This is a genomic window from Magnetofaba australis IT-1 (assembly GCF_002109495.1).
GTDB lineage: Bacteria > Pseudomonadota > Magnetococcia > Magnetococcales > Magnetococcaceae > Magnetofaba > Magnetofaba australis.
The window spans coordinates 114,395-345,080 of record NZ_LVJN01000021.1 but is presented as its reverse complement, the minus strand read 5'-3'; the positions used below and the strand labels follow the sequence as shown (position 1 = coordinate 345,080).

The following is a 230,686-nucleotide window of genomic DNA, read 5'->3' as shown; positions in this document are numbered from 1 at the left end:
GGCGCCATCAGGCGTTGGTGCAGCGGACCGTCCACCCACTGGCCGCGCTCGCTGGCGCGGGGTTCACTGGCGGCGGCGTACTGATAGAAGCCCTGGCCGCTCTTCTCGCCCAACAGGCCGTCGGCCACCATCACCCGCAAGCGTGCGGGGATCTCCAGTTTCAGCGTCGGGGCCAGCTCTTCGGCCACCGACAGGCACACATCCAGCCCCACCGTGTCGGCCAGACGCAGCGGCCCCATGGGCATGCCGAAGGCCAGCGCCGCCTGGTCGATGCAGCGGGTGTCGATGCCCTCGTCCATCATGCGCACCGCTTCGAGCATGTAGGGCATGAGGGCGCGATTGACCAGGAATCCCGGGCTGCTGGTCACCGGCAGCGGCAGTTTGTCCACTGTGACGGCGAAACGCAGCGCGCGGGCGATGGCTTCGTCGCTGCTCTGCGGGCCGCGCACCACCTCGATCAACGGCATGCGCGCCACCGGGTTGAAGAAGTGCAGCCCCACCAGCCGCGTGGGGTCGATCAACCCCTTGGCCAACTCCTGTAGCGGGATCGCCGAGGTGTTGCTGGCCAGCACGGCGTCGGGGCGCATCTTCGGCTCCAACTGGGCGAACAGTTCGCGTTTGGCCGCCTGGTTCTCGAAGATCGCTTCGATGACGATGTCGGCGCGGGCCGCGCCGTCGCCGCGCGGATCGGGGATCAGGCGGTCAAGCACCTGTTGCACCCGGCGCGGATCTTTCAGTTTGCGTTTGGCCAGTTTGGCGGTCTCCGCCACCGCGCGGCCCAGCAGTTTGGGGTCGAGCCCCTGGAGGCTCACCCGCAGACCGTTCAAAGCGCACCAGGAGGCGATGCCGCGACCCATCACGCCGTCGCCCACCACATGCACATGGCGCGGCGCCGGGGCGTCGTTCTTGCCCAACTTCTTCATGCGTTCGCGCAGGAAGAACAGACGGGTCAAGCTGCGCGCAGCGGGGGAGACCAGCAGATGCGCCACCTGCTCGGCTTCGCGCGGTTGCGCTGTGGTGGAATCGCTCACCCCATGGGCCCAGTGTTCGATCAGGGCGTAGGGGGCGGGGTAGTGGGACGGGTTGGCCTTGTCGCGCACCTGTCCGCGCAGCGCCGCCGCCACCCATGTGCGCAGCGGCCACACCCCCGGCAGACGCGCCAGCCATCCGGCGCGACGCGGCTGCGGCGCCCGCTGCAGCAGATCGTGGGCGGCGCGCTGTTCCAGCCGCTCGGGGGTGATTACATCCGCCAGCCCCAGCCGTTTGGCCTTGCGCGCATCCACTGTGGCCCCGGCCAGCATCAGCGACATCGCCGGGACGTGGCCGATCAGACGCGGCAGACGCCAACTGCCGCCAAAGCCGGGGAAGATTCCCAGTTTGATCTCTGGCAGTCCCACCCGGGTGGCGGCGTCATCGCGCAGCACCCGATAGCGGCACGCCAGCGCCAGCTCCAGGCCGCCGCCTAAGCAGTGGCCGTGAATCAGCGCCAGGGTGGGGTGGGGGAAGCGGTCGATGCGATCCATCAACGCCTGCCCCTCCTGGATCAATGGCAACGCCTCGCGCTCTGTGCGCAGTTGGCCGAAGGCGCTCACGTCCGCTCCGGCGATGAAGCCCGCCGGTTTCGCCGAACGGAAGATCACCCCGGCGATGGAGGCGTCCTCCAGCTCCGCTAGAATCGCGTTGAGCTCCTCAATGGACGCCTTGGAGAGCGTGTTGGCGCCCGCGTCCGGCGCATCGGCGGTGATGGTGACGATGTGATCCGTCTCATCGCGCTCCCAGCGCCAGTAGGTTCCGATACACAGATGGTCCGACATGGTCTGTCTCCCACTGCTCATAAGTCGTGCAATAGGGCTGGGTTTGGGCTGGGTTGATTGGGGGATGAAAGATGTTGGGGCTTCGCCCCAAACCCCACCAGGGCTTTGCCCTGGACCCATGAGGGCTCCGCCCTCAACCAGCCAGGGCTCTGCCCTGGACCCGGCAGGCCAAATTGGGATAAATCCCGATTTCCCTGCACCCTCGTTAGTTTTGCTCCTTGCTCGACTCGCACATTGTTTCTGAATCTTCAGTTCTTGCCTCTACTCAGTCAGACGACACGCTCCACCATCATGGCGCCGCCCTGGCCGCCGCCGATGCACAACGCCGCCACGCCGCGTCTCTCCTGACGTCGCTTCAATGCGTTGAGCAGATGCAGCACAATGCGCGCGCCGCTGGCCCCCACCGGATGGCCCAAACTGATGGCCCCGCCATCAATATTCAGCCGTTCGGAGTCGATATGGCCAAAACGACGCTCCAGGCCCAGTTCGCTGCGGCAGAAGTCGTCATCATCCAACGCCGCCACACAGGCCAGCGCCTGCGCCGCGAACGCTTCATTGATCTCCCACAGATCCACCCGCTGCATGTCGATCTGTTCGCGCGCCAACAATGCCGGGATGGCGTAGGCCGGTCCCAAGCCCATCTGTTCCGGGTCCAGACCGCGCCATGTGGCCGCCGAGATCACCCCCAGCGGTTTGAGGTTGTAGCGCTCCAGCGCCTCCTCCGAGGCCAGCAGCAGCAGCGCCGCGCCGTCGGTCACCTGGGCGCTGTTGCCTGCGGTGATGTTGCCCAACGGCTTGTCGAACACCGGACGCAGTTTGGCCAGCTTCTCCGGCGTGGAGTCGGGCCGCACGCCGTCGTCGGCGTCATAGAAGCGCCCTTTGTCATCGAACAGCAGCACATTCTCCACAGCCAGCGCCGGGCGCGTTTCGGCGGCGCGCAGATGGCTGTCGGCGGCGAACTGGTCCATGGCCGCGCGGCTCACGCCAAAACGGTGGGCCAGATTCTCCGCCGTCTGCCCCATGGACAGGCCGCTCTTGGGATCGGTAAGCCCCTGCAACAGGCTGATCACCGGCGTCAGCAGGCTGAGGCGGAAGCGGCTCAACGCCGCCAGCTTTTGCGGCAGCGAGCGGGCGCGGGCCAAACCGCCCATCCAGGCGGCGAAGCGCTCGGTGAACTTCAGCGGCGCGTGGGACATGGCGTCCACACCACCCGCCAGAATCAGATCGGCGTCGCCGTCGGCGATGAGCCGCGCGGCGGAATCCAACGCCTGCATGCCCGAACCGCAGTTGCGCTGCACCGTCCACGCCGGCACATGGTCGCCGCAGCCCAGGCGTTGCGCCACCACGCGGGCGATGTTGGCCTCCTGCGACTCCTGCACCACGCAGCCCAGAATCACTTCGTCCAGCTCTTCGGGTTCAAACGGTTGCCGCAGCAGCAGCGTGCGCCCGGCCTGTGTGGCCAGATCCGACGCGCTGAAGGGTCCGGGGACCCCGCGCGCCTTCAGAAACGGGGTGCGCAAGCCGTCCACGACATACACTTTGCGGGTGGCGTTCATGCTGCGCGCTCCTTACTGGAGTTGATCCAACACACCGAGGGGAACTCGTCCACCGCGGTCACCGTCAACCGCGCCTGCGCCAGTTGTTGCAGACGCTGCGCCTCCAGCGGCGTGATCACGCCTGCGTCCACCGCCTCTTGCAGATGCCCTTCCGGGGCCTGAATGGCGTGTTCCTGCACCGGCGGTTGCGCTGTTTTGAGCCAGCGCATGAAGCGTTTTTCCGGCTCGGCGGCGCGGCGCGCCAGCATGCGCGCATTCTCCAACTGCGCCAGCGGTTCGCGTTCATCCCAGGGGATGTAGAGGCCGCCCAACAGACGCTGCATATCGTCCATGTGGCCATCCAGCCGTTCGGCCAGCGCCAGCAGACGGGCGTCGTCCACCGCGCGGTTGCGACTGCCCCACGGGAAGATCAGCAGACCCATCAGGCCGCCGACGATGCGGTCGGGGAAGTTCTCGATGACGCCGATCAGCGCCCTCTCCACTTGATGCAGGCTGTCGTCCACGCTGGTTTGCAGCAGCAGCAGATCGGCGTCGGGACGGCCATCGTCCTCAAACCGCTTGAGCAGCGCCGAGGCCAGATAGAGGTGGCTCAACACATCGGCCAGACGCCCGGAGAGCGCCTCGCGCCGCTTGAGCCCGCCCGCCAGCCGCGCCAGCGCCAGATCCGAGGCGATGGCGAAATTGCTGGAGGCGTGGGCCAGTCGTTGATAGAGGCGACGTAATGCGCCATCAGTTCCGCGCGGCGCCGAGGCCAGCCATCCACCGGTCAAGCCGTGGAACAGACTGCGCAGGGCGTTGAGTTTGACGTGGACAATGTGGCCGAACAGGGCGCGGTCGAAGGCGATCAAACGTTCCGCATAGGGGCCGTCGCCGGTGGCCGCCTGGATCTCCTGCAGCAGCCACGGGTGCGCCCGCACCGCGCCCTGCCCGAAGATCATCAGGCTGCGGGTGAGGATGTTGGCGCCCTCCACCGTAATGCCGATGGGGATCGCCCGATAGGCGTTGGCCAGCAGATTGCTCGGGCCTTGGCAGATGGCGGTTCCGCCCCACACGTCCATGGCGTCGTTGACGCTGCGGCGCATCCCTTCAGTCAGTTGCTGCTTGACGATGCCGCTGATCACCGCCGGACGCAGGCCCGAATCCAACGCCTGCAGGGTGACCCGCCGCGCCGACTCCATGCGATACGCCTCCAGCGCCAGACGGCCCAGGCGTTCGCCTACGCCCTCGAAGCGTCCGATGGGCAGGCCGAACTGCTGGCGCACGCGGCCATAGGCGCCGCTGATGCGCGCGGCGTATTTGGCCGCGCCGGTGGAGAGAGCCGGCAGGCTGATGCCGCGCCCTTCCGACAGGCACGCCATCAACATGCGCCAGCCTTGACCGATGCCCGCCTCGCCGCCGATGATGGCGGTGAGCGGAATGAACACGTCGTGGCCACGGGTCGGGCCGTTGAGGAACGGCACCCCCAGCGGATCATGCCGCGAGCCGATGGAGACCCCTGGCAGATCGGTGGGGATCAGCGCCAGGGTGATGCCGCGTTTGCTCTGCCCGCTAAGGAGATGGTCCGGGTCATACAGTTTAAACGCCAGACCCAACACCGTGGCGATGGGCGCCAGGGTGATATAGCGTTTATCCCAGTTCAAACGCACCCCCAGCACGTTGTCCTGGCCGCGCCAGCGGCCATGACACACCACGCCGGAGTCGGGAATGGCGCCCGCATCGCTGCCCGCGCGCGGACTGGTCAGCGCGAAGCAGGGAACCTCTTCGCCCCGCGCCAGACGCGGCAGGTAGTACTCCTTCTGCTCCTCGGTTCCGTAGTGCAGCAGCAGCTCCGCCGGGCCCAGGGAGTTGGGCACCATCACGGTGACCGCCGCCGTCACGCTGCGGCTGGCGACCTTCATCACCACCGCCGAGTGGGCCTGCGCCGAAAACCCCTTGCCGCCGAATTCACGCGGGATGATCAGGCCGAAAAAGCCTTCGGAGCGGATGTAACGCCAGGCGGCGGGGCTCAGATCGTGATCGATCTGGGTAATGCGCCAGTCGTCGATCAGACTGCACAGCTTCTCCACCGGACCATCCAGAAACGCCTGTTCCTCGTGCGTCAGGCGTGGCGGATCGGTATTCAGCAGCGCGTCCCAACGCGGTTTGCCGCGAAACAGTTCGCGCTCCCACCACACATCGCCCCCCTCCAACGCCTCCTGTTCGGTAGACGAGAGTTTGGGCATGGCGCGACCGAACAGCGCCATAATCGGCGCGCTCACCAGTCGGCGTCGCAACGGCGGGGTCAACAGCAGGCCCAGCCCGACGCCGACGATAATCATCAGCGACATCAGCCAAGCGTTCATGATTTCTCTCTCCTATGAAAGGAGGGCGGCGGCAGCGTCGCGCCGCCATGGTGCGCCATGATGCGGCGCACCAATCCGGCGTGCGGGTCGTCCTCCAAAGCGTGGCTGCGTCGCCACAGCCAAGCGCGGTAACCATGACGCAGCCGTCTGATTGCGCGGATCCAGCGGCGTCTGGCCAATCTTTTCATGTTGTTGCTGGCCCAGCCCAGGGGGTTCCAGCTCTTGCCGGTCTCCGCCTCCACGTCGGGGGTGGGCAGATAGCATTCGTTGTGTTCGTTGCACACCCACCCCTCGGTGTCCCACGGCAGGTCGCGATAGTTCTCGGCGGCCTCCACCAGCGGATACTTCACCACTTCAAAGTAGGGCGAGTGGTCGAAGTCGCGCGGGGTCACCAAGCGCTCGTTGCGGCGGAACAGACGCATCTTGCCGTTGGCGTCGGGGCGGATGATGGGGGTGATGGGAAAGCGCACCGATGTGAACGCTTCGGCCAGCATGGTGGAGCACACCGTGCGCGCGGCCTTGCCGGCGCGGTGGGAGAACAGGCTGGAGCGCCAGCGTCCGGGAATGATGCTGTAGGGGAACAGAAAGCGCATCAAGTCGAGGATTTGGCGGATATCGTAGTCGGCGCCCAGACGGCGGATGGCGAAGGCGATGACCCGATGGACGTCCCGCTCCAGCAGCCCTTTGGGGCGGCTGATGCGCAGATGTTGGCCGCGATAGGTCTCCAGCGGGGTGATCACCACGCCACGGCCCAGCAGCGCCTCCACCAGCAGCGGCTCCTCCTCGTCGCCATCGAAGAAATCCATGACGCGGGCGCGCAACTGGGGGTTGTGGATATCGCGCAGCCGACCAATATAGAGGGCGGAGTGGGACCAGGTGCTTTGGGTGATGGTTTTGATCACCTGGCCAACGCGGCTGGCGCCTTCGGCCAGCAGCACGTCGCCAGGACGAACCTCACTGCGCAGGCGATCAAAATTGCACAAAGGGGAGGGCCGATGACGGTACTCGTCCGTCAACCAATGGACCAAAAAACGCTGCGTCGTTGAGAACGACGACCCGTTCATGACCACTCTCCTCGCTGTTTGGATCCGGTCGCGAAACGCCGGACCTTCTGTCACTTAGAGTGACCCGTTTATGGATAAGTTCTAATATGGCCTCCATTAGCTCTGCTTTTGCCATGTTGCGCATTCGTCAGATCAATGGGTCGTCATGACTGATGATTGCGTGGTTTGACATGGTCAAATGGCGCAAAATGCAGTAGTCTGCCATGCTGGAATAGAAACAAACCGTCGCCTGCGTGTTGACGTGGGTTGAGATTATTTCCCGCTATCGATCGAGTATAATATGGACTCTTTCTCCTCTCTGTTTGGCCAAGCTCCGAGTTTTCAAATGGTTTTGCGCGCTGCGTCGCTAATGGCGGCCACTGAGGCGCCGATCCTGATTCAGGGCGGCACCGGCAGCGGCAAGAGCCTGCTGGCGGAGGCGATGCACCAGGCCAGCGCGCGGGCGGGGGGTCCGTTTGTTGTGATCAACTGTGCGGCGTTGAGCCCGGAGCGGGCCGAGGCGCTGCTGTTGGGCGACGCCAATGCGCCGGGGATGTTGGCCCAGGCTGATGGCGGCAGCGTGCTGCTGGATGAAGTGGGTGAATTGCCTGCGGGGTTGCAGGGGGCGTTGTTGCAGTTCCTGGAGAGCGGCGTAATTACGCCTTCGGGGTGTGCGGCGCAGCGCGTTGATGCGCGGGTGTTGGCCACCACGCGGGTGGACCTGCGCGCTGAGGCGTTGGCGGGCCGCTTCCGGGAGGATCTGTTCTTCCGTTTGAGTGTGGCGCCGTTGGCGCTGCCTGCGTTGATTGAGCGCAACGGCGACGTGCAGGCGTTGATGCAGCAATTCCTGAATGAGATTGCGGCCAAGCATGGCATTGAGTCACCGCGCTTTGATGGCGAGGCGGCGCGTTTGCTGGGTCGTTATCGTTGGCCGGGCAATGTGCGGGAGTTGCGCAATTTCTGCGAGCGCATGGCGATTTTGTATGCGGGTTCGGACGTCACCGCCGAGATGTTGCCGGTGGAGTTCCATGAGGCGGCGGCTCCTGGCTTGATGGGCGCGGCGCATTCGTTGGCGCAGTATGTGATGCCGGATGAGGGCGTGGACTTTACCGAGTTGGAGCGCAGCGTGTTGCGTCAGGCGTTGGACAAGGCGCGGGGCAACCGTTCGCGGGCGGCGCGGTTGCTGTCGATGAGTCGGGATACGTTGTTGTATCGCATGCGGAAATTTGCGCTGGAGTAAGCGAGGCGACATAGAGGAATAGAAGCCGCCGGGTAGACAAGCCCGGCGGTTTTTTTATGCGCCGAAGCAAGAGTGTTTGCGGGAAAGAGTGCGGGCTGGGAGTGTCTAAGGTGGCCGCCGACTGGTCGGCGGCGGGGTCTGGGGGCCGCTGCCCCCAGCGGGTCCAGGGCGGCGCCCTGGCGGGTGTCGGGCAGAGCCCGACCGGGGTTTGGGGCAGCGCCCCAATATCTTTGATCTTTAAGCCGTTTCCCCACAGAACAGAGGCGGGGCCAGTAAGAAGTGGGGAAGAGGCGCAAAGCTGCGAGCCATCCAGGAGGCCGTCGGGGAAACGGCAGTGAGCGATATGTCGGCGCAGCCGACAGGAGCGAATGCTCTAAAACTCGAAGCCAGGGAAAGCCAAAAAGTGTGTAGGGCAGGGTATCCAGTGCTTGACGAGGCGCCCATAAAACGACACTATTCATAGTGTTGCTTCGCACCCCTCAATATATTGAGTTTTCCTATGGCTGAAGATAAGAAAAGATGTCGATATATCCGCCCTGAGCATCCTTTCTTTCCTGGGCATAAAGAGGAGCAATGCGAGCATCCTGTTTATGATGAGGAGGGGTTTTGTTTGTTCCACTCTGCGCAAGTGGAGGAGAAGCAGGCGGAGTTTTTCCTGGCATTGGACGCTTGGATTGCCGCCGGAGAGGCGGATAAATCCATAAAGGCGCTGGACCTGCGGGGCATTGTTTTTCCAAAATTGAATTGGCAGGAACGAAAATTTGCCAAATCCATAAACCTCAGGAACGCGCAATTCAGCGGAGACGCGGATCTCAGTAACGCGCAATTCAGCGGAGACGCGGATCTCAGTAACGCGCAATTCAGCGGATCCGCGTATCTCATGAACGCGCAATTCAGCGGAGACGCGTATCTCATGAACGCGCAATTCAGCGGATCCGCGGATCTCAGTAACGCGCAATTCAGCGGATCCGCGTATCTCATGAACGCGCAATTCAGCGGAGACGCGGATCTCAGTAACGCGCAATTCAGCGGATCCGCGTATCTCAGTAACGCGCAATTCAGCGGAGACGCGGATCTCAGTAACGCGCAATTCAGCGGATCCGCGTATCTCAGTAACGCGCAATTCAGCGGATACGCGGATCTCAGTAACGCGCAATTCAGCGGATCCGCGGATCTCAGGGACACAAAATTTGAACAGCGTGTTTGGATGGATGGTGCTGAATTTCACGACACAGTGAATTTCTCCGGCGCCCAGTTCGCCAACGTCAGAGGGCTGCAAGCCAACGAAATAAATCTGTGTGGCGCAGTGCTGGAATCAGCCAACTTCTGGGGCATTGAGGAAATCAAACAGCACGACTTCTCCGGCGCCTTTTTGCTCTCCCTCTCCCTGGCCAATAAGGCGATCATCGATTGCAACTTCACCGGCGCGGTGTTCGATGCGGTGCACACCCGGGGCTGGGAGGTGAATGACGCCACCCGCTGCAATACCCTGTTCATCTATACCGCCTATGAAATCGTGCAAGAGCCAGACGAAGAGAGTGGCGAATTACGCCCCAAGCTGATCCCCAAACCCGGCAGCCGCGTACCCGCGCGGGGGAATTTTGGCGAAGGGGAGCACGCCAACTTTTTCTTTGATGATTATCTGAAAGACCCGGTGCGCTGGAGCTTCGCCGTGGATGCGCCCGCCATGGTGCGTAGCGCATTTTTGGACTTTATCGCCGAATTCCCCGAGTTCATGCGCCTGGAAAAAGGGATCGGCGTGGAGATCCGCCAACGGCAGGAGGGTGGTATGGTGCGGGTGGAGTTCTGCGTCAGCACCGAGGCCGAGCGCAAAGAGGTCAATGAGGCGTTTCCCCGCTTCTACAATCGAGCCAAGCAGGGCGCCGAATCAGTGGAAAATGAATTTATCACCGCAACCAGCGTAGAAGCCAAGATGCTGGTTGTGCGCCTGGATCGCAAAATCAGCGCCTTACGCAACGACGTGCAAACCGGTCGTATTTTGCTCGAACAGAAGCAACAAATCCATCAATTGGAAACGGAAAAACGCGACTTGCAACGCCAAATGGATGAACTGGACCGCTTTGATCACGATCCGACCATTGCGTTGCAGGCTGAAGAGCCACCTGCGCCATTACTCCCAGCGCCGCCGCAAATTCAAGCACGCATGCGACTCTTCTTTCTGCAATCGGATATTCCGGGATTCTCAAAATTTCAGAGCGAAGATCCCCATGCAGATACCGAGTTACGCAGTTGGCTGGTGGGCTATAGACAGTACTTCAGCCAACTGGATGGCCATCTGCGTTCTGATATCGAAGGGGACTCAATTAAAGGCTTTTTCAACAACTATGACAACCTGTTGGAGGCCGCGCGCTACCTGCACAGCAAAGGGCCGGAGATCAAATTTGAATTCCCCCAGTTGGAGGGGTTCCGCATCCTGCTCAATACGCGCTATGCCCACACTGTGCCCGATGGCGAAAATCACGAATTCACCACGCCCGGCATCACCGAAACCGTGCGCACCGACCAGCCCATGAAGGATTTCCTCAAAGCGCGTAATCTCTCACAAAACGCCGTCTGGTGCCTGGAGCCGTTCCAAGCCTATGTGGAGCAACGACATGTGACGAGCGTTCAGTTTGAGGCCATTTCTGAAACGCTGCAAAAAGGCAAAAACGACGGCAATTGCCCGCAACTCTATTGGGTGCGGTTTATTGCTCAGCAAGAATAGCGGGGATTCTCCTCCAAACACTTTTTGGCTTTCCCTGCTGGCGAGTTTTACGGCATTCGCTCCTGTTGGCTGCGCCGACATATCGCTCACCGCCGTTTCCCCGACGGCATTCGTGCGGGCTCGACGCTCCTACTGACTATACAGCCCCGTGCAGGATCAACCTCCGTTCAATGGGGAAACGGCTGAAAGATTAAAGATAGTGGGGCTTTGCCCCACACCCCATGAGGGCGCCGCCCTCAACCCGCTTAAGGGTCACAGACCCTTAAGAATCCCGACAAATTGCCTGCGGCAATTTGTCACCTTACATAGCGTGGGGTCGGCCTCTTTCCCGCAAACACTTTTACTCCGTGTCTGTCACCCGGATCAGTCTGGCTGCGTAAAACCCATCCACGCCATGCTCGCTGGGCTCCGTCAGTAACTCCCCCAGCTCGTTGAACCATGCGCTGTCCAAACCCAACCCCTTTGCCTCCACCTCATCCCGCCGCCACTGCGGATTCTCCGCCAAAAACGCCGCAATCTGATCCGGCCCCTCCTCAGGCTCCATCGAGCAAACCGCATACACCAACACCCCGCCCGGCTTCACCCGGCTCGCCACCCCACGCAGAATCTCCCCCTGTCGCTCCGCCGCCTGGGCAATCTCCTTGGCCGTGCGTCGCCACTTGATCTCCGGATGCCGCCGAATCACCCCCGTGCCGCTGCACGGCGCATCAATCAACGCCCGGTCATACAGTTCCGCGCCCAGCTCATCGGCATTGCGCGCATCGGCAACCCGTACCTCCACCCCCTGCACCTGCAAGCGGTCCAGATTCTCCGCCACCCGCTGCAATCGCTCGGCGCGATTGTCCAGCGCCACAATGGTCGCGGCGCCGCCACTCAACGCCGCCATGTGCGCCGTCTTGCCGCCCGGAGCCGCGCAGGCGTCCACAATCCGCTCACCGGGCTGCGGATCCACCAACCGCGCCGCCGCCATGGCCGCGCGATCCTGCACCGCAAACCGCCCCTCGGCATAGCCCGGCAGCGCCGGAATGCGCCCCCCTTGCGGCAACAACACCGCCTCCGGCGGGTATTCCAAAGGCCGTGCCTCAACGCCGGACTCCGCCAACTCCGCCAACCACTGCGCACGGGCGTCATCGTCTGCGCCATGGAAACGCAGGGTCAACGGCGCCTGGGCGTTGTTGGCGGCCATGCGCGCCGCCGTACGCTCTTCGCCCAACTGCTTAAGCCAGCGCCGGGTCAACCACAGCGGATGCGCATGCTGCACGCTCAAGCGTCTGGCTGGATCGCGCACGGACTCCCACGCCTGTTCCGGCGTCAACTCCGCCGCACGACGCAATACCGCGTTGACGAACCCCGTTAGGGGTTGATCCGGCGACCGCTTCACCAACTCCACCGATGCGTGAATCGCCGCATGGGGCGGCACGCGCATCCAATGAAGCTGATACAGTCCGATGCGCAACGCGGTCCATGCGGTGAGCTGCTGGTCCGGCAACGTCTTGTTCATGGGAATGCGCAACATGGCGTCCAGGAGGGGCCATTGGCGCAGCACGCCCAGCACGATTTCGTGAATCAGGCCGCGATCGCGGGGGTCGAGATCGGGATGAGCGCGCCAGAGGGCGTCCAGACGATCCTCCAGGGCGTTGGGCTGGCGGAAGAACTCCAATAGCACCTCCAGCGCCAATTGACGTGAGGCGAGGCCGGCGTCGGGGGAGGGACGGGAGCGGGGATGCGGCATGGAGTCATCTTTCTGAGCAGGAACGAAAAGGGAGTCCGCAGTATAGAGGAGTGGAGGGGAATCGGGCAGGCGCCAAGAGAGCGCACGGAGTAAAAGTGTGTGTGGGAAAGAGGTCGGGCCCAGGGTGACTATGGGCCTCCGGCTGGCCGGAGGCGGGGTCTGGGGCCTGTGGCCCCAGCGGGTCCAGGGCGGCGCCCTGGCGGGTGTCGGGCAGCGCCCGACCGGGGTTTGGGGCAGCGCCCCAATATCTGAGATCTTCAGGCCGTTTCCCCGTGAACAGAGGTTGAGCCATTCAGGAGTGGATGGAGAATCTGCGAGCGTGGAGCGGGTACGCAGGCAAACGGGGAAACGGCGGTGAGCAGGCCCCGCAGGGGCCGTCGTCCGCAGGACGGCGAATGCAGTAAAACTCGAAGCTTGGGAAAGCCAAAAAATGTTTGCGGGAAAAGGGTACAGATGTTCTGTCAGTGGCCATCATATCATTTTAATTAAGTGACCGTCCCCGGAATTCTTGCGGAATTCTTGAATTACCTAATTTGAGTGGGAGTGAGTGTCCCCTGAATTACCAGGGGGTTTTGGAAAATTACATGGCATAATTGAATCGCCATTAATTTCCATTCCTCCGGTCTCTTTATCTGCAATTAATACTGCAAGTCCTGCTCCACCATCAACCCATTGTGAGCACTCAACTCGCATCTCATCTTTTTCAACACAAATATCGAGCATTTCTTTTTTTGTTGTAACAAACACATCATGTTTTTTTATTGCTAGTTCTTCATCTTTCATATTGATATGAAAAGTAAATCCATCTGTTGGTTTTAATGATGTAAACGTATAAAGGTTCCAATGGTCTTGCCCGATTTCAGTTATACGCATTGTTATGTAAAGCTCTTTTGATGTGTTGGCAAACTCGTTCACTTTGATTGTGGTATGGTAAAGTCCATCTTTGTCGAGAATATACTCTACGTATTCAATATCATCAGTCTTTTCATCATTCGTTATGTGAGGCAAGGGGATTACCTTTTTTGTCTTCCCATCATCTCTTTTAATTGTAACAGATACACACTTTCCCATGTCAAATCGTAAAGAGATGTCGTCGTAACCATCTTGTGAAGGATGCTCCCTGTACGAGTAGATTGAATCAATAACGATTTTTCCTTCTTCTTTTCTCGCAGTGCACTGAATATTATAATTGCTTCTTGTGGTTTCTTTACTAATTTTTATAGCTCTTTGTGATAAGTATTGATAATATTTTTTCAATGATGAGTTATTTTTTAGTTCTTTTTCTGATGCGGCAAGCACCTGCTGGATTATTGATTCTTTTTTTACTGGGTCAAGATTAGATAAAAATGCTCTGTTGATAACTATGTCTTCTAGAACAGATGCAATATGCCGGATAAACTCAGTATTCCCTGCTGTATACGTAAAAAAATAAGCGACTATCATTGAAATGCCAATTGTTGATACCGTTCCTGTAAGTAACTCGCTCCAGAACATATTTGGAAACTTTAAAATTATTACTTGTGAAATAAGAACTAATGTAAAGCCAGCCCATAGTATGTATGAAAAAGTCTTTCTTAGAGCTTTTGAAGATTCTGTCTTTTCCATTTTAGACCCTTATTGTTTTGTGTGTATTGGCCTTCTACACAGTATCGAATATATCAGAGGTTAGCAAGGATAAATGTTATATATAAACGCATTCTAATTTTCCCTGGCGTCGAGTCCTAAAGCATTCTCCGTCCTGCGGACGACGGCCCTACGGGCCTGCTCACCTGCCGTTTCCCCGATGGCCTCCGTGCTGGCTCGTGGCTCGGCGCTCCTGATTCAACTTCCCACTGGCGCCGCCTCTGTTCAATGGGGAAACGGCAAAGCCACTACCAAAGACAAACCGTGGGCGCCGCCCAATCTGTTAGATACGGCTTCGCCTGTGGCCGCTGGGGGCGCGGACCCCAGACGATTCGGCAGGATTGCCGAATCGGACTCGCGCAGCGAGCCCGAAGGGTGAGGGCCATGGATGGCCCGAATCACCCCGCCGCCGACCAGTCGGCGGCCAATAGTTAGCGCAAGCTCACCCTTCGTCACGCAAACATTGGTCGTTCTGTGCAATTTTGGCTGATAAAGCATGGGGACGGTATATCGCGCCGTTATTCTACAATTTGGCAATACAGTTCAAAGTAACTCTTGGCCATCACCCGCGCATCATGCCGCGCGCGCACCCGCTCTCCCAAGGCGCGCCCCATCGCACGCGCGGCCAGGGGATCATCGGCTAGCTGATTCATGGCCGCTGCGATGGCGTCGGGATCATCCAGAGTCGCCAATAGCCCCTCTTTGCCATCGTCCAACAGATCCACATAGGGGCGGATGCGCGAAAACACCCCAGGCAGATTGAACGCACCGCACTCCAGCAGCACAAACGGCAACCCTTCACTGCGCGACGGGTGGATCATCATCTCCGCCCGGCGCATGGCCGCCAGCGCCGCTGCGCGGGGCGGACTATCGAATACATGAATGCGATCGCGCCCCGGATTGCGCGCCATCAATTCGTTCATCAAGGCGATTTGCGGCGGCTCATTGGCGGCTGTGCCCATGAACACCAGGTGCAGATCCGGATGCCGCGCCTGCACCTGCTCCCAGGCTTGGATCACTGCGTCCTGCGCCTTGATGGGATCCAAACACGCCACTTGCAAGGCGAAACGGGCGGGCAGTTGCGCGATGATCTCCAGCGCCTCGGCGTCATCCTCCGGCGTGGCGACCACACCGGCCAGATCCACCCCGTTGAGCAGCGCCCGAATCCGGCTGCGCAGATGCGGGAAACGTTCTCGCGCAGCGTCGGCCAGATGCTCCGCCACGGCGGTGATGGCGTGGGCGTGCGATGCAATCCAACGCAATAGCCACACACGGGATCGAGGCCTTTCGGGGAATTTGAGGATATCCGAGCCGACATAGGTGATCACATAGCGCGGACCGCTCACCAGTCGCAGCAGGGTGAAATAGGCGTGCTGGGTCTGGCAGGTGAACAGATGGATGACGTCGACGCTCTCTTCACGGCACAGTCGGCGCAGCCGCCACAGCGTGCGCACGCCCTCCCACAGGCCGCCCAGGAACCCTTTGATGGGGCTCTTGGGATCCCACAACGGACGCAATCGCCCGGAGTGTACCGTAATCTCCCCCTCCTGATGTCGGGTCCATTGGGGCTGCGTCCAAGGCGCGATGTTGAACACGCTCACCCGCGCGCCTTGCTCTGGTAATGACGCCGCCAGCGTATTGAGCATGGCGTCCACACCGCCGCGCACCTGCGGAAAAGCGCCATGATGAGCCAGCATCACATGAGGATGACGAACAGGCGTTATAGTTGAAGATGTAACGACACTCACCAGGGCAATTCCCAACAACGGAGAAAAAATACACGGAAATCTAGAGACTTGCGCAAGTAATGAGAGTTAAGCTTCTCCTCTGCTCGGAGAAAAAGCGTATTGGCAAGAACATTTTTACGTCGATTCTTCTTGACCGCACATCGTTTCGCGGCAACAATCTGCCCAGTTTTGCCACGGAATGGTCAAGGCGGCCTGATTATGCGCCTATTGTTGGGATTTTGCTCGGTTTTGCGGCTTGCAGTTGTCTTCTCAAATCGAGGCGGCTGAGTCGTTTGGCTGGCCAAAGGACGTTCAAGCCAATGGCCTTTGGATGTTTCCCGGTCGAGAGGGTCGGTCTGGAAGCGTCGAAGATCCCGCCCACTGGGCGGATATAATCATGTTCTTAGGAGATCAACACATGCGTGTTTCCCGTCTGGCTATCGCCGCTCTGCTGTCCGCCGCTTCTCTGGCTTTCGCTGCTGCTCCCGCGCAAGCGGGCGACGCCGCCAAAGGCGAAAAGCTGATGAAAAAATGTGGCGCCTGCCACACCTGGGATCAGGGCGGCAAGAAGAAGGTCGGCCCCAACCTGTTTGGCGTCTATGAGCAGAACTGCGGCCACAACGCCGAGTTCAAGTACTCCGACGGCTACCACAAAGCGTGTGAAAAAGGTTTCAAAATTGATGAAGCGATGCTGATGGAATACCTGGCCGACGCTTCCGCCTACCTTTCCGGCGTGGCTGGCGAGAAGGTGAAATCCAAAATGACCTTCAAGCTCAAAAAAGAGGCCGATCGCGCCGACGTGATCGAATTCCTGAAGGGCAACAAGTAATCCATTAACCTTCGGATTGCTTGCGCAGTATATTAACGGGGCGCCCGATCACATCGGGCGCCCCGTTTTCATTTGATTTTCGCCAGACCTATTCACCCAGCCTTTAGGGAAACTCATGTTGCCTTTGGAAAATCCACTCATCGCCAATCTGCCGCAGCCGCAACGGGAGAGACTCGCTGCGCGCATCGCCACCCGGCGTTTGGCGGAAGGGGAGATTCTGTTTCATCAGGACGATCCGGCGGACGCCTTCTATATTGTGATCACTGGGGTGATCAAACTGTTCCGGCTCTCCCCGGATGGCGGCGAGAAGGTGGTGGAGTTGATCAACCCGGGTCAGAGCTTTGCCGAGGCGTTGATGTTTGTGGGCGAAAAGCGGTATCCGGTGAGCGCCCAGGCCATGGCCGATGCGCAGGTGGCGGAGATTCCCGGCGATCTCTATCTGAAGCTGATGCGCGAATGCCCGGAGAGCTGTTTTACCCTACTGGGGGATTTGAGCCGCCGTCTGCACGGGCTGTTGATGGAGCTGGATCGGGTGACGCTGCAACGCTCCCGCGAGCGCCTTCTTACTTGGTTGCGCGAAGAGGCCAATAAGACCGTGGAGGGGGGCGACACCGTGCGTTTGACGGTCTCCAAACGGGTGCTGGCGGCGCGTCTGTCGTTTCAGCCGGAGACGTTGTCTCGGTTGCTGCGCACGCTTAAGTCCGAAGGGGTGATCCGCGAACAGGGCGACGCCATCATTCTGCTGCGGGATGACGATCCCTTCTGAGTTGCCGCCTTAATCAAACCGTACCCAGTACAACGGCGGGCAATCCCCGTCGTTCTTGCCTTTTTGCAGCGTTTCAGGAATTGCCTCAAACTGAATGCTCGTCACATGGCGTGGCTCCACATAGGCTTGGAAAGGTTCCAGGCACCACACAGCGTTTTGCGAGAGATTGCGCGCTTTGAGGAAATCCTTCATGGGCTGGTCGGTGCGCACGGTTTCGGTGATGCCGGGCGTGGTGAATTCGTGATTATCGCCATCGGGCACAGTGTGGGCATAGCGCGTATTGAGCAAGATGCGGAACCCCTCCAGTTGGGGGAATTCCAATTTGATCTCCGGCCCTTTGCTGTGCAGGTAGCGCGCGGCTTCCAACAGATCGCCATAGTTGTTGAAAAAGCCTTTAATTGAGTCCCCTTCGATATCAGAACGCAGATGGCCGTCCAGTTGGCTGAAATGCTGTCTATAGCCCACCAGCCAACTGCGTAACTCGGTATCTGCATGGGGATCTTCGCTCTGAAATTTTGAGAATCCCGGAATATCCGATTGCAGAAAGAAGAGTCGCATGCGTGCTTGAATTTGCGGCGGCGTTGGGCAACCTACCCCAAACACTTTTTGGCTTTCCCTGGCTTCGAGTTCTACTGCATTCGCTCCTGTCGGCTGCGCCGACATATCGCTCACTGCCGTTTCCCCGACGGCCTCCTTGCGGGCTCATCCCTCCCAGCTCCGCTTAACTCCTTACTGGCTCGACCTCTGTTCAATGGGGAAACGGCCAAAGACAACCGCCAAACCGTGGGCGCCGCCCACACCCGCTGGGGCCGCAGGCCCCAGACCCCGCCGCCGACCAGTCGGCGGCCACCTTACATATGCTGGCTCGCACTCTTTCCCGCACACACTCTTACAGCTTCATCTTCTTGAAGATCGGCTCCGGCACGCTGCGGATAATCAACATGATCAATCGCCAAAACCCCGGCAAATACAACACGTCCCGAGATTTATCCAACGCCCGCACAATATCACGCCCCACATCATTCGGGTCCGCCACCAAAAACAATCCCGGCAAGCCGTAGGTCATGGCGGTATCCACATACCCCGGCTTGATCTCAATCACCCGCACCCCAGTCGGCGCCAGCCGATTGCGCAACCCCGCCAACCACGCCGACAACCCCGCCTTGGGCGCGCCATAGGGATAGTTACTCTGCCGCCCCCGGTCCGCCGCCACCGACGTCACGCCGATGATGAAGCCATCCGCCTGCTTCTCCAGATGGTTGGCCGCCAGACCCAGCACCGACACCGCGCCGGTGAAGTTGCGCACAATGATCGCATTGGCCTCGCGCCACTCCTCCCGCGCCTTCAGATGATCGCCCAAATAACCAATGGCGAACACCACCCCATACAGCCCGCCGCAGGTTTCAATCACCTGCTTCAGCGCGTCGGCGTGGGAGTCGATCTCCTCAATGTCGAATTCGCCATGGTGAACCGTTACGCCGTAACGCACAGAGAGGTCCAGCGCAAGGCGTCGCAACTCCTCGTCGTCGCGCCCGGAGAGGTACAGCGGATGACCGCGCTTGGCCAACTCAATGGCGCACCCCCGCGCCATGCCGGAGGTGGCGCCCAGAATCCAAACCGGTTGCCCGGCGCTTGCGGAGGGTTGCGTCATTGTCCGACCTCCATGCCCAGGCGTTGCGATAGCGCCGAACGGATGCGCCACTCCGGGTCGACTCTCTGCTTCACCGCCAGCCACTGGTCAAACTGCGGATAGCCGATGCGGAACTGTTCCGGCGTGGCGAAGGCGTCCTTGGCCAGATAGAGCCGCCCGCCATAGCTGGTCAGACGGTCGGTCAACTCGCCCAGGAATGCAGGCAGCTTGTCGTTATACGGCAGATCCAGAGTCAGCGTATAACCATCGTCGGGGAAGGAGAGCGGCGCCGGGTTGCCCGGTCCCAACCGCTTCAGCACCGACAGGAACGACGCCTTACGCGCTTTGGCGGCGCGCTCCAGAATCTCCCGCACTCCCTCATGGGCGCGGGCGCGGGGAATCAGGCACTGGAACTGGGCAAACCCGCGCTTGCCATACAGCCGATGCCACTGACCGATGGCGTCCAGGGGGAAGAAGAACGATTCGATGTCGCACACAAACGGTGCGGTCTTGGCCGCCTGGGTCTTGTAATAGAGGGCGTTGAACATCTTCACGCTGAGCGGATTGAGCGCCCAGGCGGGCAGATCCAGGGGGAAGTTGCGCTCTTTCTTGGGCTTCAGCGCCAGGGCGTTATCGGCGACGTGGGGCGGCAGTTCGTCGCGCACCGCATGATGCCCAGCCATCACCACCGAGCGGCCCAGGTTGGGACCGCTGGCCAGCGCATCCACCCACGCCACGGTGTGTTGATCATCGCGCAGGGGGTCTTCAAAGATGCGGAACGCTTCGTCCAGATTGGCGCAAGGGTAGTGGCGCGCGCTCACCCACACGCTGTCGATGGGCTGCAACTGAATGCTGGCCTGACGAATGAAGCCGGTCAGCCCCATGCCCCCCACCGTGGCCCAGAACAGTTCGGCGTCTTCGCGGGGGCTGCAGACCACCGTTTCGCCGCTGGCCAGGGTCAGTTCGATTTCGGAGACATGGGAGCCGAAGCTGCCCATGTGGTGATGATTCTTGCCATGCACGTCGGCGGCGATGGCGCCGCCGATGGAGAGCAGCCGCGTGCCCGGCGCCACGCGGGGGAAGAAGCCGCGCGGGGCGGCGAATTCGATCACCTCCGAGAGGGTGGCGCCCGCCTCCAGGGTGAGCAGCCCCGCCATGGGATCCCACGCCAAAAAGCGGTTGAGGCGCTCGGTCTGCACCGCCAGTTCGTTGTCATGGGGCGTGGCGGCGTCGCCATAGGCGCGTCCCTGGCCGCGGGCGATGGCGCCGCCGGACTCCGGCAGGCGCAAATCGCGTATCTTCTCCGGTCGATTGAGCCGTCCCGGGTGGAGCGGATAGCGCCCCCACCCGGTGATCTGCGTCTGCAATTCCGCCAACGCCATGGTAAGGATTCCTTTATATATAAGAATAGGCTCTCGGGAGTCGAACGGACTGGATCTCTTGATTGCGCAAGATACTTTAAATTACGCACGAAACTTCAAAACGCGCACAAAGCCGCCAACTTAACGAGGGTGCAGGGAAATCATTTCCCTGCCGGGTCGAGGGCAGAGCCCTCGTGGGTCCAGGGCAACGCCCTGGCGGGTTGAGGGCGGCGCCCTCATGGGGTCTGGGGCAAAGCCCCAGCCTCTTTCATCATCCCCAACTCTGCTCAGAGCGTTAAACACGCACCAAGCCGCCAACTCAATGAGGTCCAGGGCGAAGCCCCAGTCTCTTACATCATCCCCAGCCGTACTCAATCACACTACTGAATCGGACGTCCCACAATGGGGCGCCCAAAGAAGTCGTCCAGGGAATCGACCACTTCCACATATTCGCGCCAGATGGTGTTGCCGGTGGCGGCGTACTCCCAGTTGCGCCCGCTCCAGAGCACCATGCGATAGCCCATCTGTTTGAGCTTCTCAAAATGTTCGCGCTCCTGCACCGGACGCCGCAGACAGAGCTTGCCATCCACTTGGCAGAGCATCTTCAAATCGCCATCCGGGTGCTTGCGCCAGGCCGGATTGTGCGGCGCCATCCACAGATCGCCATACATCAACAGCGTGGGCTGCTGCGGGTGATAGGCGTTGGCCGCTGCGCGGAACGACAGCTTGAAGCGGCGATCCTGGATATCGCGATAGAGATAGCCCGGCTTAAGCGACAGCTCCACATAACGGTGACCGCTGACGCCGCCCAGGGTGTCGATGTTGCCCACATGGTTGAACAGCAACAGCGCGCACAGCGCCACAAAAGCGCGTCCCGTGGCCAGTTGATCCAACAGCATGATCAACGATGGCAGCATGGGGATGAGATATTCCGGCTCCAGAGGCGAGAGCATATAGAGCAGGAGCCAAGATGCGATGACGGTCAGATGCAACGCCACATCGGGATTGGCGGAGAGCTTTTCCCCAGCGGCGCGGCGTCGCCACAGCAGCCACGCCAGCAGCGGCCACACGATGAGCGATTGCGCATGGCCGAGGAAGTTGAGGAAGTGATAGCCGCCAATCAGAATCAGTTTTTTGGCGGCAAGCGGAATGTCCGAAGTGACCGAAAGGGGGATGCCGTAGGTGTAGAGCGAGGGCGAGAAGGCCGCCATGCCGGTGAAGAAGGCGATGAGGAACACCCGCATGGCCAGTTTGAAACCGCCGCCCTGCACCAGGATCCACGCCATGGCGGGCAGCGCATAGAGCCCGCTGGTGGGGCGGAAGCCGCAGGCTGCGCCGATCAGCAGCGCCGCCACATAGGGCTGGTCGTCGCGCAATTTGGCGTAGGCCCAGGTCATCAGCGCCATGGCCGGCAGGTAGTCCATGCTTGATGCGCCGTTCTTCAGCATCATCGGCATCAAGGCAATGGTGAGAATCACCGCCAACGGATGGCGGAATGCGCCGCCGCGCGCCAACTGCCCCAAACCCAACAGCAGCATCACGCCGCTAAACACACTGAGCAGATTGCTCAACGCCGCGCCGCCGCCCAGCCACGCCGCCAGGGCCATCCACCCCTCCATGAGGGGGAAGCCGGTGGTGCGCGAACTGATATAGCGTCCGGCCTCGAGCATGCGCTCGCCGGTGTGGGCCATGATCCAGGCGTCGGGATCGCTGCCGTATCCCAGGAACAGGGCCATGGGCAGCGTGAGCAGCAGCCACAGCAGCACAATCAGGCGCATCTGAAGCGGCGTGGGCGTTGAAAACATGTGCAGACTCGAGCTTGATAGGTGACGCGGGCGCGGGGCGCGGATTGCGGCAATAACAGGCCCTTGTAGCGTTTATCACCAAATATGGCAATGGTTGCCCCGGTTACGTTGTACAGGGGACGATTTGAATTATGACATTTATGTGACAAAATTTTTTGCTAAAAACCCGAGATTCTGCAAAATATAGAGTATAACAAGCTGTTTTTTTATGGTTAATTAGATGTTCACAAAACTGTTGCAATGGCTGCGATAAATGAGTAACATAAAAGCCATGGAAATGTCACATAAGCATGCCGCGCCATTTTGCGTCATCTGCATGTGACACACCGCAAAAAGGGGGCTCGCAGATGAGTGGTTCATATGGAGCCAAACCGCTCCCCAATGATTGGGGATAGCACACAGGTTTAGCAAAGGAGACGCGAGATGAACGCGCCGATTGCACAACACATCGTTACCTCCTATGAGGAGGAGCTGGCTGGGCTCGACGAGAGCATCCGCCAAATGATTCAACGCACCGAGCATCAACTTGAGCTGAGTCTCAAGGCGCTGGAGAAGGGGGATTTGTCCCAGGCCAAAGAGGCCATCGATCTGGACAGTCTGACCGATAGCCACCAGATGAGCCTGGACGGTCAGGGCGTGCGCATGATTGCGCTGCGCCAGCCCATGGGTCGCGACCTGCGCGCGGTGATCTCCACGCTGCGCAACGCGCCGCAACTGGAGCGCATTGGCGACTACGCCGCCAACATCGCCGAACGGGTGGAAACCCTGGCGCGGCTGGAGCACTCGTTCAATCTGGAGCAGTTGCTGCAGATGGGCGCCATGCTGATCAAAGCCATCGCCAAGTTGCGCGAAGCCCATGAGAGCGAAGACGTCAACGCCGCCATCAGTGTGTGGAGCGGTGATGAAGAGGTGGATGAGCTGCACAACGGCATCTTCTCCAGCCTGCTGGCGCATATGGCCGCGCACCCGGAACAGGCCGACTCTTCGGCGCATCTGGTCTGCATTGCACGGGATATGGAGCGCATCGGCGACCATTTGACCGACGTGGCCGAGAATATCTACTATCGGGTCACCGGCGAAGTGGTGCGCGAAACCCGCCCCAAAGGCGACCGCACCAAAAGTATCACGCTGGCGTAAGTCGGCGCTAACTCACCCCTGGATCGCGCGCTGGAATTCCCCCCTCTGGCGCGCCTCTGGGGCTTTTCGATATTTCCCTTTATCGATCGGGCGCGTGTTACCGCAGCGCTGTTCGTTGCTGTCGAGCCAACCAGATTGGCGCGATGGTGAAGATCAGGAAGATGCGCGTCAAATGATGCGCGCCCACATAGGCCACGGAGAGCCCAGCGGTGGCGGCGATGATGCACATCTCCGCCTGTCCGCCTGGGGCCAGGGCCAACAACGCTTCCCACGGCGAAAAGCCGATCAGCCGCGCCACGCTCCAGGCGAATCCCGCAGTCAACACCCCATATCCCGCCATCAACACGCCGGTGACCCGCGCCGCATGGGCCACCTGTCGCCAAGTGACGCCGATAAAGGCGCAACCGATGGTCACCCCCACGCCCCACTGCGCCACCCCGGTCACCTGCCAGGGCAGATGAATCTGCGTCAACCCGCTGATCTGCGCTGTGGCGGTGAGCAGCATCGGTCCCAACACCGACGCGCCGGGCAGACGCAAGCGCGCCGCGCCCTGCCAACCCAACACCGCCAACGCCAGCATCTCGCCCCAGTTGCGAGCGCTCAGTTTGCCGATATCCACGCCGCCCAGGGCGTCCGGGCGTGATAGGTCGATGCCCAAAAGCCACTGATAGACAAACGACAGCCCAAACGCCAGCATGAGAATGCGCATCAGGTGGGCCAGCGCCACTTGGGTCAGATTAGCGCCCAGATCGCGGCCCATCAGGGTCATTTCGGTCATGCCGCCGGGGATGGCGGCGATCCAGGCGGTGAGCGCGTTCATGCCGCCGAAGCGGCGGTAGTGCCAGGCGCCGATGGCGGCCAGCAGCGCCACATAGGGGGTGAGTACGCTCAGACTGATAGCGTAGGGGGTGAGCAGATCCAGAATGTGCGGCGAGAAGCCTGAGCCGATGATCAACCCCATGCCGCTGCGCAGAAACTCCGCCAGCGGACGCGGCGGGTGGGCCATGGGCGCGCCCAGCAGGGCGGCGACAAGGCAGCCGGTCAGCGCCCCCAGCAGCCACGGCAGCGGCAGGGAGAGGAGAATAAACCCCGCCACTCCGGCCAGCCCGAGGAAAAATGTGAAGATGGTCGCTATAGTCGTCAGCATTCGGAAATGGGCGTTGGAAAGCTATAAGATATCGAGGGCTCCGCCCTCGAACTCCCAAAATCAAAAGCCAAACCGTGGGCTCCGCCCATTGATTGTTGATACGGCTTCGCCTGTGGCGCTGGGGGCGCGGCCCCCTGACGATTCGGCAGGATTGCCGAATCGGACTCGCGCAGCGAGCCCGAAGGGTGAGGGCCATGGATGGCCCGAATCACCCCGCCGCCGACCAGGCGGCGGCCAATCGTCAGCGCAAGCTCAAACTGCGTCACGCAAACACTGGCTATTCTGTGCAGTTTTGGTGTCGCATGCGCATTTTAAAGGGACATCTTCATCGTTGCGCGATCCAGTCCTTCAAGGCCGCTTGCACGGCGTCGACCACGGGCTCCCAACTCTTGCCGTGAGGCTGGCGGAACAGGCGCATGGTGGGATACCACACGCTGCTTTCACCATCGCCCGCCCAACGCCAATCGGCGTTGTCAGCCAGCAGCAGCCACACCGGCTTGCCCAGCGCGGCGGCCAGATGCGCCACGGCGTCATCCACCGCGATGACCAGATCCAGCTGCATGATGTAGGCGGCGGCTTGCGCCAGATCGCTGAATTGGGCGGTATGATCGATCCAATTGGCGGGTGCTGGCGTCTCCACTTCCGCCGCGCCAGGGCCCGATAGCGGCGGGCTCAGTTGCACACTATGCCAGTCGATTACACCGTTATCACATAACGGTTGAATCAGCGCCCAAGGCAGGGAGCGCTCTCGCCGCATACGCTCAGTGACGCCGCCCGACCACGCCAAGCCCACACGTCCTTGGGCGGGCTCTCCCAGATCCTGCGCCCACTGCGCCTGCCGCTCGTCATCGGCTTGCAGATAGGGGAATTCACCCGGGAGATCATCCTTTTCTACCCCCAGGCAGCGGGGCAGATCCCAAAACGGCGCGTGCAGATCCACATCGGGCAGGGCCTCGCCGCGCACAATCACCTGGGCATTGTTGAGCAAAGCTTCCAACAGCGGCGCAACGGCGGCGGAGCACTCCACAAAGAGCGTGTCGCACAGCTCTTCCACTTCATTGAGAAAACGCGCGCACTGGATGGCGTCGGCGTCGCTCTGTTCGGCGTGCAGCAGCAGGCTTTTGTCACCTATCTCCTCGCCGGTCCACAGCGGCGCGCCGAAATCCCGTGGCTCCTCAATGAAATCGCCGCGCTTCCAGCGCCAGTCGTATTCCCGCCAACCCGCTTCCCAATTGCCCAGAGTCAGATGGGCGTGGGCCAAGCCGCTGTGGGCGCGCGGATCGCCCGCATCCCGCTCCACCCCGTTTTGAAACGCCGCCAGCGCCGCCTCGGGGTCGCCTTCAAACAGCAGATGCTCGCCCAGCAGCACATGGCAGGGGGCGGCGTCAGGGTGGGCCTGCAGCAGATCATCGAAGCGCGCTCGCGCCCCCGCCGCATCCCCCAAACGACCGGTAACGGTGGCCAGATTGATCGCCGCTTCGAGCAGTTCCGGTTCCAGTTCCAGCGCCTTTTCATAACGCTCCGCCGCTTGCGCCCACTGCATCAAGCCCTGATGCGCGCCGCCCAGCAGCATCTGAATGCGTGCGCCGGTGACGCCGTGGCGCTCCAGTTGCGCCGCCCGCTCCAGCGGCGCCATGGCTGCGGCGAACACTCCCGCCTGAATGCGCGCGCCGCCCAGCTTCATCAACCCTTCGACAAAGTCCGGATGGGTCTCGACCACCTGCGCGTAGTGTTCAATGGCGCGGGAGAGCTCCGCCTGGGCGCGGCGCAGATCACCCAGTTGCAGATGCGCCTGCACAAAACCAGGATCCAGATGCACCGCTCGCTCCAGCGCCTCCACCGCGCCGTGGCCGTCGTGATCAATGCGCCGCGCCAGCCCCAGATTGAACCACGCCAGGGGCAGGTTAGGATTTAACTGCACCGCCTCCTCCAGCGCATGGCGGGCGTGTTCCGTCTGATTCATGCTGAGCAATGCTGCGCCGCGATCAGCGTAGGCCTCGGCAAAGCGGGGGTTGAGCGCAATGGCGCGGTCAAAAAACGGCAGCGCCATCTGCGCCTGACCGGCCTGGAATCCCAGCACGCCAAACAGATGGATCGCCTCGACGTTCTGGGGATCCTGCGCCAGCAACTCCTTGAGTCGCGTCTGCGCTTGCGCCAACTCACCGGATTCAATGAGTTCACGAGCCTGTTGCAGGCTTTGGGAAACGGGGGTATCGGTCTGGGTCATGGTGCTGGGGATCGATTCTTCAGGCGGTGAGGAGCCCATGCGGGCGGGCTCGGACAATCCGCCCAGCCTAGCGCAAGGCGCCGCCGTGGGGAAGTGGTGGCGGGTTAGGGGGGGCGCTGCGGGTTTCAATGGCCAAGGGGCCTGGATGGCGAAAAAACAGCTCAGGGTGTATTGCCTTTGCAGGCGGATTCGAGCAGGTACATCTCAGTGAACAGGGATTCGGGCGATTGAGGATAATGCCACAGCTTATATAATAAGGCAGCGTAAAGCTTTTGTGAAACAAAGGGGCCTTGTCTCGGTGTTTCGGCGCCGGGTTTATTCGGGTCCAGTTGCAGGCCCAGCAGCGCCATGGCGCTGTGGATGGCCAACACTTCATTAACGAAGATGGGATAGTGCGCCTCTTTGCGCTCTACATCCAAGAGTTGGATGGGACGCACCCGGCATAACCAGTGCAGCGTAAAACCGGCTTTCTTGTGCGGGTCGCCCAGGATAATGGCGTGGTCCGCTTTGTGGGCGTTCATGCTCAGAAAGTACTGGTAGCCAAAGATCGCCAATAATCCTTCATCCAAGCGCACGCCCTGCCATCGCTTGGCTATTTTCAGGCCTGCATAAATCTCGCGGATGCTCTCCAGACGATCCTTCAAACGCTTGCGCGCTTCAGGATCCTGATTGAGTTGCTCAACGCGCTGTTTGATCGTGCCTGGAATTTTGTATTGCTGAGGGGATGGCGAACCCTTATCCATTGCCAACCATCAACTCATCAAGCATATCCGCCTCATCCGGCCAGGAGGCGTAGACTTGAAGATTCGCCTGCGCCACTGCGCGTACGGCCTCTTCATCGGTAGGATCATCTCTATTGGGCTGCATCGCGCCTACAACCGCCAACACGCCGGGATGATCCAGCATGTCTTCATGCGAATCCTTGGCTTTATCGTCCATTGTTTGCTCACTCACACCTAACACACAGCTGCACTGAAAGTTGTCCAGATGACGAACTAGAAATAATAACATACGCACTAACACGATTCCATACAAATCATAATTCTGTCAGGGTCGCGGTTTCTTGCCTCATCATAAAATCCCAAAAGTTGTTCCGCGTGTTGCATGATCAGGTAGGATGTCACAATGCGCAGGAATCGCGAGGAAATCACGTAAAAGCGGCGTATCGTCAGCAAGAAATATGACGTGGCGGCTCCCGTCAGCCCCCTCTCTGCGTCGGGGAGCGCGCCACGCCAGCGCGCAGTGCGCGCGCGGTCAGCCGAGGGTCTCGGCTATGCGAGAGGGAGCGCACAGGGCGTCCCAAAGATCTCCATCCCCGCAGCGGCGCGGGAGCGCCGCTGCGGGGGCGGGGCGACCGACACGACCGGGGGTGATCGCGACGGCCCATGCGCCGACCATCCGGGGGAGGGTGGTCGGCCCGTGATCAGGCGGCTTTTTGCGCCGGAATCAACAGTGCGGCCAGATCGGTGTCGGCGTCGCCGGTCAGCTTCAAATTGAAGTTCTTGACCAGGAAGTCGAGGATCGCGCCATTGACGAACTGCGGCGCTTTGGGGCCGATGGTAATGTTCTGAATCCCCAGGCTGAACAGCGCCAGCAGGATGATCACCGCCTTCTGCTCCAGCCAGCTCAACACGATGGAGACCGGCAGTTGATCCAGCGGGGTGTCCAACGCTTGAGACAGCGCCAGGGCCAAGTGCACCGCGCCGTTGGAGTCGTTGCACTGACCCAGATCGATATAGCGCGGTAGTTCGGTTCCGGGCACGGTTCCGAAGTCGATGTCATTGAAGCGGAATTTGCCGCAGCTGGAGGTGAGGATCACGCAGTCCTGCGGCAGGGATTGGGCCATCTGCCGATAGTAGTCGCCGCCGCTGCCGGGGGCGTCGCAGCCGGCGATGACGAAGAATTGGCGAATCTTGCCAGCCTGCACCGCGTCGACAATCTGCGGGGCCAAGGTGAGTACGGTTTTGTAGTGGTGGCCGGTGACCACTTGGCTGTTGGCGTCGAAGCCGGTGACCTCGGGCAGGCTCAGGGCTTTTTCGATCAACGGGCTGAAGTCATCGTTGTCGATGCGCTGAATGCCTTCAATGCCGGTGACTTTGTAGCCGAACAGACGATCGCCGTAGGTGGAGCCCTTTTTCAGCGGCACGATGCAGTTGGTGTTGACCACAATGGCGCCGGGCCACTGTTCGAACAGTTTGCTCTGGTCGTGCCAGGCGCCGCCGATGTTGCCTTTGAGGTGGGGGTGGCGCTTAAGCTCCGGGTAACCGTGAGCGGGCAGCATCTCCGAGTGGGTATAGATGTTGATGCCCTTGCCTGCGGTGGCTTCCAGCAGGTCGGCCAACATGGCGAGGTTGTGGCCGGAGACCAGAATGGCGCGGCCTTCGGCCTTGTTCTGGCTCACCGGCGTGGGCAGCGGCGCGCCCAGACGGTTGACGTGGGCGTCGCTGAGTAGATCCATCACTTTCACGCCCGCTGATCCGATCTTCATCAGTTGGGCGATGTGCTGGTCAAAATTGAAATTGACGTTGGTCATGGTGAAGTAGAGGGTTTCGGCCACCACGTCATCCACTTCGACGGTGTCGGCGCCCAACTCGCGGGCGTGCTCGCGATAGGCCGCCAGCCCTTTCAGACCATACACCATGAGGTCCTGCAGGCGGGTGAGGGTGTCATCCTTGCCGCAGGTTCCCAGCGTCTGCCCACTGGAGCCGCAGCCATCCGGCGCGCTCATGGAGCATTGATTGCAGAACATATTCAAAGTCGTATCCGTACCGCCCATGAAACTGAATCTCCGTGACGAGGGGTGAGTCACGTCCTGCGGTTGCAGAACGGGGAGGGCGCAAACCAACCAATCAGCAGGCCTGTCATCGCGCATTCATTGCGTTACGTCATAACGCAATGAGTCAGCATGACGCCATGCCGTTGGCATACGGTCCGCCATCCAGCGTCCTCACCCTAAGCGGTTATACGGCGATCCGCTTTGACCTGGATCAAGGGGGCGATATTTTTTTCGCGCCGCTGCTGTTTAAGCAGCTTCGGTGTCGGAATCGGACTTTTTGTCCGCGCCATGGGTTGGTTCATGGGGCGGTGTGGGCAGGGCGAACTGTTTGGCCTGTTGGGCCAGCACCGCTTCGAACAGCGCTTCGGCGGCCGGACGCACGGCGTTGACCAGACAACTGATGCGTCCCTCCATGAAGGCGGCGGCGGCGGTTTGGCGGTAGGGTTCGCCCAGGCTCATGAACACCAGCTCCATATTGCCCTCCACCAGACAGTCGCGGATCAGATCGTCGCGCTCGTCGGTGGAATAGTCAGCAAGAATCAGATGAGCGAGTTGATGGCGTGCGCCGCGGTCCAGTTGCGACCAGTTGGTGATATCCTGATCAACCAGATCTTCCACGTACCATTGTGCTTTCATGTGCAACCCCTAAAAAAACTTAGTTTAATAAGCAAGGCGGATTCCCGCCCGTTCTGAGGGGTAGACTACAAGTTTGATGGTAAGCGAGTCAAGCAAGAATTGCAGATTTGCAGGATATGATAGAATTTAAGGAATTTTTATGCGCAGGGAGCCAACAAGCAAACAATCAATCCAGGTCGATAACGATTTGACGCACCACGCCGCAAATGGTGACTGGGCGACCGGTCAGATCCATGATGGGGTAACGGGGATTGAGCGGTTTGAGCAGGTACTGACCGCCTTCGATGATGAGCTGTTTGAAGGTGGCCTGCATTTCGTCATCCAGGCGGGCGACGACCAGAGAGTTATTGACCGCCTGTCGCGCCGGGTCCACCAGGATAATGGAGCCTTCGGGGGCCTGGGGCTCCATGGAGTCGCCCACCACGCGCAGGGCGAAGGCGTTTTCGCCGAAACGTTTGGTCACGTCGATCCAGGTTTCGGCGTCATTGGGTTGGTAAGTGTCCACCACATCGGACCAGTTGCCCGCCTGCACCCAGGAGATGAGCGGCAGACGACCGACGAAACCGGGGCCTTCGCGCACATCGCTTTTGACCGGTTCGGCGCGCATGGGGCCGGAGCCGGCGCCGAGCCATTCGGGTCGCACGCCCAGGTGTTGAGCGAACTCCACCACGCGGCCGGAGGTGCGGGATTTGCCAGAGCAGACGTGCTGCACCGCCTGCGGACGCAAACCCACGCGACGGGCCAACTCCGATTGCGACATATTGGCTTCTTTCAGGGCCAGTTTCAGGCGTTGGCTCAAATCGCTCATGGCGTCCCTCCTGCGCGACGAAAATTATAGTGATAATTCAACAGACATCTTAGCCGTTAAAGATTATTGTGACGGAAATTCACCCGGATCAACAAATAAACTGACATATTGCAGAAAGTGATGCAAGGAGATGCTGTGAAAATCTGATCATCTGATCACTAAACGTATTCTCATCTATTGTCGTCGGAAGCGTGAGAAACGCTATTCGGACAGAACAGCGATAGTTGCGCCAAAAAGTGGGAAAAAGAGTGGACGCCGGAGGCGTCATGGACAGGAGAAATCACTTTTGTTGGGAAGAGGCGTAGCCGAAGGCGTCCAGATAGGGTTTAAGAATCGGCATATAGGGGCGCAGGGTGTGCAGTTGCGCGCGCCAACGAGGGTCGGTGGGCGGCGGTTTGATGGCGGGCGCGCCCTGGGCGCCGAAACGGGCGCGATTGACCGGCGCGGCGCGCCAGGCGCGCACCGTATCGCTCCAGGGAACGCCGAGAAAATTCAGCACCCCCTGGGCGCACTGCAGAGAGTCGCCGGTCAACTGCTCATAGCGCACTGGCAGGGCGTGCAACTGCGGCAACGCCTGGGCGGTGCGCAGCCACAAACTCATGGTCTGGGCGTAAAGCTTGACGCTGCCCTCCAAGGTGAGCAACTGCGGGGCGTGCATGGTCTGCGGACAGCGGCGGGTGAAGGCCGACAGGCAGTGATCCGCCGGGTGGCGCAGCATCAGCAGGAAGCGCGCGCTGGGCAGCAGGCGGTGGATCAAACCCGCTTCATGGATATTGAGCATGCGTTTGACGATGAGTTGGGTTCCCGGAGTGAGTTCTCCCAGGCGGCGCTTGATGGCGTGGCGCAGCAGCATGCGCAGGGCGCGAATGCGATCGCCGTCCAACTGCGCAAGAACATCGGGCCACGCCCCCGGGCCGAGGGCCTTTTTCACATCCGCCAGCAGATCCTCCTCCCACGCCACGGCGATGCGCGGATGGGCGCATAGCACGCGCATGAGCAGCTCGCCGCCCGCCTGGGGAAAGCCCACCACGAACGTCGGCGCGGCGAACTCCTCCGGCGGCGCTGGGGGCCAAGTGGCGGCCCACTCCGGGCTGAAGCGGCCAATGGCGTGAATCAACTGCTTGGGCAGCGCCTCGCGATCCAGATTGCGCGGCAACTTGTGCAGACCAAACAGACGGTTGGCCTCATGAAAGCTGGCCATGGCTTGATCCGGTTTGCGTCCGGCTTCCTGGGCGGTGGCGAGATCAAAATAGTAAGCCATGCGCAGATCGGGATCCAACGTATGCGGGGCCACCCGCACCAAGCGCATCACCGCCTGCTCCGGCATGCCGCGGGCCACATCGCAGCGGGCGCGAATCAGCAGCGCCTCGGCAAAGCGCGGGTCGCGTTCCAAGGCGCGGTCGGCTTCGGTTTCGGCGGCGGCGGGCTGGCCGCGCTGCAACTGCATTGCCGCCAACCGCGTGTAGGGCAGGGGGTTGGCGGGCTCCAGCGCAGCGGCTTGCTCAAACGCCGCCTGCGCCGCATCGGCCTGATTGCGTCGCCCCAGCACCGTTCCCAGGCTCATCTGCGCCTGGGCGCTCTGCGGATTGGCCTGGGCGTTGCGCCGCGCCAGCTGTTCGGCGCGGTTCAGATCCCCCGCCGCCAACGCCAGTTCGCTCTGCTTGGCCAGAGCCAGCGGATGGTTGGGCGCGCTGTGCAATATGCGTTCGCACGCCGTCCACGCCTGCGCCGCGCGTCCGGCGGCGGCATGGGCGGCGCACTCCTGCAACAGGCGCTCGATGCGGGCGTCAGCAGGGGTGCTCATCGGGGTTTGTCAGCAAACAGAGTCATGGCGCGCTCGCATTGGTTAGCCGGATTCAGCCCATCTTTTTGGAGAGCTCCACCACAAAGGCGTCGGAGCGCAAGCGCAGCTCCAGGTCGCTCAACTCCTCCTGGCGCGTGGCGATGGACCACTGATAGCCAAACGGATCCTGCACCTTGCCCATGCGGTCGCCCCAATAGGTGTCCTCCAGCGGGAAGATCGCCTCACAGCCGGCGTCCACCGCTTGGGCATAGAAGGCGTCGGCGTCCGCCACATAGAGATAGAAGGAGATCGGCGAAGCCTTGAGCGCACGCGCCGAAACCGCCCCCCAGCGCGGATTCTCATCCGTCATCATGATGATGCTGTCGCCGATGCGCATCTCCGCATGAATCACCCCCTGGTTGTTGGGCCCTTTGATGCGCTGGGTGGTTTCGGCGTCGAACGCCTTGGCGTAAAACGCCAGCGCCTGGGCGCAGTTGGGCAGAACCATGTAAGCAGTGACGGTGTGGTATCCGGCAGGCTTGGGGTGAGACATGGAAAATCGCTCCTGCAAACGCTACGGCCCGCGCAGTGCTCTGCGTCAGAGCCGCCGGGAGTGTGGATCTCTACAAGCTGAAGATGACAAAGCGTAACAAATTCCGCCTGAATTTTCTGTACATGGGTGGATTGACAATGACAAACCTGGATAAAATTGGCTACCCTCTGTACAGAGAGTCAAGCTTTTGCAGGTATTTTGCGGGAAGAGTCCGTGCGTGGTTCCGCCTGCAAATCTTCAGGAGTTTAAGGGTTTGGGGCAAGAGCCGCGAGACAAGACCCGCATTCTATTGATTGATGACCAGCCGGTCACCTTCAAATTGATTGCGCGTATGCTGGAGGATACGCCGGACCTCGAGCTGCACTATTGCCAGAATCCATTGGAAGCGTTGGCGGTCACCAAGCAGTTGGATCCGTCGGTGGTGCTGATGGATATGGTGATGCCGGAGATCGACGGCATGGAGCTGCTGCGTCAGTTCCGCAGCCCCACCGGTCAGCGCCGCGTGCCCATCATCATGCTCACCGTGCAGGATATGCCGCATCTGAAAGCGGCCTGCTTCGAGATGGGCGCCAACGACTACCTGATCAAACTGCCCGAAGCCACCGAGATGCGCGCGCGTCTGCGCCATCATGGTCTGATCTACGAATCGCGCCAGCGTCACCGCATGCTGGAGGCGGCGCTGCGCGCCAGTGAAGAGAAGTATCGCAAGCTCTTCAACCACGCCCAGGACGCCATTCTCATCACCGACGCCGCCAGCGGCGCCATCGCCAACGCCAACTCCGCCGCCGCGCGCATGATGGGCCGCTCCACCGAACAGTTGGAGCAGATGCGCATCACCGATCTGTTCCCCCCCGAACACGCCGAGGAGTACGCAGCGCTGTTTGTCAACCGCGCCCACCAGAGCGGCCTGTTCAATCGCGAATTCAATATTGTGCTGCCCGAGGGCGGGACCACGCCGGTGGAGGTCTCCAGCGCCGACTTCGTGGTGGGCGGACGCCCCATGGTGCAGGGGATGTTCCGCGATGTGACCGAGCGCAAGCAGGCGCAGCGCAATCTGCACCGCGCGCTCACGCGGCTCTCGGAGAGCGAATCGCAACTGCAAGGGGTGCTGGACAACGCCGGCACGGTGATCTTTTTGAGCGATCTGGATGGGCGTTTTCTGCTCATCAACCGGCAGTTCGAAACGCTGTTCCAGATTACCCGCGAATGGGCGCGGGGGCGCGCCTGTGACGAGGTGATGAGCCCTGAAGCCGCGCGCCACTTCAGTCATCTGCAACAGGAGGTGGGGCGGCTGGACGGCCATGTGGAGAAGGAGATCTCCCTGCACCTGACCGATGGCCCGCACACCTGGGTGGCGGTGGGCTTCCCCCTGCGCGACGCCGATGGTCAGATGGTCGCCATCGGCGCCATTCTCACCGACATCACCCGCCGCAAACGCGCCGAGCAGGAGCTGCGCGACCATCGCGACAAACTCGATATCCTGGTGCGTGAACGCACCAACGAACTGGAGCGCGCCAACGCCGGTCTGCGCAGCAATCAACAGGCGCTGACGCGCCAGGCCAGCATCGTCGCCGCCAGCCGCGACTTGATGTTCCTGATGGACGATGGCTTTATCCTGCAGGCGGTCAACGACGCATTGCTGGACTATTTGAATCTGCCGCGCCAGCAGGTCGAAGGCGCCTCGGTGTTGACCCTGCTGCCCGAGCCCAGCGTCAAACTGGCCCATCGCAAACTCTCCGCCTGCCTCAAGGGCAAGACGGTGGATCTGGCCGTGGATGGGGGCCGCCTGGGTCTGGGCCGCTGCTGGCTGGAGGTGGCGCTGACCCCGTTCCGGCCCGAAGGACAGCGCATCGCCGGGGTGGTGGGGGTGCTGCGCGACGCCACCGAGCGGCGGCGCATCGCTCGCGAGTTGACCGAGAGCCGCCAGCGTCTGCAGGCGATTCTGGACCACGCCCCCACCCTCATTACGTTGAAAGACCCCGAGGGGCGCTATCAACTGGTCAACCACGCCTTCGAGCGTCTACTGCAGACCCGCGACCGCCATCTGGCCGGACGCGACGACCACGCTCTGTTCGCCCCCGATGTGGCCGAGCGCATTCAGAGCGCCGACCGCGCCGCCCTGGCCGGGGATGACGGCGCCAGTTTGAGCGAAGAGTCGCTGCCGGGACCGTTTGGCGATCACGATTTTCTGGTCAGCCGCTTTCCGCTGCACGACGCCGAGGGGCGGGTGGTGGCTCTGGGCAGCATCGCCGCCGACATCAGCGACCGCCGCCACACCCTGCAGCAGTTGCAACTGGCCGCCAGCGTGTTTGAGACCGCCGCCGAGGGCATCCTCATCACCGACCGCACCGGCTGCATCCAGGACGTCAACCCCGCCTACAGCAACATCACCGGCTATGCGCGCCAGGAGGTGCTGGGCAAGAACCCCCGCATCAGCAAATCCGGGCGTCATGATGAAGCCTTCTACGCCGAGATGTGGCGTCGTCTCATCGACGAGGGGCGCTGGAGCGGCGAGATCTGGGACCGGCGCAAGAATGGCGAGCTCTACCCCAAATGGCTCAGCATCAGCGCGGTGCGCGACGACGAGGGGGTGATCAGCCACTATGTGGGCATCTTCTCGGACATCAGCGACATCAAGGCCACCGAGCAGGAGTTGGAGCATCTGGCCTACTTCGATCCGCTGACCACGCTGCCCAACCGCATTCTGTTCAAGAATCGCCTGACCCATGAGTTCACCGCCGCCAAGCGTCACGGCGCGCGGGTGGCGCTGCTGTTCCTGGATCTGGATCGCTTTAAAAAGGTCAACGACAGTCTGGGCCATACGGCGGGCGACACCCTGCTGGTGGAGGCGGCGCAGCGCATCAACAGTTGCGTGCGCGAGGTGGACACCGTGGCGCGCATGGGCGGCGACGAATTCACCGCCATTCTCACCGACATCCGCCGCAATGAGGACGCCGCCACGGTGGCGCGGGACATCATTGCGCGCCTGCGCGAGCCGTTCGTCATCAACGAACAGAACGTCTATGTGGGCGCCAGCGTCGGCATCAGCATCTATCCCGACAACGGCATCGACTTCGATACGTTGACCAAAAACGCCGACGCGGCCATGTATCGCGCCAAGGAGCGCGGGCGCGGCGCCTACGCCTTCTTCACCGAAGAGATGCAGGAGCAGGCGCGCGAGGCGTTGAGCCTGGAGGACCATCTGCGCCAGGGCTTCGCCAATGGCGAATTCACCCTGCGCTATCAACCCATCATCGACCTGCAGAGCGGCGATCTGATGGCGGTGGAGGCGCTGTTGCGCTGGCAGTCGCCGGATCACGACGAACTGGTGCTGCCCGAAGAGTTTCTACCGCTGTGCGAGGAGACCGGCCTGATCGCTCCGCTGGGGGCCTGGGCGCTGCGCGAGGCGTGCGAGCAGGCGTTGCAGTGGCGTCGCCAGGGCGCGCCAGCGTTGCGGGTGGCGGTCAATCTGTCGGCGCGGCAGTTCCAGGAGCGCGGCTTTGCCGGGCTGGTGGAGGAGACCCTCTACGAACTCGACCTGCCCGCCGAGGCGCTGCTGCTGGAGGTGGCCGAGAATGTGGTGATGCGCAACCAGAAGGGCGCCAACGAGACCTTCGAACGCTTGCGCGGCCTGGGCGTGGGGCTGGCGTTGGATGATTTCGGCGCCGGTTACACCTCGCTGGACTTCATCAAACGTCTGCCGGTGAGCATGCTCAAGCTGCACCAACGCTTCATCGATGGTCTGCCCGGCGACAAGGCCGACGCCGCCATCGTCGAACTGGTGGCGGGGTTGGCGCGCAATCTGGACCTGACCCTGGTGGCCGAGGGGGTGGAGCAGGCCGAGCAGGCCGAGTTCCTGCGCAAAGCCGGGGCGCAGAGCGCGCAAGGGTTCCACCTCTGCCGACCCATGCCGCCGCTGGAGTTCCTCCCGTTGCTGCGTCGCGTGACTGAGGAGTTGGATGGCGACTGGCGACAACTGGCCGCCCTGAGCGTGGCCGCCGACGCCACCGTCGACGCCTGATGCGGGCGGCGCCGCCATGACCCATCGGGTGATCATGCTGGCGTTGATTCTGCTGCTGGCGGGGGCGGTGCGATTCGCCGGGCTGGAGCGCCACTTCGCCCATGTGGACGATATCGGCGTGGCGCATACCCTGCTGTTTGAGGAGGAGTCCTTCAAACAGAGCTATCTGGCCGAACACGAAGCGGCGTTTGAAGCCAGCGCCCGTGGGCCGCTGGATCGCTTCAAAATCGGCGTGCGGCGCTTTCTGGCCAACGAAGTGGCGGAGTACGCGCCGCCGCTGTGGGACGCCTTTCGCATCTCCAGCTACTGGACCTACGCGCCGGCGCAATTTCTTCTGACCAGCGCCCTGCTCAAGCCGGGGCAATCCTACCGCGATGTTCTCCTCAACGGACGCTTGCCGCCGTTTCTGTTCGCCATGCTGGGGCTGGCGCTGCTGGTGCTGTTCTATAGCATTGGGCCGTGGCGCGGCGCGGGCGCGCCGGAGCTGCTGCTGGGGGTGGCGCTGGCGGCGTTCTCCATGGAGAACGTCATCTACGCCATGCAGATGGAGAGCTACGCCATCGGCGTGTTGTGCATGAGCGCGCTGATGGCGCTGCTGATGGGGTTGGGCGCGCGCCCGGCGCCCGGCGTCGGCGCCATGCTCGCCTTGGGCGGCGTGGCTGGCGTGCTGATGTTCTGCCAGTACCAGACTCTGTTTCTGCTGCCGCCGCTGTTCTTCGCCCTGGCGTGGCGCTGGGGTTGGGCGGCGCGGGTTCCTCTGCTCAAGCTGGCGCGTGGATTTGTGATCAGCGGCGCGTTGGTGGTCGTCGCCTTTGCGGCGCTGTTCAACACCTTTCTGTGGCGCTTTACCGGCGCCTCCGGGGTGCACTGGAACGCCGGACCCCATGGCGAGTTCAAATATGTCGGCCCCAGCGTGGCCGATCCCGGCGTAGGGGATCATCTGGCCAACGTGCTGCGCTTTCTGGCCGAGACCCTGCCGGTGCTGATCACCGATATGCTCTCCTTTGCGCCGGAAGAGGGCGTGGTTTACGCCATATTGCGCGTACTCTTGCCGCTGCTGGTCGCATTGGGGCTGCTGGCGCTGTTGCGCAGCGCCCAGCCGCAGCGGCGCATGCTGGGGCTGTTCTTCCTGGCGGTGTGGGGGATGTGGATTCTGTTGGCGCTGGTGGGCAAGATCACCCTGGGGCCGACGCGCCACTCACTGATTCTATTGCCCATGCTGGCGGTGTCGGCGGCCCATGGCGCGGTGGTCGCCGCCGCGGGGATTGGCCGTCTGTTGGGGCGCGACGGGAGGCTGTGGAGCGCCCGCGCAGCGCTGCTGGGCGGCGGCGCGGTGACGGCGCTGTTCATGGCGCAGTGGCCCGCGCAGATGCAGCTGCGCATCGATCCGTTCGATCCAGCGCGCCTCACGGCGCAGTTGCAGGATCTGGGGGTGGATGCGCTGATCGGCTACGGCCACACCTACAATCCGCTGCTGTTTGCCGATCTCAACCGCTTCTACCCGCTCAAGTATCAGCCCGACCACTACAAGGATCGCAGTCCGTGCGTCAATCGCTGGATGCTGCGTCGTCCCGGTCCGGTGCGCAGCGTGGCCCTGGTGAGCCACCGACTGCCGCTCACGGCGGGACGCTTCGGCAAATACGCGCGCTGCATGAACAAAGCGCTGCCGCCCGGCCAGCGCATCTCCGACCGCTACAGCGACTATGCGGTGGTCTATAGCGAGGAGCGGCCGTCAGCGCGGGAGGTGGAGTTCAGCGGCAAAACCGCCAATGGGACCAACGGCTACTTTCTCACCGTGCTGGCGCGCCGCATGACGCCGCCCAGTCTGGCCCCGCGCAATCCCGATCTACGCGAAATCGAGCATACTCCCACGGGCGCCGGGAGGTTACCAGGCCACCGCGCTTTGCGGCTGTAGAAACACCGAAATACAGGCCGAGCCGTGTTGCAGATCCTGTTTGACGCGGTTCAACTCCCGCCGCCACTCCGGCGTGGGGGCGCTGGCCAACAGGCGCTCCTGCAGCGCTTGCGCCTGTTGTCCGGGGCCGGGCAGGCCGACGCTGTGCAGGGAGCCGGAGAGGGCGCGCAACTGCTCGGCGGCGCGCTCCCAGGCGCGCGACGCCAGGGCGCGGTCGATCTGTTGCAGCAGATGCGCGGCGTTCTGTTCGAACAGCCGCACCAAGCGTTGCAGCGCGGAGTCGCCCAGGCTGCTGCGCATCTCCATCAGATGGCTCCAGTTGATCAATTCGGTGGGTGCGGACATCGCTTGCCTTTCCCATTGTAATCAATGCAGTGAGAAGAGGAAAAATCGCGCGGTGGTAAATCGGCGCGGGATGGCGAACGGACTATAGTCGCTTGAATTCAGAATGACACAAATCCAAACACGCAATGTTTGCGTGACGTAGGCCCGGCTTGCGCTGACTATTGGCCGTCGACTGGTCGGCGGCGGGGTCTGGGGGCTGCGCCCCCAGCGGGTGTAATGGAATGGTCCGCTCCGCTACCCAAACGGCCTCGCAATGGGCCAAGATGGTGATGTGTTTTTCCATCTAAACGGAGTCGGAGCGGACCATGGGCAATCATATCGAAAACGGACAGGTACGGGTACTGGGGATTGATCTGGGCAAGAGCGTGTTTCAGTTGCATGGCGTCGATGCGCGCGGCAAGAGCGTTCTGAAACAGCGCTTGAAACGAGATAAGTTACTGGAGTTCATGGCGCAACTGCCGCCGTGCCTGGTGGGGATGGAAGCCAGTAGCGGCGCGCATCACTGGGCGCGGAAATTTCAGGGATATGGGCATGAAGTGCGTTTGATGGCGCCGCAATATGTGAAGCCCTACGTGAAGCGGCACAAGAACGACAGCGTGGACGCTGAGGCGATATGTGAAGCGGTACAGCGTCCGAATATGCGTTTTGTGGGGATCAAAAGCGTTGCCCAGCAAGAAATTCTAGCGTTGCATCGGGTGCGCAGTCTGGCGGTGAAGAACCGCACGGCGTTGGTGAACCAGATTCGCGGACTGCTTGCCGAGTATGGGATTGTCTTTCCCAAGAGCATCAAGCAGGCGCGGCGGGCGATTGTGCTGATTTTGAGTGATGAGAGCTCGGAAATGAGCGCCAATTTTCGCGTAATTCTGGAGGATGAGCGCGATGAGCTGGCGCATTTGGATGAGCGCATCGGCAAATATGAGCGTGAGATTGAGGCGCTGGCCAAGGCGGAGCCGCAGTGTCGATTGCTGATGACGATCCCGGGAGTGGGACCGATCACGGCGACGGCGCTGTTGGCGTCGGTGGGGGATGTGCGGGCGTTTAAGAATGGCCGGGAGCTGTCGGCATGGATAGGGTTGGTTCCAAATCAGCACTCCACAGGGGGCAAGGCGTGGCTGACGGGGATCAGCAAGCGGGGAAACGGTTATCTTCGCACCCTGTTGATTCATGGGGCGCGGGCGGCTTTGCGCGTGTGTGAAAACAAGCCGGATCGCCGCAGCCAATGGGTGGTGTCGGTGTCGGAACGCCGCGGCGCGAATAAAGCGGTGGTGGCGCTGGCCAACCGCATGGCGCGCAGCGCGTGGGCGATGCTGGTGAAGCAGGAGGCCTATGGGGCCAGCGCCGCTGTGTAGAGAGAGCGCAATACAACTCTAAAAGAAAACAGGCCGATAAGGAAAGAGAAAGAGATCCCACCAGCCAGGTTGCGAGAGAGAGTCGAGATTGATGGCGTGAAACGGCATAGCCCTGCGTGGTCAAGAACCTGTTTCGCCCAAGGGCCCATAGAGGCCGAGGGTGTGTTGAGGAGGGCCACGCGCAAATTCCATCAGGGCCAGAGGGCGACAAGCCCCTCATCAACAGGCCGGATACATGGGCGCGACTAAGCCTCACACATCAGTGGACATTTTCTCTTGCCGTGGCGGAGCGGACCATACATGGGCGGAGCCCACGGTGTGGCTGTTGATCTTGGGAGCTCGAGGGCATAGCCCTCGATATCTTCCAGCGCCCATATGTTCACTTTTGGATGCTAGCGACTATATCGTGTCGGTGCGAACGGTGGCACAATGACGCAATGAATTGACAACGAAGTGGCGTTCAACGGTTTTCTCTATGAAACTGCGACTCAGTCTGTTTTTGCTGGCCATGATTGTGCTGACCGCCGCCACGGTGGGGTTTGGCGCGCGTCAATTGGCGCAGGACCTCTCCAATCAGCAGCGCGATCTGCGCATTCGCGAAACCCAGCGCGAGTTGCAGAACAAATTCCGCTCCTTCGACCTGTTTATGCAGGATATCGAAGAGGAGATGGATCAGCGTCTGAAGAAGGTTCTGCCGAAGCTCGCCGAGCGCATCGCCGACGGTCCGGCGCCCGCCCAGTGGAGCGCCTCGGCGCTGTCGGCGCTGGCCGCCGAATTCGCGGTGCGCGACATCTACCTGATCAACGCCGATCTGACCGTCTTCAACACAACCTTCGCCCCCGATATCGGGCTGAACCTGGGCAATCTCTCGCCGCAACTCAAACGGCAGTTGCAATCGGTGATGGGCAGCGGACGGGTCAGCGTGGACCGCATGTCCATGTCCAACAAGACCGGCATCATCAAGAAATACGCCTATTTCGGCGTCAAGGGGGAGCCCCTCATCGTCGAAGTCTCGCTGAATATGTGGGAGGGCGCCGAGACCTTCGGCAGCGTGGCGCAGAAACGCTTCTTTCTGGAGGAGTTTTTCCAGAGTCTGGTGGACAGCAGCGACATCCTGTTGGAGATGGATCTGTTCATCGCCGATGATCTGGCGCAGTGGTCGCTGCTGCATGAGGGGGTTCCCATGGATCCCGCCATCGCGGCGCAGTTAGCCAAGCAGGATCGTGTGGAGATCGTCGAACCCAACCGCTTGACTCTGTATAACCGCTTGCCGCGCCGGGATGTGATCAGCGGATTCCGCTTCTACAGCAAAACCGTGTTCGACAGCGCCGGGCCCAGCGCATTCATGCAGGAGATGACCAACCGCACCATCGTGTTGACGCTGGGCGTGGCGCTGTTGGCGTTCCTGCTGGTGGACCGGGTGATCTTCCGCTGGCTGTTGTCGCGGGTGGCGGCGCTGGATAGCGGCATCCGTCGCATGGCCAAGGGCGATCTGGACGCCGAGCTGCCGGATGAAACCGATGACGAATTGGGCCGCATCGCCACCGCCATCAACTATCTGGCCCGGCAGGTGCGCGCCCGCGAAGGGGAGCTGCAGACCGCCAAGGAGGAGCTGGAGCAGCGTGTGGCGGAGCGCACCGCAGAGCTGCAGGAGTCGATGGAGACGCTGGCCGAGCGCGAAAGCCGCTACCGCTATCTGGTGCAGCACGCGCGCAGCATCATCCTGCGCTGGAAGCCGGATGGAACCATCACCTTCTTCAACGAATACGCCCAGGAGTTCTTCGGCTACGGCGAAACCGAGGCGCTGGGGCAGACCCTCTATCAGACCATCGTGCCGCAGTGGGAGACCGGCGGACGCCATCTGCATCAGCGCATGCGCGAGATCGCCGAGCATCCCGAACGCTTCCAATATCACGAAAATGAGAACGTCTGCCGCGACGAGCGCCGTGTATGGGTGGCGTGGTCCAATCAGGCGCTGCGCAACGCCGAGGGGGAGGTGACCGAGCTGCTCAGCGTGGGCGCCGACATCACTCACCTCAAACGGGTGCAGCAGGAGTTGATTCTGGCGCGCGACGCCGCCGACGCCGCCAACCGCGCCAAAAGCGAATTCCTGGCGGTGATGAGCCATGAGATCCGCACCCCCATGAACGCCATTCTCGGCATGGCCGAACTGCTGGCCGAGACCGAGTTGAGCGATGAACAAGCGGGGTATGTACGCATCTTCCGCAGCGCCGGCGACACCCTGCTGGCGCTGATCAATGACATCCTCGACCTCAGCCGCATCGAAGCCGATCGCATGGAGCTGGAGAAGAGCGAGGTGGACCTGGAGGAGCTGTGCGACGAGATCGTCGGCATCATGTCGGCGCGGGCGCGGGCCAAGGGGCTGTCGCTGACGGTGGAGACGCAGCCGGGCATGGCGCTCACCCGCTGGGGCGATCCGGCGCGCTTGCGCCAGTTGCTCATCAATCTGACCGGCAACGCCATCAAGTTCACCCGCGAGGGGGGCGTGCGTCTGATTGTCTCCGAGCCCACTCCCGGTTGGGCGCGGTTGATGGTGGAGGATAGCGGCATCGGCATCGACCCGGAGAACCAGGCGCGGGTTTTCGAGGTGTTCAAACAGGGCGACGCCAGCGTCACCCGCCACTATGGCGGCACCGGTTTGGGGCTGGCCATCTGCCGCCGTCTGGTGGAGTTGATGGGCGGCAGTCTGTTGGTGGAGAGCGAACCGGGGCGCGGCAGCCGCTTCTTCTTTACCGTGCCCATGGAGGTGGTTGAACGACCCACGCAGCAGTGGGATGAACCGCATCAGTTGCAGAGTATGCGCGTGATGCTCTCCGGGGCGGGACGCTATGCCGCGGTGGCGCAGAGTCTGTTGCAGGAGGCGGGCGCGCGGGTGATGCGGCACAAGGGGTGTGTGAGCCCGGAGGATCTGATTGCGCATCCGCCCGATGTGCTGATTGTGGATCTGGACGACGGCGGGCATGATGAGGGTCTGGCCTGTCTGCAGGCCACGCGCGCCCAATTCAGCGCCATTGAGTTGCCCATTGTCGTGTTCACCGCGGAGCAGAATCAGATTCTCAGCCAGCGGTTGCGGGCGCTGCAGAGCCTGGTGCTGATCAAGCCGGTGCGGCGTCGCGATCTGCTGGCGGCGCTGCGCGCGGTGATCCACGACTCTCCGGTGATCCATGAGACGACGCCAGCAATCGAGGCGCGCGCCGACAATGTGCGTAGCGAGATCTCGTCTGACGCCGGGGAGACAGCGTCCAAGGGGCCTGCACTGCGCATTCTGTTGGCTGAGGACTCGCCCGATAACGTCTTGCTGATGAAGTCCTATTTGAAGAGCGGGCCCTATGTCGTCACGGTGGCGGAGAATGGCCGCGCAGCCTTGGAGCAGGCGCAGACGCAGGCGTTTGATCTGGTGATTATGGATGTGCAGATGCCGCAGATGGATGGTCTGGAGGCGACCCGGCGGATTCGCGCTTGGGAGGCGCAGACGGGGCGGGCGCGTTTGCCGATTCTGGCGTTAACCGCCCACGCCATGGCGGAGGATGCGCGCAAGAGCCAGGAAGCCGGTTGCGACGCCCATTTGACCAAGCCGATCCGCAAAGTGACGCTGTTGCAAACCATTGAACAATTGGCGGCGCGTAACGCCGAAACGGGCCCCATGGCGACGGCGGAAGAGGACACATGACGCTGACGCCTGAACAACACGCCCTGCTGAGCCGCGCCGCGCAGCTCTCTGAGGAGAAGATGCGCGCCGGTTGCGGCGGTCCCTTCGGCGCCCTGCTGGCGGACACCCAGACCCACGTCATCATTGCCGAAGGGTGGAACCAGGTGACTTCAGGCAACGACCCCACCGCCCACGCCGAGATCAGCGCCATTCGCGCCGCCGCCCAGGCGTTGCAGCGCTTTGACCTGTCGGGGCTGACCCTCTACACCTCCTGCGAGCCCTGCCCCATGTGTCTGGCCGCCGCCTACTGGGCGCGGGTGGACGCCATCATCTACGCCAACACCCGCCAGCAGGCGGCGCAGATCGGTTTTGATGATGAGTGGATCTATCAGGAGGTGGCCAAGCCCATTGCGCAGCGCAGCCTACCCATGCGCCATGCGCCCCTCAAAGAGGCCGAAGCGGCATTCGCGCACTGGCGGGAGTGGGCGGAGAAGACGCCCTATTGATCAAGCTGCGCAGGCGTGGCGGGCTCCAGAAGCGGCGGGCGGATTACTGTAGCGTGGATGACCCGACGGGCGGCGTCGACGGCGCGGTAACGGGGACAGGATTGAGATCCTCCTGCAGCGCGCGCAGCACCGCCACCAGTTGCGCTGGGGTGACCGGCTTGGGCAGCATATCCAGCACGCGCAGGCCATAGGCTTCGGAGAAGGTGCGGGCGGTCTCCACCAACTCCGGCTGCGCCGCGCTCACAAACGCCAACGCGCCGTTGAACTGCAGCGTCGTGCCCAGGCGTTGCACCAGCTCCAGGCCATCGATCTCCGGCATGAGAATGTCGCAGAAGGCCAGGTCCACGCGCTGTTTGGGGTTGGAGAGGATGCTCAACGCCTCCCGCGCATGGGTTACCGGCAGCACAGAGCCCACCCCGGCCTGCTTGAGAAACTGCGTCATAATGCGCAGCGTGGTGGGTTCGTCATCCACCCACAGCACGCGCAACTTTGAGAAATCCTCTGAATGCGCCATGATATTGTCTTTTATTGCTATTGATTATCATCCCTGAACTCTGCGGCCTATCCTACAACCTCTTACTGCAAAAGGAAATCGGTTTGTTGCCGAGGGTCGCATGGCGGCTTTCTGGGCGCTTACTCCTCCGCCGCCGGGGGCAATACAGTGAGGCCAAACATCTTCCACATCTGCATGCCGCCGCGATAGTAGCGGATCTTCTGCGCCGGATAGCCCAGGGCCAACAGACCGCGAATGGCGGTGGGCGACTGGCCGCACCAGGGGCCGTTGCACCACAGCACAAGATCTTTGGCTTGGGAAAAGTCGAATTGTTCCCCTTTTCGCTCCACGCCAAAGATGCGCAGCGCCTCCTCCACGGCGATCTCATCGGCGCCCATCTGGGTGGAGACGTCGGTATAGGGCACGTTGATGGAGCCGGGAATGGTGCCCACGGCGTGCCAGTCGGGGGTGCGTGCGTCCACCACCAGCCCGGCGCCCGCCGCCAGTTCGGTCTGCATGAAGCGCAGCAGCTCCACCTCGCCGATGGTCTGCACCCCGGGCGCAACCTGCATGGGCTGGGCGCAGAAGGGCGGACACTTGCGCGAGGTGAGGGCGAACTGCCCCTCAATCACCGCCTCGGTGTTCTGATCGCGGCGCACAGTCACCATTTTCGAGCCGTGTTTGACCTGCACCTCCGCCAGCGATGGGGTGATCTTCACCGTCAGTTCGGCGGGTTCGGTCGCGGCGCTCGGCTCCTGCGCCATGGCGGGCGCAACGTCCGCCAGCACCAGACACAGCGTCACCACTCCTGCAACGGCGCGCAATAACGTATTGGCTTTCATCAGGCTCTCCGGTCTGTGCGTGGGGCGGGCGAAACCGACGGGCGGCGGCGCCTCAATAGACCCCTTTGGCGTTGAAGAAGGATTTGTACTGCATATCCGTCCCCAGAATATGCTTGGTTAGCCAGCCGCGCGCAAAGCTCATCACATCCATGGCCACGGTGAATTCGCCATTTTCAAAGCGCTCCACCAAGTGCTGGAAGGTGGCCACCATGCGTCGATGTTGGCTCTTCTGGTCCTCCAGGCCGGGGAACTGGTGCTTGGCCATGAGCGCCTCTTCATGCTCGAAGTGGGTGACGGTGAAGTCGGTCAGCTCACGCAGAATCGCCCCCAGCGCGCTGCGTTCGCCGTCGCTTTTGAGCAGCCGGTGCAGATTGTTGACGATATCCACCAATCTTTTGTGTTCGTCGTCCAGCTGTTTGACCCCCACGCTCATCTTGTCGTTCCAGGGGAAGAACTCATGCACTTCGTTGCGGCTGCCGCGACACGCCATATACAGGGCGTCGAGGGTTTTAAAGAACTGGCCACGCTGGATGTGGTACTGCTCAACCCGCTCGCGCACGCTGGCGAAATCACTCGCCTGGCCCTGCTCCAGGGCGGCGGCGGCCAGGGCTTCGAGGGCCAGGAACTGCTCCTTGGCGGGGGCGAACTCCGCCAACTTGCCAAACCGCTCCAAGCCTTCATTGTTGAACCATGTGGTCGCCAGCGTTGCGCCTTCCAGGGCGGCCAGGTCGATCTCGCTGGCCGCGATGCGCCCATGGGCGACCTGCTCCAGCTTGCCCTGGGTGGTGATGAAGTAGTCCTTCATGGCGCGCACATTGAACGGCGGGTTGCCGGTGTCCTGCTCCAACTGGGTGATGAACATGGCGTTGCTCATGCTCTGCAGGGAGTGGCTGAGGCGCTCAAAGTGCTGGGCCGAGCCGCTCATCATGGTGATGGTGTTGGCGGTGTCGTGCATGCGCTCCTGCACGATGCTTGATGAGGCGAGGGTGTTGCCCACCGCCGCGGTGACCAGATTGGTCTGCTCCAGAGTCTGACTGCTGGAGAGCGCCATCTGCTCGGCGGCGCCTGCGCCGTTGTCGGCCAGTTGCGCAATCTGGTGGGCGCTCTGCGCCGAGTCCCGCGCCGATTGCGACACCGACTGCGCGCTGGCGGTGAGTTGGGTCATGCTCTTGCCCACGTCATGGGAGGCGGTCTCCACCGCCTGCATGGCGTCGTTGATGGAGCGGACGTTGGCGTTCTGCTCCTCCACCGCCTCCAGGATGTCCTGGTTGGAGTCGCTGATGCGCCCCACGCCATTGGCGATACTGCCCACCGCCTCCACCGATTCATGGCTGTGCTGCTGAATTTCGCGAATCTTGCCGGTGATCATCTGGGTGGCGTCGGCGGTCTGTTTGGCCAACTCCTTGACTTCGTTAGCCACTACGCCAAAGCCTTTGCCCGCCTCGCCGGCCCCGGCGGCTTCGATGGAGGCGTTGAGCGCCAGCATGTCGGTCTGGCGCGCGATATTGTTGATGATGTCGACGATTTTGCCGATCTCCTGCGCCGAACGCTCCAACTCCTGCATCAGTTTGCGCGCGTCACCGGCCTGAGTCTCCATGCGCTCGGACTCCTGACTGGCCTGGCCGCAGCGGTTGCGCACCTCCTGTAGCGAGGCGGTCATGTCGCGCATGGACTCGGCCACGTGCTGCACCGAGTTGTCCACTTGGTCCAGATTTTCGCGCACGTCGTCGATGTGGGCGGCGATGCCCTCATAGGCGTTGACCATATCATCCATATTGGCGCTGGCCTGGGTGGCGTGTTCGGCGATCTGGCGCACGGTGGCGGAGAGTTCATGGCTGGTGTGGGAGATGCTCTGCATGTCGCTCTGCATCAGCGCCACCGACTTCTCCACCTGGCTGATCTCCTGATCGAGCTTGCTGTTTTCGCTGGAGACCACCTGCACGGTTTTGTCGGTCTTTTGGGTGTCATGCACCACCAGTTCGCGGATCTTCACCAACTCGCCGCTGACCGAATTGATGTTGCCCGCATGCAGCGCCATGCTGTGCATCAGCAGCTCCCACTGCATGGCCATGGCGTTGATGTCCTGGGCGATGCGGTCGATCTCATCGCCGCTGCCCGACAGTTTGATGCGGCGGGTCAGATCGCCTTGGGAGAGGCGGCTGATGGCGTTTTCGATCTCCAGCACCGGGCGCGTCAGCCGCCGCGTGATCAGCAGCGCGATAATCCCCCCGGCGGCCACCAGGAAGATGAGCATGAACAGCGTCATGCGGCTGCTGGCGGCGACCACCTCGTGGACCCGGTCCAACTGCAGATACATCTGCTTGTTGATGGTGGTGAGCAGCCCATCGATGGCGTCATTGAGAGCAAAGGCGGCGGGCATCGCCTCATGCCGCAGCAGCCAGCGGCTCTGGTCCCAGTTGCGCGTGTCCGGTCTGTTCTCCAGCAGCTGTTCGGCGCGCTGAAGAAACTGTTCGCGCTGGGCAAAGAAGGCTTGCAGCTGCTGGCTCTGGTGGTCGTTGAGGGCGGCGCGCTGCAATACCGCGATGGGCAGAGCCATCTTCTTGACCGCCGCCTGATAGCGCGCCACAAACTCGGCGTCGCCGCTCTGTAGATAGGCGGACAGATCATTGAGGGCGGCGTCCCAGAATCCGCGCAGATCCGCCATGGAGCGCAGCAGGTGCTTGCTGGCTTTGAGTTTGGCTGGGTCCTGCGAGCCCACATGGCGACGGCTTTCGCGGAAGATCAACACCCCCAGTTTGCGCCCGGCGTCGGCGTGCAGCGCGGCGACCTGTTCATGGAAGAAGAGCAGCACCGGGCGGTTTTGCGGCGTGTGCGCCAGCTTGGCCACCTGATCCTGAATCTGTTGCAACTGGCTGAGTTGCTGAGCGATGACCTGCAGATTCTGGCGGACCTCTGTTTCCATCTCCGACTCGCCCGCCGACAGCTTGCGCAGATGCGTCATGGCGTGCTCGATGACGCGCCAGGCGGTGTTGCGTTGCTCGATGAGGCGCTCATCGGCCACGCTCACCAATCCGCGCAGGGCGCTCTGGGAGGAGAGCAGGGCCGATTGCAGGCGTTCGGCCTGGGTGTTCATGGGCACCCGGGTCGCCGAGAGGTGGGCGCTGACCGTATCGATTTCGGACAACTTCAGCACCGTGACGCCGCCTTGCAGGGCGAGTAGCGCCAGGATTGTGGCGAAGCCGAAGAAGATTTTAAAAACGAGGGATTGCTTCATGGCCTTGCGCTCCCAACAGCGCCGCGCCCAGTTGCACAGGCAACTGGGCGCTGGAAAAAACACAGCGCCAGAGTGTGGGTCATGCGGAGTGAAAATTCACCTTAGCAATATTTCTCAATAATACAAATCAATTTTACAATCAATCAGATAGGAAGACTATTGCAGGGAGGGTGACGCCGGAAGGTCAAAATTACAGAAGGATAACACGCAGGAGGTGTGTAAAAAGGGGGGGCGGCAAGCGCCAAGTCAATGAATGTGCTGCTCCGGCGGCATGCCCAAATTAACGATGGTGACCAGGCCCAGGACGATCATCACCACGCCCAGCCCCTTTTGCAGAGAGCCCACGGCCACGCCATCGAGCACGCGATGGGAGAACAGACCCACGGTCAGGGTGATGGGCAGGGTGCCTGCGCCAAACGCCAACATGGCGAAACATCCGGCGGAAACAGCGTTGGCGGCCATGCTCCACAACAGGGCGGAGTAGACCAGAAAACAGGGCAGCAGGCCCCAGATCATCCCCGCCAGCAGGGCGCCCCAGGCGCTTTTGATAGGAACCAATCGTCGCCACGGTCTTTGCAGATGGCGCCACAACACCGCGCCGATGCGCTCAATACCGGCGATGCGCGAGAGCAGACCGAGCAGATTGAGCCCCACCGCCACCACCACCCCGGCGGCCAGAACGACCATCGCATGGCGCGCGGCGCTCAGGTCGATCATGGAGAGCGCGCCCGCGCCCAGCAGGCCCGCCAGGGCGCCGAGGAGGGCGTAGCTGAACAGGCGGCCCAGATTGAGCAGCAGCAGTCGACCCAGCGCCGGACGCGCGCCTGCGCCGGGCGCGGTCACGCCCATGCTGAGGGCGCCCATCACGCCGCCGCACATGCCCAGGCAGTGCAGGGAGCTGGCCAGTCCCATGGTGAAGGGGATCCAAACGCCCCCCTGCCACAGTGGGAGGCTCGCGCCACAAATCATCAGTCCATCCGTTTATTGCCAAAAGCTTATAAGAGGGGGCATCATCGCCGTTTGCGCGCAAAAAATCCATGGCTTTCCCGCCGGGAGGGGCGGGCGAGGTTCCCTGACTTGCGCAGCCAGACGTGGTATACCATGGTCTCCCGTCGTTGTTCACACGTTTCAATAAGAGTCGGCATGAAAGAGTTCTGGCGCCGCTGGGGTTGGCCGTTGATCAAACTGATCATCGCCTGCGCCCTGATTATCTGGCTGATGCGCCAGGGCAAATTGGATGTGGCGTTGCTTAAGCAGGTGGCGTCGGACCCGCTGTTGGTGGTTGCGGCGCTGTTGCTGAACATGGCGCTGATCACCCTGGCGGCGGTGCGCTGGCGCTTGCTGCTCTCCATCCAGGATATCCCGCTCTCCTTCTCCTGGGCCCACCGGGTCACCTATATCGGCTACTTCTTCAACGCCTTTCTGCCCAGCGCCGTGGGCGGCGACGCCATGCGCGTGGCCTATGTGGCGCGGGCCGAGTCGCAGCAGCGGGTCAAGGCGGTGCTGTCGGTCTTTTTTGATCGCCTGTTGGGCCTCTACAGCCTCTGCGTGGCGGGTCTGTTGGTGACATTGAGCGACCCGGCCGCCTATCTGGCCATCCCCGCCATTCGCCTGCTGACGCTGGCCATCGTCGGCGTCATTATCGGCCTGCCGCTGGGCTTGGCGCTGCTCTATGTGTTGAGCAAACGCAGCGCGTGGATCGCCCGCGCGTTGCAGGCGGAGCACCCCAACGCCGTGCAGATTCTGATTCACCGCGGCGTGGACGCCATGCGTCTGTTTCGCCGCAACCCCGGTGCGGTGATGCGCGCCTTGGGGGCGTCGATCCTGTCACAGTTCATGGGCATGGGCGCCATCGCCTGGGTCGGCGTCTCTTTGCAGAGCGAGCCCATCGCCGCGCAGCACTACGCTTTCGGTCTGCCATGGGCGTGGATCGCCGGTCTGCTGCCGGTCACTCCCGGCGGGCTTGGCGTGGGCGAGGCGGCGTTTGATCACATTCTGCGCTGGGTGGCGGGCCCCGACGTCCTGACCGCCTTCGCCACCATCTTCCTGGCCTTCCGCATCCTCAGCATGCTGGCTACGGCGCCGGGTCTGATCGCGTATATTCTATATAAAAATCGGTAGCCTGTCTGACGGATTCATGGCGTTTGCGCGGCATGGAGACGATGACCTCCCGTGCAGAGCCCCGGACGGGCGTGATATTGCGAAATAATTGTAAACAGGGGTTTTCGCGTGGGAGAAAATACCCATTTTATTACAATTATATAAGATAGTTTCGTGTGTAATTGACGCTTTTTGGCAGAGTGTTAATAATCGGTTTACACTCCCTCGTTTGCCAAAAGTTCCCAGGCAGACAAAAATAGCCTCGAAACGTGTGAATCACAGGGAGGGGTTCAGATGACTTTTGCAGAACGCCGCGCTGACTGCATCCATCTGCAAGTGACCAATAATTTTCTGAATTTAAGAACACCCCAGTTAATTCATCGAATCAACGCTCTATTGCAGGAAAAGCGGCAAGATAAACAGGCGAAAGTGATGCTTGATTTGTCGAAGTTGGAGCGGATAAACACTTGGTTGATCGCCCAGATATTTCTTTTAAAGGATGCGAATATCGAGGTGGATGTGTTGGACGATCTGCACGATCAGGTGTTCAGCACATTGATGCAGGCGGAGTTTCAGAATGCGCATGCGGTTCCTGTCGTCACGGTCGCTCATGCGCAATTGAATCCGCCCCCGTTTGCGGCATAAAGAACAGATGAACGCCAAGCCCACGCCCGCTTGCCAGGAGGTGAAGCTGAATGGTCAAGTGGTCGGCCATATTCAGCCTGTGGCGGACTCCGGCTGGCGGGCAACGCTGTCGGATGCGGCCAGAACGCCGTTTCTGGTCAAATTCGGCTCCTGCGACCGGGCCTATCGTGCGGTGTTGCGACTGTATGAAAGCTGGGGCGAACAGGTTGGCGGCGAGTATCAAGAGTGCGTGAATTGTAAATTCCCCACAAGGATGGCGCGATGATCACCGTATGCTCTTACAAAAATATATTGGTCACCCAGTATCAGGAGAGCCTGACCATTCGCATGGGCATGCAGTTGAGCCTGGACTCCCTGGAGACCATTGAGCGGATTACCCGGCTCTATACGGGGCCGTATCAAGACTGCATCATTGATCTGTCCATCACCCAGTGGGTGGATAGCTGCGGCATCGGCGCGCTGTTGAGCATCAAAGACAGGGTGCGCGCCCAGTCCCACATCATTCAGGGCGCCAGCGGTCAGACCGCGCAGGCGCTGAAACTGATTCAGTTCGACAAAGTCTTTACTATCCGCTCCGTTGTTCCCCTGCATGACCCCAACAGTGGCGACGCCCTGCAACAACGTTTCTGTTCGCTCTAAATATAATGGCGACAAACACAAACGCCGGGATTGCGCGAGAGAAGTTTCAACGCGTTGGCGAGATGTGTGCGAACTGAAGATGGCGCTCGCCAAATCGCAACTCTTTGCAATGCTGCGCGCAACAGGGGTCATTCCCTATGCCCTGGCGCGGCTTCTACTCCTGATATTGTTAATTTTGGCGCCCTTTGCGGCCATTTTTGTCGTCATTCAGGCGATTGCTGGACTGGACGGGGATTGACCCCCGGGCGCGCGAAGCCCTGCGGCGTCGAATGCCGTTAGCCGCTGAAGTTCTCCTGTGGCCAAAGGCGCGCAATTTTGGGGGCGCCGGGACGGCCCGCATTCTGGCGCCGCTTATTGGGGAGTCTGCTGGCGCAGCCCTCACTATCTTCTTTTTTTCAAAATGTCTCATTTCTGTTTGCGCCGACTATATAAAGCGGAAACGTGGTTGGCGATGCATCTTGAAGAGGAGTGCGTCTCACTCTTGCGCAGGTCTGTTGAGAAACAAGATCAACAGACTAACCAAGCCACGCAGCCCAGAGCCTGTCGCGCAACTGAAGGCAACGATTGAGCGACGGCGCGCGGTGGGGTAGAATTCCCGGCCTGACCCATTCACGCCGCCACCTCGCGTCTGTAAGGATTCCGCTCCGTGTCATCCGCCGCTCCCATTCGTCAAGCCGTCATTCTCGCCGGGGGCAAAGGCACGCGCATTCGCAAAGACCACCCCGATAAAAACGCCATCAAGGTGATGCTGCCGGTCAACGACCGCCCGTTGCTGGAGTGGATTGTGCGCAATCTCGCCAGCGCGCTGGAGCTGGAGCGCATCACCCTGGTGGTGGGGTTTGGCAAGGAAATCGTACGCGCCCACTTTGGCGACGGCGCCCGCTTTGGCGTGGCCATCGAGTACCTGGAGGCGAACCCCGACGACGACCTCACCGGCGCGTTGAAACTGGCCCAGCCCAGCGCCGATGAACGCTTCCTGCTGCTGCTGGGGGACGAGTTCTATCTGCGTCCCGACTACGCCGCCCTGGCCGCCATCGATACGGCGGATCTGGATGCGGTGGTGGCGTTTACCCACTCCAACAATCCCCACGAGATCAGCAAGAACTACGCGGTGATGCTGCGCGAGGAGAGCGCGCCGCAGGGTCCTCTGGTGGCGACGCTGGAGGAGAACCCGGTGCATCTGACCAACGATTGCCTGGGGGTGGGCGCGTTCGTGTTCAAATCCTCGGTGTTCGATGTCATCGACAGCCTGCCCAACAATCCGCGCACCGGCCGCCGCGAGCTGGTGGACGCCGCCAGCGCCTTGGCCGAGAAGGGGCGCGTGCTGGCCTACGACATCGGCGGCAAATATGTGAACATCAACACCGTGGATGATTGGAAATTCGCCGACTTCCTGGCCAAAAGCGCCACTTTTGAACAGGCGCGCAAGAGCGTGGTGATCCCCACCTACAATGAGGCCGAATCGATTCTGTTCGTGCTGCGGGATTTCCACGATCAGGTGGATGAGATCGTGGTGGCCGACGGCGGCAGCAGCGACGACACCTGCGCCGTAGTCGAGCGGTTCATCCCCCACAGCCAGGCCGATATCATCCTGCTGCGCGGCAAATATGTAGGCTATGGCGACGCCCTGCGTCACGGCATCGACGCCGCCACCGGGCAGATTGTGGTGATGGTGGAGGCCGACGCCACCTTCCGCGCCCGCGATATCCACAAGATGTATGAATACATCAAGGATAGCGACATGGTGATCGGCACCCGCACCACGCGGCAGTTGATCCACCAGGGCGCCAACATGGCCAACTGGCTGCGCTTTGGCAATGTGCTGGCGGCCAAGCTCATCGAGCTGGCGTGGTGGGGCATGGGCGAGCCGCGCTTCACCGACGTGGGTTGCACCTTCCGCGTGTTCTGGAAGAGCGCCTACGATGAGATCAAGCACAATTTCATTGGCTTGGGGCCGGAGTTTTCACCTGAGATGATGATCGAATTCACCCGCCACAACAAGCGCGTGATCGAGATTCCGGTGAGCTACTATCCGCGCATCGGCGGCGACTCCAAACACTCCCAAGGGCTGCGTGGGGTGATGAAGACCGGCAGTAAAATGGCCCTACTCTCGCTCAAAAAGCTCTTCTCCAAACCGGTGTACTAACATGGGCCGCCTGCAGCGGCTGATGTGGATGGTGATGCTGGGCGGCGTATTGGCCTGCGCGGGCGCGGCGAGGGCGCAAGAGACCATGCCGGTGCGCGTGGTCGATCCCCAGGGCGTGACGCGCCTGCAGGCGCAGGTGACGCTGGCGCGCACACGCGCGCAAATCGAGCACGGTTTGATGGATCGCGACGCCCTGGAGGGGATCGACGGCATGCTATTCCTGTTCGCCGACGCCAAACCCCGCCGTTTCTGGATGTTCCACACCCGCATTCCGCTGGATATTCTCTTCTTTGGTCACGACTGCCGCTTGCGCAACTGGGCTGTGGCCACGCCGTGCAAAGACCCCACCGGCGCAACCTGTACGCTGTATCACTCACGAGGCCCGGCGCAGACGGTTCTGGAGCTGCCCGCAGGCGCGGTGAAACGTGCGGGCATTGCGGTGGGATCGCGCCTTGTCTGCGCGCCGCAGACGCCCTGTTGCGCCGTCTCCGCCAATGGGAGCCCTCCATGAGCGCGCCCGCCGAGGCGCCGCAGTCGCAGCGCGCGCGCAAGCGCTGGCGCGCTTTGGCGCTGTCGATTCTGCTGGCGGTGGCGCTCTATCTGGGCATGAGCCTGTGGGCCAGTTGGGCGGCGGTGAGCGAAGCCGTCAGCCACACGCCGGGGTGGGCGATCCCGGCGCTGCTGGCGCTCTCGCTGACGGGGTTTACGCTGCGTTTTGTCCGCTGGCAGGGCTATCTGCATCTGCTGGGACACCGCGTTCCGCCCGGGCGCAGCTTGCGCATCTATATGGCCGGGTTCGCCCTCACCACCACTCCGGGCAAGGCGGGCGAGGCGGCGCGCAGCATCTTCCTAAAACCCTTTGGCGTCAGCTATCCCGAGAGCATCGGTCTGTTTCTGGCCGAGCGTCTGTTGGATGTGATCGCCATGCTGCTGCTGTGCGCCCTGGGCGCGTGGAGTCATCCCCAGGCGCGGCTGTTGACCCTGGGGCTGGCGCTGTTTTCGGCGGCGTTGATTGTGCTGCTTAACCCTCGATTGATGCGCAAACTTGCTGCGCTGGTCCAACGGTGGAGCTCCGAGGCGGTGCGCCGCATCGCCCACAGCGTGACGCAGACGGTGATCCACTTTCAGCGCTGTTTTGCGCCGGGGGCGTTCAGCCGCGCGCTGCTCATCAGTGTGCTGGCGTGGAGTTGCGAAGGGGTCGGTTTCTGGTTGATCGCCAATCTGTTGGGCGCGCAGATCGGTTGGGCCGAAGGGGTGTTTATCTACGCCTTCGCCACTCTGGCGGGGGCGGTGAGCTTCATCCCCGGCGGCCTGGGCGCCACTGAGGCGGTGATGGTGGGGCTGTTGACCCTGAGCGGGGCGCCGGAGGGGACGGCGGTGGCCGCCACCCTCATCGCCCGTAGCGCCACCTTGTGGTTTTGTGTGGCGCTGGGCTTGAGCGCGGCCTGGAGCGAGCGCGGCGCGCTATTTGGCGCGCCATCGCGCCCCGCGGCATAAAAGCGACGAAACCAAACCCGCACAGGGCGTCCAATGTTTGCGTGACGCAGGTTGTGCTTGCGCTGACTATTGGCCGCCGACTAGTCGGCGGCGGGGTCTGGGGGCTTCGCCCCCAGCGGGTGTGGGCGGAGCCCACGGTTTGGTCTTAGAGAGCTCGAGGGCAAAGCCCTCGATATCTTCACGCGTTAAAATCGCCAACGCCTAATTTTGCATTCGACAGGGGATAATGATCAGTCAGAGTCGCCCTCTGGCGAATGCTCGGCGTCGAGCGCCTGATTGATCGCCTCCAGCAATTGGTTGCGACGGATTGGCTTGGTCAGATGCAGATCGCACCCCGCCGCCAGCGCGCGCACCCGATCCTCCTTCATGGCGAAGGCGGTCAGCGCAATGATGGGGGTGTGCGGCAGCGCGTTGCGCTGTTCGCGCAGGCGGATCTGTTGGGTGGCTTCATAGCCATCCATGCCGGGCATCTGGATATCCATGAGGATCAGATCGAACGGCTGCTGGGCGCTCCAGTTGACCGCTTCATCGCCGCTGGCGACGCAGATGCACTGATGTCCCGCCCGGCGCAGCAGGGTCTGCGCCAGCAGCAGGTTATCCTCGGAGTCGTCGGCCACCAGAATATTCAACCCCGTATGGGTTTGCGCCGCCATCGGATGCGCTTGCCCAGGTTCGCTCGGCTCGGCGTGGGTTGCAGGGGTTTTGCTCAACAAGACCGGCAGCGTGACGGAGAACTGGCTGCCTTCGCCCATGACGCTCTGCACTTCGATGCGACCACCCATCAGAGAGACCAACTGACGACAGATGGACAGACCCAGGCCGGTGCCGCCAAACCGGCGCGTGGTGGAGATGTCCGCCTGGGTGAAGGGGGTGAAGATCGACTCCAGATGCTCTGCGGCGATGCCGATGCCATTGTCGATGACGTGCAGCGTGAGCCAGCCCGGCGACTCCGGCGCCGGTTCGGCGCGCACGCTCACGCCTCCCTTTTCGGTAAATTTGACCGCATTGCCCAGCAGGTTGAGCAGCACCTGGCGCAGACGCTGGGCGTCGCCGTGGGCGTGATCCGGGGTCTGTTTGGCGATCTCACAGGTCAGCGTCACGCCCTTGTTTTGCGCCTGTCGCGCCAGGATCTCCACCACCCCGTGGACCAGCGCGCGCACCGAGAAGTCGCTCTGTTCCAGCACCAGTTCGCCCGCTTCGATTTTGGACAGATCCAACACGTCGTTGATGATCGCCAGCAGATTGTTGCCGGCGCGGTTGATCACCCGCAGTTGTTGGTTCTGCTCGGCGGTGAGATTGGTCCCGTCGGCCAGCAGCTCGGCCATGCCGATCACCGAGTTGAGCGGGGTGCGGATCTCGTGGCTCATGTGGGCGAGGAATTCGGTTTTGGCGCGGTTGGCCTTCTCCGCCTGGCGCACCGCATCCATGATGATGCGCTCCTGGGTCTTCTGCCGGGTGATGTCCCAGTTGACCCCGATCATGCGCAGCGGTTGACCCTCGGCGTCGCGCTCCACCACTGCTGCGGCGCTTACGGTACGTTCGCCGCCATTGGGCCAGAGGATGCGGAACTCGCCGGCAAACTCCAGCCCGCCGTGCAGGCATTGCTTGAGTCGCTGGGCCAGGTCGTGACGATCATCCGGGTGCACCGCGTTGCGCCAGGCGTGGTTGAGCTGCTTGCCGGTTTCGGTAAGCTGATAGATCTCGCGCATGCGCTGATCCCAACTGATGACGCCGGAGCGCACATCCCACTCCCACACGCCGATGCCGCCCGCCTGAGTCGCCAGCTTCAAACGTTGGTTGCTATCGGCCAGGGCGCGCACATTGCGCTTGCGTTCGGTCAAATCGGTATGGGTGCCCACCATGCGTTCCGGCTGGCCGTCGGCGTCGCGTTTAAGTAGTCCGCGCGCGAGGATATCGATATAGCGTTCCGACTTGTGGCGCATACGGAATTCACACTGATAGGCGCACTCCTGGCCCGTGAAGAGCTGCTCGAGCACCTGTTCCACCTGGGGCATATCGTCCGGGTGAACCAGATTGCGCCAAGTGTCGATATGGTTTTCCAGCTCATCGTCGGCGTAGCCGAGCATCTCCTTCCAGCGTGGCGACAGATAGACGTCATTGTGAATGATATCCCAATCCCACAGACCATCGGCTGAGCCGCGAATGGCCAGGGCGAAACGCTCCTCGCTCTTTTTCAGCGAGTGCTGCGCCTGTTTCATTTCGGTGACGTCGTCGTAGACCGCCACCACTTGGCCATCGTCGAGCTTGAAGACGTAGTTCTCCACCCACTGATGCACGCGATTGTCCTGGTAGTGCGTCAGGGGGTGGTGTTTGGGCTGGCCAGTGATCCACACCTCTTTGAGGGTGTCAAGCAGACCCATTTCGCGCACGCCGGGGAAGAGTTCGGTCAAGCGTTTGCCGACGACCTCATCCAATGTGACCTGACTGAAGCGCTCGCCGGCGGCGTTCAGATCGCGGAATATGAAATCGTCGCCGTCATCCACCACCTCATACACCGCCACGCCGCTGCTCATGGAGGCGAACAGGTTACGATACTTCTGCTCGCTGGCGCGTAGGGATTCGCGCAACAGGGCGCTATTGGTCACATTGAGCAGCACGCCGCGAATCACCACGCCGCCGTCGACGTTGGAGCGCCAGCGTTCGGCGCGATGCTCCACAAACAGGCGCTCGCCGCGGGTTGTCCAGATGGCGTGTTCCAGATGAAAGCTGTCGCGTACGCCCGCAATGAGACCTGACAGTCGTTGATCCAGACGCGCGCGATCCGGCTCGCGACAATACTCCAACAGGCAGATGACGCTATTGATGCTGGGTTGGCGTTCGACGCCGAGCATGCGTCGCATCTCGTCAGACCAGTGCAACGTGTGTCTTTCCGGGTCCCACTCCCAACTGCCCATGTGGGCGATCTTTTGCGCCAGAGTGAGATTCTCCTGGCTCACTTTGAGCGCTTGTTCGATGCGTTTGCGCGCCAGGATCTCCCGCTCCATGGGGCGGATGCCCACCGCGTGAATCAACAGCCACAGCGCTGCGCCCAGCAGCGCCATGAAGACGCCTTCGCTTAGCGCGGTGGTCAGGGCCAGTTTCAGCGCCTCGTGGGCAAGCTGTTGTCCATTGTGCTCCAGGGTGAGGAAGACGATGGGTTCATCATCCACTTTCACCGAGGCGAAGTGACGCTGGATGGGCGCATCGGGATCCGTGGGGCGCTTGAACTGGCCCAACATTGCGCCATTGACGGCGCGCGCCGTCACCGACGCCACTTGCGGCTGCTTCTGGCCCCACAGCTCCAACAGCAGATAGACTTGCGCCAGGTCGTGGCGCAGCGCCGCCTCCTTGATGGTTTGCGCCACCAACTCCAGTTCGCTCTGCATGTGGTGGTGGGAGGTTTTCATCAGGGTGCGGCGCTGTTGCTCCACCACCACTGCGGTCTGCGCGACGAGAAATAGCGTCACCACCAGAATGAAGGCGGCAATGAGGCGATTGCGTCGTTGGGAGTCTGAGGTCGCCGCCATCAGGTCACCAGGGCGCGGCGGCGGTTGTGCGCAGCACGTGGCGCAGTTCGTCGAAATCGGCGTCAACCGCAGGGTGGGTGCCGCTGATAGAGGGTTTGAGGGCTTGCAGGATAAAGCGTTTATCCGGCGCGTCCAGCGCCTGCAGGGCGGCGCGAATGGCGCTGACGTCCTCTTCGGGGAGGTTTTGCGCCGCCACAAACACGTGGTTGGGAATGGCGGGCGTGGTCGCCAGCGCGCGCAGTCCACGGGATTGGAACTGTTTGAAGATGCTCTGTTTCAGGGCGCCAGCGTCAAATTCGCCAGCGAGCAGGCCAAAGGCGACGTTCATGTGGTTGCCCACATGGGCCAAATCGGCCAGATCGCTGCGTTTGAGCCCCTCTTGCGTCATCAGATAACGCGGCAGCCAGTGGCTCATGGTGGAGTTGACGTCGCCAAACGCCACCCGCGCGCCGCGCAGATCCCGCAGCGCGCCCAGCGCGCTGTTTGCGCGCACGGCGATGACGCCGGTAAAGGTGGGGGAGTCGTTGACCAGAATCTGTCCAAGAATGGGGAACGCGCCAAACTGTTCGGTCAATTTCACATAGGGCGCCGGGCCCATATAGGCCAGCTGCGCCGACCCTTCGCCAAACGATTGGATATGCTCGGCGTAGTTGGTGGCGATGCGAATGCGTACGGGTCGGTTGAGGGTTTGGCTGAGAAAATTGGACAGCGGGTGAAAGCGTCGGTGGATCTCCAACGAGGGCAGAAACGGATGGATCTGCAACGCCAACGGCTGCGGTTGCGCCGCAGACCAGGCTGAGGCGGGGGCAAAGAGGATGAACGCAATGAGCCAAAACAGGGGTTTCATCACCACGTAACTCTCAATCGGCGCTGGCGCGTAATCTCTGTGTGGAGGCCGCAGCGAAGCGATCCGGGTTTGCGATCCGCGTATATCTGAGCGTCGTCCTTTCTACAATCATTTTGCACACTGTAGCATAAATTGTGGACGAAACCGAGCGCAGGCTTTGCTGCAAAAGGCGGATTTTCAAGGCAGTATCCATAGTGTCGCGGCGGGATTTCCGTGACCGGAGGCGACGAAATCCCGCTATCTGGCCGGTTTCCTGCATCTTAGCGCGCGACAACCGCGCACAGTGATCGCGCGCCGCACAGTCCAAATCGGGAAAATCGCGTGAAACAGATCCTGCTCAATCTGAAAAATGGCCAAATCGAACTGACCGAAGCGCCGTGCCCGCAAGTGGAGCCGGGAACGCTGCTGATTCAGACCGCCCGCACCCTGGTGTCGGCGGGCACCGAACGCATGCTGGTGTCGTTCGGGTCGGCCAACTTGGCGGGCAAGGCGTTGCAGCAGCAGGATAAAGTCAAGCAGGTGCTGGAGAAGGCGGCCACCGATGGCTGGATCGCCACCTACGATGCGGTGCGCCACAAACTCGATCAGCGCATGCCGTTGGGCTACTGCAACGTGGGCCGGGTGATCGCCGTGGGCGACGGCGTGGAGGGGTTTGCGGTGGGCGATCGGGTCGCCTCCAACGGTCCCCACGCCGAGGTGGCGCGCGTGCCGAAACATCTGTGCGCGCGGGTTCCGGATGGGGTCACCGATGAACAGGCGGCGTTCACCGTCATGGGCGCCATCGCGCTGCAAGGGGTGCGGCTGGCCATGCCGACCCTGGGCGAGGCGTTTGTGGTGATCGGCCTGGGGCTGGTGGGGCTGATGAGCGTGCAATTGCTGCGCGCCAACGGCTGCCGCGTGCTGGGGGTGGATCTGGACGCCGAGCGCTGCGCTCTGGCCGAGAGTTTTGGCGCGCAAACCGTCAATCCCGCCAGCGGCGCCGACCCCCTGGCTGCGGCGCTGCGCTTCTCGCGCGGACGCGGGGTGGATGGGGTGCTGGTGGCCGCCGCCACCGATAGCGACGAACCCATGCGCAACGCCGCGCGCATGTGCCGCAAACGCGGGCGCATCGTGCTGGTGGGGGTTACCGGGCTCAACCTGAGCCGCGACGACTTCTTTAAAAAGGAGATCACTTTCCAGGTCTCCGCCTCCTATGGGCCGGGCCGCTACGATCCGCTGTATGAGGAGAAGGGGCAGGACTACCCGGTGGGGTTCGTGCGCTGGACCGAACAGCGCAACTTCGAAGCAGTGTTGGACATGATGGCCGAGGGGCGCTTGCAGCCCGAGGCGCTGATCACCCGCCGTCTGGATCTGGAGGAGGCGGAGCAGACCTATCGGCAGTTGGCTCAGGGTGGCGGCGAGTTGGGCGCATTGTTGCGCTATCCCCGCGCCGACGCGCCCGCCGAGGCGGTGACCGCACGGCGTGTGGCGCTGCCTGTCGCGGCGGGCGCCGCCGCACAGGACGCGGTGCGGGTGGGCTTTATCGGCATCGGCAACTACGCCGCCCGCACCCTGGCGCCCGCCTTCAAGGCGGCGGGGGCGCAACTGCTCACCGTGGCCTCCAGCCGGGGCTTGAGCAGCGTACAGTATGGTCGCCAGTTGGGTTTTGCCCACGCCGCCAGCGACGCCGACGAGGTGCTGCGCGACCCGCAGGTGAATCTGGTGGCCATCGCCACCCGCCACGACACCCACGCCGACTTGGTCACGCGTGCGTTGGCGGCGGGAAAACATGTGTTTGTGGAGAAGCCGCTGGCGCTCACCGACGCCGAAGTGGACGCCATTGAAGGCGCCTATGCGGCGGCGCGGCAAGCGGGTGGTGCGCCGCAGGTGATGGTGGGTTTCAATCGCCGTTTTGCGCCGCAGATCGTGCGCATGCGTGAGTTGATGCAGACGGTGGCCGAGCCCAAGGCGATGATCATGACCGTCAACGCTGGCCATGTGCCTGCTGAGAACTGGTTACAGGATCGCGCCGCTGGCGGCGGGCGCATCATTGGCGAGGCGTGCCACTTCATCGACCTGTTGCGTCATCTAAGCGATGCGCCCATTGTCGATATCCAGGCGCAGGCGCTGGGCGCGGCCCATGCGGGCGCCATCGTCTCCGACCGCGCCAGCCTGATGCTGCGCTTTGAGGATGGCTCGCTGGGGAGCATCCACTATCTGGCCAATGGCTCCAAGGCATTCCCCAAGGAGCGTTTGGAGGTGTTTTGCGCCGGCCGCGTGTTGCAGTTGGATAATTTCCGTCGGCTGCGCGGTTACGGCTGGCCAGGATTCGGCAAGATGAACCTGTGGCGGCAGGATAAGGGCAACGCCGCCTGTGTGGCCGCCAGCGTGGCGAGTTTACGCAACGGCGAGGCTGCGCCGATTCCATTTGACCAGATTGTGCAGGTGAGCCGCGCCGCCATTGCTGCGGACCGACTGGTTACAACTTGACTTAACGTTCTGTAACATAGTGATGTTGCCGGGGTTTTCCATTGCGGAACAGGAGTGCTGGCGCTATATTATTGTTTTCTAATTTGCAGGTTTTCCTGTCCCTCACTGATTCCCCCTTGCAAATCATTTAGATAATAATTGGACGAAACCTCGAAGCGCCATCAATAAAAGGCGTTTTACCCGAAGTGTATCGTTTTGAGTACGAATAGCGTTGCTGCCGATAAGAGCGATCTTTCGCAGCAACTCCGACAAAGCGTCATGGCGGCGCCGTACTCTGCGCAAGGAACACGAGCAAATCGTTGCGTCTTGCGTCAAAGCTGCTTTTACGGCCCCATTGAGCGGGAGGGAGTCGCATGTTCAACCGTCTTTCCAATCTGAAACTCCAGACTCAACTGCTGATTCTGTTTCTGTCAGTGGGCTTGATTCCCTTGCTGGCCAGCGAGTTTCTGGCCACGCATAAGGCCTCCAGCGCCTTGATGGAGGCCGCGTATAACCAGCTGGAAGCGGCGCGGCAGATCAAGAAGGGGCAGGTGGATCGCTTCTTTCAGGCCCGCGCTGGGGATATGCAGGTGTTGGTGGAGACGGTGGACACCTTCCAGCAGGAGGCGCTCAAAAAGCTCACGGCGGTGCGCGAGACCAAACGCGCGGCGGTGACCCGTTACCTGCAAGGGGTGGAGCATGTGGCGGCGCTGTTTGCGCAGAACCCCTCCACCGTGGCCAATATGCTGGAGTTTCAATACGCCATCGCCCAGTTGGGGCAGGGCGCAGCGGAGAAGCATCCGGACGCGGCGACCATGCGCGCGGCGCTCAAGGCCTACTACGACGACCAGTTCGGCAAAACCTATGCTGAGAAGAACAGCGGCAAACAGGCGCCCACTGCGGAGTACTTGAGCCGTCTGGACGATACCGCCCTGACCATGCAGTATCACTACATCGCCGCCAACGCCAACCCGTTGGGAGAGAAGCACAAACTGGACGCCGCTGACGACGGCTCCCTGTACAGCCACAAGCACGCCACCGCGCACCCCTACATTCGCGATCTGCTGGAGCGCTTCGGCTTCTATGACATCTTCCTGGCCGATATCGACAGCGGCCGCATCGTCTACTCGGTGTTCAAGGAGCTGGATTACGGTCTGTCGCTCAAGGACAGCGCCATCGCCAATACCAACTTCGCCGAAGTGTTCAAGGCCGCCGCCGCCTCCGACACCCCGGGCAGCGTCTTCTTCACCGACTTCAAACAGTATTGGCCCTCCTATGAGGCCCCGGCCGGTTTTGTCGCCGCGCCCATTTTCGATGGCGAGCGCAAAATCGGCGTGGCGCTGTTCCAGTTCCCCATCGACCGCTTGAACGCCATCATGTCCGAGCGCGCCGGCATGGGCGAATCCGGCGAGACCTACCTGGTGGGCCCTGACAAGTTGATGCGTTCGGACTCCTTCCTGGACCCGACCAACCACACGGTGGAGGCCTCGTTCCGAAACCCGGAGAAGGGCGCAGTGGACACCGCTGCGGCGCGCGCCGCGCTGGCGGGGAAGAGCGAAACCCGCGTCATTCGCGACTACAACAACAACCCGGTGCTCTCCTCCTACGCCCCCATCAGCGTGGGGGGACTGAACTGGGGTTTGTTGGCGGAAATCGACGTGGATGAGGCCTTCAGCCCCAAGGATAGCCACGGCAAGGAGTTCTTCGCCCAGTATGTGAAACAAAATGGCTATTTCGATCTGTTCCTGATCAACCCCGACGGCTACGTCTACTACTCGGCGGGCAAGGAGCCGGACTACCGGACCAATATGGTCAACGGCAAGTTCAAGAACTCCAACTTGGGCGTGCTGGTGCGCGAGACCCTCAACACCAAGAAGATGGGCTTCGCCGACTTTGCTCCCTATGAGCCGAGCAAGAACGAACCCGCCGCCTTCCTGGCGCAGCCGGTGTTGGGAGAAGATGGCGAGGTGGTGACCATCATCGCCGTGCAACTGGCGTTGGATGGCCTCAACAGCATCATGCAGGAGCGCACCGGCATGGGCGAGACCGGCGAGACCTATCTGGTGGGTCCGGATAAGCGCATGCGCTCGGATAGCTTCCTGGATAAGCAGGGCCACAGCGTGGTCGCCTCCTTCGCGGGCGATGTGGCGCGCAACGGCGTCGACACCGAAGCCTCCCGCGCCGCGTTGGCGGGCAATGTGGAGCAGCGCGTGGTGATCGACTACAACGGCAATCCGGTGCTATCGGCCTTCACCCCGGTGACTGTGTTCGGGGCCAAGTGGGCGTTGCTGGCCGAAAAAGATGAGGCGGAGGTCTTAATCCCGGTCAAGTCGCTGACGACCTTCATGTACATCATGATGGCTGTCGCCGTGGTGGTGGTGGCGCTGGTGGCGCTGATGGTGTCGCGCTCCATCGCCAGCCGTCTGGGCATTGAACTGAATGATCTGATCGGTGTGTTCAAGAAGATCAGCGTGGGCGACTTGACCATGCAACTCAACAAAAACGCGCCCAGAAACTCGGTGGCCGCGCACTTGGCGGTGATGCGCGAATGTCTGCTGGGCAGCGTGCACACCCTGGCGCTGCAATCCAAATCCCTGGCCGCGGTGGTGGCTGAGCAGACGCGCACCAATCAGCATCTGCTGGAGTCCTCCCGCGAGAGCTATCAGATGGCCCAGGGGGTGGTTAAGGAGAACGACGCCATCGACCGCGAGATCAGCCAGTTGGGCGTCACTTTGAAGACGTCGGATGAGAGCCTGAAGGGGCTGATCGACATCTCCGCGCATCTGTCATCCAACGTCAACACCATCGCCGCCGCCTCCGAACAGGCGAGCCAGAACGTCAACACCATGGCCTCCGCCGCCGAGGAGATGAGCGCCAATATCGAACAGGTCAACCATAGCCTGGGTTCGGTCAACAACTCCATTCAGACGGTGATGGATGCGGTGGGGCAGATGTCTTCCCTGACCGACCATGTGCGCGAAGGGGTGGAGCGGGCGGAGTCCACTTCGCAACAGGCCACCCGCAACGCCGAAGGCGCCCAGCGCACCATGGGTGAGCTCTCCCACGCCACCAACGAGATCGTCAAAGTGGTGGGGCTGATTAAAACCATCGCCGACCAGACCAACATGCTGGCGCTCAACGCCTCCATCGAGGCCGCCGGGGCTGGCGAGGCGGGCAAGGGCTTTGCGGTGGTGGCCAATGAGGTCAAGGAGTTGGCCCAGCAGACTGGCGACGCCACCGCGCAGATCGACAAGAGCACCTCGGAGATCCGCGCCAAGAGCACTGAGGCGCGCAACGCCACCCAGGATATCGTCGATATGATCACGCAGCTCAATACGATCAATGACGATATCTCCACCGCCATGGGCAACCAGAACGATGCGGTGTCGCAAATCGTCGACTCCATGGAGCAGGTCAAGCAGGCCAATGGCGAGGTGACGCGCAACGCCGCCGAACTCAACTCCGCCTCCGAGGAGGTGGCGCGGGCGGCCATGGAGGCGGCCACCGGGGCGCAGGAGATTGCGCACTCCACCTCGGGCATCGCCGAAGGCGCGCGCGAAGTGGAGAGTTCGGCCAAGAGCGTGCGGCAAAATCTGGAGGAGACCAAGCAGTTCGCCAATCAGGTGTTCGAATCCTCGGCCAATGTGCAGAAGGTGATGCTGCGCAATATGGATCTGGCCGATCTTCTGGATGGTCTGGTGACCAGCTCCAATGTCATGGTGAGCGTGGCCAAGGAGAGCAGCGAGGCGCTGGATGAGGCGCAATCACGCTTTGAGGTGGGCGCGCCGGTGTTTGACATCCGCATGGCCAAGCAGTCGCACTTGGCGTGGGTGGAGGTGTTGATCATGGCGCTGCGCGGGCATAAGAAGATGAAGCCGGAGGACCTCAAAGACGCCAATAGCTGTGATTTTGGTCTGTGGTACGCTCAGAGCGCCACACAGCAGGCGTTTGGCGAGGATGGAACCTATCGCGCGGTGGGCGAGCAGCACCAAAAGATTCACGCCATGGCCAAGGAGATCATCACCCTGGTCAACGCCGGGCAGAAGCAGCAGGCCGAGACGCTGTTCCAACAGATGCTGGAGGCGCGTTCGGTGCTGTTTGAGCTGTTCGACAAGCTCTATGTGGGGGTGGACGCCTGCGAGACCATTCGTGGGGTTTGAGCCGCGTCGGGGAGCGCAATAACGCGATATAGTGAGTCAAAACCAAAGCTGCACAGAACGACCAATGTTTGCGTGACGTAGCTTGAGCTTGCGCTGACTATTGGCCGCTGACCAGTCGGCGGCGGGGTGATTCGGGCCATCTATGGCCCGAATCACGGTTTGATCTTTGGGAGCTCGAGGGCGGAGCCCTCGATATCTTCCATTTCCCCGTTCAAAAAATGTCCGATTTTGGCTCCCCATGATGATATATCACCACCAGGCGGTGGGGTAGCGTTTGGCGCTGCGGAAGTTGTTGCTGATCAGCGCCACCGCCAGCAGGCAGAGCGCGCCGGTAAAGGCGGGCACGATGGGATAGAGAAAGCCCAACGCTTCGATATCCGGCGACCCCATCACCGCAATCAGCGCGGTGGCGCCGCCGGGCGGGTGGGTGGTGCGGGTGAGAATCATGGCCATGATGGCCACACTCACCGCCAGCGCCGCGACTAGCCACAGCGGCCCGCCGATGGCTTGCTGCACGATCACTCCCACCACGCCGGAGATCAGATGGCCGCCCAGCACATTGCGCGGTTGCGCGAGGGGACTGTCGGGCACGCCGTAGAGCAGCACCGCCGACGCCCCGAAGGAGCCGATCAGCAGACTCAATGTCATCGGCTGCAGCCAATATTGATGCAGCGCCCCCACCAGACCGATGCCGGCGAAGGCGCCGACGCCAGCGCGCAGAACGATCTGCAGACGGCTGGGAGCGGCATTGGATGTGTGAGCCATATGAGAGTCCTCAATATGAAAAATCAAAACCAAAACTGCACAAAACGGCCAATGTTTGCGTGACGTAGCTTGAGCTTGCGCTGACTATTGGCCGCCGACTGGTCGGCGGCGGGGTGATTCGGGCCATGGATGGTCCGAATCACGGTGTAGCTGTTGATCTTGGGAGCTCGAGGGCGCAGCCCTCGATATCTTCTCGCTTCAAATGTCTAATTCTCTTCTGCGGCGACTATAGATTCGACTGACCAGAGACGCTTGTTGCCAAAGTTCGGACTGTAACGCGCTGGCGCGCACGGCGCATTGATCTGGGTTAAGAACCTCTCACAAAATGACGCCCTGCTCGCCCCAGCGGCGCTTTGTCCGCGCTCCGCTGCTCACGTACCGGACGTACGCTGCGCTGCTCGCGCGGCCAAATCCCCACTGGGCCGTCGCGATGCATTCATTTTGTGAGAGGTTTCAAGGCGCGTGGTCAGGAGGTCAAACGGATTCTGTAGCGGGGGCGAGATGCTGCTCCAGCTCATGGGTGAAGCGGGCAATCAAGGCGTGGGCCTGATCAAAATCGTAATGGCGCAGGGCGCGTTCGGCGCTGTGCAGTAGCGCGCTGAGGGGCCCCTGCGGGCAGAGCGCCAGCAACTGCTCCAGCGACGCCTGCGCTTCGACGTCGAAATTGATCGATTGCTCCAGCAGCATGGCCGCCAGTTCGCGCATGGCGGGGTCGTAATCCTGCGCTGTGACGGGCTCCTGCTTGGCGTCGGCGCCCTGATTGGTCAGGGCGTGATCCAACGCTTTGATGGCGGCGTTCAAGGCCAGCCCCAGGGCGGGCGATTCGGCGATGGCCAGCTCGGTCTGTCCCTGTTCAATGAGCGACTCCAACTCGCCGGCGATATGCGCCAGGGCGCTGGCGCCGATGCTGGCCGCCACCCCTTTGAGCGTATGCGCGATGCGCTCGGCGTCATCCAGCGCGCCCTGCGCCAGAGCGGCGTCCATCTGGCTGACGGCGTGGCGTTGATTGTCGGCAAACTGGCGCAATACGCGCCAATAGAGACCGGCATTGCCGTCCAGCCGCGCCAGGGCCTCTTCGGTGTCGATGCCAGGGATGACAGGCATCTCGCTGTGTTGGGTGGTGGTCTGTGCAGAAGCGACGGCGGGCGGTTTTGCTGCAGGCGGCTCGGCATCCAGCGTTGCCGAGGTCAGGGGCGCCAAACCACGCGCCTGGCGTCCCAGCGGAACCCACTGCGCCAAAGCGGCGAACATCTCGGCGGGAACGATGGGTTTGGCCACGTGGTCGTTCATCCCAGCGCCCAGACAGCGTTCGCGGTCGCCGCTCATGGCGTTGGCGGTCATGGCGATAATGGGCAGATCCGCCAGCTCGGGGTTTTCGCGAATTTTACGCGCCGCGGCGTAACCGTCGAGCACCGGCATCTGGATATCCATCAACACCGCGTCAAACGGTTCGCTGTTCACCATATCCACTGCTTCGGCGCCATTTTCGGCGATGAACACATCCAGCGGGGCCTCCAGCAGCAACTCGGTGGCGACCTGAATGTTGATCTCGTTGTCCTCCACCAGCAGAATGCGCGCGCCTTGTAGAATCCGGTGGATTTCAGCGCTTGCACCCCCGTCGTTTGCGTCCGTCTGGCTGGCGGCCGCGGCCGCTGGCGTTGCGACGGGTTGGATGCGCAGGGCGTGCTCAATGGCTTGCAGCACGCTCTCCTGGGTTACCGGTTTGAGCAGAAAATCCTGGAACAGCGGTTTAACGTTCGCCTCCAAGCCCATCTCGCTCACGTTTAACCCGCTGACCATAATGAACTTGGGCGCTGGCGCCAGCAGTTCAGCAATGCGCTGCGCGGTCTGCGCGCCGGTGAGTCCGGGCATGTCGTAATCCAGAAGCGCTACGTCGATTTCGCCCACCTCCGCTTGGCGTAATGCGGCCAGCGCTTCGTCGCCGCTGCGGGCGACTGTGGTGGACATCTGCGCGGCGCGGCAGATATCCGTGAGAATGCGCAGCGACTCAACGCTGTCATCCACAATCAGCGCCCGCACCGGCCGTCCCAAAGAGTCCAGGGAGGAGATTGGCGGCGGCTCCGCTTCCATCGCCACGCGGCCAAAGCGGGCGGTGAAGGAGAATTCGCTGCCTTCGCCGGGCGCGCTCTGCACCGTGAAGGCGCCGCCCATCATGCGCACCAGCCGTTCGCTGATGGTCAACCCCAGCCCAGTGCCGCCAAAGCGCCGGGTGGTGGAGGCGTCGGCCTGGGAGAAGGCTTGGAACAGACGCGCCTGTTGTTCGGCATTCATGCCGATGCCGTTGTCCTTGACGGCAAAACGCAGGGTGATCTTACCCTCGCTCTCCTCCACCCATTGCGTAGTGACCAGAATCTCGCCGGAGTCGGTAAACTTCACCGCATTGCTGACCAGATTGAGCAGCACCTGCCCCAGGCGCAGGGCGTCGCCCTCCAACTCCGCCGGAATCTTGGGGTCGGTCCAGATCAGCAGCTCCAGCCCCTTCTCGCGGGTTTTGACCGTCATCACGTCGGCCAGATGCGTCAGGCTGTCCTGCAGTCGGAAGGGGGCGGACTCCATCTCCAGCTTGCCCGCCTCGATTTTGGAGAAGTCCAGAATATCGTTAATGATGCCCAGCAGCGCCTGCGCCGAGTTGGAGATTTTGCTCACATAGTCGCGCTGTTTGGGGCTCAGGTCGGTTTTCAGCGCCAGATGACTCAAACCGATGATGGCGTTCATGGGGGTGCGAATTTCGTGGCTCATATTGGCCAGGAATTCGCTTTTGGCCTGAGTGGCGGCTTCAGCCTGCTCTTTGGCCAACTCCAACTCCCGCTCGGCCAGCTTGCGTTGGGTGATGTCGCGCACAATGCCGGTGAAAAAGCGCTCGCCATTGATCTGCGCTTCGGCCACCGCCAGATCCATGGGGAACAGCGCGCCATCGTGTCGACGACCGACGGTTTCCCGCTGTCTGCCCAGAATCTGGGTATTGCCGGATTTCAGGTAATTGCTCAGGTAGCCGTCATGCTCGCTGCGGTAGGGGTAGGGCATGAGCATGCTGACATTGGCGCCCACCATCTGCTCGGCGCTGTAGCCAAAAATTTTCTGCGCCGCCGGACTCACCTCCTGCATCACCCCGCGCGCATTGATCACGATGATGCCGTCCACGGCGGTGTCGATGACGCTGCGCAGGCGTTGGGTGCGATCGCGCACGCTGGCGCTCATGGCGTTGAAGGCGCGCGCCGCTTCGGCCATCTCATCGTCGGTGGTGATGGCGATGCGCTGGTTGTAGTCGCCGTGTTCGATGGCGTGGGCGCTCTGGTGCAGCTCCTGGAGCGGATCGACAATGCGGCGTTTGAACAGCGAAAAGGCGTACACCGCAAACAGAATCGTCGCCAGGGTGCACACGGCGATGGCCAGGGTGATGGCGTGGCTGCGGCGTTGGGTAGTATTCAACGCTTCGGCCATGCGCGCGTCGAGCAGGGAGAAAAACACCTGGGTGAGCTGGGTGACGCGCTCTCGGGCGGCGTGGTGCGCGGGGTCATAGAGTTGGGCGCGGGCCAGTTGCGGCGCAGGCTCGCGACGAATGGTGAACGCGCCCACATCGTCGGCAAACAGCCCCTGCGCGGCGTTGAGCGCGGTCTGCTCCAGCACAATGAGCTCATCGGTCTCGTTCATGGCGGCGTTGAGCGCCGCCTTCTCCGACTCGGTCAAACGCAGTTTGCCGATGTGGGCGGCCAGGTCATAGGCGGCTTCCACGCGGGCGGAGCGGCGTCGCTTCGTGCCTTCGGATGGCGGCGCCAAGCCATTGCGCACGGCGAGGGTTTCGCGGAAGTGACGCAGATACATGGCGTCGTTGGTGACTACAAAGGCGCGGGCGAACCGGGTCAGATCCTCCGAGGTCTGTCCCATGGCGCGCGCCACCGTATCAGCTTCGGCGCGCTCGCGCGTTATCTGCTGTTGTTGTTTCTGCTCCAGCAGCAGCAGCCCCGCCAGGGCGCTGATGGAGACGATGAGCCCGGCGAAAACGAAGGCGAACAGGAACAGCGCCTGACGGATGGTGAGTTGGCGCGGGCGTCCCTGCCAGAACCAGATTCCCAGCAGGATCAGCCCCAGGGTGATGAACAGGCTCGCCAGTCCCGCCAGAATCCAGCCGCCTTCATTGGATGAGAGCTCGGAATCGCTGACGGACTCAGACGAGTTGGCGTTTTGCGGGGCGGCGGAGGGGAGAAAGAAGTCTGCGGGAATGCGGGTGGATTCGGTCTGCCCCAGGATGGCGAAGGTCTCGGCCATTTTTTGCAGCCGGGAGAGTTCGTACTCCCCCACTGGGGTGAAGTTGGGACCGATAATCTCCTGGGTGCGCTGCGCTTCGAACAGCAGATGCTCCCGCTCCAACCCACGGCTGTCGTATTTGCGCAAGATGAGATCAACAATCTCTTCCGGGTGGCTCAGGGCGTATTTCCAACCGCGCTCCACGGCGCGCTTGACCCGGCGCGCGCGTCCGGTGTGGTTTTGCGCCTCATCGCGGGTGGTGAACAGGTTGTCGCCGTAGAAGTCGATGCCGTAGTCGCGCGGGTCCATCACGCTGATGGCGGCGCCGCTGAGTTCGAACCAGTAGGGCTGATCGGTCAGATAGCCATCCATGGCGTCCACTTCGCCCGCCAGCAGATCGGCGTTGCGATAGGTGTTGGGCTGGATGCGGGTTTTGTTGAGATTGCCCAGGGTTTTGTGCAGCATGGCGCGGATCGGCGCCAGGCTGGCGCCGTCGAGGTCCGCCATGATGCGCTTGCCGGCCAGATCATAGGGGGTGCGGATGTTGGCGGCCTTGAGGGCGATCAGCACCAGGGGCGAGTGCTGGAAGATTTGCGACACCAGGGTGACCGGCTTGCCGTTCAGGCGCAGGGCCAGCAAGCCGCCGTCGGAGACGCCATAGTGGGCGCGTCCTGCGAGCACTTCGTCGGTGGGATTGCTTTGGGGTTGGCGCTCGCGCAGGGTGACGGAGAGCCCCTCATCGGCAAAGTAGCCCTGCTCCTGAGCGGCGTAGTAGCCGGCGAATTGGAACTGGTGAAACCATTTGAACTGAATGACGATGTCATCATTGGCCGCAGCGGGCGCCGGGGCCAGCGACAGGGCGAAGGCGAGCAGAAGCAGCAGAGCGGTGAGCGTTCTGTACATGGGCGCGCTTTACGCCGCCCCCGGGCGGGCGAAAGCGGCGATGACAGAGTCGGGACACGAGGGCCAGAAAAATTCCAACGTCGCCAATCATAGCAGAGACTTACACGGAAATCCCGCGTTGATTGCGCGACGGCGTTGTGGAATCCGGGAGGGGGCGACATGTTGGGGGCCGCATCCCGCACATCTTTGGGGCGGGGAGGAAATCCGCTCAACGGCGCGACGAAGAGGAGTCTGCAGTTTTCGTCAAATCGCGCAGCACATCATGAAACAGCGTCACATAACGCACGGGGAACGTCTTATCGGCGTCGCTCTGCTCCAGACAGTGGGCGCGGATATTGGTCATGGTCTGTATCAGCAACTCCAGGGTGTGGTGTTGCTGCTGGGGATTGTTGCGCGCCTGGCGGATCAGGGTGGCCACGGCGCGGCTGAGGCCCTCGGTGTCGGAGTCGTCGATCATGCGCGCGGCGTTGGCCAGACTATCCAACTCCTGGTGCAGGGCGTTCCAGCAACCATTGCGCTCCGGATGTTCCTGACACGACTGCAGGGCGTCAGCAATCTGCTCCAGACGTTCGCGACACTCAACGCGAAAGGAGGCGTTCAACTGCTCGGTCAAAGTGTGCAGATTGGATCCCATGCTGTGGTCTTTGATTAGGCCGAGCGAATTTTGTTCAGATAGTAGGCGATGTGATGCGGCGGCAACACCTTCTCCACCGCGTCCAGACGCTTGGCGTTCTGCGGCATGCTGTCGATGACGCAGGTGTCGAACTGCTGGGCGAAGGTCAGGGCGCCGCGATCGCGCATAGCGCGCAGCCCCTGGGCGCCGTCGTCGCCCATGCCCGAGAGAATCACGCCGATGGCGTTGCGCCCGCAGTGGCGCGCCACCGAGTGGAAGAATTCGTTGATGGAGGGGCAGTGGTAGCCGTTGTTGACCCCATGCTCGAAGCTCTCGGCGGCCAGTTGCCCGCCGGCCCCGCGAATGATGCGCATGTGCCGGTTATCCGGGGCGAAGACGATCTCGCCGGGCATCAGCGGCGCGCCCTCCTGCATCAGCGAGACGCGCATGGGTAGTTGGTCGTTGAGCCAGCTGATCATACCGCTGATGAACCCCGGCGCGATGTGCTGCGCCACCACGATGGGAAACGGCGGATTGGGCTCCAGTGTGGCCAGCAACTCTTGCAGCGCCTGAGGGCCGCCGGTGGAGGAGCCGATGGCCAGCAGCTCACAATAGGTGTGGGTCGGGGTCAAACTTGGCGCGGGGGCCAGGGCGGGGGCGGCGCTGATCTCCGCCGTGGTCGTCGTGGCGGAGGGCGCAGGCGGGGTGAGCGCGCTGCGCGGGCGGGCGCGACGGATCACCCGCACTTCGGCCATGGCGCGAATGGTTTCCAACATGCGCACGCGGTCGCTTTCAAAGTTGGGGTGGGAGACGCCATGGGGCTTCTCCAGCACCGCCAGCGCGCCCTCCTCAATGGCGCGGAAGGTGATGCGCATCTCTTCGTCGTCCACGCTGGAGCTGATCACCACAATGGGGGTAGGGCACTCGGACATGATCAGACGGGTGGCTTCGAAGCCATCCATACCCGGCATGCGGATATCCATGGTCACCACGTCCGGGCGCAGCTCACGGGTCATCTCCACGCCTGCGTGGCCATCCTGGGCCACGCCCACCACTTCAATGTCCGGCTCCTGCTCGAAGATCGCTTGCAGAAACATCGACACAACCCGGGAGTCTTCGACAATGACGACTTTTAAAGGCGAGCTCATGGAGTGGACGGCCCTCGCAGTATGGGCGAATCGGCGCAGATGCGCACAGACTCAGCGCCGCCATGCGCGGCGCTGAAAAAGTTCAACAGGAAAATATCAATTATAGCAAACTCTGGATGGTTTCCAAAAACTTTGCCGAAGCGAAATCGCCTTTCACGATGTAAGCGTCGGCGCCCGCCTCCATGCCGCGGCGTTTGTTCTCTTCGCTGGCCAGAGAGCTGACGATGATGATGGGCATGTCGTCGAAGCGCTCCTCGCCGCGGATGGCGGCGGTGAGGTCGTAGCCGGTCATGTGCGGCATCTCGATGTCGCTGATCACCATGTCAAAGGTCGCGCCGCCCTGCAGCAGTCGCCACGCCTCGCGGCCATCCACGGCAATGGTCACATCAAACCCCTTCTCCTCGAGAATGTTCTTCTCCAGGGTGCGGGTGGTGATGGAGTCGTCCACCACCAGAATCTGTTGCGGGGCATCGTCGTGGGCGTCTTCGGCGGGGCGGTTTTCGTCGATCTGGCGCATGCTGGTTTCGCTGCGCGCCAACGCGGTCTCGACGATGTGGGCCGGGTCCAGCACCAGCACGATGTCGCCATTGCGATCCAGCGAGCCGCCCTTGATGTGGCGCACCGACAGCAGCGGAGCCTGGAACGGTTTGATGACGATCTCCTGCTCGCCGACGATGCTGTCCACCCGCACCGCCACGCGCCGCCAACCCCAGGTGAGGAACACGGCGGACAGGGCGTCATCGCCGGAGGCCGCCTGCGCGGGCAGATGCAGCAACGTGCCCAGATCGTGCAGCGGGGCCAACTCGCCATCCAGCTCCAGACAGGGGCGCGATTCAACGATGCGCATCTGATCGCGCCGCGCATGGGCCACCCGCTCCACATGGGAGATGGGCAGGGCGAACACTTCCGCGCCCAATTTCACCAGTAGGCCGCGTTCGGTGGAGAGGGTGAGCGGCGCGGTGAGGGTGAAGGTGGAGCCGCTGCCCCAGTTGGACTCCACCCACACGCGCCCTTTGATGTCGGCCAGATTGGCGCGCACCACGTCCAGCCCCACGCCGCGTCCGGAGAGCGCGGTGACCTCGTCGCGGCTGGAGAAGCCGGGACGGAACAGGTAGTCCAACAGCTCGCTTTCGCTTAAGGAAGGGGCTTCGTGGGACTTGACCAGTTTGCGCTCCACCAGTTTGCGGCGCACCTTCTCCAGATCGATGCCCTTACCGTCGTCGCTGAGTTTGAAGGTGACCCAACCGCCTTGGCTGGTGATCTCCAGACTGATCACTGCGCGCGGCGATTTGCCCGCCTTGCGCCGCGCATTGGGCGACTCCACGCCGTGGTCCACGGCGTTGCGCAGCAGGTGCACCAGGGGATCCTTCAAACGCTCCTGCACCACCCGATCCAGCTCGATCTCATCGCCGACAATCTTCAGGTCGACCTCTTTTTTCACCTCCAGGGCGGCGTCGCGCACGATGCGGGTGAGGGGACGGGTCAACGCCGCCACCGGGGCCAGACGCATCATGTGCAGGTTGTCCTGCAGCGAGTCGATGAGGAACGACAGCCGCTTGGCGCGATCCTTGATGTGGCGGCGCATGGCGTTGGCGCTCTGCCCGGCCTCGGTCATCAGGTCGGGGGCCTGTTCGATGAACTGCCGCCACTCGTCGTCGGAGGCGCTGGCCCAGTCAGGCACATGCTCGGTGGGAGAGGCGGTGGGCAATGCCTTGAACAGATGCTGCAAACCCTGGATATCGGACTCCAGGCGGCGCATCTGCGCCTGCATACCCTCCAACTGCACCTTGGTGATCTGCAGCTCTTCGGCCACGGAGATGGCGTCGTTGAGCTTTTCGGTGGCCACCCGCACCACTTCGCCACGCCCGGCGGCGGCGCGGGCGGGTGCGGCGGTTTTGGCCTCGCTGGTGGGCTCGGGCTCGGCGGGCGGCGTGGCCTCGGCGGCGGGCTCCGGCTCTGGCTCAGGTTCGCGTTCTGGCGCGGCTTTTGGCTCTGGCTCTGGCTCCGGCGTCGGTTCGGGCGCAGGCGTCGGCTGAGTCTCGGCGACGGGAGCGGGTTCTGGCGGCGTTGCAGGAGCCGGGGTTGGCTCCGGCGCGGCGTCGGCCGCAGGCGGCTCGGCGAATGGCTGGGGCGTCGGCGTCGGTGCTGGCGTCTCGTCAGGGGTCGGTGCTGGCGTCTCGTCAGGGGTCGGCTGCGCCCCAGGCGGATTCAGGAACGGCTGCGCGGTGGATTTGAACGCCGCCTTGGCCGACTGTGGTTCAGATGCGCGCGGAGTCTCCGGCGTTGGCGCAGGTGTCTCGTCAGGCGTCGGTTGCGCGGATGCGACGGGGGGCGCGGCGATGGGTTCTGATTGCGGCGCCGGTTGCGGAGTGGGTGCGGGCTTGGCCTGCGGCGCTGGTTCGGAGGCTGTCGGCGCGGCGGCGGGGTCGCCCTGTTCGGTGACCCGCTTGGCGCACGCCTCCAGGGCGTCCAACAGGGGGTCGAGGGACTCCGGCGCCGAGGCGCCGATCTCCATCTCCTCGCCCTGTTCGCGCATGGCGTCCACCGCTTTGAGCGCCAGGGTGATGGCTTCGGGTTCGGGGGCGCGGTTGCGTTTCTCCAACGCGCTGAAGAGGGTCTCCAGGCGGTGGGCGATATCGCCGATGGCCAGGGCGTCGACGCCGCGCGCCGAGCCCTTGATGTTGTGTGCGGCGCGGAAGGCGCCATACAGGGTCTCTTTGCGCTGGGCGTCGTCCAGGCCGGTCTCCAGCGCCAGCAGGGCGTCGGAGATGCTGTCGCTCTGCTCTTCCAGCTCGGCGCGGAAGACCTCCAGCAGCTTTTCCAGAAAGTCAGCGTTCAGCCCCATGGGCCGGACCCCCGTTTATCATTCAAACAAAAAAATCCATCGGAAACGGACAAAGCCCCATGAAGATGAAGGGGGTAAACTAACGGGGGTCCAGGGGAATCATTCCCCTGGTGGGTCCAGGGCAAAGCCCTGGCGGGTCAAGGGCGGAGCCCTTGTGGGGTCTGGGGCGAAGCCCCAGTCTCTTCCATTACCACCCAGTTCAGTATTCTTTGTCCGATGCCTTGATACGCAGGGCGTTCAGCTCTTGAAGCGACGCGCCATGTTGCGCAACTGCTCGGCCAGCAGGTTCAACTCGTTGCTGGCTTCGGAGGTGCGGTCGGTGGCGGTGACGAACTGGCCGGTGACCTGGTTGATCTCGCCCATGGCGGTGGAGACCTGATCGATGCCCACCGCCTCCTGACGCACGGCGGCGACGATCTGCTGGCTGGAGCGGGCCGACTGGTGCACCACCTCTTGCAGCTCACGCACCACCTCGCCCATGCGCTCCATCAGCGACATGCCCTGATCCATCCCCTTGGCGCCCTCTTCGGTGACCATCACGGCGCGGTCGGTGGCGTGCTGAATCTCCATCAGAATGCGCTGCACCTGGGTGGTGGACTCCTCCGACTGCTCGGCCAGATCCTTCACCTCGGAGGCCACCACGGCGAAGCCCTTGCCGGAGTCGCCCGCCTTGGCCGCCTCGATGGAGGCGTTCAGAGCCAGCATTTTGGAGTGCTGCGCCAGACCCGCCACCACATTGGTGATTTCGCCGATCTGCTGGGTCTTTTTGGACAGCGCCAGAATGGTTTCGGCGATGGCTTCCACCTTGCTGCGGATGGACTGCATGCCGTTGATGTTCTCCTCCACCAGCTTCAAGCCGCGGTCGGCGGCGTTGCGGGTCTGCTCGGCGGATGCGCCCATACTGGTGGCTTTTTCCAGGGTCTGGTTGCTGGTGGCGCGGATCTCCTCCAGGGTGGAGGTGGTCTCATTGACCGCCGCCGCCTGCTGCGCGGCGCCGGAGGATTGATCGGCCACCGCGCGGCGCACCTTCTCCAGGCTGCCGACAATGGCTTCGCTGGTGTCGGTAATGCCGCGGGTGATGCCCGCCAGTTGATCCACCATGGCGTTCATGTTGCCGCCCAGGCGGCCCAGATCGTCATGGCCCTTGGTCATCAGCTCCAGACGTTGGCTCAAATCGCCCTGGGCCACGCTGTTGATGAAGGCGCTCAGATTGGTGACCTGATCCTCGATCTCGGTTTTGGAGACGTTGAGGGATTGCAGATCGGCCACCATGCAGTCGATGTAGCTGCCCATGGCCAGTTCCGAGTCCAGCGCCAGAATCTTGTCCAGCGCCGCCAGCATGGCCGCCGCCTTTTTGGGTTTGTCGCCCCATTTTTTCAGCACGATGGGGGTGAGAAGCTGGCGATAGAGGCTGTAGCCGCCCAGATACCACTGGGGGTCGAGGCCGACCTTGTTGTGGATCAGGCCGATGCGCCAACGGCGCAGGAAGTAGTCCATGCCGTAGTCGCCGCCAAACAGCTCCAGCAGGTATTGGCGCTGCACGGTCTTGAGGCGATCCACGTTGGAGCCGGAGGCGGCGATGAGTTGGTTGACCTCGCCAAACGCGCCGATGCGCTCATAGAACAGATCGACGATCTGTTCGGCGTGCTTTTCGACCAGTTTGCGCATCGCCCGCAACGCCTCGGCGTCGGCGCTGGTGAAGCCGACGAAGCGTTTGCGGCGCTCCAGATCCTCGGCGCTGATGCGCGGCGTCACGGATTCGCTGGAGTGGGGCTGCGGGTGCGCCGCATCGGGATGGGAAAAACCGCTCATGCCGGGAACTCCTTTAAAAAATTACTCAGCGTCATTGACCAGAATTTGCGGATCGCGCAACAGCGCGTCGGGGTTCAGCAACGTCACGCGGCCTTGATAGATGCCGCGTATGGCGCCCAGATTCTCCACCGCGCTGGAGGGAAAGGTGGGCAGAATCTCTTCGCTGGAGCCGTGCTCTTCGTCCTCCACCTCCCGCGCCAGCAGCCCCACGGTGAGATCGCCGGCGTGGGTGACGATGATGCGCCCCTCCGGGTGGATCTCCTGACTGGGGTTGCCAAACAGCGGGTTCAGATCCATCACCGTGAGCAGCGCGCCGCGGCGATTGACCACGCCGACGATGTGGCGCGGCGCGCCGGGGATGGCGCGCAGACCGGTGACGTAGAGGATCTCCTCCAGACAGTGAAACGGCAGGCCGTAACGCTCTTCGCCGCCGGTGTGAAAACGCAGGAACCACTCATTTTGCGCCAGTTCCCGGGATTTGTCATCCTCGCTCCCGGCCAGCAGTTTGGCGCGCTGGGCCAGGGTGTGGCGGGCGTGTTCGTCGGTGGGCAGGAAGCGATGCGCGCCAAACGCGGTCTCGCCAGCATCCGGGGTGGGGCGATCGGGGGTGTCAGCGGTCACGGCGCAGCCTCCAACTCCTGGTTCAGCGCGTCAGCCAGTTGCGCATGGGTCATGCCGTCGCCCAGGGCGATGGGGGCGTCGGGAGTCGCCGCTTCCAGCAGACTCAAAGCGCGGCGCAGCGCTTTGCGTCCGGCGTCGGCGCGCCCCTGGCGCAGTTTCAACACGCCCATGTGGTAGTGGGCCATGATCAACGCCGGGTCCAGCAGCAGGGTGCGGCGCAGCAGCGCCTCGGCGTCGCGCAGGCGCGCCTGCTCCATGGCCACCAGAGCCAGCAGAAAATAGGCTTGCGGCTCCAACTCATTGTTGCGGGTGAAACGCTCCAGGGCGCTGCGCGCCTCATCCATGCGCCCCAGCGAGGCCAGACAGTGGCCATGCAGCAGATCCATCTCCGGCGGCGGGTGATACACCGCGCGTTGCGCGCTCTGCACCAACTCCAACGCCTGGGCGGCGCGACCGTGGGCGATCATCTCATCGATCTGCGCGCGGCTGGGCGCAGCGACGTCAGGCGACGCGGCGGGCGCTTTGGGCGCGACCGGTTGGGTTGGTATGACCGGTTGCGTCGCCGCAACCGGTTCGATGGCCTGGGCGAACTGGGCGGCGGTGGCGATGGTGGCGGTCCAGGAGCCGCTGGCGACGCTGGGGGGTGGCGGCGGCTCGGCGGCGGGCGCGGCGAACTCTTCGCGCAGATAGTAGAACACATCGCCGATGGCGTGCAGGGTCAGCCCGGCCACATGCTCGGGGGCGTAGTCGCAGGCGCCGATCATGGCCATGCCGCCGGGGTTGAGACACTTGGCGAAGCGCGCCAGAATCGACTCGATGGTGGGGCGATCAAAATAGATGAAGACGTTGCGGCAGAGGATCAGGTCCAGCGAGTGCACGCCCTGCAGCATGGAGGGGTAGCTGGACTCCACCAGATTCAGGTAGTCGAAGCGCACCGAGCCGGCAAAGCGCTCCAGCCGCAGCCGCCACAGATTCTCCTGGCGCTCGAACAGCTTGTTGCGCGTAGGCGCGTCCACCTGGCGCAGCGACCACTCGCTGTATTCGGCCGAACGGGCGCGTTTAAGAGCGTCGGCGTTGATGTCGGTGCCGAGCAGAAACGGGCGCCAATGCTCGTTTTCCGGCAACAACTGCTGCAGCATCAGCAGGATAGAGTAGAGCTCCTGACCATCGGAACAACCGGCGCTCCAGATGCGCGGGTCATTGCGGCCGCTACGGCGCAGACGGGCGATCAGTTGCGGCAGAAAGCGCTGCTGCAGGAAATCCAACTGGTTGCGGTCGCGAAAGAAGTAGCTCTCGCCCACGGTGATGCCGGCCACCAGGAACTCAAACGCTGGATCATCCACGCGGCCGCCCTGGATCAACTGCTCCAGCTCGTGCTGGCCCCAGATGGCGAAGCGGCTCTGCAACTGCTCAATGCGTTGGGCGAACGGCTGTCTCTGGTGCGCCTGAATGCGCAGTCCCAAGCGCGCATTGACCAGGGCCATCAGCGCGTCGAGGTCCGCTGCAGGCGGGGTGGGGGAGCGCGCGTCACTCATGGCCAGCATGGCGCTCCTCGGCAATGACGAACGCCTCCACCGCACGCCGTCCCGGCGCGGGGTCCAGGCTCAACACCTGATCCAGATCCAACATCAGCAGGGTCAGCGCGCCATCGTGGGCCAAGCCGCGAAACAGCGGGTTGCGGCCATCGGCGCCGGGCAGCGTGGCGGCGGGGTCGAAGCTGACTTCGCGCAGGCCGGAGACGGCGTCCAGAATCAGCGCGCCGCGGCGCTGGCGCCCTTGGCAGATGAGCAGCGGCGCATCCACGGAAAACGGCGTGCGGCGCACCCGCCCCAGCCGCGCGGCCAGATCGATCACCGGCAGATGGTCGGGGCCTACCTGCAGCAGTCCGGCGAGCCAGACAGGGGCGCCGGGCAGCGGGGTGAGCGCGGGCAGGAACGCCACCCGGGTGATCTCCGGCAGGCGCACGCAACACTGCGCGCCGCCCGCTTCAAAGCAGAGCGCGGTCTCCAGGTCGGACGCAGGGGCGTTGGCGCCGTCGGCGCGTTTGACAGGAGCGCCCGGCGCCACGATGGATTCGCTCATGTCGCTGTTTGGCCTGGGTTATCGGTTGCGCCGGGTGCGATAATTCGCGCGCGGCTTGACGAAAGCGTTTGGAATCGGCGCATATTTTAACATCCGCCCAAAGAATTCTCCAGCGCCCATTGCAGTGGGTTTTGCAGGGCTTATGCGCGTCATTTTGCAGGGCTTATGCGCGCCATGGGCATAGGCGTTTGCAACGGATTGTGCTAGAGTGAATCTCTTTGCCGCCATCGTATCGGCCAGATGCCGTTCCGAGGACGTTCACGTTCCGTAACAAGCAGCGGACAGCGCCATTGTGAAGATTCTTTTCGTCGATGACATGACCACTGTGCAGATGCTCTATGGGCAACTGCTCTACGATCAGGGGCACCAGGTGATTCTGGCCAGCTCCCTGACCGAGGCGCTGACGCTTGCGCGCGAGCATCGTCCGCCGCTGGCCATTGTCGACTTCCACATGCCCGAAGGCAACGGCGCCGAACTCACCCGCGCCCTGTTGGCGCAGCCGGAGACGGCCAACACTCTGGTGCTGATGCACTCCCAGGCCCGCGACGTGGTCAAGCAGTCGCTGGAGGCCGGGGCCATCGACCTGATCTATAAGGACGACCCCCACGAGGTGTTCCTCATGCGGGTGGCGGCGGTCACCCACTTCATCCAGACCCAGGCCGAACAGCAGCGCCGCGAAGCCGCAGCGCGCAAGCGTGAAATGGAGGCGCTGGAGCGCGCCCGCGCGGTGGAGGAGCGCGCCCGGGTGGAGCTGGAGGAGCGCGTGGCCGAGCGCACCGCCGAGCTGACCCAGAGCAACCGCCAACTTACCGAAGAGATCGAAAAGCGCGCCCACGCCGAGACCAATCTGCGCCTGGCCCACATGGTGTTTCAGAACACTGCCGAGGCGATCATCCTTACCGATCCCACCGGCGCCATCATCGACGTCAACCCCGCCTTCTCCGCCATTAGCGGCTACACCCGCGAAGAGGCCATCGGAGCCAATCCGCGCGACTTCAAATCGGGCCGTCATGATGACAACTTCTACGCCAAAATGTGGAACAGCGTGCTCAGTAAGGGGCACTGGCAGGGCGAGGTGTGGGACCGGCGCAAAAACGGCGAGATCTATCCCAAGCGTCTGACCATCAACGTGGTGCGGGACGCCTCCAATCGCATTGAGCACTTCGTGGGCATCTTCAGCGACATCAGCGAAGACAAGGCCACCGAGATGAAGCTCGAACAGTTGGCCTACTATGACCCGCTCACGCAACTGCCCAACCGTATGCTATTCCGCGACCGTCTGGAGCATGAATTCTATTCGGCGCGGCGGCACAAATCGCGCTTTGCGGTCTGCTTTATCGACCTGGACCGCTTCAAACAGGTCAACGACACTCTCGGCCACAGCGCCGGCGACGAACTGCTGCAACACGTGGCGCAGCGGCTGGAGGGGTGCGTGCGCGCCACCGACACCGTGGCGCGTCTGGGCGGCGACGAGTTCACCATGATTCTCACCGAAGTGGGCGTCAGCTCCGACTCGGTGGCTCATGTGGCGGAAAAGGTGCTCATCGAGTTGCAGAAACCGATGCACATCAAGGGGCAGGAGATCTTCGTCGGCGCCAGCATTGGCATCTCCCTGTTCCCGGAGAATGGCGAGGATTTCGACACCCTGACCAAGAACGCCGACGTGGCCATGTATCAGGCCAAGGCGCGCGGTCGCGGCAACTTCGTGTTCTTCTCCGAAGATATGAACACCCGCGCCCGCGAGCGCCTGATGCTGGAGTCCAAGCTCAAAAAGGCCATCGAGAACGAAGAGCTGTCGGTGTTCTATCAGCCCAAGATGGAGATGTATGGCGGGCGTCTGGTGGGCATGGAGGCGCTGGCGCGCTGGGTCACCCGCGATGGCGAGGAGATCCCGCCCACACGCTTCATCCCCATCGCCGAGGAGACCGGTCTGGTGGGGCCGCTGGGGGATTTCGTCATGCGCCGCGCCGCGCGTGACTGCAAACGCTGGCTGGATATGGGCCATCCGTTGCGGGTGGCGGTCAATCTGTCGGCGCGGGAGTTCCTCGATCCGCTGCTGCCCGAGCGGGTGGATGCGATTCTGGCCGAGGCGCAGCTGCCGGGCGAGCATTTTGAGATCGAGATCACCGAGAGCATGATGATGCAGGACGTCGAACAGGCGGTGCATGTGCTGCAGGAGTTGCGCGCGCGCAACATCACCATCGCCATGGACGACTTCGGCACCGGCTACTCCTCACTGAGCTATCTGAAGCAGTTCCCCATCCACACCCTGAAGATCGACCGCGCTTTCGTCAAAGAGGCTCCCGACGATCCCAACGACGTGGCCATCGTCGCCGCCGTGCTGTCGGTGGCGCGGGCGATGGATCTGAAGGTGGTGGCCGAAGGGGTGGAGGAGTCGCGCCAGTTGGCGCTGCTGCGCGATCACGGCTGCGATGAGTTGCAGGGCTATCTCTACGCCAAGCCGCTCAATACCGATGACTTCACCCAGTTCCTACTGCACGCCAACGCCCACGGCGCGCGCCAGTTGCAGAACCTGCCCGCCTCCCGTTTCAGCGCCTGAAGCCGACCGCGCTGCCAGTCAATCGAACCCAAAATGGCGCAAAACGGCCAATGTTTGCGTGACGCAGGTCCGGCTTGCGCTGACTCTTGGCCGCCGACTGGTCGGCGGCGGGGTCTGGGGGCTGCGCCCCCAGCGGGGCGTGGGGCGGAGCCCCACGGTTTGGCAGTTGGGAAGCTCGAGGGCGGAGCCCTCGATATCTTCCATTTTCAAAATCGCCAATGTTCAATTTTGAATTTGACTGACTATAGGCTCATTGCGGGAAACTCTTTTCGCTGATGCGTTACGTATAATCAGCATGTTATACCAAACGGCATGCTCAACGGCGCCCGCGCCAGGCAGAAAACAACCGATAAAAGTGAAGGAAGCAGAGTGATGAAGCGCATAGTGATGATAATGGTGTTGTGGCTGGTGGCCTCCACTGCGCAGGCGATGACCTTTCAAGAGGGGACGCATTACAAAACGCTCAACGCCGCCCCCGCCAAGAGCCCGACCGTCACCGAATACTTCTCTTTCTACCATCCACACTGCTATGCGTTTGAACCCATTTTCGGCTCGATTCGCAGCCAGCTTCCCGCCGGTGTTTCCGTGCAGCGGGTACACGTGTCATACCTGGGCGGCAATATGGCGCATGACATGTCCAAGGCCTACGCCACCATGGTGGCGCTGGGGATTGAACAGCAGATGGTTCCCGAGATGTTTGCGCAGATACATCAGCAAAGACGCCCCCCCCAAAACCACGCTGCGCTCAGACAGGTTTTTATCAACCACGGCGTTGATGGCAATAATTTCGATCGTGCGTTCAAAGGGTTTTCTGTTGACCAGATGGTGCGCAAATATGACGTGTCATTTGCCAGAAGCGGTCTGACAAGCGTGCCGTCGGTGGTGGTGAACAATCGCTATCTGGTGACGCCGCCGCGCGACATCAGTCGGGCGCAATATGTCGAATTGATCAATTTCCTGTTGCGGAAATAAGCGCGGGTAAGCGTCCCGCATTGGGCGCCAATGCGGGACGCCCGGACTCGGACGGCGTGGAGATCAGGCGGGGGCCAGCAGGCTGGCGACCACGCGGTTGCGACCGGCGTGCTTGGCCGCATAGAGGTTGTCATCCACCTGCTTGAGCATGCCCTCCACGGTGATGTTGGGATGCTCCTGGGGCGCGCAGGTGAGGGCGCCGACGCTCACTGTCACCACCGGTCCGGCGCTGGAGTAGTCGTGGGCTTCGCCCAAGCTTTCAATGGCGGCGCGGCACTGCTCGGCCATTTTTAACGCGCCGTTGGCGTCGGTCTGCGCCAGCGCCAGCACGAACTCCTCGCCGCCATAGCGCGCCGCCAGGTCGGTGGCGCGGGGGGTCTTGTCCGCCAACGCCTGCGCCACTTTGCGCAAACAGTTGTCGCCCTGGCCGTGCCCGTAGTTGTCGTTGTAGTTCTTGAAGTGGTCCACATCCATCAGCACCAGGCTCAGCGGCGCGCCGCTACGGCGCGCCCGCCGCCACTCGTCATAGAAGAACTCATCGAAGCGGCGGCGATTGGCCAAACCAGTGAGGCCATCGCGATTGGAGAGCTCGTTGAGCAGGTCGCGTTGATGTTTCAGTTGCAGATGATTGCTCACCCGCAGCCGCACAATGCCCGGTGAAAAGGGCTTGCTGATGTAGTCGATGGCGCCCAGCGACAGCCCGCGCTCTTCGTCGGCCACGCTGGAGTTGGCGGTCAGAAAGATGACCGGGATCTCCTGGGTGCGCGTATCCGCCTTGAGGCGTTCGCACACCTCAAAGCCATCCATGCCCGGCATGACGATATCCAACAGAATCAGATCCGGCGGGTTGCGCGCGGCCAGCTCCAACGCTTGCTCGCCGTTGCGCGCCACCAATAGCGTATGCGCATCGTGCAGCAGATGTTGCAGAATATGCACATTGCTCAGTTCGTCATCGACAATCAGGATGCGGCTCTTGCGCATCGTGGGCGCCTCATAGTGCGTGATGGGGGTGTTCGCCGCTGTTGGCGATTGCTTGGGTCATGCAGGCGTCGCGCAGATCCTTGGCACAGTGGGGTGGGGCGATCCAACAATAGTTAGCTCTACATAAGATTAGGCGCGCATAGGGCTTGGGTCAATTGTCAAACAGTGTGGCGGCGCTGGCGCTCATCACGGCGATATCCGCGCGCGCTTGCTGCAACGCGGCCTCAATCACCTCTTGCGGGCCATTGATCAGCGCGTTTTCCAGCGCCACCGCCGCTTCCGCCACCTTTTGCGCGCCGATGTTGGCCGCCAGCCCTTTGAGGGTGTGGGCGATGCGCGTGGCTTCATCCTGCTGTTGCTGCTCCCAGGCGCGCGCAATGGCGTCTGGCGCTTCGCCGATTTCACTGACAAAAGCAGGCAGCATGCGCAGATAGAGCGCGAGATTATCATCCATGCGCCGCGCGGCCTCGGCGATGGCCAAGCCGGGGAGTTGGGTTGGCGTGGGTCGGGTTGCGGCGTCGCCATCGACCACCCTGAACGCGGCCGCGGCGGGCGCCGTCGGCGCCGCCGCAGGCCGCTTGGCGCGCAGCCAGTGGCTGAGGCTCTGCGCTAACTTCTGGGTATCGATGGGCTTGGCCAGATGGTCGTCCATACCCGCTTCCAGACACGCTTCGCGATCCCGCTGCATGGCGTTGGCGGTCATGGCGAGGATGGGCAGATCAACGCCGCCGGGCAGTTTGCGCATGGCCCGCGCGGCGTCCAGACCATCCATCACCGGCATCTGCAGATCCAGCAACACGATGTCAAAAGCATTGGGATTGTCGCGCAGCAGCGCCACCGCCTGCTCGCCATTGTCGGCCAGACGCACATCCAGTCCCATGCCGGTGAGCAGCTCATAGGCGAGCTGCTGATTGATGGGGTTGTCCTCGGCCAACAGCGCGCGCGCGCCGCGCAGGACGTCGCCTGCCCCAGAGCGCGATTGTTTCGGCGCGACGGCGCGAAGAGCCTTGTCCGGGGCATCGCCATCAATGGCTTGTTGAATGCGCTGCGCCAACTTCTCCGGTGAGGCGGGCTTGCCCAGCATCGCCGTCACGCCCACGGTTTCGGCTTGTTGGCGCAGATGTGGGTCGATGTTGCTGGTGACCATCACCACTCTGGGGCGCTGCGCGAGGGGGATCTCCTGGGCGATGCGGCGGGCAGTCTCCAAACCATCCATGGCGGGCATGCGCCAATCCAGCAACAGGCAGGGAATGCGGGGCGCGTTTGCCGCCATGCGTTCGTGCAGAATCGCCAACGCGCGCGCGCCGGAGTCGGCCTCAACCACTGTCACCTGATGGGCGCGTAACTGCTCGCTGAGCAGTTGCCGCATCAACGGGTGGTCGTCGACCACCATCACCGTGACGCCCGCCAGCCTGCTCCAAGGATCGGCGCTAGGCGCGTACTCTTCATTGAGCGGCAAGGAGATCTCCAACGTGAATCGACTGCCGATCTCCGGCTGGCTGGAGACGCTAATGCGCCCGCCCATCAACGCCGCCAGACGCTGACTGATGGTGAGTCCCAGACCGGAGCCGCCAAAGCGGCGGGTGGCGCTGCTGTCGGCCTGGACAAAGGGCTGGAACAGCGTCGCCATCTGCTCTTGACTCATGCCGATGCCGGTATCGCGCACGCTGATCTGCAGCAGACGTTGTGATATCTGTTGGGGGTCGGGGCGCACGCGCACCGACAGCTCGATTTCGCCGCGATCGGTGAACTTGAGCGCGTTGCCCAACAGATTGTTGAGAATCTGCCCCAACCGCAGCGGATCGCCGATCCAGGCGTCGGGGGCGTTGGGCGGCACATTGAACAGCAGCTCCACCGGTTTTTGCCGCAGCAGCGGGGCGAGCAGGTCGCCGCAGCGTTCGAGAAGCTCCCACAGACTGAATGGAATCTGTTCCAGTTCAATGCGTTGGGCTTCGATTTTGGAGTAGTCCAGAATGTCGTTGAGAATCCCGAGCAGCGCCTTGCCCGAGGCGTGAATCTTCTCCACATAGTCGCGCTGGCGCGGGTTCAGATCGGTGCTCAGGGCCAGTTCGGCCATGCCGATGACGGCGTTCATGGGGGTGCGGATCTCATGGCTCATGTTAGCCAGGAAGCGGCTCTTGGCTTCGCTGGCGGACTCGGCGGCTTCGCGCGCGGCGGTCATCTCCGCCTCCAGCGCTTTGCGTTCGGTGATATCGCGCACCGTGCCCACCATGCGCGTTACGCGTCCGGATTCAGCCCGCGCCACCGCTGCGCCGCGACTGTGCACCCAACGCGGTTCGCCATCATGAGTGAGGATGCGATACTCCAGGTCATACTTCTCTATGGCTCCAGAGCGATACGCCTCGCCCGCCTCAAGCACGCGATTACGGTCCGCCGGGTGCAACTGTTCCACCCAATTGCGCCGTTTGCCCCACGCTTCAGTGATATCATGGCCATAGATGCGCCGCTCAATGTCGTTGCCGTAGGATTCGCCGGTGGCGAAATTGACGTCCCACAGTCCCAGTTCGCCATTCTCCAGGGCCATGCGCAGACGCTGCTCATTGTGCTCAATAGCCAGCGCCGCTTCCTGCAACGCGCGCTCGTGGGCGATGCGTTGGGTGATCTCCAAGCCCAAGGCGATGTAGTTCTCCAGATGTCCGAAGTCGTCGAAAATCGGCTGGATGAACATGTGCACCCAGTAGGCCTCGCCGCTGCTGCGATAGTTGAGGATCTCCGCCTCGCAGCTTTCGCGCGCATTGAGCTTGGCCGAGAGCATGCGGATGGTTTTCGGGTCGGTCTCCGGCCCCTGCAACAGCGCCCCCGGGGTGACGCCCCGCGCTTGATCCAGGGTATAGCCGGTGATGCGGGTAAAGCTTTCGTTGACCCACTCAATGCGACGGTCAGGGCCGGTGATGATGACGATGTTATCGGTATGGCGCGCCACCATGGCCAGTTTGCGCGCTTCGGTTTCGCGCGCGCGCAGCGCGGCGGTGCGTTCGCTGACTTGACGCTCCAACTCGGCGTGTGACTGGGCGATTTTGTGTCCCATCCGCTCCAGGGTTTGCGCCAGGGCGTTCAATTCGCGTCCCGGCAGCTCCGGCAGAGGCGCGGTGTTGATATCGGCGGCGCCCAGGCGCGCGGCGCGTTGTTCCAGCAGTTGCAGCGGCTCCACCAGGTAGTGGCGTCCCAGCCGGTGCAACAGCCAGCCCAGGGCGGCCATGGCCAGCGCGCCCAGCAGCAGAAACCGTCCCAGCAGTTTGGCGCGCTCTTCGCGCAGAGAACTCCAATCCAGATAGAACTGTGCAGTGAGGCCCAATTTCCGCATGTGATGTTTGATAGAGGGCTCTCCCTGCATGATGCCGACGCGCAGCAATGTGCGCTCGCCATGCATCAGAATCACGCCACTAACCTGGGGATCGGCCTGCAAACGACGAATTGCTGGAAGTTTCGCCAGGGGGAGTTGGGTGGCCAACGCGCCGAGAGTGACGCCCTGCTGGCGGATTGGCGCCAGCGCCCACAACGAGGGGCCGTGCTCATTGAGCGCGTTGGTTTCGCGCCACACCAGAGGCAGGGGGTCGCGCAGGGCGGCGGCCAGCTGCGCCGGGGTGATCCACCACGGTTCGGTGTCCACCGTGGCGCGCGGGGCGCCGGCGGCGTCGAACAGAATCATCGGCGCCTGTTTGCCCACCAGACGCGTTTGCGCCAAGCGCGCCTCAATTTGCGGTTGCGCCGTCTCTTTGGATTGCAGATCCGCCGCCCATTGGGGATTGGCGGCCAGATCCTGCAGGATGGCGCGGCGTACAGCCACGGCGTCGCGCAGCGACTTGGTAAAATCGCTCACCAGTCCACGCTGCATCTGCTGGGCATGGTGGGAGAAGCTGACGTTGAGCGCGATCAGCGTGAGGCCGGTGGCCAACGCGCCGACAATGCTGACAGTGACCAGCAGAGCGATGACGGTGATGCGATTGAGCGAAAGTTGGGCAACATTCATGCGCGGCCCTCATGCCACAGCGCCGGGCGCCCCGGCGCGCGCGCCGAGGAGGGAGTGGAATCGACTGAGTCGGGAATGGCGGGGAGCCCATCGGGGCGAATCCTGTTGTCAGGATACCCCAAACGAGGGGAATATGGAGGGCAAAAGCAGGCGAATCTTCTGCTTTGTTCAACTCACGTAAAGACAGATCGATGTTGGCCCAGAGCGGGTCTGTGGCCACAGCAGCAGGAGAGCAGCATGAGTGACGCCCCCATCAGTCCCCCGGACGCCGCGCAGATCGCCTGGGCGCGGGCGCAGGGTTATGTGTTGAGCCGCACCGGCGCGGGCGGCGCCGAGGAGCTGCTGGTTTACGATGCCGGCGATGGCTTGGGCGGCTGTCTGGATGAGGTGGGACAGTTCCTCTACGTCAATCCCGAGACTCAGAGCGACCCGGCCCGCTGGCGCGCCCTGCACGCGGCGCTCAAAGCGGCGTGGGAGGCCTAACAAGTCTGCACGCGGGACGATCCGTTCCCAATAGAAATTGATATTTTCAATTGCCAGTCGTGTTGCTGAGGCGATGCCGCTATTCTAGATCGGTTTTGCAGCAGCGATTTTTGCGGGAGGTGGGATGGCGCTTTGGCGCACGGCAAAATCGCCTGCAGACTGGAATGCCGCTACGACGCTCTGGGGGGAGTCGGTCGTGGCGGAGTGGGGCGCAGAGATCACACGATCTCTGCGCCCTTTGCTTTTTGTGGCGGGGAGGGGTGGATTACTCCTCCTCCACGCTCTCCACGAAGAAGCCCGCATCCTCAATCATGCGCCGCGCCGCCTGGGCCGCATCGCCGCCCACGTTGAGATAGCCCTCGGCGAAGATCGAATTGGCCGGATAGAGCGCCAGGGAGGCCAGGCCGCGCAGATTGGCTTCGCGTCCGCCCGCCGCGCGGATCTCGGCATCGGGGTTGATAAAGCGGAACAGACACAGCGCGCGCAGGCAGTAGTCCGGTGTGAGCTGATCCACCTCGCCCAACTGCGCGCCGGGCACGTAGACGTAGAAGTTGAGCGGAATGGAGCGGGCGTTTAGTCGCTTGAGGGTGCGCGCCACTTCGATGAGATCCTGCGGCGGCTCGCCCATGCCCATGATCATGCCGCTGCACACCTCCAGCCCCACCGCTTTGGCCTGAGTCAGGGTGGATAAACGGTCGGCGTAGCCGTGGGTGGAGCAGATCTTGCCGTAGTGGCTCTCGGCGGTGTTGAGATTGTGGTTATAGCGATCCAGCCCCGCCGCTTTGAGTTGCGCGGCCATGCCCTCCTCCAGCAATCCCGCCGACAGACACACCTGCACCGGATAGGTCGCCTTGATGCGGCTGATCAGATCCGCCATCTGCTCCACGCGTTTGGCCCCGGGTCCGCGCCCCGACTGCACGATGCAGTAGCGATACGCTCCCGACTCATACGCACGGCGCGCGCCGTCGAGAATCTCGTCGTCGGATTTGAGACTGTACTTCTCAATGGGCGCGTCGCTGTTTTTGGCCTGGGCGCAGTAGTTGCACTCCTCCGGGCAATAGCCGTTTTGCACATTGTTGAGAATGTGCACCCGCACCCCACGGCCAAAGTGGGCGTGACGCACGGCGAACGCCGCCTGCAGCAGCGCCAGCAGGGGAATGGACGCATCGGTGAGCAGGCGCAGGGCGTCGGCCTCGGCGATGGGCTCGCCCGCCAGCGCCTGGCTCGCCAGAGCGTCGCAGAAGGGGTCGCCGCTGGTCGCGCGGGGCCGTGTGGCGCCGGACTCAGTGGATGGGGCCGAGGTCGTTGTCACGGGTATAGATTCCATAGAGCACATGATAGGTGACCGAGAAGCCGCCGCCGCCGTCGCGCGCGGCGGCGGCGCGCAGCAGGCGACGCATGGTCGCCGCCGACAGCGGGCGGTGGTCCAGAGTGGAGCGGTGGGCGCCCACGTCGCGCAGACAGCGCAGGAAGGCGTGCGCCGAGGGGTGCTGTACGTCAACGCGCTCTTCGTCCAGCCACCCTTCGCCGCCAGCGGGCCACAGCTTCTCCATATCGTCCAGGGTGGGGAAGTGGGGACTGCCGCACGCCGCGCTCTGCCGCGCGCAGGCGCGGCGCCACTCCTGAAACGTCTCCGCGCCCAGGGTGGCGAAGGCCAGATGTCCGCCTGGATTGAGCAGACTGACCAGTTGCGTCAGCGTGCTGGCCAGATCGGCGAACCACTGGAACGCCATGCTGGAGACGATGAGGTCAAAGCCGGGTTTGAGCGCGCACTGCTCCCCATCCATGGCCACGAACTGACGCCGACCCGGCAGTCCGCCCAGGTGCGCGCGGGCGCGGTTGAGCATGTTGGGGGAGATGTCGGTGAACAGGAAGTCGCCCTGCGGCCAGCGGCGCAACACCGGCGCGCTCAAAAAGCCGGTGCCGCAGCCGATCTCCAGCACCCGCGGCGCGTTGGGCAGCTCCAGCTCCTCCAACTGCGCGTCCAGCTCTTCGGCGATGTGGCGCTGGGTCAGCGCGCGCTGGTGGTAGCCGTGGGCTTTGGAGAAGGCGTGGGCTACGCGCTTGTTGCGCCGGGCGCGCCGGTGGGTGGACGGGTCGAACAACTGGGTCATGCCAGGGTCTCCAAAAAACGCATCAGCGTCTGCGCGCACTGGGCGGCGCGCGTCAAAGGCAACATGTGGCCGCCATCGGCCATCCAGTGGCTGATCTGCGGATCATCGGCGCACGCGCCATAGGCGGCGCGCAGCATGCTCGGGGTCATCACCGGGTCGTCCTGGGCGGCGATGAGGCGCCAGGGCAGGGGGGTGGCGGCGAGGGCGTCGCGCGCGTCCCAGTCGGCCAGCCACGCCAGCCCGGCGTCCAGGCGGGCGGCGTCCAGCGTCGCAGGCGCGCCGCGATTCATGAAATCGGGCACGCCGCCGCGTTGGCCGAACTCTTTTAACACTTGTGCGGGGTCTTCGCCCAGCCGTTTCCGCATGCGCTGTAAAATCCGTGGCGAAACCCCCTCGGCAAACCCCTCGGCGTGGGCAAAACGCGGCGCGGCTGCGATGAAGCACAAACCGCGACAGCGCGTCCAGGCTTCTGCGCCCCAGGGGTGGGGATCGGCGCACTCGGGGTTCTGTTGCGTCACCAGCCCTTGCATCAGCCACTGCCCGCCCAGGGAGTGGCCCACGCCGACCCACTCGCCCGCAGGCGGAGTTTGCCAGTCGCCTGCGCCGACAAAGCCCAGATCGATGGCCTGCACCGGCCAATGAGGCTCCAGATGGCGGCGCATGGGGCGCCACAGCCCCGGCCCCAGGCCCCAGCCATGCGCCATGACCAGCGTTAACGCCATGCTGGGTTTTCCTGTCGGGTGATGTGGATGAGCATGGAGTCTGTTTTTACACTGTTGAAGATGAAAGATATTGGGGCTCCGCCCCAAACCCCGGCAGGGCTTTGCCCTGCACCCTCGTTCGTTTTACTCCTGTGCATTTACGCACAGTGTTGCTGAACATATATAAGAGTCAGTCAAATCCAAAAATGGACATTCGCGATTTTGAAAATGGAAGATATCGAGGGCTCCGCCCTCGAGTTCCAAAAGTCAAAAGCCAAATCGTGGGGCGCCGCCCCACACCCCGCTGGGGTCGCGGACCCCAGACCCCGCCGCCGACCAGTCGGCGGCCAATAGTCAACGCAAGCCGAACCAGCGTCACGCAAACATTGGCCATTCTGCGCAGTTTTCGTGTTGACTCACTATAGCTTTGATTCTCTATATGGCGCTTGCCAATCTTGGTAGAATCTCGCCCAGTTTTGCCCAATCCGCATCATCATGCGCCGCGCTGAGCGTTAAGCGCACCCGGCTCGCCCCTTTGGGCACTGTGGGCGGGCGAATCGCCACCCCCAGCATTCCCGCCTGCTTCAACGCCTCGGCCAACGCCAACGCCTGCGCCTCACCGCCCACAATCACCGGAATGATCGGCGTGGTCGAGGCCCCCACATCCAGCCCCGCCGCGGTGAATTGCGCCCGCAACCCATCGGAACCCGCCTGCAATCGCTGGCGCTGATCCGCCAGTTGCGGCAGCAGATCCAGCGCCGCATCCATCGCCCCCAGCACCGCAGGCGGTGGCGCGGTGGCGTAGATAAAGCCCCCAGCCGCATTGATCAGATATGCTCGCAGCGCCGCCGAGCAGGCCGCATAGGCGCCAAATCCGCCCAGCCCCTTGCTGAAGGTGCCCATGGCCAGATCCACCCGTCCCGGCCACTGCGCCGACAGGCCGAAGCCGTCCGGACCCAGCACGCCGGTGGCGTGGGCTTCATCAATATAGAGGAAGGCGCCGTACTGCTCCTTGATGGCGATCAACCCCGCCATGTCGGCGCGGTCGCCATCCATGCTGAACACGCTCTCGCTGAGGATGAACTTGGCCGCGTCGGAATCCGCATGCTTCTCCAGCAGCGCGCGCAGATGATCCAGATCGTTGTGGCGATAGCGAATCTGCCGCACTCCGGCGGTGACGCAGCCCTGGTGCATGCTGGCGTGGTTGAGCCGGTCGCAGAACACCAGCGGCTCGGCGCCCAGCACCCGTTTGTCCAGCAGCGCGGGCAGCAGCGCGGCGTTGGCCAGATAGCCCGCTCCCAGCAGCAGCGCCGCTTCGCTGCGTTTGCCCCGCGCCAGCTTCGCTTCGATGGCGGCCATGGGCGGCAGATCGCCGCACACCAGCCGCGCCGCAGTGGCGCCTGCGCCATACTGTTGCGTCCATTCGGCGGCGCGTTGGATCAGCAGCGGGTGGTGCGCCAGCCCCAGATAGTTGTTGCTGGAGAAGTTGATCAGCTCGCGGCCGTCGGCGTCGCGCACGCGCCCGTTGGGCAGCGGCGTATAGGGCGTCAGACGGCGCAATTGACCGCGTTGTTCCCGTTGCTGGCAATAGTCGGAGTAGGTGGCGTGGATGGCGGCGACGGACATCAGCGCACTATAGTCAACCAAAGAATCAAAGGGAAGGTTTACGACTCATGCGCAACCATAACCGCACAGAGCGGCCAATGTTTGCGTGACGCAGGTGGCGCTTGCGCTGACTATTGGCCGCCGACTGGTCGGCGGCGGGGTCTGGGGGCTGCGCCCCCAGCGGGTGTGGGCAGCGCCCACGGTGTGGCTGTTGATCTTCAGGGGAGTTTGAGGGCGCAGCCCTCAATATCTTTCAGCATCCCATTTCTCATTTTCCAATTTTCACAACGCACAAAAGCAATCGGCGGAGCCCAAAGGCCCCGCCGATGCATCTGACCATGGGCGGTTGGGATCAGCCGCCGTACATGTCGATGTAGTCCTCCATGGAGGCGCGCACCACCTTTTTGGCGTGGTCGGCGTCGTAGACCACATCCACGGAGACGCGGTTTTCATCTTCACCGGGGATCATCTTATAGGTATGGAAGTAGTGGCGCAGGCGCTCCACCATCACTTCAGGCACGTCTTTGAGATCGCGGCAGGAGCCCCATACGTTGTCATTGGCCAGCACGGCGATGATTTTGTCGTCGGCTTCGCCGTGGTCGATCATCTGAATGCCGCCCACCACGCGGGAGTTGAGGATCACCTCGGACTTGCTGATGGGGCGCTCGGAGATGACGCAGATATCCAGCGGGTCGCCGTCGCCCTTGGTGGAGTCGGGGGAGAGGGAGCGCACGCGGTCGCCGCAGTAGGTGCGGGGCACAAAGCCATACAGCGCGGGCGGTTGCGAGGAGCTGCGGTGCGGGCGGTCCACCAACAGATAACCGGTGGCCTTGTCCACTTCATATTTGACCAGGTCGAACGGCGTGATCTCGATGTAGGCGTGGACAATCTCCGGGGCGTCCGGTCCCACTTCCAGACCGTGCCAGGGGTGGGGGCGCCAGCGATAAAATGCGGGGGGGAAACTCATCAATCAACTCCCTGCGGCAACAGTGAACGGCGGGCGGATCGCCTGGGAACGCGCCCATGCGCGGTGTGTGACGATCCTGGCAAAGAACGCTTTATCATAAGACAAACCCGCCTAGGGGAGCAATGAGAAGCGGGGGCGAATCGGCGGGCGGAATGGGGCGCGGGGGAGAGAGATATTGCGATGGGCGCCCGGCGCTTGCTATTTTGAGGAACGCAGATGAAAACGCGCTTTTTTGCAGGATCTGCTGTGCAAGCGACTGCGCGCGACGATATCCAGACGCAGATATTACGATTGGATGGATTATGCTCTCCAGAAAAGCCCACATCATGCTCGCTCAACTCAATCAAATGACGCGACTGGACGAGGTTCTGCAATTGGCTATTCGCGTGGCCATGAGCGAGACCAGCGCCGACCGCGGCAGCCTGTTGGTGATGAACGAGCGTGGATCGGTGACCCACAAAGTGCTGGCGCGTCCGGGACAGCTGCCGGAGGTGGCGCAGATCAATGTGCATTTGGTGATGACCGAAGGGTTGGGCGGATGGGTGTGCCGCAATCAACAGAATGCGTTGATCACGGACACCACGCGCGACGCCCGTTGGGTGGAGCTGCCCGATGACGACTGGGAGACCGGTGCGGTGATCGCTGTGTTCGTGCCCTATGGCGAGCGCATTCTGGGCCTGTTGACGCTGCAACATGAAGAGCGCAATGCGTTTAACAGCAGCCATTTGAACGCGGCCAAAGAGCTGGCCGATCTGCTGGCCGAGCCGCTGGAGGCGGCCCGGCTGCACGAACGCGCCGCTATGGAAAGCGGCTGACTCCCCTGATTCTGTCCCCGCCAAGCGATGCTGCAAGTTGATGGCTTCGGGGTCTCCTGGGATCACTCCACGTGTTCGATGATGAAGTGCTCATGCAGGTGCGCGCTCTTGAGGAGCTGCGCCAGATTGGGGCACTTGACGCGGATATTGTAGTTCTTCGCCTTCAAACCCTGCCGGATCAGTAAGAGCACGCCCAGACCAGAACTGGTGATGCCGCGTGTTTGGCTCAGATCCACGTGGCAGGCATCACAATGATTCTCATATTTTTGCACAACACGACGCATATCCTGAAACCCTTTATAGTCCAGGTCGGCCCCCATGAAAATGGTGAGCTTACGATCTGAGTGGGTGTAATCGAAGTCGGCCATGATGGTCTCCTGCATAACGTGGACGGATTGCGCCCCCTGAAGACAGGGCGCTCGGATTGTCGTTCTCAAGCGGGAAGAGAAGATGGCGAACCGGCAAATAGATTATGATGGGAAACAAATATAAAATTATGAAAAGAAATGATTTTGATTTGTCTATTGCGTGGATGGCAAGTGGATTCAAGCGGGTGGAAAGGGTGACCTGGAGGCGAGGGCAGGGCGTGAAACGGTTTGATTCGCCTCAAGGCGGGAATGGTTCGCCTTGAGGAGGTCTTCAGGGCAAGGCGCAGCGCATGTCAAGCGATCTGCGCGATGTCGAACTGCTTGTGCATGTTGGCGGCGTCCAGGGTGTAGGCCACGTTGGGATTCTTCACTCGCAGAGAGAACCTGTTGGCGTTTAATTCATCCTTAAGAATCAGCAATATTCCCAAACCGGAACTGGCCAGTTGTTCGGTGGCCGTCAGGTCCACCACACAGTGGGCAAAGTGGTCATGGGCATGGGTGTGCAACAGCGATTTGATGGCGGCGTAGTTGTCCAGGTCCAACGATTTGCCCGCGGAGATTGTCAGGCTATCCCCAGTCATGGCGGTGTGCAGCGTATTCATGGTTTTGCCTCTTGAATCAGGGGGGATGAAGATTGACTACGGCGATAAAATATCATGAAGCTGAAATCGACATGTTTAATTCGCGGAAAACCTTACGTGACATCTTTTAGAACTCTAGGAATATCCGGGGGTTGTTAACCGGGCTGAGCAGAGGGATCAGCCCTGCGTGATGTCGAAGTGTTTGTGCAGATTGGCGATCTCCAGGGCGTACGCCACATCGGGGTGGGCGATGCATACGCTATAGCGCTGGGCGGAGGTCTCCTCTTTGAGCAGCATCAGCATGCCGATGCCGGAGCTGGTGATCCTGTGGGTTTGGCGCATATCCACCATGCAGAGGTTCAACGGCGTGTTGCTGTGGTCGAGGATGATTTGGCGGAACTCCGGGAAGGAGGCCACATCGAGGACAGCGCCTGTGGTGATGGTGAGGTCATTGTTCTGCTGTGTGACGAGGCCACTGTCCATAGGGGGTTCTCCGCCCCAGACGCACGGTGTTGTACGGTCTGGGATCGTCGGCAATGAATTCACGAAAATGTGAGCATAAGGCGATATTGAGTGGCGCGGAGGATAGCATAGCGCTGGCGGAATGACTAATTTTTACTCATGATGAGCATAATTAATAAACAAATTGCTGATTTTTACTGCATTATAGTGAGTCAAAACCAAAACTGCACATATTGGCCAATGTTTGCGTGACGTAGGTGAAGCTTGCGCTGACTATTGGCCGCCGACTGGTCGGCGGCGGGGTCTGGGGGCGGCGCCCCCAGCGGGGTTTGGGGCGGCGCCCCAAGGTTTGGTTGTTAGGGGAGCTCGAGGGCGCAGCCCTCGAAATCTTCCATCTTCAAAATCGCCAATGTCCAATTCTGAATTCGACCGTGTATAGTCGGCGTAACAAGGACGCGCCGCAGTTGTCAGGGGGGATGGCAAGGGGCGCGGAGAATCGCTTAATGGGATCTGTTTAAGCGGCGGCTGAAGGCGTCCAGTTCGGTGAGCAGACGCTTTTTGCGGATGGGTTTGGTCAGATGGCCTTGGCAACCCGCCGCGCGCGAGAGGGCGGCGTGTTCGGCCATGGCGTGGGCGGTGAAGGCGATGATGGGCAGTTGCGCCGCGTCGTGCCGCCGCTCCCAATCCCGAATCATGCGGGTGGCGGTGTAGCCATCCATATGCGGCATCTCCACATCCATGAGCACCAGATCGTAAGCGCCATGGTCCGCCGTGACGGCGTCCACGGCTTGTTGGCCATTATTGACCTCGGAGAGGCGGTGCGCGCTCTGTTTGAGGAATGCGCGCACCAACTGCACGTTATCGGGATTATCCTCGGCCAACAGAATCCGTAACCCTGTTGCCTCACCCGTCGGGGCGGGTTGTGGCGCATCGTTGAAGAGGGGGGCGTCATATACGGCGTCGCGGTTCACCGGCAGACCCAGAGGCAGTTCAAAGCCAAAGCTGGAGCCTGCGCCGTCGGCGCTGCGCAGCCAGATGCCCGCGCTGCCCATCAGTTGGGTCAGACGCTGGCAGATGGCCAGGCCCAAGCCGCTGCCGCCAAAGCGTCGCTGCGCCGAGGCGTCGGCTTGGGTGAAAGCGTCGAAGATCTCTTTTTGTTTATGCGGCGGCACGCCAATACCGGTGTCGACGATGCGAAAGGTCACTTGGGCGCTGCGCGCATCGCTCTGCGCCACGCTGGTCAGCAGCGCCACACAGCCGGATTGGGTGAATTTGATGGCGTTGCCCATGAGGTTCAACAACACCTGACGCAGACGCGCCGGATCGCCCAGCGCCACCATGGGCAGATCCGGGTCGGTCCAGATGATCAGGCGCAATCCCTTTTGGGTGGCGCGGATGCCCATCATGTCGTGCAACGCGCCGATCAATTCCCGCAGATTGAAGGGAATGGTCTCAATCTGCATCTTGCCCGCTTCGATCTTGGAGATGTCCAGAATATCGTCGATGATCGCCAGCAGATTGTGGCTGGAGTGGCGGAAGATCTCCACATACAGCGCCTGCTCGGGTTGTAGCGGGGTTTCCGCCAGCATGTCGGCGGCGCCCAGAATGGCGTTCATGGGGGTGCGGATCTCATGGCTCATGGTGGCCAGGAACACGCTCTTGGCCTGGTTGGCCGCCTCCGCCTGGCGAATCGCTTCGCGCAGGGTTTCGCGCTCGCTTTGACGCTGCAACAGTTTGAGCAGATCGTCGGCCACCGCGCGCAACTGCGCGGCCACATGTTGATCGGGCATCGCCACGGCATCGCCCACCACCAGCAGCAGCGCAGGATGCTCGCCATCGAGTGCGCAAACGCTGACCAGCGCGTGGTGCGGCGATGGCTCCGGCAGCTGCGCGTCCGTTGCTGAGAGAATCATGGGGGTGAGCGCCAGCGTATTGGGATTGGCCCAGTTGGGCGCGTTTTCCCAGGGGATCTCCACCGCGCTGTTCAGCTGGGCGCCGGTGAGCGCGCCGTTGGCGCAGGCCAAACGACGCCAACGCAGCGGCGCGCGCTCTGCCAGATAGAGCTGCCCCACCGAGCCGTCGCATAGGGTCATTGCTATGCGCAGCCCCTCCACACAGATCTGTGTGGCGTCCATGGTCACAGACTGACGCGTGAGCGCCAGCGTCAGACTCATGCGAATCTCATTGATCTCATGTTGCTGTTGCGCCAAGCGTCGCTCGGTGGCGTCGTGGGCGATCACCACCACGCCGATGGGCGGCCCCTTCTCGCTTTCGCGCAATGGCGCATACAGCACGGAGAGAAAGCGCCGCGCGCCATTGGGCGCCTCGTGCCACTGTTCGAAGTTCAGCGTTTCACCCGCTGCGGCGCGGCGTAATCTCGGTTCCAGGCGCGTCTCATACAACTCCTCTCCCAGCACCTCCGGCACGCGGGCGCCGATGATGCTCTCGCGCGGCAGTCCCTGCAGACGCGCATAGGCGAGATTGACCATGATGTAGCGCAGATTCAGGCCCAGCATGGCCACGGGGTTGGGCGAGGCGTCAAACGCCTGCGCTTGCAGCGATGAGCGCTCCAGTGCGCGGTGCAGGGTGGTGATGTCGCGCGCGGCGCCATAGAGGTAGGTCGGCTGACCGTCGGCGTCGTGATAGATCCCTTTGGTGACTTGGAACACGCGCGCGCCATTGGGGGTGGCGATATCCAGTTCATAGACCTGAGGCTTATGCGGATTGGCCAGGGCTTGTGCGTCGCTCTCATCCATGGCCACAGCCGTTGCCGGGGGGAACAGCTCCTGATTGTTGAGGCCGGAGACTTTATCTGGGGTCACGCCCGCCTGGGCGGCGGCGGCGTTGTTGGCCAACAGATAGCGGCCATCAAGGGACTTGATGAACAGCGGGTCGGGCGAGCAGTGCAACAGGGCGTCGCGCAGGCGCTGATTCTGCGCCAGCGCCAGGCGCACGGCGCGCTCTTCGGTGACGTCGCTGAGAATGACGATGACGCCGCTGATGGCGTCATCCTCCTCCTGTTCGCGCAGCGGCGCCACACTGATGGAGAGATAGCGCTGGTTGGCCACGGGTTCCGCAGGGGTCCACTGGGCGGCGCGCCCCTCCAGCGCGTTGGCGAGGGCGCAACTGAGGGCGTCGCGTTGCGCTGGATCCATGTTCAAGGCGTCCAGCGGCAGGTTGGTTTGCCCCATTTGTGACGGGGGGAAGAGCAACTTCTTATAAGTGGCGTTGGCCAAAAGGTGACGACGTTCAGAATTCAGCAGCGCCATAGGTTCGGAGGCGCCATCCACCAAACTGGCGTAGAGGCGCAGTTGACGCTCGATTTTGCGGCGCTCTTCCAGTTCCCGGTTCAGCTCTTCGATATTGCTTGCCTGTTGCTCCAGGTCGTGGCGCAGACCGGGGATCCAGCGTCGCGCCACCAATGCCAGCACCAGACAGCCCACCACCAGGTTGAGGAGTTTGGGCAGGACAATATGTTGCGGATCGTTGAGGAAGCCGAGCCAGGAGGCCGGCGCCCAGTGGTGAATCACCAGATGACGAGCGCCAAAGAAGAGGGTCTCGAATAGGGTGCGCAGGGCGTCCAGGCCCATCACCGCCACCAATGCGGCCATGGCGAAGCCGGACTGACGCGCCAGACGCCACTCACGACCGAGCAGCACCAAAATCGCCAACCAGATGATGAACAGCAGGATGTAGCTAAGTGGCGTGATGAATTGAAAATCGCCCATGAACGTCTGATTCCCCCCCCGGAGAATGCGCCTTCTCGGCGCCGGATCATCTGGCGAACGCGCAGCATTGGCGCTTGCGTTCATTGCAGCTGCACACACGCCAATGTGGCGCAGCTGTTACAAATGATCACAGGCGCTTATCGTAACATGGTTAGCGTCACAACGGTATTGCGATCTTTTGCCAGCCGGTCGCTGGCCTCCAGCCCATCACAACAAAAAACGCCCCCTCCCGTTGGCGTGACGCCGAGGGAGGGGGGCGTTTTTTTGATTCAGCCGATTGGCGCGTAACGCTGCGGCTTAACGACCCGCAGACAGAGAGGCCGAATTATTGATGCTGCGGGTGGAGCGCGGCGGCGCGATTTTGCGCACAGCCGGGGTCTCCACCGGAACGGTCAACCAGGCGCCGCACCACGGGCAGTGATACTGGCCACGGGTGGGCGAGGGGTTTTCCAGAATCCAGGTTTCGTGACAATGACCACATTCAAAACGTCGGGCGCGGGGGTTCAGCGTCATGTTGCTACCTCATCTCATCGTCTTGCACGCGCCTGAAGTCGCGGCGCTCCAGGCGGCGTCAATGAATGGGTGGTCTGTTAAAGACCAATACGCACAGCTTGAGAATGATACAAAATACTGAAAAGACAACGAATCATCAGGGCGCAGAAAAGCGATTGCGCCACAAATTCAGGGCGCACTATCCTGCCTGACATCCAAACAACAGACGACAGCACAGCGCATGCGTCAGCCAGCAGAGAGAACGCAACAGGGCGTTATCCCAAGGCCTCAGCCTGAGAGTGGTTTTGATCAAATATGCGTCACGTCGCGAAATGGGATTCGGGCAGACAGAACAGTCCGCGAATCCGAAAGGCGGTGTGGCGCTCCCGTTTTGCGGGAGAGAGCGCACGTCGAACGGATCAATTTCTGGTGGCGTTTTCGCCTTGTGTGATTCCGCTCTCTTCTCCCTCGCGAAAAGAAGCATAGCGCAACCGCATGCGCCTGAAAAGGCCCTTTTCCGGGTTTTGGAAAATTATCCATAACATATTGAAATTCAATATAAACACAAATTAATTCAGTGCACTGCAAAGGCTGGACCAGTGCACTCAGTCAAGGGGAATTTTTTCCTCTTGATTGGCTCTGGCGGGGGCGCTGAAAGGGGCTGTTTTGCGCCCAAAACGCCCGATGCAAAAGGCGCTTTTGTTTCCTGTTCGGCGCCGGGAAGAAACTCGACCTTCTTATGTGCAACAGAAAAAATCTCAATTATGCTCGAGTGATGGCATAGATTCACAAGGATGATGACAGCTTTCGGGCGTGACCTGCATCAGTTCGCCCTCCGCGACTTTTTGCACGCTCAATAGTTGGAGCGACACCCCTGGAGGTTGGGTGGCGTCATTGGGGATGGGCCGTAGGGCGGCGCGGGCGTAGCAACCACCATACAACGTTTGTGGAAACTGCAGCGGCAGGGCGTAAGCATCCAACACTGTGGGCGGCTCTGCGTTGACGGCGCGCGCCGTCCAGTGCGCGTCACGGCGTCTGAACAGGGTCTGACGCCGCAGTGGATGGTCAAACGTGGCGGCGTGGGGGTCCAGTCCCTGCTGCGCGGCGACCTCTTCGATCCCTTGGGTCAGGGCGCTCAGGTCCGCCTGCTGGTCAAACAGCATGGTGATGCGGTACGCGGGCGTATCGGCGTAGGCGCTGTACGGCGTGGGGAACAGGTTCACAAACGCCGCCTGGAAGATGGGCGTCACGATGATGGGGGTGTCGCGCATGGTTTTTCTCGCCTCTATTCGAGCGGTTCCGTGCCGTTTCCGGCGTCCAGCGCATGCGCAATGGCGCGCAGCGCCGGGGCGTGCTGATGCGGCTCCAGTTCGCTGAGTCGCTTGACGCCGAACTGCTCCAGGATCCCCCGCGCGGCGGGTAGGCCTTGGGTCTCGATCAGGCGCTTAAGCGCGCTGCGCAGGTCCAGCGGATCCGCCGTGGCGGTGGTTTCGTCCGCTGCATTGGAGGCGACGCAGCGCCAGGGATCCCAGGGGGTTTGCGGCTGGAGCGCGCGTAACGCCTCGCGGAACAGTTCCGGGTGCTCTTTGGGGATTTGGATAATGGTGAACATGGCGCTCTCCTGTGGTGAATGGAGTCTTAGTGATATCATATTATAAAAATATATCGCAATAGTGAATGTGGGGTTGTCTGTGTATAGCGAGTCAAAACCAAAACGGCACAAAACGGCCAATGTTTGCGTGATGTAGGTGGAGCTTGCGCTAACTATTGGCTGCCGACTGGTCGGCGGCGGGGTCTGGGGGCTGTGCCCCCAGCGGGTGTGGGCGGAGCCCACGATTTGGCAGGATTGCCAAATCGGACTCGCGCAGCGAGCCTGCAGGGTGAGGGCCATGGATGGCCCGAATCACGGTTTGGTTGTTGATCTTGGGAGCTCGAGGGCGTAGCCCTCGATATCTTTCATGACCAATATCCAAACTGTCCGATTCTGATTTCAACTGACAATAATCGGCCTGTGCGCCCGTGTGATTGAAACCAAGGGCCATGCAGAACAATATCGAAACAGAATCACATTCGTCTTGATATTTTTAGATCAAATCAATACGATTCTTCTCTGTTGCACCCATCTTCCCCAAACAGAGGAGACATTATGAGACGCATCGATATGGTGGTGATCCACTGCTCAGCCACCCCCAATGGCCGCTCCCACGAGGTCAATGAAATCCGTCGCTGGCACATGTTCGAACGCGGTTGGTCGGATATTGGCTATCACTTCGTCATCACCGTGGATGGCCGCATCCAGGCGGGCCGCCCCATGGAGCGCCCCGGCGCCCATGCGCGGGGCTGCAACCAACACTCCATCGGCGTGTGCATGGTGGGCGAAGACGCCTTCAGCAAGGCGCAGGAGCGCGCTTTGAGCCAACTGCTGTCGGATCTGGAGGCGCAACTGCCCGACGAATTCGCCGTGGTGGGACATCGGCAGCTGAACCCGCATAAAAGCTGTCCCGGTTTTGACGTGGCGCGCTGGCGCGTGGGCGAAGCGCCGTTTCCACTCATGGCGGGGGCGCACATCGCGCAACAGGAGCCGAGCAATGGCGCGTGACGAACCACTCTCCCAGGCAGAGCCCTGGGGCGCGCCGCCCATGCCGGACATGGCTGCGTGCGACTGTGGCGAACAAGAGGCCGAGCCGCTGGTTTGGCGTACTCCGCGCGCGGCGTCCGGCGACGGTTTCGGCGTGATGGACCTGCTCTATCTGCTGGTGTGCGGCGTGTTGGCGCTCATCAGCTTGATGCTGCTGGCGCCGCTGGCGCTGTTGGCGCTGCCCCTGTTCTGGTGAGGCGCAGACGGCGTGATCAAGTCGCGTCGCCTGAATTCAGAATGATACAAGTCCAAACACGCAATGTTTGCGTGATGCAGGTTCGGCAAGCGCTGACTATTGGCCGCCGACTGGTCGGCGGCGGGGTCTGGGAGCTGCGCCCCCAGCGCCAATGGGGACAAATCCAGGGCGCAGCCCACGATTTGGGTTTTGACCTTGGGAGCTCGAGGGCAGAGTCCTCGATATCTTCCAGCGCCCATATGTTCATTTTTGAATGCTATAGCGAATCAAAACCAAAACTGCACAGAGTGGCCAATGTTTGCGTGACGCTGGTTCGGCAAGCGCTGACTATTGGCCGCCGACTGGTCGGCGGCGGGGTCTGGGGTCCGCGACCCCAGCGGGGTGTGGGGCGGCGCCCCACGGTTTGGTCTTTGGGAGCTCGAGGGCAGAGTCCTCGATATCTTTCATTATCCAAAACCCAAGCATGTCCGATTCTCGGTTTGACTTGCTATAGCAATTCTAGAGTTAAGGAGAGAGATGATGGATTGGAAACAGACATTGGCCGCCGTGGCCCCAGCTTTGGCCACGGCGCTGGGCGGACCATTGGCGGGAACCGCCGCCTCCATGGCGTTGTCGTTTTTGGGTTTGGAGCCAGGTGAGGACCCCCAGGCGCAGTTGAGCGCGGCGGTGAAATCCGCCACCCCGGAGCAGCTGTTTCAACTCAAGCAGGCCGAGCAGGCGTTCACCTTGGAGATGGAGCGTTTGGGGGTGGATCTACAGCGCATCCACGCCGCTGACCGCGATTCGGCGCGCAAACGCGAAATGGCCCTCAAGGATCATGCGCCCAAGATGTTGGCGCTGTTGATTGTGTTGGGCTTTTTCTCCATCCAGTGGTGGATCGCCACCCATGCGCTGCCCGAAGGGGCGCGGGATCTGCTGTTGCGCACCCTGGGCGCGCTGGACGCCGCGCTCTCCATGGTGCTGGCCTACTACTTTGGCTCCAGCGCCGGACAGGATCGCCATCTGGAGGGGGTCGCCAGCGCCTCGGCGTCGACTCGGGAGGCTCGCTCGGCGGGGCAATAACAACTTGCCGCCCTTTGAGCACATGTTTATCCTCCCATTTAATGCGAAAACGCCAACTCTTTTCCGTATGGGTTGAGATTTGACGAGTTTGGTTGATTGCAGGTGTTGCGATAACCGGCAATACTTAATTTGTTTCAATATGTTGGGGGTTTATCATGGTGGCGGTAAAATGGTTGTCGCTGCGTCGTCTGGCCGCGCCTGTGGCGCTGGCGGCGACGCTGGCGTTGGGGGGATGCGCATCGGGGGGCGGTTCATCGGGCGCCGGACCCAGCGCCGGGGAGGCCAAGGGGTCGGAGTACACCCTGTTCTTCTCCCCCACGGACCACGTCGAAAAACTGATGAACCAGGGCAAAAAGCGCAAAGCCGCCCAGGTTTATGTGGATCAGCGCGCCTACTTTGAAAACCCGGAGAATCGCGCCAAGAGCGCGCCGGTGCTCAAAAAGCTCGCCGACGCCCTGCATCAGGACTTCAAACCCAGCATCCAGAAGGCGCTCACCTCGCTGGAGACAGTGAACTGGCCTGAGCCCCGCACTGCGTGGTCGGGACTGCGCGAGAACCTCGCCGCCGCCAAGCTGGTGATGGCGCGCATGGAGCGCATCGGCCTGTTGCAGGAGCCCCAATACGCCATCGAGACCGCGCAGACCCTGCAAGCCCGCGTGCAAGAGCTGGAGGGGGCCATCAAAGCGGATATGACAGCCGAGTTTTTGGACTATCCCGAAGGCGCGGACGACGGGTTCTTTGAGGTCTACCCCATACAGATGGACGCCGCCGAGTTCTTCGAGCAGCATAGCGCCGAATTGTTGGGCAAGCTGCGCAACGCCCCCTCCAAAATGATCGTCCGACTGGCCAAGTCCCAGGCCGACGACATGCCCGACTCCATGCGCCAGCGCCTGGCCGATACCCTGATGCAGACCCTGGAGCGCGAGCATCGCGGACGCAACGACTTGGCCGCTACGCTGGACCGACTGGCCAAGCTGAGTCAGGCCGGGCTGCCGGCGGGGGAATCCAAACTCAAAGTGCTGTTTGCCGACGTTACTTCGCGCACTCTGATGCAGAAGGGGCAGTTGGAGTTCTCCGTCGGCATCACCCCGGACCTGCCGTTTGAGGTCTCCGCCGGCGGCGCCGCCGACGCCTTCAACGCCATCCAGAACCGCAGCGCCGACGTGGTGGTGATGCTGGATATCGCCTATGCGCGCATGCGGCGGGAGATCGTCAATGAGGAGTCAGAGAACTCCGAGTATGTCAGCGGTTATCAGACGGTGGAAAATCCCGCCTATCTGGCGATGCAGGATCAAGTCTCCAACCTGCAAATGGAGGTGACCGGCAATCAGATGCAGACGGCGGCCCATGGCTCCACCTACTGTTTCGGCAATGTGGGTTGCGCCATCGGCAATTTGATCGGCTCGGTGGCGTCCCATTCACGCCTGAGCAGCTCCAAGCAGGCCCTCAACGCCGTGCGTCAACGTATGCGCCGGATGAAGCGCACCATCCGCGAGCCGCTCTATGACATTTACTCCTACAAGACCTTGGATGTGGAGGTGGTGAAAACCGTCACCGCCAACCTGCATGTGATCGACCTGACCGGCAATCGCTACTTCACCGACACTTTCGATATCGTCAAGAAGACCCAGTTTAATGTGCCCTACGGCCTTAAGAGCACCGACCGCAAATTCGAACAGATCATGAACGCCGCCTCCAATGAAAAGGAGGTCAAAGATTTTGAGCAAAAGCCGCTGAATGTGAAGCTCTCTGAGATTTTGCAATTCTATGTGGAGAGCCCCGCGCAAACCAAGCCGCTGCCGTCGCTGGCGTCGCTGCAGAAGAAATTACAGAAGGAGCGCAATCAAGCGGTGGCGGCGTGGAAGTCCCAGCGCATCGAGGCGGACTTTGGCAACGATCGCCGCATGGAGCACGTGGTGAAGGTGATCAACGGCGTCAAGAGCGCCTTTGGCTCCGGGTTCTACATCGATAGCGACCTGATCATGACCAACTATCATGTGGTGGAGGACGCCGAATACGTTGAGGTCCGCAATCAGGAGGACCGCGAGTCGTTCGGCAAGGTCCTGGCGCGAGATCCCATTCTCGACTTGGCGATCATCAAAGTGGATCTGCGTGGTCGCCCGGTGCGTTTTTATGGCAGCGGCAAGGTGCCCATCGGCGCCGATGTGGCGGTGATGGGCAACCCCAAGGGGTATGACTTCTCCGTGACCCGCGGGGTGATCAGCGCCGTGCGCCGCGAACAGGGGCCAGCGGCTGATCACATGGGCAAGGCGCCCATGTATATCCAGACCGACGCCGCCATCAATGGCGGCAATTCCGGCGGTCCGATGTTTTTGGGCGACCGGGTGATCGGCATCAACACCTGGAAAAACATTGAAAAGCATGTCTCTGGACTGAACTTCTCCTTGCACTTCCGCGAAGCCGAAGCGTTCATCCGGCGTAAGATCGGCCATGTGGCCGCCATGGGCGCCTCCAGCGACGGGCGCATCCGCGAAGCGGGCGAAACGCCCGACCAGATGCGCAAGCGCCGTCTGGCCAGCGCCCAATCCCAGGGCCTGATCGATGAACCCGCCGTAGGCGGCAAACACGCCGTCTATATCGGCGCCTATGACAGCCCCACCGAACTGGCCGCCATGTTGATTAAGGCCAGCGGCGCCGGGGTGGCCACCTTCACCAAATCCATCAATCAGGATGGCGCGTCCCTCACGCAACTCTATGCGGGACCGTTCCCCAGCAACGGCGCGGCGCGCTCGGCGCTGGGCAAACTGCGCAAACAGGGCGTGCCCGCGCAACTGCGCCGCGTCAACTAAGGGAGAGCGAGCATGAACAAGTGGCTATTGAGAGGCGTGCTGGCGCTGGGGTTGGCGGGCGTGCTGGCCGGCTGCGGCTATAACACCGGCGCCAAGCGCATGGGCATGGTGGTCAATGAAGAGACTGGCTACCAATATGGTTCGCGGATTTATGGCGACGCCTCCATGGTGGTGGATCCCGGCCCCGATACCGGCATCAAAATCCGTGTTCGCAACACCTCCGGCGACACCGCCTTTGATCTGCATCAGTTCCGCAGCCAATTGGAAGCCGATTACGAGGCCAAAGGGTTCCGTATTGAGCGCGGCGGCAACTATACCATTATGCTGGATATCAATGTCGTCTTCTCTGGTCAATACAGCACCAATGATCAATCCCGCTACGCCAGTTGGGGAGGGATCGGCGGCGGCGCTGTTGGCACAGGGGTTGGCTATAACAGAAACGGCGGCGTGGGAGCCGCCGTGGGCGGCGTCGCGGGGGCGGCGGCTGGCGTGACTCTGGGCTATCTGGTGGGGACGTTCACCGAAGAGAATGTATTCATCAGCCGCGCGGTGGTGCGTGTTTTGACCAAAAGCCAAGCGCGGGAAGATGATGGCGAGACCATCTATTTCGGTAAAAAGATCAAGCGCCGTCGCGATGATGACATCGCCAAATTCCGCAAGCGCAGCACGCTGTATGTCTCCGCCTACGGCGGCGGGCGCACCGGCAAGCAGTCGGTCATCGCCCCGGAGGTGCGTCGTCGCTTCATCCGCATCTTCAAGGATATTATCTGATCGACGCTTGCGATTAATCCAAGCCGCATGGGTTCTGTTTGATGAGGCCCATGCGGCTTTGTCGTTCTATATACAACTTAAAGAATGAAAAGAGATGGAATACAAGGCGCAAAGAGTTCGTGACCCCCTGCACAACCTTATAGAATTTAAAGGGGAAAAGTTTGAGAGTGTGCTGTGGGAGCTAATTCAAACACCCGCGTTTCAGCGTTTGCGCCGCATCAAGCAGTTGGGTTTCTCGGACTTCGTTTATCCCGGCGCCACGCACTCCCGCTTCTCCCACAGCATCGGCGTGTTCCATACGGCGCGTCGGCTGACGTCGATCATTGAGGAGAAGCTGGATAAGAAAATCGATGACGATCTGATCAAGCGCGCGCAAGCGGCGGCGTTGTTGCATGATGTGGGGCATGGGCCATTCAGCCATGCGTTTGAAGCGGTGTATGAGAAGGTCGGGCTGCCAAAAGTCGATCATGAAAGCATCAGCGTGCATCTGATCCAAGATGACCAGATTGCAAAAATTCTCAAACCAATTTGCAGCGGCTTTGCCGAAGATGTGGCGCAGATGATTCGGCCTGGCTCACAAACCATCTATGGCGCCGTAGTCTCCAGTCAGTTTGATGCGGATCGGCTGGACTATATGCGCCGCGACCGCTTGATGACCGGCACGCAGAACGCCGCCATCGATTTTCATTGGCTGTTGGCCAATCTGGAGATCGGCAATGTGCCAAATGTTGTTGATGATGCGTTGATTGGCTATCAGGAGCTGTTTGTTCTGAGCACAAAGGCGCTGCAAGCGGCGGAAGCCTATGTTCTGGGCCTGTTTCAACTCTACCCCACCGTCTATTTCCACAAAGCCACACGGGGGGCGGAGAAGATTTTTACGGAGTTGATTGCCCGCTTGATCACTCTGAGTCGAGAGAGCGCACACGCGCGGACCGGTTTGCCCGCAAATCACCCGCTCAGTTGCTTCGCCCGGGCTCCACAGAGCATGGAGCGGATTCAGGCGCTGGATGATACGGTGGTGTGGGGCGCGCTGCCGATGTTGGCTCAGGCTGAAGACGCCACCGTGGCCCATTGCGCCAATCGTCTGTGGCGGCGGGAGTTGTACAAGTGCATCGATGCGAGGGCGCGGTTAGACAAGCTGCCTGCGGAGGCGTTTGAGGCGGCGCAAAAGTCTGTGACGCGGAAAATCACCGATTGGTTGCGCGAGAACCCCGGCCCATGCCCGCGTATTTTGATTGATGGCGGCAAAGACGCCAAGCGCGAGGCCTATTCCGAGTATAAAGAGTCAAAAGGGTTGCAGAATCAGATTCTTGTCCGAAGTGAGGAGGGAGAGTACGCGGATATTTGCGATTATTCCCCCATGATCAAGGCGATCAAAACGTATAAAGTGTTCCGGCTCTACTACGCAAAAGAGGACACTGAAGCGCAAAGCTTCATCCAGCAAGTGATCCAGGAGGAGTTGAACAATGTCGCCAACGGGTGAATTCAAAAGCAGTGCGCGCAAGGCGCAGCAGATTGTTGCGGATGCCGGTGGTGAAGTGGTGGGGCGCACCCGTTTGCAGAAGATGGGCTATATTCTGGAGCTGGCAGGCGTTGGCGAAGAGTTCTCCTTTTTCTATAAGCATTACGGCCCCTATTGCGAGGAGTTGGCCGAAGGCGCGGAAACGGCTAGAGAGTTGGGTTTTGTGAGCGAAGAGGTTCATCCAACAACGTGGGGTGGGAATTATTCGATCTACACGACAGAGCAGCCCACGCCTGCTGAAGAGGTCGATCCGGCGCGACTGAAGCTATTGAAAATCATGAAAGACGCCAACGCCATCGTCCTGGAGTTGGCCGCCACCGCCGCGCTGCTGGCCAAGCAGGGCGAGCCCGACCCCTGGAGCGAAACAGCCAGCCGCAAGCCCGACAAGGCGCAAGGCCGCATGGAGGCTGCAAAGAAGCTCTATAAGGAGCTGCGCCAAGTGGACACGCCATTAGCTTTGCCCGCCATCTAATCCCCTTCGCATATTCGCTTGTCGCGTGAGGCGATTCATGCGACAAGCGAATCATGAACGCACAATTTTTCCTGAATCACGAAGCCCTTATTCGGCTGGGGTGTTTTGTCGCCGTGCTGGCTGTCATCGTCGGTTGGGAGCTGCGCGCGCCGCGTCGCGCCTTGAGCCTTCCGCGCGTCCGGCGCTGGCCCGCCAACATCACCATCGTGGCGCTGAATACGCTGCTCTTACGGCTGATCTTCCCCACTGCCGCCGTGGGTGTGGCGCACCTGGGACAGGCGCAGAGTTGGGGGTTGCTCAACCAGTGGCAGATCCCGCCCGCGGTCGCATTGTTGCTGGGGGTGGCGCTGCTGGATCTGGCCATCTACCTGCAACATGTGATGGTCCACGCCATCCCGACCCTGTGGCGACTGCACCGCATGCACCACGCCGATCTCGACTATGACGTCACCACCGGCAGCCGTTTCCACCCGCTGGAGATCCTCCTCTCCATGGGGATCAAATTCGGCGTCATTGCGGCGTTGGGGCCGTCGGCGCTGGCGGTGATGCTGTTTGAGATCCTGCTCAACGCCTCGGCCATGTTCAACCATGGCAATATCCGCCTGCCATTGGCTTTGGATCGCTGGTTGCGTTGGGTCATCGTCACCCCCGACATGCACCGGGTGCATCACTCGGTGGTCATGCGCGAGACCAACTCCAACTTCGGCTTCTGCCTGCCGTGGTGGGATCGGCTGATGGGCACCTATCGGGCGCAACCGGCGGCGGGGCACACGGGCATGACCATCGGCCTGGAGGCGTGGCGCGATCCACGCGATGCGGCAACGTTGTGGGGGCTGCTCAGGATGCCGTTCCGCAGCGCCGCCGGGCCGACAATGCTGGATGGGGGTAACCGCAGGCTAAGCGAAGTAACGCAGCGCGATGATGACGATTAGGATGATGGCGGTCTGAACAACCGCCGTTGAGAGCACTAACTTCCGCTGTTTGTTGGTGAATTTGTGCAATTCCCCCTGCACTTCGCCGAGCAGACGCACCACGCTTTTGTTGATGCGCCCCTCCATCTCCAGGAACTTCTGATTGTTCTCGGTGAGTTTCAGGTTGGACTCATCGCCGATGGTCTCCACCCGCGCCAGCACGGCGCGATGCTGCTCATCCAGGCGTTTCTCCAGCGTCTCCAGGGAGGCGCTAATGCGGCTGATTTCGGGGCTGTCGTTCATGGGCGCAAACCTGTTGCCATCTGAGGGTGAGAGGACCATACTCGGGGGCTCATTTAAACAGAATTGATCCAATGCGCCAAGCATGCCGCACCGATTGGAGGCCAATATGGAACATGTGGAAGACGATCCGCTCCGGGCGTTTCTGACCAAGACCATGCAGGATATCGGCGGGGCTAAACTGCCGGACTATCTGCCCGCCAGCGAGATCAAACGCTTGCTGGCAGAAGCGTGGTGGGCGCGGGGTTTCGCCCATGCGCCCTACTCCGACTACGCGGTGGGGGCGGCGCTGCTGGATGAGAACACCGGCATTCACAGCGGTTGCAATGTGGAGAACGCTTCGCTGGGGTTGAGCATGTGCGCCGAACGGGTGGCGCTGTTCAAAGGGGTGTGCGATGGCGAACGCCACTATCTAGCGTTGTCGCTGGTGGCCGAAGCTGACGCCGAGGGGCAGCCCATCGCCCCTTGTGGGGCTTGCCTGCAAACCTTGGGCGAGTTCCTGCAACCGGAGACCACGGTATTCCTGGCCTCGGTGGCGGGCGCATTGCGCGTGACCACCTTTGGCGCGCTGTTCCCCAAGCCGTTCCGACTCGATCCCAAAGGGGCATGATCGCCCCCGCCGCCCAGGCGGTGCTGGATTTCTGGTTCGGCGCCGAGGGCGATCCTGAATATGGCCAACCGCGCCGCATCTGGTTTCAGCAGGATGCGGCGTTTGATGCGGAGATTGTCGAGCGCTTTGGCGCGCTGCACGCCGAGGCGGCGGCGGGCGCTCTGAGCGACTGGATGGCTACGCCCCACGGCGCGTTGGCGCGGATCATCGTGCTGGATCAATTTTCGCGCAATCTCCACCGTGACGATGGCCGCGCCTTCGCCTGCGATCCCCTGGCGCTGACGGCGGCCAAGTTCGCCACGGAGCGGGGCGATCATCGTCTTGTGCTTCCCGTCATGGCGGGGTTTTTCCTGCTCCCTTTCGAACATAGCGAAAATCTCGCCGACCAGGACCATGCCATCACGTTGTTCACCGAATTGGACAATGAGCAGGGTCTGTTGTGGGCGCGCCGCCATCGTGATGTGATCGCCCGCTTTGGACGCTTCCCCCACCGCAACGCCGCGTTGGGTCGTGAGAACACTCCCGAGGAGACGGCGTTTCTGACGCAACCGGGTTCGCGGTTTTAATTACACTGCGCGTTGCAGAATCTTGATATTAGCGGGGAAGAATTTGGTCGGTGGCTGCTGGCGTTCAAATCCCAACTGGGCGTACAGCGCCATAGCTTCGACCATGGTGTCCGCCGTCTCCAGGCGCAGCGCGGTATAACCCGCCTGTTTGGAGAAGGTCATTGCGGCTTCCGCCAACGCGCGTCCCACGCCTTGGCCGCGCTGTGCGGGAATCACATAGAGTCGGCGCATCTCCGCCGTACCGTTCTGTTCCCAGGCGCCTTGGAATGGGGCAATCCCTACGCAGCCCACCGCTTGTGGCGCGCCATCCAGCTCCATCCACGCCAGCAGAATCGCGCCTTGAGGCGGCTCATAGCCCTTGGGCAACTCCTCCAATTCCCGTTTGAAATTGCGCAGACAATATCCCAAATCAACCGACTTGGCGTATGCTTGAAACAGTGCGCGGGCGGCTTGGAACTCGTCCGGCGATGTGGCGGGGATGATGGTCAACGGGTCAGACACGCACAGCCCTCAGAAGTCCACTTGATTATCTTGAAAATGAACACAGCGGTGTAAAAAGGGAAGAGACCGGGGCTTCGCTCCAGACCCCGACCAGGGCTCTGCCCTGGACCCGCCAGGGGAATGATTCCCCTGCACCCCCGTTAGTTAACCTTTTGCGCACACATAGAGTTTTGGTTTTTGCTGTGAAATCGGTTAATTAGAGTCAGGACGCGCGGATTAACCGCCTTATGCGCTCATGCCGCCATCCACCACCAGGCTTTGGCCGGTGATGAAAGCGGCCTCCTCGGAGAGCAGAAAGCGCGCCGCAGCGGTCACATCCTCGGCCTGACCGAGACGACCCAGCGGGGTGCGGCGGATGACTTGTTGCCGCTGTTTGTCGCCCATGTCGGCGGTCATGTCGGTCTCCAGGTAGCCGGGGGCGATGGCGTTGACGGTTACACGGGCGCGCCCCATTTCGCGACACAGGGCGCGCACCGCGCCCTCCAAGCCCGCTTTGGCGGCGGCGTAGGGGACCAATCCCGAAAAGCCGGTGTGGGCGATCACCGAGGAGACCATGATAATCCGCCCCTGTTTGCGCAGAAGCATGCGGCGGGCGACAGCGCGGGTGAGGAGCAGGGTGGCGGTGAGGTCCACATCGATGGTCTGGGCGATGGCGCCGACATCCTGCGTGGCGAGCAGACCGTCGGGGGCGATGGCGGCGTTGTTGATCAAACCATAGATTGGGCCGAAATCGCGTTCGATGCTCTCCACCAGGGCGGCGCTGGCGTTGACGTCGGCCAGATCCACAGCGTCGAAGCGGTAGGCGTCGGGGTGTTCGGCGGCCAGGGCGTCGGTTGCGGGGGTGGGGCGACGGCTGAAGGCGGTGACGCGATAGCCATGGGCGAGCAGGTCGCGCGAAAAGGCGAGTCCGAGGCCGCGGCTGGCGCCGCTAATGAGAATCAGGGGAGCGGGAGCGTTCATCCGAGCATTGTAAAGGCAGCAAAGCCGCAAAAAAAGGGAGTGGGCTGGCAGGGGGCAAAAGTGTGTGCGTGGGGGAGGTCGAGCGAGCGCTGACTATTGGCCTGCGGCTGGCCGCAGGCGGGGTCTGGGGGCCGCTGCCCCCAGCGGGTCCAGGGCGGCGCCCTGGCGGGGTTTGGGGCAGCGCCCCAATATCTTTAAATCTTTAGGCCGTTTCCCCCTTGATGAAGGCGGATCTCAGACGGGACAGCAAGGGAAGCGCGAAGCGACAAGGCCAGTCGGGAGGCAAACGGGGAAACGGTGGCAAGCGTATGTCGGCGCAGCCGACAGGAGCGAATGCCGTAGAGGCCGCCGACTGGAACAGATAAAAATGTGTGCGCAAAGGGCGCCGACCAATGATCACTAACAGAACCAGAAAATAAGCTCGTGATACCGTTACACACTCACGCTATAATTGAGTGCGCTTCAAGCCCGCTCCACAGTGGATTTGGCGGGACTCTGCGGCGTCGCATCGGCATTGGCGGGCGCAGTCGCCGCCGCGCCAGCAGCAGGCGCAGCATCAGCTTCATCGCCGCCGCGCCCAAAGATGCGCCCAATGCGGCGGGCCAACGCCTTGATTCCGCGCCAGATTTTCGGCAGCAGCCAAGCGGTGAGCAAAGCGAATAGCACCAGCAGGCCCAAAAACACCGCCGGATGGAACAGCGCCGCATACATGCCGCCGATCACGGCGACGTCTTCGGTGATGGAGGCGCCCCAGTTGCTGACGGGTTCGGGGGAGGTGTTGATCAACACCCGTGAGCCCGCCTTGACCAGATGCGAGGAGGCCGCCACCCCGCCGCCGACAATGGCCGCCGCCAATCCCAACGCCGGGTCCATCTCGCCCACCGCCCCCGCCGCCAGAACCGCGCCGGCGGGAATGCGCACGAAGGTGTGCAGGGTGTCCCAAAAGGTGTCCACCCCGGGAACCTTATCGGCGAAGAACTCCACCGCGTACATCAAGCCCGCCGCGCCGATCACCAGCGGGTGGCTCACCATCTCCAATCCCGGCGGCAACGTCACTTGGCCGGTGGTCGCGCCCAACCCCAACACCAGCAGAGTGGCGTAGAGGTTCAACCCACTGGCCCAGGCGGTTCCCATACTCAGGGCGATCAGGGCGATGATCTGTTGATACGCTTCCATAACGGTTGGCGCTCCCAAGCCGATGCAACAGGAGAGAAAAACGGGGATACGCAAGATCAGTGGCGCACAGGGGCGCGATGTTGCGTCCTGTGGCTATTATGCGGCGAGACTGCTAGGATGGCGAGATTCCATTTCCCTATCATAAGAGTGCGGGATTCCGCGCCATTTTCGCCAAGCGCTGCATGATCAAAAAACGCCACAACGCCAACGATCTGAACTTCTACGCCAAGGGCTCGTTCAACACGCCCATGATCCGCGAGAGTTTGCGTCCCCATTGGCGCACTTTTGCGTTTACTGCGCTGGTCTCCGCCCTGCTGGGGATGGCGCAGGTGGTGGGTCTGACCGCGTTCCTGCCGATTCTGGCGGTGTTGATGGGCAAAGGCGTCGACGAGCTGGCGCAGATCCCTCTGCTGGGCGACGTCCTGCCCTATCTGCCAAATGATCCGCGCGCCGCCGCCGGGGTGATGCTGGCGGTGCTGTTCGTGGTGTTGGTGGGTCGCGCGGTGGCGCGGGCGGAGATTCAGTTGATCCAACAGCGGCTGATGTTCCGCATTGACGTGCATCGACGCGCGGAGTTGACCGCCCACTGGCTGCGCGTCCCCGCCATTATGCAAGGTCGCGATGCGGTCTCCCGCCTGCTGCACATGGCCAACTATGACGTGCGCAACTTCGCCACCGGTCTGTCCTCCGTGGTCACGCTGATCTCCGCCTTTGCGCAACTGGCGATCGTCCTGGGCTTTCTGGCCCTGGTCACCTGGGAGGTGATGGCGCTGGTGCTGGGGTTCATGGTGCTGTTCATCATCCCCGCCACCCTGTTTGCGCGGAAACTGTTTCAGGCCGCGCACCGGGAGAATTCGGCCATCGTCTCCTATATGCAGACCTGTCTGGAGATGATCAAACGCACCGAATTGATTCGCGTATTCCATACCCATCGTTTGGAGATGGCCCACTTAAGCGATTCGGCGGAAGCGTATCTGCCGTTTAAATTCAAATATCTCCGCATTCGCGCGCTGGCCCCGGTAATGGTTGAAGTGGGGATGGCGGTGGCGGTGGTGGTGGTGTTGGGCTGGCATCTGCTCTTCTCCGGCAACGAGGCCGCAGTGGAGCATCTGGTGCTGTTTATCGGCGGCATGGCGATGCTGGCGCCGAGCCTGACGGCGGCCAACACCGCCTTGGGATCGGTCTCGCAAGTGGTGGCGTCGGCCAATCGGATGCAGGAGATTTTCGACCTGCCCAGCGAAACGTCGCCGCCCGCTTCGGAAGCTCCGAAGAATCCCGAAACAGAGATCGCCATGCGGGTGGAGAGTCTCACCTTTGGCTATCCCGGTGTTGACGAACCGGTGTTGCAGAACTTCTCCGCACAGTTCCCGGCGGGCAAATTGACGCTGATTTTCGGCGCCTCTGGGGCGGGGAAATCGACCCTGCTCAAAGTGTTGCAGGGGCTCTATGCGCCACAACAGGGGCGTGTTCTGGCGCATGGGGAGGATCTGGCGCAGATGGACCCGGCGCGCAAACGCGCCACCGTGCTGATGATGCCGCAGGATCTGCCGGTGTTCCATGGCACCGTGCGCGAGAACATCGCCTATGGCGGCGGCGTGAGCGATGCGGCGCTGGATGAGGCGGTGTCGGTGGCGCGGGTGGATGAGTATCTGGGGCGTCTGCCTGAGGGGTTGGAGAGCCATGTGGGCGACGGCGGCGGCTTGCTGTCGGGCGGGCAGCGGCAACGTCTGGGCCTGGCGCGCACCTTGGCGCAGAAGCCCCGCGTGCTGCTGCTGGACGAACCCACCAGCGCGCTGGATCGCCATCTGGAGCTGGATGTGCTCAACCACCTGATGGATCTGTGCGAGGCTGGAACCACGGTGATCATGACCACCCACAAGGTGGATCTGGCCCCGCTGGCGGACAATCTGGTGTGGTTTGCCGATGGCCAGTTGGAGAGCGGCGCCTTCGAGCAGTTCGAAAAGCGTCTGGAAGGGTTCCGCATCAAGCGGCGGCACAAGAGCGATGACGCCTAACACCCCCGCTGCGCCGCGTTGGGCCGATGGTCGCCCACGAGTGGCGGCGGCCATTCCCTGCTATCGGGTTAAACGTCACATACTCACGCTATTGTCCGCCATTGGCGCAGAAGTCGGGGCGATCTATGTGGTGGATGACGCCTGCCCCGAGGGCAGCGGCGATTGGGTCGCCAGTGGGTGTGACGACCCCCGTGTGCGGGTGCTGCGTCATACGCAGAATCAAGGCGTTGGCGGAGCCACCATCACCGGCATGCGCCAAGCCCTGGCCGATGGCGCCGAAGTGATCATCAAGCTCGATGGCGATGGGCAGATGGACCCGGCGTTCGTGCCCACGCTGATTGCGCCGATTCTGGCGGGGGAGGCGGACTACGCCAAAGGCAACCGTTTCTTCGACCCCGAGAGCGTGGCGCAGATGCCCACCGGGCGCATCATCGGCAATGCGGTGTTGTCGTTTTTGGCCAAGCTCTCCACCGGCTACTGGGATATTTTCGACCCCACCAATGGATTCCTCGCCATCCATGCCCGGGTGGCGGCGCGGTTGCCGTGGGAGAAGCTGGCGCGGGGCTATTTCTTCGAGACCGATATGTTGTTTCGGCTCAATACCCTGCGCGCGGTGGTGATGGATGCTCCCATGTCCGCCCGTTATGGCGACGAGGCCAGCGGCTTGAATGGCTGGCGCGAGGCCCCACGGTTTCTGGCCGGGCATGCGCGCTGTTTGCTCAAGCGGCTGTTCTACAATTACTATCTGCGCGACTTCTCGGTGGCGTCGCTGGAGTTGCCGTTGGGTGTGGCGCTGCTGCTGTTCGGCGTGATCTTCGGCGCCTGGAAGTGGCTCACCGGCTATCAGACTGGCGCCTTCTCCAGCGCCGGCACAGTGATGTTGGCGGCGCTGCCGGTGCTGCTGGGGGTGCAGCTCCTGCTGGCGTTCCTGCAACACGACGCCCGCAGCGTGCCGCGCGCGCCATTGCACAAACGGTTGCGTTAGAGTGCATCAGGTTCAATGGGATGTCATTGTTCGGGAAGATGAAAGATATTGAGGGCTGCGCCCTCAAACTCCGCTAAAATCAACGGCAAAACCGTGGGCTCCGCCCATTTTTGATACGGCTTCGCCTGTGGCCGCTGGGGGCGGGGCCCCCAGACCCCCGAAAATCCCGCCATAAATGTCGGGATTTTCGACCTGTCGAGTTTCGAGCAATCCCTGACTTTTGTTCAGGTTACTGATAATTGCGATTGTGACTTCAGGAAAAGAGACCGCACATGACCGCACACACTTTGCGTTTGGGACTGATCGGCTGTGGCCGCGTGGCGCAGCACTACCGCAAAATTCTCACCCGCGACATGGCTCCGGGCGTCACCATCAGCGCCGTGTTTGACCTGGATCGCGCCAAAGCCGAGGACATGGCGGCCACCTTCAACGCCACCGTGCACGACTCCTATGCCGCCCTGCTGGCCGATCCCAATGTGGATATGGTGGTGATCCTCACCTTCAGCGGGCTGCACTTTGAGCATACCAAGCAGGCGTTGGATGCGGGCAAGCACGTGCTGATCGAAAAGCCGGTGTCTCTCATCCCCGGCCAAGGCGCTGAGTTGCAGGAGTTGGCCGACGCCAAAGGGGTGATGTGCGGCGTAGCGTTCCAGAATCGCTTCAACCCCGCCATCCGCGCCCTGCGTGAGGTGATGGATGCCGGGCGGTTGGGCAAAATCGTCACCGCCTCCATTCGTCTGCGCTGGTGCCGCTTTCAGGAGTACTACGAAGATGGCTGGCACGGCACCTGGGGCATGGATGGCGGGGTGATCAACCAGCAGGCGATCCACCACGCCGACGCGCTGAACTGGCTGTGCGGCCCCATCGAAGCGGTGTGCGCCGCCGAGGCGCGACGCATGAACAAGCTGGAGGCCGAAGACACCATGACCGCCAATGTGCGCTTTGAAAACGGCGCATTGGGCACCATCGAAGTGACCACGGCGGCGCGCCCGGAGGATTTTGAAGCTTCCATCTCGGTGGTGGGTGAAAACGGCATGATCACCCTGGGCGGCATTGCGCTGAATCTGGTGGACAACTGGTTCTTCATCGAACCCCAGGCGGGAGACGCAGACGCCAAAACCCGCTGTTCGCAGGAGGTGGAGACCGGCTATGGGTTGAGCCACGGGCCGCTGTTGGTGGAGATCGCCGAACGTTTGGCTGCGGGTCGCACCGACGCGCCCATCAGCGCCGCCGATGGCGACGCCACCACGGCGTTGGTGCATGCGCTCTACGCCAGCATCGAGCGCGACGGCTGGGTGAAGATGGCGGACAAGCCGCAGTCGAGCCGCCTGGGCAGTTGAACTCAGCTGTGAAGTCATAGAGTGACGGGAACCTAAAATCATCCATTTCATTTATGGGGAGATGGAAGATATCGAGGGCTCCGCCCTCGAGCTCCCAAAATCAAAAGCTACACCGTGGGCTCCGCCCACACCCGCTGGGGGCGCGGCCCCCAGGCCCCGCCGCCGACCAGTCGGCGGCCCATAGTTAGCGCAAGCTTGTACTGCGTCACGCAAACATTGGCTGTTTAGAGCGGTTTTGATTTTGCGTGGTGATAACAAAGGCGCAAGCGAGAGAGCTTGCGCCTTTGTTATTTTCAAGGCGGGCGCGGCAAGACGCGGAGTGCGGGAAAGCACGTCAGCCGCCAAGTCGAAAAATCGCCAAAGGCGGTTTTTCGGGGATTCTTAAGGGTCTGTGACCCTTAAGCGGGTGTGGGCAGCGCCCACGATTTGGCAGGAATGCCAAATCGGACTCGCGCAGCGAGCCCGCAGGGTGAGGACCAGGGATGGTCCGAATCACGGTTTGGATTTTGATCTTGGGAGCTCGAGGGCAGAGCCCTCGATATCTTTCATCTCCCCAAAATTTACCCAGCCAGCAGAGCCAACCCGCTCAGAGCCACGGCGCCGCCGCCGATGCGGATGACCGCCGGGCCCATGCTGCGCACCCAGTTCATCACCGCCAGAGTCAAGGCGATGCCGAAGCCGTGCAGGGCGGCGGTGGCGATGGCGAAGCCTGCGGCATAGCTGGCGAAAGCCGCCATGGCGGGGGCTTCCGCGCCATGGGCAAAGCCGTGGAACAGCGCCAGCACGCCGACCATCAACGCCGCCGCGCCCCAAGGCATGCGCGCGCCGCCAGCGATGACCAGACCCAGCAGAATCACCGAGCCGACGATGCCCAGTTCAACATGGGGCAGGGCGAAGCCGGTCATGCCCACCGCGGCGCCCACCAGCATCATGGCCACAAACGCGGCGGGAACGCGCCACAGAGCGCGGCCGCCTTGCTGTGCGGCCAGCACGCCGACGGCGATCATGGCCAACAGGTGGTCAACGCCGCCCAGCGGGTGGGAGAGCCCCGCCACGAGGCCGTGGCCATGGGGTTCGACACCGGTATGGGCGAAGACGGGCGCAGCCATCAAGGCGACGGCGGCGGCCAACAGCGAGATCAGGGCTTTCATGGATCCATCCTCCGAGGGGGGGTGAGGGTATGGCGTCTCGGGTTGCACACGCAACCCGTCCATTATCATATGCTGATATCCATGGTATGCCTCACTGACGGTAGGCGCAACAATTCTACGCACCCCGACGGAGATTCTCTCCCACTGGACCCCTGGGGCGCGGCGCGGCATCATGGGGGCTTGTCTGCAACCGATCCAATGAGATGAGTCGCCATGTCCGCCACCGACGCCGCATTTACCGCCATTCGTGAGACCTTGAGCGAGATCATCGCCAACCGGGGCGAAACGCCGCCGGAGATCACGCTGGAGACCTCGGTGCGCGAAACGGTGGTGCTGGACTCTTTCGAGTGGGCCGAATTCGCCATCGCCATTGAGTTGAAATTGGGCGCCGATCCGTTTGACCGCATGCGCGAGCGCAACGCCGATATCCACCGTGTGGCCGACATCGTCGCCCTGTTCGATCCCGCCTGATCCCCATGACCGCCGATCTGCTCACTCTGGCGCAAGCGGCGCCGCCCGACGCGGCGCTGCTCATGGACGCCGACGGCGCCCTCACCTATGGCGCGGCGTTGGCGCAGGCTGTTCCGTTGGGCGAGAGCTGGCGCGATGGAGTGCAAGGGCGTCGCGCTTTGTTGCGGGTGGGCTCGGCGCGCAACGCTCTGTTGGGCATGTTGGCGCTGCAGGCGGCGGGGGCGCAGATCTTCCTGCTGGACATCAACCGCAGCGACGCCAATCGGCTAGTCAAAGCCCATGGCGTCGGCGCGGTGGTGAATACCCGTGACGGCCTGCCGCAACGGTTTCACCGCTTCCCCATGCGCGGCGAACAGCCAGGGGATGGGGCGCAACTGGTCTTCTTCACCTCCGGCACCACCGGCGAGCCCAAGGCGGTGGCGCACCGCTGGGAGACCCTGCTGGCCCCGGCGCGGCGCGATGCGCGTTATGCCGGAACCCGTTGGTTGGGCAGTTTTCCGCCGACTCTGTACGCAGGATTGCAACTGTTAGTGCAGGTGGTGGCCAACGGCGCGACTCTGGTGGCGCCGCCCGATAACGACCCGCGCGCCATCGCCGCCGTGCTGGCGGATCAACATGTTGAGTACGCCGCCGCTTCGCCCACCTTCTGGCGGCGACTGCTGCGCTTTGGCGGACCTGCCGAACAGTGGGGGGCGTCTCTGCGCGGCGTGACCCTGGGCGGCGAGGCGGCGGATCAGACTCTTCTTGATGAACTGTGCGCGCGCTTGCCCCATGTGCGCGTCAGCCACATTTTCGCCACCAGCGAGCATGGGCGCTGTTTCGCCGTGCATGATGGTCAGGCGGGCTTTCCCGCCGATTGGCTGAATCACCCCCTGCAAGACGGCGTGATGGTGCAAACGCGCGACGATCAATTGTGGATTCGCCCCGTCCACGGTATGGCGGGCTATGCGGGCGGCGCGGCAGACGCACAGGATGACGCAGGGTGGCGTCCTACCGGAGACCGCGTGGCGGTGGCTGAGGGTCGGGTGCGGTTTCTTGGTCGCGATGGTGAGATGATCAATGTGGGCGGTCACAAGGTGGCGCCGTTGGATGTGGAGCGAGTGTTAGCGGCGGTCCCCGGGGTGGCGGAGATATTGGTGTATGGGCGTCCATCGCAGGTGACGGGGGAGATTCCCGCTGCGGACGTGGTTCCGGCGCCGGGGGTGGATGGGGAGGCGCTATTAGCCGAACTCAAACGCGCGGCCCATGCGACGCTGCCGCCGCAGGCGCGCCCGCGACAATGGCGGGTGGTGGAGGCGCTGGCGGTCAATGCGGCGGGCAAGGCGCAGCGCCCGACGCAGGATTAAATGAAGCGCGGAAGTAAACGTGGCCGCCGACTGGTCGGCGGCGGGGTCTGGGGGCCGCTGCCCCCAGCGGGGTGTGGGGCGGCGCCCCACGGTGTGGCAGTGGATCTTGCTGTTTCCCCATTGAAGAGGGTGCGAGCCAGTAGGAAGTTGGAGAAGGAGAGCCGAGCCACGAGCCTGCAAGGAGGCTGTCGGGGAAACGGCAGGTGAGCAGGCCCGAAGGGCCGTCGTCCGCAGGACGGCGAACTGCACTAAAACTGCGCGCTTGGTAAAGTCAAAAAAGTGTTTGCGTGAGAATCTGAATTCGGTAACTGTCCCCGGAACTTGAGACATTGAAGAGGGTGCGAGCCAGTAGGAAGTTGGAGAAGGAGAGCCGAGCCACGAGCCTGCAAGGAGGCTGTCGGGGAAACGGCAGGTGAGCAGGCCCGAAGGGCCGTCGTCCGCAGGACGGCGAACTGCACTAAAACTGCGCGCTTGGTAAAGTCAAAAAAGTGTTTGCGTGAGAATCTGAATTCGGTAACTGTCCCCGGAACTTCGGTTCCCGGAACTTGTCCGTGAATTCGGTAACTGTCCCCGGAACTTGTCCAAAGTAAGCCATCTCCAGTAATTTATCTGTTGTGGGCATTCCCATCACTTTTTCCTCTCGCTATACGTTCCACGGATAGATTGCCGAATAAATTGGCTTCTTGACTGGTCTCGTGCGCACATGCGTTCATGACCTTTTAATAGAAAAACTCTACGATAGGGATCAATTTTACCCCTAGATGACTCTCGGAAGTCAGATATATCAGTAGTGTCCTGATAAACTCCGGGGAATATTGGTTCATTTCTTACATTCACAGCGATGTAAATCAATTTTCCTCTGGTGTCTTCATATTGCGTATCGTCGAATTGGGACTCTTCAATATCTCCTAAATAGGTTACGATACTTTTTGCCGTTGCCGGTTTCCCTGGGGGGGGGTAACTAATTCAATCCCTTTTATGAAACCACCATTTTGTACAAGCAATCTGGACACATCATTTTCAATGTTCTGTTTCCAATCTTTATAAGTATCCGCTGATAATACATACTCATGATCAGATGCAAGACTTTCCACTGCAATATTTAATTCATACCGCACGTTAAAGGAGATAATCAGATAGTCAGCAGGATCGAGTTTATATTCTGAATAAGTTACTCCTCCTCTGCAAACCCACCCCCCCATTACATACCTTATAAATGTATTTATATATAGCTTGCCAATAAAACTGCCTTGGTTACGATACGAATACATATTAATGTAAAATAAACTGCTTGGCGCCATAAATACGCATAGAACAATGGCTTTAAATCTTTTATTCCCATTTTTCCACTTCTCCCAAATAATAAAAGCCACAACACAAGACAAATAAAAGATTGCCTTAATAATTATATCCGCGAAAAAATACTTTATACCCATCTTGCAGCAATCCTTGAATTCGGTGAAGGGGGCATCTATGAGTCCCCCGAAAAAAGCTGGCTCCCCTGACGGAGTTTCGGGGGAGTTTCGGGGACGGACGGAGTTTCGGGGACAGTTACAGAATTCCGGGGACATCTATGGACCCGCCCCCTTATGCAAAGAAGAATTTCCTTATAGCGGCGAATGGTGGAAGCGATTGCTGACATCTATCCGGCCTTCTGTTGGGACGACGCTGTGCGCCCTGGGTCATGATGGAAACCGCGCGTTCTCTCCTGATCACTCACTCGGCCTCGTAGGCCGCTGTCCCAGTAAGGTTCAAAGAACGCCGGATCGCTCCGTTTCGCCATCAAGGGTATTCCCCTTCGCAATTCGTGGTGGATTATGACATCCGACTGAATCCTATCCATCGTGGTATGGGGGCGTTTTCCACAATTCCCCAGGCCACAGGAGCCCATTGACTCCGCATCGGGCCTGGGGAATTGTGGAAAACGCCCCCATACGGCCCTGTTGCAACCTCTTTGACCAATCAACCCGCCGCTACCATCGCCTGTTGCGCTTTGCCCAGTCAGTTGGGGCGATAGCACTCGCCCGTCACCAACAGCGCCCAGAGTATCCGCGCCATCTTGTTGTGATGGGGCAACCACTTGGCGCGCAGGCGCTCAACACCGAGCGCGGCGGTTTCAGAAGCGCTGCTTACGCATCGCCCGATCAAGGAAGGTTATTGACCTATCTCATCCCACACCGCACTGCAAAACCACACACCAACCTCGGTCATTGATCAACCTAGAGGAATGGAATGGCCTCAGCAATATATTTTTTGGAACTTTTCTGGAAACGATGGGAATTCTGGTGGATATTTCGCTGATTTTGTGACGAGAAAGAAATATTATCTACCGCTAACTGGAGTTTTATCTCAATCGAAGTAGGCAACCGCGACAAGAGAGCGTGTTTCCGTGCTCGCGCTCTTTCCCCTGCGCCACCTCTTTGATGCGGGTGAGTGAGTGGACAAATCCTTGCCCTACCAAGCGCCAGGGCCATTTATCCCCTATCCGCCAGCGGCTCTGGCCCGCTTTCGCGTGCTGTATGCATCCGGCCATCTCCGCCAGCGCCAGTGAGGATGGAAACGTCACCCTACACGCGGATGAGGGGGTGGATCTCCAGCAGATGACGCACGAGTTCCTGCATCTGCTCGACGGGAAAAGATCGCTGCGACTGCGTGAGGAGGGGCGATGTGTGCAGTGTGTGGACGCAGCGGCAAGTGCTTCCGCGTCTTGTTCTGGCATGACAAGGTTAAGCAGACGGATAACTGCGTGGGCAGCCAAATCGGTATTGAGCCCCCCTCCTCCGCTGCTTTGGCGGCGAGGGCGCCACCGCCCTTTGGGCGTTTCGCAAAAGAGTGGAGAACGCCAAAACCATCCAGCGGGATTATTTAGAAGAGCAAGTTGGAGCGGCCCGGCGTCTGGTTGATTCGCTCTCCACTCTCTAACCCTCTTTAGCCGGATAGAGAAGCCGACCCGTCCGCAGCGGATTACCCGGTCATCCGCGCCTTGTGACAGATGCTGGGCAAGCTATTCAGTATTGCCGGGTCGTTTCCCTTTCAGTCCCCATGCAGATCGAATTCCATGAGGATCCTGCTGCTGGGGGAATTCCGGGGACACTCACTTAATTCTCGGGATTTTGTGTTGTCTCCGTGGAGAAAAGTAGGACACTGGACGTAACACACCCCGTTGGAGGCGAATTAGCGGGAGGCGGTGAGTAACCCCCGCACGCACGCAATCACATGCGCTGCATCGGCGTCGCTCATGGCCGGATAGAGCGGCAGGGAGAGACACTGCGCATAGAAGGCGTCGGCATGGGGGCAGTCGCCGGGACCGGTCCCGAAACGCTGACGGTAGTAGGGGTGATGGGTCACCGGGATGTAGTGCACCTGGGTATAGATGTGGTCCTCATTGAGCTTGAGCATCACCGCCTTGCGATCCATCCCCAGCGCCGCGAAGTCGAAGCGCACTGTATAGAGGTGATAGTTACTCAGTCGCTCCGGCGACTCGGTGGGCAGGGTGATGTGGGGTAGTCCAGCCAGCTCGGCGTTGTAGCGCTCGACCAGGACGCGCCGACGCGCCACAAAGCGCGGCAGTTTGGCCATCTGTGACGTTCCCAACGCACACTGAATGTCGGTGATGCGATAGTTGAAACCCAGCGCGATCTGCTCGTAATACCACGGTCCGGGCATCTGCTCGGGGGTGAGGTGGTCGCGGCTGATGCCGTGGGAGCGCAGCAAGCGCACCCGTTCGCCCAACGCGACATCCTGAGTCAACACCGCGCCGCCCTCGCCGGTGGTCACATGCTTGACCGGGTGAAAACTCATACACGCCATATCGGAATATTCACACGCCCCCACCGGCTTGCCGCCATAGGTGGAGCCCAGGGCGTGGCAGGCGTCCTCCAACAGATAGATCCGCGTGCCGAACTCCGCCTGCTTGGCGTCGATGAGGGCGCGAATCTCCGCCATATCGCAGCTCTGGCCGGCGAAGTGCACCGGCGTGACGATGCGCGTGCGGGGGGTGATCAGCGGCGCGATGGCGTCGGCGGTGATATTGCCGGTGATCGGGTCGATGTCGGCAAAGCGCGGCGTGGCGCCGCAATAGACGGCGGCGTTGGCCGAGGCGGCGAAGGTGAGCGGCGAGGTGATCACCTCATGCTCCGGGCCGAGTTCGGCGGCCATGCACGCCAGATGCAGCGCGGCGGTGCCGGAGTTGACCGCAACCACATGGGCGGCGCCGGTATAATCGCTCAGGGCTTGTTCGAACGCGGCGACGTGGGGCCCTTGGGTGAGCCACGCGCCGCGCATCACCGCATCCACCGCCGCCAGATCGTCATCATCCAACCACTGCCGCCCATAGGGGACCCGGCCATCGGGCGCAGGATAGCGCGCTTGTTCGGGCTCCGGCTCCGCCGCCAACCCGGCGCGCAACTGTCCCTGCACATCGGCCTGACCGTCGGCGGCAAAGCGCGCCAGACTCTCGGCCATGGTGGGCGCCAGTTGACCCAACGCCTGCTCCAACGCGGTGACGTCCAGAGTGAGATCCAGCCCCCGCGAGGCGGTGAAGTGGGCGTCGCGCACCGAGCCGGGCAGCACCAGATGGGTATCGAAACCAAATAGATCGGCCACCGCGCGGCCAAAGTCGAGTTTGCTCATGCCGTCGCGACAGGCGACGTTGTAGAGCCCGTCGAGCCCTTTGGCCATGGCCGCTTCCAGCAGATCGTGCAGATCGCCCACATAGATGGAGGAGAACAGCGCGTCGGCAAAACCGCTCACCGCATGCTTCTGCTGCTGGGCGCGCAGGAACCACTCGGCGATGCTCAGTTTATCGCGCAGATTCCAGCCGTAGATATTGGTGCGCGCCACCAGCGCGCCGGGGCGCTGGAGAGCGAGCTGTTCGGCGGCGCGCTTGGTCTTGCCGTAGCGGTTGAGCGGGGCGGGGAACTCCTCCTCATCGTGGGGGCCGGGGGCGCCGCTATAGACCGCGTCGGTGGAGATGAAGATCAGTTTGGCCCCGCTATCGCGCAGGGCGTCGAGCAGATTGCGCGTGGTCAGCACATTGGCGCGCCAGGCGCCCTCTTCGTCCACCTCCATGGCGTCGACGTCGGTGCGCGAAGCGCAGTGAATCACCACATCGGGAGTGAAGTTCTGAATTTCAGCGCGCAGGGCGGCGTAGTCGGTCATATCCACGCCGCGACAGGCGGCCCCGGGGATGCGCACCGGGTTGCGGTGATAGAGCCCCAACACGGAATCGCCCGCCTGCGCGCGGCGCCAAGCCAGATAGCCGCCCAGCAGGCCGGATGCGCCGGTAATCAGAGTGCGGCGAGGCGCCGAAGCGGGAGAGGAAGGGGCGTCGGTCATGGTCGATTCCTGACGGAGATCTGGCGGGCAGGCGGTCAGCGAGCGGTGGTTTGAGGAAGTTGCTGTGACTCAGGCATAGCAAAATGTGACTTTCGCCGCAAGCGGGGGCGGGCGGCGCTCCTCTTTATTCTACGAATCTGCTATGTTGAGCGGATTAACAGGATAGTCAATCCATTAACAAGGAGCGCGCATGAGCACCCGTCACATCGGCGTTCTGCTGGTTCAGTTGGGCACCCCCGAAGCCCCCACCGCCGAGGCGCTGCGGCCCTATCTGCGACAGTTCCTCTCCGACCGCCGGGTGGTGGATCTGAGCCGACTGATCTGGTTGCCGCTGCTGCATGGGATCATTCTACGCACCCGGCCCAAACGCTCGGCGGCGCTGTATGCCAAAATCTGGGGCGCCGATGGCCGCTCGCCGCTACTGGCGGCCACCGCCGATCTTGCAGCCAATGTCGCTAAACAGCTACCGGACGCCGTCACCGTGCGCTACGCCATGCGCTACGGATCGCCCGCGGTGGATGCGGTGATTGAACAGATGTTGGACGCTGGCGTAACCCACCTGCTCACTATTCCGCTGTTTCCCCAATACGCCAGCGCCACCACCGCTTCGGTGATCGACGCCGTCTACGCCGCCGTGGCCCCGCGCCGGGGGGTGCCGTCACTGCGCTTTGCCGAACCCTACTACGCCCATCCCGACTACGTGCGTGTGCTGGCGGCCAGCATCGCGCCGCATCTGCAGGCTGAGGCGGGGCGGACGCCGCCGCATCTGCTGTTCTCCTTCCATGGCGAGCCGCAGCGCTATGTGGATGAGGGCGACCCGTATGAGACCCAGTGTCGCCACAGCGCCCAGGTGACCGCAGACGCCCTGGGGCTGAGCGCGGAGCAGTGGAGCGTGGCGTTCCAGTCGCAGTTCGGCAAAGAGCCGTGGATCGGCCCCGCCACCGATGCGCGCTTGGCGGCGTTGCCGGGGGAGGGGATCAAACGGGTGGTGACGGTGTGCCCGGGATTCGCCGCCGACTGCCTGGAGACGCTGGAGGAGATCGCCATGGAGGGTCGCGAGACCTTTCTGCAGGCGGGCGGCGAGGCGTTCGACTATATCCCCTGTCTCAACGCAGGGGATGAATGGGCGGCGGCGCTGGCGGCGATCATCCGTCAGGAGTTGGGCGGCTGGCTGGAATCCTGAGAAGCCAATGCGCGGGCGCGGGCGTCGAATGCGGCGAAGGAGCCGATCTTCACAGGAGGGAATGGTGGATACGCGCTTTCAGCGGGGAGTTCGGAGAGGACGGTATGTCCGTCTTCAGCGCACCAAATTCCCAGAACCACACGTTGGTCAATAGTGAGGGTTGGGGACTCTGGTTGATGTTCAAAGAAGATCAGGAGCGCGCTTGTGCGTCCATTCGGCCAATATTTCGCGAGGATTTCACCAGACTCTCTGAAGCTTCTGATAATGCCTGGAGCTTTCTTATAGACGCCTTGATGCGCTATCAGTTTTCGTCGCCATCTGGATTTTAGGGCGGCATGTTCATTCCACAATGCCAGAGTGATCAGCGCGGTGATCTCCAAAAACGCGATCCCCGCGTATTGTGCGTCGGCATGCGCCATTCCCGCCAGAAGCATGAGCAAAATATAGAGCCCGACTGCGAGCAGTCCGCCCCAGCAACTGGGAATGAGGCGAAACGCGGCTTTGGTCGGCGCCAGCAGCATCTCTCCCAATAGCCACTCCAGATTGAAGGTCGCTCGCCACTGCCGTTGCATCCACGCGCGTCGACCGGCACTCAAATAGGCGATGCGGGCCGCAGGATCGCGCAGCGCCTGCCACTCACCCATCAGCGTCCACCGCCTCCTGATGAGACGTCGCTGCGCCCGGGGCGATCTGCGCCAGAATCTGCTTGAGCCGCTCCAAGCGCACCGGCTTGGCCATCACATCGTTCATGCCAGCGTCGAAACAGGTCTCGATGCTCTGCTTCACCACATCGGCGGTCAGCCCGATGATGGGGGTGTAGCCGCCGCGCTCCTGCTCGATGGCGCGGATGCGCCGCGTGGCCTCCAACCCATCCACGCCGGGCATGCGCAGATCCATGAACACCAGATCGAAGATGCCGGATTTGAAGCGGTCGATCCCCTCGGCGCCGTCGTTGGCGAAGGTGACGCGGCAGCTCATCTGCTGCAACAGGGTGGCGGCCACCTGCTGATTGACCGGATCATCCTCCACCAGCAGCACGTGGATCTCACGTTCGGCCTGGGCGTGGGGCGCGGCGTGCAGCGCGTTGTCCTGGGGGCTGGTCTCCTCGGCGGCGGGCAGCGCCGGGATGCGGCAGTGGAAGCGGCTGCCGCGTCCGGGCGCGCTCTGCGCCTCCACTTCGCCGCCCATGGCGGTGACCAGCCGCTGCACGATGGCCAGCCCCAGCCCACTGCCGCCATGGGTGCGGGCGATGGAGTTGTCGGCCTGGGTGAAGGGGTCGAACAGGGTGTCGAGGGTGGCCGGGTCAAAGCCGATGCCGCTGTCGCTGACCGACGCCAGCAACGTTTCGGCCTCATAGTCGATGCGCACGCTCACTTCGCCCTCACTGGTGAATTTGAGCGCATTGCCCACCAGATTCATCAACACCTGACCAAAGCGCGCGCCATCGCCCATCACCCGGGAGGGCGTGCGCTGATCACAGGAGAGGGTCAGTTGCACCCCCTTGGCGTCGGCCAGATGGTGGAACATCGCCTCCAGACCGCTCAAGGCGTCGCGGGGGGCAAAGGGTTCATGGACCAGATGCAGCTCGTCGGCTTCGATGCGCGAGAAATCCAAAATATTGCTCAATAGCGCCAACAAACGCTCGGAGGAGCGCGCCATGATGTCGATGCGCTCGCGCAGCAGCGGCGTCATCTCCATATCCTGCAGACTCTCCAGCATGCCGATGACGCCATTGAGCGGGGTGCGGATCTCATGGCTCATGGTGGCCAAAAAGGCGCTTTTGGCCTGGGATGCGGCCTCGGCGCGCTCTTTGGCCGCTTGCAGAACCTGCTCATCGCGCTTGCGCTGGGTGATATCCACCAGGAAGCCTTCGTAAGCGGCCACGCCGCCCGCGCCGTTGGGCGCGCCCACGCCGCGATCCCAGATCCAGCGCGTTTCGCCGCTGCGATGGATGAGGCGATACTCCAGGGCGTAAGGACGTCCCGCCAGCGCCGCCGCCTGCATGCGCCGCAGCGCCCAGTCGCGATCCTCCGGGTGCACCAGATCCACAAACGCCACCGCATGGTTCTGCACCAGGTCCAACGCCGGATAGCCGGTCAACTCCTCCACCCCGTGGGAGAGCAGCTGCATGGCGTGGTCGGGGGTGTTGAGGCGGCGGTAGACCACGCCGGGGGCGTTATCCATGAGAGTGGAGAGCTGACGCTGCTGCTCGACTACCTGGTCATCGAGCTTGTTGGCGTATTTGGCCATGGATTGCAGCAGACGGCGATTTTCGTCAAACGCCTGATCGATGAGCTCAAACCAGGGTCGCCAAGGGCGCGGCGGGTTGGAGCGCGCCAAGGTTCCGTCGTCCATGCCCGAGAGCGCCGCCGAGCCGGAGCGGGCGTTGATGTGGGCCACCAACTGCAGCGCCGGGTTGATCATATTGCGCTGAATCAAGGCGCCGATGAGCAGCAGCAGCCCCATCACGCCGCCCAGAACCACCAGATAGGGCAACATGGCCGGTAGGGCGTGGGCGCGAATGGCGGCGCGCGGATAGGCGAGAATCAACACCCAGGGCGCCGGACTCAAGCGCTCGACGAACAGCATGTGATCTTTGACCAGCAGCGGCGCATCGCTGTTGAGCGCCTGTAGCACGCGGATAGGGGGGATTGAGTCGGGCAACACCTCGCGCAGGTCGCGCGTCTGTTTATCGGAATAGAGCGCGTGACGGTTGGAGGCCAACGCCTGCTGGGCATGGGATTCGCTCACGCGGGCGAATTTGGGGTCGTGCAGGCTCAAGCCCAGATTGGCCACCACCAGCGAGCCTTCGGTTTTGGGGAACTCATCGAGCAGGCGGGTGAGAAAACGCAGGGACAGATCCATGGCGGTCAGTCCCAGATAGCGGTCGCCGCGATAGACCGGCGCGCCGATGGTGGTGATCAATCCTTCGCCCACGTGGCCCACATAGGCGTCGGACCAGTAGGGCAGTCGTTCGGGGTTGCGGTCCGGCGCGGCGAGAGTGACGAAGGGGGCTTGGCGCACGGTGTGGAACAGTGCGCTGGCGCTGCCCACATCGCCGTCGCTGAGTAGTTTATTGACATCCTTATAGGGCGAGATAGCCAGCAGATCATCCTGAGACAGGTAGTAGATCCAGGTGATCTCCGGCGAGCGGCGCAGGATGGCGCCGTGTTGACTGATCAGATCGGGCAGGTGCTCCAATTGGCGACGCACTGATGCAGGCAGGCGCTCTGGATCGCCCAAGCCAATGATGTTGCCCACCAGTCTGGGGCCATTGCCGATGCGCTGCGTCGCCAACTCAAACCGTTGTGCGCCGGAGTCGCCGTCTGCAACGATGCGCAAGTTATTGAACATGCTATCTTCGTGGGTCTCTTCGTGGGAGACGAAGGCCCACTGGCTCCACTCGCGTAGAGTCAAAACCTGAAAGTAGGCGCGGTCGATCTGCTCGCGCAGTTGCGAGGCTTTGTTGGCGGTGGATTCGCGCAGACTGCTGGCGATGCTCTGCTCTTCGATCTCGTAGCGCCACCAGATCAGCAGGGCGAAGATGGTGGTCAGCGCCAGACCGCTGAGGAGCAGCCACTGTCGATAGCGACGGGCCAATCGGTCCATGGAGGCGGTGTCAGCCATGGCGAAACAGATCACGCGGTCTGGAGGGAAGGAGCAACCGCCCAACGCGGTTGCGCGCGCAGTCATTATGGCCAACCGGGGCGTTGCGCGCAAAACAATTGCGTCCCAGCGCAACAATTCCGAGCGCGCGTTGCCGCGTGACGGCGTCGGCGGTATGCTGCGCGGCATGAGTGATCGCTTCCAATTCATCCACTGCGCCGATGTGCATCTGGACAGCCCGCTGACCGCTTTGAGCGCGCGCTTTGAGCACGCCGCCCAGCCGCCGGAGGGGTTGCCGCAGATCACCCGCCGCGCCTGGGATCGACTCATCGACCAAGCCATTGAGCGACGGGTGGCGTTTGTGCTGGCGGCGGGGGACCTGTTCGACGACGCCATCAAGGATTATCAAACCAGCCTCTACTTTGTGCGCAGTCTGGAGCGGCTGGAGGCGGCGGGGATTCCCCTGATCGCGGTGCGCGGCAACCATGACGCCGCCAATAAAGAGAACAAGACCCTGAGTTTGCCGCCCAACGTGACCTTTCTGTCGGAATCCAAAGCCGAAACGCTGCTGCTCGATGAGTGGGACGTCGCCATTCACGGGCGCGGCTATGCGCGGGTGGAGACCCGGGAGAGTCTGCTGCCCGGTTACCCGCCGCCCAGCGCAGGACGCCTGAATATCGGTCTGCTGCACACGGCGTTGAGCGGACGCGGCGAGCACGCCAACTATGCGCCGTGTGACGAAGCGGATCTTATCGCCAAGGGCTATGACTACTGGGCGCTGGGCCATGTGCATCAGTGGGAGGTCCAGCATCAGCCGGGCGCGCCGTGGATCGTATTCCCGGGCAATCTGCAGGGGCGCAACATCCGCGAAACCGGCGTCAAGGGGTTCGCCCTGGCCACGGTGAGCGGCGGTGTGGTGGAGGATGTGGAGCGGATCCCCTGCGACGTGCTGCGCTGGGCCCATGCGCAGGCGGACTTGAAGGGCGCGACCAGCTTCGATACCGCCCAGGAGCTGATCGCCCATGCCTTGGGCGCCGCCCTGGCGGAGGCCCAGGGGCGTCCGTTGCTGGCGCGCGTCAGCCTCTTCAATGTGACGGCGGCGCTGCGCGGCGATGTGGAAAAGCTGTTGTTCGAGGCCCAACAGGAGGCCGAACGACTGAGCGATCAATTCTGGATCGAGAAGATTAAGACCCACGCGCCGCCGCCGGAGCCGCGCCGCGATGCGGTGGACAACGCCGACAGCTTGCTGGACGAGGCGCGCGCGCTGTTGGATGAGCCCGAAGTCCAGCAGGAGTTGGCGGCGCTGCGTGACGCCCTGCTCACGGCCAATCTGCCTGATGATGCGCGTAACGCATTGGCGCGCGAGCCGCTGGAGACGCTGCTGGAGGGGGCGCTGACGCGGTTGGATGAGGCGCTGCGCACGGAGCCGGAGGCATGAGGATTCAACGCCTGGATCTGATCCGTCACGGTCATTTCACCAACTTCTCTCTGGCGCTGGATGGCGACGGCCCAGCGCCGCAATTGACGGTGATCTGCGGCCACAACGAAGCGGGCAAGAGCACCACCCGGCGGGCGATTCTGGATCTGCTGTTTGGGTTCGGCCACCGCAGCGACGACGATTTTCTGCATCCGGGCAAGCTCCTGGTGGGCGCACAACTGCTCATCGACGGGCAAACGGTGGCGGTTCAGCGCCGCAAGGGGCGCGGCAAAACCCTGGAGAACAGCGCCAAACAGCAACTGGCCGACGACGCCGTGTTCCCCGACGCTCTGCGCCGCATGGGGCTGGAGGAGTATGCGCGGCTGTTCGGGCTCGACCACGCCATTCTGCGCGCCGGCGGCCAGGCGATGCTGACGTCGGGCGGCGAATTGGGTCACATCCTGCTCAGCGCGGGGGGCCATCTGCATGCGGCGCGGGCGTTGGAGCAGCAGTTGCGCGCCGATGCCGAAGAGCTGTTCAATCCCGAATTTCCGCGCCGCAACTCCGCCATCAAGACGTTGCTGGGCGCGCACCGGGAGCAGGCCGCGCTGGTCAAGCAGCGCAGCCTCAACGGTCGCCGCTGGCGCGAGGCCGAAGAGGCGGTGATACAGGCGCAGCAGCAGGAGCAGGCGCTGCAGGCCGAGCAGAGTCGGCTGGCCGTGCGCGAGCGCGAATTGACCCGCCTGAAAACGCTGATCCCCCTGCTGGCGCAGTGGGATCACATCATGGAACAACTGGCGCCAATGCAGGACGCCCCGCTGCTGGCCGCCGATTTGCGCGCGCGCTGGGAGGCGGCGCTGGCGGCGCGTCAACAGCGGCAGGCGCTATTGGATCAGCAGCGCGCCCGATTGCAGGCGGCGCGGACCAAACGCGACGCCCTGCCGCAGCGCGCCGCCATCGTCGATGTGGCCCAAGCGGTGCGCGCTCTGGGCAAACGCCGTGACGCCCTGCTCAACGCCCGCGCCGAGCAGCCGCAACTGCAGGCGGAGACCGACTTGCGCGCCACGGCGCTGCGCGCGCTGATGGCGGAGTTGGGCGTGGATGTGGCCGATTGGCGCGCCGCCCAGCGGGCGTTGCCCACCGAGGCGGCGCTGAACGAGGCGCGCGCGGCGTTGGCGGAGTTGACCGCGCTGCAGGCCAGGGCCGAGCAGGCGACGCAACAGGCGCAACAGGCGCGGCGCGCGCTGGAGACTGCCCAGGCCGAGGCCCCGCCGCAACCTGGTGATGACGCCGCCTTGTCGCACAGCGTGCAGCGGGTGCGCGAACAGAGCGATTTGTCCGATCACTGGGCGTCGGAGAGCAGCGTCGTCGCCGAGCGGTTGCAGGGGGAGTTGCACACCGCCCTGGCGGCGCTGCCGCTGTGGTCCGGCGACGCTGACGCCCTGGCGGCGCAGCCGCTGCCCGACGCGCGCGCGCTGGACCGTTTTGCGCAATCCTGGACGCAATCGGAGCAGGATCTGCGCGCCGCCGAGGCGGAGGCGACACGGCGGCGCCAAGCCGTGGCCGAGGTGGACGCCCGACAGGCGGAGTGGGCCGCCCAGGGGGCGTCGCCGCCCAGCCGCGAGCAGATCGCTGAAGCCCGCGCGCAGCGCGACGCCGAGCTGGAGGCGCTGACCCAACCGGATGCGGCGCAGTGGCCGCAAACCCTGGCGCGGGCGCGGCTGGCGGCGCAGACGGCGGATCAACTGAGCGATGCGGCGTTGGCCCAGGCGCAGCGGCTGCACGCCCAGGAGCGGTTGCGCCACGACGCCGCCCAGGCGCGCGCGGCGTTGACCCAGGCCGAGAGCGTGCAGCGGCAGGCGCAACAGAGCGTGGATGCGCTGGCGGCGGATTGGCGCGCGTTGTGGGCCGAGGCGCGGATCGAACCCTGGCCCCCCGCCGAGATGCGCGGCTGGTTGCGCAAACGCGAGGCGGCGTTGCAGCTCGCCGACAAACTGCGCGCCCAGCAGGCGGCGTTGGCGGCGCTGGGGCGACGGCGCGCCGAGGCGGCGCAGGAGATCGCCGAACAACTCAACGCAGTGCATGAAACGCCACAGCCGCAAGCCGAACTGGGCGCGCTGCTGCGCCAGGCGGAGAGCGTGTTGCGGCGCATCGCCCAGCAGCGCGAGGCGCGCAGTCGTTTCGAGGCGGCGCAGCAGACCCTGACGCAGCAGGCGCGGCAGCGCCGCGACGCCACTGACGCCGCGCGCGCGGCGTTGACCCAGGGCCAGCAGCGCTGGCGCCAGGCGGCGCAAGGATTGGGCGCGCCGGATCTGACGCCGCAGCAGGCGGGCGCGGCGTTGGCGCAGTGGCCCAAGGCGCGCGCCGAGATCGACGCCATCGCCGAACGCGATCAGCGTCTGCGGAGTCTGGACGCCGAAGAGGCGCAGTTCGCCGCCGAAGCCAAACGTCTGCAACCCATGGCGCAACTGCGCGACGCGCCGGAGGAGCCGCTGGCGTGGGCGGTGGCCGCTGAACAGGCGCTGGCCGACGCCCTGCGCCTGGAGACCCAACGCGAGAGCCTGATAGAGAGCGTGGCTGAGCAGGAGGCCGCCGAAGCGGGCGAACTCATCGCCCTGACCCGCGCCCAAGCCGAGGTCAATGCGCTGCTGGATCTCTGCCCCGGCGCCGATGTGCAGAGCATGGCGACCGCCATCGCCCGCAGCGAGCAGCGTCGCGCCCTGGAGCAGGAGCGCGATAAGTTGGCGTCGCACATCGTGCGGCAGGCGGCGCCGTGGAGTCTGGAGCAGGCGCGCAGCGCCGTCAGCAGCGCCGACGCCGAGGCCATGGATGTCGAGTTGGTCGCCCTGGAGCAGCGTCTGGCGGAACTCCATACGTTGGTTCCCGACGCCCGCGAGGCGCGGGTGCGCGCCCAAAGCGCGCTGCAGGAGCTCACCGCCCTGGGCTCCGCCGCCGCCGCCGAGCAGCAGCGTCAGAGCCTGGTGGCCGATCTCATCGACAACGGCGAGCAGTGGCTGCGCGAGGCGTTGGCCGCGCGTCTGCTCAGTCGCGCCATTGAGCGCTTCCGCGAGCGCCACAAGAGCCCCATTCTGGACCGCGCCAACGCCATCTTCACCCAGTTGACCGGCGGCTCCTTCCACGGCTTTTTGACCGATGAGGACGCCGCGGGCGGGGTGGTGTTGCAAGGACGGCGGCCCGATGACTCCCCTTGCCCCATCAGCGGCATGAGCGACGGAACCCAGGATCAGATGTATCTGGCGCTGCGCCTGGCCACGGTGGAGGCGCGCATTGCCGCCCACGGCCCTCTACCGTTTATCGCCGATGATCTGTTCGTGCACTTTGACGACGCGCGCGCCAGCGCCGGGCTCGACGCGCTGTTGGCGTTGGGCGAACAGACCCAAGTGTTGTTGTTCACCCACCACCCCCATCTGGCGGAACTGGCGCAGCGACGCGGCGGCGACGCTTGCCGGGTGATTGAACTGAGTCGTTAAGAATTGTTATATTCAGAGTTTCGGGTTGCCTTCGGGCGCGCCCATCCACACAATAAATGCCGTTCATCGTCGCATGTGCCGCCGATTCCCCCTCATTCCGTCCTGTTACAGGAGCCCCCCATGACCGGAGAGCCGCTATGTCCGGCATGATGTTGCGTCGTATTCTTATGGTCGCGGGCATTCTGGCGCTGACCCTGCTGGCCGCCCTGCCGCATATCAGCCCCGTCCCCGCCAATCCGTTGCAAACCCCCTGGCCGCTGCTCACCGTATTTGGTCTGGCGCTGTTGACCCTGGCCGCCTTGGGGCGTCAGGCCAGCCTGAATGACGCCCTGCACGCCACCCGTAACGAACTGGCGCTGCGCATCGCCGCGCATGAAGCGGAGTTGGAGGAGCTGCGTCTGGTGCGCCACGCCTTCCAGTTCACCAGCGAAGGGGTGGTGATCACCGACGTCAACGGTCATATCGTCGACGTCAATCCCGCTTTCACCGCCATCACCGGCTACGCCAAGTCCGAAGTGCTGGGCAAAGGCCCCAACGCCTTCCATTTCGCCAGTCCCGACCCCACCTTCTCGGCGCAGGTATGGGGGGAGCTGCGCGCGCGCGGGCGCTGGAGCGGCGAGGTCACCTGCCGTCGTCAAAATGGCGATCTCTATCCTGAGCTGATGGTTATCAACGCGGTGCGCAACGCTGCGGGCGTGGTGACCCACCACATCGCCCTGATCACCGATCTGTCCGAGGTGCGCTCCACCGAATCCCAGCTGCAGAAACTGGTCTATTTCGATGATCTGACCGGCCTGCCCAACCGCACCCTGTTCCAGGATCGCCTGAATCACGACATCGCTTTGGCGCGTCGTCACAAATACAAGCTGGCGGTGCTGTTTCTGGATCTGGACCGCTTTAAACGCATCAATGACACCCTCGGTCACGAAGTGGGCGACCGTCTGCTCAAGCAGGTGGCCGAACGGCTGGCGCTGTGCGTGCGCAGCGCCGACACCGTGGCGCGCAATGATGAGCTGGGCGATGAGAGCGCTGGTCGCGAGGCCACCGTGGCGCGCATGTGCGGCGATGAGTTCACCCTGGTGCTCACCGACGTTAAACAGTCGGAGGGGGCGGCCATTGTCGCCCAGCGCATCAACGAGGCGCTGTCGCGTCCGTTCGAGGTGGATGGTCATGAACTGGTGGTGACCGCCAGCATCGGCGTGTCGCTGTTCCCGGAGGATGGCGATAGCTGTCCCACCCTGGCGCAGTGCGCCGATCTGGCCATGAGCCGGGCCAAATCCGCTGGCCGCAACACCTATCGCTTCCACTCCATGGAGCAGGATCGCCGCGGCGCCGAACGGCTGGCGCTGGAGAGCGATCTGCGCCGCGCGGTGGAGAACGGCGAGCTGGAGGTTTACTACCAGCCCAAGGTGCGCCCCACCGACCACCGTATCGTGGGCATGGAGGCGCTGATGCGCTGGCCCAGTCCCAAACGCGGCATGGTCTACCCCACCCAGTTCATTCCCCTGGCCGAAGAGTGTGGCCTGATCGTGCCCATGGGGCGCTGGGTGCTGCAACGCGCCTGCGCCGACGCCCAGCAACTCAGCCAACTGCTGGGCGAGCCGCTACGGGTGGCGGTCAATCTCTCCAGCAACCAGATGCGTCACGATGATATCAGCGCCCGGGTGGCCGAGGCGTTGGCGGCGGCGCAGCTGCCCGCCGAGCAGTTGGAGCTGGAGGTGACCGAGTCGCTGATGATCCACAATATGAAGGCCGCCGTGGCGCTGCTGAATGATCTGCGCGCGCGCCGGGTGCGCATCGCCATGGATGACTTCGGCGTCGGCTACTCCTCCCTGAGCCAACTGGCGCATCTGTCGCTGGACGTGCTCAAGATCGATCGCGCCTTTGTGCGCAATATGGAGCAGGATGCAGGCAACGCCGCCATCATCGAAGCGATCATCAATCTGGCCGCCAACCTCAAGCTGGAGGTGGTGGCCGAAGGCGCTGAAACCCTGGATCAGGTCACCCGGCTCAAGGATTTGGGGTGTGATCTGATTCAGGGCTACTACTACAGCAAACCGCTGTCGTTGGCGGACCTCATCGCCGCGCTGCAGCAGGGCGCAACCTTCCCCCGCGAAGTGGATGGAGAGATCTGACTCGCCTGGCGCCGCCGCCAGCTCCAGGTTCTGATTGACGCCTCTCCGGCATCAGATTATGATGATAATGGTTCGTATTTCCTTTTTGCGCGCCATTGGAAGGATCATCTGACGCATGAACGCACCCTCCTCCCGTTGCTGCCCTTACGATCTGGACGCCCATGTGGCTGATACCCGCGCCAGCGAGCGCCGCACCTGGTGGGTGATCGGCCTGACGCTGGTGACGATGATCGCCGAGATCGCTGCAGGTATGATCACCGGCTCCATGGCGTTGCTGGCCGACGGCTGGCACATGGGCACCCACGCCGCCGCATTGGGCATCACCGCCTTCGCCTATTGGTACGCTCGCAGCCGCAGCGGCGATGCGCGCTTTACCTTCGGCTCCGGCAAGGCCGCCAGTCTGGGCGGCTTCGCCAGCGCGGTGTCGCTGGCCATGGTGGCGCTGCTGATGGCCGGGGAGTCGCTGCATCGACTGCTCAATCCGCAGACCATCCATTTTCGCGAGGCGATGGCGGTGGCGGCGCTGGGGTTGGCCATCAATCTCCTCAGCGCGTGGCTGCTGGGGGGCGACCATCACGGTCACGATCATGGCCACAGTCACGGGCACGGGCACGGGCACGGGCACGGGCACGGGCACGGGCACGGTCACGACCATGGCCATGCGCATCATGACCACGACGATCATCATCACGACCATCATGATCACGGCGTGGACCACAATCTGCGCGCGGCGTTTCTCCATGTGATGGCCGATGCGGTCACCTCGGTGGCGGCGATCATCGCTCTGGCGGCGGGAATGTGGTGGGGCTTGGGTTGGCTCGACCCGGTGATGGGGCTGGCTGGTTCGCTGCTCATCGCGGTGTGGTCGTGGGGGCTGCTGCGGCAGACCGCCCGCGTGCTGCTGGACGCCGAGGACACCCGCGAGCTGGAGCAGAGCATCCGCCGCGTGGCGCAGGAGAGCGGCTATGGCGCGGCCACCCATCTGCACGTGTGGCGCGTCAGCCCCCAGGGTTTCGCCTGCATCATTGCGGTGGACCATCCTGGCGGCGAGGGGCTGCGTGCGGCGTTGGAGTCGCGCCTGCCGCAGTTGGCCCACGTCACCGTGGAGGCGTCGGCGTAGCGTCATCGTGTGTGGCCTGCACAGAACGGCCAATGTTTGCGTGACGTAGGCTGAGCTTGCGCTGACTATTGGCCGCCGACTGGTCGGCGGCGGGGTCTGGGGGCCGCGCCCCCAGCAGGTGTGGGCGGAGCCCACGGTTTGGTCGTTGGGGAGCTCGAGGGCGCATCCCTCGATATCTTCCATCGCCAAAACCGCCAATATCCAATTTTGAATTCGACTGACTCTCCCTCCCCAGCGGCAAAAATCGCCCATCGGTTTCCAACAGACCAACGCAGGCGGCGCCTTTTTCCACCCGCCGGTCAAATTTTCCCACCACCCGTTCCCACTTTTTTCCATTTGCGGCGCCCATCCGGCCTCTGTAATGGCCCGACGCGACACGTTTTACCAATGGCAAATCATTATGTTAAGTGGTGTTGGCAATAACTGGCACGCAACCTGTAATAGAGAGAGGCAAGCGGGGCGCACACCGCCCGCCCACACAACCGATGATTCCCTGGCCGCACCGAGTTGATCGGCTAGAAACCATACAGAGATGACCCCAAGGAGTATTGCCATGTTCGCCACCATTACCTCCGCCAGCGCCGCCGCCAACCCCTTCGTCGGCCAACTCACCGCCAACAGCGCGCAGAGCGTTAACGAAGAGAGCGCCGCCGCTCGTCGCGTGATGCGTCAGCCGGTGGAGGGGACCCCGGTGAGCCCGTCGCGTCTGCGTCTGGCCATGAGCGAGGGGAGCCTGGAAGGGGCGTTTGATCAGATTCGCCAGGCCGCGCAGCTCGATCCGGCCAGCCTGCTGACCGCCCACGGCGCGGCCAATGAGTCGCGCATCTCCGAGGATGTGGCGCAACTGCTGCGCGAGGCGCGGGAGCTCTCCGCCGGGACCAGCGCCGAGCGCGTGAGCCAGGAGGCCAGCGCCGATGGCGTGGCTCAAGAGAATCTGGCCGCCGCCGGTCTGTAAAGTCGCCATTGAGCGATATAGTCAGTCAAATTCAGAATTGAACATTGGTGGTTTTGGCGATGGAAGATATCGAGGGCTTTGCCCTCGAGCTCCCAACGACCAAACCGTGGGGCTCCGCCCCACACCCTGCTGGGGGCGCGGCCCCCAGACCCCGCCGCCGACCAGTCGACGGCCAATAGTCAGCGCGAGCCGGGCCTACGTCACGCAAACATTGGTCGTTCTGTGCAGTTTTGGTTTTGATTTATTTATAACGTCCGGTCGTTGGCCATCGCTTGGGTCAACGGTACGCCACACCGGACGTTGGGTCCGCGCGATCCCCCAACAGTTGCGATTCGCGGCGCAACCGGTGAAAACGGGGTAGGGTCAAGGCCATCGATCCCGGACCATGGGATCGCGGCGGCGGGGCGAACTCGGGAGCCCCCGTCGCCGCAGATCCCAAAATCTCTTTCGCTTTTTTCTCTCTACTCTTCTCCAGAGTGTGCGCACGGCCCCTTGTGGGCCGTTTTTTTTGTCCGCAATCCACCCCCGCCAGCGACGCATGGGTGACGCTCAATCATCAGCAGCGGCGTTGAGTTTCCGTCGCCTGCGTGTGAAATTCAAAATAATCATTATGTTAAGAGTGGCGCCGTTTATGCTTCTTGCTTGAGTAGAGGAGTCCCACAGGCCGCATGGATGCGGCGACGATTTCGGCTCGGGCCGCCCAGAGATTGCGCCCCAATGAGCAGGTTGGAAAGGAGTCTCCCATGATCCCCATTCAAGCTTCGGCGCCGACCCCGTCCGGGGGTTACAACGCCTACTCCCGCGCCCACAGCGCCGCCCAGCGCGCGCGTCGCAACAGCGATGACGCCTCTGTGGCCGCCTATCGCGCCTCTTCTTTGAACCAAGACGCCGCCATCGTGGAGTGGAGCGATGGCCAGGAGTCAGCGAACGTCACGCGCCGTCGCGTGGGCGGCAATCCCTCTGCGCCCACCGAATCCGGTCTCTCCCGCCAGGGTGTGCGCGCCTACGCCGCCGCGCTCTCCGCCAGCCAAGGGGAGGGCGGGTTCTCGCGCCAGGCGTGAATTGGACTGAGATGTATTATTAGTTAGATCGATAGGCATATTGACAATTTTTGCTCAACTGTTTATCTCTTGTTTACCTGGATAACAAAATCCGCATAGATCCGCCTGCCCTCGCTACCTACACTAAAAATGAGGCAAAACCAGCAGGGTGGACGCAATGATCAAGTTGCAGATCCAGAAGCGAGGCGCAGGACGCGCCGAATTGCTGATTCGCGGGGCGTTCACGGTGCGTTGCGCCGATGTTTTCCAGCGCATGCAGAGAGCGCATTGGCAGATTGTGAGCGTCTGTGTGTGGATCTAAGCCGCACGGTGTGTGTGGATCAAGCTGGGCTGGGCATGTTGATGGGGCTGCGTGAGAGCTGCGCCGTTGGCGCACGCATTACGCTGAACAACCCTGGCAAGCAAGTGAAGAAGATGTTTGAAGTAACTGGTTTTGAACAAGAATTTGAGATCGTTTATCACACAGGACAGGTTTCGGCCTGGAAAGGAGCGGCGTGATGACTCTGTTTAACGCGCACCTGCACCCTACTCCGTTTTTTGATCGCTGCATCGTCTGTCTGGAGCGATGGGGCTGGATTTTGATGGCGCTGGCGTTTATCGCCTTTACCGCGTTGGCGGTGATGGGCGGGATGGGTCTGTTCGGCTTGCTGTAATTCCCGTCAGCCAGGTTGGGGTCCGTTATTGGCAATGGACCAACTCTTCTGCGTCACGCTGCGCGCCTGCAAAAGTCAGTTGCGGAAAGCGCGCGGCATCTGCACGGCGTGATCAGGCGTTGGCGGCGCGTTTTTCCAGTTCCAGCCCCGAGTCGTTGCGCCATTGGGCTTGTAGAATATTCGCCCCGCTTTTGCGTCCCCACAGCACGTTCTTACGCATGAATGTCTTCAGGTCATCGGGATCAAACAGTCGCTCTTCTATGATCAACGTCTGCGGCTGACGCGCCACGGCGATGGGTTCGTTGCCGGTGATGCGGTCGAAGTACTGCGGCAGATTGTAATCAAACGCGATGTTCAACTCTGCGGGCGGATGCAGCGTGGGCAGGCGCAGCTTTTGATAGAGGATCGCCTCGCGCATCTCCTCGGGGTCGAACGCCACCCCCTGTTGAGTGAGGAACCAACTGGTAAAGGCGGCCAGTTCGTCATACACGCGATCGGTCTGCTGACAGATCTGCACAAACCCCACCTCTTCGGGCTCCCAGTAGATCTCGCCATACTCCGGCTTCTCCACCCCGCGCCCCTGCCCAGTCAGCATACGCCCCAGATGTGCGCGACAATCGCTGATGTAAACACTTTGCATCCAGCTCTGTTGGGCCTCGGGCCACTCACCGGCGATCAGCGCATCGATGATGGCGATGTAGTCCACGCCGAAGCGATCGTGCATCCACGCCAGCCAGAAGAAGCCCGCTTTCATGCTGTGCAGCAGCATGGTGGTCCAGTTGAAGATCACGGCGCGCTCCCAATCCGCCTGCGGCATGGTGGCGGTGCTGACCACCATATCGTAGTACTCGGAGACCAGCGCGCTGTTGCGCACCGAGGCGTGGATCTCGTTCACCGGCAGGCGGATGGAGCGGATTTGATGACGCTGGATGTAGTCCGGGTGGGTCATCTCCGTGTTTTCATACAGTTCGCAGAAGTAGAGGAACAGCTGGTTCTTCAGGCCAGAGCACAGCATCACCTCAATGCCTTTGCGCCAACTCTCCAGGGTCTCGCCGGGCAGGCCGAGGATCAGCTCGGAGTAGACCGGGATCTCCGCTTCATTGAAGCGGCGCTGCAGCGTGCCCATGGTCTCGAGCTTGATGTTCTTGCGCTTGATATGGGAGAGAGTCTCGGGGTTGTAGCTCTGCGGGCTGATGGTGATGCCCTTTTCCAGCTCATAGGCGTGGAACAGTTGAGCGATGGCGAAGATCTTCTCGTCGGTATTCTTGCCATAGCAGGTGCGGAACTTCTCCGGGAAGCCGAACTCCTGCTTGGTGTCCACCAGGTACTGGGCGATTTCGCTGTCGCGTCGGTGGGCGCCGAAGTTGGAGTCGGCGTTGAAGACGTAGCGAATATTGTTCTCGGCGAACCAACGGATCTCCGCCTGCACCCGCTCCAAGCTGTGGAAGCGGTACTTCTCCGACAGGCCGCCCTTGCCCCAGTTGCAGAAGGTGCAGCCGTAGGGGCAGCCACGATTGGTTTCAATGATGGCTTGAAACTCGATGTGCGGATTGTTGGCCATCAACTGGTCATACAGACCAGAGAGGTAGGGCGAGGGGTATTCGTCCAGATCGCGGCTGGGGTGGGCTTCCAACGGTTCGCGCACCACCTGACCATTGATCTCTTTCCAGGAGATTCCCGGCACGCCGTCAAAGCCGCGCCCCTCAATGATGCGTTCGAGCAGCAGGGTGAAGGTGTCCTCCCCTTCGCCGCGTACGGTCACGTCAATATAGGGGTGTTCATCGAAGTAGCGCTGGGCGTCATACGGCACCTGCACGCCGCCGAACAGAATGATGCATTCGGGATTGGCCTCTTTGATAGCGCGCGCGGTGTTCAGGCTCAACTGCTCGTTCCACATGGAGACGGAGAAGGCGGCCACATCCACTGGGCCCATATCCTTGAGCACCTGCTCCAGAGGCTGAACATGGAAGCGGAACGGCAGGAATTCACACTGTTGGCGAATGCGGTCATTGCGTTGCGCGGCGCCTTGCAGCAAACCGGAAACCAGCGGCAGGAAGGTGACGTTTCCCATCAAGACATTGAATTCGCACAATTGCACGCGATACGTCATTAGAGACCTCTAAATATGGGATTCGAGCCGGGCGGGTTGCGACAAATGACAATGGGATTCGGCGCGGTTGCTCCGTCGAGGCGATCCATCGAAAAAATATGGGTCAACTCAGGGCCAGTTGTATGAGTGGCGCTGATAAAGGGATGTTCCTGAACAAAGCAGAGAAAATGGCTGGGAAGGATCAACCCAAGCGCATCATATATACCTTTGATACCAGGATTTGACAAGCAAAAGTGGGTGTTGCGCTGCGGCATGGCGGGATTGTCGGTGGGCGAATGTGCTCGCAAACCAATTCAGATGGGATTGGCGTCAGGTGGCTCGGACGCGCCGAAACGCCCGATGTGCAGAGCTGAGTCCGCTCGGTTTGGCCAGCGGCGGTCTGGGTTCAGCGACCGTAGCGGTGTTCGCGAATCGCCAACGCCGCCATCAGCAGCGGAAACACCACCAACAGACCGAATAGACGCTGAGGATGGTCCCAGTGCGGGACAAACTCTATGAGCAGACCGTCGCGTTTGGCCCCAGCCATGGCGGTGACGCTGGCGGCGAACAGGGTGGTGAGCTGCGCCTGCATGGCCGGATGCGGGGGGAGGCGATCGCGAAACCGCCACATGGTTGCGCCGCTGATATTGGCCAGCGCCCAGGCGCTCAGAAACAGTGCGCCGAGCATAGGCAGCTCCTCCACCCACGCCAGCCCCACCGGCAGCAGCCAGAACGAAAAGCCGATGGTGGCGCCAAACCAGGCGGCGGCGTTCCACTGCAGCGGACCGCTGCCGGTCATGGGCGTGATGCGACTCATGATTTGGCCGCGCCTTTGGACCCGATCAGGCTCTCCACCAAATCCAGCAGTTGCGCGTTTTCAAACGGTTTGCTCAGGGTGGCGGCGGCGCCCATATCCTCGGCCACCGACAGGTAGTCGATGCTGTGCAGGCGCCCGCCGCCGGAGATGACGATCACTGGCGCGTCGCCCTTGTTGGCGGAGCGGAACTGCATGAGGAACTCCACCCCGTCCATGTTGGGCATGATGATGTCGGTGATGATCAGATCGAATGACTCTTTCTTGAGCGTGTCGATCCCCTCTTTGCCGTCTGCGCGGGCGGTGACGGTGTGGCCGGAACGCTTCAGCAGCGTCTCCAGAGTGAACCGCACCCGCGCGTCGTCGTCGATCAACAGAATATGCGCCATGGCGTCAACTCGTTTCAGTGCTCAAGGGTGGGTAGATAGAGGGAAAAAGTGGTTCCAACGCCGGGTTGGGAGTCCACAAACAGCAAGCCGTCGTGACTCTCCACCACCCCCAGGGCGATGGACATGCCCAGGCCGGAGCCCTCTCCCACCTCCTTGGTGGTGAAGAAGGGTTCGAAAATGCGCTCCAGCGTCTGCGCATCCATGCCCACGCCGTTATCGGAGAGGAGGATGCGCACATAGTGATTATGGTTGGCGCTCTTCAGATGCCCTTGGCGGTCCTCGTCGACGTTGGCGCGCTCGGCGGCGATCTCAATGCGGCCGCTGGTGGCGCTGTCGATGGCGTCCACGGCGTTGCTGACCATATTCAGCAGGGCGCTCTGGACCTGCCCGGCGTCGGCCATGACGCGGCCCAGGCCGGAGGCGGGGACCAACCACGCCAACTGCATGGAGGAGGGGATCAGGGCCTCCAGCAGGCGGCGTTGATCGTTCAGGAGTTTGGCCATCTCCACAGGTCGCAGGGTCAGGTGGTCCTGGCGGCTCAAGGAGAGCATGTCGCGCACCAGCGCCTTGGCCTCCTTGGCGGCGGCGCTCACTTCGACCAGCAGCGGCTGGTTGGGGTCCTGCGGCGTCATATCGTCCAGCGCCAGCTCCGTTAAGGAGACGATGGGCTGCATCAGATTATTCAGCGAGTGTGAAGCGCCGCCAAACAGGGTGCTGAGGGCCTGCAGTTTGCGCGCGCGCAACTGCTGCTCCTCCAACACGCGATGCTCCTTCAGTAGCTGGACAAAGCGTTTGTGGTGGTCGTAAAGGATCCAGGTCAGCGCCACCAGCGCCGAGATGATCATGCTGATCCCGCCCACCACCAGCTCGTCCAGCTCCCACTCCTCATGACTGCGGGAGAAGTGGTAGAAATGGTCCATGGCGTCCACGTTCACCAGCGCCACGGCCAGCACGGAGCCAACGCCGAAGGCAACCATCAAGGGCGTCCAGGAGCGCCAACCCAGCTTCAGCAGGGTGTAGTCGGACAGACTGGTCAACATCGCCTCCGGCAAGCTGGGACCGTGGGTGCGCTGAAACGTCGTTGAGAAATCGTGTTGCGCATTGATAACAGGGAAAAAATGGAAGGAATATGCGGGAATTCTAGCGCGTCTGCGTCAAACGACGCAAGCGCTACCCGGAAACCCCCCTTGACCGGCGCCAATGCATGGGGCAGTTTGGCCCCCATCCGCGTCCCCCGGACGCCCATCGATCTGTGAGCCTGTCCATCCGTGACAAGGGAAGAGGAGCCGCGCGCCATGGCCATTGAGAACAAAGCCCCCGGCAAAGACGTCAGCGAAGAGGATCTGCAATCGAAATTCCCGCTGGCGGCGAAGAAGTCTCCAGACCACAAATCCCTGGTCACGGTGGGCGACGTCACCTTTGGCGGCGACTTCATTCCGGTGTTCGCCGGTCCCAATATGGTGGAAGACGAGGCGATGATCGTGCAGACCGCGCGCGAGGTCAAAGCGCGCGGGGCCAGTTTCCTGCGCGGCGGCGCGTTCAAGCCGCTGACCTTCCCCTATCGCTCGCCCAAGTACACTGAAACCCGCGAAGATGGCGTGGCGTGGTTGAAAAAGGCCAAGGAGGAGACCGGCATTCTGGTCATCACCGAGGTGATGGAGGAGCGCTACCTCGACCTCATCTGCGAGACCGCCGACATGCTGCAGATCGGCTCGCGCAACATGCAGAACTATCCGCTGATCACCGCCGCCGCCAAAACCGGCAAGCCGATGATGATCAAGCGTCACTTCGGCTGCTCCCTGCGCGACTGGTTGGGCGCCGCCGAATACGCCCTGATTGAGGGCAACAGCAATGTGGTGCTGTGCGAGCGCGGCGTGGCCGCGCCCCACACCCATCGCGGCAGCTCGCGCTTCCTGTTGGACCTGCAGGCGGTGCCCGCCGCGCAGGAGGTGACCCACCTGCCGGTGGTGGTGGATCCCAGCCACGCCACCTTCTGGGCCCCGTGGGTGGCGCCCATGTCGCTGGCTTCGGTGGCCTGCGGCGCCGACGGCATCATGCTGGAGGTGCACCCCGATCCCCCCAACTCCGCCGTGGACCCGCTGCAGCCCATCGGCTTCGAGCCGTTCGGCGATCTGATGAAGCAGATGGACGCCACCGCCAAAGTCATTGGCCGCCGGGTGCTGTAATATGAGCGGCGTGAGCGATTTTCTCGATAACAGCGTCGACCTGCCCGCCGGGCGCCCCTATGGGGCGATCATGGGCTTGGCGCCCTCCAAAGGGGCGCGTTCGCCGATTCTGTGGCGCGCCGCTTTCGACGCCCTGGGGATGCAGGCGGATTTCCACCCGTTTGACGTCACCCCGGAGAATCTGCCGGGGTTGGTCAAAGCCCTCAAAGCCGATGCGCGCTACCTGGGCGGCGCAGTGGCGGTGCCGCACAAAGAGCTGTTGCTGACCGAGCTGGATCGCATCGACGAAGCGGCGCGCGCCATCGGCGCGGTCAACGCCATCCGCCGCGACCCCGACGGCGCCCTGGTAGGGGCCAACACCGATGGTCTGGCGGCGGTGGAGAGCTTCGAAGCGACGGCGGGCCCCGTGCGCGGCAAAAAGCTGCTGCTGCTGGGGTTGGGCGGCGCCGGCAAAGCGGTGGCGGCCTGTTTCGCCCTGGCCGGAGCGGAGCTGATGGTGTGGAATCGCGATGGGGCCAAGGCGCGCGAGTTTGCCGGGGTTTACAGCGCCTCGGGCAAACCGGTGCGTGCGGTGAGCGACATCGCCTCTGTCATCGCCGAGGCCGACGCCCTGATCAACTGCACCAGCGTTGGCTTTGCCGCCGATTCGTCCGATAATGACGACGCGCCGTTGGATCTGGCGCTGTTGGATCAACTGCCCGCCCACGCGGCGGTGTTCGACATCATCTATCAGCCGCTGCAGACCGCCCTGCTGCGCGCCGCCGCTGCGCGTGGCCTGAAGACGCTCAACGGCAAATCGATGAATCTGGGGCAGGCGGTGATCGCTTTTGCCCTGGCCCTGCCCGACGCCGACCGCGATAAGGCCGCCGCCGCCATGGCCGCTGTGTAATCTGGAACTGACGATCCCCTTGGGTTTTGTCTGTTTCTTGGGTGTGAGGCTGGTATAGTCAAGCCGTGAACCCTATACTTGCTCGAAGTCAAAAGTGACGATGCGCCGATCGTTGATTTGAGCGCGAAAGACAATAAACCGAGGTCCAGGAGGGCGTCCCTCCTGGCGGGACACGGGCAGCGCCCGTGCGGGCGTCCCTCCTGGCGGGACACGGGCAGCGCCCGTGCGGGCGTCGGGCGGCGCCCGACTGGGGGCTAGGGCAAAGCCCCAGTGTCTTAACGCTTCCGCCGCCGTATCCTTTGATCATTGTGAAAGTAAATCCATGTGGAAACTGCGCGCTTTAACCGCCCTGTATCGCCATGAACTGTTGTGGCGGCTGCGCATGAGCATCGGCGCCTGGCTGTTTCGCAACCGTCCGCTGGGCGACACCACCCTGGGGGCGGTGATCAAACAGATTCGCGATGTGGGCGCGGCGGTGATCCCCGGCTACTACAGCGAAGAGGAGATGCGCGCGCTGGAGACGGTGTGCGAAGAGGCGTTGAGCCGGGCCGATACCGAAGCCAAACCGCCCCAGGGCTATCGCCGCATCCCCGGCGGCATCCGCTATCAGCACATGCAGAAGCGCCACCCGCTGGCGCAGCGATTCGCCCGCGATCCGCTGATTGTGGCGCTGGCGGCGGTGTTCAACGGCAAGTTCAAAATGCCGTCGCTGATGTACGGCGTCACCCACGATGGGCGTCGCGATGGCGCCAGCGCCGAACGCCCCGAGCCGTTTGGCCACCACCCCCACACCGACGCCTGGTATCACATGTTCAAGGCGCTCACCCCCATGGAGCCCATCGCTCGCGAAAACGGCCCGCTCTGCTTTGCGCCGGGCTCCAACGGCATCCAGCCCGAAGCATCCGACTACTATGTGGAGATGTACAAGGTCGCCAAGCGGGAGCCGGAGGTGATGAAAAAGCTCAAACAGACCGGCGTCAACGCGGGCGGCGAGACCTACAACGCCACCGGCATGCCCGATGACGTGTTCGCCGCCGCCGCCGCGCGCTTCAGCCTGGCCTATGGCGAGGCGGGTCGCGGCGATCTGATCCTGTTCGACACCCGCTGCTTCCACTACGCCACCAAGCTCGAACAGGGCGAGCGTCGCATTCTGTGGATGTACTTCTGATGCGCGCAGCCGCTGCGATGTGGGGGAGCCGTTTGTGAATCCGTTGTCTCGTCTGACCGACCTGGCCGCTGCGGCGTGGTATAAGGCGCGCTTGCGCTCCATGGGCTACGATGCGCGCGCCGTGGCGCTGCAGGAGCACGCCAAATTCACCCGTCTTGAGTTGGATCCCGACGCCGCGCTCACTCAGCTCAATCCGATTCTGGAGCGCCGCTTTGGTCATCCGCACCGGTCTGACCACGACTCCATCCATTGGCTGCTGTTCGCCGCCGTCATCGCCGCCCATTCGCCCAAGCGGATTCTGGAGATCGGCACCCACCTGGGCGAGTTCACCGCGATTCTGGCGGAGCTGGCGCCCCAGGCGCAGATCATCACCCTGGATCTGCCCGAAGACGACCCCGTCATGCGCTCCATCTATGGCCGCGAGGACGCCGACGCCTACGCCGACTTCCTGGCCCGTCAGCGCGCCAACACCAGCGCCCCCAATATCACCCGGGTGGCGGTCAACTCGCTGTTCATGCTGGAGAAGGTCGAAGGGCCGTTCGATCTGATCTGGGTCGATGGCGACCACGGCTATCCGGCGGTGGCGTGGGATATCGCCATGGCGTGGCGACTGCTGGCGCCGGGCGGCCATCTGCTGTGCGACGACGTCATGCCCAATCTGCCCACCGACGCCGGCCATGGGGTCTACACCTCGGTGGCCTCCTACGAGACGCTGGAGTATCTGGCCGCGCGGGTGGGGGCGCCGGTGAGCTACTTCCTCAAACGCCGCCACCCCCGGCGCGCGCTCGCCCCGCAGCGGCAGAAATATGTCTCCTGCCTGGCCAAACCCATTGACTGACGGCGCGCACAGCGTGAGGATGGCTGCATGACTCTGCCCGCCTGTGTTGATGAACGCCGTTTTCCCGACGTTGAAACCGCCGACCGCGCCCTGGCCGAAGCCATCGCCAAGCGTCTGCGCTCTGCTGTGGAGCAGCGTGGACAGGCGAGTTTGATCGTGCCCGGCGGGCGCTCGCCGCAGACCATGCTGCGCGTTCTGGGCGAACAGCCGCTGACTTGGTCGGCGGTGCGGGTGACGGTCTCCGATGAGCGTTTCACCAGCGCTGACAGCCCCGACAACAACTGTCGTCAGATGCGCAAGTTGTTGATGCAGGGGCCCGCCGCCGTGGCCGAGCCGATCCCCCTCATTGAGACCACCGCCGACCCGCAAGGGGCGCTGGCCGCGGCCCAGGCCAATCTGGCCCGTTTCCCCTGGCCCGCCGACGTCACCGTATTGGGGTTGGGGGCGGAAGGGTATGTGGGCTCGCTGTTTCCCGGCAACCCCGCGCTCAGCGCCGACTATGCCGAGCAGGCGTTGGCGGTGGCCGCGCGCAGCCCCACGCCGCCGCATCCGCGCATCGCCCTGAGCCCCCATGCGCTGCTCATGAGCCGCTGGATCGTGCTGATGGTGGTGGGGCCGGAGAAGGCCGAGGTCTATCGCCAGGCGCTGGCCTGCGGCGATCCATCAGTGATGCCGGTCTGCTTCCTGTTCCAGCAGCAGGATGTGGCGGTATCGGTGTGGTTGATCGATAAAAAGTAGTCTTGCCTGCACTCTTTGCGCTGACCCTTTCGGCATTGGCGCGCTCCTTGCTCAATTCCCTGGCAAAGCCTGCGCGCGCGCTGTGGGAGTCCCGCCCGGCGCCGCGAAAAATCGAGTTTAATCCGACGCCATAAGGGAAGAGAGATGGTCGCTGCCGCTGGTTCCGCCGCCCCGTACAGTCAAATTGATGACGCGCCCATGAAGCGCCTGAACGTCGAGATCCCCGAAAACATGCATCGACGCCTGAAAACCATGGCCGCCATGCGCGGCGTCACCGCCAAGAGCATCGTGGTGGAGCTGCTGCAGGAGCGTCTGGGGCGTCAGGAGATCCCCGCCATCTGATTGGTGGATGCGTTGGGCGGATGCGCCCGATTGCACGGTCATGCGCGCCGCATCGACAAAGGGCCGCACCCCATTCGGGGTGCGGCCCTTTGCGTGTGTTGGTCATGCAGTGGCGTGACGTTTACTTGTCCTTCTTTTTCTTCTTCTCTTTTTTCTTGTCTTTGCCGCCTGCATTGGCGTAGCAGTCCGGCACGTAGGTGCGTTCGCCCAGCGGCGGACGCACATAGCCGCGCACATTGGATTTGCGCGGCGGCAGCTCGATGGGCGCCGGGGTCAGATCCTCATACGGAATCATTGAGAGTAAGTGGCGAATGCAGTTCAGACGCGCGCGCTTCTTCTCATTGGAGTTGACTGAGAACCACGGCGCCTGCTTGATGTCGGTGTGCGCCATCATCTGGTCCTTGGCCATGGAGTACTCCACCCAGCGGGCGCGGGACTCGATGTCCATGGGCGAGAGCTTCCAGCGTTTCAGAGGATCCTTGCGCCGCGCCTGGAAGCGCTCCTCCTGCACGTCATCATCCACCGAGAACCAGTATTTGATGACGATGATGCCCGAACGCACCAGCATGCGTTCGAATTCGGGGCAGGAGCGCAGGAACTCGCGATGCTCCTCGTCGGTGCAGAAGCCCATCACCCGCTCCACCCCGGCGCGGTTGTACCAACTGCGGTCGAACAGCACCATCTCTCCCGCCGTGGGCAGATGCGGCACATAGCGCTGGAAGTACCACTGGTTCTTCTCGCGCTCGGTGGGGGTGCCCAGGGCCACCACGCGGCAGATGCGCGGGTTCAGGCGTTCGGTGATGCGCTTGATGGTGCCGCCCTTGCCGGCGGCGTCGCGGCCTTCGAAGATCACCACCACCTTCAAGCCCTTGGCTTTGATCCACTCCTGCAGCTTCACCAGTTCGATCTGCAGATGGGACAACTCTTTTTCGTAGAATTCATTCTTCAGCTTCGACGGACGCGCGACTTCGACGCCCTTTTCGCCGTCGAAATAGAGATTCTCGCTCATATCCGGCGTGTCGAACGGCGTTTCCACCGGTTCGATTTTTTCCTCTGCGGATTTCTTGCCTTTGGCCATTTGAGTGCCCCTCCTGCCTGCGGAATTGGTTGATTTCAGCGGCTGCGCGCGTCCGCTACGCGATGCCTGTCAGGGGATAGTATCGGTTGTTGCGGGAAAAAAGTCATCATCGTTTCACAATTGTGTCCTTTTCGCGCATGCGGTCTGCGCAAATGCGTAAATTTGACTGTGGCGGCGGGATTTGGCACAGTATACCAATTTTGGAGTTGTCCCGGCTTGGCTGGTCTGGCGCACGATGCGGCGCACGCCCCACGACGCCCACAGGAGCGATCCCCCATGAGCGATGCCCCCGAGAATCGTCAGATCCCCTTGGAGCTGAACCCCGACGCGGCGGCGGAACTGGACCGCATCAAGAGCGAACTGGGTCTTGAGCGCGACGTGCAGGTGTTGCAGCGCGCTATGGCGCTGCTGAGCATGGCGGTCAAATTGATGGACGAAAAGGGCCGCATTCATGTCAAAGATGGCGATCGCGCCCGCCGCATCCATCTGCGCTAAGCGCGCAGTCCTCTGTCATCAATCAGAAACCCAATCTGTTCAGTTGTTGTGCGAGCCCGCAGACCGGCGCGAGATTTTTTTGCGACGGGTTTGGCGTCGGGCCGCCGTTGTATGGGGCAAACCGGGCGCGCCAATGCGGCGTTGCCGGAAGGGCCCCAGGCAAGCCCACATCAGGAGAGGCGATTATGAAGAGCAATGGCAAGCAGTTGGTGATGGCGGCGGTGGTGGCGGCTGGGGCGCTGCTGACGGCGGGCGCGGTGTTGGCGCAGGAGCCGATACAGAGCGCCACGCCCGGCGCATGCCCCCATGGCGGCCCGGGCAAGGGCATGATGATGGGAATGGGCGGCGCTCAAGGCATGACCCCCGAGCAGATGACGGAGAAGCGCGCCCAGATGATGGAGATGCGCGCGGCCAAACGCACGGAGCTGTTTGAGGCGGCGGACGCCGATCAGGACGGCGCGCTGACTCTCGACGAGTTCATCAAACTGCGCGAGATCAAACGCCAGCGCAAAATGGCGCGCAAGTTGGCGCGCATCGACGCCGACGGCGATGGCAAAATCAGCAAGGAAGAGTTCCTTAATCACAAGCCGATGCACGGCGGCAAGCATGGCGGGAACTGTGGCTGCATGGCGCACAAGGGCCAAGGCGGCTGCATGGCGCATAAAGGCAAGGGCATGATGGGCCAGGGCATGGGCATGAAGCCGGGCATGATGGGCCAGGGTATGGGCATGAAGCCGGGCATGATGGGCCAGGGCATGGGCATGAATCCCGGCATGGGTCGAGGCATGATGGGCCAGGGGATGGGCAACAGCGGCGCGGCGCCGATGATGACGCCGCCCTATGGCTACCCCATGGGCTATGGCCAGATGCCGACCCCGCCGTGGAGCGGCTCCCGTGGTGGTTGGTGGTAAGCGAGGATCAGACCTTATGAGGGGAGGCAAAGACGCAAATGGCCGAAGCAACCTGTTTAGACGCCATGGGCTTTCCCTGTGATCAGACCGGAGCGGGCGCGCTGAGCGCCCGCCCGGAACGGAAGGCGCAGGTGGCAAACGACAACCTCGCAAGCGCCGCTTTGGCGGACAATGACGCCTTGCGACAGGACGCGCTGCTGATGCGGCGCGCCGCTGACGGCGACGCGCGCGCGTGCCGCGCCCTGACTGAGCGTTGGCTCAATCCGGTGCACGCTCAGGCGCGGCGTATGCTGGGCGATCTGCACGAAGCCGAGGATGTGGCCCAGGAGGCGTTCATGCGTCTGTGGAAGCAGGCCGCGCGCTGGCGTCCGGAGGCCCGCGTGGGCACCTGGCTGCACACGGTGGTGAGCAATCTGTGCGTGGATCGCCTGCGCAAGCGGCGCGAGAGCGCGCTGGAGGATCTGCCCGAACCGGTGGATCCGGCGCAGAACCCTCTGGCGGAGCGCCAGCGGGCGGAGTTGGGCGCCGCTATTGAAGCGGCCATGGCGCAGTTGCCGCCGCGGCAGAAGGCGGCGGTGGTGTTGGTGCATCACCAGGGCTTCAGCGGTCGCGAAGCAGCCGCGGCGCTGGGGGTGAGCGAAGAGGCGGTGGAGTCGCTGCTGGCGCGCGGACGGCGCGCGTTGCGCAAGAGTTTGGCGCGCCATCGCGATGAACTTTTGGGGGAGGGGTGAGAGATGAGCGAGCATCGCCATGACGCCCCCAATGTTGAGGGCGCCCCTGCTGCAAATGAAGCGGATACAGGTATGACCCTGGCGCGGCTACAGACGATTCTGGACGCCTATGGCGCCGATGCGTCGCGCTGGCCCGCAGGCGAACGTGACGCCGCGGTGGCGCTGCTGGAGATTGATGCCCAGGCGCGCGCTCTGCGCGAGGAGGCGGCGCAACTGGATATCCTGCTCAATACGCTGCCTGCGCCGCAGGCTTCGCCGGAGTTGATGGCGGCGATTCTGGCCGACGCCGCGCCCACGCCGTGGCGTAAGCGTTTGGCGCGCCTGTGGCCCTATGGGCCGATCTGGCGTCCGGCCATGACCCTGGCCGCATCGGCGGCGATGGGGGTGATGGCGGGGGTGTGGAGTCCGGAGATCGAGGCGTTGTGGACGCCGCCAGCGCAGGTCGCCGAGATGGCGCAAGCCGAGCAGAGCGTGGCCGAAGAGGGCTTCGCCATGCTGGCCTTCGGTCTCGACAACAGCGCCTGGGAGAGCCGTCCATGAGTGCTGACGCGCCCCGTTGGTGGCGCGGCGCTCTGTTTGCCTCGGTGGGTCTGAACCTCTTTATGGCGACCCTGATCGGCGTGCATGAGTGGCGTCACGCGCAACACCCGGATTTCGCGCCGGTGGAGGCCGCCGCCACGCACATGCTGCACAAACCGTTCAAGCCGCGCATCTGGCTCGACAGTCTGCAGCCGGAGCAGCGCCAGATGGCTGAGGAGATCATGGCGCGGCACGCCAAGGCGATGCGCGAGCAGGCCATGGCCATGCGCGCCGCGCGCCGTCTGGCGCGCGATGAGATGATGAACAACGAATTGGATGCGCATAATGTGGAACGCGCCTTCATGCGTGTGCGTCAAGCCACCAGCAATGCGCAGTTGGTGGCCCATCGCGCCCTCACCGATGTGGCGCTGCAGTTGCCCGCCGCCGCGCGACGCGACTGGCTCACCTCCATGGCGATCCATCCGCGCCAGACAGGGCGTCCGCTGCGCAGCGCGACGCTGATATCGCAACCGGCTGTGTGCAATCCGGCGCAACCCCCTATGCGCTGATTTCTCCCTCCCCCGTTTTGGGAACGGCGCGGCGACGGTCGCGCCGCTGTTTTTTTCTCCGATTCACGCTGTAAATGCCGTATCCTGCTCCTATTGTTGGATTGGCGTCGACCGTTATGTTGCGGTTGTGGTCGTCGCCGTTGGAGCTGACAACGTCTGTGGTTTTGTTCGCCGTTTCGCGCTGTGCGCGTTCAGGGATGCGCGTATGTTCAATCAAAACGTCCCGCGTGGAAACGCCTTGCGCTTCCCCCAGGACGCTCCCCCGCCGCTGATTCTGTTGGTGGATGATCAATCGGTCACGTTCCGCATGCTCGAACGCCTGTTTCGCGGCGAGCAGTGGGCGCGGCTGGCCTATTGCCAGGATCCCGCTGAAGCTCTGCAGCAGATTCAAACTCTGCAGCCGATGACAGTGCTGGTGGACCTGTTCATGCCGGTGGTGGATGGCCTGACCCTGCTCAGCCAGATTCGCGCGATTCCGGAATTGAACGACTTGCCGGTGGTGATGCTCTCATCTGAAGAGAGCCCGCAAACCAAGGCGCAGGCGTTTGAAATGGGCGCCACCGACTATCTGATCAAACTCCCGGAACGCATTGAACTGCTGGCGCGACTCAAAAGTCTGGTGGGGTTTCGCCAGGCGGCGCGCGATCTGCGCGAGAGCGAATCCCGTTATCAACTGCTCTATGCGGGGCTGCGTGATGCGGTGTTCATCGCCCAACTGGAGAGTGGAGAGATTCTGGATTGCAATCCCGAAGCGGAGAGACTCACCGGACGCAGTCATGAGGCGTTGATTGGCGCCCCGATTACGCAGTTGCATCCCGCCGAGGAGATCGGCGCCGCCGATGCGCCGACGTTTCTGGAGCGTCTGTTGCGCGGCGAACAGGCCGGTGAGCTGAGTGTGGCCGCGCCCTCCAGCGATGCAGCGCGCTATGTGGACATCACCGCGATTCCATTTGAGCAGGGGTGTCAAAAACGCGCGCTGCTGATCTATCGCGACGTCAGCGAACGCCATGCGGCGCAACAGACATTGGAGCGTCAGGTGACTTGGCGCACCGCAGAACTCTCTGACGCGTTGCAGAAGCTGGGCTCGGAGATGGAGGAGCGTAAACTGGCCCAGGCCGCCAGCGCGGTGGCGCAGAGCCGCTATCAGGAGCTGTTCAACAACCTCTCTTTGGGGGTGGCGGTGTATCGGGCGGTGGGCGATGGCGCGGACTTCCAGTTCGTTGACTTCAACCCGGCGGCGGCGCGGCTGGAGGGGGTGAGTCGGGATGAGGTGATTGGCAAGAGCGTGCTGATCTGCTTTCCCGGGGTGAAATCGTTTGGGCTGTTTGACGTGTTTGTGCGGGTGTGGCGATCGGGCATGCCCGAGCAGCACCCCATCTCGCTGTACCATGATGAGCGCGTGCATGCGTGGCGCGAGAACTACGTCTATAAACTCCCCTCTGGCGAACTGGTGGCGGTGTATCAGGATCTGACTGCGCAAAAGCGCGCCGAGGAGGATCTGCTCGCCAGTCGCGATGCTGTGCAGAAGCGCTTGGCGGATCAGCAACAGGTGTGTCAAGCGCTGCAGCAGGCGCTGCCCGGCGCGCTGGCGATTCTCGACTCCGGCGGCGTGGTGATGTCGGCCAACGCCGCGTTTGCCGCTCAATTGGGGCGCGATATGGCGCGGATTATCGGTCAATCCATCGACTCGCTATTGGATCTGGGCGCCGCCAAAGCCTATCAACAAGCGCGCACGCGCCTGTCGCCAGAGCATCCGGCGGAGCGCTTTGGCGATGGTGAACGTTTTGACGGGGCGCCGGATTGGATGCTGCGCGCGGTGTATGCGCAGGATGGCCGCGTGATCGAACTCCTGTTGATGGGCGGGCCTGATGCCTGATTCTCTCCACACGACGCCAGCGGAACGCATGCCGACTTCGGCGTGGATTGCCGCCGTGGGCGGCGTGGCGCTGGCGCTGTTGCTGACGTGGTGGGCGTGGCCGACCTGGGATTTTCATACCGGGTTGAGCGCAACTCTGCTGTTGGCTGTGGGTTTGATTGTGGCGGTCCAACAGCGCAGCGCGGCGCGTTTGGCGGCGCTGCAGCGCCGTTTGCAGTGGGTCGAAGCGCATGGGCAGGCGCTATTGGAGTGCGCCGAAGAGGCGCTGATCAGTGTGGACGCCGGTGGGCGCGTACAGTACGCCAACCCAGCCGCCGCCGCCCTGCTGCAACGGGCGCAGGAGCAGATGGTTGGCCAGACGCTGGCGAATCTGCTGGAGCGTTGCCAGGATGAAACGGTCGCGACGGGGACCGACTCTGAAGATGTGGAGAGCTGTTCGGGTTTGCTGCGCGTTTTGATGCAGACGCAGCTGCTGCAGGTGGGCGAGGCGCACCTGACCAAGCCCGATGGACAACAGTGGGTAGCCGAGTATGGCGTTGCGCCCATTACCCTGGATGGGGTGCGGATTGGCGCGGCGTTGGCGCTGCGCGATATGAGCGGTCAGCGCCAGACCGAAGAGGCGCTGGTGACCAGCGAACGCCGCTTTACCTCCTTTATGAACCAATTGCCGGGTCTGGCCTTCCTCAAGGATGGCGACGGGCGCTATCTCTACGTCAATCAGCAGTTCTGCCAGTTGGTTGGTTTGCCGCTGCATCAGATCCTCAACCATCGCGATGAAGAGATCTGGTCGGAGGAGACGCGCTACATGTTGCTCTCCCACGAAAAGTTGGTGCGGCAGAGCAGTCAGGCGCAGCAGTTTACCGAGACCTTCTATCCCGCTGGCGAGCAGACGCCCACCTTTTGGCGTTCGCACAAATTCCCCCTCAAATTGGACCCCGGCGCGCCGGTGGGCATCGGCGGCATCACCATTGAGCAGACCGATATGGTGCTGGCGCAACGCGCCCTGGAGGACTCCCAAGCCCAGCTCCAGGCGGTGATGGATAACGCCTCTGCGGTGGTCTTCCTCAAGGATCTGGAGGGGCGCTTTACCCTGGTCAATCGGCGCTGCCTGGAGGTGATGAACTGCACTCTTGAACAGATGATCGGGCACACCGATGCGGATCTGTTCCCTCCCGGCGTCGCCGCCAAGGTGCGCGCCGATGACAAAGTCGTGCTACGGGAAAAACGGGTGATCGAGATCGAAGAGCATCTGCGCATGCCCGATGGCGAAGAGCGCGCCTTCATGGTGACCAAATTCCCGCTGATGGGGCCTGATGGCGAGCCCACCGGCAGCGGCGGCATGGCCACCGACATCACCGAGCTGATGCAGCGCATGGAGGAGATGGTCTCCTTCAACCGCCAGTTGCAGGAGCGGGTGGATCGCGAGACCGAGAACAATCGGCAGAAGGATATGATGCTGGCGCATCAGGCGCGTCTGGCCGCCATGGGCGAGATGATCGGCAACATCGCCCACCAGTGGCGTCAACCGCTCAATGCGCTGAATCTGATCATCTTCAATATTCGCGATGCGTTTGAGGCCGACGCGCTGGATTCACCGCTGCTGGACACCCAGTGCGCCCATGCGGCGACGTTGATCCGGCAGATGTCCGGCACCATCGACGACTTCCGCAACTTCTTCCGGCCGGATCGGGAAAAACAGCCGTTTAATGCTGTGACCATGATCCAGCGCGCCATCGGTCTGGTCGCCGCCGGCTGTCGTCAGGACCATATTCAAATCGAAATGGAGGCCCCGGACGAACCCCTTATGGTCAATGGCTACGCCAACGAGTTCGCCCAGGCGATGCTGATTCTGTTGGCCAACGCCAAAGACGCCATCATCGCCGCACGCAGCGATGGCGGCGGGCGGATTCGGGTCGTGGCCAAGCGCAATGTGGAGATGTGCGCCATCACCGTAACCGACAATGGCGGCGGCGTTCCCGATGAGGTGATGGAGCGTCTGTTTGAGCCCTACTTCACCACCAAGGGGACCAAGGGCACGGGCATCGGCTTGTATATGGCGCGCACCATTATTGAGCGTCACATGGGTGGGTTTATCACCGTCTCGAATACTGAGGAAGGCGCGCAGTTCCAGACTCTGGCCCCGCTGTGCCCGCCTGATATTGCGGAATAATCCGCGCCGTCGCGTGTGCGCGGCGTTTCCCCCGCTTGCGCAGCCAGCGCAAGCCTCCCTGCGCGAATCCGCGCACAGATCGCTACGGTTAGCCATCCTGTGCCGTTTTGGTTTCGCATGGTTTATTCGACTGAGTTGGAGCAGTAGCTTGATGGCTTTTACCGAGAAATTTCATGGGTTGCGCGTGGGTGTCATGGCGTGTGTGGCGCTGCTGTGGGCGCAGGCCGCGCAGGCGGACAAGACCCACATCGCGGTGGCGGCCAATTTCACCGCCGCCGCCAAGGAGATTGCGGCGGCGTTTGAGCAGGAGAGTGGGCATCAGGCGGTGGTGAGCTTCGGCTCCACCGGCAAGCTGTATGTGCAGATCGCTCACGGCGCGCCCTATGAGGTGTTTCTGGCGGCGGATACGGCGCGGCCCCTGAAGGCGGAGAAGGAGGGGCTGGCGGTGGTCGGTTCGCGCTTCACCTACGCCAGCGGCCGCATCGCTCTGTTCAGCGCCAATGCGGAGTTGGTGGATGACCAGGGCGCCGTGTTAAAGCAGGATGATGCGTTTGCGCGGTTGGCCATCGCCAATCCCAAGACCGCTCCCTATGGCGCGGCGGCGGTGCAGGCGATGACCAAACTGGGCGTCTATGGGGCCATCGCGCCCAAATTGGTGCGGGGGGATAACATCGCGCAGACCTTTCAGTTTGTCTCCACCGGCAATGCGCAGTTGGGGTTTGTGGCGTTGTCCCAGGTGATCGCCAGGCCGGGCGGCTCACACTGGGTGGTTCCCGCAGATCTCTATGCGCCTATCAAGCAGGACGCAGTGTTGCTCAAACGCGGGCAGAGCAATGCGGCGGCGCAGGCGTTTGTGACCTTCCTCAAGGGGGAGACAGCGCGCGCCATCATTGAGAAATTCGGCTATCGGTGATGTGCGGGTCGCTTGCCGCCGCGCCTCGAAGAGCGTGACCCAGGTTGACTCTTGCGTTAAGAAGTTATTGACTGTTCTGATGTTCTTCAGACGCAATCCGCGTGGATGAGGGCTTCTCTTCGGGGGGAGAGAGATCATGATTCAGCAACATTCGCCACGCCGTCTGTGGCGGGTCTGGGGCCGTTGCGCGCGGCTGGGAGTGATCGTGCTGTCCGCCTGGTTAGTGGCGCTGCACCCTGCTTCTGCGCAACCCGCCACGGTCTCCGATGCGGGCGTGCAAGTGGTTCTCAAGCTGGGCATCCTGCCCTATCTGTCGCCGCGCACGCTGTTCAAGCGCTGGGAGCCCCTGCGCGCCGCCCTGCAGGAGCGATTGGGGCGTCCCGTCCAGTTCCGCACCGCGCCAGATTACACAACCTTCTCACAACGGGTGGCGGCGCATGAGTATGATGTGGCGCTCTCCACCTCGCATTTGGGCCGCTTGGCCCAGGTGGATGCGGGCCTGACGCCGTTGGCGCGCCCGGTCAAACCCCTGTATGGCGTGGTGATTGCTCAGGATCCGCAGATCCAGACCCTCGCGGATCTGTCTGGCCGCAGCGTCGCCCTACCGGATCCGTTGGCCATTGTCAGCCTGATGGGCGAAGAGTTGTTGCGCCAAGCCGGACTTGAGCCTGGCCTGAATCCCGAAATCATCCACTTCCCAGGGCATCGCGCGGCGGCTTTGGGCGTGCGCGTGGGGCAGGCGGACGCCGCGATCATCTCCCGTTTTGCGTTTGGGTTTCTGCCGCCAGCCGATAAAGCGCATCTGCGCGTGATCGGGCAAACCCAGGAGATCCCGTCACCGGTGTTGTTGCTGGCGGCGCCGCAACTCTCAGAGGGTGAGCAGAGCGCGCTGCAGCGCGCCATTTTGACCTTCTGCAACGAGACCGCCGCAGGCAAACGTTTCATGCAGGGGTTCGGCTACGCCAGCATGGGCGTTCCCAGTGCGGAAGAGATGGCGAGCCTGGACCATTTTCTGCCGGCAACGCGCCAGTTGCTCAGCGCCAAAAATCCATGATCCCTCTGACGCCCACATCACTGCGCTGGAAGTTGATCAGCATCGTTGTGGCGATCCAACTGCTGGGTTTTGGCGCTTTGATGCTGTTTCAGTATGACTGGGCTCAGCGCGGCGTGCGCTCCCTGCATGCTCTGCGCGCCGCCGAAGCCGCGCGTCTGCTCAACGCCGCCTTGGCGCCGCCGGTGGTGAGCCGGGACCTGGAAGAGTTGCGCGCGATTCTGCAACAGGTGCACTCCGAACAGGGCATCCCCTATCTGCGTTTGCACGATGTTGACGGCAATGTGTTGGCCGAGGTCGGCGACCCCATGGGTCAAAGCCAGATGGCGCGCAACAGCGGCGGATTGCAGCATATCCCCATCACGCTGTCGGGCCAGATCTATGGACAGATCGACCTGCTGTTCGCCCACTCGGTGCAGCAGGCGCAGTGGGCGGCGTTTAAGAAGAATGCGCCCCTGATCGGTTTGGGCGTGTTGGCGCTGTCGCTGACCATGTTGCTGTTATTGACCAATCGGATGCTGCAGAGATTGACCCTGCTGGAGGAGACCAGTCGTTGTATGGCCGCTGGCGATCTGCAGGCGCGCGCGCCGGAGGAAGGGCGCGACGAATTGGCGACTTTGGGGCATCGATTGAACGCCATGGCGCACTCCCTGTCCCAGCGCCACCAGCAACTGCAGGAGAGTGAGACGCGCTTCCGCAATCTGGCCGAATCCAGCTATGACATCGTGTGTGAAGCGGACATGCAGGGTTTTTTCCACTACCTCAGCCCCGCCAGCGAGCAGATTCTGGGGTATGATCGGCAGACGCTGATGTCGCGACCCTTTCTGGAGTTCATCCTGCCGGAGGATCGTCAGCCCACCATTGACGCCATGGGCGCGCTGGCCCAGGGCGAACGGGTGGTGGATTTCGTCAACCGCTATCAGCATCCTGATGGCGACGTGCGCTGGATCTCCTGGCGCGCCACGCCGGACCTGGCGCGCCAGCGCACCTACAATATCGCCCGTGACATCACCGATCTGAAACGCCAGCAGGCGTTGTTGACTCAGGCGTTGCAGCGGGCTGAATCGGCCAACCGCGCCAAGAGCGATTTTTTGGCCGCCATGAGCCATGAGATTCGCACCCCCATGAATATCGTTATCGGCATGGGCGATCTGCTCATGGAAAGCCCGTTGAACGCCCAGCAGCAGGTGATGGCGCGACGGCTGCAACGCGCGGGCAACACCTTGCTGAGTCTGATCAACGATATTCTGGATCTGTCGCGCATTGAGGCGGGTCGCATGGAGGCGTTGCCGCGCCGCATCGCCATGCGCGCGTTTGCCGAGGAGGTGGTGGACATCTTCCACCAGGCGGCGCAGGAGCAGGGCATTGCGCTGAGCCTGGAGCTGGCGGCGGAGTTGCCGGAACACTGGTGTCAAGACCCCGAGCGCATCACCCAGGTGCTGTTCAATCTTGTGGGCAACGCGATCAAGTTCACTCCAGCGGGCGGGCGTATTACGCTGTCGGTGAGCCGGGCAGAGGGTGATGACCAACTGGCGTTTGCCGTGACTGATAGCGGCATCGGCATCGCGCAGGGCGAACAGGAGCGCATCTTCCAGGCGTTCAGTCAGGCGGAGAGCGGCAGCAACCGTCGTTTTGGCGGCGCGGGGCTGGGACTGACCATCAGTCGCCGCATCGCCGAGAGTCTGGGCGGGACGTTGAGCGTGGTCAGCGCGGTTGGTCAGGGGAGCTGTTTTACCCTCACCCTGTCCGCTCTGCTGTGTGACGATGCGCTGGACTATCCCGGTCAGGACGTCTCGGCGCAGGTTGCCGCCACAGCGGCGGAGCAAGCGCTCGGCGCGCGGATTCTGTTGGCTGACGACTCAGCGGACAACCGATTGTTGATTCAAGCATTTTTGCGCAATACGGCGTGTGAGATCAGTGAGGCGCGCAATGGCGAAGAGGCGGTGGAGTTGTTCCAACGCGAACGCTTCGACTTGGTGTTGATGGACATTCAGATGCCGCAGATGGATGGATTGGAGGCGACGCGGCGCATCCGCGTCTGGGAGGCCGAGCAGCAGCGTCCGCCCACGCCGGTTCTGGCCTTGAGCGCCCATGCGTTGACCGATCAGCGCATGAGTTCGTTGGAGGCGGGGTGTCAGGAGCATCTGATCAAGCCCATTCGCAAGGCGACCTTGTTGGAGGCATTGCGCAAGTGGGGCGGGTTGACGGCGGGCGCCAGCGCTCAGTCGGAATAACGTGAAGAGCACTCTGCATGGCCCTGGCGAGTCCAGGCGATGCGCCTAGGGCGAGCCAGCCTCTTCTTCTCTTCTGGTCTTGACGCGATCTCGTCATAACCACTTGAGATTTCGCTGTTACGCTGAGAGAGTAGAGGAAAGTCATCGACTCTTCTGCGGGATGGGCGGTATGCGCGGCAATCAGAGGAATCATACGGGGCAGGTTGTGCGGCGGCGCTGGGGACGCAGTATGATGCCTGTGCCGGTGGATGTGCAGAACGATCCCATGGACGCCGCCAACGCCTCCGGGCGGCTGGCGCGGGGGATTCACCTGGGGTTCCTGCTGGTGGGGGTCTATTTCGCCATTCTGGTGGGCTCCACCACCCACAAGCAGTTGTTGATGGAGTCCCCCATCACCCTGCCGATTCTCGACGTGCCGCTGCCAGTGGTGGGGTTCTATGCGGTGGTTCCGTGGCTGTTTGTGCTGCTGCATCTGAATGTGTTGTTGCAGTTCCATGCTTTGGCCATGCGGGTGATCAAAGTCCGTGAGAACGGCCTAGCCGGGCAGGAGCATCGTCTCTATCCGCTGGCGTTCGCCCTGTGGCGAGCGCGTTCATCGGTAAAAAGCTCGCTGGTTCGGGCTTTTCTCAATCTCTACGTCTGGCTCACCACCTTCATCCTGCCGCCGCTCATCATTCTCTGGGCGCAGGCGCGGTTTATTCCCTATCACGACCATCTGATCACCAACGTGCAGCGTGGCGCGTTGTTTGTGGATTTACTTCTCTGCTGGGCTTTCGCCATTAAAATCCTCAGTCCCGATGGGAGATTCAGGGAATTCGGGATTTGGATGTGGAGTCAGAAAATCACGTTATTGATCACATTGACGCCGTTTTTACTCTCCATCGGAGGATACTTGATTTTGAGTCATGGGCCGCAAGCGTATCACGCTGACGCTGACGCTGAGGCTATTAAAGGATTCGGATTCCTGGCGGTTCCTTTGATGGTTGCCATATTTGCCGGGTTTTTCCGTGAGTCTCTTGTCTATCGTCTCGCCCTGTTTGCTTGGATGGCTCCCCTCAGCGCCGCCTGTTGGCTGCTTTCTTCACAGGTGTTCACCATCCCTCATGTGTGCAGCAATAATCCGGAACTCTATACAGACCAGGAGCGCCCATTCTGCAATATTTGCACAGACGGGGAGAGAAGCGACAATCGTGACACAGTCGCTTACGCCAAAGGCTACCCTGCTTGGATGAAGTGGTTGGTGGCGGAAGGGCGGTTACCGCGCTATCTCATCGTGCGCAATGAAACCCTGGTCAAACAGGCCCCCAGTGAAGAGCAGATTGCTGCCTATTTGGCGCAAGGGGAGCAGAGTGAAGCCGGGCATAAAAAAGCGGTGCAGAGCGCCTGGGTTGAGCAAGCCAAGGGGTTGGACCTTAAGGGGCGGGATCTTACCTTTGCCGACTTCACTGGCTCAAAACTTTTAAAAGCTCAATTCAATTTGCCTATCGAGCGCTTGAAAAACAACGGAAATAATAGCTTGCAAGAAAGTATATTTAACCTCAAAAATTCTGCCAATTTATCTTTTGCAAGATTAGTTGATACAGATTTAACACAGGCAAACTTATCATATGTTACATTAGATCATTCAAAAATTATGCGATCAATAATGGTTAAGGCATATATGAGTCACTCGACAGTATCAGCTATTATAAATTCTGATTTTACAGGAGCAGACCTATCATTCACGAAGTTAAACAGGGTGAATATATATGGGTCAAAATTCATTGGGGCAAAGTTATCAAATATTAAATGGCATAGCCCACGTATTAACTCATCAAATTTTAGTGGATCAGATTTTTCTCGGTCGGAAATATTCGGTGGGTATATTTCAAGCAGTGATTTTTTCGGGGCATATTTTCAAGGAGCAAAGATTCTTGCTGCTTTTTTTGCTGAGTCAAATTTTAGTGGATCAAATTTTGGGCTGAAGAAGAATGATGAAATTTTTGTCCGGTGGCGAAATCAGCACTTTGAAGAAATGGAGAATCTAAACAGTGACCTAGAAGGATCTGAATTTTACAATTCAGATTTATCAGGTGTAGTTGCAAACATAGCAGGTATTCAAATGGTTGACTTTCGTAGTTCTGATATATCTGGCTCATTCTTCGAAAACTCATGGTTATTCGAAAGTAATTTTGTAGATGCAAAACTGAATAGCAGCTCATTTAGATATTCATATTTGAAAGATAAGCAGGTATCATTTGGTGAACTTGGAAGTACACATGAAAGTATATGGGAGTATATAAATAAATTAAATAATCTTAAAGTTACAGTTGGTTTTTCAAACTGGTTTACTTATTTTCTCCACAACATCGGAAGGGCTGGTAGACTCGGAAAAATAAGAAGCAAAAAATACGAAAATATGATAGAGAATTATATTAATATATTGGATAGAATGGGGATAGAGTTGGTGCTGTCAGAGGGTGATTTTGACGGTAACTTGATAAAAAAACACGGTAGGAAACATGACTGGGTATTTGTTTCAGATAAAATGCTCGTAGAATTTAAATCTCAGAGTAGAATGGGGAAGAATATAACTTCAGACGAATCACAGTATGATAAGCATATTGATAATATTAGCCAGTTTTGGAGGGTTAGATTCTTCTGTGACAAGAACCCATATATTGTGTTTGGTATATCATTGAACTCATCTGTAAATCCACGTTTGGCGCGTGCATTCTTGGAGCGTGACTGTCAAAACCGTCCCCAGGCCACAGACTTCGCTACGCCAGAGTTGTGGGAGACATTCCAAGAGCGGGTGAAAGAGCTGGAGAAAATCGTCAAAGAGGACGACGCTAAGAAGGCCAAGCAGAAACAAGCGGCAGAGGCGAAGCAGTAACCGTTCATCCACCAAACAGGATAGCGCTGAAGAGCCCGCCCGGCTGCGCCGATAGGAGATCTATACGCCCAGCAGCGCCGCAAGGCCGCCAACCTGCCCCAGGACGCCCCATGCCCCAGTCGCCCAAACAGCCCAAAGCCCGCCGCATCATGCGGCCCGCGGACGCCCATGCGGCGCAGATCGACGCCGAACTCAACCAGATGCTCAAGCCCGACTCCGCCGTGGAGGCCAATCGCCTCTGTCTGGCGTGTGGCCTGTGCTGCAACGGCTCCATCTTCAGCCGCGTGGGCATCGAAAAACGTGAAGTGGAGGCCATCGCCGCCATTGTCCCCGTATGGGAGCAGGAGAGCGGCGATGTGGCCTTTTCACAACCCTGCCCAGCTTGGACCGAAGGCAAGTGCGGCCTCTACGCCGTGCGCCCGGGACGCTGCGCCAGCTACATCTGCAAGTTACAGGGATTGGTGATGAATGGCGCGGTGAGCGGCGCAGCGGGAGAGAAAATCGTCGATGCGGCGGTCAAGCAAGCGGCGGCATTGCGCGACCGCGTGGCCGCTTATACCGGCAAGGAGCCGCAAGCGTTGAATCTGCGGCAGTTCCACAAGGAGTTCCACCCCAAGGCCATGAAAAAGGCCAAGAGCGGCGAGTTGACCCTGATGGAGCAGACGTTGGTGCGCGAGTGCTATCTGTTTCTCAAGCTGCAGGATCGCTACTTCTCCGAAACCAGCCTGATCAAGCAGTACGCCTTCATCCTGCAGCAGATCGACTATTTCGCCAATGGCGAAGGGTAGGCGTTACGCGACCCCTTTGGCCATGTGATCATGGCGCAGCAGCAGGAACAGCGGCAGGCCCAGCGAGAGACCCACACAGCATGTGCCCAAAATTGGTAGCCACACCCGGGGCAGGCCGATGCGGCGCGCCTCCACGATCATGAAGGGAATCAGCGCCACTGCGGTGATCAGCACGTCGGCCCAGGCGAACAGAGAGAGTTGGCTGCCCATCACCTCGGCGTAGAGGGCGGGCAGATCCAGTCCATGATCCGATAGCCAAAGGAAAAATTGGCTTAGTGGGATGAGCGTTCCGGCAATGCAGACGGCAATATAGAGAGTGCGCATCGGGATTCTCCAAAATTATTCAATAAGTTGTTTTTCAGAATCAAAATGTTTCGGCCTGCGCTGACGTCGGCGCGGATCGCTGGCATCCGTTCAGTCGGTTTTTCAAACTGGTTTGCGCAAAAATTTCGTCGCTTCCGACGCAAACACTTTTACTTTGTATAGGTTGGCGGGTTCTACTGCATTCGCTCCTGTCGGCTGCGCCGACAGATCGCTCACTGCCGTTTCCCCGACGGCCTCCTTGCAGGCTTCTGGTTTCTCGCTTCTCTTTGGGCTTTTGCTGGCTCGGCGATTGTTCAGTGGGGAAACGGCCAAAGACAACGGCAAAAGCCACGGCAAACCGTGGGGCGCTGCCCCACACCCCGCTGGGGTCGCGGACCCCAGACCCCGCCTGCGGCCAGCCGCAGGCCCCTTACACAGCGCTAGGACGCCCAGCGTCACGCAGACACTGGGCGCCCCGTGCCGGTTGCTGATTACAGTACGCCGCGCTCCACCAGCGCCGCCCTTGGGCTCACATGCAGCCGGTTCAGGCCCAGCTTCTTGTCGCTGATGCCCATGGCGCAGCCCAACAGTTGCGCAAAGTTCATCTCCGGCAAGCCCACCTCCCGGCCCACCGTCTTCTCCGCAATGCCCTGATACGCGCCCATGGCCATGTCGCACAGCGTGCATGGGGTGATCATCACCTCCGCGCGCGCGCCCTTGGCGCTCTCCAGATTCTTCATCACCATGCCGCGCATCTCATCGGCATCCGACAACATGATGTGGAAGCCGCAGCACTTGTCACGGCCATCGTAGCTCACCGGCTCGCCGCCCATGGCTTCGATCAAACGGTCCAGATGGTCCGCCTTCTCGCCCGCCTTCTCAGTGGCGAAAATCTCCGATGGCCGCAGATTGTGGCAGCCGTAGAACGGCGCCACCTTCATGCCGTTGAGCGGTTTGGAAATCTTATTCTTCACCTGCTCCAGGCCCACCTCTTCGGTCAGCACCCAGGCCAGATGACGCACCTCAATGGAGGCCTCATAGGCTCGCACGCCGCCCTGTTTGAGCACGTTATTGATCTCGTCGAGCAGATCCGGCTCGTTCTTGAAGCGGTAGTTGGCGTGGGAGAGGGTCTGCGTGCAGGTGTTGCAGATGGTCAGAATGTCGCGCCCGGCGGCTTCCGCCTCGCTGAGAATGCGCGCGGCCACTGACAGCGAAAACGCCGGTTTGCTCTCGCGCAGACTCACCGCGCCGCAGCAGGTGGCTTTGGGCATGGCGTGCAGGGTGATGTCCAGGCGTTCGCACACGGCGCGGGCGGCCCAATCGGCCTCCTTTTGCACCTGTTTGGCGGCGCACCCGGGGAAATAGCTATAAGCCTTCTCGGCCATGGGGCTCTCCTTGAATATCAATGTCCGGCAAGAAGCGGAACATTGGAAAGGTCGTTCTCTCAAGGTTGAATACCGTTACGATGTGACGGTATTCAACCAAACTTGAAACAAGCGCGGAGTAAAACTAACGAGGGTCCAGGGAAATCATTTCCCTGGCGGGTCGAGGGCGGCGCCCTCGTGGGTCCAGGGCAAAGCCCTGGCCGGGTCTGGGCCGGAGGCCCAGCCTCTTTCATCTTCCCCCAAACAACCCGCTAATCCCTCGTGACGCCCACCTTACCCGGCGTCGCTCACAATCGCTTTGGTCTCCACGTCGACCGGGTTCTTCTCCAGGTGCTCATAGATCTTCTTGAGCTCCTCCACATCCTGGGCCTTGTGGGGGAAGGGCGAGGGGATCTTGCCCTTCTTCATCAAGTGCAGCGCATCGCCCATGGCGCCGATGGTCCCGGCGATGCCCACGGAGCGTTGCAGGAGGGTGAACTCGTTGAGATCGCCCACGGTCTGGATATCGCCGTGGAACGCCTGCGCATGGCGGGCGCCGACGCTGTCCAGATAGCCCTTGTCCATGGCGCGGGTGCGCAGCTTGACAATGGCCTCCATGGGCTTCACGTCTTTAGGGCAGACCTCCACGCACATGGTGCAGCGCGAGCAGGACCACACGCCGCCCTCCATCTCCGAGAGAGTCCCCAGACGTCCGGTCTTCTGCCCCTCGCGGGGGTCGGAGACGAAGCGGAACGCTTTGGCCAACGCCGCGGGGCCGAGGAATTTGTCGCTCACCTCGGCCACGGTGCAGTCGGAGTAGCAGCAGCCGCACATGATGCACTGGGTGACGTGGTTGACCTGATCGAAGGAATCCGCGCCGATCTGCAGGGCGGTCTCCGCGCCCTCCTCCAGATAGGGGGTGATGGCGTGGACTTTTTTGAAGAACTTGCCGATGTTGACGGCCAGATCCTTGAGCACCGGCTGGTTGCCCATGGGCGCCAGGGTGACCACGTTGTTCTCATCGGCCACATCGCCGATGTGGGTCTTGCAGGCCAGGCGGGTCTTGCCGCTGATCTTCATGGCGCAGGAGCCGCAGATGGCCGAGCGGCACGACTGCCGATAGGTCACCGAACCGTCGTGTTCGCACTTGACCACTTCCAACAGGTCGAGGATGCGGGTCAGCGGTTTGGCGGGGAGTTCAAAGTCGTCCCAGCGGGTGGCCAGAGAGCCGTCCGCTTGCGGGGTGTTGCGCTGAATGCGCAGGGTATAGGTGATTTCGCTCATGCTGTTGTCTCCTCCCGACCCGGCGCGTTAGTAGACGCGCTCTTTGGGCGTATAGGCCTCTTTGCCCACGGTGCGCACCCCCTCGTAGTCGAGACGAATAGTCCCGGAGGGAGCGTCCCAGAACGCCAGGGTGTGCTTGCGCCACTCGGCGTCGTCGCGTTTGGGGTAGTCGTTGCGGCTGTGGGCGCCGCGCGACTCGGTGCGGTTGAGCGCGCCTTTGCTGATGCACTCGGCGATATCCATCAGGTGACGCAGCTCAATGGCGCGCACCAGATCGATATTGAACACCCGCGACTTGTCGTCCACGTGGATCTTGTCGTAGCGGGCGCGCAGTTCGGGCAGCATCTCCACCACCTTCTTGAGGTTCTCCTCTTCGCGATAGACGCCCACATAGAGGTTCATGGCGGTGGCCATCTCTTCGCGCAGTTTGGCGTGGTTCTCGCCGGTGTCGGGGCGCGCCAGAATCTCGTTGATGTTCTCCTCCACCTCGGTGATGGCCGATTGGGGGAACTCCTTTTGCGTCATTTTGGCGATGGCCTCGCCGCAGGCGCGGCCAGTGACCTTGCCGAAGACGATGGTGTCCAGCAGGGAGTTGCCGCCGAGGCGGTTGGCCCCGTGCACGGAGAGGCACGCCGCTTCTCCCGCCACATAGAGGCCGGGGACGGGGGTGAAGCCCAGTTTGTCGGCGCGGATGCCACCCATGCAGTAGTGTACGGTGGGGCGCACGGGGATCGGTTCGTCGATGGCGTCGATCCCCTCCAGATCCAGCGCCAGTTGGCGGATCTGCGGCAGACGCTCGAGGATCTTATCGCGGCCCAGGTGGCGCAGGTCGAGGAAGATGGCGCCCTCATCGCCGCGCCCCTCCAGAATCTCCATCTGTTCGGCGCGCGCCACCACGTCGCGGGAGGCCAGCTCCAGCTTGTTGGGGGCGTATTTGGACATGAAGCGCTCGCCATCCTTGTTGATCAGATAGCCGCCTTCGCCGCGCGCTCCTTCGGTCACCAGCACGCCGCTGCCGCGCAGGCCGGTGGGGTGGAACTGCACGAACTCCATATCCGCCAACGGCGCCCCGGCGCGCAGCGCCAGGCCCATGCCGTCGCCGGTGCAGATGGTGGCGTTGGTGCTGGATTGATAAACGCGGCCAAAGCCGCCGGTGGCCAGCAGCACGCCCTTGCCCTGCAGGCCGAACACCTCGCCGGATTTCATGTCCAGCGCCACAATGCCGCTCACCTCGCCGTTGGCGTCGGTGGCGATCTTCTGCACGCTACACTCTTCGTAGACCTCCACCCCCGCTTTGACCAGACGCTCCCACAGGGTGTGCAGCAGCACTTGGCCGGTGCGGTCGGCGGCGTAGCAGGTGCGGTCGAAGCTGGCGGCGCCGAACGGACGCTGGGCGATCTTGCCCTTCTCCAGACGCGAAAACGGCGTGCCCCAGGCGTCCATCTCCAGCACCACTTTGGGCGCCTCCTGGCACATCAGTTCGATGGCGTCCTCATCGCCGATGAAGTCGGAGCCCTTGACGGTATCGTAGGCGTGGGATTCCCAACTGTCCTCCGGGTCGATGGAGGCGTTGATGCCCCCCTGCGCGGCGCAGGAGTGACTGCGCAACGGGTGCACCTTGGTGACGATGGCCACGTTCACGCCCGCGTCCAATGCCTCGATGGCCGCGCGCATGCCCGCCAGACCCGCGCCGACGATGATCAGATCATGACTCTTCATCTTGCCTCCGCATCCAGCCGCCTACAGAAACCACGCGCCTTTGCAATCCATCAAAAGCCCGCAGCCGATATAAATTTGTGTGAAAATCAAATAGACCACTACAACGCTGTTTGTGTCAAAAAGATTTGCTTTATGGCATAAAGAATTTTTAGGACCAATGCCCCCTATTTTTATATCGAAGCAAAACCGAGCTTATATCGGAGCGGAGCTTAACAGGCCCAAGCAAAGGGGAAATGGCAATCCGGCGCCCGGCGTGGTAAAAAGATGGGCTCCAAATTTGAATTCGGCGCAGCTTTGCACAAGCGCGCCGCGCTTACGGGATTCAGCACCACAACACGAAGAGCGCCATGGACAGCAAGTACAACCCGCAGGCCATTGAGGCCAAGTGGCAAAAGATCTGGGATGAACAGAAGACCTTCCGCGCCAGCGAGACCGACGGCAGGGATCCCTTCTATCTGCTGGTGATGTTCCCCTATCCGTCGGGGCGCATCCACATGGGCCACGTGCGCAACTACGCGCTGGGCGACGTCATTGCGCGCTATCAGCGCATGCGCGGCAAAAACGTGCTGCACCCCATGGGTTGGGACGCCTTCGGCATGCCCGCCGAGAACGCCGCCGCCGCCAATAACGTGCACCCCAAGGATTGGACCTATCAGAACATCGCCCACATGCGCGATGAGCTGAAGACCATGGGCCTCTCCTATGATTGGGAGCGCGAGCTGGCCACCTGCGACCAGGACTACGCCCACGCTGAGCAGGCGCTGTTCCTCAAGCTGTATGAGAAGGGGCTGGTGTATCGCAAAAAATCGGTGGTGAACTGGGACCCGGTGGACCACACGGTGCTGGCCAACGAACAGGTGATCGACGGCTGCGGCTGGCGCAGCGGCGCGCCGGTGGAGCGCAAGGAGCTGTCGCAGTGGTTCTTCCGCATCACCGACTACGCCGACGAGTTGTTGGCGGATCTGGACAAGCTGGGCGGCTGGCCGGAGACGGTGCGCGCCATGCAGGCCAACTGGATCGGCAAGAGCCACGGGGTGGAGTTCGCCTTCCAGCTGGAGGGGTATGACGATACCCTGCCGGTCTACACCACCCGTCCCGACACCCTGATGGGAGTCACCTTCTGCTCCATCGCCGCCGAGCATCCGCTGGCCAAGGCGCTGGCGGCAACCAATCCTGACGCCGCCGCCTTCATCAAGGAGTGCCAGGCCGCCGGCACCAGCGAAGAGGCGTTGGAGACCCAGGAGAAGAGGGGCTTCGACACCGGCATCAAAGCGATCCACCCGGTCACCGGCGAGAAGGTCCCGGTGTTCATCGCCAACTTCGTGCTGATGGCCTACGGCACCGGCGCGGTGATGGCGGTTCCGGCCCACGATCAGCGCGACTTCGAATTCGCCAAAAAGTACGCCATCCCCATCAAGGTCGTGATTCAACCCGAAGGGGAGGCGCTGGACGCCGCCGCCCTCGCCGAGGCCTACACCGGACCGGGAACCCTGGTCAACTCCGGCCAGTTCGACGGCTTGGACAACGAAACCGCCAAGCAGAAGGTGGCCGAGTACTTCGAGCAGCGCTGCATCGGCAAGGCGACGGTGAACTTCCGTCTGCGCGACTGGGGCGTCTCCCGGCAACGCTACTGGGGCAACCCCATCCCCATGGTCCATTGCGACGCCTGCGGCGTGGTTCCGCTGCCCCCCGAGCAGTTGCCCGCCGCGCTGCCGCCGGATGTGAGTTTCGATCAGCCGGGCAACCCGCTGGAGCGCCACCCCACCTGGAAGCACATCGACTGCCCCAAGTGTGGCCAACCCGCCCGCCGCGAGACCGACACCATGGACACCTTCATGGAGTCCAGCTGGTACTTCCTGCGCTACTGTAGCCCCGACATGGGCGCCGAACCGCTGGATCTGAAGCGGGTCAACCACTGGATGCCGGTGGATCAGTACGTCGGCGGCATCGAACACGCGGTGCTGCACCTGCTCTATTCGCGCTTCTTCCACAAGGCGCTGCGCGATGTCGGTCTGGTGGAGTGCGACGAGCCCTTCACCCGCCTGCTGACCCAAGGCATGGTGCGCAAGGACACCCACAAGTGTCCCGCCCACGGCTGGCGCTATCCGCGCGAGGTGAAGCAGGATGATGAATTCCTGCGCTGCGTGGAGTGCGATAGCGAGATCATCGTCGGGCGCAACGAGAAGATGTCCAAGTCCAAGCACAATGTGGTGGACCCTAAGGAGTTGCTCGACGGCTACGGCGCCGACACCGCGCGTCTGTTCATGCTGTTCGCCGCGCCGCCGGATCGCGATCTGGAGTGGAGCGACTCCGGGGTGGACGGCGCCTGGCGCTTCCTCAACCGGGTGTGGCGTCTGGTTCATGCTTTGATGCAAGTTGCGCCCGGGGCCAAACCGGCTAGCGCCACCCCCGCCGACGCCGATCTGAAGGCGTTGCGCGGGCAGGTCCATGCGACCATCGCCAAAGTGACTGACGACTTCGAACGGCAGTCGTTCAACACCGGCATCGCCGCCATCATGGAGCTGGTCAACGCCATCAAGATCGGCGATGCGCCGCTGGCTGGCGAGGCCGCCGGGGTGATGCGCGAGGCGGTGGAGACGGTGGTGAAGCTGCTGAGCCCGTATGCGCCGCACATCGCCGAGGAGTTGTGGCGGGAGCTGGGCTATGCGGATGATCTGTGCAACCATGCTTGGCCGGAAGCCGACGCTGAGGCGTTGGTGAAGGACGTCATCACCATCATCCTGCAGGTCAACGGCAAGTTGCGCGACCGTTTGGAGGTGGCCCCGGACATCGCCAAGGATGAGCTGGAAAAACTGGCCCTGGCCAATGACAAGGCGGCGGCGCACATTGAGGGCAAGACGGTGCGCAAAGTGGTGGTGGTGCCGGGTCGTTTGGTGAACATCGTGGCCAATTAATCGGCCCGCGCTAAAGTAAAAGTGTGTGCGTGACTCACTGCGAGCTAGCGCTGAGTAATGGGCCGTCGGCTGGCCGACGGCGGGGTCTGGGGGCCGCGCCCCCAGCGGGGTTTGGGGCGGCGCCCCAAGGTTTAGGGGAGCTCGAGGGCTCCGCCCTCGATATCTTATCGTTTTCAAGGTTGTTCGCTCTGTAGCGCCGAATGTGTGCGTGACACAGGGCGAGCTAGCGCTGAGTAATGGGCCGTCGGCTGGCCGACGGTGGGGTCTGGGGGCCGCGCCCCCAGCGGGGTTTGGGGCGGCGCCCCAAGGTTTAGGGGAGCTCGAGGGCGCAGCCCTCGATATCTTAATCTTCCCCTCAATGTTTTCACTTTTCGATAATTAAGCCTGGAGAGCTCCTGTGGCTTTGAGCAAACGCCTGTTCCTCGTGCTTCTGACCCTGCCGCTGGCGGGTTGCTTCGGCTACCACTTTCCGGGTTCGCCGTCGGCGCGTCTGCCGGAGGATCTGCAAGGGGCGGTGGCGCGCATCGCCGGGCCGGGGGCGACGGCGCACCCGCGTTTGGCGCGCCAGCTTCAAGAGCGCATCATCAACCGGCTGGGGCTGCCGTGGAGCCGTTCGGACGGCAATAATCTGATTCTCACCATCCACATGGAGCCGCTACAGCGGGATCTGCGTTTGGAGAACCAGGCGGGGCGGGCCGACCACTATCGGGTCACCGCCAGCGCCCATGCGGCGCTGGCGCAGCCGGGCGCGGCGCCGAGCAAGACGTGGCCCTCGGTGCGAGGCTCGGCCACCTATTATGAACTCAATGTGGCCACCGCCAACCAAGTGGCGCGGGAGCAGGCGGAGAACGAGGCCATGGACCAGTTGGCTGACGCTCTGGTGGCGATGCTCTCCACCCGTTTGAACGCCTCGGAGCCCGCCACGCCGTAATCAGGCGCGGGGGAATCCTGCAAATCACCATCTGGTTATGTAGATTATTTCGTCAGGAAATGGTCTTGGATATGATCAGGGATATATTGAATTTACACGATTTTCCGCAAAATTAAGCTCTCTGTGTCCGCATTGAGGCGGAGCGCTTTGCTGCAGTTGCAAAACTTCTACACCTCCCTCCTGTATTTCCGGTTCAAATCCTGGCCCTGTTCATGCTAAGCTATGTGGCTATTAGCACAGCCGAGGTTCGTTGCGTAACAGTTGAGAATAGAAGCGATTCTTTTTCTTGTTTTGCGCAGAAGCGCGTTGTGGGCGAAAAACGCTCCCACAGCGGCTCGTCTTGATTTGACCACTCGTTTGATGTCAACAGGTGACCGGTATGCCCAATCTGCAAATGGCGCACAAAATTCTACTTGGATTTCTCGCGCCCGCCCTGATTCTGGTGATCATGGGTGTGTGGAGCCATTTCGTCAGCTCCGGGGTGGCGGAAAAGACCCACACCGTGCGCGATGTGAGCTTCCGTCTGGCGCTGCTGGCTGCAGAGACCAAAACCAACGTGGTGCAGGTGCAGCAGTGGCTGACGGATATCTCCGCCACCCGCGGCGCCGAAGGGTTTGATGACGGCTATGGCGAGGCGGAGAACTACGCCAAGTTGACGCTGAAAAATCTGGACGAATTCAAGCACACCTTTGGGCAGATGGGGAAAAACGCCCAGATTGCCGAGGTGGAGAAGATTCGCCTGGCGTTCCTGCCGTGGTACGAAGCGGGCAAGGCCATGGCGCAAGCCTATATCGACGGCGGCCCCGCCGAAGGCAACGTGCAGATGGGCTCGTTTGACGAACAGGCCGAACGACTGCAAGCGGTGCTGGAGCCGTTTTTGGCCGCGCAGATGAAAAGCGCCGATGGGCTGCTGACGGAAGTGGCCGACGATGTGGACAGTTTCAACCATGTGCTGATCTCCATTTCGATCTTCGCGGTGATCCTGGTGGTGATTCTGGCGCTGTTCATCTCCCGCCGTTTGAGTCAGCCCATCAACATTATCGTGGATATCATCAAATCCATGGCCGATGGCGATCTGACCACGCGTTCGCATCTGGCGGACCGCGCCGATGAGATCGGCAATATGTCCTACAACGTCAATCGTCTGGCGGAGAATCTGGCGGGCAACATCCGCACCATCAACCTGCAGGCGGCCAATATCAGCGCGTTCGTGGGCGAGATCGTCACTCTGCGCACCGGCTTGGGCGAGAACAATCGCTCGCTCACCGCCATCGCCGCGCAAGTCTACGACGAGAACCAGACCCTGACCGGGCAGATTACCGAGATTCGCGGCAACGTCAGTCAGGCGGTGCAGAACCTCGACGAACTCTTTGCCGCGTTCCAGGACGTCAGCGCCGGGGTCTCCACCATTGCTGGCGGCGCCGAAGAGGCCAACGCCAATGTCAGCGCCATGGCGCAATCGGCGCAGAACATGTTGGGCGATGTGGGCGATGTGAACACCCGCATGGGGCAGATGAACGGCGCCGCGCAACTGGTCTCCTCCTCCGCACGCGAAGTGCAACAGTCCCTGCAGGGGGTGCGTCAACGCTGTCAGGCCGCCGCCGCCGAGTCGCAACAGGCCAATGGTTTGGCGCGTAGCGCCGCCGATGTGATGACCCGTCTGTCGGACTCGGCGCGGGAGATCGACAAGGTGGTGGAGATCATCAACGACATCGCCGAGCAGACCAACATGCTGGCCCTGAACGCCTCCATTGAAGCCGCCGGGGCCGGTGAGGCGGGCAAAGGCTTCGCCGTGGTGGCCAACGAAGTCAAAGGGCTGGCCTCGCAGACCGCCGAAGCCACCCGCACCATCTGGCGGCAGATCGACGAAATCCGCTCCCTGGTGGGCAGCGCTGAAGAGAACACCCGTGAAATTCGCGGCGCGGTGGGCCGCATCGCCAGCGCCAACGAAGAGATCAATCAGGCGGTGGACGAACAGGGCCACGCCACCGATGAGATCGTCTCCTCGTCCACCTCGCTGACCAGCAGCTCCGAACAGGTGCTCGGCAGCATGGTGTCGTTGCAGTCCGCCGCCGAAGAGGTGGCCCGCGCCGCCGACGAGGCGGCCAAGGGCGCCCACGAGATCGCCACCTCCACCGAACGCATCGCCGCCTCCAATACCCAGATGGAGAGCAAGGCCAAAGAGGCGGTGGACGCCACCAACGCCATTCAGCGCGTGGTGGAGGAGACCAATCAGGTGGCCGAACGGGTGCGCGGTCGGGTGGAGGAGACCCAGAGCGTGGTTACCGCCATGCGCGGCTCGGTGCAGATGTTCAACGCCTTGAGTCTGGTGGCCACCGAGGTGAGCGACGCTCTGTATGCGGCGCAGTCGCGCATCGACGTGGGCAAAGAGCCCTATGATGTGCGCAAGATCAAGAGCACCGTGCTGGCGATGATGGCGCAGGTGAACAAGGCGGTGACGCTGATGAATCCCGCCATGGCCTCACGGGTGGCCGATCCCAACTGCTGTTCGCTGGCCAAGTGGCTCACCGAAGAGGCGCCCGAAGAGATGCGCGCCCTGCCGCTGTTCCAGAAGATGCTGGAGACCGCCGGACAGTTCCGCAAGACCGCCGCCGAGATCGTGCAGATGATCCACTCCGGCGATCAGGCCGCCATCGAATCGGCCATGCGCTTCTTCCAGGAGCTGCGCTCCACCTTCTTTGACCAGCTCGACCAGCTCTACATCGGCCGCACCCAGGACAAACACGCCCTGGCGCCGGCCATGCGCTGGCGCGATAGCCTATCGGTGGGCGTGGCGCAGATGGACGTGGATCACAAGCAGTTGGTGGAGATCATCAACGAACTGCACGCCACCCTGGAGCATAAACTGGGGCAGTCGGTGATTCGTGAACTGCTGGAGAAGCTGGTCAACTACACCGCCACCCACTTCAAGCGCGAAGAGCGCCTGATGGAGGAGCACAACTATCCGCAACTGGATAGTCAGAAAGCGTCCCATGTGAAATTTATCGCCTATGTGCAGGAGCAGTTGGGCGTGCTGGACAAAGGCGGCGTGGATGAGAGCCAGTTGCTGCACCTGTTCAAGTTTCTACAGGATTGGCTGGTCAAGCATATCCAGCATGAGGATATGGAGTACAAACCCTTCTTTGCCGACCTGGGCGTGAACTGATTCGCCGCCGCAGGAACCGCGCGCCATGAAGCTCAAAGAGCAGGAGCTGGCCGGACGCCTGAAGAAAGGCGAAACGCCGTGCGTGGTGTTGCTGTTTGGGGCGGAGCAGGGGCGCATTGCGCGTCAGGCCCAGGCGCTCTCCCTGTGGGCGCTGGGCGGCGACGCCGACGCTGATTTCGACGCCGAGAGCTTTCAAGCGGGGGAGCTTAAGGATGACGACGCCATCTCCCGCTTCTCCTCCAGCCTGCGCGCGCTGCCGTTTCTGGCGCCGCGCCGGTTGGTGCGTCTGAAAGAGGCGCACACCCTGCCCGCCGCTGCGCGCGAAGAGCTCAAACTCTATTTAAAAGATCCCGCCGACAGCACCCTGCTGCTGATCACCGCCGGCGAACTCGAAGCCAAGAACGCGGTGCGCAAAACCGTGGAGGGGATGGACGCCGGATGGGCGGCGCCGTTCTATCCATTGGAGGGGGCGGCGTTTACCCAGTGGATCGAACAGACTCTGCGCGCCAGCGGCTTCGCGCCGGAGCGCGACGCCCTGGAGCTGCTCACCGAACTGCTCACTGGCGACACCCGCGCCGCCGAACCGGAGTTGGAGAAGCTCAAGAACTATGTGGGCGAGCCGGGTCCGGTGCTTGTGAGCGATGTGGCGGCGGTGGTGAGCAACGCCTCACTGCACAGCGGGTTTGAACTGGTGGCGCAACTGGTGGCTGGCAATGCCCCCGCCGCGCTCAACACCATGGCGCGGTTGTGGGAGCACGACGCCGAACCAATCCCCCTGCTGGGGCTCATCGCCGCGCGCATCCGTCGCATCGCCATTGCGCAGACGCTGCTGGCCGAGGGCGCACAGCCCAAGTCCATTGCGGGAAAATTGCGCATCTTCTGGAAGGAGCAGGACGCCTTTTTCGCCCAGTGCCGACAGCTCTCGCCCCGGCTGTTGGCGGCGGCGCTGGAGCAGTGTCTGGAGGCCGACAAAGGGCTCAAAGGGATGGATGGCCGTCCGCCGGAGCAGGTGATGGAGAGCCTGGTTATGGCGCTGGCGTCGCTGTTTGGCGCTCGCGGGCGTCCGCAATCCGGTTCCGGTAGCTCCAGAAGAGGATAAACACCACCACCAGGCCGATGGCGGCGAGGAAGTTGACATGCCCGCCAAACGGCGCAAAGGCGAAGCCCCCCCACAGCGGGCCCAGCACGCGGCCCAGGGCGCTCATGGATTGGAACAGCCCCATCATCACGCCCTGATGCTCGGCGTTGGTGTTGAGGCTGACCAGACTCGACAAACCGGGATTGACCAGACCGGCGCCCACAGCGGTTAACGCCAGCGATCCCAGCAGCATGGCGTAGTCGCTGGCCATACCCAGCAGCAGCCAACCCACAAACACCAGAATGATGCCGATGCGGGTGAGCTTCTTTTCGCCCAGTTTCGGCGCCAGACGCCGCACCAACCCGCCCTGCACCAGCACCATGACGATGCCCACATAGGCGAACAGTTTGCCCGCCTCATACATCGCCTGCGGCTCCCGCCACGCCATCACCTCCTGCGCCCACAGCGGCAGCACCACCTCAAACGAGGCGAACAGGGTGACGTAAAGTCCGCCCAGCAGGCACAGCGCCAGCGCCGCCGGATAGCGGCCAGCGGTGCGCCACGGCTCCAGCGACAGCGGATGCGGACGGCCGCGATTCTCGCCCCCCGCCTGCTTGGTTTCGGCCAGTAGGAAGATGGCGGCAATGGCGTTGAGGAGGGTGACCGCCGCCGCCGCCAGGGGCGCGGCGCCCGCGCCGTGCTGCGACAACAGACCGCCCAGCGCCGGACCCACCACAAAGCCCAAGCCAAACGCCGCACCGATGATGCCCATGCCCTGGGCGCGCTTCTCCGGCGGCGTGAGGTCGGCCATGGCGGCCTGGGCGGCGGCGATATTGGCCCCCATCACCCCGGCCACCGCGCGCGAGATCATCAAGATGGTGAAGGATTCGGCCAGGCCGTAGATGAGATAGGAGAGCGCCGAGCCGAACAGGCCGATGATCAGCACTGGCCGCCGACCGATGCGGTCCGATAGACCGCCCCACAGCGGCGCGCAGAGGAACTGCATCAGGGAGTAGATCGCCATCAGCCAGCCGATTTCGGCGGGGGAGGCGAGAAAGCGCGGGTCCGAGGCATAGAGCGGCATCAGCGGCAGCACCATGCCAAAACCCAGCAGATCGAGAAATACGGTAAAGAATATGATGCCTATAGAGGCTTTGCGCTGCATATGTCCGCTCCAAACGCGGCGGCGGCCTCCAGAAGGGAGGCCGCCGAAATCTGGCGGGGCGACAACCGGAAAAGAGGGGAGGCGTCGCGCGGAGTCCGTCGATTAGTTGACGTAATGTGTGGCTTGGCCGATGAGGTCGCTATTGATCAAGCGGTGCGCCACGATGCTCACAACATACCCCAGAGCGATCACCGGGGTCCATTTCAAGTGTCCAAAGAAGGTGTACATGCCGCGCGCCTGACCCATCAGGGCCACGCCCGCCGCCGAACCGATGGAGAGCAGACTGCCGCCCACGCCTGCGGTGAGGGTCACCAGCAGCCACTGCCACAGATCCATCTCCGGGTGCATGGTCAGCACCGCAAACATCACCGGAATGTTATCCACGATGGCCGAGAGAACGCCCACGGTGACATTGGCCGAGGTGGGGCCCCAATCCAGATACATCACCGAGGAGACCGTCTCCAGATAACCAATCGTGCCCAAACCGCCCACACAGAGGATCACGCCGAAGAAGAACAGCAGCGTATCCCACTCGGCCTTCTCCACCTTCTTGAAGATGTCGAACGCCACATCGCCCGCTTCAGCGTGGGGATCGCCCATTTTGCGATGGGCGGTTTTCTTCAGATAGTAAGCGAAGAATTTGAGGAACGCCAGACCCGTGGTCATGCCCAGCATCGGCGGCAGATGCAGGAAGTTATGGAAGCTCACTGCGGTGATGATGGTGAGCAGGAACAGCATGATGATGACCACGCCGCCGCGCTTGATCAGCACTTCGTCGTTGCACGGGGGCGGCTTTTCGTTGGGCGCCGAGAAGCTCATGATGATGGCGGGCAGCAGCCAGTTGATCAGCGACGGGATGAACAGGTGGAAGAAGGTGCCGAAGTGGACAATGCCCTTCTGCCACACCATCAGGGTGGTGATGTCGCCAAACGGGCTGAAGGCGCCGCCGGCGTTGGCGGCGATGACGATATTGATGCAGGCCACGCCCACGAAGGTGGGGTTGCTGCGGCCCACCGCCAACACCACCGCGCACATCAGCAGGGCGGTGGTGAGGTTGTCGGCGATGGGGGAGATGAAGAACGACAGCAGGCCGGTCATCCAGAACAGTTGCCGGAAGCTCAACCCCGAACGCACCAGCCAGGCGCGCAGCCACTGGAACACGTTGCGCTCGTCCATGGCGTTGATGTAGGTCATCGCCACCAGCAGGAACAGGAACAGTTCGGCGAATTCGAGGATGTTGTGACGCACCGCCTGTTCGGAGGAGGAGTGGTCGCCGTGGGCGCCGTAGACCCAGGCGATGCCCGCCCAGATCAGGCCCGCCGCCAGGATCACCGGCTTGGATTTGCGCAGATGGGTGTACTCTTCGGCCATGACCAGCGCATAGGAGAGGGCGAACAGCAACAGCGCGGTGGGACCGACCCAGGTGTCGCGCAGATTGACCACAGCGCCCGCCTCGGCGGCGGCGGCGTTGGCCCAGGCGGCATCGCTCCCCGCCAGCAGCGCCACTGCGGCCAAGATGGCCAGTAGAATGCTCTTGGCAACCATCCTTCAGCTCTCCTTATCAGCGGCGTTCCAGGCCGCGCCCGGAACCGGGCCGACAGACGCGCTTTACGGGTTCATGGTTATAGCATGGTTTTGCCCGTTTTGGCGCCGGATTGACGACGCTGCGGCGTATTTCCCGGCAGGCCTTGGGGCGCTACCGTCGGCGGTAGCTCAGGTAGTGGCTCTTGCGTCCGGCCAACCACCCTTTGCGTTCGAAATTGGTGATGATCCACCAATCCGGTTGCGGCGCGAATTGACCCACGCCCGCCAGATTTTCAAACGCCGGGTGGGGGTCGATGTGTTCGAGCATCCACTCGGCGTAGTTCTCCCAGTCGGTGGCTAGGGTGAAGGCCGCCCCTGGGCGCAGTTTGCGCGCCAGCAGGTCGAGGAAGTCGGTCTGGATGATGCGCCGCTTGAAGTGACGTTTTTTGCGCCACGGATCGGGGAAGTTGACGATGACCCAATCGAGGCTGGCGTCGGGGATGGCGTCGTCGATCATGGGGTGGGCGTGGCCGCGCAGCAGGCGCACATTGGTGGCGGCGTTGGCCTCCAGCTTGCGCAGCAAAACGCCGAACCCCTCCAGGAACACATCGATGCCGATGAAGCGATCCTCGGGGTGGCGAGCGGCCAGCTCGGAGAGGGTGTCGCCATTGCCAAAGCCCACCTCCAGCACCAGCCGCGCCTGCTGCGGGTCGGCCCCCAACGCGTGCAGCAGCTCCTCGCGATTGGCGCAGCGGGGCGGCTGCAGTTGCGGCAGACGCTCCTGAATGAAGCTCAGGCGGTCGTCGGTGACCTTGCCCTTTTTGCGCCCATGGGTCTTGAAGCGCGCCGCTTCGATCAGTTGCGCGCGTTCGGCCTCGGAGATGTCGTCATGACGCCCCATCAGCCGATGGGATCCCCGCCCTCACCATCGCCGCGGCGCTCGGAGAGCACCCGATTCATGGTCTCGCTGAGGATGGGGAAGCGCTGCTCGAACATGCCATAGGCGGCGTCGGCGTACTGGCGGATCTCATACTGAGCGTTGGGCTTGCGGCGCAGGTCGAAGAAGTTCATCAAGCTGCGGAAGTTGATGGTCCAGTAGACGTCGGAGTAGGTAGAGACCGACATGGCGTTGCGCAGCAGTTCGCGGGCGCGGGCGCGATAGGGGTTGCGGCCGCCGGTGATGCGGGGGATCTCCCCGGCCTCCTCGGCTTGGGCGATGCGCGCTTTGGTCTCATCGTAGCAATCGTGATAAAACCGATGCAGCGACTCCATCAGCTCGGTATAGCGCTGAATCTGTTCGTCGGTCATCACCTCGAAGCCATCCACCGTGCGCGCCTCGCGGTCGGGCACGAAGAAGGCGGTCACCGGCATGCGGTAGCGCTGGGAGAACTCGTTGAAGGAGCAGATGCGGTGGCGCATCCACTGGCGCAGCACAAAGATCGGCGCCACCATGCGGAAGCGGAAGTAGACCGACTCGAACGGCGTGCCGTGGTTGTTCTTGAGCAGGTGGTAGAGCAGCGCGCGGTCGCGATCGGTGAAGTCGTCCGGGCTGTCGATGCGCATATTGGTGGTGCTGATGCGCGCGGTGTTGATGATGGTGGCCTCGTCGCCCCAGGCGCTCTCCAGCTCGATGAAGCCGAAGTTGCCGATGCGGCGGGTGGTGTCGGGATGCAGTTGCAATCGCAGCTGAATCTCCGCCTCCAACTCCTGGGTGGGACCGGTTTGGAACGCCGGGGCGTAGGGGGGCTCTTCCATAGATTATTCACCGCTTGAAAATCGATTTCGAAGGGTTAAAGAGTTTAGAGCATGCATCCGTCCGGCTCAACGGCGGATCGATAGCGGGAGTCTGGAAACATGAGCGATCAACATTTAGAGAATACATTGGGGCAGATGTCGCCGGAGCTGGGCAAGGAGCTGCAGGGGCTGGAGGCGTTGCAGAACAAGATGTCGCAGCACTCCCAGAGCCAGGATGCGGCGATCCAGGCGATGCAGCAGCTGCAAAGCGGCGGCGACCCGGGCGCGACGGTGGCGCAGATGGGCGGCGCGCCGGAGATGAGCAGCGGTGGGCTGATCGGCGATATGGATGGCGTGGGACTGAGCGCGGCGTTGTTCTTCAGCATCGTCGGCATCGCCTGGTTCCGCTACGGCAAGAACGCGCCGTCGATGCTGGCGCTGATCTGCGGCGTGGCGCTGATGCTCTACTCCTACTGGGTGCAGGACACCGTGTGGATTGTGGTGGTGGGGCTCGGTCTGAGCTTCCTACCGTTCCTGACCGCGCGCGGCAGCAGTTCGCGTTTCTGATTGCGCCGCTGCGGCTGCGGGCTTTAACCGCTTACAGCGTGGTGGCGGCGGAAGCCAGCGGCAGTTGAAAGCGGAACGCGCTGCCGATGCCCACCGCGCTATCGACCCAGATGTTGCCTTTGTGCGCCGAGACGATGCGCTTGGCGATAGAGAGCCCCAGCCCGGTGCTGCGCTCGCCGCCGGTGGGTTGCGACGACAGACGTTGGAACTCGCCGAACAGTTTGGGCAGATCCTCCTCGGCGATGCCCGGCCCCTGGTCGCGCACGGTGCAGGTGGCCCATGGCCCCTCCGCCTCCACCAGAACGGTCACGGTGGTGTCGGGGGGAGAGAATTTGATGGCGTTGGAGAGCAGATTGTCCAGCACCTGGGCGATGCGCCCTGGATCTATCTGACACAGCGCCGTATCGCTGGGGCCCATCACCAGCTCCACCTGTTTTTTGACCCCCTGCATCGCCAGCAGTCCGACCCGTTCGCCCGCCAGCTCGGTGAGATCGGCCAGCTCCAAATCCAGATCAAAATTGCCGCTTTCGATGGCCGAGACGTCCAGCAGATCGTTGAGCAGCTCCAGCATCTGGTCGGAGACGCGGCGCACCGCCTCCACCATGCGCAGGCGCTCATCCTCCTCCAGACGCGGCTCCAGCAGCGCCTCGGCCAGGCCGCGCACTACCGATAGCGGGTTGCGCAGGTCGTGGGCGGCAATGCCCAGGAAGCGGTTTTTCACCGCGTTGAGGCTCTCCAGGTCGCGGCGCTGCTGCTGCAGGGCCAGGTGGGTTCTGACCCGCGCCATCACCACCGGCGCATTAAACGGTTTGGTGATGAAGTCCACCGCGCCCAGGGAGAAGCCGCGGGTCTCGCTGGCCACATCATTCTGACTGGTGACGATGATCACCGGAATCGTTGCCAGGACGGGGTCGGCTTTGAGCCGGGAGAGGGTCTCAAACCCGTCCATGCCGGGCATGACGATATCCAGCAGAATCAGATCCGGCGTCGGGTGCGCCGCCGCCGCCTGTAGCCCCTGTTCGCCGCTCTTAGCCACCACGGCGCGATACTCGGCGCGCAGCAACTCCGAAAGCACCTTCAAATTAAGGGGCTCGTCGTCGATCACCAGGATCTTATAGGGGGTCTGCTCTTCGCTCACCCGAGAGGTCCTCACACAGAAGTCAAACAGGGCGTTGTCAAAGGGGAGCCCGAAGTATAACGCGCCTGAGGCGGTGACGGAATCACAACCGTGCGCAGGGTGCGCTCAGCGGCCATGGGCGTTACTCATCGGGCAGGCGTAAACCCAAGGGGTGCGCCAGTTGTTCAAGAATTTTGCGCGCTTCAACAAAATCGAACTCGCTGATGGTGTGGCCCAGGCGGCGCATCTGCTCGGCGTCCAGACGCGCATCGGCGCCGCTGGCGAGGGTTTCAAACGCCTCCTGGGCGTCCACATTGAACTCCGTGACCATATCGTTCAAGGCGAGGATGGCGTTGCGCAGATCGTCGTCGCTCATATGCGATCTGGCGGGGGCGGGTGGCGCTGCGGTCGCCTGGGCGGCCTGTTTCAGCGGCGTGATGCCTTGCAGCACTTCGTCCAGCAGCGCCTGCACATGGGGCGCCCAGGAGCGCGCTTTTTCCAGATCGCGTTCCTGAATCAAGGTGTCCAACTCCTGGGTCGCGCTGGCCAGCGCGCGGGCGCCGATGGTGCCCGCCAACCCTTTCAGGGTATGGGTGAGAATGTGCGCGTTTTCAAGTCCTTCACTCTCAAGAGCCGGGCCCAGGCGATCCTTGAAGCTACTGTAATTATTGAGAAAATCGAGCAGAATTTTGCGATACAGGGTGTGGTTGCCGCCCACCCGGCCCAACCCCTCGTCCACATCTACCCCGCGCAGGGTGGTGAACTGATCGGCGTCCGGCGCAGCAGCGGACGCGCGTGTGGCCGCAGACGGCGCGGCGGGAGCGGGGCGGGCGATCTCTGCTTCGGGCTCGGGTTGCACGGGCGGCGCAATCGCCTCGGGTTCGGGCGCTGGCGGCGCAGAGGGGGTTGGGCTCTGTGCAGGCGATTCCGGCGCTGGCGCGTCGGTGGTGGCGGTCGGCGTCGCGCTGGCGGCGCTGTCAGCCCGTTCGGCCAGACAGCGCGCCATGACGCTGTAGAGGGTATGGGGATCGATGGGTTTGCCGATGTGATCGTTCATCCCCTCGGCCAGGCACTTTTCGCGATCGGCGGACATGGCGTTGGCGGTCATGGCCACCACCGGCAGCGTCGCCAATTTACGCTTCTGTCGAATGCGTCGAGTGGTCTCATACCCATCCATGTCGGGCATCTGGATGTCCATCAACACGATGTCGAAATCCATCCCCATCAGGGTGAGGATATCCAGGCACTCCTGACCGCTGCCCGCCAGCGTCACCTTGACGCCCACCTGCTCCAGCAACTCGCGGCCCACCTGCTGATTGATGGTGTTGTCATCCACCAGCAGGGCGCGCCGGTCGCGCAGCGCTTCGAATGTCTTCTCCTGCGGCTGCATGCGCGTTTGCTGCGCCGCCTCGGCCAGCGCTGCGCCCTGCGCGGCGCTGGCCGGTTGATGCCGGGTGGTGAAGTGGAACGCGCTGCCCTCGCCCAGGGCGCTCTCCACCCAGATGTCCCCATGCATCAGATGTGTCAGGCGCTGGCAGATGGTCAGCCCCAGGCCGGTGCCGCCATATTTGCGGGTGGTGGCGCTATCGGCTTGGGTAAAGACCTGAAACAGCCGTTGCTGCTGCTCGGGGCTCATGCCGATGCCGTTGTCGGTCACCGACCAGTGCAGCGTCACCTGCTCTTTTTCGACGCGCTCCAGGCGCAGCGCCACCACCACCTCGCCCCGTTCGGTGAACTTGATGGCGTTGCCCGCCAGATTGATCAGAATCTGTCCCAGACGCAGCGGATCGCCCAGCAGCGCCTCGGGAACCTCGGGGTCGATCTCATAGCGCAGCGCCAGCCCCTTCTCCTCGGCCTTGACCCCCAGCAGATCCACCATGTTGCCCAGCACGCTGGCCGGACGCATGGGGATCAGCTCCACATCCATCTTGCCCGCTTCGATTTTGGAGAAGTCGAGGATGTCGTTGATCAGCGCCAGCAGGGCGTGGGCGGAGGATTGAATTTTGCTCAGATAGTCATACTGCTGATCGTCCAGATCGGTCTTTAGCGCCAGATGCGCCATGCCCAGAATGGCGTTCATGGGGGTGCGGATCTCATGGCTCATATTGGCCAGAAACGCCCCCTTGGCCTGGTTGGCGCTCTCGGCCTTGTCCGCCAGCCGCTCGGCCACCACCTTGGCCTCCTCAATGTCGCGTTCGGCGGCGCGGCGGTCGGTGATATCCACAATCACGCCGGTAAAGCCCAACGGCTCGCCATCGCGATCCCACGCCTTGGCCAGGGTCACCAGAATGGTGCGCTGGTTGGGCGAGTGGCGCCACAGGTCCAGCTCAAAGCTCTGTTTGCGCAGATCCGGCAACTCGCCGAAGCGGCGGTCGCGCTCCTCCAGCAGGCGCGCGGCGTAGTTGTCGAACAGTTCGCTCCAGTCGTCGCCCACCACGTCGGGTTTGTGGATTTTGAACAGTTCGAAGAAGGCGCTGTTGGCCAGTTGAAAGCGGTTGTCAGGCCCTTTGAAGTAGATCGGCATGGGCACCGCGTTGAGCAGGGTGGAGAGGAACGCGCGCTCTTCAAACAGCGCCTCCTCCATCTGCTTGCGCTGGGTGATGTCGCGCACCACGCCCACGGTGCCGATGAACTGGCGCTGCTCGGCGCGATCCTGCGCCGACTCATACAGACCCGAGGCGCTGACGTCCATGAAACGTTGCGGCGACTCCATGGCGCGCAGTTCGGCCACGTCGCCCCACTCGCCGTCCTTGGCGCGCAGACGCACCTCCAGGTCGGTGGTCATGCGCGCGCCGGCGCGCTGCTCGTCGAACAGCTTGATCTGCGCCGGACGGCCAGAACCCGCCACCCCTTCCAGCGCATCGTGGCGGCTGACCCGCGCCACGTCTTCGGGGTGCAGCAGGGCGCTGAAGTGGCGGCCGATGAGCTCTTCTGGTTCATAGCCCAGCCGTTTGACCGCGCTGTTGAGGAAGGTGAAGCGTCCGTCGGGGTCGATCTTATAGACGATGTCGGGGATGGTCTCCACCAGCGAGCGGAAGCGCTCTTCGGAGGCCTCCAGTTTGGTCATGCTCGCCTGCAAACGGTCGTTGAGGCGGTTCATGTCGCGGTGGGAGCGCTCCAGAATGCGGTTCTGGATCAGCGAGTTCTCATAGCTGAACAGGAACAGGTTGAGAATCTGGCGGCGTGAGGCGGTGATCACATGGCGCTCGCCGGCGAATTCGATCTCGATGGGCGCCTCTTCGGCGCTGTCGGCGGCGGCGCGCTCCGGCGGCGCCGCCAGCAGATGGGCCACCCGTTGCAGCACCAGTTCGTCGTCGTAGGGTTTGGTCAGATAGCCGTCGGCGTGGGCGTTCATGCCGTGGATGATGTCCGACGGCGTGGCCATATTGGTGAGCAGAATCACCGGCAGATCGCGCAGGGCCGGATCGTTTTTGATCGCCGCGCACAGTTGCAGGCCGTCCATCTGGGGCATGGTGATGTCGCTGATCACCAGCGCCGGACGCTGCTGGGCGATGGCTTGCAGCCCCTCCAGACCATCGCGCGCGCGGCGCGGGGCGTAGCCAGCGGTCTGCAGCAGGTACTCAAGCTTGATCGCTTGGGTCATGCTGTCTTCAACGATGAGGATATCCGCGCCCATGTGCGAAATTGGTTGCGTTCCACGACGCTTGCGCGTGTGGAAAACATCGCTCCGTTTGGGTTATGGGGGAGAGTCCCCGTTAATCAATTCGTTGAATAGCGGCGCTTTGTGGGCGCATTGGTCTCATAAGGATCGGTTCTGACGCCGCGTTTCACAACGGAAAAGATTGCGCGTGCGCCAAATGTTGCCCCGCTTGCGCCATGTGGCGCCGCCGCACGCCTTGGCCTATGATGAATTTGCCGCCTTTTTATCAGTCTTAATGTGGTGAGAGGGATTGGCGTTTATTCAACCAGGAGTTTGAGCGATGGCCATCGCCGCAGTCGATACCGGCGCGCTGTACAGCGCCTTGTCCGCGCATTTGACCGCCCAAGCCGGGATGAGCGGCGTGAATCTGGAGCCGCGCGCGCAATCGGTGGCGCGCAACCTGATCTCGCGATTCAGCGCGCAATTGACGTCGCAGTTGGATACAGACGAGTCGGGGGCTTTGGAGGGGGAGGAGCTGTCGGCCTTCTCCAGCGCGGTGATCACCCGGCTGGACGTCAATGGCGACAAGGCGCTCAACAGCGACGAGTTCGCCAATCTGCTCAATGGCGCCCGCGAAGGGAGCATGGCGTTGCTGGATTTTGACGCCGACTTGAGCGGGACCATCGAGACCTTGAGCGGCGCCACGGGCTCGATGCGCTATGCCATGCAGAGCTATCAGCAGTCGCAGCTGCTGGGTGCGGCGCGGGGGCAGTCGCCCTCGTTTGCGGCGCTGTATGCGATGTTGGGAGCGCCCACGGAGTTTCAGCGCATCGATCTATTCGCCTGACGCTGCGGGTCGCCGGGAAGACGCCCCCGGCCAGCCATCAGGCCTTGCTGATGGGGATGCGCAGGTAGGAGATGCCGTTGGCTTCGGGTTTGGGCAGTTGCCCGGCGTTGAGGTTCACCTGCACGCTGGCCCACATCAGTTCTGGGAAGGCGAGTTCACGGTCGCGCTCACGACGGCGCGCCAGGAAGGTCTCATACTCGGTGTCGGCGTTGATCATGCGATTCTTGCGCTTGATCTCCAGCACCGAGGTTTCGCAATCCATATCGCGGGTCTCCGGCGGATAGTCGTGGCCGACGAACAGGCGCGTGGTGTCCGGCAGCGCGAACAGGCACACGCCGATGGATTCATACATCGCCTCAGGGTCGGCGCCGGGGAAGTCGCAGCGCCCGGAGCCCAGATCCGGCATCATCACCAAGTCGCCCACAAACGCCGCATCGCCAATCCAGTAGCTGACGCAGGCCGGGGTGTGGCCGGGGGTGAACAATGTTTTGAAATGCAGCGTGCCGGCGGAGAACTCCTGCTCATCCTCCAGCAGCAGGTCAAACGGCGGGGCTTCGGTCACCAGCGTCATATCGTTGAACAGGTCGGCAAACAGCGCCCGCACCTCCATCACCCGGGCGCCAATGGCGACTTTCACTCCGGGGAACGCCTCCTTGAACAGCGGCGCGGCGCTCATGTGGTCAGCGTGGACGTGGGTTTCCAACACATAGTGCAGTTTGAGTTTGCGCGCGCGAATAAAGCGCATGACGCCATCGGCGAAACGCTGCGCCACCTGGCCGGAGCTGGCGTGAAAATCGCGCACCGGGTCGATGACAACGGCGTCGCCGCTGTCCGGATCGGCCACCACATAGGTCCACGATCCCGTTTCCAGATGGTGAAACGGCTGAATCAGCATCGTCAGACGACCTCTCCCCAACAGACTGACTGCACGCGTATCTCTCCTGTGTTGCGATGCGTAACCGCCTGCAAAAGCGCACTATGTATTTCAAATCCTACCCGATCGCATGTTAACAGAGTAAGCCAAAAGCGTGGCGATTTGAAAGCACTCTCCCAACATTTTTTCAGATATGATGATTTTATAATAGGATACAACACGGTTCAAATATTACGAAACGTTAATAGTCTAACCGTGATCTGGCCCAGGCATTGCTTCTTTGCAGGTGCGGCAGCGTCCGTTCAGTCAAAATTGACCTAATAGAGAAGTTTGCCTGCAAAAAGGCGGCCAGCAAAGGAACCATGTCACCCCCCCGTAGCGAACAGGCCAAAACCCGCCCCGCCGCCAAGCGGCGCGCGCCGAACAAGCGGTCGGCGCCGTCAGAGCGCGCCAAGCGCGCCGAGCCCAGCGCCAAAAGCGGGAGCGCGCGGCGCAAGCCGTCGCCCGCTGCAAAGGGTCGCGCCAAGCCCGCCGCGCGGCGTCGCAAAAGCGCCAATCAAGCCGGCCTTGTGCGCCGCGCACTCAAAGTCCTGGGCCGCCTACTGCTGAAGATCAGCGTGGTGGGGGCGCTGATTCTGGGGCTGGCGGTGGCGGTGCTGTGGCTCTATCTGCCTGACAAAGCGCAGATCGAACAGGCCGATCGCGGCATGATCCTGCGTATGCAACAACAGGATGGTGAGCTATTAGAGTTGGAAGCGGCGCATCAGTTGCGTCTGCCCGCCGAAGCGCTGCCCGAGCATGTGAAGCAAGCCTTTATCGCCATTGAGGATCGGCGCTTCTATTATCATTTTGGCGTCGATCCGTTGGGGGTGGTCACCAGCGTAGCGCGCTACGCCCTGGGCAAGCAGTTGGGCGGCGGCAGCACCATCACCCAGCAGTTGGCGAAAAATCTGTTCCTCTCCGGCGACCGCTCCATCTGGCGCAAGCTCAAGGAGATGACCCTGGCGTTCAAACTGGAGGCCTACTTCTCCAAAGAGCGCATTCTGGAGCTCTATCTCAACACCATCTACTTCGGCGACAACAGCTACGGAGTGGAGACCGCCGCGCGTCAGCACTTCGGCAAGCGCGCCAGCGAGTTGACCCACTTTGAAGCGGCGCTGCTGGCCGGATCGGTGAAGGGGCCCAACCGCTACCACCCCAATCGCTATCCCGAGCGCGCCAACGCCCGCGCAAAAGTGGTGTTGGCGGCCATGACCCGCGCCGGATTCATCACCGAGGATGAAGAGCAATTCGCCATCCTTGCGGGGCGGCAACCGGGGGATCGCCCGTGGCGTCCGATTCAGCATCAATACCTGCGCGACTGGATTGCGCCCCAGGCGGCCAAGTGGATTGGCGACTACAGCGAGCCGGTGCGGCTGTTCACCACCCTCAACTCCGAATACCAGCTCTACGCCGAGGAGGCGCTGCGCACGCGTCTGTATGAGTATCGCAAGCGCCATGTGCGCGAGGGGGCGGTGTTGGCGCTGGCCTCTGACGGCGCGGTGCTGGCCATGGCGGGTGGACGCGACTATCAGGTCAGTCAGCTCAACCGCACGGCGCGTTTACGGCAACCGGCGTCGTCGTTCAAACCGTTCATCTATTTGGCGGCGCTGGAGGGGGGGCTCACCCCGGCCAGTCGCATCAACGACGCCCCCATCACCATCGACCGCTGGAGCCCGCGCAACCACGATGGCGAGTATTGGGGCGCCATGACCCTGGCCGATGCGCTGGCGCATTCGCGCAACACGCCGCCGGTGCGGTTGTTTGAGCGCATCGGGCGTGATGGCCTGCAGGAGTTCCTCAGTCGTTTTGGTCTGCCTGCGGGGTATGTGGATGGTCCGGCCACGGCGTTGGGTTCGCGTGAGATGACGCTCTTGGAGTTGACGTCCATGTATGGGGCCATCGCCAATGGCGGGTTGATGCCGGAGCCCTATGGTCTGTACGGCGCGGCGGCGCAGAGCGGGCGCATCATCCAATGGCGGCGTCCGCGCGGATTGACGCGGGTTGTCTCTGAGAAGAGCGCCAAGCAGATGGATGCGATGTTGCGGCGGGTGGTGACCGACGGCACGGGCAAGCGGGCGGAGATTCCGGGGTTGCGGGTGGTGGGCAAGACGGGCACCAACCAACACTATCGCGATGCGCTGTTTGTGGGCTATGCCAATGGCATGACTGTGGCGGCGTGGGCGGGCAATGATGATAACAGCCCGATGGATAGAGTATTCGGCGGCACGTTGCCGACCATGGTATGGCATGACTTTATGCAAAAGGCGAGCAACGGCCTGTATGAATAGGATGGCAAAAGGGTAAAAGTGTTTGTGGGAAAGAGTCCGAGCTAGCGCTGTCTAGGGGGCCGCCGACTGGTCGGCGGCGGGGTCTGGGGGCCGCTGCCCCCAGCGGGTCCAGGGCGGCGCCCTGGCGGGGTTTGGGGCGGAGCCCCAATATCTTTGATCTTCAAGCCGTTTCCCCGTCGAACAAAGTGGGCGCCAGTAGAAAGCGGCGAGGGAGCAAGACACGGCGAGCCCGCAAGGAGGCCGTCGGGGAAACGGCGGTGAGCGATATGTCGGCGCAGCCGACAGGAGCGAATGCCGTAGACGCCGCCACGCGGGAAAGCCAAAAAGTGTTTGCGGGGAAATGGTTTGATTAAGTGACCATCCTCGGAATCCCCCAAATTAAGCGCCCGTCCCCGGAAATATCCCCCGGAAATATCCGGAAATCAAACAGGCTCTTAGTGATTTTAACTGACAGGAATTCAACGGAGAAAACATGTCTCACTTGCGCAAGATGAGTCTGCAAGCGCGCTTGATTGGCACATTGATATTCGTTCTGTCGGCAGGACTGATCATGACGCTGTACAGCACCATCATGTTTACGCAGCATGAGATCGAAGAGTTGTCACAGCGGAATCTTCAACAAGCGGCGGAGATTCTGCGTCATGTTGCGCCTGAAGCGCTGTCGGAGCAGGCGTTAGCGCATTACCTGCACCAGTCTGTCTCTATAGACGCCGATCATGATCCCATTGCGTTTCAGATTTGGGTGGATGGCGCGTTGCGCGCCTTTTGGGGACCGGGCGAGCCGCCGCCGCCGCCCATCGGAACAGGTTGGCGCAACGGACGCATTGCGGGCGAACCGGCTCGGCTGTACGTCCTGCGGGACACGGCGCAAAAACTGGTGATTCAGGTGGGCGAGAGCGATCAGGAGTTGGATGGATTGTTCATCGAACTTCTGGAAGATATCGTGCCAAAACTGATAGCGGTGTTCCTGATGTTGTTGGCGGCGTTGATCTGGGCGGTGCGTTGGACCTTTCAGCCGATTGCGCGTTTGACCGAAGAGGTGGCCCAGCTCAATCCGGATCAAGGGCGCATTACCCAGACGTCGCGACTCGATATGGATGACGCGCCATTGGAACTTCAACCTTTGACGCAGGCGTTGAATGGTTTGATGGCGCGTCTGGCCTGCACCATGGCGCGCGAACGTCAGTTTATCGCTTTCGTTTCGCATGAGCTGAATGCGCCTTTGACGGGCATTCGTCTGCAAGCCCAGGCGGCGCAGAAAAGCGTCCAGGAAGCGTTTCGCATTCATGCGCTTGAGCGCATCGTGCAGAGCATAGATCAGGGCTCTCACATCGTAGAGCAATTGGCTGCGTTGGCGCGCATGGACGCTTTGGAGGCCAACGACGTCCTGGAGCGGACGCCAACGAATCTGACTGCGTTGAGTGCGCAGATGCTTGCGGAGATGGCGGATGCGTTTTCCCACAAGTCGATCCGGGTTGAGCGCGTCTGGCGCGGAGCAGTGTCTGTGCAGGGCGATCCGGCGTTGTTGCATACGCTGTTGCGCAACCTGCTGGAAAACGCTGCGCGTCATACGCCAACAGGCGGCGCTGTGCGGGTGGAGGTCTCGCTGATGGACGGCGGAGCCGTCTGTTGGCGGGTGGAGAATAGCGGTGCGGATCTCGACGCATCTACCCTGGCCAAGATTCAGGCGCGTGTGCGCCTGGAGGTTGGGCGCAGCGCTGCCGAGCGCGGTTTTGGGCTTATCTTGGCGCAGCGGATTGTTCTGGCCCATCGCGGAGCCATCGAATTTGATCAAAGCGCGATGGGCGGGCTGCGCGCCACAGTGCATCTCCCAACCGCCTGACGAGGCGGGCGCGTTCATTTTTGTGTCAGATCTCTTTGCTACGGTATCGACAAACTGCGCCAGAATGGCGTGGAAAGTCTATTCGATTCAGGAGATCTGTTATGTCCCAGCGTTTTTCTGCGGCTTTAATTATTTCCTTGTTGCCCTCTCTGCTGTGGGGATGCGGCGGCGGCGGCGGCTCCAGCTCCAGTTCGACCACAAGCGCCACCACCACGAGCAGCACCGCGCTCACGATCACCGGCACGGCCCCGGGGACGCTGATCGAGGCGTTTTGCGACAATGGCGCATACTACTCCACCACCTCCACTGATAATAACACCTCCAAACACCCCTTCTCGTTGAGCGTGCCCGCTAAAATCGGTTGTCGCCTGGTGGTGACCACCAGCGAAAATAGCAGTACGGAAAAGCTCTCTACACCAATCGGGTTTAATGACGATTCCGGAACCTTGCGCACACGCTTGATGCTCGGCTCCAGCGACAGTGCTGATCTGGGGCATATCAGCGTTCCCACCACGCGTTCTTCAGGCGCAGCCACCGATTTGGACAACGACGGCGTGCGCGACTCCCCCTTTGTTCTGGATGACAATGGCGGTTCCAACCCCTTGCTCTCTCTGGACGCCGATGGCGACGGCGTGCGGGACTATTCGGATTCGGATCATGGCGGCTATCAATACAGCAGCAGCGTGACCGATCCTTTGGATGCGGATAAAGATGGTCTGCCTAACCATCTTGACAGTGATTACAGCGCCGCTTCTGACGATAGCGACAAGGATGGCTTACCTGACGCTATCGACGCCAATTCCAGTAACGTCAGCGGCGAGAACGCCACCTTTATTGATGATCTGGATGGCGACGGTTATCATGACGATGACAGCAATAAGGATGGTTTCCACGATGATGACGCGGATCGTGACGGCTACCATGACGATGATTTGGACAAAGATGGCTATCACGACGACGACACCAATAAAGATGGCTATCACGACACCGACACCGACAAGGATGGCTACTACGACGATGATTTGGACAAAGATGGCTATCACGATTGATCATGAAGTCGTCAGAGCCTGTTTATAGCCTGTTTAGAAACTCTTGGAATCTGAATGCATCGCGAGGTCCCAGCGACGCATTGCGCGCGCAATGCGTCGCTGGGGCAGCAGGGCGTCGGTTCTTTAGAGGCGAAGTCACATCGGCGTTAACTGTGTGCACAGCCCCGCAGCATACACGGAGTATGTGAGGCGCTAGTACGCCTTTAGCGCCGATTTTACGAGAAAAAACAAGTTTATAAACAGGCCATAAGCCGGATATTTCATGCATCTCTACGATGATTCAGTAGAGATTCGATCCAGCAAGGGCGTCTGAGATTCATGAAATATCCAGGCTAAGGGGCGAGAGATGCGCATTTTGCTGGTGGAGGATGATGAGATCCAGGGGGAGGCCGCACAAGCGGGCTTATCCGCCATGGGGCACGGCATCGATTGGGTTCGTAAAGCCGGTGATGCGGAGTTTGCCTTGAGCTCAGCACAATTTGACGCACTGGTTCTGGATCTGCATCTGCCGGACAGATCAGGACTGGAGGTGTTGCGTGATCTGCGTGATCAGAATTTGGCAACGCCCGTGCTGATTCTAAGTAGTCAGGGCCAGGTGGATGACCGGGTCACAGGGTTGCGCATGGGGGCGGATGATTATCTGCCAAAGCCTTATGATCTTGATGAGTTGGAAGCGCGGCTTCAGGCGTTGACGCGTCGAGCTGCTCAACCTTGTGTGACGATTTTGCACAATGGTGCGTTGCAACTGGATGTGGCGCGGCGTCAAGCGATGGTGGAGGATCGGGCGATTGGGTTATCTGCGCGTGAATATGGATTGTTGCGCCATTTTATGCGTCATGTGAACTGGGTGTTCAGTCGCTCCGAGTTGGAAGAGGTTTTGTATGGTTGGTCTGGTGATGTAGAGAGTAATGCGGTGGAGGTGTTTATCTACCGATTGCGGCGCAAGTTGGGAAAACAATGGATTGAGACGGTTCATGGTCTGGGATACCGCATGCCCCATGCGGATCCGTGAGGGAGTTCCGGATACAGTTACTTAATTGCACTATTTTCCCGCAAACACTTTTTGGTTTTCCTGGGCCTGAAGTTTTTTGTGCAGTTCGCCGTCCTGCGGACGACGGCCCTTCGGGCCTGCTCACCTGCCGTTTCCCGTTTTCCTCTGTACTGGCTCGTTGCTCCCAGCTTCTCTTGTTGCTTTGTACTGGCCCCCGCTTTGTTCTCTGGGAAACGGCTAAAGACTACTGCCACTGCCACACCGTGGGGCGCCGCCCCACACCCCGCTGGGGGCAGCGGCCCCCAGACCCCGCCGCCGACCAGTCGGCGGCTAGTTTTTGGCCTGGAGTCACCCGTCGCTATTGCAGCGTCAAATGGTTGGGGATGGCGTCGCGATCCAGCGCCGCAATCACCTGCGAGGCGCGCACGTTGCAAATGCGCGGTTGCGCCGCAATCAATCGCCGACACAACGCCTGGGACTCCTGCCGAATCACCGCATCTTCCGCATGTGGCGCCACAATCAGCGTCATGTCAGCAACAATGCCGTCGCGGGTATAATGCAGAATCAAATTCTGCACATCGGTCAAATTCTGCGCCGAACGCAACTCCAGTTTGATCAAGTCGCGAATCTCTTTGCGCTGCGGGTAGTCCACCGGCATGGGCTTGTCGGAGTCATCCTCCGGGTCGATGTGCACCAGCACATCGGTGACGTCAGAGACCCCGTTGACCACCGCCATGCGGATGTTCTCGGCGATCTGGTGCCCCTCGGAGACCGACAGATAGGCGTTGACCACCAGGTGGATCTCCACATAGACGTCAGGCCCGGCGCGGCGCGCCTTCATCAGATGCAGCGAACGCACCTCGGTATTGCCTTCGATCACCGCGTTGATGCGCTCTTGAATCTCCTTGTCCACCGCCGAGGCCGACTCGGTGAATTCGCGCATGGCGTCACGGATGAACTCATAGGAGACCTTGGCCAGAATCGCCGCCACCACCGCCGCAGCCACCGGGTCCAGCACCGGCCAACCCATTTGCGCGCCAACAATGCCCACCATGGCGGCAATGGAGGAGACGGCGTCGGAGCGGTGGTGCCAGGCGTTGGCGATGAGAGAGCGCAGCTTGTGCTTCTCGCCCACCGCCTTGGTGTAGTGGAACAGCCCCTCTTTGGAGATGATGGAGACGATCACCGCCGCCAGCGCCAACATGGTGGGGGTCTGCACGCTCTTGACGTCTTCAATGCGCCCCACTGCGTCAATCACAATGCCTACCGCCACGCCCAGCAGCAGCAGGCCGATCATCAGAATCGCCAGGGTCTCATAGCGGCCATGGCCGTAGGGGTGCTCTTCGTCCGGGGCCTGCCGTGCGATGCGGCTGGAGAGCCACACCACCGCGTCGCTGACCAGATCCGAAGCCGAGTGCACGCCATCAGCCACCAGTGCGGCGCTGTTGCCGATGATGCCCGCCGCCACTTTGCCCACCGAAAGCAGGATATTGACGATGGCGCCGATGAGAATGCAGCGGTCCGAGGCTTGAAAACGCAGATCCACGGCTTTCTCGCCATGGGCGTGATGGGGGTGATCGTGCTCGGAAGCGGGACCGGGCGCGCGGTTGACGGGCATGTGCATGGGGAAACAAACCTGAATCTGATAGAGAGAACTATTCTCAATTAAGCCGAGGATTTCCCGACATTTTTCCATGTCACGGGCGGGGAATCAACATGCATCTGGTTTCGATGGCGTAAGCCATTGGATTGCAGAACAGGCCGGGTAAAATTGATATTCGGTATAGCGGGACTTCGAAGGCGCAACTCAGGAGCAGACATGTCAGCGCTCAGACTTTTGCATGAATTGGCGCAACGCCATATGGACAGCGATCCCAAGCGCGGGCCATTGGGCGGCTTGGGGGTGTTTCACGCCTGCAACTGGCAGGAGCTGCGCGCGGTGCCCATTCACGACCCGCTGATGATTCTCATCATCCATGGGCAAAAGGATTATCGCCATGTGCGGCATGCGGCGATGGCGGGTCCGGGGGAGTTGCTGTTGCTGCCCGGGGGCGTGGATTTGTGGCTGCGCAATCTGCCTGGCGATGATGGAGGCGACTTCTTCAGCGTGGCGCTGCCGTTCCCGGCGACCACGGTGGCCCAATTTCGCCAACTCTACGCCGAGCGGATTCCCCAGTGGGACGCTGAGCCTGTTTGGCAAATCCCTGCTGAGGAGCGCTTGATCGAAGCGGTGTGGCAATGGATGATCCATTGCCGGGAGCATCACATTGATCCGTTGGTGGCGCAGCATCGGCAGTTGGAGTTCCTGTTGATTTTGGCGCGCAGTGGGTTGGCTGGGGCGATTCTGCGCAACAAGCAACCCAATTGGCGCGCTCTGGTGGCGGGTTTGATCGCTGCCGACCCTGCCCAGGAGTGGCGCATGGAGGCTGTCTGCATGCGACTGGGCGTGAGCGAATCGGCTTTGCGGCGGCATCTACAGGCTGAGGGAAGCGGTTTCCGCACTCTGTTGGAGGATGCGCGTCTGCTGGCGGGGCTCTCTCTGTTGCAAGAGACCTATTGGCCCATTAATCAGGTGGCGTTGGCGGTGGGGTATCAATCGCCTTCGCGTTTTAGTAGCCGCTTTAAAGCCCGTTTTGGCGTCGGCCCCGCCGAGTTGCGCAAGACCAGAACGCGCGTTTGAGGCGCATCTTTGGGCGTTTGCGGCGCGCACACTGGAATGGCGTTGGTTATGCTGATTTCAGTTGGTGTGAACTGAGGGGACGGTTGCGCTCTTTTATTGGTTGGTCGGCATAATTTGATTGGAGTTATTGTTGTCGAATTTGCCCAGAGTTTTTGTGGCCTGGATTGCATCACGAAGACACTTTTACTCTGTGCCGGTTGGCGGGTTTTCAGGCATTCGCCGTCCTGCGGACGACGGCCCCGTTGGGGCCTGCTCACCGCCGTTTCCCCGACAGCCTCCTTGCAGGCTTGTTTGTTCGCGCCACTCGGATGCTTTGTGCCCGCCCCAACTTTATGCCATGGGGAAACGGCCTAAAACCGTGGGGCTTTGCCCCACACCCCAGTCGGGCGCCGCCCGACACCCGCTTAAGGGTCGCGGACCCTTAAGAATCCCGCCTCCGGCCAGCCGGAGGCCAATAGATAGCGCCAGCTCGGACTGCGTCACGCACACACTTTGACTTCATTGCTGAACGGTAGGGGGAACGATGTCATATCAATGGGACGCCCAGGACTATGCGCGCAATAACGCCGGTCAACGCCAATGGGCGCTAGCCCTGATTCAACGCCTCAATCCCCAGTCCGGCGAGACCATCCTCGATATCGGCTGCGGCGATGGCGGCGCCACCGCTCTGGTCGCTCAGGCCGTGGGGCCAGGCGGGCGCGTGGTGGGCATCGACAGCGCTGCGGGGATGATCGAAACCGCCCATCAGAATCACGCCTCGGATACGCTGCGTTTCGTCCATGCCGATGCGCGGAACTTTGATCTGCCGGAGCGCTTCGACGCCATGCTCTCCAATGCCGCATTGCACTGGATCGTGGATCATCGTCCGGTGCTGGCGCGTGTAGCGCGGCATCTGAAGCCCGGTGGGCGTTTTCAGTTTGAAATGGGCGGACGCGGCAACGCCGCTGCGCCGTTGCAGGCCATTGAACAGATGGCGCAAACGGAATTTTGGGGCGAGTGGTTGGCGGGGGTGGATTGCCCATATGGCTTCCATGGGTCGGACGAGTATCGCGTCTGGTTGCAGGAGGCGGGGTTGGTGTGCGAGAGCGCGGAGTTGATTTCGGTGGTGATGCGTCATGCGGACGAGGCGGCGTTGGCGGGGTGGGTGCGCACCACGTGGCTGCCCTATACGCAGCGCATTCCGGCGCAGCATCGGGATCGCTTTGTGGCGGAGGTGGTGGAGCGGTGTGGAGAGCTTGTGCCGAGGGCGGCGGATGGGAGTTATCCATTACAGATGGTGAGATTGCAGGTAGCGGGCTATAAGAAGCCAGCGACGAAGTAAAAGTGTGTGTGGGAAAGAGGACGAGCCCAGGGTGTCTATTGGCCTCCGGCTGGCCGGAGGCGGGATTCTTAAGGGGCCGCGCCCCTTAAGCGGGTCGAGGGCGGCGCCCTCGTGGGGTTTGGGGCAAAGCCCCAATATCTTTTGTCTTCAAGCCGTTTCCCGCGCAAAGAAGGTTAAGCCAGTAGTAAAGTGGGGGAGAAGCGCAGAGCAACGGGCCGGTAGGGAGGAAAAACGGGAAACGGCGGTGAGCGATATGTCGGCGCAGCCGACAGGAACGAATGCACTAAAGTTCACCAACTAGTATAGCGTAACAGTGCGTGTGGGAAAGTGTTCGGGAATCTGTTTTCCAAAAACGTTCAAATAATTAACCTCTTCAATATAATAATTTTGCACTCAGGACACGTTTGGATTTTCCAGAAAACCTATTGAAATAATATATAGATATCTATAAAGATAGCGAAAAGTTGCAAAGTGGAGTATTCGAACTGGTTGCAAGTTTGAGGATTTTATAAGCCATTGCATTACTGAGTGAAATTACGAATCCTTGATTGGGAAGCGGTGCTCAATCAAGGAGGCCAAGGATGGCGGACAAATCGAATAATACTCAGCAATACAAACAGATACCTGTTCAACTGACGGAGCAGGAATTTACTGAATTCATCTTACCCCACCTGTCTCTGCCCAAACGTGGTCCCAAGTGCAAGATCGGCTACCATCAAGCGTTCAACCTGATTCTCAAGGTGCTCTACACCGGCATGCAGTGGAAGGAGCTTCCCATCCCCAAGGAGCCTTCTGGCAAGCCTGGGATCCATTACACAGGGATCTATAAACTGTTTGCTCGTTGGGCCGATGACGCCTCATTGGCCAATGCCTTCATTGCCTCAGTCAAACACTTGGATGAACACAAAAAACTGGATCTCTCGGTGCTTCATGGCGATGGCTCCAACACCGTAGCCAAAAAGGGGGCGATGGCATCGGCTATTCGGGCCATAAACACCAACGCGGGGAGAAAGTCGTCGCCATCTGTGAAAGCAACGGCTACATCCTCGCTCCGTTCTCGGTCGCGCCAGTCAACCAGCACGACACCACGCTCCTCAAAGATAGTCTCGAGTGGCTTGCCCTGATTTGTCAGACACTTGGCCTGTCCTTGATTGGCTCTGTGCTAAACTTGGATCCAGGGTTCGACTCCAAGGCTAACCGCCGCGCCATCTTCAATCGACGCATGAAACCTAACATTAAGCCGGTCAAACGCGCTCGCAAGAATCCAAAACGTGGACGAAAGCGTCATTTCGATGAGGCGACCTACGCCTTACGCCAGCGAGTAGAGCGAACCTTCGCCTGGGAGGACAAATTCAAACGCTTGCTGATCCGTTTCGAGCATATCCAATGGCGACACCTGGGCTTCAAACTGATGGCCTACACATTGATCAATATCCGAGACTTTTGTCAGCACTGAAACTTGCAACCAGTTCTTCAGGCAAAAGCTGCGCTTTGAAGAGATTTCAAAATTGAGCTATGCACGATCCTCTCTGTGCAACTTTAGGTCTGGACAGGTAATAATGGAGTATGTATTTATGCAGGCGCATGATTGTTTCCGTGTTTGCGCAAGCGTAATTTATTCACAGTTGAGCACGGGTTTATTGAGTATGAAAGATTAGAGGAGAGATTCAGTGGCTATCTCAAAATGCAAAGAGTGCGGTGAAGAGATTGGCGCGTATGCCAAGGAGTGCCCAAAGTGTGGCGCGGCTATTAAGAAATCAAGCGCCTTTACGCTGATAGTTCTCCTGTTGACCGGATTGGTTCTTGTGCTGGTTCTTGTTGGCAGCAACGCCACGCAGAAATCGCCAGAGCAAAGAGCTGAAGAGAGGCGCAATGGACGGCACTGTCTAAGTAGTTGGGATGGCACACATAAGGATGTGGTAAAGTATGTGAAGCAACGTCTGAAAGATCCTGGAAGTTTCGAACATATCGAAACATTTATTTTCCCGTCAAATGAAAGAGGGATCCACCGGTTGACGATGAAATATAGGGCTAAAAACAGCTTTGGCGGATTTGTTGTTGGCAGAGCAGAGGCGCATGTGAACAGTGCCGACTGTTCAGCGGAGGTGACGAAGGGGGAATGATTTGGAGTGTGAATTGCTGGGGGCGGCCATTGAACTCATCTCAAATCGCAGAGATTCTTTGGTTTTCCTGGGGGGCGGCTTCTACGGCATTCGCCGTCCTGCGGACGACGGCGCTGCGCGCCTGCTCACCGCCGTTTCCCCGACAGCCTCCTTGCGGGCTCGCTGTTCCGCGCTTTTCTTGCCGCTTTGTGCTGGCTCCCGCCTGGTTCAATGGGGAAACGGCTTAAAGATATTGGGGCTCCGCCCCAAACCCCGCCAGGGCGCCGCCCTGGACCCGCTGGGGGCAGCGGCCCCCAGACCCCGCCTCCGGCCAGCCGGAGGCCCCCTAAATAGCCCTAGATCGCACTCTTTCCCGCAAACATTTTTACTTTTTCACCGTCACACACTCACGCTATGGGCGGGTGAATTTAGCGCGCGCCTGCTCCACCTCCTGACGGATGGCGCAACCCTCGCTGTGGTCGTTGACCAACCCCATCGCCTGCATAAAGGCGTACACGGTGGTCGGGCCGACAAACTTCCAGCCACGCTTTTTCAACTCCTTGGAGATGGCGGTGGATTCCGCCGTGGTGGCGACCACTTGCGGGCCGCATGGCTGAGGTTCGAAGCGCCAGAAGAAGCGGGCCAGGGAGCCTTCCTGCTCCACCATGTCGATGGCGCGTTGGGCATTGTTGATCACCGCTTCGATTTTACCCCGATGACGCACGATGCCTGCATCTTGCAGTAAGCGCGTGACATCCTCCTCAGTGAATTGGGCGACGCGATGGAAATCGAAGTGGTGGAAGGCGGCGCGGAAGTTCTCCCGTTTGGCGAGGATGGTGCGCCAACTGAGGCCGGACTGAAAGCCTTCCAGACAGAGTTTTTCGAACAATCGCTGATCGTCGCCGACGGGGAAGCCCCATTCGGCATCGTGGTAGGCGACATACTCAGGGGTGGCGGCGCACCAGGAGCAGCGGGGGAGGTCGTCGGGGCCGATAAAGAGTTCGGACATGAAGGGGGCTCCAAAAGTGTGATCAAGGTCGCCAGCATAGCACGAAGCAAAAGTGTGTGTGGGAAAGAGGGCGAGCCAACGTTGTGTCAGGCGCCAAATCGCCGCAGGCGATTTGGCGAGGTCCAGGAGGCTGGCCTCCTGGCGGGTGTCGGGCGGCGCCCGACCGGGGTTTGGGGCGGAGCCCCAATATCTTTGATCTTTAGGCCGTTTCCCCACTGAGCAGAAGCGACGCCAGCAAGGAAGCTTTCGGGGAAAAGGCGGTGAGCGAGATGTCAAAACGCGGCAAGGCGCTCCCCTCCGAGGGGAAAATTCGCTATTCTGATGACAATCGGCGATTTGAGTAAACGACGACGCCCCAACGCAGGCCAAATCATGGCGCAGCCTCCCTCATCTGATTCCGCTTCTCTCCAGCAGGGACTGCGTCCATACCGCACCCCACTGGTCGCCTTTGACGGCTCATTTCTGGCCGATCAGGGATTGACCCGCGCGCTGGATTTCATCCCCCACGGCGGGCGCTCTGACCTCACCGCCATCCATGTGACCGATCAGGCTACGCTGATGAAGCGGCTCAACCGTTTGAGCGCGCCGCCGGTCATGCGGGTTGACGGCGATCTGTGGCGCGCGCCGCAAGCGGCGGCGGACGGCGAACAGAGGACGGCTCCGGGCAATCTGGAGGAGCGTTTCTTCGCCGAGGCCAGCGCGCACTGCCAGATCCTGGAGATCGATTTTCACGCTTTGGTGCGGGAGGGTGAGGTCTACGCCCAATTGCGGCAGGCGCTGGCGTCCGGTGAGCACGACCTGCTGGTGATGGGTGGGTGTTCGGAGATCAATCCTCTCTACAAAGGCGCGGGCGGAACCACGCTGCACATGTGCAACCACGCTGCAGTGGATATGCTCATCACGCTGCCGCGTTTGCAGCCGCCGCCGCCCGGCGCGCCCATTGTGGTGGGGTTGGACGAATCCCCGCAGTCGCAGAGCGGACTCTTCGCCGCACTGCGTCTGGCGCTCTCCTGGCGGGCGCCGCTGTTGCTGGCGGGGGTGGTCTACGATCCTCATATCGTTGGATTGGCGCAGGCGAAACTGGTGGCCAGAGAGCCGCTGGAGAAGGCCTTGGCGCAGGCCCACCGGGCGCGTCTGACGTGGGCGCGCAGTATTGCCGAACGCTACGGTGTGGCGTGTGAGATCGTGCTGGCCCAAGGCAAACCGGCTGAGGCGCTCACCAATCTGGCCGATGAACGCGAAGCGACGTTGCTGGTGCTGGGCAAACAGGGACTGGATGGACAGGAGAACGATTTTCTGGTGGGCAGCGTCGCTTTGGGGGCATTGAGCGACGCCCCGTGTGATCTGTTGCTCACGCACAACCGCCACACGCCGCCGCCATTGCCAGAAGCCGTGGCGCACAACACTCAGCGGCCCGTCGCCCGCGCTGACGTCGCCGCCCCGTCGTCGCCGCCATCGGCGGTCGCGCCTGCACAACGCGGTTCGTCGCCATCGGCTGTGTCGCCTGCACAACGCGGTTCGCCGCCATCGGCGGTCGCGCCTGCACAACGCGGTTCGCCGCCATCGGCTGTGTCGCCTGCACAACGCGGTTCCCCCCAGAGCGCGTCGGCGCCATCATCGGCTGCGCGTGAGGCCGCCAGCATCGCAGCAGGCGTGGACAGCGCGCCAGAGGTCGCGCGCCGAGTCGCCCGCCTGGATCCCGCCCTACAGCAGATGGGGCGCGCCTTGGGCGAGGCGCTGGCGCTGCTCGATGGCGGCGCAACCGATCTACAGACATTGCTCGAACCATTGGGCGCAACGCTTGATCAAGAGGCGCTGCTGGCGTTGATGCGGCTGCCCTGGGAGGAGGGCGCGTTGCAGTTTCTGCAGGGCTATCCGTTGCCGCTGCGCGGTGGGCTGATTCGCTATTTTGAGGCCATGGCCGCGCATGAAGGGATGGAACGCATCACCCCCGAGGCGATGCGCCGCTTGGCCAAACGTCTGCAAAGCGGAGAGGCGTTGCCGATGGCGCGCGCCGCCGACAATGCTGAAGGCGGCGTCGCCGTGAATGCCGAGGCGATCACCAATCCGCAGCGCATCGCCGCGTTGCTGCAGGAAGCGGCGCAAGCGGATATTCACCTGGCTCTGGCGTTTGCGCAGCAGCCGGAGTTGGGCGCTTTTACCACGCGTCTGCACAGTGTGGAGGCCACGGCGGGGGAGGGGGAGCAGTCGCCGCCTTGTCTGCGCATCGAGCCGCTGCTGCCGGCCATGGGCAATCTGCATCTGCGGCGCTCTCCACAGGTTATGGTGGAGTACCGCAAAGATCATGCGCACTTTGCCTTTGCGTGCCGTTTCTGTGGTCAGGCGCGCCGGGAGCAGGGACGGCTGTTTGAGTTGAGCCTGCCCCAACGCATGGAGCAGAAACCCGATAAACGGCGGCAACCCCGGGTGTTGGCCGCCAATCAGGACGCCCTGACGCTGAAGGTGAGCGATATTGCTGGCGGGGAGTTCGACGCCAAGGTGCAGAATATCAGCTTTGGGGGACTCTCATTTGCGCCCAAAGAGGGCAAGCGGCGTTTCAAGGAGGGCGAGCAGCTTGCTTTTGCGCTCCAGGGCGAGGGGGTTGACCTGAGCGTGCGCGGCGAAGTGGTCAAGAGCGCGGTGATCCAGGGGCAAACCAGCTACCATGTGCGTCTGATCCTCAAACGCAGCCATGTCATCCACGCCATGGAGCGGCTGTTGGAGAGCCTGGCGGCGCGTCAACTCAAACAGCGTCAGAACTTGTTCGGGCAGTGAGGCGGCGGTGCGGAGCCCCTCTCACGCCAATGCGCGCGGCTAACTCACAGCCCGGCCACGGCGATGCCCATCCGCCTTGCCGCGTCCGTCCACTCCAGTAGAGTCAAAAAACTCTGCGGCGTGGCGGCGCTCTCCCTGCGTCCCGCCAAAAACGCCTCCATCTGCTGCAAAAATCCGGGACGAAAATCGAGATTGACCACCTCTTTGCGTATGGGACGCGGTTGATAACGCCGCACGGGATACTCCTCCGTAGGCTCGATCTTGTCGTAGTCCTCGTACACAGTCAGCACCTCCATGGGATTCAGACGCCACACAGTGCGGTCGTTAAACGCACAGGTGATCCCAACCGCAGAGGGCTCAAACGCATTAATCGCCAAGGAGACCAGCGCGTTATGCTCGTCGCTCATCAACGCGCCGTTGAGGTTGACGAATGGCTCAAATCCGGGCGCGGCGGCGGCGTGCAGAAACGCCGGGCGCAGGGTTCCCAGCAGGAATTGGGCGACATCGAGAATATGGCAACTGGAGTAGGCCAGCACATGGGGCAGAATCTCTGCGCCCCAGCGTTTGACCAGATTCTCCAGATTCTCCGACACAACGATCTCCGCCCGAATCAACCCGCCGCGCTGCAACCGCTGCTTGAGCTTGATTACCGGATCATAGAAGCGGCGGTTCATCCCCACTACTTTGTTGCCGATGGCCGCGCCCGCGCCATCAATGGCGGCGGCTAGACGCTTGGCGTCGAACTCAATGGGTTTCTCCAGCAGCATCGGTTTGGGGTGAGCCAGCAGGCGGGGGAGCATCCCCGGCATGGCGCGCCAGGCGGCGGTGACGACGAAAGCGTCGATGTCGTCACGAGCCAGCAGATCATCCAGCGGCGTGTAGTCGGCTTGGGGGAATTTCTCCGAAAAGGCGCGCCAACTGGCCGACTCGGGCGAGGAGGCGCATCCGGCCACGACGTGATGACCCAGGCGTTGGATCGCCTGGGCGTGATCGTGGGCGACTTTGCCGGTTCCGATGATGGCAGTGCGTTGCATAGAGGGGGATCTTTATGATGAGTGGGTCATCCATAGCGTGCTCCCAAACAGAGGCATAGATGCAATCTGCTTGAGAGCACGGAGCAAAACTAATCGAGGTCCAGGAGGGCGTCCCTCCTGGCGGGTCCAGGGCGGCGCCCTCATGGGGTCTGGGGCGAAGCCCCAGTCTCTCAAAGCATCCCCGATGTTTCCAAATACGCGCCAGAGGTCTGGGGCGAAGCCCCAGTCTCTCAAAGCATCCCCGATGTTCCCAAATGCTTACCAGCGGCGCTTGACCATATGCGGGCCGAGTAGGTTGATGTCGGCGATGCCGCTCATGGCCAGATTGGCCTCCAGCTCGGTGTGCAGCAGATTCAGCACATGCTTGACACCCGGCGCGCCGGCGGTGATCAGACCATAGGCGGCCAATCGGCCCAGCGCCACCACATCGGCGCCCAGACACAGAGCCTTGTAGACGTCGCCCGCCGTGCGCACGCCGCCGTCGAAGAACAGCGTCACGTCGTTGCCCACCGCCTGACGGATCTCCGGCAGCACCTCCAGGGTGGCCAGGCCGGAATCAATTTGCCGCCCGCCGTGGTTGGAGACCCATACCACGTCGGCGCCATGGGCCACGCTCAAGGCGGCGTCTTCCGGCGTCATCACCCCTTTGATCAGGAACGGCAGATCGCCGCATTGGGATTTGAGCCAATCCATGTCGTTCCAGGTGATGCGGGCGTTGTAGCTGGTGTCCATCACCGGCGGCTGCGTACGACGGCCATGTTTGCGGCCATCGTAACGGATCTCCTGATCCAGATAGCGCACCGGACGAATGGGCGCATCCACGCACACGGCGATGCCCACCACGCCGTGGGCCTTGGCCTGGGCCACCTGATCGGCGATCCAGGCGCGATCGCCGTAGCAGTAGACCTGCCAAATCAGCTCGGCGCGGGGCGCGCGGGCGCGGATCTCCTCCAGGGTCAGACGGGTCTGGGTGCTGATGCACAGCAGCGTGCCTTCGCCTTCGGCGCCCGCAGCCAGTTCGGCTTCGCCATCTTCATGGAACTGGGTGAGGTGGCCCAAGGGCGCAATCACCACCGGCATGCGCAGATCATGCCCCAACACAATGCGGCGCGTGTTGATGTGGGAGACGTCGCGCAGCACCCGGGGCCGAATGGCGGTTTCGCGGAAGAAGCGGCGGTTCATCTCGCAGGTGGTGGCTTCGCCCGCAGCGGAGTTGAGCCACTCATAGGCGCCGGGAATGGCCATTTTGCGCGCCCAGTGCGCCACCTCGCGCAGGCTGCGCGGCGGATCGTTCTCAAAGTCCAGCGATTTGGGAAAATGGTCCATGGTCATTAGTAGACCTCCTCGTTGGGGTGCTGCTCCAGCCACGCCATGGTGGCTTCGGCCAGGTGCAGATCCAGGGCGGTGTGAATATCCAAATCAGCCAGATGGGAGCAGGGGATCAGCTCCACCTTGTTGCCGATGCGACGGCCTGAACGGATGATCGACGCGCGGGTGGCGCAGGTGAGGCCGGTGTCTTCGCGATAGATGACGCGGCCATTGCGCAGCCGCTCCTGACGCTGTCCATACACCTGCATGTAGGAGCGCACCCGTTGCCAACCGCCGTCGGGCAGCGGCTCCCAGTAGTTCTTGAAGTCCGGACGCCCGGCAAACGCCGACTCCAGCGCCGGGTCGGCTTTCATCAATTCCACCGCCTTGGCGATCCATTCGGGTTCGCGGAACACGTCGGTGGGGGTGAGGAAGACCACGATCTCAAAGGTTTCACCGGTGTGGGCCTCATAGGCCTCCAGCGCCTGTTGCAGGGTCGCCTCCATGGTGGTGACGTCGGCGGCCAGATCCGCCGGGCGTAGGAAGGGGACGTCGGCGCCCGCCTCGCGCGCGGCATCGGCGATCTCTGCATCATCGGTGGTGACGAAGACCCGGTCACACGCGCCGCTGGCCATGGCGGCGGCGATGGGGTAGGCCACCAACGGTTTGCCGCGCAGTTTGAGGACGTTCTTGCGCGGTAGGCCCTTGGAGCCGCCGCGCGCCGGAATAATGGCCAGAGTCTTCATGGATGACTGTTTCCTGTGGTTGATGACGGGAAGATGATTCTAGTGTGCCTCTGTTTGCATCCGAAGGGAAAGAGTTTGAGTCATATACTGTTGTGCTGGCGGGCGCTGTTTGGGGTGTGTCGACACCATATTTGGCTGCGCGAAGCGCTCGCTAACGCTTTCTTTTTCGTTTCCGTTTGCGTTTCGCCTGAGCGGTGCGTCTGTTCTGGGGCGGTGCATGGGGTGTTTCGGAAGCCCTTGACGGCCCCTCTTCGCCCCGGACTGTTTTGTATGCCGCGACGATGATGGCCAGAATGATCGGCAGACCCACCACCAGCGCCAGCACGAACAGCAGCGCCAGGGAGAGGTTCTCCCAGGTCATATCCTCTGGCCGCAGCTTGTTGCTGTTATAGAGCGCGCCGATGTTTGGCAGGGAGGAGAGGAGCGAGAAATCCGGGAGTCTGAACATGGCGTTGGACTCTTTCAGAAGGCCCGGTGGGATGCGCCGATTTGGCGGCGAAAGGCCCGTTCTTCTGATGCTCTCTGGGGATATTGCCGAGATCGATTACAGATATAGTCGCTAGCATCCAAAAGTGAACATATGGGCGCTGGAAGATATCGAGGGCTCCGCCCTCGAGCTCCCAAGATCAACAGCCACACCTTGGGGCTCTGCCCCAAACCCCGCTGGGGGCAGCGGCCCCCAGACCCCGCCGCCGACCAGTCGGCGGCCAATAATCAGCGCAAGCCGGGCCTACGTCACGCAAACAATGCGTGTTTGGATATGTATCATTCTGAATTTAGGCGACTATAATCCGCCACGATCTCCAGAACCGCCTCGCCGTAGCGTTCGATCTTCTTGTCGCCCACCCCGCGCACCGACCACAGCGCGTCCTCATCGGCCGGTTTGGTCAGGGCGATCTCGGTGAGGACGGAATCGGCGAAGATGTGGAACGCGGGCACGCCCTGAGTGCGCGCCTCATCGGCGCGCCAACTGCGCAGCGCCTCCCACAGCGCCTCATCCTGGCCGCCCAGATCCGCCGGGACGCGGCGTTTGGCCTTGAGGCCGAAGCGGGGTTCCGGGCGTTTGCCGCGCCGACCCTCGGGGTCGCGACGGAAGCGAATGCCCTGTTCGCCGCGCAGCAGCGGGCGGCACTTCTCGCTTAGGGCCAACGCGCCGTGGCGGCTGGGGTCCACGCGCAGATAGCCCGCTGCGGTCAACTGTCGAAACACCGAGCGCCACTGCATTTCGCTGAGTTTATCGCCGATGCCGAAGGTGGTGAGCTTCTGATGGTCGTTATGCACCACTTTGTCGGTGAGTTTGCCGCGCAGAATGTCGATGAGGTGCCCGGCGCCGAAGCGTTGACCGCTGCGGAAGGCGCAGGAGAGCGCCTTTTGCGCCGCCTCCAGCCCATCCCAGGTCTCTACCGGCTCATTGCAGGTGTCGCAGTTGCCGCACGGCTCGGTCAACTGCTCGCCAAAGTAGCCCAACAGCGCTTGGCGCCGACACAGGGTGGTCTCGCAAAAGCCCAGCATGGCGTCCAGCTTCTGCCGCTCCACCTGCTTGATGCGCTCTTCGGCCTGGGAGTTCTCCAGGAACGACGCCAGCTTGGCCACATCCTCATAGCCATAGGCCAGGTAGGCGTTGGCGGGTTGGCCGTCGCGTCCGGCGCGGCCGGTCTCCTGGTAGTAGGCTTCGATGCTCTTGGGCAGATCCAGGTGGATGACGAAGCGCACGTCGGGCTTGTCGATGCCCATGCCGAAGGCGATGGTGGCCACCATCACCAGCCCCTCTTCGCGCAGAAAGCGGTCCTGATGCTCCTGGCGCGTCTCCCGCGCCAAGCCCGCGTGGTAGGGCAGGGCGTTCAATCCCTGCTGACACAGCCACTCGGCGGTCTCCTCCACGCTGCGCCGCGACAGGCAGTAGACGATGCCCGCCGCGCCGGGGTGTTCGGTCTGGATGAAATTGAGCGCCTGCTGTTTGGGGCTGGCCTTGGGGACGATGCGATAGTGGATGTTGGGGCGGTCGAAGCCAGCGACGAAGCTTTCACAGGCGTTCAATTCCAGACGGGCGACGATCTCGGCGCGGGTCTGGGCGTCGGCGGTGGCGGTCAGCGCCACTCGGGGCACATTGGGAAAGCGTTGGCCCAGCACCGACAAGCCTAAGTAATCCGGGCGGAAATCGTGCCCCCACTGACTCACGCAGTGGGCTTCGTCGATGGCGAACAGGGCGATGCGGAAGGTCTCCAGATTGCGCAGCGTGCCCTCCATGAGCAGGCGCTCGGGGGCCACATAGAGCAGGTCCAACTCGCCGCGTGCGGCTTGCTGGTAGACCTGTCCCACTTCGCTGGCGTCGAGGGTGGAGTTGATGTAGGCGGCGCGCAGGCCGATCAGGCGCATGGCGTCCACCTGATCCTTCATCAGCGCGATAAGGGGTGAAACCACCACGCCGATACCGTTACGTAGTAACGCTGGAAGTTGATAGCAGAGGGACTTGCCGCTGCCGGTGGGCATCACCACCAGAGCGTCGCCGCCTGCGGCCACGTGGTGGATCACTGGGCCTTGCATGCCGCGGAACGCGTCGAAGCCGAACACATGCTTGAGCGTGTGCAGCAGGCGTTGTTCCAGTGATTGATCCATGGCGGCGACGGCGGAATTCATGAAAACTCGATAAAATAGAGAGTTGCGCGTTAAACAAGAAACTGACTGCGTACAGGCGCGTCAGGTTCCAATTGGCACAGAGTCAAAACTAACGAGGGTCCAGGGAAATCATTTCCCTGGTGGGTGCAGGGCAAAGCCCTGCCGGGTCCATGGCGGCGCCCTGGTCGGGGTCTGGGGCGAAGCCCCAGTCTCTTTTCTCTTCCCAATGACTCAAGTTTATCGTCTTATTTGACGACCCATCATAGACAAATCCCCCCGCTGCGCCAATGGCTGGGGCGTGAAACATGGAGTGGAGACCGCATGTTCGAAAGCCTGCCGCAGCGTCGCGCCTCGCGCAATGATCCCCATCCTGAACTGGATGATGGGGAGGTCCGCCGCATCCACTATCAGGCGGCGCAGGCTGGTGATGTGTGGGCGGAATTGACCGATGCGGACCGCGCCGACCTGGGCCATCTGGCTGGAGAGTTCCGCGCCATGCTGTTCGGCTTCCCCTTGGGGCTGTTCACCTATCCGGCGGCGCGCTTGCTGGGGGAACGCTATGCGCGGGAGCCCTACGCCGATGAGATGGCGTGGCTGGCCAAATGCGCCGATGGGGCGATCTTCCCCCGGCAGATGTTACTGGCGCAGCGCGCCTATGTGGCCGCGCATGCCGCGCCCGCCGCATGCAGCAGCGTGGTGGTTTGGGATGAGCAGGCTGGATGCAACCGCCACATGCGCTCGCTGGATTGGGCCGGGGCGCGCGCGCTGGGTCGCGCCACGCGGCGGTTTGATTTTGTCGACGCCCAGGACCAGCGCCGCTTTCAGGCGGTGGGCGCGGTGGGCATGGCGGGTCTGCTCACCGCCATGAAGCCGGGATTTTCCGCCGCCATTCACTATGCGCCATGGGGGGCGTGGGGCATCGGGCCGGGGCTGGATCCGCTGCTGCTGCTGCGTCAATTGTTTGAGGATGAGGCGATCCAGAGTTACGCCGAGGCGCGCGCCGCCATCACCCAATGGCGCTCCAGCGCGCCGGTTTTTCTGGTGTTGTGCGGTCTCAAGCGCGATGAGGCGTGTGTGGTGGAGTTGGGGTTGCACGGGGAGGCGTGGGTGCGCGACTCCGTGGATGGATTGCTGGTGCAGACCAACCACTTCGAGCCTGTGCGCAGCCCGTTTGCCGGGCGCAACATTGAGATGCCGGATTATCCGCTGCAGAAGGTGTGGCTTAAGCGCGTCACGCGGCGTATTGACGACTGGTATTGCAGCGATCTGCTGCCCAACTCGACCCGACGACGGGGGGATCTGGAGAGCCGTATGCGTGTCGCCATGCAAAGCGGTGAACCGCTGGATGCGGCGGCGCGAGAGGCGTTTAGCATTCCGCCTGCGCTGAATTTTGAGACCGCGCATCAGACGTTGATGACGCCCGGGCAGAACAGTATGCGGATCTGGGCAAGGCGCGCGCAGGTGTAATCTCGCCATGTGACGCCAAAACTGCGCAGAACGACCAATGTGTGCGTGACGCAGGCCGGGCTTGCGCTGACTATTGGCCGCCGACTGGTCGGCGGCGGGGTGATTCGGGCCATCCATGGCCCTCACCCTTCGGGCTCGCTGCGCGAGTCCGATTTGGCAATCCTGCCAAATCGTCTGGGGGCCGCTGCCCCCAGCGGGTGTGGGCGGCGCCCACGGTTTGGCAGTGGCTTTTGCCGTTTCCCCACAGAACAGAGGCGGCGCCAGTAGGAAGTTGAATAAGGAGCGCGGAACGCCGAGCCAGCACAGAGGAAAAAGGGGAAACGGCAGGTGAGCAGGCCCGTAGGGCCGTCGTCCGCAGGACGGCGAACTGCTCTAAAACTTGAAGTTTGGGAAAGGCAAAAAGTGTTTGTGGGAAAGAGGTTGTAAGTATTCAAACGGGATAAGCAATATCGGATTAATTAAGAGCATGTCCCCGGAATTCCCCGGAATTCCTCCTGTTCAGTTGACATCGGCCCCCCGGCGCAAATGGCGCCCCTCGGCGTCCAGCGCCCACAGCAGCGCTGCAATGAGAAAGATCCCTGCTCCAAGCATAATCGAAGGGAACAAGAGATAGCCCAGCGCCGCGCCCCATTGGATATTGCACTGCGCCCAGCTCTCGGCCCACTCCACCGCGCAGATCTCGTTGGGGTAGAGGCCGTTGTATCCCATTGTCTCCATATAGAGGACGGAGTAGGCCAGGACAGTGCCAACCCCTAAGCCAATGTTCGCCCCCCAAAACAGCGGATGCTGCACACGGCGGCTCCAGGGCAGCAGCGTAGGGCGTTGCAGCAGGTGGTTGTTGAGCGTCCCCAGCAGCCAGAGCGGCGGCAGGATTGCCGTCAACGCCATGCCGCTCACCAGGAAGCCGATCAGCGCCATCTTGGCCATGGACTCGGTGGCGGGAAACAGCAGTGCAAACGGGGTCACTGTCGCCGTCAATAACCCCAACCGCCTGAGCGTTGTTATGGCCGGGCCGCGCAGGCTGTCTGCTGATATGCGCAATGACATGCTGATGAGGTTCCCAAACCCGAGATAATTTCCAAATTGAACATTGGTAGTCTTGAAGATGAAAGATATCGAGGGCTTCGCCCTCGAGCTCCCAACAGCCAAACCGTGGGCTCCGCCCTCGAGCTCCCAACAGCCAAACCGTGGGCTCCGCCCACACCCGCTGGGGGCAGCGGCCCCCAGACCCCGCCGCCGACCAGTCGGCGGCCCATAGGCAGCGCAAGCTCGGCCTGCGTCACGCAAACATTGGTCGTTCTGTGCCGTTTTGGTTGCGCACGCATTCCGCCCATTCAGGCGCGCGCCGGGGCCCCCGCCGCCGCGTTCCCCGTCTCAACCATCACCACCCGGTTACGCCCCTGCTCTTTGGCGGCGTAGAGCGCGCGGTCGGCCTGTTGAATCAGTTGATCGATATCCCCCTGCGCAGCCCAGCGCGCCAAGCCGATGCTCAACGTATGGGCAATCACACGATTCTCAAACAGGGTGGGGGTATCGGCAAACGCCCGCCGCAGCCGCTCCACAAAACGGAACGCGTCGTCCGGGTTGGCCCCATGAAAGACAATAGCGAACTCCTCGCCGCCCATGCGGCAGACCAGATCGTCGCGCCGACAGTGGGCCTGAATAATCTGCGCCAGATGCACCAACACCGCATCGCCGCCGGGGTGACCATAGGTATCGTTGACCGCCTTGAAGTGGTCGGCGTCCAGCGCCGCCAGCCACACGTCGCCGCCCTGACGCGCCAATCGAAGGGTCGCCAAGCGTTCGAATCCGCGCCGATTGAGCAGGCCGGTAAGGGGATCGCGACTGGCCTCCTCTTCGGCCTCCACCCGCCGCCGCACCTCAGTGCGCAACCACTCTGCCACCGAGATGGTGAGGAAAAACACCTCCACCAGCAGCGCCAGGAAGATCAGGTCGATAATGGAGGAGATCAGCCAGCGCCCCACCTCGATTCCTGCGAACATCATCAGCAGATTGAGCATCAGGAACAGGCCGATCACCCCCCAAGCGAGGGTGAACCACAGCGCATAGCGTTTGCCCGTGCGCCGCCAGATGGCGGCGCCCACAAAGAACAGCAGCGTCAGCGCCACGAACCCCAAAAGGGTGAGGAGCACCTCCGTCTCGCGGCTGATGTTGAGCAGATGAAAAGCCCCCGCCGCCGTGAACAACGCCGTCATTGCCTGAAACACCCGATTCATGCGCCGCATGTGTGCGGGTAGGTCCAGATGCAGACGGGCAAAACCGAAGGCGCAGGCAGTGGCGAAGAAGAGCGGACCATGGAAGGTCATCGCCTGTAGCCACGGCGCCTCCGGGGCGATGAACTGGCCGGTGAAGCCCAATACCTGAAACCACGCCATGAGCAGGAAGCTCAGATAGCCCGCGTAGTAATAGAGCCGCCGCTGACGCACCAGCAGGGCGAACACCATCCACACCATGGCCACGGCGGCCAGAAAGCCCAGCATCAGAGACTTGCTGAACAGATAGCGCGGCGCATAGGCGTCAAACGCGGCGCGGCTCCACAACCGCTGCACCAGGGAGTTGGGCTGCGGGAAGTCGTGATCGAGGCGCGCCAGCGCCAGCGCCTTGGAGACCGGCGGCAACGTCGCGGCTGCCGCGCTGGAGGGGAATTTCAGCGAACGCGCCGAGAAGGGCAGCGCGCGGTCGGCTATATCGCTGCGCCACTGGCCGTCTACCCACACATGCAGCGCCAGATAGCCGCGATAGGGCGCCTCGTCCTCGATCACAAAGCCCACGGGCTGTTTGCTGGGATTCACCACCGCGAAGCGCAGCCAGTAGGGCGCCGACTGCATCCCCTGCTCCAGGCTCTCCAGCGTCAATGGACGCCAATCCGAGAGCGGCAGATCCCGCGCCTGCTCGGCGGTCAGGTGCGCGGAGTCGTCGCGCAGATACCAGGCGTGGCCGATGAGATAGCGCCCATCCCAGGGTTGCGACAGATCCACCGGCGTGATCGCGGAGGCGGCGTTAGACTGGGCTGTCGTCGGCAGGGCCAGCGCCAGGATCAGCAATAGGGCCAGCCCAATGGCGACGGCTCTGCTTGGCCGAGGAGTGATCATGCGCCGACTCGCCATTTCCTGATTAACCGTTCCATTCTCAACCATTTCGGGTGGGGGGAGTTGGCGCCGGGGGGCGCAAACAACGCCTCGACAACCTACCACAGGCGACTCGGCCAAAGGTAGGCGCATGCGGCGAATTTGCATCCGAGCGCCGGGTGTGATAATCGTTGGCCAAGCCGATCGCATAGCGCCGCGCGCGCCAGCCATGAATCCAATCCCATGACCCAATCCGCTCCGCCCATCGCCCCTTTGCGCATACTGCACACCCGCCGTGCGGCGCAGGCCGCTGCGCTGGCGCCAGAGCCGCTGGAGGCGATCTACCCCACTGCGCCGGGAGATGGCCCCTGGGATGAGCAGTGCGACGCCCCGCAGGCCGAGCTGGCGGCGCGCTTTGACGTCAATATCGATGCGGCCAGTTGGCGCGCCGGTCATCTGCAACTGCGCGGCGGACTCAAGCTGGCGATCTGGTGCGACGCCCCACAGCAGATGGCGGCCCTCATCGCCGAACAGGCCGAGGCCAGCGCGTTGATTCTCTCGCCAAGTCTGCTCACCCTGCTGGACCACGCCCGGGGCATCCGTCAGACCCTGATTCTGCGCCAGCCGCTGGCTGCGGGCGAACTCCTCACCGACGCCCATTTGACCACTGAAGCCAATGGTCTGGGCGCCGATGCGGCGCTGCAGTCGAGTCTGGTGGGGCGCGCCGCCGCCTATGATCTGGAGGCTGGCCACGTGATGGATCTGGGGCTGCTGGAGAAGGGAGTGGCGTCATGATCAGCGCGGTGATTCGCACCCACAACGAAGCCCACTGGATCGGCCGCTGTCTGGAGGCGATGACCCTGCAGCGGGCCCCGGTGGACGACATCGTCATCGTCGATAACGACTCCACCGACGCCACCCTGGAGATCGCCCGCAGCTTCGATGTGAAAGTGGTCACCATCAGCCGCGAGAACTTCAGCTATGGCCGCGCGCTGAATCTGGGCATCGAAGCGTGCAAAAACGAAGTGGTGAGCATGATCTCCGCCCACTGCGTGCCGGTGGATGAGCTGTGGTCGGCCTATCTGTGGGCGCATTTTCAGGATGACGCCGACGGGCGGCTGTGCGGCGTTTACGGACGCCAGGAGCCGCTGCCGGAGACCTCGGCCATGGATGCGCGCGATCTGTGGACCACCTTCCGCGAAGAGCGCCAGACCCAGAGCCACGACTACTTCTTCCACAACGCCAACTCCGCCATTCGCAAATCGTTGTGGGATATCCGCCCCTTCGATGAGGAGATTCGCGGGGTGGAGGATCGCGCCTGGGCCAAGCTGATGCTGGCCGATGGCTATCAGGTGCGCTACGAGCCCCATGCGCGGGTCTACCACGCCCACGGCATCCACCAGGGACGCAACGAAGGGCGCGCCCGCCGCGTGGTGGCGGCCATTCGCCACATTCGTGACAACCTCTAAGGAGCATCGCCATGACCCGCGTTCTGGCCATCATCCCGCTCCACGCCGACCCCGACGTCAACCCGTGCTTGCTGGAGCCCATCGACGGCCGCTCCACTCTGGCGCGCAGCATCGATTTCGCCCGCGCGGTGGGGACGTTGGCGGAGTTGAAGTTGACCGTCTCCATCGCCTGCAACGACCCGGTGATGAGCGCCGCCGCCGCCGCGCTAGGCGACGATCTGACCCTGCCGGAGCGTCATGCGGAGGATCTGCATGCGGCGCTGGCGGAGAATCTGCTGGCCAACGAGGCGCAGACGGGGGCGCAGTATGCGTGGGTCTGCACTGTGGAGCCGCTGCATCCGTTCCGCCCGTTGGCGATTCCCGAGGCGGCGTTTGAGATTCTGCGCGACAATCCTGGGTTGGAGAGCGTGGCCTGCGCCGAGCCGCTGCGCGGGCGAATTTGGGCCGGCGACGGCGCCCATGAGACCATTGCCGATTCCTTCAACCGCGACCATCCGCTATCGCAGAAGCCCTATCGGGAGTTGGTGGGACTGTTTACGCTGACGCGCCGCGACGTGCTGTTGGGCGGCCATCGGATAGGCGAGGAGGTGGGGTTGATTGCGGTCCCCAACCACTGGACGCGGGTGGAGACCCGCGACGCCACGTCGCTGGAGGCGGCCAGATTGCTGGCGCCGATGTACCAGAACAAAACGCCGTAAAGGGCCTGCGCCGAAGCAAAAATGTGTGCGGGAAAGAGGTTGAGCCCACGCTATCTCTGGGACAAATCGCCAAAGGCGATTTGGCGGGATTCTTAAGGGTCGATGACCCTTAAGCGGGTGTCGGGCGGCGCCCGCGTGGGGTCTGGGGCGAAGCCCCAGTCTCTTAACGCTTCCAGTGGTTTTTTCCGGGCGGCATGCTTGCCTTAAGCGCTGATGCGCCGAAGCAAAAATGTGTGTGGGAAAGAGGTTGAGCCCACGCTATCCATGGGACAAATCGCCAAAGGCGATTTGGCGGGATTCTTAAGGGTCGATGACCCTTAAGCGGGTGTCGGGCGGCGCCCGCGTGGGGTCTGGGGCGAAGCCCCAGTCTCTTAACGCTTCAATTTTTTCGATCTTTTCGCAAACTAACCATCAAGACGGGCATCTTCGGCGGCGTCATAGGCGCGCCAGCAGTTGCGACCGGCGGCTTTGGCGCGATAGAGGGCGGCGTCGGCGTGGGCGGTGAGGGCGTCGATATCGCAGTCGCTCCAGGAGAGCGCCGCGCCGATGCTGGCGCTGATGCGCAGCTCCTCGCCATTGGGGGCGGTGAGGGTGATGCGGCTCAAGGCGGCGTGGATGCGCGACAGGGAGCGCGCCATCTGGGTGGCGTTGGCGTCCTGAATAATGATGAGGAACTCATCGCCGCCCATTCGGCCGAGGAAATCCCCCTCGCGCAGGGCGTTCTGAAACGCGCTGGCGGCGGTGGTGAGATAGCGGTCGCCAAACTGGTGGCCGTGGGCGTCGTTGATCTGTTTGAAGTGGTCCAGATCGATCACCGCCAGGGCCAAGGTGTTGTGCCGCCGCTGCGCCGCTTTGAGCGCGGTCTCCGCTTTCTCCAGGAAGAAGGCGCGACTGAGCGCGCCGGTGAGGGCGTCCAGGCGCGCCATATCGTGGAACTTGTTCTTCAGGGTCACCACTTCGGTGATGTCGGTGGAGATGCCGATCAGTCCCTCAATGGCGTCGCCCTCCAGCAATGGCAGCTTGATGGACCAGTAGTGGCGCGTGATCCCATCGGCTTCAGCGATGCTCTCTTCGCCAGCGGTTTTTTTGCCCAGTTGCAGCACGATGTTGTCCAGACGGGCGAACTCTGCGGCCACCTGCGGCGAGAGCAGCTCCTCATCGAGCTTGCCGATGATCTGTTCAGGCGTCTTTTGATACAGCGCGGCGGTCTTGCTGTTGACGTAGAGATAGCGGCGCTGGGCGTCCTTCATATAGACGTAGCCGTCAATATTCTCCAATACCGTGTTGAGTAGGGCTTTCTGTTGCGCCAAGGCCTCTTCGGCGCGACGGCGCTCAGTGATGTCGGTGGAGACGCCGCACAGGCCGATGATGGCGCCGTCAGGGTCGCGGATGGGGAGTTTGACACTCCAGTAAACGCGCTCTTCGCCGCTGCTTTGGATGATATTGCGCTCTTCACGCTCAATGCGTTCGCCATTTTCCATCACCCGCCGGTCGTGCTGGCGCAAGGCGTCAGAGACGTTCAGGTCAAAGAAGCGCTCGTCGCTCTGCCCCAGCACCTGTTCGCGTGGCAGACCAAACAGTTGCAGCACCATGTCGTTGGCGTAAGTGTAGCGGCCATCCAGATCCTTGGCGAAGACGTAGGCGCCCACATGGTTGAGAATAAACGCCAGGCGTTCGGCTTCCGACTGTCCGGCGTGTTGATCGCTTTGCGGCGGGGTCATGGCGTCAATCCAACTGAATGATGGGCGGCGCGCCAAACGTCTGTGACGTTTGTTTACACAGCATAACAAAGCCGTCGTTCGCTTTCCATTGCTGCTTGCGGCGCCGCGCAAATGCGCGGCATCTGTGGTTTAATGGCGGTTTTTCCGTCAAGCGCACAATTGGGAGTGGTTTGCCCCATGTCTGAATTCGTCACCGTCATTGGCGCTGGTCTGGCCGGCTCCGAGGCCGCCTGGCAACTGGCGCAGCGCGGCGTGGCCGTGCGGCTGTATGAGATGCGTCCGCACAAACGCTCGCCCGCCCACCAGACCGACTGGTGCGCCGAGTTGGTGTGCAGCAACTCCCTGCGCTCCGATGACCATGAGAACAATGCTGTGGGCGTGCTGCATCAGGAGATGCGCGAGGCGGGTAGTCTGATCCTTGAACAGGCGGACCGCCACAAGGTGCCCGCTGGCGGGGCTTTGGCGGTGGATCGCGACGCCTTCGCCCAAGGGGTGAGCGAAGCGCTGGCGGCGCACCCCAACATCACGCTGATCCACGAGGAGCTGCATCAGCCCCCCACGGAGGGGGAGGTGATCATCGCCACCGGCCCGCTCACCTCGGAGCCGCTGTCGCAGTGGTTGGAGGGGGTGGTGGGGCCGCGGCTGGCCTTTTTCGACGCTATTGCGCCCATCGTCGCCTATGACTCCATCGACTTCTCCAAAGCGTGGAAGCAGTCGCGCTATGACAAGGGCGACGGCGATGACTACATCAACTGCCCCATGGATAAAGCCCAGTACGACGCCTTTGTGCAGGGGCTGCTGGATGGCGAGAAGGTGGCGTTCAAAGAGTTCGAACGCGACACGCCCTATTTCGACGGCTGCCTGCCCATCGAGGTGATGGCCGAGCGCGGACCGGAGACCCTGCGCCATGGTCCGCTCAAGCCGGTGGGGTTGACCAATCCCCATCCGGGGATGAGCAAATCCCATGCGATTGTGCAGCTGCGCCAGGACAACAAACAGGCTACGCTATGGAACATGGTGGGGTTCCAAACCAAGCTTACCTGGCCGGAACAGAAGCGCATTTTTGCCGCTATTCCCGGTTTGGAGGGCGCCGAGTTCGTCCGCTTGGGGGCGATTCACCGCAATACATTCCTCAATGCGCCGGCGGTTTTGACCCCGCAACTGACCCTCAAAGAGCATTCACGGCTGACCTTCGCCGGACAAATAACGGGTGTGGAGGGGTATGTGGAGTCCGCCGCCACAGGCTTGCTGGCGGGGGTGTTTGTTTTTCGACGCCTGCGGGGTCAAGATTCCGTCACCCCGCCCCCTGTCACCGCCCATGGCGCGCTGCTGGCGCACCTGACGGAACAGGCGGAGAGTCGGGGCTTCCAGCCTATGAATGTGAACTTCGGCCTGTTTCCACCCCTGGCTGAACCCACGACGAAAAAACTGCGAAAACCTGCGTATGCCGCCCGCGCGCTCTCCGAATGGCGCTCTTGGGCCGCGCAGGCGCTTCATAAAGCTTGACATAAAGTCGATTTTCCACCTAAAGTTGCGTGTTTTTGAACATAACCCGAGGCGTGCGTGCGCTATGCGCCTGGGGCAAGGCCTGCGCCCTGGATGACCAGGAGCAGCCGGTCTGAGCGCGACAGGAAGACGCGCCAATAGAAAAACGGACCGAGAATTGCATTGGGAGCGTTCATCAGGTCGCGGACCCGGAAAGAGTTGAGCCGTTAACGCCTTGAACGCAAAAATAGAGTGCGCATGTTTCCCGGACGCAATAAACAACTGAAAACGCTGAACGCCATTTCGGAATCCGGCTACGCCATCGCTTCGCCTTCGCGCCCCGGCGTGAGCCGCGTCGCCGCGCGCGTGGTGGCGGTGAGCTCCGTGCGTCGTCGCCGTTTGATCGTGCGTTCGGTGGCCGCAGCCGCGCTGTTCCTGTCGGCGTTGGCCATCAATAGCGCGCTGGACGCCAATACCGGCGGCGAAACCGGCAATGCCCCCCCGCGCATCACCACGTCGGCGCAAATGACCCAACTGGCGCAACAGACCGCGGGTCAAATCGTCGCCGAAGAGGCCAATGGCGTCAGCCTGCTCAGCGGTCAGCCGCTGGAGACCCTACTCGATAGCGAAGCCGATTACGCCCAGGGCGCCGAGCCGCAACTGGAGTTCTCGCAATCCCCCGATGAAGCCCCCGTCGGCCACCCGCTGCAAACAGCGCTCAAACGCGAGCGCGGCGAAGTGCGCCCCGGCGACTCCTTCTCCGGCCTGATGGAGCGTCTGAACGCCCCTTATCTGACCGCCATCGAGATCAGCCGCGCCAGCAAACCCGTTTACGATATCGCCACGCGTCTGCGTCCCGGCAAACCGTTGGAGGCGCACTACAGCGCCGATGGCCAGCTGCAGGCGTTCTTCTACGCCGTTACCGACGATAAAACCCTGGCGGTGCGCCGCAACGACGATGGACGCTTTACAGCGCGGATGATGCGTCTGACGCTTGAAGCGGCGGCGAATGGGCCAGCGCAAACCGTCACCGCAGATGCCGGGACTGCGCGTTCGGCCCCGGATCCGCTGATCCGTCCGATTCCGGCGGCCACGCCGTCGCCGCGCAAGGCGCGCATGTTGGCCGCGCGCATGAACGACCCCAAACGCCGCGCCGCCAGCGCGCTCACCCCGCCGCCCGCCGACCACGCCGTGGCGCGTCTGGTGGAAGAGACCGTACGCAACGGCGACCATCTGGCCGCCGTGCTGGCCCGCGCCGATGTGACTGCTCCCACCGCGCTGTCGGTGGCGGAATCCGCGCGCAGCGTGTATGACTTGGCGCGCAAGCTCAAGCCCGGCAAAACCCTGCAACTGGCGTTCGACAAGCAGGGCCAACTGGTGGAGCTCTCCTATCCGGTCTCCAAAATCAGCTCTCTGGTGCTCAGCCGGGTGGATGGCGACGGCTTCCGCGCCGTGCTGGACAAGCCGGAGCTGGATATGCGCATGCGCTCGGTCTCCGGCACCGTCAACGGTTCGCTGTTCATCGCCGCGCGCCGCGCTGGTCTGTCGCAGCCGCTGGCGGTGAAGCTGGCCGGTCTGTTCGAGTGGGACGTGGACTTCGCCCGCGACATTCGCGCCGGCGACCGTTTTACCGTCATCTATGAAGAGTATCGCCACGACGGCAAAAAGGTGCGCGATGGCGATATCGTCGCCGCCCGCTTCGTCAACCAGGGCAACGTGTTCGAAGCGTTCCGCTTTACTGATGGCAACGGCGATACCGGCTACTACGACAGCAAGGGCAACAACGTCCAGAAGATGTTCATTCGCGCGCCGGTGGACTACACGCGCATCTCCTCGCGCTTCTCTAAAGCGCGCAAGCACCCGATTCTTGGCTTTACCCGCGCCCACAAAGGCGTCGATTACGCCGCCCCCACCGGCACCCCCATTCGCGCTGCGGGCAATGGCCGCGTGATCTATCGCGCCTACAAAGGGGGCTTCGGCAATCTGGTGCTGATCCGTCACAACTCCACCTACACCACCGCCTATGCGCACATGAGCCGCTATGCGCGCAACCTCAAGCCCGGCTCTCGCGTGCGTCAGGGACAAGTGATTGGTTACGTGGGCGCCACCGGCAAAGCCACCGGCCCGCATCTGCACTATGAAGTGCGCGTGCGTGGGGTGCAGGTCAATCCGCTGTCGGTCAAGCTGCCTTCGGCGCGCTCGTTGCCGCGCAGTCTGATGCCCAAGTTCCGCCAACAGCGCTTGGCGCTGGTGGCGCGCCTCAACAACGCCAGCCCCACCGTGCTGGCGGCTCTGAAAAAAGAGGGTTGAGCGCTCTGCGCACGTGTTGAATAAAGCATCACACCGTAACGCTTTTGGGTGTGCAGTGGAATCCATCTAAACGCCATTTTCGGCCAGACAGTTCGCTGTCTGGCCGTTGCCATTTCCGAGGGGACGCATCATGCAGGTTCGTGATCAATCCAACTACCACAGCCCGGAAACCGACAATCTGAAACCGGTCAAACCGCTGGATTTGGCGCAAATCGACAGCGTCAGCGAGCTGCTGGCGGCGATGGCCGACGCCTCTTTTGGCGCCCGACGTCTGGGGCAGGCGGCCAGCGTGCTGGAGAGCATGGTGCGGGATCCCGACTGCTTTACCGTGTTGACCCTCTCCGGGGCCATGACGGTGGCGAAAATGGGCCTGGTCATTGTGGAGATGATCGAACGCGGCTATGTGGACGCCATCATCTCCACCGGCGCGTTGATGACCCATGGTCTGGTGGAGACCCAGGGGCGTCACCACTATAAGTACGCCGAGGGGATGGACGACAAGACCCTCTA

At 62.1% G+C, this 230,686-nt stretch carries 174 protein-coding genes (2 of these 174 cut by a window edge); 89 read left to right on the top strand and 85 right to left on the bottom strand.

Features of this window, described 5'->3' with window-relative positions:
• From MAIT1_RS20185 to MAIT1_RS20170, 4 genes are all read right to left on the bottom strand, one after another.
• Positions 1–1,814, bottom strand: partial view of a 3-hydroxyacyl-CoA dehydrogenase NAD-binding domain-containing protein gene (locus MAIT1_RS20185; protein WP_158089651.1) — the 5' portion only. Its footprint begins 337 nt before the window's first position; only the first 1,814 of its 2,151 coding nucleotides appear in the window; it begins with the start codon at positions 1,812–1,814; its stop codon lies beyond the left edge, outside the window.
• Between the two features lie 269 nt (positions 1,815–2,083).
• Positions 2,084–3,370, bottom strand: a complete 1,287-nt coding sequence (locus tag MAIT1_RS20180) for an acetyl-CoA C-acetyltransferase (protein WP_085446828.1) — start codon at positions 3,368–3,370, stop codon at positions 2,084–2,086.
• A complete protein-coding gene (locus tag MAIT1_RS20175) occupies positions 3,367–5,712 on the bottom strand; it encodes an acyl-CoA dehydrogenase (RefSeq protein ID WP_085446826.1) in 2,346 nt (781 codons plus the stop codon). The genes MAIT1_RS20180 and MAIT1_RS20175 overlap by 4 nt, the downstream gene beginning before the upstream one ends.
• Positions 5,709–6,776, bottom strand: a complete 1,068-nt coding sequence (locus MAIT1_RS20170) for a YiiX/YebB-like N1pC/P60 family cysteine hydrolase (RefSeq protein WP_085446824.1) — start codon at positions 6,774–6,776, stop codon at positions 5,709–5,711. The genes MAIT1_RS20175 and MAIT1_RS20170 overlap by 4 nt, the downstream gene beginning before the upstream one ends.
• Before the next feature lie 280 nt (positions 6,777–7,056).
• Between MAIT1_RS20170 and MAIT1_RS20165 the strand changes: the two genes are divergently transcribed.
• Both MAIT1_RS20165 and MAIT1_RS20160 read left to right on the top strand, forming a co-directional pair.
• Complete coding sequence (locus MAIT1_RS20165) at positions 7,057–7,995, top strand: sigma 54-interacting transcriptional regulator (protein WP_085446823.1); 939 nt, start codon at positions 7,057–7,059, stop codon at positions 7,993–7,995.
• A gap of 499 nt (positions 7,996–8,494) precedes the next feature.
• On the top strand, positions 8,495–10,720 hold the full coding sequence (locus MAIT1_RS20160; protein WP_085446821.1) for a pentapeptide repeat-containing protein: 2,226 nt from the start codon (positions 8,495–8,497) through the stop codon (positions 10,718–10,720).
• Positions 10,721–11,060: 340 nt separating this feature from the next.
• Here the strand turns inward: MAIT1_RS20160 and rsmB are convergent, their stop codons facing one another.
• From rsmB to MAIT1_RS20150, 3 genes are all read right to left on the bottom strand, one after another.
• The gene (gene rsmB, locus MAIT1_RS20155; protein ID WP_085446820.1) at positions 11,061–12,452 is read right to left on the bottom strand and encodes a 16S rRNA (cytosine(967)-C(5))-methyltransferase RsmB; all 1,392 of its coding nucleotides are present in this window, start codon (positions 12,450–12,452) and stop codon (positions 11,061–11,063) included.
• 528 nt (positions 12,453–12,980) lie between these two features.
• A complete protein-coding gene (locus tag MAIT1_RS21685; protein ID WP_143814981.1) occupies positions 12,981–14,057 on the bottom strand; it encodes a hypothetical protein in 1,077 nt (358 codons plus the stop codon).
• A 536-nt stretch (positions 14,058–14,593) separates the two neighbouring features.
• Positions 14,594–15,772 carry a glycosyltransferase family 4 protein gene (locus MAIT1_RS20150; RefSeq protein WP_085446818.1) on the bottom strand — a complete coding sequence of 393 codons (1,179 nt, stop codon included), beginning with the start codon at positions 15,770–15,772 and terminating at the stop codon, positions 14,594–14,596.
• 448 nt (positions 15,773–16,220) lie between these two features.
• Here MAIT1_RS20150 and MAIT1_RS20145 point away from each other — a divergent pair, with 448 nt between their 5' ends.
• Positions 16,221–16,631: a c-type cytochrome gene (locus MAIT1_RS20145; protein ID WP_085446816.1), complete on the top strand. Its 411-nt coding sequence runs from the start codon at positions 16,221–16,223 to the stop codon at positions 16,629–16,631.
• A gap of 115 nt (positions 16,632–16,746) precedes the next feature.
• The gene (locus MAIT1_RS20140; RefSeq protein ID WP_085446813.1) at positions 16,747–17,397 is read left to right on the top strand and encodes a Crp/Fnr family transcriptional regulator; all 651 of its coding nucleotides are present in this window, start codon (positions 16,747–16,749) and stop codon (positions 17,395–17,397) included.
• A 9-nt stretch (positions 17,398–17,406) separates the two neighbouring features.
• Here the strand turns inward: MAIT1_RS20140 and MAIT1_RS20135 are convergent, their stop codons facing one another.
• From MAIT1_RS20135 to MAIT1_RS20120, 4 genes are all read right to left on the bottom strand, one after another.
• Positions 17,407–18,069 carry a hypothetical protein gene (locus MAIT1_RS20135; protein ID WP_143814980.1) on the bottom strand — a complete coding sequence of 221 codons (663 nt, stop codon included), beginning with the start codon at positions 18,067–18,069 and terminating at the stop codon, positions 17,407–17,409.
• A gap of 217 nt (positions 18,070–18,286) precedes the next feature.
• Positions 18,287–19,048, bottom strand: coding sequence for an SDR family oxidoreductase (locus tag MAIT1_RS20130; RefSeq protein WP_085446809.1), 762 nt, complete (start codon positions 19,046–19,048; stop codon positions 18,287–18,289).
• Positions 19,045–20,409: an FAD-binding oxidoreductase gene (locus MAIT1_RS20125; RefSeq protein ID WP_085446807.1), complete on the bottom strand. Its 1,365-nt coding sequence runs from the start codon at positions 20,407–20,409 to the stop codon at positions 19,045–19,047. Before MAIT1_RS20125 ends, MAIT1_RS20130 begins: the two co-directional genes overlap by 4 nt.
• Before the next feature lie 359 nt (positions 20,410–20,768).
• Complete coding sequence (locus MAIT1_RS20120; RefSeq protein ID WP_085446805.1) at positions 20,769–22,193, bottom strand: hypothetical protein; 1,425 nt, start codon at positions 22,191–22,193, stop codon at positions 20,769–20,771.
• 423 nt (positions 22,194–22,616) lie between these two features.
• On the opposite strand from MAIT1_RS20120, the gene phoU reads away from it, so the two are divergent.
• Positions 22,617–23,330 carry a phosphate signaling complex protein PhoU gene (phoU, locus tag MAIT1_RS20115; RefSeq protein ID WP_085446803.1) on the top strand — a complete coding sequence of 238 codons (714 nt, stop codon included), beginning with the start codon at positions 22,617–22,619 and terminating at the stop codon, positions 23,328–23,330.
• A gap of 97 nt (positions 23,331–23,427) precedes the next feature.
• Here the strand turns inward: phoU and MAIT1_RS20110 are convergent, their stop codons facing one another.
• From MAIT1_RS20110 to MAIT1_RS20070, 9 genes are all read right to left on the bottom strand, one after another.
• Complete coding sequence (locus tag MAIT1_RS20110; RefSeq protein ID WP_085446801.1) at positions 23,428–24,477, bottom strand: AbrB family transcriptional regulator; 1,050 nt, start codon at positions 24,475–24,477, stop codon at positions 23,428–23,430.
• 325 nt (positions 24,478–24,802) lie between these two features.
• Entirely contained in the window at positions 24,803–26,761 is a 1,959-nt protein-coding gene (locus MAIT1_RS20105) for a tetratricopeptide repeat protein (protein WP_143814979.1), read from the bottom strand.
• 104 nt (positions 26,762–26,865) lie between these two features.
• Entirely contained in the window at positions 26,866–27,453 is a 588-nt protein-coding gene (locus tag MAIT1_RS20100; RefSeq protein WP_143814978.1) for a hypothetical protein, read from the bottom strand.
• Entirely contained in the window at positions 27,440–27,643 is a 204-nt protein-coding gene (locus tag MAIT1_RS20095; RefSeq protein WP_085446795.1) for a hypothetical protein, read from the bottom strand. The genes MAIT1_RS20100 and MAIT1_RS20095 overlap by 14 nt, the downstream gene beginning before the upstream one ends.
• A 484-nt stretch (positions 27,644–28,127) precedes the next feature.
• Positions 28,128–29,480 (bottom strand): hydroxylamine reductase, encoded by a 1,353-nt coding sequence (hcp, locus tag MAIT1_RS20090; RefSeq protein ID WP_085446793.1) that lies wholly within the window; start codon positions 29,478–29,480, stop codon positions 28,128–28,130.
• A gap of 246 nt (positions 29,481–29,726) precedes the next feature.
• Positions 29,727–30,116 carry a hypothetical protein gene (locus tag MAIT1_RS20085; RefSeq protein ID WP_143814977.1) on the bottom strand — a complete coding sequence of 130 codons (390 nt, stop codon included), beginning with the start codon at positions 30,114–30,116 and terminating at the stop codon, positions 29,727–29,729.
• Between the two features lie 166 nt (positions 30,117–30,282).
• A complete protein-coding gene (locus MAIT1_RS20080) occupies positions 30,283–30,924 on the bottom strand; it encodes a LexA family protein (protein ID WP_085446789.1) in 642 nt (213 codons plus the stop codon).
• A gap of 280 nt (positions 30,925–31,204) precedes the next feature.
• On the bottom strand, positions 31,205–32,728 hold the full coding sequence (locus MAIT1_RS20075) for a tetratricopeptide repeat-containing sulfotransferase family protein (protein ID WP_085446787.1): 1,524 nt from the start codon (positions 32,726–32,728) through the stop codon (positions 31,205–31,207).
• 52 nt (positions 32,729–32,780) lie between these two features.
• Positions 32,781–33,260 (bottom strand): VOC family protein, encoded by a 480-nt coding sequence (locus MAIT1_RS20070; RefSeq protein WP_085446785.1) that lies wholly within the window; start codon positions 33,258–33,260, stop codon positions 32,781–32,783.
• Positions 33,261–33,477: 217 nt separating this feature from the next.
• On the opposite strand from MAIT1_RS20070, the gene MAIT1_RS20065 reads away from it, so the two are divergent.
• Positions 33,478–37,281 carry a PAS domain S-box protein gene (locus MAIT1_RS20065; RefSeq protein WP_158089650.1) on the top strand — a complete coding sequence of 1,268 codons (3,804 nt, stop codon included), beginning with the start codon at positions 33,478–33,480 and terminating at the stop codon, positions 37,279–37,281.
• Positions 37,282–37,297: 16 nt separating this feature from the next.
• Positions 37,298–39,196 (top strand): hypothetical protein, encoded by a 1,899-nt coding sequence (locus MAIT1_RS20060; protein WP_085446781.1) that lies wholly within the window; start codon positions 37,298–37,300, stop codon positions 39,194–39,196.
• On the opposite strand, the gene MAIT1_RS20055 is transcribed toward MAIT1_RS20060, so the two are convergent.
• Positions 39,167–39,541 (bottom strand): Hpt domain-containing protein, encoded by a 375-nt coding sequence (locus MAIT1_RS20055; RefSeq protein ID WP_085446779.1) that lies wholly within the window; start codon positions 39,539–39,541, stop codon positions 39,167–39,169. The genes MAIT1_RS20060 and MAIT1_RS20055 overlap by 30 nt on opposite strands.
• Positions 39,542–39,846: 305 nt before the next feature.
• Here MAIT1_RS20055 and MAIT1_RS20050 point away from each other — a divergent pair, with 305 nt between their 5' ends.
• The 3 genes from MAIT1_RS20050 to MAIT1_RS20040 all read left to right on the top strand — a co-directional run bounded on the left by MAIT1_RS20050 (position 39,847) and on the right by MAIT1_RS20040 (position 45,066).
• A complete protein-coding gene (locus tag MAIT1_RS20050; protein WP_085446777.1) occupies positions 39,847–40,890 on the top strand; it encodes an IS110 family RNA-guided transposase in 1,044 nt (347 codons plus the stop codon).
• A 475-nt stretch (positions 40,891–41,365) separates the two neighbouring features.
• The gene (locus tag MAIT1_RS20045; protein WP_085446775.1) at positions 41,366–44,581 is read left to right on the top strand and encodes a response regulator; all 3,216 of its coding nucleotides are present in this window, start codon (positions 41,366–41,368) and stop codon (positions 44,579–44,581) included.
• Positions 44,578–45,066 carry a nucleoside deaminase gene (locus MAIT1_RS20040; RefSeq protein ID WP_085446773.1) on the top strand — a complete coding sequence of 163 codons (489 nt, stop codon included), beginning with the start codon at positions 44,578–44,580 and terminating at the stop codon, positions 45,064–45,066. The genes MAIT1_RS20045 and MAIT1_RS20040 overlap by 4 nt, the downstream gene beginning before the upstream one ends.
• Before the next feature lie 43 nt (positions 45,067–45,109).
• Here MAIT1_RS20040 and MAIT1_RS20035 read toward each other — a convergent pair whose 3' ends face one another.
• The 4 genes from MAIT1_RS20035 to MAIT1_RS20020 all read right to left on the bottom strand — a co-directional run bounded on the left by MAIT1_RS20035 (position 45,110) and on the right by MAIT1_RS20020 (position 50,548).
• Positions 45,110–45,580: a response regulator gene (locus MAIT1_RS20035; RefSeq protein ID WP_085446771.1), complete on the bottom strand. Its 471-nt coding sequence runs from the start codon at positions 45,578–45,580 to the stop codon at positions 45,110–45,112.
• A 119-nt stretch (positions 45,581–45,699) separates the two neighbouring features.
• Positions 45,700–46,401, bottom strand: coding sequence for a rhodanese-like domain-containing protein (locus MAIT1_RS20030; RefSeq protein ID WP_085446769.1), 702 nt, complete (start codon positions 46,399–46,401; stop codon positions 45,700–45,702).
• Positions 46,402–46,453: 52 nt separating this feature from the next.
• Positions 46,454–49,636, bottom strand: coding sequence for a bacteriohemerythrin (locus tag MAIT1_RS20025; protein ID WP_085446767.1), 3,183 nt, complete (start codon positions 49,634–49,636; stop codon positions 46,454–46,456).
• Between the two features lie 246 nt (positions 49,637–49,882).
• Positions 49,883–50,548 (bottom strand): sulfite exporter TauE/SafE family protein, encoded by a 666-nt coding sequence (locus MAIT1_RS20020; protein ID WP_158089649.1) that lies wholly within the window; start codon positions 50,546–50,548, stop codon positions 49,883–49,885.
• Between the two features lie 231 nt (positions 50,549–50,779).
• Here MAIT1_RS20020 and MAIT1_RS20015 point away from each other — a divergent pair, with 231 nt between their 5' ends.
• The 8 genes from MAIT1_RS20015 to MAIT1_RS19985 all read left to right on the top strand — a co-directional run bounded on the left by MAIT1_RS20015 (position 50,780) and on the right by MAIT1_RS19985 (position 56,663).
• Complete coding sequence (locus MAIT1_RS20015) at positions 50,780–51,757, top strand: lysylphosphatidylglycerol synthase transmembrane domain-containing protein (protein ID WP_158089648.1); 978 nt, start codon at positions 50,780–50,782, stop codon at positions 51,755–51,757.
• Between the two features lie 273 nt (positions 51,758–52,030).
• Positions 52,031–52,381, top strand: coding sequence for a hypothetical protein (locus MAIT1_RS20010; RefSeq protein ID WP_085446761.1), 351 nt, complete (start codon positions 52,031–52,033; stop codon positions 52,379–52,381).
• A gap of 7 nt (positions 52,382–52,388) precedes the next feature.
• The gene (locus MAIT1_RS20005; protein WP_085446759.1) at positions 52,389–52,646 is read left to right on the top strand and encodes a hypothetical protein; all 258 of its coding nucleotides are present in this window, start codon (positions 52,389–52,391) and stop codon (positions 52,644–52,646) included.
• Positions 52,643–53,020, top strand: a complete 378-nt coding sequence (locus MAIT1_RS20000; RefSeq protein ID WP_085446757.1) for an STAS domain-containing protein — start codon at positions 52,643–52,645, stop codon at positions 53,018–53,020. Before MAIT1_RS20005 ends, MAIT1_RS20000 begins: the two co-directional genes overlap by 4 nt.
• Positions 53,021–53,084: 64 nt before the next feature.
• Positions 53,085–53,258 carry a hypothetical protein gene (locus tag MAIT1_RS21960; RefSeq protein WP_158089647.1) on the top strand — a complete coding sequence of 58 codons (174 nt, stop codon included), beginning with the start codon at positions 53,085–53,087 and terminating at the stop codon, positions 53,256–53,258.
• Positions 53,259–53,666: 408 nt separating this feature from the next.
• Positions 53,667–55,166 (top strand): sugar phosphate nucleotidyltransferase, encoded by a 1,500-nt coding sequence (locus MAIT1_RS19995; RefSeq protein ID WP_085446755.1) that lies wholly within the window; start codon positions 53,667–53,669, stop codon positions 55,164–55,166.
• A gap of 1 nt (position 55,167) precedes the next feature.
• Positions 55,168–55,677 (top strand): DUF192 domain-containing protein, encoded by a 510-nt coding sequence (locus MAIT1_RS19990; protein WP_085446754.1) that lies wholly within the window; start codon positions 55,168–55,170, stop codon positions 55,675–55,677.
• Entirely contained in the window at positions 55,674–56,663 is a 990-nt protein-coding gene (locus MAIT1_RS19985) for a lysylphosphatidylglycerol synthase transmembrane domain-containing protein (protein ID WP_085446753.1), read from the top strand. Before MAIT1_RS19990 ends, MAIT1_RS19985 begins: the two co-directional genes overlap by 4 nt.
• Positions 56,664–56,893: 230 nt before the next feature.
• Here the strand turns inward: MAIT1_RS19985 and MAIT1_RS19980 are convergent, their stop codons facing one another.
• Together MAIT1_RS19980 and phnD are read right to left on the bottom strand one after the other, a co-directional pair.
• Positions 56,894–60,190, bottom strand: coding sequence for a PAS domain-containing hybrid sensor histidine kinase/response regulator (locus MAIT1_RS19980; protein WP_085446752.1), 3,297 nt, complete (start codon positions 60,188–60,190; stop codon positions 56,894–56,896).
• A gap of 4 nt (positions 60,191–60,194) precedes the next feature.
• Entirely contained in the window at positions 60,195–61,037 is an 843-nt protein-coding gene (phnD, locus tag MAIT1_RS19975) for a phosphate/phosphite/phosphonate ABC transporter substrate-binding protein (protein ID WP_085446751.1), read from the bottom strand.
• Between the two features lie 321 nt (positions 61,038–61,358).
• On the opposite strand from phnD, the gene MAIT1_RS19970 reads away from it, so the two are divergent.
• Both MAIT1_RS19970 and MAIT1_RS19965 read left to right on the top strand, forming a co-directional pair.
• Positions 61,359–63,506: a bi-domain-containing oxidoreductase gene (locus tag MAIT1_RS19970; RefSeq protein ID WP_085446750.1), complete on the top strand. Its 2,148-nt coding sequence runs from the start codon at positions 61,359–61,361 to the stop codon at positions 63,504–63,506.
• Positions 63,507–63,859: 353 nt separating this feature from the next.
• Positions 63,860–67,645, top strand: coding sequence for a methyl-accepting chemotaxis protein (locus tag MAIT1_RS19965; RefSeq protein WP_085446749.1), 3,786 nt, complete (start codon positions 63,860–63,862; stop codon positions 67,643–67,645).
• Positions 67,646–67,894: 249 nt separating this feature from the next.
• Here the strand turns inward: MAIT1_RS19965 and MAIT1_RS19960 are convergent, their stop codons facing one another.
• The 9 genes from MAIT1_RS19960 to MAIT1_RS19920 all read right to left on the bottom strand — a co-directional run bounded on the left by MAIT1_RS19960 (position 67,895) and on the right by MAIT1_RS19920 (position 82,700).
• A complete protein-coding gene (locus tag MAIT1_RS19960; protein ID WP_085446748.1) occupies positions 67,895–68,410 on the bottom strand; it encodes an HPP family protein in 516 nt (171 codons plus the stop codon).
• A gap of 474 nt (positions 68,411–68,884) precedes the next feature.
• Positions 68,885–73,579, bottom strand: a complete 4,695-nt coding sequence (locus MAIT1_RS19955) for an ABC transporter substrate-binding protein (protein WP_085446746.1) — start codon at positions 73,577–73,579, stop codon at positions 68,885–68,887.
• Between the two features lie 208 nt (positions 73,580–73,787).
• Positions 73,788–74,213 (bottom strand): Hpt domain-containing protein, encoded by a 426-nt coding sequence (locus MAIT1_RS19950; protein WP_085446745.1) that lies wholly within the window; start codon positions 74,211–74,213, stop codon positions 73,788–73,790.
• Between the two features lie 14 nt (positions 74,214–74,227).
• Positions 74,228–75,340 (bottom strand): chemotaxis-specific protein-glutamate methyltransferase CheB, encoded by a 1,113-nt coding sequence (gene cheB, locus MAIT1_RS19945; protein WP_085446743.1) that lies wholly within the window; start codon positions 75,338–75,340, stop codon positions 74,228–74,230.
• Between the two features lie 100 nt (positions 75,341–75,440).
• The gene (locus MAIT1_RS19940; protein ID WP_085446741.1) at positions 75,441–78,185 is read right to left on the bottom strand and encodes a hybrid sensor histidine kinase/response regulator; all 2,745 of its coding nucleotides are present in this window, start codon (positions 78,183–78,185) and stop codon (positions 75,441–75,443) included.
• Between the two features lie 237 nt (positions 78,186–78,422).
• Positions 78,423–79,997, bottom strand: a complete 1,575-nt coding sequence (locus MAIT1_RS19935) for a protoglobin domain-containing protein (protein ID WP_085446739.1) — start codon at positions 79,995–79,997, stop codon at positions 78,423–78,425.
• A gap of 21 nt (positions 79,998–80,018) precedes the next feature.
• Positions 80,019–80,618, bottom strand: coding sequence for a chemotaxis protein CheW (locus MAIT1_RS19930; RefSeq protein ID WP_085446737.1), 600 nt, complete (start codon positions 80,616–80,618; stop codon positions 80,019–80,021).
• Positions 80,615–82,153 (bottom strand): CheR family methyltransferase, encoded by a 1,539-nt coding sequence (locus MAIT1_RS19925; RefSeq protein ID WP_158089646.1) that lies wholly within the window; start codon positions 82,151–82,153, stop codon positions 80,615–80,617. The genes MAIT1_RS19930 and MAIT1_RS19925 overlap by 4 nt, the downstream gene beginning before the upstream one ends.
• Positions 82,146–82,700, bottom strand: coding sequence for a chemotaxis protein CheW (locus MAIT1_RS19920; RefSeq protein ID WP_085447210.1), 555 nt, complete (start codon positions 82,698–82,700; stop codon positions 82,146–82,148). The genes MAIT1_RS19925 and MAIT1_RS19920 overlap by 8 nt, the downstream gene beginning before the upstream one ends.
• 292 nt (positions 82,701–82,992) lie before the next feature.
• On the opposite strand from MAIT1_RS19920, the gene MAIT1_RS19915 reads away from it, so the two are divergent.
• Both MAIT1_RS19915 and MAIT1_RS19910 read left to right on the top strand, forming a co-directional pair.
• Complete coding sequence (locus tag MAIT1_RS19915) at positions 82,993–85,260, top strand: two-component system response regulator (RefSeq protein WP_085446679.1); 2,268 nt, start codon at positions 82,993–82,995, stop codon at positions 85,258–85,260.
• 372 nt (positions 85,261–85,632) lie between these two features.
• Positions 85,633–86,232: a thiol:disulfide interchange protein DsbA/DsbL gene (locus MAIT1_RS19910; RefSeq protein WP_085446677.1), complete on the top strand. Its 600-nt coding sequence runs from the start codon at positions 85,633–85,635 to the stop codon at positions 86,230–86,232.
• Between the two features lie 63 nt (positions 86,233–86,295).
• On the opposite strand, the gene MAIT1_RS19905 is transcribed toward MAIT1_RS19910, so the two are convergent.
• Together MAIT1_RS19905 and MAIT1_RS19900 are read right to left on the bottom strand one after the other, a co-directional pair.
• A complete protein-coding gene (locus MAIT1_RS19905; RefSeq protein ID WP_085446674.1) occupies positions 86,296–87,213 on the bottom strand; it encodes a diguanylate cyclase in 918 nt (305 codons plus the stop codon).
• Positions 87,214–87,364: 151 nt separating this feature from the next.
• Entirely contained in the window at positions 87,365–91,204 is a 3,840-nt protein-coding gene (locus MAIT1_RS19900) for a hybrid sensor histidine kinase/response regulator (RefSeq protein ID WP_085446672.1), read from the bottom strand.
• Positions 91,205–91,441: 237 nt separating this feature from the next.
• Between MAIT1_RS19900 and MAIT1_RS19895 the strand changes: the two genes are divergently transcribed.
• Entirely contained in the window at positions 91,442–91,687 is a 246-nt protein-coding gene (locus tag MAIT1_RS19895; protein ID WP_085446670.1) for a hypothetical protein, read from the top strand.
• 265 nt (positions 91,688–91,952) lie between these two features.
• Here MAIT1_RS19895 and bioB read toward each other — a convergent pair whose 3' ends face one another.
• The 5 genes from bioB to MAIT1_RS19870 all read right to left on the bottom strand — a co-directional run bounded on the left by bioB (position 91,953) and on the right by MAIT1_RS19870 (position 97,074).
• Positions 91,953–92,999 (bottom strand): biotin synthase BioB, encoded by a 1,047-nt coding sequence (bioB, locus tag MAIT1_RS19890; protein WP_241893521.1) that lies wholly within the window; start codon positions 92,997–92,999, stop codon positions 91,953–91,955.
• The gene (bioC, locus tag MAIT1_RS19885) at positions 92,971–93,801 is read right to left on the bottom strand and encodes a malonyl-ACP O-methyltransferase BioC (RefSeq protein ID WP_085446668.1); all 831 of its coding nucleotides are present in this window, start codon (positions 93,799–93,801) and stop codon (positions 92,971–92,973) included. Before bioC ends, bioB begins: the two co-directional genes overlap by 29 nt.
• Positions 93,798–94,523 carry an alpha/beta hydrolase family protein gene (locus MAIT1_RS19880; protein WP_085446666.1) on the bottom strand — a complete coding sequence of 242 codons (726 nt, stop codon included), beginning with the start codon at positions 94,521–94,523 and terminating at the stop codon, positions 93,798–93,800. Before MAIT1_RS19880 ends, bioC begins: the two co-directional genes overlap by 4 nt.
• A gap of 414 nt (positions 94,524–94,937) precedes the next feature.
• Positions 94,938–96,128 (bottom strand): aminotransferase class I/II-fold pyridoxal phosphate-dependent enzyme, encoded by a 1,191-nt coding sequence (locus MAIT1_RS19875; RefSeq protein WP_085446664.1) that lies wholly within the window; start codon positions 96,126–96,128, stop codon positions 94,938–94,940.
• Positions 96,129–96,459: 331 nt separating this feature from the next.
• On the bottom strand, positions 96,460–97,074 hold the full coding sequence (locus MAIT1_RS19870; RefSeq protein ID WP_085446662.1) for an inorganic pyrophosphatase: 615 nt from the start codon (positions 97,072–97,074) through the stop codon (positions 96,460–96,462).
• A 302-nt stretch (positions 97,075–97,376) separates the two neighbouring features.
• Here MAIT1_RS19870 and MAIT1_RS19865 point away from each other — a divergent pair, with 302 nt between their 5' ends.
• A complete protein-coding gene (locus MAIT1_RS19865) occupies positions 97,377–97,889 on the top strand; it encodes a GAF domain-containing protein (RefSeq protein ID WP_158089645.1) in 513 nt (170 codons plus the stop codon).
• A 62-nt stretch (positions 97,890–97,951) separates the two neighbouring features.
• Here the strand turns inward: MAIT1_RS19865 and MAIT1_RS19860 are convergent, their stop codons facing one another.
• The 7 genes from MAIT1_RS19860 to MAIT1_RS19830 form a co-directional block, all read right to left on the bottom strand.
• Positions 97,952–98,257: an STAS domain-containing protein gene (locus MAIT1_RS19860; RefSeq protein ID WP_143814973.1), complete on the bottom strand. Its 306-nt coding sequence runs from the start codon at positions 98,255–98,257 to the stop codon at positions 97,952–97,954.
• A 293-nt stretch (positions 98,258–98,550) separates the two neighbouring features.
• Positions 98,551–98,859, bottom strand: coding sequence for an STAS domain-containing protein (locus MAIT1_RS19855; protein WP_085446656.1), 309 nt, complete (start codon positions 98,857–98,859; stop codon positions 98,551–98,553).
• Positions 98,860–99,015: 156 nt separating this feature from the next.
• Positions 99,016–99,321: an STAS domain-containing protein gene (locus MAIT1_RS19850; RefSeq protein WP_085446654.1), complete on the bottom strand. Its 306-nt coding sequence runs from the start codon at positions 99,319–99,321 to the stop codon at positions 99,016–99,018.
• A 479-nt stretch (positions 99,322–99,800) separates the two neighbouring features.
• Positions 99,801–103,028: a PAS domain-containing protein gene (locus MAIT1_RS19845; RefSeq protein ID WP_158089644.1), complete on the bottom strand. Its 3,228-nt coding sequence runs from the start codon at positions 103,026–103,028 to the stop codon at positions 99,801–99,803.
• Positions 103,029–103,325: 297 nt separating this feature from the next.
• Entirely contained in the window at positions 103,326–103,541 is a 216-nt protein-coding gene (locus MAIT1_RS19840) for a hypothetical protein (protein WP_085446650.1), read from the bottom strand.
• Between the two features lie 737 nt (positions 103,542–104,278).
• Positions 104,279–104,791 carry an ssDNA-binding protein gene (locus MAIT1_RS19835; RefSeq protein ID WP_085446648.1) on the bottom strand — a complete coding sequence of 171 codons (513 nt, stop codon included), beginning with the start codon at positions 104,789–104,791 and terminating at the stop codon, positions 104,279–104,281.
• 14 nt (positions 104,792–104,805) lie between these two features.
• On the bottom strand, positions 104,806–105,132 hold the full coding sequence (locus MAIT1_RS19830) for a hypothetical protein (protein WP_085446646.1): 327 nt from the start codon (positions 105,130–105,132) through the stop codon (positions 104,806–104,808).
• A 534-nt stretch (positions 105,133–105,666) separates the two neighbouring features.
• Here MAIT1_RS19830 and MAIT1_RS19825 point away from each other — a divergent pair.
• The 8 genes from MAIT1_RS19825 to MAIT1_RS19790 all read left to right on the top strand — a co-directional run bounded on the left by MAIT1_RS19825 (position 105,667) and on the right by MAIT1_RS19790 (position 113,923).
• A complete protein-coding gene (locus MAIT1_RS19825; protein WP_085446644.1) occupies positions 105,667–106,119 on the top strand; it encodes an N-acetylmuramoyl-L-alanine amidase in 453 nt (150 codons plus the stop codon).
• Positions 106,109–106,354 (top strand): hypothetical protein, encoded by a 246-nt coding sequence (locus MAIT1_RS19820; RefSeq protein ID WP_085446642.1) that lies wholly within the window; start codon positions 106,109–106,111, stop codon positions 106,352–106,354. The genes MAIT1_RS19825 and MAIT1_RS19820 overlap by 11 nt, the downstream gene beginning before the upstream one ends.
• A 519-nt stretch (positions 106,355–106,873) precedes the next feature.
• Complete coding sequence (locus tag MAIT1_RS19815) at positions 106,874–107,416, top strand: hypothetical protein (RefSeq protein ID WP_085446640.1); 543 nt, start codon at positions 106,874–106,876, stop codon at positions 107,414–107,416.
• 155 nt (positions 107,417–107,571) lie between these two features.
• Complete coding sequence (locus tag MAIT1_RS19810) at positions 107,572–110,226, top strand: trypsin-like peptidase domain-containing protein (protein WP_085446638.1); 2,655 nt, start codon at positions 107,572–107,574, stop codon at positions 110,224–110,226.
• Between the two features lie 12 nt (positions 110,227–110,238).
• Entirely contained in the window at positions 110,239–110,997 is a 759-nt protein-coding gene (gene traT, locus MAIT1_RS19805) for a complement resistance protein TraT (RefSeq protein WP_085446636.1), read from the top strand.
• Positions 110,998–111,166: 169 nt separating this feature from the next.
• Positions 111,167–112,480, top strand: a complete 1,314-nt coding sequence (locus MAIT1_RS19800; protein WP_158089643.1) for an HD domain-containing protein — start codon at positions 111,167–111,169, stop codon at positions 112,478–112,480.
• A complete protein-coding gene (locus tag MAIT1_RS19795; RefSeq protein ID WP_085446632.1) occupies positions 112,464–112,991 on the top strand; it encodes a hypothetical protein in 528 nt (175 codons plus the stop codon). Before MAIT1_RS19800 ends, MAIT1_RS19795 begins: the two co-directional genes overlap by 17 nt.
• A gap of 53 nt (positions 112,992–113,044) precedes the next feature.
• The gene (locus tag MAIT1_RS19790; protein WP_085446630.1) at positions 113,045–113,923 is read left to right on the top strand and encodes a sterol desaturase family protein; all 879 of its coding nucleotides are present in this window, start codon (positions 113,045–113,047) and stop codon (positions 113,921–113,923) included.
• On the opposite strand, the gene MAIT1_RS19785 is transcribed toward MAIT1_RS19790, so the two are convergent.
• A complete protein-coding gene (locus tag MAIT1_RS19785) occupies positions 113,888–114,205 on the bottom strand; it encodes a hypothetical protein (protein WP_085446628.1) in 318 nt (105 codons plus the stop codon). The two genes, MAIT1_RS19790 and MAIT1_RS19785, sit on opposite strands and share 36 nt — an antisense overlap.
• A gap of 82 nt (positions 114,206–114,287) precedes the next feature.
• Between MAIT1_RS19785 and MAIT1_RS19780 the strand changes: the two genes are divergently transcribed.
• Entirely contained in the window at positions 114,288–114,812 is a 525-nt protein-coding gene (locus MAIT1_RS19780) for a cytidine deaminase (protein WP_198947968.1), read from the top strand.
• Complete coding sequence (locus MAIT1_RS19775) at positions 114,809–115,378, top strand: DUF924 family protein (RefSeq protein WP_085446626.1); 570 nt, start codon at positions 114,809–114,811, stop codon at positions 115,376–115,378. Before MAIT1_RS19780 ends, MAIT1_RS19775 begins: the two co-directional genes overlap by 4 nt.
• Here MAIT1_RS19775 and MAIT1_RS19770 read toward each other — a convergent pair whose 3' ends face one another.
• The 3 genes from MAIT1_RS19770 to MAIT1_RS19760 all read right to left on the bottom strand — a co-directional run bounded on the left by MAIT1_RS19770 (position 115,379) and on the right by MAIT1_RS19760 (position 118,015).
• Complete coding sequence (locus tag MAIT1_RS19770; RefSeq protein ID WP_158089642.1) at positions 115,379–115,879, bottom strand: GNAT family N-acetyltransferase; 501 nt, start codon at positions 115,877–115,879, stop codon at positions 115,379–115,381.
• Positions 115,880–116,104: 225 nt separating this feature from the next.
• The gene (locus tag MAIT1_RS19765; RefSeq protein WP_085446622.1) at positions 116,105–116,839 is read right to left on the bottom strand and encodes an SDR family oxidoreductase; all 735 of its coding nucleotides are present in this window, start codon (positions 116,837–116,839) and stop codon (positions 116,105–116,107) included.
• A 462-nt stretch (positions 116,840–117,301) separates the two neighbouring features.
• Positions 117,302–118,015 (bottom strand): DUF4126 domain-containing protein, encoded by a 714-nt coding sequence (locus MAIT1_RS19760; protein ID WP_085446621.1) that lies wholly within the window; start codon positions 118,013–118,015, stop codon positions 117,302–117,304.
• A gap of 182 nt (positions 118,016–118,197) precedes the next feature.
• On the opposite strand from MAIT1_RS19760, the gene MAIT1_RS19755 reads away from it, so the two are divergent.
• The 3 genes from MAIT1_RS19755 (at position 118,198) to MAIT1_RS19745 (ending at position 122,355) form a co-directional block, all read left to right on the top strand.
• Positions 118,198–120,030, top strand: a complete 1,833-nt coding sequence (locus tag MAIT1_RS19755; RefSeq protein ID WP_085446620.1) for an ATP-binding cassette domain-containing protein — start codon at positions 118,198–118,200, stop codon at positions 120,028–120,030.
• Positions 120,020–121,015, top strand: coding sequence for a glycosyltransferase family 2 protein (locus tag MAIT1_RS19750; RefSeq protein WP_085446619.1), 996 nt, complete (start codon positions 120,020–120,022; stop codon positions 121,013–121,015). The genes MAIT1_RS19755 and MAIT1_RS19750 overlap by 11 nt, the downstream gene beginning before the upstream one ends.
• A 272-nt stretch (positions 121,016–121,287) precedes the next feature.
• Positions 121,288–122,355 (top strand): Gfo/Idh/MocA family protein, encoded by a 1,068-nt coding sequence (locus MAIT1_RS19745; protein ID WP_085446618.1) that lies wholly within the window; start codon positions 121,288–121,290, stop codon positions 122,353–122,355.
• 560 nt (positions 122,356–122,915) lie between these two features.
• On the opposite strand, the gene MAIT1_RS19740 is transcribed toward MAIT1_RS19745, so the two are convergent.
• Positions 122,916–123,506: a HupE/UreJ family protein gene (locus MAIT1_RS19740; protein ID WP_085446617.1), complete on the bottom strand. Its 591-nt coding sequence runs from the start codon at positions 123,504–123,506 to the stop codon at positions 122,916–122,918.
• Positions 123,507–123,719: 213 nt separating this feature from the next.
• Between MAIT1_RS19740 and MAIT1_RS19735 the strand changes: the two genes are divergently transcribed.
• Positions 123,720–123,977 (top strand): hypothetical protein, encoded by a 258-nt coding sequence (locus tag MAIT1_RS19735; protein WP_085446616.1) that lies wholly within the window; start codon positions 123,720–123,722, stop codon positions 123,975–123,977.
• Between the two features lie 5 nt (positions 123,978–123,982).
• Positions 123,983–125,323, top strand: a complete 1,341-nt coding sequence (locus tag MAIT1_RS19730; protein ID WP_085446615.1) for an ANL family adenylate-forming protein — start codon at positions 123,983–123,985, stop codon at positions 125,321–125,323.
• A gap of 917 nt (positions 125,324–126,240) precedes the next feature.
• Here MAIT1_RS19730 and MAIT1_RS21680 read toward each other — a convergent pair.
• Entirely contained in the window at positions 126,241–126,759 is a 519-nt protein-coding gene (locus tag MAIT1_RS21680) for a hypothetical protein (protein ID WP_143814972.1), read from the bottom strand.
• A 1,738-nt stretch (positions 126,760–128,497) separates the two neighbouring features.
• Positions 128,498–130,660, bottom strand: coding sequence for a UDP-4-amino-4,6-dideoxy-N-acetyl-beta-L-altrosamine transaminase (pseC, locus tag MAIT1_RS19725; protein WP_085446613.1), 2,163 nt, complete (start codon positions 130,658–130,660; stop codon positions 128,498–128,500).
• A 190-nt stretch (positions 130,661–130,850) separates the two neighbouring features.
• On the opposite strand from pseC, the gene hemH reads away from it, so the two are divergent.
• A complete protein-coding gene (gene hemH / locus MAIT1_RS19720; protein WP_085446611.1) occupies positions 130,851–131,843 on the top strand; it encodes a ferrochelatase in 993 nt (330 codons plus the stop codon).
• On the opposite strand, the gene MAIT1_RS19715 is transcribed toward hemH, so the two are convergent.
• Together MAIT1_RS19715 and MAIT1_RS19710 are read right to left on the bottom strand one after the other, a co-directional pair.
• Entirely contained in the window at positions 131,813–132,487 is a 675-nt protein-coding gene (locus tag MAIT1_RS19715) for a hypothetical protein (RefSeq protein WP_085446609.1), read from the bottom strand. The genes hemH and MAIT1_RS19715 overlap by 31 nt on opposite strands.
• Positions 132,480–135,470 (bottom strand): ATP-binding protein, encoded by a 2,991-nt coding sequence (locus MAIT1_RS19710; protein WP_158089641.1) that lies wholly within the window; start codon positions 135,468–135,470, stop codon positions 132,480–132,482. Before MAIT1_RS19710 ends, MAIT1_RS19715 begins: the two co-directional genes overlap by 8 nt.
• On the opposite strand from MAIT1_RS19710, the gene MAIT1_RS21675 reads away from it, so the two are divergent.
• From MAIT1_RS21675 to MAIT1_RS21945, 9 genes are all read left to right on the top strand, one after another.
• The gene (locus MAIT1_RS21675; protein ID WP_158089640.1) at positions 135,469–136,887 is read left to right on the top strand and encodes a metallophosphoesterase; all 1,419 of its coding nucleotides are present in this window, start codon (positions 135,469–135,471) and stop codon (positions 136,885–136,887) included. The two genes, MAIT1_RS19710 and MAIT1_RS21675, sit on opposite strands and share 2 nt — an antisense overlap.
• Positions 136,884–140,357, top strand: coding sequence for an AAA family ATPase (locus MAIT1_RS19695; RefSeq protein ID WP_085446603.1), 3,474 nt, complete (start codon positions 136,884–136,886; stop codon positions 140,355–140,357). Before MAIT1_RS21675 ends, MAIT1_RS19695 begins: the two co-directional genes overlap by 4 nt.
• 137 nt (positions 140,358–140,494) lie before the next feature.
• On the top strand, positions 140,495–142,492 hold the full coding sequence (locus MAIT1_RS19690; protein WP_158089639.1) for a putative bifunctional diguanylate cyclase/phosphodiesterase: 1,998 nt from the start codon (positions 140,495–140,497) through the stop codon (positions 142,490–142,492).
• Between the two features lie 115 nt (positions 142,493–142,607).
• Positions 142,608–143,612, top strand: a complete 1,005-nt coding sequence (locus tag MAIT1_RS19685) for a cation diffusion facilitator family transporter (protein ID WP_085446599.1) — start codon at positions 142,608–142,610, stop codon at positions 143,610–143,612.
• A gap of 553 nt (positions 143,613–144,165) precedes the next feature.
• Complete coding sequence (locus tag MAIT1_RS19680; protein WP_085446598.1) at positions 144,166–144,567, top strand: hypothetical protein; 402 nt, start codon at positions 144,166–144,168, stop codon at positions 144,565–144,567.
• A gap of 743 nt (positions 144,568–145,310) precedes the next feature.
• On the top strand, positions 145,311–145,628 hold the full coding sequence (locus MAIT1_RS19675) for a hypothetical protein (RefSeq protein WP_085446596.1): 318 nt from the start codon (positions 145,311–145,313) through the stop codon (positions 145,626–145,628).
• A 157-nt stretch (positions 145,629–145,785) separates the two neighbouring features.
• Positions 145,786–145,929, top strand: coding sequence for a hypothetical protein (locus MAIT1_RS21955; protein WP_158089638.1), 144 nt, complete (start codon positions 145,786–145,788; stop codon positions 145,927–145,929).
• Positions 145,920–146,126 carry an STAS domain-containing protein gene (locus MAIT1_RS21950; RefSeq protein ID WP_158089637.1) on the top strand — a complete coding sequence of 69 codons (207 nt, stop codon included), beginning with the start codon at positions 145,920–145,922 and terminating at the stop codon, positions 146,124–146,126. Before MAIT1_RS21955 ends, MAIT1_RS21950 begins: the two co-directional genes overlap by 10 nt.
• Positions 146,126–146,281, top strand: coding sequence for a hypothetical protein (locus tag MAIT1_RS21945; protein ID WP_158089636.1), 156 nt, complete (start codon positions 146,126–146,128; stop codon positions 146,279–146,281). The genes MAIT1_RS21950 and MAIT1_RS21945 overlap by 1 nt, the downstream gene beginning before the upstream one ends.
• A 112-nt stretch (positions 146,282–146,393) precedes the next feature.
• Here MAIT1_RS21945 and MAIT1_RS19665 read toward each other — a convergent pair whose 3' ends face one another.
• From MAIT1_RS19665 to MAIT1_RS19650, 4 genes are all read right to left on the bottom strand, one after another.
• On the bottom strand, positions 146,394–148,391 hold the full coding sequence (locus MAIT1_RS19665) for a B12-binding domain-containing radical SAM protein (RefSeq protein ID WP_085446592.1): 1,998 nt from the start codon (positions 148,389–148,391) through the stop codon (positions 146,394–146,396).
• Between the two features lie 385 nt (positions 148,392–148,776).
• A complete protein-coding gene (locus MAIT1_RS19660; protein WP_085446590.1) occupies positions 148,777–149,187 on the bottom strand; it encodes a hypothetical protein in 411 nt (136 codons plus the stop codon).
• A complete protein-coding gene (locus MAIT1_RS19655; protein ID WP_085446588.1) occupies positions 149,184–149,573 on the bottom strand; it encodes a response regulator in 390 nt (129 codons plus the stop codon). Before MAIT1_RS19655 ends, MAIT1_RS19660 begins: the two co-directional genes overlap by 4 nt.
• A gap of 14 nt (positions 149,574–149,587) precedes the next feature.
• Positions 149,588–150,613, bottom strand: coding sequence for a sensor histidine kinase (locus MAIT1_RS19650; protein WP_085446586.1), 1,026 nt, complete (start codon positions 150,611–150,613; stop codon positions 149,588–149,590).
• Between the two features lie 255 nt (positions 150,614–150,868).
• On the opposite strand from MAIT1_RS19650, the gene aroF reads away from it, so the two are divergent.
• From aroF to MAIT1_RS19620, 6 genes are all read left to right on the top strand, one after another.
• Entirely contained in the window at positions 150,869–151,759 is an 891-nt protein-coding gene (aroF, locus tag MAIT1_RS19645; protein WP_085446584.1) for a 3-deoxy-7-phosphoheptulonate synthase, read from the top strand.
• A 1-nt stretch (position 151,760) separates the two neighbouring features.
• Entirely contained in the window at positions 151,761–152,648 is an 888-nt protein-coding gene (locus tag MAIT1_RS19640) for a shikimate dehydrogenase family protein (RefSeq protein ID WP_085446582.1), read from the top strand.
• Between the two features lie 322 nt (positions 152,649–152,970).
• Complete coding sequence (locus MAIT1_RS19635; protein ID WP_085446580.1) at positions 152,971–153,816, top strand: phytanoyl-CoA dioxygenase family protein; 846 nt, start codon at positions 152,971–152,973, stop codon at positions 153,814–153,816.
• Between the two features lie 34 nt (positions 153,817–153,850).
• Positions 153,851–154,654: a class I SAM-dependent methyltransferase gene (locus MAIT1_RS19630; protein WP_085446578.1), complete on the top strand. Its 804-nt coding sequence runs from the start codon at positions 153,851–153,853 to the stop codon at positions 154,652–154,654.
• Between the two features lie 27 nt (positions 154,655–154,681).
• Positions 154,682–155,392, top strand: coding sequence for a 6-phosphogluconolactonase (gene pgl, locus MAIT1_RS19625; RefSeq protein WP_085446577.1), 711 nt, complete (start codon positions 154,682–154,684; stop codon positions 155,390–155,392).
• Between the two features lie 144 nt (positions 155,393–155,536).
• Positions 155,537–155,734, top strand: a complete 198-nt coding sequence (locus MAIT1_RS19620) for a hypothetical protein (protein ID WP_085446576.1) — start codon at positions 155,537–155,539, stop codon at positions 155,732–155,734.
• Positions 155,735–155,855: 121 nt separating this feature from the next.
• Here the strand turns inward: MAIT1_RS19620 and ppk2 are convergent, their stop codons facing one another.
• Complete coding sequence (gene ppk2, locus MAIT1_RS19615; protein WP_143814970.1) at positions 155,856–156,812, bottom strand: polyphosphate kinase 2; 957 nt, start codon at positions 156,810–156,812, stop codon at positions 155,856–155,858.
• A 276-nt stretch (positions 156,813–157,088) separates the two neighbouring features.
• Here ppk2 and MAIT1_RS19610 point away from each other — a divergent pair, with 276 nt between their 5' ends.
• From MAIT1_RS19610 to MAIT1_RS19555, 12 genes are all read left to right on the top strand, one after another.
• Entirely contained in the window at positions 157,089–157,307 is a 219-nt protein-coding gene (locus MAIT1_RS19610) for a hypothetical protein (protein WP_085446575.1), read from the top strand.
• 185 nt (positions 157,308–157,492) lie between these two features.
• The gene (locus MAIT1_RS19605; RefSeq protein ID WP_085446573.1) at positions 157,493–158,218 is read left to right on the top strand and encodes an EF-hand domain-containing protein; all 726 of its coding nucleotides are present in this window, start codon (positions 157,493–157,495) and stop codon (positions 158,216–158,218) included.
• 38 nt (positions 158,219–158,256) lie between these two features.
• Entirely contained in the window at positions 158,257–158,949 is a 693-nt protein-coding gene (locus MAIT1_RS19600) for a sigma-70 family RNA polymerase sigma factor (protein ID WP_198947967.1), read from the top strand.
• A gap of 3 nt (positions 158,950–158,952) precedes the next feature.
• Positions 158,953–159,489, top strand: a complete 537-nt coding sequence (locus MAIT1_RS19595) for a hypothetical protein (RefSeq protein ID WP_143814969.1) — start codon at positions 158,953–158,955, stop codon at positions 159,487–159,489.
• The gene (locus tag MAIT1_RS19590; protein WP_085446569.1) at positions 159,486–160,037 is read left to right on the top strand and encodes a periplasmic heavy metal sensor; all 552 of its coding nucleotides are present in this window, start codon (positions 159,486–159,488) and stop codon (positions 160,035–160,037) included. The genes MAIT1_RS19595 and MAIT1_RS19590 overlap by 4 nt, the downstream gene beginning before the upstream one ends.
• Before the next feature lie 205 nt (positions 160,038–160,242).
• Entirely contained in the window at positions 160,243–161,913 is a 1,671-nt protein-coding gene (locus tag MAIT1_RS19585) for a PAS domain-containing protein (RefSeq protein WP_085446567.1), read from the top strand.
• Positions 161,906–164,083: a PAS domain-containing protein gene (locus MAIT1_RS19580; protein WP_085446565.1), complete on the top strand. Its 2,178-nt coding sequence runs from the start codon at positions 161,906–161,908 to the stop codon at positions 164,081–164,083. Before MAIT1_RS19585 ends, MAIT1_RS19580 begins: the two co-directional genes overlap by 8 nt.
• A gap of 193 nt (positions 164,084–164,276) precedes the next feature.
• A complete protein-coding gene (gene modA / locus MAIT1_RS19575) occupies positions 164,277–164,996 on the top strand; it encodes a molybdate ABC transporter substrate-binding protein (RefSeq protein WP_143815003.1) in 720 nt (239 codons plus the stop codon).
• 136 nt (positions 164,997–165,132) lie between these two features.
• Positions 165,133–166,050, top strand: coding sequence for a phosphate/phosphite/phosphonate ABC transporter substrate-binding protein (locus tag MAIT1_RS19570; protein ID WP_085446563.1), 918 nt, complete (start codon positions 165,133–165,135; stop codon positions 166,048–166,050).
• Positions 166,047–168,281, top strand: coding sequence for an ATP-binding protein (locus MAIT1_RS19565; protein ID WP_085446561.1), 2,235 nt, complete (start codon positions 166,047–166,049; stop codon positions 168,279–168,281). The genes MAIT1_RS19570 and MAIT1_RS19565 overlap by 4 nt, the downstream gene beginning before the upstream one ends.
• A gap of 169 nt (positions 168,282–168,450) precedes the next feature.
• Positions 168,451–171,156, top strand: a complete 2,706-nt coding sequence (locus tag MAIT1_RS19560) for a pentapeptide repeat-containing protein (RefSeq protein WP_158089635.1) — start codon at positions 168,451–168,453, stop codon at positions 171,154–171,156.
• Between the two features lie 110 nt (positions 171,157–171,266).
• Complete coding sequence (locus MAIT1_RS19555) at positions 171,267–171,944, top strand: YkgJ family cysteine cluster protein (RefSeq protein WP_085446557.1); 678 nt, start codon at positions 171,267–171,269, stop codon at positions 171,942–171,944.
• Between the two features lie 3 nt (positions 171,945–171,947).
• Here MAIT1_RS19555 and MAIT1_RS19550 read toward each other — a convergent pair whose 3' ends face one another.
• The 4 genes from MAIT1_RS19550 to MAIT1_RS19535 all read right to left on the bottom strand — a co-directional run bounded on the left by MAIT1_RS19550 (position 171,948) and on the right by MAIT1_RS19535 (position 176,614).
• On the bottom strand, positions 171,948–172,268 hold the full coding sequence (locus tag MAIT1_RS19550) for a DUF2834 domain-containing protein (protein ID WP_085446555.1): 321 nt from the start codon (positions 172,266–172,268) through the stop codon (positions 171,948–171,950).
• 470 nt (positions 172,269–172,738) lie between these two features.
• Positions 172,739–173,632 (bottom strand): CoB--CoM heterodisulfide reductase iron-sulfur subunit B family protein, encoded by an 894-nt coding sequence (locus tag MAIT1_RS19545; protein ID WP_085446553.1) that lies wholly within the window; start codon positions 173,630–173,632, stop codon positions 172,739–172,741.
• 273 nt (positions 173,633–173,905) lie between these two features.
• Entirely contained in the window at positions 173,906–174,895 is a 990-nt protein-coding gene (locus MAIT1_RS19540) for a succinate dehydrogenase/fumarate reductase iron-sulfur subunit (RefSeq protein WP_085446551.1), read from the bottom strand.
• A 27-nt stretch (positions 174,896–174,922) separates the two neighbouring features.
• On the bottom strand, positions 174,923–176,614 hold the full coding sequence (locus tag MAIT1_RS19535) for an FAD-dependent oxidoreductase (protein ID WP_085446549.1): 1,692 nt from the start codon (positions 176,612–176,614) through the stop codon (positions 174,923–174,925).
• 347 nt (positions 176,615–176,961) lie between these two features.
• Between MAIT1_RS19535 and leuS the strand changes: the two genes are divergently transcribed.
• The 4 genes from leuS (at position 176,962) to holA (ending at position 184,725) form a co-directional block, all read left to right on the top strand.
• Complete coding sequence (gene leuS / locus MAIT1_RS19530; protein ID WP_085446547.1) at positions 176,962–179,529, top strand: leucine--tRNA ligase; 2,568 nt, start codon at positions 176,962–176,964, stop codon at positions 179,527–179,529.
• Between the two features lie 397 nt (positions 179,530–179,926).
• Positions 179,927–180,460, top strand: coding sequence for an LPS assembly lipoprotein LptE (lptE, locus tag MAIT1_RS19525; protein ID WP_085446546.1), 534 nt, complete (start codon positions 179,927–179,929; stop codon positions 180,458–180,460).
• Positions 180,461–180,839: 379 nt separating this feature from the next.
• The gene (locus MAIT1_RS19520; RefSeq protein WP_085446544.1) at positions 180,840–183,626 is read left to right on the top strand and encodes a bacteriohemerythrin; all 2,787 of its coding nucleotides are present in this window, start codon (positions 180,840–180,842) and stop codon (positions 183,624–183,626) included.
• Between the two features lie 25 nt (positions 183,627–183,651).
• Entirely contained in the window at positions 183,652–184,725 is a 1,074-nt protein-coding gene (holA, locus tag MAIT1_RS19515) for a DNA polymerase III subunit delta (RefSeq protein ID WP_085446542.1), read from the top strand.
• Here holA and MAIT1_RS19510 read toward each other — a convergent pair.
• The 4 genes from MAIT1_RS19510 to thyX all read right to left on the bottom strand — a co-directional run bounded on the left by MAIT1_RS19510 (position 184,652) and on the right by thyX (position 189,148).
• A complete protein-coding gene (locus MAIT1_RS19510) occupies positions 184,652–185,869 on the bottom strand; it encodes an MFS transporter (RefSeq protein ID WP_085446540.1) in 1,218 nt (405 codons plus the stop codon). The genes holA and MAIT1_RS19510 overlap by 74 nt on opposite strands.
• 102 nt (positions 185,870–185,971) lie before the next feature.
• Positions 185,972–187,414, bottom strand: a complete 1,443-nt coding sequence (gene nhaD / locus MAIT1_RS19505; protein ID WP_085446538.1) for a sodium:proton antiporter NhaD — start codon at positions 187,412–187,414, stop codon at positions 185,972–185,974.
• Between the two features lie 151 nt (positions 187,415–187,565).
• Positions 187,566–188,294 (bottom strand): tRNA (guanosine(46)-N7)-methyltransferase TrmB, encoded by a 729-nt coding sequence (gene trmB, locus MAIT1_RS19500; protein WP_085446536.1) that lies wholly within the window; start codon positions 188,292–188,294, stop codon positions 187,566–187,568.
• Positions 188,294–189,148 carry an FAD-dependent thymidylate synthase gene (gene thyX, locus MAIT1_RS19495; RefSeq protein WP_085446534.1) on the bottom strand — a complete coding sequence of 285 codons (855 nt, stop codon included), beginning with the start codon at positions 189,146–189,148 and terminating at the stop codon, positions 188,294–188,296. Before thyX ends, trmB begins: the two co-directional genes overlap by 1 nt.
• Before the next feature lie 99 nt (positions 189,149–189,247).
• On the opposite strand from thyX, the gene MAIT1_RS19490 reads away from it, so the two are divergent.
• Positions 189,248–189,694, top strand: coding sequence for a hypothetical protein (locus MAIT1_RS19490; protein WP_085446532.1), 447 nt, complete (start codon positions 189,248–189,250; stop codon positions 189,692–189,694).
• 31 nt (positions 189,695–189,725) lie between these two features.
• On the opposite strand, the gene MAIT1_RS19485 is transcribed toward MAIT1_RS19490, so the two are convergent.
• Positions 189,726–190,832, bottom strand: coding sequence for a hybrid sensor histidine kinase/response regulator (locus MAIT1_RS19485; RefSeq protein ID WP_143814968.1), 1,107 nt, complete (start codon positions 190,830–190,832; stop codon positions 189,726–189,728).
• A 121-nt stretch (positions 190,833–190,953) separates the two neighbouring features.
• Positions 190,954–194,448 carry a response regulator gene (locus MAIT1_RS19480; protein WP_085446528.1) on the bottom strand — a complete coding sequence of 1,165 codons (3,495 nt, stop codon included), beginning with the start codon at positions 194,446–194,448 and terminating at the stop codon, positions 190,954–190,956.
• A 304-nt stretch (positions 194,449–194,752) separates the two neighbouring features.
• Between MAIT1_RS19480 and MAIT1_RS19475 the strand changes: the two genes are divergently transcribed.
• On the top strand, positions 194,753–195,259 hold the full coding sequence (locus MAIT1_RS19475; protein ID WP_085446526.1) for an EF-hand domain-containing protein: 507 nt from the start codon (positions 194,753–194,755) through the stop codon (positions 195,257–195,259).
• A gap of 37 nt (positions 195,260–195,296) precedes the next feature.
• Here the strand turns inward: MAIT1_RS19475 and MAIT1_RS19470 are convergent, their stop codons facing one another.
• The gene (locus tag MAIT1_RS19470; RefSeq protein WP_085446524.1) at positions 195,297–196,154 is read right to left on the bottom strand and encodes an MBL fold metallo-hydrolase; all 858 of its coding nucleotides are present in this window, start codon (positions 196,152–196,154) and stop codon (positions 195,297–195,299) included.
• 341 nt (positions 196,155–196,495) lie between these two features.
• On the opposite strand from MAIT1_RS19470, the gene MAIT1_RS19465 reads away from it, so the two are divergent.
• From MAIT1_RS19465 to MAIT1_RS19450, 4 genes are all read left to right on the top strand, one after another.
• Positions 196,496–198,463, top strand: a complete 1,968-nt coding sequence (locus MAIT1_RS19465) for a transglycosylase domain-containing protein (RefSeq protein ID WP_085446522.1) — start codon at positions 196,496–196,498, stop codon at positions 198,461–198,463.
• 472 nt (positions 198,464–198,935) lie between these two features.
• Positions 198,936–200,306, top strand: a complete 1,371-nt coding sequence (locus MAIT1_RS19460; protein WP_085446519.1) for an ATP-binding protein — start codon at positions 198,936–198,938, stop codon at positions 200,304–200,306.
• Between the two features lie 101 nt (positions 200,307–200,407).
• Positions 200,408–201,355 carry a hypothetical protein gene (locus MAIT1_RS19455; protein ID WP_085446517.1) on the top strand — a complete coding sequence of 316 codons (948 nt, stop codon included), beginning with the start codon at positions 200,408–200,410 and terminating at the stop codon, positions 201,353–201,355.
• 346 nt (positions 201,356–201,701) lie between these two features.
• Positions 201,702–202,367 (top strand): response regulator transcription factor, encoded by a 666-nt coding sequence (locus MAIT1_RS19450; RefSeq protein WP_085446515.1) that lies wholly within the window; start codon positions 201,702–201,704, stop codon positions 202,365–202,367.
• A 337-nt stretch (positions 202,368–202,704) separates the two neighbouring features.
• Here the strand turns inward: MAIT1_RS19450 and MAIT1_RS19445 are convergent, their stop codons facing one another.
• Positions 202,705–203,970: a cation diffusion facilitator family transporter gene (locus tag MAIT1_RS19445; protein WP_158089634.1), complete on the bottom strand. Its 1,266-nt coding sequence runs from the start codon at positions 203,968–203,970 to the stop codon at positions 202,705–202,707.
• Between the two features lie 195 nt (positions 203,971–204,165).
• Here MAIT1_RS19445 and MAIT1_RS19440 point away from each other — a divergent pair, with 195 nt between their 5' ends.
• The 4 genes from MAIT1_RS19440 (at position 204,166) to MAIT1_RS19420 (ending at position 208,470) form a co-directional block, all read left to right on the top strand.
• Complete coding sequence (locus MAIT1_RS19440; protein ID WP_085446511.1) at positions 204,166–205,026, top strand: helix-turn-helix transcriptional regulator; 861 nt, start codon at positions 204,166–204,168, stop codon at positions 205,024–205,026.
• 523 nt (positions 205,027–205,549) lie between these two features.
• On the top strand, positions 205,550–206,347 hold the full coding sequence (locus MAIT1_RS19435) for a class I SAM-dependent methyltransferase (RefSeq protein WP_085446509.1): 798 nt from the start codon (positions 205,550–205,552) through the stop codon (positions 206,345–206,347).
• 973 nt (positions 206,348–207,320) lie between these two features.
• On the top strand, positions 207,321–207,803 hold the full coding sequence (locus MAIT1_RS19425; RefSeq protein ID WP_085440289.1) for a transposase: 483 nt from the start codon (positions 207,321–207,323) through the stop codon (positions 207,801–207,803).
• 214 nt (positions 207,804–208,017) lie between these two features.
• On the top strand, positions 208,018–208,470 hold the full coding sequence (locus MAIT1_RS19420; RefSeq protein WP_085446507.1) for a zinc ribbon domain-containing protein: 453 nt from the start codon (positions 208,018–208,020) through the stop codon (positions 208,468–208,470).
• 391 nt (positions 208,471–208,861) lie between these two features.
• On the opposite strand, the gene MAIT1_RS19415 is transcribed toward MAIT1_RS19420, so the two are convergent.
• Positions 208,862–209,458: a DNA-3-methyladenine glycosylase I gene (locus MAIT1_RS19415; protein ID WP_085446506.1), complete on the bottom strand. Its 597-nt coding sequence runs from the start codon at positions 209,456–209,458 to the stop codon at positions 208,862–208,864.
• Positions 209,459–209,830: 372 nt separating this feature from the next.
• Here MAIT1_RS19415 and MAIT1_RS19410 point away from each other — a divergent pair, with 372 nt between their 5' ends.
• The gene (locus MAIT1_RS19410; protein WP_158089633.1) at positions 209,831–212,233 is read left to right on the top strand and encodes a universal stress protein; all 2,403 of its coding nucleotides are present in this window, start codon (positions 209,831–209,833) and stop codon (positions 212,231–212,233) included.
• Between the two features lie 44 nt (positions 212,234–212,277).
• Here MAIT1_RS19410 and MAIT1_RS19405 read toward each other — a convergent pair whose 3' ends face one another.
• The 5 genes from MAIT1_RS19405 to recQ all read right to left on the bottom strand — a co-directional run bounded on the left by MAIT1_RS19405 (position 212,278) and on the right by recQ (position 217,958).
• Positions 212,278–213,267 (bottom strand): Gfo/Idh/MocA family protein, encoded by a 990-nt coding sequence (locus MAIT1_RS19405; RefSeq protein WP_085446502.1) that lies wholly within the window; start codon positions 213,265–213,267, stop codon positions 212,278–212,280.
• 258 nt (positions 213,268–213,525) lie between these two features.
• Positions 213,526–214,599, bottom strand: a complete 1,074-nt coding sequence (locus tag MAIT1_RS19400) for an alpha-hydroxy acid oxidase (protein ID WP_085446500.1) — start codon at positions 214,597–214,599, stop codon at positions 213,526–213,528.
• The gene (locus MAIT1_RS19395; protein ID WP_085446498.1) at positions 214,599–215,321 is read right to left on the bottom strand and encodes an acylneuraminate cytidylyltransferase family protein; all 723 of its coding nucleotides are present in this window, start codon (positions 215,319–215,321) and stop codon (positions 214,599–214,601) included. The genes MAIT1_RS19400 and MAIT1_RS19395 overlap by 1 nt, the downstream gene beginning before the upstream one ends.
• A gap of 151 nt (positions 215,322–215,472) precedes the next feature.
• A complete protein-coding gene (locus tag MAIT1_RS19390; protein WP_085446496.1) occupies positions 215,473–215,769 on the bottom strand; it encodes a hypothetical protein in 297 nt (98 codons plus the stop codon).
• Positions 215,770–216,086: 317 nt separating this feature from the next.
• Positions 216,087–217,958, bottom strand: coding sequence for a DNA helicase RecQ (gene recQ / locus MAIT1_RS19385; protein WP_085446494.1), 1,872 nt, complete (start codon positions 217,956–217,958; stop codon positions 216,087–216,089).
• 300 nt (positions 217,959–218,258) lie between these two features.
• Between recQ and MAIT1_RS19380 the strand changes: the two genes are divergently transcribed.
• Positions 218,259–219,404 carry an Ntn hydrolase family protein gene (locus MAIT1_RS19380; protein ID WP_085446493.1) on the top strand — a complete coding sequence of 382 codons (1,146 nt, stop codon included), beginning with the start codon at positions 218,259–218,261 and terminating at the stop codon, positions 219,402–219,404.
• 498 nt (positions 219,405–219,902) lie between these two features.
• Here MAIT1_RS19380 and MAIT1_RS19375 read toward each other — a convergent pair whose 3' ends face one another.
• Positions 219,903–220,370: a hypothetical protein gene (locus MAIT1_RS19375; RefSeq protein ID WP_085446491.1), complete on the bottom strand. Its 468-nt coding sequence runs from the start codon at positions 220,368–220,370 to the stop codon at positions 219,903–219,905.
• Positions 220,371–220,738: 368 nt separating this feature from the next.
• Positions 220,739–222,517: a sensor domain-containing diguanylate cyclase gene (locus MAIT1_RS19370; protein ID WP_158089632.1), complete on the bottom strand. Its 1,779-nt coding sequence runs from the start codon at positions 222,515–222,517 to the stop codon at positions 220,739–220,741.
• A 219-nt stretch (positions 222,518–222,736) separates the two neighbouring features.
• Here MAIT1_RS19370 and MAIT1_RS21940 point away from each other — a divergent pair, with 219 nt between their 5' ends.
• The 3 genes from MAIT1_RS21940 to MAIT1_RS19360 are packed head-to-tail and all read left to right on the top strand — an operon-like array spanning position 222,737 to position 224,660.
• Positions 222,737–223,288 (top strand): hypothetical protein, encoded by a 552-nt coding sequence (locus MAIT1_RS21940; RefSeq protein ID WP_158089631.1) that lies wholly within the window; start codon positions 222,737–222,739, stop codon positions 223,286–223,288.
• Positions 223,285–223,962: a glycosyltransferase family 2 protein gene (locus MAIT1_RS19365; RefSeq protein ID WP_085446487.1), complete on the top strand. Its 678-nt coding sequence runs from the start codon at positions 223,285–223,287 to the stop codon at positions 223,960–223,962. Before MAIT1_RS21940 ends, MAIT1_RS19365 begins: the two co-directional genes overlap by 4 nt.
• A gap of 11 nt (positions 223,963–223,973) precedes the next feature.
• Positions 223,974–224,660, top strand: coding sequence for a hypothetical protein (locus MAIT1_RS19360; RefSeq protein WP_085446485.1), 687 nt, complete (start codon positions 223,974–223,976; stop codon positions 224,658–224,660).
• A 404-nt stretch (positions 224,661–225,064) separates the two neighbouring features.
• On the opposite strand, the gene MAIT1_RS19355 is transcribed toward MAIT1_RS19360, so the two are convergent.
• Positions 225,065–226,381 carry a PAS domain-containing protein gene (locus MAIT1_RS19355; protein WP_085446482.1) on the bottom strand — a complete coding sequence of 439 codons (1,317 nt, stop codon included), beginning with the start codon at positions 226,379–226,381 and terminating at the stop codon, positions 225,065–225,067.
• 177 nt (positions 226,382–226,558) lie between these two features.
• On the opposite strand from MAIT1_RS19355, the gene trmFO reads away from it, so the two are divergent.
• The 3 genes from trmFO to MAIT1_RS19340 all read left to right on the top strand — a co-directional run.
• On the top strand, positions 226,559–227,887 hold the full coding sequence (trmFO, locus tag MAIT1_RS19350; RefSeq protein ID WP_085446480.1) for a methylenetetrahydrofolate--tRNA-(uracil(54)-C(5))-methyltransferase (FADH(2)-oxidizing) TrmFO: 1,329 nt from the start codon (positions 226,559–226,561) through the stop codon (positions 227,885–227,887).
• A 237-nt stretch (positions 227,888–228,124) separates the two neighbouring features.
• Positions 228,125–230,176 (top strand): peptidoglycan DD-metalloendopeptidase family protein, encoded by a 2,052-nt coding sequence (locus MAIT1_RS19345; RefSeq protein ID WP_085446478.1) that lies wholly within the window; start codon positions 228,125–228,127, stop codon positions 230,174–230,176.
• A gap of 130 nt (positions 230,177–230,306) precedes the next feature.
• A protein-coding gene (locus tag MAIT1_RS19340; protein WP_085446476.1) for a deoxyhypusine synthase family protein crosses the window boundary here: on the top strand, positions 230,307–230,686 show its start. 685 nt of this gene lie beyond the right edge of the window; the window shows 380 of its 1,065 coding nt (coding positions 1–380); it begins with the start codon at positions 230,307–230,309; the stop codon falls past the right edge of the window.

Coding starts and splice junctions, on each gene's coding strand:
- MAIT1_RS20180 (WP_085446828.1), bottom strand. CDS start 3,370: ATGAACGCCACCCGCAAAGTGTATGTCGTGGACGGCTTGCGCACCCCG.
- MAIT1_RS20175 (WP_085446826.1), bottom strand. CDS start 5,712: ATGAACGCTTGGCTGATGTCGCTGATGATTATCGTCGGCGTCGGGCTG.
- MAIT1_RS20170 (WP_085446824.1), bottom strand. CDS start 6,776: ATGAACGGGTCGTCGTTCTCAACGACGCAGCGTTTTTTGGTCCATTGG.
- MAIT1_RS20165 (WP_085446823.1), top strand. CDS start 7,057: ATGGACTCTTTCTCCTCTCTGTTTGGCCAAGCTCCGAGTTTTCAAATG.
- MAIT1_RS20160 (WP_085446821.1), top strand. CDS start 8,495: ATGGCTGAAGATAAGAAAAGATGTCGATATATCCGCCCTGAGCATCCT.
- rsmB (WP_085446820.1), bottom strand. CDS start 12,452: ATGCCGCATCCCCGCTCCCGTCCCTCCCCCGACGCCGGCCTCGCCTCA.
- MAIT1_RS21685 (WP_143814981.1), bottom strand. CDS start 14,057: ATGGAAAAGACAGAATCTTCAAAAGCTCTAAGAAAGACTTTTTCATAC.
- MAIT1_RS20150 (WP_085446818.1), bottom strand. CDS start 15,772: ATGCTGGCTCATCATGGCGCTTTTCCGCAGGTGCGCGGCGGTGTGGAC.
- MAIT1_RS20145 (WP_085446816.1), top strand. CDS start 16,221: ATGCGTGTTTCCCGTCTGGCTATCGCCGCTCTGCTGTCCGCCGCTTCT.
- MAIT1_RS20140 (WP_085446813.1), top strand. CDS start 16,747: ATGTTGCCTTTGGAAAATCCACTCATCGCCAATCTGCCGCAGCCGCAA.
- MAIT1_RS20130 (WP_085446809.1), bottom strand. CDS start 19,048: ATGACGCAACCCTCCGCAAGCGCCGGGCAACCGGTTTGGATTCTGGGC.
- MAIT1_RS20125 (WP_085446807.1), bottom strand. CDS start 20,409: ATGGCGTTGGCGGAATTGCAGACGCAGATCACCGGGTGGGGGCGCTAT.
- MAIT1_RS20120 (WP_085446805.1), bottom strand. CDS start 22,193: ATGTTTTCAACGCCCACGCCGCTTCAGATGCGCCTGATTGTGCTGCTG.
- phoU (WP_085446803.1), top strand. CDS start 22,617: ATGAACGCGCCGATTGCACAACACATCGTTACCTCCTATGAGGAGGAG.
- MAIT1_RS20110 (WP_085446801.1), bottom strand. CDS start 24,477: ATGCTGACGACTATAGCGACCATCTTCACATTTTTCCTCGGGCTGGCC.
- MAIT1_RS20095 (WP_085446795.1), bottom strand. CDS start 27,643: ATGGACGATAAAGCCAAGGATTCGCATGAAGACATGCTGGATCATCCC.
- hcp (WP_085446793.1), bottom strand. CDS start 29,480: ATGGGCGGTACGGATACGACTTTGAATATGTTCTGCAATCAATGCTCC.
- MAIT1_RS20085 (WP_143814977.1), bottom strand. CDS start 30,116: ATGAAAGCACAATGGTACGTGGAAGATCTGGTTGATCAGGATATCACC.
- MAIT1_RS20080 (WP_085446789.1), bottom strand. CDS start 30,924: ATGAGCGATTTGAGCCAACGCCTGAAACTGGCCCTGAAAGAAGCCAAT.
- MAIT1_RS20075 (WP_085446787.1), bottom strand. CDS start 32,728: ATGAGCACCCCTGCTGACGCCCGCATCGAGCGCCTGTTGCAGGAGTGC.
- MAIT1_RS20070 (WP_085446785.1), bottom strand. CDS start 33,260: ATGTCTCACCCCAAGCCTGCCGGATACCACACCGTCACTGCTTACATG.
- MAIT1_RS20060 (WP_085446781.1), top strand. CDS start 37,298: ATGACCCATCGGGTGATCATGCTGGCGTTGATTCTGCTGCTGGCGGGG.
- MAIT1_RS20055 (WP_085446779.1), bottom strand. CDS start 39,541: ATGTCCGCACCCACCGAATTGATCAACTGGAGCCATCTGATGGAGATG.
- MAIT1_RS20050 (WP_085446777.1), top strand. CDS start 39,847: ATGGGCAATCATATCGAAAACGGACAGGTACGGGTACTGGGGATTGAT.
- MAIT1_RS20045 (WP_085446775.1), top strand. CDS start 41,366: ATGAAACTGCGACTCAGTCTGTTTTTGCTGGCCATGATTGTGCTGACC.
- MAIT1_RS20040 (WP_085446773.1), top strand. CDS start 44,578: ATGACGCTGACGCCTGAACAACACGCCCTGCTGAGCCGCGCCGCGCAG.
- MAIT1_RS20035 (WP_085446771.1), bottom strand. CDS start 45,580: ATGGCGCATTCAGAGGATTTCTCAAAGTTGCGCGTGCTGTGGGTGGAT.
- MAIT1_RS20030 (WP_085446769.1), bottom strand. CDS start 46,401: ATGAAAGCCAATACGTTATTGCGCGCCGTTGCAGGAGTGGTGACGCTG.
- MAIT1_RS20025 (WP_085446767.1), bottom strand. CDS start 49,636: ATGAAGCAATCCCTCGTTTTTAAAATCTTCTTCGGCTTCGCCACAATC.
- MAIT1_RS20020 (WP_158089649.1), bottom strand. CDS start 50,548: ATGGGACTGGCCAGCTCCCTGCACTGCCTGGGCATGTGCGGCGGCGTG.
- MAIT1_RS20015 (WP_158089648.1), top strand. CDS start 50,780: ATGAAAGAGTTCTGGCGCCGCTGGGGTTGGCCGTTGATCAAACTGATC.
- MAIT1_RS20010 (WP_085446761.1), top strand. CDS start 52,031: ATGACTTTTGCAGAACGCCGCGCTGACTGCATCCATCTGCAAGTGACC.
- MAIT1_RS20005 (WP_085446759.1), top strand. CDS start 52,389: ATGAACGCCAAGCCCACGCCCGCTTGCCAGGAGGTGAAGCTGAATGGT.
- MAIT1_RS20000 (WP_085446757.1), top strand. CDS start 52,643: ATGATCACCGTATGCTCTTACAAAAATATATTGGTCACCCAGTATCAG.
- MAIT1_RS19990 (WP_085446754.1), top strand. CDS start 55,168: ATGGGCCGCCTGCAGCGGCTGATGTGGATGGTGATGCTGGGCGGCGTA.
- MAIT1_RS19985 (WP_085446753.1), top strand. CDS start 55,674: ATGAGCGCGCCCGCCGAGGCGCCGCAGTCGCAGCGCGCGCGCAAGCGC.
- MAIT1_RS19980 (WP_085446752.1), bottom strand. CDS start 60,190: ATGGCGGCGACCTCAGACTCCCAACGACGCAATCGCCTCATTGCCGCC.
- phnD (WP_085446751.1), bottom strand. CDS start 61,037: ATGAAACCCCTGTTTTGGCTCATTGCGTTCATCCTCTTTGCCCCCGCC.
- MAIT1_RS19965 (WP_085446749.1), top strand. CDS start 63,860: ATGTTCAACCGTCTTTCCAATCTGAAACTCCAGACTCAACTGCTGATT.
- MAIT1_RS19960 (WP_085446748.1), bottom strand. CDS start 68,410: ATGGCTCACACATCCAATGCCGCTCCCAGCCGTCTGCAGATCGTTCTG.
- MAIT1_RS19955 (WP_085446746.1), bottom strand. CDS start 73,579: ATGTACAGAACGCTCACCGCTCTGCTGCTTCTGCTCGCCTTCGCCCTG.
- MAIT1_RS19950 (WP_085446745.1), bottom strand. CDS start 74,213: ATGGGATCCAATCTGCACACTTTGACCGAGCAGTTGAACGCCTCCTTT.
- cheB (WP_085446743.1), bottom strand. CDS start 75,340: ATGAGCTCGCCTTTAAAAGTCGTCATTGTCGAAGACTCCCGGGTTGTG.
- MAIT1_RS19940 (WP_085446741.1), bottom strand. CDS start 78,185: ATGGGGCTGAACGCTGACTTTCTGGAAAAGCTGCTGGAGGTCTTCCGC.
- MAIT1_RS19935 (WP_085446739.1), bottom strand. CDS start 79,997: ATGAGCGGTTTTTCCCATCCCGATGCGGCGCACCCGCAGCCCCACTCC.
- MAIT1_RS19925 (WP_158089646.1), bottom strand. CDS start 82,153: ATGAGTGACGCGCGCTCCCCCACCCCGCCTGCAGCGGACCTCGACGCG.
- MAIT1_RS19920 (WP_085447210.1), bottom strand. CDS start 82,700: ATGAGCGAATCCATCGTGGCGCCGGGCGCTCCTGTCAAACGCGCCGAC.
- MAIT1_RS19910 (WP_085446677.1), top strand. CDS start 85,633: ATGAAGCGCATAGTGATGATAATGGTGTTGTGGCTGGTGGCCTCCACT.
- MAIT1_RS19905 (WP_085446674.1), bottom strand. CDS start 87,213: ATGCGCAAGAGCCGCATCCTGATTGTCGATGACGAACTGAGCAATGTG.
- MAIT1_RS19900 (WP_085446672.1), bottom strand. CDS start 91,204: ATGAATGTTGCCCAACTTTCGCTCAATCGCATCACCGTCATCGCTCTG.
- MAIT1_RS19895 (WP_085446670.1), top strand. CDS start 91,442: ATGAGTGACGCCCCCATCAGTCCCCCGGACGCCGCGCAGATCGCCTGG.
- bioC (WP_085446668.1), bottom strand. CDS start 93,801: ATGACCCAGTTGTTCGACCCGTCCACCCACCGGCGCGCCCGGCGCAAC.
- MAIT1_RS19880 (WP_085446666.1), bottom strand. CDS start 94,523: ATGGCGTTAACGCTGGTCATGGCGCATGGCTGGGGCCTGGGGCCGGGG.
- MAIT1_RS19875 (WP_085446664.1), bottom strand. CDS start 96,128: ATGTCCGTCGCCGCCATCCACGCCACCTACTCCGACTATTGCCAGCAA.
- MAIT1_RS19870 (WP_085446662.1), bottom strand. CDS start 97,074: ATGAGTTTCCCCCCCGCATTTTATCGCTGGCGCCCCCACCCCTGGCAC.
- MAIT1_RS19865 (WP_158089645.1), top strand. CDS start 97,377: ATGCTCTCCAGAAAAGCCCACATCATGCTCGCTCAACTCAATCAAATG.
- MAIT1_RS19860 (WP_143814973.1), bottom strand. CDS start 98,257: ATGGCCGACTTCGATTACACCCACTCAGATCGTAAGCTCACCATTTTC.
- MAIT1_RS19855 (WP_085446656.1), bottom strand. CDS start 98,859: ATGAATACGCTGCACACCGCCATGACTGGGGATAGCCTGACAATCTCC.
- MAIT1_RS19850 (WP_085446654.1), bottom strand. CDS start 99,321: ATGGACAGTGGCCTCGTCACACAGCAGAACAATGACCTCACCATCACC.
- MAIT1_RS19845 (WP_158089644.1), bottom strand. CDS start 103,028: ATGGGCGATTTTCAATTCATCACGCCACTTAGCTACATCCTGCTGTTC.
- MAIT1_RS19840 (WP_085446650.1), bottom strand. CDS start 103,541: ATGACGCTGAACCCCCGCGCCCGACGTTTTGAATGTGGTCATTGTCAC.
- MAIT1_RS19835 (WP_085446648.1), bottom strand. CDS start 104,791: ATGCGCGACACCCCCATCATCGTGACGCCCATCTTCCAGGCGGCGTTT.
- MAIT1_RS19830 (WP_085446646.1), bottom strand. CDS start 105,132: ATGTTCACCATTATCCAAATCCCCAAAGAGCACCCGGAACTGTTCCGC.
- MAIT1_RS19825 (WP_085446644.1), top strand. CDS start 105,667: ATGAGACGCATCGATATGGTGGTGATCCACTGCTCAGCCACCCCCAAT.
- MAIT1_RS19820 (WP_085446642.1), top strand. CDS start 106,109: ATGGCGCGTGACGAACCACTCTCCCAGGCAGAGCCCTGGGGCGCGCCG.
- MAIT1_RS19815 (WP_085446640.1), top strand. CDS start 106,874: ATGGATTGGAAACAGACATTGGCCGCCGTGGCCCCAGCTTTGGCCACG.
- MAIT1_RS19810 (WP_085446638.1), top strand. CDS start 107,572: ATGGTGGCGGTAAAATGGTTGTCGCTGCGTCGTCTGGCCGCGCCTGTG.
- traT (WP_085446636.1), top strand. CDS start 110,239: ATGAACAAGTGGCTATTGAGAGGCGTGCTGGCGCTGGGGTTGGCGGGC.
- MAIT1_RS19795 (WP_085446632.1), top strand. CDS start 112,464: ATGTCGCCAACGGGTGAATTCAAAAGCAGTGCGCGCAAGGCGCAGCAG.
- MAIT1_RS19790 (WP_085446630.1), top strand. CDS start 113,045: ATGAACGCACAATTTTTCCTGAATCACGAAGCCCTTATTCGGCTGGGG.
- MAIT1_RS19785 (WP_085446628.1), bottom strand. CDS start 114,205: ATGAACGACAGCCCCGAAATCAGCCGCATTAGCGCCTCCCTGGAGACG.
- MAIT1_RS19780 (WP_198947968.1), top strand. CDS start 114,288: ATGCCGCACCGATTGGAGGCCAATATGGAACATGTGGAAGACGATCCG.
- MAIT1_RS19775 (WP_085446626.1), top strand. CDS start 114,809: ATGATCGCCCCCGCCGCCCAGGCGGTGCTGGATTTCTGGTTCGGCGCC.
- MAIT1_RS19765 (WP_085446622.1), bottom strand. CDS start 116,839: ATGAACGCTCCCGCTCCCCTGATTCTCATTAGCGGCGCCAGCCGCGGC.
- MAIT1_RS19760 (WP_085446621.1), bottom strand. CDS start 118,015: ATGGAAGCGTATCAACAGATCATCGCCCTGATCGCCCTGAGTATGGGA.
- MAIT1_RS19755 (WP_085446620.1), top strand. CDS start 118,198: ATGATCAAAAAACGCCACAACGCCAACGATCTGAACTTCTACGCCAAG.
- MAIT1_RS19750 (WP_085446619.1), top strand. CDS start 120,020: ATGACGCCTAACACCCCCGCTGCGCCGCGTTGGGCCGATGGTCGCCCA.
- MAIT1_RS19745 (WP_085446618.1), top strand. CDS start 121,288: ATGACCGCACACACTTTGCGTTTGGGACTGATCGGCTGTGGCCGCGTG.
- MAIT1_RS19740 (WP_085446617.1), bottom strand. CDS start 123,506: ATGAAAGCCCTGATCTCGCTGTTGGCCGCCGCCGTCGCCTTGATGGCT.
- MAIT1_RS19735 (WP_085446616.1), top strand. CDS start 123,720: ATGTCCGCCACCGACGCCGCATTTACCGCCATTCGTGAGACCTTGAGC.
- MAIT1_RS19730 (WP_085446615.1), top strand. CDS start 123,983: ATGACCGCCGATCTGCTCACTCTGGCGCAAGCGGCGCCGCCCGACGCG.
- MAIT1_RS21680 (WP_143814972.1), bottom strand. CDS start 126,759: ATGGGTATAAAGTATTTTTTCGCGGATATAATTATTAAGGCAATCTTT.
- pseC (WP_085446613.1), bottom strand. CDS start 130,660: ATGACCGACGCCCCTTCCTCTCCCGCTTCGGCGCCTCGCCGCACTCTG.
- hemH (WP_085446611.1), top strand. CDS start 130,851: ATGAGCACCCGTCACATCGGCGTTCTGCTGGTTCAGTTGGGCACCCCC.
- MAIT1_RS19715 (WP_085446609.1), bottom strand. CDS start 132,487: ATGGGTGAGTGGCAGGCGCTGCGCGATCCTGCGGCCCGCATCGCCTAT.
- MAIT1_RS21675 (WP_158089640.1), top strand. CDS start 135,469: ATGGCGAAACAGATCACGCGGTCTGGAGGGAAGGAGCAACCGCCCAAC.
- MAIT1_RS19710 (WP_158089641.1), bottom strand. CDS start 135,470: ATGGCTGACACCGCCTCCATGGACCGATTGGCCCGTCGCTATCGACAG.
- MAIT1_RS19695 (WP_085446603.1), top strand. CDS start 136,884: ATGAGGATTCAACGCCTGGATCTGATCCGTCACGGTCATTTCACCAAC.
- MAIT1_RS19690 (WP_158089639.1), top strand. CDS start 140,495: ATGTCCGGCATGATGTTGCGTCGTATTCTTATGGTCGCGGGCATTCTG.
- MAIT1_RS19685 (WP_085446599.1), top strand. CDS start 142,608: ATGAACGCACCCTCCTCCCGTTGCTGCCCTTACGATCTGGACGCCCAT.
- MAIT1_RS19680 (WP_085446598.1), top strand. CDS start 144,166: ATGTTCGCCACCATTACCTCCGCCAGCGCCGCCGCCAACCCCTTCGTC.
- MAIT1_RS19675 (WP_085446596.1), top strand. CDS start 145,311: ATGATCCCCATTCAAGCTTCGGCGCCGACCCCGTCCGGGGGTTACAAC.
- MAIT1_RS21955 (WP_158089638.1), top strand. CDS start 145,786: ATGATCAAGTTGCAGATCCAGAAGCGAGGCGCAGGACGCGCCGAATTG.
- MAIT1_RS21945 (WP_158089636.1), top strand. CDS start 146,126: ATGACTCTGTTTAACGCGCACCTGCACCCTACTCCGTTTTTTGATCGC.
- MAIT1_RS19665 (WP_085446592.1), bottom strand. CDS start 148,391: ATGACGTATCGCGTGCAATTGTGCGAATTCAATGTCTTGATGGGAAAC.
- MAIT1_RS19660 (WP_085446590.1), bottom strand. CDS start 149,187: ATGAGTCGCATCACGCCCATGACCGGCAGCGGTCCGCTGCAGTGGAAC.
- MAIT1_RS19655 (WP_085446588.1), bottom strand. CDS start 149,573: ATGGCGCATATTCTGTTGATCGACGACGACGCGCGGGTGCGGTTCACT.
- MAIT1_RS19650 (WP_085446586.1), bottom strand. CDS start 150,613: ATGTTGACCAGTCTGTCCGACTACACCCTGCTGAAGCTGGGTTGGCGC.
- aroF (WP_085446584.1), top strand. CDS start 150,869: ATGGCCATTGAGAACAAAGCCCCCGGCAAAGACGTCAGCGAAGAGGAT.
- MAIT1_RS19640 (WP_085446582.1), top strand. CDS start 151,761: ATGAGCGGCGTGAGCGATTTTCTCGATAACAGCGTCGACCTGCCCGCC.
- MAIT1_RS19635 (WP_085446580.1), top strand. CDS start 152,971: ATGTGGAAACTGCGCGCTTTAACCGCCCTGTATCGCCATGAACTGTTG.
- pgl (WP_085446577.1), top strand. CDS start 154,682: ATGACTCTGCCCGCCTGTGTTGATGAACGCCGTTTTCCCGACGTTGAA.
- MAIT1_RS19620 (WP_085446576.1), top strand. CDS start 155,537: ATGGTCGCTGCCGCTGGTTCCGCCGCCCCGTACAGTCAAATTGATGAC.
- ppk2 (WP_143814970.1), bottom strand. CDS start 156,812: ATGGCCAAAGGCAAGAAATCCGCAGAGGAAAAAATCGAACCGGTGGAA.
- MAIT1_RS19610 (WP_085446575.1), top strand. CDS start 157,089: ATGAGCGATGCCCCCGAGAATCGTCAGATCCCCTTGGAGCTGAACCCC.
- MAIT1_RS19605 (WP_085446573.1), top strand. CDS start 157,493: ATGAAGAGCAATGGCAAGCAGTTGGTGATGGCGGCGGTGGTGGCGGCT.
- MAIT1_RS19600 (WP_198947967.1), top strand. CDS start 158,257: ATGGCCGAAGCAACCTGTTTAGACGCCATGGGCTTTCCCTGTGATCAG.
- MAIT1_RS19595 (WP_143814969.1), top strand. CDS start 158,953: ATGAGCGAGCATCGCCATGACGCCCCCAATGTTGAGGGCGCCCCTGCT.
- MAIT1_RS19590 (WP_085446569.1), top strand. CDS start 159,486: ATGAGTGCTGACGCGCCCCGTTGGTGGCGCGGCGCTCTGTTTGCCTCG.
- MAIT1_RS19585 (WP_085446567.1), top strand. CDS start 160,243: ATGTTCAATCAAAACGTCCCGCGTGGAAACGCCTTGCGCTTCCCCCAG.
- MAIT1_RS19580 (WP_085446565.1), top strand. CDS start 161,906: ATGCCTGATTCTCTCCACACGACGCCAGCGGAACGCATGCCGACTTCG.
- modA (WP_143815003.1), top strand. CDS start 164,277: ATGGCGTGTGTGGCGCTGCTGTGGGCGCAGGCCGCGCAGGCGGACAAG.
- MAIT1_RS19570 (WP_085446563.1), top strand. CDS start 165,133: ATGATTCAGCAACATTCGCCACGCCGTCTGTGGCGGGTCTGGGGCCGT.
- MAIT1_RS19565 (WP_085446561.1), top strand. CDS start 166,047: ATGATCCCTCTGACGCCCACATCACTGCGCTGGAAGTTGATCAGCATC.
- MAIT1_RS19560 (WP_158089635.1), top strand. CDS start 168,451: ATGCGCGGCAATCAGAGGAATCATACGGGGCAGGTTGTGCGGCGGCGC.
- MAIT1_RS19555 (WP_085446557.1), top strand. CDS start 171,267: ATGCCCCAGTCGCCCAAACAGCCCAAAGCCCGCCGCATCATGCGGCCC.
- MAIT1_RS19550 (WP_085446555.1), bottom strand. CDS start 172,268: ATGCGCACTCTCTATATTGCCGTCTGCATTGCCGGAACGCTCATCCCA.
- MAIT1_RS19545 (WP_085446553.1), bottom strand. CDS start 173,632: ATGGCCGAGAAGGCTTATAGCTATTTCCCCGGGTGCGCCGCCAAACAG.
- MAIT1_RS19540 (WP_085446551.1), bottom strand. CDS start 174,895: ATGAGCGAAATCACCTATACCCTGCGCATTCAGCGCAACACCCCGCAA.
- MAIT1_RS19535 (WP_085446549.1), bottom strand. CDS start 176,614: ATGAAGAGTCATGATCTGATCATCGTCGGCGCGGGTCTGGCGGGCATG.
- leuS (WP_085446547.1), top strand. CDS start 176,962: ATGGACAGCAAGTACAACCCGCAGGCCATTGAGGCCAAGTGGCAAAAG.
- MAIT1_RS19520 (WP_085446544.1), top strand. CDS start 180,840: ATGCCCAATCTGCAAATGGCGCACAAAATTCTACTTGGATTTCTCGCG.
- holA (WP_085446542.1), top strand. CDS start 183,652: ATGAAGCTCAAAGAGCAGGAGCTGGCCGGACGCCTGAAGAAAGGCGAA.
- MAIT1_RS19510 (WP_085446540.1), bottom strand. CDS start 185,869: ATGCAGCGCAAAGCCTCTATAGGCATCATATTCTTTACCGTATTTCTC.
- nhaD (WP_085446538.1), bottom strand. CDS start 187,414: ATGGTTGCCAAGAGCATTCTACTGGCCATCTTGGCCGCAGTGGCGCTG.
- trmB (WP_085446536.1), bottom strand. CDS start 188,294: ATGGGGCGTCATGACGACATCTCCGAGGCCGAACGCGCGCAACTGATC.
- thyX (WP_085446534.1), bottom strand. CDS start 189,148: ATGGAAGAGCCCCCCTACGCCCCGGCGTTCCAAACCGGTCCCACCCAG.
- MAIT1_RS19490 (WP_085446532.1), top strand. CDS start 189,248: ATGAGCGATCAACATTTAGAGAATACATTGGGGCAGATGTCGCCGGAG.
- MAIT1_RS19480 (WP_085446528.1), bottom strand. CDS start 194,448: ATGGGCGCGGATATCCTCATCGTTGAAGACAGCATGACCCAAGCGATC.
- MAIT1_RS19475 (WP_085446526.1), top strand. CDS start 194,753: ATGGCCATCGCCGCAGTCGATACCGGCGCGCTGTACAGCGCCTTGTCC.
- MAIT1_RS19470 (WP_085446524.1), bottom strand. CDS start 196,154: ATGCTGATTCAGCCGTTTCACCATCTGGAAACGGGATCGTGGACCTAT.
- MAIT1_RS19465 (WP_085446522.1), top strand. CDS start 196,496: ATGTCACCCCCCCGTAGCGAACAGGCCAAAACCCGCCCCGCCGCCAAG.
- MAIT1_RS19460 (WP_085446519.1), top strand. CDS start 198,936: ATGTCTCACTTGCGCAAGATGAGTCTGCAAGCGCGCTTGATTGGCACA.
- MAIT1_RS19455 (WP_085446517.1), top strand. CDS start 200,408: ATGTCCCAGCGTTTTTCTGCGGCTTTAATTATTTCCTTGTTGCCCTCT.
- MAIT1_RS19450 (WP_085446515.1), top strand. CDS start 201,702: ATGCGCATTTTGCTGGTGGAGGATGATGAGATCCAGGGGGAGGCCGCA.
- MAIT1_RS19445 (WP_158089634.1), bottom strand. CDS start 203,970: ATGCACATGCCCGTCAACCGCGCGCCCGGTCCCGCTTCCGAGCACGAT.
- MAIT1_RS19440 (WP_085446511.1), top strand. CDS start 204,166: ATGTCAGCGCTCAGACTTTTGCATGAATTGGCGCAACGCCATATGGAC.
- MAIT1_RS19435 (WP_085446509.1), top strand. CDS start 205,550: ATGTCATATCAATGGGACGCCCAGGACTATGCGCGCAATAACGCCGGT.
- MAIT1_RS19415 (WP_085446506.1), bottom strand. CDS start 209,458: ATGTCCGAACTCTTTATCGGCCCCGACGACCTCCCCCGCTGCTCCTGG.
- MAIT1_RS19410 (WP_158089633.1), top strand. CDS start 209,831: ATGGCGCAGCCTCCCTCATCTGATTCCGCTTCTCTCCAGCAGGGACTG.
- MAIT1_RS19405 (WP_085446502.1), bottom strand. CDS start 213,267: ATGCAACGCACTGCCATCATCGGAACCGGCAAAGTCGCCCACGATCAC.
- MAIT1_RS19400 (WP_085446500.1), bottom strand. CDS start 214,599: ATGACCATGGACCATTTTCCCAAATCGCTGGACTTTGAGAACGATCCG.
- MAIT1_RS19395 (WP_085446498.1), bottom strand. CDS start 215,321: ATGAAGACTCTGGCCATTATTCCGGCGCGCGGCGGCTCCAAGGGCCTA.
- MAIT1_RS19390 (WP_085446496.1), bottom strand. CDS start 215,769: ATGTTCAGACTCCCGGATTTCTCGCTCCTCTCCTCCCTGCCAAACATC.
- recQ (WP_085446494.1), bottom strand. CDS start 217,958: ATGAATTCCGCCGTCGCCGCCATGGATCAATCACTGGAACAACGCCTG.
- MAIT1_RS19380 (WP_085446493.1), top strand. CDS start 218,259: ATGTTCGAAAGCCTGCCGCAGCGTCGCGCCTCGCGCAATGATCCCCAT.
- MAIT1_RS19370 (WP_158089632.1), bottom strand. CDS start 222,517: ATGATCACTCCTCGGCCAAGCAGAGCCGTCGCCATTGGGCTGGCCCTA.
- MAIT1_RS21940 (WP_158089631.1), top strand. CDS start 222,737: ATGACCCAATCCGCTCCGCCCATCGCCCCTTTGCGCATACTGCACACC.
- MAIT1_RS19365 (WP_085446487.1), top strand. CDS start 223,285: ATGATCAGCGCGGTGATTCGCACCCACAACGAAGCCCACTGGATCGGC.
- MAIT1_RS19360 (WP_085446485.1), top strand. CDS start 223,974: ATGACCCGCGTTCTGGCCATCATCCCGCTCCACGCCGACCCCGACGTC.
- MAIT1_RS19355 (WP_085446482.1), bottom strand. CDS start 226,381: ATGACCCCGCCGCAAAGCGATCAACACGCCGGACAGTCGGAAGCCGAA.
- trmFO (WP_085446480.1), top strand. CDS start 226,559: ATGTCTGAATTCGTCACCGTCATTGGCGCTGGTCTGGCCGGCTCCGAG.
- MAIT1_RS19345 (WP_085446478.1), top strand. CDS start 228,125: ATGTTTCCCGGACGCAATAAACAACTGAAAACGCTGAACGCCATTTCG.